200 protein-coding genes, 2 tRNA genes, 1 other RNA gene and 2 pseudogenes (2 of these 205 running past the window's edge) are annotated in these 227,486 nt (G+C 68.8%); 82 read left to right on the top strand and 123 right to left on the bottom strand.

All coding sequences use genetic code 11. The features are described from left to right. A protein-coding gene (locus ACZ1DY_RS07860) for an EamA family transporter (RefSeq protein WP_465484007.1) crosses the window boundary here: on the bottom strand, nt 1-21 show its beginning. It extends 885 nt beyond the left edge of the window; only the first 21 of its 906 coding nucleotides appear in the window; the start codon lies at nt 19-21; its stop codon lies off the left edge, out of view. Nucleotides 22-114: 93 nt separating this feature from the next. On the opposite strand from ACZ1DY_RS07860, the gene ACZ1DY_RS07855 reads away from it, so the two are divergent. Then, nucleotides 115-621, top strand: a complete 507-nt coding sequence (locus ACZ1DY_RS07855; RefSeq protein WP_257488791.1) for a MarR family winged helix-turn-helix transcriptional regulator — start codon at nt 115-117, stop codon at nt 619-621. Here the strand turns inward: ACZ1DY_RS07855 and ACZ1DY_RS07850 are convergent. The 4 genes from ACZ1DY_RS07850 to ACZ1DY_RS07835 form a co-directional block, all read right to left on the bottom strand. Further along, nucleotides 610-984, bottom strand: coding sequence for a GntR family transcriptional regulator (locus ACZ1DY_RS07850; protein ID WP_465484006.1), 375 nt, complete (start codon nt 982-984; stop codon nt 610-612). The genes ACZ1DY_RS07855 and ACZ1DY_RS07850 overlap by 12 nt on opposite strands. Beyond that, the gene (locus ACZ1DY_RS07845) at nt 984-1,691 is read right to left on the bottom strand and encodes a hypothetical protein (RefSeq protein WP_465484005.1); all 708 of its coding nucleotides are present in this window, start codon (nt 1,689-1,691) and stop codon (nt 984-986) included. The genes ACZ1DY_RS07850 and ACZ1DY_RS07845 overlap by 1 nt, the downstream gene beginning before the upstream one ends. A gap of 355 nt (nt 1,692-2,046) precedes the next feature. Further along, the gene (locus ACZ1DY_RS07840; RefSeq protein ID WP_465484004.1) at nt 2,047-4,578 is read right to left on the bottom strand and encodes a phosphocholine-specific phospholipase C; all 2,532 of its coding nucleotides are present in this window, start codon (nt 4,576-4,578) and stop codon (nt 2,047-2,049) included. Nucleotides 4,579-5,078: 500 nt separating this feature from the next. Next, nucleotides 5,079-5,492, bottom strand: coding sequence for a hypothetical protein (locus tag ACZ1DY_RS07835; RefSeq protein ID WP_465484003.1), 414 nt, complete (start codon nt 5,490-5,492; stop codon nt 5,079-5,081). Between the two features lie 203 nt (nt 5,493-5,695). Here ACZ1DY_RS07835 and ACZ1DY_RS07830 point away from each other — a divergent pair, with 203 nt between their 5' ends. The 3 genes from ACZ1DY_RS07830 to ACZ1DY_RS07820 all read left to right on the top strand — a co-directional run bounded on the left by ACZ1DY_RS07830 (nt 5,696) and on the right by ACZ1DY_RS07820 (nt 8,502). Continuing rightward, on the top strand, nt 5,696-6,409 hold the full coding sequence (locus tag ACZ1DY_RS07830) for a Crp/Fnr family transcriptional regulator (protein ID WP_465484002.1): 714 nt from the start codon (nt 5,696-5,698) through the stop codon (nt 6,407-6,409). 78 nt (nt 6,410-6,487) lie between these two features. Next, nucleotides 6,488-6,685, top strand: a complete 198-nt coding sequence (locus ACZ1DY_RS07825; protein WP_257488796.1) for a hypothetical protein — start codon at nt 6,488-6,490, stop codon at nt 6,683-6,685. After that, the gene (locus tag ACZ1DY_RS07820) at nt 6,685-8,502 is read left to right on the top strand and encodes an aKG-HExxH-type peptide beta-hydroxylase (RefSeq protein WP_465484001.1); all 1,818 of its coding nucleotides are present in this window, start codon (nt 6,685-6,687) and stop codon (nt 8,500-8,502) included. Before ACZ1DY_RS07825 ends, ACZ1DY_RS07820 begins: the two co-directional genes overlap by 1 nt. 1 nt (nt 8,503) lies before the next feature. On the opposite strand, the gene fxsT is transcribed toward ACZ1DY_RS07820, so the two are convergent. From fxsT to ACZ1DY_RS07795, 5 genes are all read right to left on the bottom strand, one after another. Beyond that, nucleotides 8,504-12,892: an FxSxx-COOH system tetratricopeptide repeat protein gene (gene fxsT / locus ACZ1DY_RS07815; RefSeq protein WP_465484000.1), complete on the bottom strand. Its 4,389-nt coding sequence runs from the start codon at nt 12,890-12,892 to the stop codon at nt 8,504-8,506. A 1-nt stretch (nt 12,893) separates the two neighbouring features. Further along, nucleotides 12,894-13,976: an AAA family ATPase gene (locus ACZ1DY_RS07810; protein WP_126733910.1), complete on the bottom strand. Its 1,083-nt coding sequence runs from the start codon at nt 13,974-13,976 to the stop codon at nt 12,894-12,896. Between the two features lie 13 nt (nt 13,977-13,989). Beyond that, on the bottom strand, nt 13,990-15,801 hold the full coding sequence (locus ACZ1DY_RS07805; RefSeq protein WP_465483999.1) for a VMAP-C domain-containing protein: 1,812 nt from the start codon (nt 15,799-15,801) through the stop codon (nt 13,990-13,992). A gap of 468 nt (nt 15,802-16,269) precedes the next feature. Continuing rightward, nucleotides 16,270-16,986: a S1 family peptidase gene (locus ACZ1DY_RS07800; protein ID WP_126733912.1), complete on the bottom strand. Its 717-nt coding sequence runs from the start codon at nt 16,984-16,986 to the stop codon at nt 16,270-16,272. Nucleotides 16,987-17,158: 172 nt separating this feature from the next. Then, nucleotides 17,159-18,193: a PucR family transcriptional regulator gene (locus tag ACZ1DY_RS07795; protein ID WP_465483998.1), complete on the bottom strand. Its 1,035-nt coding sequence runs from the start codon at nt 18,191-18,193 to the stop codon at nt 17,159-17,161. A 96-nt stretch (nt 18,194-18,289) separates the two neighbouring features. On the opposite strand from ACZ1DY_RS07795, the gene ACZ1DY_RS07790 reads away from it, so the two are divergent. The 4 genes from ACZ1DY_RS07790 to ACZ1DY_RS07775 are packed head-to-tail and all read left to right on the top strand — an operon-like array spanning nt 18,290 to nt 23,844. Next, nucleotides 18,290-19,192: an alpha/beta hydrolase gene (locus ACZ1DY_RS07790; RefSeq protein ID WP_465483997.1), complete on the top strand. Its 903-nt coding sequence runs from the start codon at nt 18,290-18,292 to the stop codon at nt 19,190-19,192. Further along, nucleotides 19,189-20,931 (top strand): ABC transporter ATP-binding protein, encoded by a 1,743-nt coding sequence (locus ACZ1DY_RS07785; RefSeq protein WP_465483996.1) that lies wholly within the window; start codon nt 19,189-19,191, stop codon nt 20,929-20,931. Before ACZ1DY_RS07790 ends, ACZ1DY_RS07785 begins: the two co-directional genes overlap by 4 nt. Further along, nucleotides 20,928-22,628, top strand: a complete 1,701-nt coding sequence (locus ACZ1DY_RS07780) for an ABC transporter ATP-binding protein (protein ID WP_465483995.1) — start codon at nt 20,928-20,930, stop codon at nt 22,626-22,628. The genes ACZ1DY_RS07785 and ACZ1DY_RS07780 overlap by 4 nt, the downstream gene beginning before the upstream one ends. A 31-nt stretch (nt 22,629-22,659) precedes the next feature. Beyond that, nucleotides 22,660-23,844: a GNAT family N-acetyltransferase gene (locus ACZ1DY_RS07775; RefSeq protein ID WP_465483994.1), complete on the top strand. Its 1,185-nt coding sequence runs from the start codon at nt 22,660-22,662 to the stop codon at nt 23,842-23,844. On the opposite strand, the gene ACZ1DY_RS07770 is transcribed toward ACZ1DY_RS07775, so the two are convergent. The 3 genes from ACZ1DY_RS07770 to ACZ1DY_RS07760 all read right to left on the bottom strand — a co-directional run bounded on the left by ACZ1DY_RS07770 (nt 23,845) and on the right by ACZ1DY_RS07760 (nt 26,233). Continuing rightward, nucleotides 23,845-25,017, bottom strand: coding sequence for an MFS transporter (locus ACZ1DY_RS07770; protein ID WP_465483993.1), 1,173 nt, complete (start codon nt 25,015-25,017; stop codon nt 23,845-23,847). It lies immediately after the preceding gene. A gap of 166 nt (nt 25,018-25,183) precedes the next feature. Beyond that, nucleotides 25,184-25,678, bottom strand: a complete 495-nt coding sequence (locus tag ACZ1DY_RS07765; RefSeq protein ID WP_257488807.1) for a MarR family winged helix-turn-helix transcriptional regulator — start codon at nt 25,676-25,678, stop codon at nt 25,184-25,186. 9 nt (nt 25,679-25,687) lie between these two features. Beyond that, nucleotides 25,688-26,233: a dihydrofolate reductase family protein gene (locus ACZ1DY_RS07760; protein WP_465483992.1), complete on the bottom strand. Its 546-nt coding sequence runs from the start codon at nt 26,231-26,233 to the stop codon at nt 25,688-25,690. A 55-nt stretch (nt 26,234-26,288) separates the two neighbouring features. On the opposite strand from ACZ1DY_RS07760, the gene ACZ1DY_RS07755 reads away from it, so the two are divergent. Continuing rightward, the gene (locus ACZ1DY_RS07755) at nt 26,289-26,876 is read left to right on the top strand and encodes a TetR/AcrR family transcriptional regulator (protein WP_465483991.1); all 588 of its coding nucleotides are present in this window, start codon (nt 26,289-26,291) and stop codon (nt 26,874-26,876) included. A gap of 39 nt (nt 26,877-26,915) precedes the next feature. Here the strand turns inward: ACZ1DY_RS07755 and ACZ1DY_RS07750 are convergent, their stop codons facing one another. From ACZ1DY_RS07750 to ACZ1DY_RS07735, 4 genes are all read right to left on the bottom strand, one after another. Then, nucleotides 26,916-27,890: a sporulation protein gene (locus ACZ1DY_RS07750; RefSeq protein WP_465483990.1), complete on the bottom strand. Its 975-nt coding sequence runs from the start codon at nt 27,888-27,890 to the stop codon at nt 26,916-26,918. Between the two features lie 121 nt (nt 27,891-28,011). Further along, a complete protein-coding gene (locus ACZ1DY_RS07745) occupies nt 28,012-29,301 on the bottom strand; it encodes an erythromycin esterase family protein (protein WP_465483989.1) in 1,290 nt (429 codons plus the stop codon). Nucleotides 29,302-29,530: 229 nt separating this feature from the next. Then, nucleotides 29,531-30,373, bottom strand: coding sequence for a dioxygenase family protein (locus ACZ1DY_RS07740; protein ID WP_126733923.1), 843 nt, complete (start codon nt 30,371-30,373; stop codon nt 29,531-29,533). Between the two features lie 78 nt (nt 30,374-30,451). After that, on the bottom strand, nt 30,452-31,357 hold the full coding sequence (locus tag ACZ1DY_RS07735; RefSeq protein WP_126733924.1) for a helix-turn-helix transcriptional regulator: 906 nt from the start codon (nt 31,355-31,357) through the stop codon (nt 30,452-30,454). 135 nt (nt 31,358-31,492) lie between these two features. Between ACZ1DY_RS07735 and ACZ1DY_RS07730 the strand changes: the two genes are divergently transcribed. The 4 genes and pseudogenes from ACZ1DY_RS07730 to ACZ1DY_RS07715 form a co-directional block, all read left to right on the top strand. Beyond that, nucleotides 31,493-32,671 carry a glycosyltransferase 87 family protein gene (locus ACZ1DY_RS07730; RefSeq protein ID WP_465483988.1) on the top strand — a complete coding sequence of 393 codons (1,179 nt, stop codon included), beginning with the start codon at nt 31,493-31,495 and terminating at the stop codon, nt 32,669-32,671. Beyond that, on the top strand, nt 32,659-33,408 hold the full coding sequence (locus tag ACZ1DY_RS07725) for an SDR family NAD(P)-dependent oxidoreductase (RefSeq protein ID WP_465483987.1): 750 nt from the start codon (nt 32,659-32,661) through the stop codon (nt 33,406-33,408). The genes ACZ1DY_RS07730 and ACZ1DY_RS07725 overlap by 13 nt, the downstream gene beginning before the upstream one ends. A 263-nt stretch (nt 33,409-33,671) precedes the next feature. Beyond that, entirely contained in the window at nt 33,672-34,928 is a 1,257-nt protein-coding gene (locus ACZ1DY_RS07720) for an HNH endonuclease signature motif containing protein (RefSeq protein WP_465483986.1), read from the top strand. Nucleotides 34,929-35,236: 308 nt separating this feature from the next. Then, nucleotides 35,237-35,676: pseudogene (locus ACZ1DY_RS07715) on the top strand (transposase); the annotation flags it as partial. Nucleotides 35,677-36,198: 522 nt separating this feature from the next. Here the strand turns inward: ACZ1DY_RS07715 and ACZ1DY_RS07710 are convergent. From ACZ1DY_RS07710 to ACZ1DY_RS07700, 3 genes are all read right to left on the bottom strand, one after another. Next, on the bottom strand, nt 36,199-37,395 hold the full coding sequence (locus ACZ1DY_RS07710) for an FAD-dependent monooxygenase (RefSeq protein WP_465483985.1): 1,197 nt from the start codon (nt 37,393-37,395) through the stop codon (nt 36,199-36,201). Nucleotides 37,396-37,414: 19 nt separating this feature from the next. After that, entirely contained in the window at nt 37,415-37,975 is a 561-nt protein-coding gene (locus ACZ1DY_RS07705; RefSeq protein WP_465483984.1) for a TetR/AcrR family transcriptional regulator, read from the bottom strand. An 81-nt stretch (nt 37,976-38,056) separates the two neighbouring features. Then, the gene (locus ACZ1DY_RS07700; protein WP_465483983.1) at nt 38,057-38,755 is read right to left on the bottom strand and encodes a type 1 glutamine amidotransferase domain-containing protein; all 699 of its coding nucleotides are present in this window, start codon (nt 38,753-38,755) and stop codon (nt 38,057-38,059) included. A 121-nt stretch (nt 38,756-38,876) separates the two neighbouring features. Between ACZ1DY_RS07700 and ACZ1DY_RS07695 the strand changes: the two genes are divergently transcribed. The 3 genes from ACZ1DY_RS07695 (at nt 38,877) to ACZ1DY_RS07685 (ending at nt 40,583) form a co-directional block, all read left to right on the top strand. Beyond that, nucleotides 38,877-39,779 carry a LysR family transcriptional regulator gene (locus ACZ1DY_RS07695; protein WP_465483982.1) on the top strand — a complete coding sequence of 301 codons (903 nt, stop codon included), beginning with the start codon at nt 38,877-38,879 and terminating at the stop codon, nt 39,777-39,779. A gap of 84 nt (nt 39,780-39,863) precedes the next feature. Beyond that, on the top strand, nt 39,864-40,052 hold the full coding sequence (locus ACZ1DY_RS07690) for a hypothetical protein (RefSeq protein ID WP_126733931.1): 189 nt from the start codon (nt 39,864-39,866) through the stop codon (nt 40,050-40,052). Between the two features lie 36 nt (nt 40,053-40,088). Beyond that, nucleotides 40,089-40,583, top strand: a complete 495-nt coding sequence (locus tag ACZ1DY_RS07685; RefSeq protein ID WP_465483981.1) for a hypothetical protein — start codon at nt 40,089-40,091, stop codon at nt 40,581-40,583. A gap of 8 nt (nt 40,584-40,591) precedes the next feature. Here ACZ1DY_RS07685 and ACZ1DY_RS07680 read toward each other — a convergent pair whose 3' ends face one another. Next, the gene (locus ACZ1DY_RS07680) at nt 40,592-41,548 is read right to left on the bottom strand and encodes a GlxA family transcriptional regulator (RefSeq protein WP_465483980.1); all 957 of its coding nucleotides are present in this window, start codon (nt 41,546-41,548) and stop codon (nt 40,592-40,594) included. An 86-nt stretch (nt 41,549-41,634) separates the two neighbouring features. Between ACZ1DY_RS07680 and ACZ1DY_RS07675 the strand changes: the two genes are divergently transcribed. Then, nucleotides 41,635-41,778, top strand: a complete 144-nt coding sequence (locus ACZ1DY_RS07675) for a hypothetical protein (protein ID WP_185927166.1) — start codon at nt 41,635-41,637, stop codon at nt 41,776-41,778. A gap of 219 nt (nt 41,779-41,997) precedes the next feature. Next, nucleotides 41,998-43,746: a BCCT family transporter gene (locus ACZ1DY_RS07670; protein WP_465483979.1), complete on the top strand. Its 1,749-nt coding sequence runs from the start codon at nt 41,998-42,000 to the stop codon at nt 43,744-43,746. Between the two features lie 62 nt (nt 43,747-43,808). Here the strand turns inward: ACZ1DY_RS07670 and ACZ1DY_RS07665 are convergent, their stop codons facing one another. The 21 genes from ACZ1DY_RS07665 to ACZ1DY_RS07565 form a co-directional block, all read right to left on the bottom strand. Beyond that, a complete protein-coding gene (locus ACZ1DY_RS07665) occupies nt 43,809-44,174 on the bottom strand; it encodes a DoxX family protein (RefSeq protein WP_465483978.1) in 366 nt (121 codons plus the stop codon). Continuing rightward, nucleotides 44,174-44,650, bottom strand: a complete 477-nt coding sequence (locus ACZ1DY_RS07660) for a carboxymuconolactone decarboxylase family protein (RefSeq protein WP_126733935.1) — start codon at nt 44,648-44,650, stop codon at nt 44,174-44,176. The genes ACZ1DY_RS07665 and ACZ1DY_RS07660 overlap by 1 nt, the downstream gene beginning before the upstream one ends. Before the next feature lie 28 nt (nt 44,651-44,678). Next, nucleotides 44,679-45,542 (bottom strand): sigma-70 family RNA polymerase sigma factor, encoded by an 864-nt coding sequence (locus ACZ1DY_RS07655; RefSeq protein WP_465483977.1) that lies wholly within the window; start codon nt 45,540-45,542, stop codon nt 44,679-44,681. Between the two features lie 72 nt (nt 45,543-45,614). Continuing rightward, entirely contained in the window at nt 45,615-47,522 is a 1,908-nt protein-coding gene (locus tag ACZ1DY_RS07650; RefSeq protein WP_465483976.1) for an OmpL47-type beta-barrel domain-containing protein, read from the bottom strand. Nucleotides 47,523-47,592: 70 nt separating this feature from the next. Further along, nucleotides 47,593-51,558, bottom strand: a complete 3,966-nt coding sequence (locus tag ACZ1DY_RS07645; protein WP_465483975.1) for a ThuA domain-containing protein — start codon at nt 51,556-51,558, stop codon at nt 47,593-47,595. A gap of 19 nt (nt 51,559-51,577) precedes the next feature. Continuing rightward, the gene (locus ACZ1DY_RS07640) at nt 51,578-52,591 is read right to left on the bottom strand and encodes a multicopper oxidase domain-containing protein (protein WP_126733939.1); all 1,014 of its coding nucleotides are present in this window, start codon (nt 52,589-52,591) and stop codon (nt 51,578-51,580) included. A 14-nt stretch (nt 52,592-52,605) separates the two neighbouring features. Then, a complete protein-coding gene (locus ACZ1DY_RS07635) occupies nt 52,606-53,493 on the bottom strand; it encodes a sugar phosphate isomerase/epimerase family protein (RefSeq protein WP_465483974.1) in 888 nt (295 codons plus the stop codon). 10 nt (nt 53,494-53,503) lie between these two features. Further along, complete coding sequence (locus tag ACZ1DY_RS07630) at nt 53,504-54,508, bottom strand: sugar phosphate isomerase/epimerase family protein (protein ID WP_034313678.1); 1,005 nt, start codon at nt 54,506-54,508, stop codon at nt 53,504-53,506. Beyond that, a complete protein-coding gene (locus ACZ1DY_RS07625; protein ID WP_465483973.1) occupies nt 54,505-57,636 on the bottom strand; it encodes a ThuA domain-containing protein in 3,132 nt (1,043 codons plus the stop codon). Before ACZ1DY_RS07625 ends, ACZ1DY_RS07630 begins: the two co-directional genes overlap by 4 nt. Nucleotides 57,637-58,000: 364 nt before the next feature. Continuing rightward, nucleotides 58,001-59,374 carry an alkaline phosphatase family protein gene (locus ACZ1DY_RS07620; RefSeq protein WP_465483972.1) on the bottom strand — a complete coding sequence of 458 codons (1,374 nt, stop codon included), beginning with the start codon at nt 59,372-59,374 and terminating at the stop codon, nt 58,001-58,003. After that, nucleotides 59,371-60,441: a metabolite traffic protein EboE gene (gene eboE / locus ACZ1DY_RS07615; RefSeq protein WP_465483971.1), complete on the bottom strand. Its 1,071-nt coding sequence runs from the start codon at nt 60,439-60,441 to the stop codon at nt 59,371-59,373. Before eboE ends, ACZ1DY_RS07620 begins: the two co-directional genes overlap by 4 nt. Beyond that, entirely contained in the window at nt 60,438-61,301 is an 864-nt protein-coding gene (locus ACZ1DY_RS07610; RefSeq protein WP_125680667.1) for a TatD family hydrolase, read from the bottom strand. Before ACZ1DY_RS07610 ends, eboE begins: the two co-directional genes overlap by 4 nt. 2 nt (nt 61,302-61,303) lie before the next feature. Further along, nucleotides 61,304-62,719: an EboA domain-containing protein gene (locus ACZ1DY_RS07605; protein ID WP_465483970.1), complete on the bottom strand. Its 1,416-nt coding sequence runs from the start codon at nt 62,717-62,719 to the stop codon at nt 61,304-61,306. After that, nucleotides 62,716-63,564: an SCO3242 family prenyltransferase gene (locus tag ACZ1DY_RS07600; RefSeq protein ID WP_192746325.1), complete on the bottom strand. Its 849-nt coding sequence runs from the start codon at nt 63,562-63,564 to the stop codon at nt 62,716-62,718. Before ACZ1DY_RS07600 ends, ACZ1DY_RS07605 begins: the two co-directional genes overlap by 4 nt. Next, nucleotides 63,561-64,718 (bottom strand): inositol-3-phosphate synthase, encoded by a 1,158-nt coding sequence (locus ACZ1DY_RS07595; protein ID WP_257488831.1) that lies wholly within the window; start codon nt 64,716-64,718, stop codon nt 63,561-63,563. The genes ACZ1DY_RS07600 and ACZ1DY_RS07595 overlap by 4 nt, the downstream gene beginning before the upstream one ends. A gap of 109 nt (nt 64,719-64,827) precedes the next feature. Beyond that, nucleotides 64,828-65,997, bottom strand: a complete 1,170-nt coding sequence (locus ACZ1DY_RS07590; RefSeq protein WP_465483969.1) for a Gfo/Idh/MocA family protein — start codon at nt 65,995-65,997, stop codon at nt 64,828-64,830. A gap of 40 nt (nt 65,998-66,037) precedes the next feature. Beyond that, nucleotides 66,038-67,090, bottom strand: a complete 1,053-nt coding sequence (locus ACZ1DY_RS07585; RefSeq protein ID WP_126733950.1) for a substrate-binding domain-containing protein — start codon at nt 67,088-67,090, stop codon at nt 66,038-66,040. A gap of 89 nt (nt 67,091-67,179) precedes the next feature. Then, entirely contained in the window at nt 67,180-68,154 is a 975-nt protein-coding gene (locus tag ACZ1DY_RS07580; RefSeq protein ID WP_257488833.1) for an ABC transporter permease, read from the bottom strand. Nucleotides 68,155-68,189: 35 nt separating this feature from the next. Beyond that, nucleotides 68,190-69,692: a sugar ABC transporter ATP-binding protein gene (locus tag ACZ1DY_RS07575; protein ID WP_465483968.1), complete on the bottom strand. Its 1,503-nt coding sequence runs from the start codon at nt 69,690-69,692 to the stop codon at nt 68,190-68,192. Continuing rightward, nucleotides 69,689-70,912 (bottom strand): ROK family protein, encoded by a 1,224-nt coding sequence (locus ACZ1DY_RS07570; protein WP_465483967.1) that lies wholly within the window; start codon nt 70,910-70,912, stop codon nt 69,689-69,691. Before ACZ1DY_RS07570 ends, ACZ1DY_RS07575 begins: the two co-directional genes overlap by 4 nt. Nucleotides 70,913-71,171: 259 nt before the next feature. Next, entirely contained in the window at nt 71,172-72,374 is a 1,203-nt protein-coding gene (locus ACZ1DY_RS07565) for an ROK family transcriptional regulator (protein ID WP_007034224.1), read from the bottom strand. A 234-nt stretch (nt 72,375-72,608) separates the two neighbouring features. On the opposite strand from ACZ1DY_RS07565, the gene ACZ1DY_RS07560 reads away from it, so the two are divergent. Then, the gene (locus ACZ1DY_RS07560) at nt 72,609-73,175 is read left to right on the top strand and encodes a TetR/AcrR family transcriptional regulator C-terminal domain-containing protein (protein WP_257488837.1); all 567 of its coding nucleotides are present in this window, start codon (nt 72,609-72,611) and stop codon (nt 73,173-73,175) included. A 16-nt stretch (nt 73,176-73,191) separates the two neighbouring features. Next, entirely contained in the window at nt 73,192-73,977 is a 786-nt protein-coding gene (locus ACZ1DY_RS07555) for an isocitrate lyase/PEP mutase family protein (RefSeq protein WP_465483966.1), read from the top strand. A 185-nt stretch (nt 73,978-74,162) separates the two neighbouring features. Here the strand turns inward: ACZ1DY_RS07555 and ACZ1DY_RS07550 are convergent, their stop codons facing one another. After that, on the bottom strand, nt 74,163-74,825 hold the full coding sequence (locus tag ACZ1DY_RS07550; RefSeq protein ID WP_126733955.1) for a response regulator: 663 nt from the start codon (nt 74,823-74,825) through the stop codon (nt 74,163-74,165). Continuing rightward, nucleotides 74,822-76,354, bottom strand: a complete 1,533-nt coding sequence (locus ACZ1DY_RS07545; protein ID WP_465483965.1) for a sensor histidine kinase — start codon at nt 76,352-76,354, stop codon at nt 74,822-74,824. The genes ACZ1DY_RS07550 and ACZ1DY_RS07545 overlap by 4 nt, the downstream gene beginning before the upstream one ends. A gap of 132 nt (nt 76,355-76,486) precedes the next feature. On the opposite strand from ACZ1DY_RS07545, the gene ACZ1DY_RS07540 reads away from it, so the two are divergent. The 5 genes from ACZ1DY_RS07540 (at nt 76,487) to ACZ1DY_RS07520 (ending at nt 81,745) form a co-directional block, all read left to right on the top strand. Then, nucleotides 76,487-77,455, top strand: coding sequence for a Bug family tripartite tricarboxylate transporter substrate binding protein (locus tag ACZ1DY_RS07540; RefSeq protein WP_257489767.1), 969 nt, complete (start codon nt 76,487-76,489; stop codon nt 77,453-77,455). Next, complete coding sequence (locus ACZ1DY_RS07535) at nt 77,452-77,949, top strand: tripartite tricarboxylate transporter TctB family protein (protein WP_126733957.1); 498 nt, start codon at nt 77,452-77,454, stop codon at nt 77,947-77,949. Before ACZ1DY_RS07540 ends, ACZ1DY_RS07535 begins: the two co-directional genes overlap by 4 nt. Then, nucleotides 77,949-79,466: a tripartite tricarboxylate transporter permease gene (locus ACZ1DY_RS07530; protein ID WP_465483964.1), complete on the top strand. Its 1,518-nt coding sequence runs from the start codon at nt 77,949-77,951 to the stop codon at nt 79,464-79,466. Before ACZ1DY_RS07535 ends, ACZ1DY_RS07530 begins: the two co-directional genes overlap by 1 nt. A 69-nt stretch (nt 79,467-79,535) precedes the next feature. Further along, entirely contained in the window at nt 79,536-80,141 is a 606-nt protein-coding gene (locus ACZ1DY_RS07525; protein WP_465483963.1) for a hypothetical protein, read from the top strand. A gap of 167 nt (nt 80,142-80,308) precedes the next feature. After that, entirely contained in the window at nt 80,309-81,745 is a 1,437-nt protein-coding gene (locus ACZ1DY_RS07520; RefSeq protein WP_465485626.1) for a DUF1996 domain-containing protein, read from the top strand. Between the two features lie 147 nt (nt 81,746-81,892). On the opposite strand, the gene ACZ1DY_RS07515 is transcribed toward ACZ1DY_RS07520, so the two are convergent. From ACZ1DY_RS07515 to ACZ1DY_RS07490, 6 genes are all read right to left on the bottom strand, one after another. Further along, a complete protein-coding gene (locus tag ACZ1DY_RS07515) occupies nt 81,893-82,582 on the bottom strand; it encodes a hypothetical protein (protein ID WP_034317906.1) in 690 nt (229 codons plus the stop codon). A 121-nt stretch (nt 82,583-82,703) separates the two neighbouring features. Then, the gene (locus ACZ1DY_RS07510) at nt 82,704-83,405 is read right to left on the bottom strand and encodes a Crp/Fnr family transcriptional regulator (protein ID WP_125680634.1); all 702 of its coding nucleotides are present in this window, start codon (nt 83,403-83,405) and stop codon (nt 82,704-82,706) included. A gap of 29 nt (nt 83,406-83,434) precedes the next feature. Next, nucleotides 83,435-83,800 carry a hypothetical protein gene (locus ACZ1DY_RS07505; protein WP_007034234.1) on the bottom strand — a complete coding sequence of 122 codons (366 nt, stop codon included), beginning with the start codon at nt 83,798-83,800 and terminating at the stop codon, nt 83,435-83,437. A gap of 50 nt (nt 83,801-83,850) precedes the next feature. Beyond that, nucleotides 83,851-84,363 (bottom strand): hypothetical protein, encoded by a 513-nt coding sequence (locus ACZ1DY_RS07500; RefSeq protein ID WP_465483962.1) that lies wholly within the window; start codon nt 84,361-84,363, stop codon nt 83,851-83,853. Nucleotide 84,364: 1 nt separating this feature from the next. Then, a complete protein-coding gene (locus tag ACZ1DY_RS07495; RefSeq protein ID WP_465483961.1) occupies nt 84,365-86,119 on the bottom strand; it encodes a substrate-binding and vWA domain-containing protein in 1,755 nt (584 codons plus the stop codon). Between the two features lie 36 nt (nt 86,120-86,155). Continuing rightward, nucleotides 86,156-88,777, bottom strand: coding sequence for a P-loop NTPase fold protein (locus ACZ1DY_RS07490; RefSeq protein ID WP_465483960.1), 2,622 nt, complete (start codon nt 88,775-88,777; stop codon nt 86,156-86,158). Between the two features lie 137 nt (nt 88,778-88,914). Between ACZ1DY_RS07490 and ACZ1DY_RS07485 the strand changes: the two genes are divergently transcribed. Further along, nucleotides 88,915-89,466 carry a snapalysin family zinc-dependent metalloprotease gene (locus ACZ1DY_RS07485; protein WP_126733963.1) on the top strand — a complete coding sequence of 184 codons (552 nt, stop codon included), beginning with the start codon at nt 88,915-88,917 and terminating at the stop codon, nt 89,464-89,466. A 46-nt stretch (nt 89,467-89,512) separates the two neighbouring features. On the opposite strand, the gene ACZ1DY_RS07480 is transcribed toward ACZ1DY_RS07485, so the two are convergent. Both ACZ1DY_RS07480 and ACZ1DY_RS07475 read right to left on the bottom strand, forming a co-directional pair. Next, nucleotides 89,513-89,692 carry a ferredoxin gene (locus tag ACZ1DY_RS07480; RefSeq protein WP_126733964.1) on the bottom strand — a complete coding sequence of 60 codons (180 nt, stop codon included), beginning with the start codon at nt 89,690-89,692 and terminating at the stop codon, nt 89,513-89,515. A gap of 5 nt (nt 89,693-89,697) precedes the next feature. Continuing rightward, the gene (locus ACZ1DY_RS07475) at nt 89,698-90,903 is read right to left on the bottom strand and encodes a cytochrome P450 (RefSeq protein WP_465483959.1); all 1,206 of its coding nucleotides are present in this window, start codon (nt 90,901-90,903) and stop codon (nt 89,698-89,700) included. 182 nt (nt 90,904-91,085) lie between these two features. Here ACZ1DY_RS07475 and ACZ1DY_RS07470 point away from each other — a divergent pair, with 182 nt between their 5' ends. Beyond that, nucleotides 91,086-92,006: a helix-turn-helix domain-containing protein gene (locus ACZ1DY_RS07470; RefSeq protein WP_465483958.1), complete on the top strand. Its 921-nt coding sequence runs from the start codon at nt 91,086-91,088 to the stop codon at nt 92,004-92,006. 793 nt (nt 92,007-92,799) lie between these two features. Here the strand turns inward: ACZ1DY_RS07470 and ACZ1DY_RS07465 are convergent. The 4 genes from ACZ1DY_RS07465 to ACZ1DY_RS07450 form a co-directional block, all read right to left on the bottom strand. Beyond that, complete coding sequence (locus tag ACZ1DY_RS07465; protein WP_465485625.1) at nt 92,800-93,996, bottom strand: HNH endonuclease signature motif containing protein; 1,197 nt, start codon at nt 93,994-93,996, stop codon at nt 92,800-92,802. 350 nt (nt 93,997-94,346) lie between these two features. Further along, entirely contained in the window at nt 94,347-99,239 is a 4,893-nt protein-coding gene (locus tag ACZ1DY_RS07460; RefSeq protein ID WP_465483957.1) for a DNA repair ATPase, read from the bottom strand. Then, nucleotides 99,236-101,245 carry a flotillin family protein gene (locus ACZ1DY_RS07455; RefSeq protein ID WP_465483956.1) on the bottom strand — a complete coding sequence of 670 codons (2,010 nt, stop codon included), beginning with the start codon at nt 101,243-101,245 and terminating at the stop codon, nt 99,236-99,238. The genes ACZ1DY_RS07460 and ACZ1DY_RS07455 overlap by 4 nt, the downstream gene beginning before the upstream one ends. Nucleotides 101,246-101,262: 17 nt before the next feature. Continuing rightward, the gene (locus ACZ1DY_RS07450) at nt 101,263-101,847 is read right to left on the bottom strand and encodes a hypothetical protein (RefSeq protein WP_465483955.1); all 585 of its coding nucleotides are present in this window, start codon (nt 101,845-101,847) and stop codon (nt 101,263-101,265) included. A gap of 331 nt (nt 101,848-102,178) precedes the next feature. Here ACZ1DY_RS07450 and ACZ1DY_RS07445 point away from each other — a divergent pair, with 331 nt between their 5' ends. The 8 genes from ACZ1DY_RS07445 to ACZ1DY_RS07410 all read left to right on the top strand — a co-directional run bounded on the left by ACZ1DY_RS07445 (nt 102,179) and on the right by ACZ1DY_RS07410 (nt 111,203). Further along, nucleotides 102,179-102,616 (top strand): hypothetical protein, encoded by a 438-nt coding sequence (locus tag ACZ1DY_RS07445; protein WP_126733971.1) that lies wholly within the window; start codon nt 102,179-102,181, stop codon nt 102,614-102,616. A 23-nt stretch (nt 102,617-102,639) separates the two neighbouring features. After that, nucleotides 102,640-104,739, top strand: coding sequence for a heterodisulfide reductase-related iron-sulfur binding cluster (locus ACZ1DY_RS07440; RefSeq protein ID WP_465483954.1), 2,100 nt, complete (start codon nt 102,640-102,642; stop codon nt 104,737-104,739). Nucleotides 104,740-104,787: 48 nt separating this feature from the next. Beyond that, nucleotides 104,788-105,702 carry a metal ABC transporter substrate-binding protein gene (locus ACZ1DY_RS07435; protein ID WP_126733973.1) on the top strand — a complete coding sequence of 305 codons (915 nt, stop codon included), beginning with the start codon at nt 104,788-104,790 and terminating at the stop codon, nt 105,700-105,702. Continuing rightward, nucleotides 105,699-106,442: a metal ABC transporter ATP-binding protein gene (locus tag ACZ1DY_RS07430; RefSeq protein ID WP_125796300.1), complete on the top strand. Its 744-nt coding sequence runs from the start codon at nt 105,699-105,701 to the stop codon at nt 106,440-106,442. The genes ACZ1DY_RS07435 and ACZ1DY_RS07430 overlap by 4 nt, the downstream gene beginning before the upstream one ends. Further along, on the top strand, nt 106,439-107,308 hold the full coding sequence (locus ACZ1DY_RS07425) for a metal ABC transporter permease (protein ID WP_465483953.1): 870 nt from the start codon (nt 106,439-106,441) through the stop codon (nt 107,306-107,308). Before ACZ1DY_RS07430 ends, ACZ1DY_RS07425 begins: the two co-directional genes overlap by 4 nt. A gap of 72 nt (nt 107,309-107,380) precedes the next feature. Continuing rightward, nucleotides 107,381-108,196, top strand: a complete 816-nt coding sequence (locus ACZ1DY_RS07420; RefSeq protein WP_126733975.1) for an ABC transporter ATP-binding protein — start codon at nt 107,381-107,383, stop codon at nt 108,194-108,196. Between the two features lie 17 nt (nt 108,197-108,213). Further along, entirely contained in the window at nt 108,214-109,188 is a 975-nt protein-coding gene (locus ACZ1DY_RS07415) for an ABC transporter substrate-binding protein (RefSeq protein ID WP_257488855.1), read from the top strand. After that, on the top strand, nt 109,188-111,203 hold the full coding sequence (locus ACZ1DY_RS07410) for an iron ABC transporter permease (protein ID WP_465483952.1): 2,016 nt from the start codon (nt 109,188-109,190) through the stop codon (nt 111,201-111,203). Before ACZ1DY_RS07415 ends, ACZ1DY_RS07410 begins: the two co-directional genes overlap by 1 nt. A 64-nt stretch (nt 111,204-111,267) precedes the next feature. Here ACZ1DY_RS07410 and htpG read toward each other — a convergent pair whose 3' ends face one another. From htpG to ACZ1DY_RS07390, 4 genes are read right to left on the bottom strand one after another with little or no spacing between them, the layout of a single operon-like run. After that, complete coding sequence (gene htpG, locus ACZ1DY_RS07405; protein ID WP_126733978.1) at nt 111,268-113,133, bottom strand: molecular chaperone HtpG; 1,866 nt, start codon at nt 113,131-113,133, stop codon at nt 111,268-111,270. A gap of 29 nt (nt 113,134-113,162) precedes the next feature. Next, nucleotides 113,163-114,749 carry an alkaline phosphatase D family protein gene (locus ACZ1DY_RS07400; RefSeq protein WP_465483951.1) on the bottom strand — a complete coding sequence of 529 codons (1,587 nt, stop codon included), beginning with the start codon at nt 114,747-114,749 and terminating at the stop codon, nt 113,163-113,165. Nucleotides 114,750-114,799: 50 nt separating this feature from the next. After that, complete coding sequence (locus ACZ1DY_RS07395) at nt 114,800-115,417, bottom strand: hypothetical protein (protein ID WP_465483950.1); 618 nt, start codon at nt 115,415-115,417, stop codon at nt 114,800-114,802. Next, nucleotides 115,414-116,640, bottom strand: coding sequence for a YncE family protein (locus ACZ1DY_RS07390; RefSeq protein ID WP_465483949.1), 1,227 nt, complete (start codon nt 116,638-116,640; stop codon nt 115,414-115,416). Before ACZ1DY_RS07390 ends, ACZ1DY_RS07395 begins: the two co-directional genes overlap by 4 nt. Before the next feature lie 144 nt (nt 116,641-116,784). On the opposite strand from ACZ1DY_RS07390, the gene ACZ1DY_RS07385 reads away from it, so the two are divergent. Both ACZ1DY_RS07385 and ACZ1DY_RS07380 read left to right on the top strand, forming a co-directional pair. Then, nucleotides 116,785-117,906, top strand: a complete 1,122-nt coding sequence (locus ACZ1DY_RS07385) for a PucR family transcriptional regulator (protein ID WP_465483948.1) — start codon at nt 116,785-116,787, stop codon at nt 117,904-117,906. Between the two features lie 62 nt (nt 117,907-117,968). Beyond that, nucleotides 117,969-119,630, top strand: a complete 1,662-nt coding sequence (locus tag ACZ1DY_RS07380) for a sulfatase-like hydrolase/transferase (RefSeq protein WP_465483947.1) — start codon at nt 117,969-117,971, stop codon at nt 119,628-119,630. Nucleotides 119,631-119,781: 151 nt separating this feature from the next. Here ACZ1DY_RS07380 and ACZ1DY_RS07375 read toward each other — a convergent pair whose 3' ends face one another. Beyond that, nucleotides 119,782-120,741: a helix-turn-helix transcriptional regulator gene (locus ACZ1DY_RS07375; protein WP_465483946.1), complete on the bottom strand. Its 960-nt coding sequence runs from the start codon at nt 120,739-120,741 to the stop codon at nt 119,782-119,784. A gap of 61 nt (nt 120,742-120,802) precedes the next feature. Here ACZ1DY_RS07375 and ACZ1DY_RS07370 point away from each other — a divergent pair, with 61 nt between their 5' ends. Beyond that, nucleotides 120,803-121,960 carry an epoxide hydrolase family protein gene (locus tag ACZ1DY_RS07370; RefSeq protein WP_465483945.1) on the top strand — a complete coding sequence of 386 codons (1,158 nt, stop codon included), beginning with the start codon at nt 120,803-120,805 and terminating at the stop codon, nt 121,958-121,960. A 3-nt stretch (nt 121,961-121,963) separates the two neighbouring features. Here the strand turns inward: ACZ1DY_RS07370 and ACZ1DY_RS07365 are convergent, their stop codons facing one another. Next, entirely contained in the window at nt 121,964-122,506 is a 543-nt protein-coding gene (locus ACZ1DY_RS07365) for an ArsR/SmtB family transcription factor (protein ID WP_257488865.1), read from the bottom strand. 75 nt (nt 122,507-122,581) lie between these two features. Here ACZ1DY_RS07365 and ACZ1DY_RS07360 point away from each other — a divergent pair, with 75 nt between their 5' ends. Continuing rightward, complete coding sequence (locus ACZ1DY_RS07360) at nt 122,582-123,817, top strand: MFS transporter (RefSeq protein WP_465483944.1); 1,236 nt, start codon at nt 122,582-122,584, stop codon at nt 123,815-123,817. On the opposite strand, the gene ACZ1DY_RS07355 is transcribed toward ACZ1DY_RS07360, so the two are convergent. Then, nucleotides 123,744-124,106: an arsenate reductase family protein gene (locus tag ACZ1DY_RS07355; protein ID WP_257488867.1), complete on the bottom strand. Its 363-nt coding sequence runs from the start codon at nt 124,104-124,106 to the stop codon at nt 123,744-123,746. The genes ACZ1DY_RS07360 and ACZ1DY_RS07355 overlap by 74 nt on opposite strands. A gap of 90 nt (nt 124,107-124,196) precedes the next feature. On the opposite strand from ACZ1DY_RS07355, the gene ACZ1DY_RS07350 reads away from it, so the two are divergent. Beyond that, nucleotides 124,197-124,766, top strand: a complete 570-nt coding sequence (locus ACZ1DY_RS07350) for a YdeI/OmpD-associated family protein (RefSeq protein ID WP_257488868.1) — start codon at nt 124,197-124,199, stop codon at nt 124,764-124,766. A gap of 1 nt (nt 124,767) precedes the next feature. Here ACZ1DY_RS07350 and ACZ1DY_RS07345 read toward each other — a convergent pair whose 3' ends face one another. After that, the gene (locus ACZ1DY_RS07345; protein ID WP_465483943.1) at nt 124,768-125,973 is read right to left on the bottom strand and encodes a PP2C family protein-serine/threonine phosphatase; all 1,206 of its coding nucleotides are present in this window, start codon (nt 125,971-125,973) and stop codon (nt 124,768-124,770) included. Nucleotides 125,974-125,982: 9 nt separating this feature from the next. Beyond that, nucleotides 125,983-126,678, bottom strand: coding sequence for a TetR/AcrR family transcriptional regulator (locus ACZ1DY_RS07340; RefSeq protein ID WP_257488870.1), 696 nt, complete (start codon nt 126,676-126,678; stop codon nt 125,983-125,985). A gap of 58 nt (nt 126,679-126,736) precedes the next feature. Here ACZ1DY_RS07340 and ACZ1DY_RS07335 point away from each other — a divergent pair, with 58 nt between their 5' ends. The 9 genes from ACZ1DY_RS07335 (at nt 126,737) to ACZ1DY_RS07295 (ending at nt 137,629) form a co-directional block, all read left to right on the top strand. Then, nucleotides 126,737-127,534 (top strand): thioesterase family protein, encoded by a 798-nt coding sequence (locus ACZ1DY_RS07335; RefSeq protein WP_465483942.1) that lies wholly within the window; start codon nt 126,737-126,739, stop codon nt 127,532-127,534. Nucleotides 127,535-127,612: 78 nt separating this feature from the next. Then, the gene (locus tag ACZ1DY_RS07330; protein WP_257488872.1) at nt 127,613-129,655 is read left to right on the top strand and encodes a hypothetical protein; all 2,043 of its coding nucleotides are present in this window, start codon (nt 127,613-127,615) and stop codon (nt 129,653-129,655) included. 116 nt (nt 129,656-129,771) lie between these two features. Continuing rightward, the gene (locus tag ACZ1DY_RS07325; protein ID WP_465483941.1) at nt 129,772-130,968 is read left to right on the top strand and encodes an RICIN domain-containing protein; all 1,197 of its coding nucleotides are present in this window, start codon (nt 129,772-129,774) and stop codon (nt 130,966-130,968) included. Between the two features lie 158 nt (nt 130,969-131,126). Next, on the top strand, nt 131,127-131,552 hold the full coding sequence (locus ACZ1DY_RS07320) for a DoxX family protein (protein WP_465483940.1): 426 nt from the start codon (nt 131,127-131,129) through the stop codon (nt 131,550-131,552). 414 nt (nt 131,553-131,966) lie between these two features. Continuing rightward, entirely contained in the window at nt 131,967-133,259 is a 1,293-nt protein-coding gene (locus tag ACZ1DY_RS07315) for an extracellular solute-binding protein (RefSeq protein WP_192746373.1), read from the top strand. Continuing rightward, entirely contained in the window at nt 133,256-134,242 is a 987-nt protein-coding gene (locus tag ACZ1DY_RS07310; protein ID WP_126733995.1) for a carbohydrate ABC transporter permease, read from the top strand. The genes ACZ1DY_RS07315 and ACZ1DY_RS07310 overlap by 4 nt, the downstream gene beginning before the upstream one ends. Then, nucleotides 134,239-135,069, top strand: a complete 831-nt coding sequence (locus ACZ1DY_RS07305) for a carbohydrate ABC transporter permease (RefSeq protein ID WP_257488875.1) — start codon at nt 134,239-134,241, stop codon at nt 135,067-135,069. The genes ACZ1DY_RS07310 and ACZ1DY_RS07305 overlap by 4 nt, the downstream gene beginning before the upstream one ends. Nucleotides 135,070-135,072: 3 nt before the next feature. Further along, a complete protein-coding gene (locus ACZ1DY_RS07300) occupies nt 135,073-136,518 on the top strand; it encodes a glycoside hydrolase family 3 protein (RefSeq protein ID WP_257488876.1) in 1,446 nt (481 codons plus the stop codon). Nucleotides 136,519-136,654: 136 nt separating this feature from the next. Continuing rightward, nucleotides 136,655-137,629 carry an LLM class flavin-dependent oxidoreductase gene (locus ACZ1DY_RS07295; RefSeq protein ID WP_465483939.1) on the top strand — a complete coding sequence of 325 codons (975 nt, stop codon included), beginning with the start codon at nt 136,655-136,657 and terminating at the stop codon, nt 137,627-137,629. Nucleotides 137,630-137,642: 13 nt separating this feature from the next. Here ACZ1DY_RS07295 and ACZ1DY_RS07290 read toward each other — a convergent pair whose 3' ends face one another. From ACZ1DY_RS07290 to ACZ1DY_RS07275, 4 genes are all read right to left on the bottom strand, one after another. Then, the gene (locus ACZ1DY_RS07290; protein ID WP_465483938.1) at nt 137,643-138,512 is read right to left on the bottom strand and encodes an NAD(P)-dependent oxidoreductase; all 870 of its coding nucleotides are present in this window, start codon (nt 138,510-138,512) and stop codon (nt 137,643-137,645) included. A 345-nt stretch (nt 138,513-138,857) separates the two neighbouring features. Next, nucleotides 138,858-139,595 carry a GNAT family protein gene (locus ACZ1DY_RS07285; protein ID WP_126734001.1) on the bottom strand — a complete coding sequence of 246 codons (738 nt, stop codon included), beginning with the start codon at nt 139,593-139,595 and terminating at the stop codon, nt 138,858-138,860. A 54-nt stretch (nt 139,596-139,649) separates the two neighbouring features. Then, nucleotides 139,650-140,744: a glycosyltransferase family 4 protein gene (locus tag ACZ1DY_RS07280; RefSeq protein ID WP_126734002.1), complete on the bottom strand. Its 1,095-nt coding sequence runs from the start codon at nt 140,742-140,744 to the stop codon at nt 139,650-139,652. Nucleotides 140,745-140,822: 78 nt separating this feature from the next. Further along, the gene (locus tag ACZ1DY_RS07275; RefSeq protein WP_465483937.1) at nt 140,823-141,611 is read right to left on the bottom strand and encodes an inositol monophosphatase family protein; all 789 of its coding nucleotides are present in this window, start codon (nt 141,609-141,611) and stop codon (nt 140,823-140,825) included. 18 nt (nt 141,612-141,629) lie between these two features. Between ACZ1DY_RS07275 and ACZ1DY_RS07270 the strand changes: the two genes are divergently transcribed. Then, on the top strand, nt 141,630-142,325 hold the full coding sequence (locus ACZ1DY_RS07270; protein ID WP_126734004.1) for a creatininase family protein: 696 nt from the start codon (nt 141,630-141,632) through the stop codon (nt 142,323-142,325). On the opposite strand, the pseudogene ribA reads toward ACZ1DY_RS07270, so the two are convergent. From ribA to ACZ1DY_RS07240, 6 genes and pseudogenes are all read right to left on the bottom strand, one after another. Continuing rightward, nucleotides 142,281-142,865 (bottom strand): annotated as a pseudogene (gene ribA / locus ACZ1DY_RS07265) (GTP cyclohydrolase II); the annotation flags it as partial. The gene ACZ1DY_RS07270 and the pseudogene ribA overlap by 45 nt on opposite strands. After that, on the bottom strand, nt 142,759-143,871 hold the full coding sequence (locus tag ACZ1DY_RS07260; RefSeq protein ID WP_465483936.1) for a lysylphosphatidylglycerol synthase transmembrane domain-containing protein: 1,113 nt from the start codon (nt 143,869-143,871) through the stop codon (nt 142,759-142,761). The gene ACZ1DY_RS07260 and the pseudogene ribA, both read right to left, overlap by 107 nt. Next, nucleotides 143,868-144,686, bottom strand: coding sequence for a methyltransferase domain-containing protein (locus tag ACZ1DY_RS07255; RefSeq protein ID WP_257488880.1), 819 nt, complete (start codon nt 144,684-144,686; stop codon nt 143,868-143,870). The genes ACZ1DY_RS07260 and ACZ1DY_RS07255 overlap by 4 nt, the downstream gene beginning before the upstream one ends. Continuing rightward, nucleotides 144,683-145,750 carry a glycosyltransferase family 4 protein gene (locus ACZ1DY_RS07250; RefSeq protein WP_465483935.1) on the bottom strand — a complete coding sequence of 356 codons (1,068 nt, stop codon included), beginning with the start codon at nt 145,748-145,750 and terminating at the stop codon, nt 144,683-144,685. The genes ACZ1DY_RS07255 and ACZ1DY_RS07250 overlap by 4 nt, the downstream gene beginning before the upstream one ends. Further along, nucleotides 145,747-146,145 (bottom strand): 6-pyruvoyl trahydropterin synthase family protein, encoded by a 399-nt coding sequence (locus ACZ1DY_RS07245; RefSeq protein WP_257488882.1) that lies wholly within the window; start codon nt 146,143-146,145, stop codon nt 145,747-145,749. The genes ACZ1DY_RS07250 and ACZ1DY_RS07245 overlap by 4 nt, the downstream gene beginning before the upstream one ends. A 22-nt stretch (nt 146,146-146,167) precedes the next feature. Continuing rightward, nucleotides 146,168-147,148, bottom strand: a complete 981-nt coding sequence (locus tag ACZ1DY_RS07240) for a zinc-dependent alcohol dehydrogenase (protein ID WP_465483934.1) — start codon at nt 147,146-147,148, stop codon at nt 146,168-146,170. A 60-nt stretch (nt 147,149-147,208) separates the two neighbouring features. Between ACZ1DY_RS07240 and ACZ1DY_RS07235 the strand changes: the two genes are divergently transcribed. After that, on the top strand, nt 147,209-147,904 hold the full coding sequence (locus tag ACZ1DY_RS07235; RefSeq protein ID WP_257488884.1) for a CDP-alcohol phosphatidyltransferase family protein: 696 nt from the start codon (nt 147,209-147,211) through the stop codon (nt 147,902-147,904). On the opposite strand, the gene ACZ1DY_RS07230 is transcribed toward ACZ1DY_RS07235, so the two are convergent. From ACZ1DY_RS07230 to ACZ1DY_RS07215, 4 genes are all read right to left on the bottom strand, one after another. Then, nucleotides 147,905-148,267: a tautomerase family protein gene (locus ACZ1DY_RS07230; RefSeq protein ID WP_465483933.1), complete on the bottom strand. Its 363-nt coding sequence runs from the start codon at nt 148,265-148,267 to the stop codon at nt 147,905-147,907. A 1-nt stretch (nt 148,268) separates the two neighbouring features. Beyond that, nucleotides 148,269-148,832 (bottom strand): TetR/AcrR family transcriptional regulator, encoded by a 564-nt coding sequence (locus ACZ1DY_RS07225; protein WP_465483932.1) that lies wholly within the window; start codon nt 148,830-148,832, stop codon nt 148,269-148,271. A gap of 559 nt (nt 148,833-149,391) precedes the next feature. Next, nucleotides 149,392-149,973 carry an Rv1733c family protein gene (locus ACZ1DY_RS07220; protein WP_465483931.1) on the bottom strand — a complete coding sequence of 194 codons (582 nt, stop codon included), beginning with the start codon at nt 149,971-149,973 and terminating at the stop codon, nt 149,392-149,394. A 100-nt stretch (nt 149,974-150,073) separates the two neighbouring features. Further along, entirely contained in the window at nt 150,074-152,650 is a 2,577-nt protein-coding gene (locus tag ACZ1DY_RS07215) for a sensor domain-containing protein (RefSeq protein ID WP_126734014.1), read from the bottom strand. A 134-nt stretch (nt 152,651-152,784) separates the two neighbouring features. Here ACZ1DY_RS07215 and ACZ1DY_RS07210 point away from each other — a divergent pair, with 134 nt between their 5' ends. From ACZ1DY_RS07210 to ACZ1DY_RS07200, 3 genes are all read left to right on the top strand, one after another. After that, nucleotides 152,785-153,936: a beta-ketoacyl synthase N-terminal-like domain-containing protein gene (locus ACZ1DY_RS07210; RefSeq protein WP_465483930.1), complete on the top strand. Its 1,152-nt coding sequence runs from the start codon at nt 152,785-152,787 to the stop codon at nt 153,934-153,936. 82 nt (nt 153,937-154,018) lie between these two features. Next, complete coding sequence (locus tag ACZ1DY_RS07205) at nt 154,019-154,684, top strand: DUF998 domain-containing protein (RefSeq protein WP_257488889.1); 666 nt, start codon at nt 154,019-154,021, stop codon at nt 154,682-154,684. Nucleotides 154,685-154,739: 55 nt separating this feature from the next. Continuing rightward, entirely contained in the window at nt 154,740-155,366 is a 627-nt protein-coding gene (locus ACZ1DY_RS07200) for an AAA family ATPase (RefSeq protein WP_465483929.1), read from the top strand. Nucleotides 155,367-155,500: 134 nt separating this feature from the next. Here the strand turns inward: ACZ1DY_RS07200 and ACZ1DY_RS07195 are convergent, their stop codons facing one another. The 5 genes from ACZ1DY_RS07195 to ACZ1DY_RS07175 all read right to left on the bottom strand — a co-directional run bounded on the left by ACZ1DY_RS07195 (nt 155,501) and on the right by ACZ1DY_RS07175 (nt 161,348). Next, nucleotides 155,501-156,655 (bottom strand): 4-hydroxybenzoate 3-monooxygenase, encoded by a 1,155-nt coding sequence (locus tag ACZ1DY_RS07195; protein WP_465483928.1) that lies wholly within the window; start codon nt 156,653-156,655, stop codon nt 155,501-155,503. Between the two features lie 71 nt (nt 156,656-156,726). After that, nucleotides 156,727-157,674 (bottom strand): DNA polymerase domain-containing protein, encoded by a 948-nt coding sequence (locus tag ACZ1DY_RS07190; protein ID WP_126737086.1) that lies wholly within the window; start codon nt 157,672-157,674, stop codon nt 156,727-156,729. A 71-nt stretch (nt 157,675-157,745) separates the two neighbouring features. Further along, the gene (locus ACZ1DY_RS07185; protein WP_034317732.1) at nt 157,746-158,261 is read right to left on the bottom strand and encodes a lytic polysaccharide monooxygenase auxiliary activity family 9 protein; all 516 of its coding nucleotides are present in this window, start codon (nt 158,259-158,261) and stop codon (nt 157,746-157,748) included. 211 nt (nt 158,262-158,472) lie between these two features. Then, a complete protein-coding gene (locus ACZ1DY_RS07180) occupies nt 158,473-161,085 on the bottom strand; it encodes a CHAT domain-containing protein (protein WP_465483927.1) in 2,613 nt (870 codons plus the stop codon). Between the two features lie 89 nt (nt 161,086-161,174). Beyond that, nucleotides 161,175-161,348: a hypothetical protein gene (locus ACZ1DY_RS07175; protein WP_257488894.1), complete on the bottom strand. Its 174-nt coding sequence runs from the start codon at nt 161,346-161,348 to the stop codon at nt 161,175-161,177. A 367-nt stretch (nt 161,349-161,715) separates the two neighbouring features. On the opposite strand from ACZ1DY_RS07175, the gene ACZ1DY_RS07170 reads away from it, so the two are divergent. Together ACZ1DY_RS07170 and ACZ1DY_RS07165 are read left to right on the top strand one after the other, a co-directional pair. After that, nucleotides 161,716-162,348: a hypothetical protein gene (locus tag ACZ1DY_RS07170; RefSeq protein WP_465483926.1), complete on the top strand. Its 633-nt coding sequence runs from the start codon at nt 161,716-161,718 to the stop codon at nt 162,346-162,348. After that, on the top strand, nt 162,266-162,688 hold the full coding sequence (locus tag ACZ1DY_RS07165) for a hypothetical protein (protein WP_126737089.1): 423 nt from the start codon (nt 162,266-162,268) through the stop codon (nt 162,686-162,688). The genes ACZ1DY_RS07170 and ACZ1DY_RS07165 overlap by 83 nt, the downstream gene beginning before the upstream one ends. 60 nt (nt 162,689-162,748) lie before the next feature. Here ACZ1DY_RS07165 and ACZ1DY_RS07160 read toward each other — a convergent pair whose 3' ends face one another. Next, a complete protein-coding gene (locus tag ACZ1DY_RS07160; RefSeq protein ID WP_257488896.1) occupies nt 162,749-163,207 on the bottom strand; it encodes a hypothetical protein in 459 nt (152 codons plus the stop codon). A 156-nt stretch (nt 163,208-163,363) separates the two neighbouring features. Here ACZ1DY_RS07160 and ACZ1DY_RS07155 point away from each other — a divergent pair, with 156 nt between their 5' ends. Together ACZ1DY_RS07155 and ACZ1DY_RS07150 are read left to right on the top strand one after the other, a co-directional pair. Further along, nucleotides 163,364-164,260: an ABC transporter ATP-binding protein gene (locus ACZ1DY_RS07155; RefSeq protein ID WP_465483925.1), complete on the top strand. Its 897-nt coding sequence runs from the start codon at nt 163,364-163,366 to the stop codon at nt 164,258-164,260. After that, nucleotides 164,250-165,074 (top strand): ABC transporter permease, encoded by an 825-nt coding sequence (locus tag ACZ1DY_RS07150; protein WP_465483924.1) that lies wholly within the window; start codon nt 164,250-164,252, stop codon nt 165,072-165,074. Before ACZ1DY_RS07155 ends, ACZ1DY_RS07150 begins: the two co-directional genes overlap by 11 nt. A gap of 59 nt (nt 165,075-165,133) precedes the next feature. On the opposite strand, the gene ACZ1DY_RS07145 is transcribed toward ACZ1DY_RS07150, so the two are convergent. The 3 genes from ACZ1DY_RS07145 to ACZ1DY_RS07135 form a co-directional block, all read right to left on the bottom strand. Then, entirely contained in the window at nt 165,134-165,991 is an 858-nt protein-coding gene (locus ACZ1DY_RS07145; protein ID WP_465483923.1) for an oxidoreductase, read from the bottom strand. Nucleotides 165,992-166,066: 75 nt separating this feature from the next. Then, complete coding sequence (locus ACZ1DY_RS07140; protein ID WP_465483922.1) at nt 166,067-166,744, bottom strand: TetR/AcrR family transcriptional regulator; 678 nt, start codon at nt 166,742-166,744, stop codon at nt 166,067-166,069. 20 nt (nt 166,745-166,764) lie between these two features. Continuing rightward, nucleotides 166,765-167,178 (bottom strand): PGPGW domain-containing protein, encoded by a 414-nt coding sequence (locus ACZ1DY_RS07135; protein WP_034317710.1) that lies wholly within the window; start codon nt 167,176-167,178, stop codon nt 166,765-166,767. Nucleotides 167,179-167,322: 144 nt separating this feature from the next. Between ACZ1DY_RS07135 and ACZ1DY_RS07130 the strand changes: the two genes are divergently transcribed. Continuing rightward, entirely contained in the window at nt 167,323-167,664 is a 342-nt protein-coding gene (locus ACZ1DY_RS07130) for a YciI family protein (RefSeq protein WP_465483921.1), read from the top strand. Between the two features lie 227 nt (nt 167,665-167,891). Here ACZ1DY_RS07130 and ACZ1DY_RS07125 read toward each other — a convergent pair whose 3' ends face one another. Together ACZ1DY_RS07125 and ACZ1DY_RS07120 are read right to left on the bottom strand one after the other, a co-directional pair. Continuing rightward, nucleotides 167,892-168,476, bottom strand: coding sequence for an FMN reductase (locus ACZ1DY_RS07125; protein WP_126737096.1), 585 nt, complete (start codon nt 168,474-168,476; stop codon nt 167,892-167,894). After that, nucleotides 168,473-169,546, bottom strand: a complete 1,074-nt coding sequence (locus ACZ1DY_RS07120; RefSeq protein ID WP_016331687.1) for an LLM class flavin-dependent oxidoreductase — start codon at nt 169,544-169,546, stop codon at nt 168,473-168,475. Before ACZ1DY_RS07120 ends, ACZ1DY_RS07125 begins: the two co-directional genes overlap by 4 nt. Nucleotides 169,547-169,680: 134 nt before the next feature. On the opposite strand from ACZ1DY_RS07120, the gene ACZ1DY_RS07115 reads away from it, so the two are divergent. After that, nucleotides 169,681-171,105, top strand: a complete 1,425-nt coding sequence (locus ACZ1DY_RS07115) for a glycoside hydrolase family 76 protein (protein WP_465483920.1) — start codon at nt 169,681-169,683, stop codon at nt 171,103-171,105. On the opposite strand, the gene ACZ1DY_RS07110 is transcribed toward ACZ1DY_RS07115, so the two are convergent. Further along, nucleotides 171,089-171,982 (bottom strand): nucleotidyl cyclase domain-containing protein, encoded by an 894-nt coding sequence (locus tag ACZ1DY_RS07110; RefSeq protein WP_465483919.1) that lies wholly within the window; start codon nt 171,980-171,982, stop codon nt 171,089-171,091. The two genes, ACZ1DY_RS07115 and ACZ1DY_RS07110, sit on opposite strands and share 17 nt — an antisense overlap. Nucleotides 171,983-172,260: 278 nt before the next feature. Between ACZ1DY_RS07110 and ACZ1DY_RS07105 the strand changes: the two genes are divergently transcribed. Both ACZ1DY_RS07105 and ACZ1DY_RS07100 read left to right on the top strand, forming a co-directional pair. Continuing rightward, a complete protein-coding gene (locus ACZ1DY_RS07105) occupies nt 172,261-174,312 on the top strand; it encodes a DNA gyrase/topoisomerase IV subunit B (protein ID WP_126737099.1) in 2,052 nt (683 codons plus the stop codon). Between the two features lie 29 nt (nt 174,313-174,341). Further along, complete coding sequence (locus ACZ1DY_RS07100; protein WP_126737100.1) at nt 174,342-176,828, top strand: DNA gyrase/topoisomerase IV subunit A; 2,487 nt, start codon at nt 174,342-174,344, stop codon at nt 176,826-176,828. A 356-nt stretch (nt 176,829-177,184) separates the two neighbouring features. Here ACZ1DY_RS07100 and ACZ1DY_RS07095 read toward each other — a convergent pair whose 3' ends face one another. The 5 genes from ACZ1DY_RS07095 to ACZ1DY_RS07075 are packed head-to-tail and all read right to left on the bottom strand — an operon-like array spanning nt 177,185 to nt 181,758. Continuing rightward, nucleotides 177,185-178,399 carry an acyl-CoA dehydrogenase family protein gene (locus tag ACZ1DY_RS07095; protein ID WP_465483918.1) on the bottom strand — a complete coding sequence of 405 codons (1,215 nt, stop codon included), beginning with the start codon at nt 178,397-178,399 and terminating at the stop codon, nt 177,185-177,187. Continuing rightward, the gene (locus ACZ1DY_RS07090; protein ID WP_126737102.1) at nt 178,396-179,265 is read right to left on the bottom strand and encodes an SDR family oxidoreductase; all 870 of its coding nucleotides are present in this window, start codon (nt 179,263-179,265) and stop codon (nt 178,396-178,398) included. Before ACZ1DY_RS07090 ends, ACZ1DY_RS07095 begins: the two co-directional genes overlap by 4 nt. A gap of 11 nt (nt 179,266-179,276) precedes the next feature. Then, nucleotides 179,277-180,119 (bottom strand): MaoC/PaaZ C-terminal domain-containing protein, encoded by an 843-nt coding sequence (locus tag ACZ1DY_RS07085; RefSeq protein WP_465483917.1) that lies wholly within the window; start codon nt 180,117-180,119, stop codon nt 179,277-179,279. Continuing rightward, nucleotides 180,116-180,547: a type II toxin-antitoxin system Rv0910 family toxin gene (locus tag ACZ1DY_RS07080; RefSeq protein ID WP_034322070.1), complete on the bottom strand. Its 432-nt coding sequence runs from the start codon at nt 180,545-180,547 to the stop codon at nt 180,116-180,118. Before ACZ1DY_RS07080 ends, ACZ1DY_RS07085 begins: the two co-directional genes overlap by 4 nt. A gap of 17 nt (nt 180,548-180,564) precedes the next feature. Next, the gene (locus ACZ1DY_RS07075; protein WP_465483916.1) at nt 180,565-181,758 is read right to left on the bottom strand and encodes a lipid-transfer protein; all 1,194 of its coding nucleotides are present in this window, start codon (nt 181,756-181,758) and stop codon (nt 180,565-180,567) included. Between the two features lie 116 nt (nt 181,759-181,874). On the opposite strand from ACZ1DY_RS07075, the gene ACZ1DY_RS07070 reads away from it, so the two are divergent. Then, nucleotides 181,875-182,582 carry an RraA family protein gene (locus ACZ1DY_RS07070; protein WP_257488910.1) on the top strand — a complete coding sequence of 236 codons (708 nt, stop codon included), beginning with the start codon at nt 181,875-181,877 and terminating at the stop codon, nt 182,580-182,582. A 63-nt stretch (nt 182,583-182,645) separates the two neighbouring features. Here the strand turns inward: ACZ1DY_RS07070 and ACZ1DY_RS07065 are convergent, their stop codons facing one another. After that, nucleotides 182,646-183,461 carry a ThuA domain-containing protein gene (locus tag ACZ1DY_RS07065; RefSeq protein WP_465483915.1) on the bottom strand — a complete coding sequence of 272 codons (816 nt, stop codon included), beginning with the start codon at nt 183,459-183,461 and terminating at the stop codon, nt 182,646-182,648. Nucleotides 183,462-183,585: 124 nt separating this feature from the next. On the opposite strand from ACZ1DY_RS07065, the gene ACZ1DY_RS07060 reads away from it, so the two are divergent. Further along, the gene (locus tag ACZ1DY_RS07060) at nt 183,586-184,470 is read left to right on the top strand and encodes a LysR family transcriptional regulator (RefSeq protein WP_465483914.1); all 885 of its coding nucleotides are present in this window, start codon (nt 183,586-183,588) and stop codon (nt 184,468-184,470) included. A 118-nt stretch (nt 184,471-184,588) separates the two neighbouring features. Here the strand turns inward: ACZ1DY_RS07060 and ACZ1DY_RS07055 are convergent, their stop codons facing one another. Together ACZ1DY_RS07055 and ACZ1DY_RS07050 are read right to left on the bottom strand one after the other, a co-directional pair. After that, a complete protein-coding gene (locus ACZ1DY_RS07055; RefSeq protein ID WP_257488914.1) occupies nt 184,589-185,383 on the bottom strand; it encodes a DsbA family protein in 795 nt (264 codons plus the stop codon). A gap of 2 nt (nt 185,384-185,385) precedes the next feature. Beyond that, nucleotides 185,386-185,874 carry a MauE/DoxX family redox-associated membrane protein gene (locus ACZ1DY_RS07050; protein ID WP_257489770.1) on the bottom strand — a complete coding sequence of 163 codons (489 nt, stop codon included), beginning with the start codon at nt 185,872-185,874 and terminating at the stop codon, nt 185,386-185,388. 91 nt (nt 185,875-185,965) lie between these two features. Between ACZ1DY_RS07050 and ACZ1DY_RS07045 the strand changes: the two genes are divergently transcribed. Next, nucleotides 185,966-186,793, top strand: coding sequence for a glutamate ABC transporter substrate-binding protein (locus ACZ1DY_RS07045; RefSeq protein ID WP_257488915.1), 828 nt, complete (start codon nt 185,966-185,968; stop codon nt 186,791-186,793). Next, nucleotides 186,790-189,183 carry an ATP-dependent helicase HrpB gene (gene hrpB, locus ACZ1DY_RS07040; protein ID WP_465483913.1) on the top strand — a complete coding sequence of 798 codons (2,394 nt, stop codon included), beginning with the start codon at nt 186,790-186,792 and terminating at the stop codon, nt 189,181-189,183. Before ACZ1DY_RS07045 ends, hrpB begins: the two co-directional genes overlap by 4 nt. On the opposite strand, the gene ACZ1DY_RS07035 is transcribed toward hrpB, so the two are convergent. Next, nucleotides 189,168-189,956, bottom strand: a complete 789-nt coding sequence (locus ACZ1DY_RS07035; protein ID WP_192746421.1) for an ion transporter — start codon at nt 189,954-189,956, stop codon at nt 189,168-189,170. The genes hrpB and ACZ1DY_RS07035 overlap by 16 nt on opposite strands. Nucleotides 189,957-190,091: 135 nt before the next feature. Between ACZ1DY_RS07035 and ACZ1DY_RS07030 the strand changes: the two genes are divergently transcribed. Genes ACZ1DY_RS07030 through ACZ1DY_RS07020 form a run of 3 tightly spaced genes read left to right on the top strand, consistent with a single transcriptional unit; the run spans nt 190,092 to nt 192,783 of the window. After that, the gene (locus ACZ1DY_RS07030; protein WP_257488917.1) at nt 190,092-191,009 is read left to right on the top strand and encodes an ABC transporter ATP-binding protein; all 918 of its coding nucleotides are present in this window, start codon (nt 190,092-190,094) and stop codon (nt 191,007-191,009) included. Then, the gene (locus tag ACZ1DY_RS07025; protein ID WP_465483912.1) at nt 191,006-192,040 is read left to right on the top strand and encodes an alpha/beta hydrolase family protein; all 1,035 of its coding nucleotides are present in this window, start codon (nt 191,006-191,008) and stop codon (nt 192,038-192,040) included. Before ACZ1DY_RS07030 ends, ACZ1DY_RS07025 begins: the two co-directional genes overlap by 4 nt. After that, nucleotides 192,037-192,783, top strand: coding sequence for an ABC transporter permease (locus ACZ1DY_RS07020; protein WP_465483911.1), 747 nt, complete (start codon nt 192,037-192,039; stop codon nt 192,781-192,783). The genes ACZ1DY_RS07025 and ACZ1DY_RS07020 overlap by 4 nt, the downstream gene beginning before the upstream one ends. Nucleotides 192,784-193,064: 281 nt before the next feature. Here the strand turns inward: ACZ1DY_RS07020 and ACZ1DY_RS07015 are convergent, their stop codons facing one another. Beyond that, nucleotides 193,065-193,610 (bottom strand): TetR/AcrR family transcriptional regulator, encoded by a 546-nt coding sequence (locus ACZ1DY_RS07015; protein ID WP_126737114.1) that lies wholly within the window; start codon nt 193,608-193,610, stop codon nt 193,065-193,067. Nucleotides 193,611-193,653: 43 nt separating this feature from the next. Between ACZ1DY_RS07015 and ACZ1DY_RS07010 the strand changes: the two genes are divergently transcribed. Then, a complete protein-coding gene (locus ACZ1DY_RS07010) occupies nt 193,654-194,775 on the top strand; it encodes an FAD-dependent monooxygenase (RefSeq protein WP_465483910.1) in 1,122 nt (373 codons plus the stop codon). Here ACZ1DY_RS07010 and ACZ1DY_RS07005 read toward each other — a convergent pair. Together ACZ1DY_RS07005 and ACZ1DY_RS07000 are read right to left on the bottom strand one after the other, a co-directional pair. Next, nucleotides 194,720-195,394 carry a response regulator transcription factor gene (locus ACZ1DY_RS07005; protein WP_126737116.1) on the bottom strand — a complete coding sequence of 225 codons (675 nt, stop codon included), beginning with the start codon at nt 195,392-195,394 and terminating at the stop codon, nt 194,720-194,722. The two genes, ACZ1DY_RS07010 and ACZ1DY_RS07005, sit on opposite strands and share 56 nt — an antisense overlap. After that, a complete protein-coding gene (locus ACZ1DY_RS07000) occupies nt 195,369-196,973 on the bottom strand; it encodes a histidine kinase (protein WP_257489771.1) in 1,605 nt (534 codons plus the stop codon). The genes ACZ1DY_RS07005 and ACZ1DY_RS07000 overlap by 26 nt, the downstream gene beginning before the upstream one ends. A gap of 115 nt (nt 196,974-197,088) precedes the next feature. Between ACZ1DY_RS07000 and ACZ1DY_RS06995 the strand changes: the two genes are divergently transcribed. Further along, complete coding sequence (locus ACZ1DY_RS06995) at nt 197,089-197,298, top strand: hypothetical protein (protein WP_126737117.1); 210 nt, start codon at nt 197,089-197,091, stop codon at nt 197,296-197,298. Beyond that, entirely contained in the window at nt 197,295-198,053 is a 759-nt protein-coding gene (locus tag ACZ1DY_RS06990; RefSeq protein WP_465483909.1) for a hypothetical protein, read from the top strand. The genes ACZ1DY_RS06995 and ACZ1DY_RS06990 overlap by 4 nt, the downstream gene beginning before the upstream one ends. A 27-nt stretch (nt 198,054-198,080) precedes the next feature. Here ACZ1DY_RS06990 and hutI read toward each other — a convergent pair whose 3' ends face one another. The 5 genes from hutI to hutH are packed head-to-tail and all read right to left on the bottom strand — an operon-like array spanning nt 198,081 to nt 204,903. After that, a complete protein-coding gene (gene hutI, locus ACZ1DY_RS06985; RefSeq protein ID WP_465483908.1) occupies nt 198,081-199,247 on the bottom strand; it encodes an imidazolonepropionase in 1,167 nt (388 codons plus the stop codon). Then, nucleotides 199,235-200,530 (bottom strand): formimidoylglutamate deiminase, encoded by a 1,296-nt coding sequence (locus ACZ1DY_RS06980; protein WP_465483907.1) that lies wholly within the window; start codon nt 200,528-200,530, stop codon nt 199,235-199,237. The genes hutI and ACZ1DY_RS06980 overlap by 13 nt, the downstream gene beginning before the upstream one ends. After that, the gene (locus ACZ1DY_RS06975; protein WP_465483906.1) at nt 200,527-201,723 is read right to left on the bottom strand and encodes an allantoate amidohydrolase; all 1,197 of its coding nucleotides are present in this window, start codon (nt 201,721-201,723) and stop codon (nt 200,527-200,529) included. Before ACZ1DY_RS06975 ends, ACZ1DY_RS06980 begins: the two co-directional genes overlap by 4 nt. Further along, the gene (hutU, locus tag ACZ1DY_RS06970; protein WP_465483905.1) at nt 201,720-203,372 is read right to left on the bottom strand and encodes a urocanate hydratase; all 1,653 of its coding nucleotides are present in this window, start codon (nt 203,370-203,372) and stop codon (nt 201,720-201,722) included. Before hutU ends, ACZ1DY_RS06975 begins: the two co-directional genes overlap by 4 nt. Before the next feature lie 4 nt (nt 203,373-203,376). Next, a complete protein-coding gene (gene hutH, locus ACZ1DY_RS06965) occupies nt 203,377-204,903 on the bottom strand; it encodes a histidine ammonia-lyase (RefSeq protein ID WP_465483904.1) in 1,527 nt (508 codons plus the stop codon). 347 nt (nt 204,904-205,250) lie between these two features. On the opposite strand from hutH, the gene ACZ1DY_RS06960 reads away from it, so the two are divergent. Then, a complete protein-coding gene (locus tag ACZ1DY_RS06960; RefSeq protein ID WP_465483903.1) occupies nt 205,251-206,036 on the top strand; it encodes an IclR family transcriptional regulator in 786 nt (261 codons plus the stop codon). Here ACZ1DY_RS06960 and ACZ1DY_RS06955 read toward each other — a convergent pair. The 3 genes from ACZ1DY_RS06955 to ssrA all read right to left on the bottom strand — a co-directional run bounded on the left by ACZ1DY_RS06955 (nt 206,024) and on the right by ssrA (nt 207,675). Beyond that, the gene (locus tag ACZ1DY_RS06955) at nt 206,024-206,239 is read right to left on the bottom strand and encodes a hypothetical protein (RefSeq protein WP_125680489.1); all 216 of its coding nucleotides are present in this window, start codon (nt 206,237-206,239) and stop codon (nt 206,024-206,026) included. The genes ACZ1DY_RS06960 and ACZ1DY_RS06955 overlap by 13 nt on opposite strands. Nucleotides 206,240-206,374: 135 nt before the next feature. Beyond that, nucleotides 206,375-207,112: an alpha/beta fold hydrolase gene (locus ACZ1DY_RS06950; RefSeq protein ID WP_465483902.1), complete on the bottom strand. Its 738-nt coding sequence runs from the start codon at nt 207,110-207,112 to the stop codon at nt 206,375-206,377. 190 nt (nt 207,113-207,302) lie between these two features. After that, nucleotides 207,303-207,675: a transfer-messenger RNA gene (ssrA, locus tag ACZ1DY_RS06945) on the bottom strand. A gap of 156 nt (nt 207,676-207,831) precedes the next feature. Here ssrA and ACZ1DY_RS06940 point away from each other — a divergent pair. From ACZ1DY_RS06940 to ACZ1DY_RS06920, 5 genes are all read left to right on the top strand, one after another. Further along, nucleotides 207,832-208,509, top strand: a complete 678-nt coding sequence (locus tag ACZ1DY_RS06940; protein ID WP_465483901.1) for a sensor domain-containing protein — start codon at nt 207,832-207,834, stop codon at nt 208,507-208,509. After that, nucleotides 208,506-209,645, top strand: a complete 1,140-nt coding sequence (locus ACZ1DY_RS06935; protein ID WP_126737128.1) for a sensor histidine kinase — start codon at nt 208,506-208,508, stop codon at nt 209,643-209,645. Before ACZ1DY_RS06940 ends, ACZ1DY_RS06935 begins: the two co-directional genes overlap by 4 nt. Before the next feature lie 52 nt (nt 209,646-209,697). Further along, entirely contained in the window at nt 209,698-210,339 is a 642-nt protein-coding gene (locus tag ACZ1DY_RS06930; RefSeq protein ID WP_126737129.1) for a response regulator transcription factor, read from the top strand. An 82-nt stretch (nt 210,340-210,421) separates the two neighbouring features. Continuing rightward, entirely contained in the window at nt 210,422-210,655 is a 234-nt protein-coding gene (locus ACZ1DY_RS06925; RefSeq protein ID WP_126737130.1) for a hypothetical protein, read from the top strand. Nucleotides 210,656-210,748: 93 nt separating this feature from the next. After that, nucleotides 210,749-212,074: an acyltransferase family protein gene (locus ACZ1DY_RS06920; protein ID WP_465483900.1), complete on the top strand. Its 1,326-nt coding sequence runs from the start codon at nt 210,749-210,751 to the stop codon at nt 212,072-212,074. On the opposite strand, the gene ACZ1DY_RS06915 is transcribed toward ACZ1DY_RS06920, so the two are convergent. The 8 genes from ACZ1DY_RS06915 to ACZ1DY_RS06880 all read right to left on the bottom strand — a co-directional run bounded on the left by ACZ1DY_RS06915 (nt 212,064) and on the right by ACZ1DY_RS06880 (nt 217,954). Further along, a complete protein-coding gene (locus ACZ1DY_RS06915) occupies nt 212,064-212,960 on the bottom strand; it encodes an amidohydrolase family protein (RefSeq protein WP_257488933.1) in 897 nt (298 codons plus the stop codon). The two genes, ACZ1DY_RS06920 and ACZ1DY_RS06915, sit on opposite strands and share 11 nt — an antisense overlap. Continuing rightward, entirely contained in the window at nt 212,957-213,439 is a 483-nt protein-coding gene (smpB, locus tag ACZ1DY_RS06910; protein ID WP_038518755.1) for an SsrA-binding protein SmpB, read from the bottom strand. Before smpB ends, ACZ1DY_RS06915 begins: the two co-directional genes overlap by 4 nt. A gap of 51 nt (nt 213,440-213,490) precedes the next feature. Continuing rightward, the gene (gene ftsX, locus ACZ1DY_RS06905; RefSeq protein WP_126737133.1) at nt 213,491-214,384 is read right to left on the bottom strand and encodes a permease-like cell division protein FtsX; all 894 of its coding nucleotides are present in this window, start codon (nt 214,382-214,384) and stop codon (nt 213,491-213,493) included. A 51-nt stretch (nt 214,385-214,435) separates the two neighbouring features. Next, entirely contained in the window at nt 214,436-215,125 is a 690-nt protein-coding gene (ftsE, locus tag ACZ1DY_RS06900) for a cell division ATP-binding protein FtsE (RefSeq protein WP_005168409.1), read from the bottom strand. Between the two features lie 135 nt (nt 215,126-215,260). After that, nucleotides 215,261-216,364 (bottom strand): peptide chain release factor 2, encoded by a 1,104-nt coding sequence (prfB, locus tag ACZ1DY_RS06895; protein WP_465483899.1) that lies wholly within the window; start codon nt 216,362-216,364, stop codon nt 215,261-215,263. 66 nt (nt 216,365-216,430) lie between these two features. Further along, complete coding sequence (locus tag ACZ1DY_RS06890) at nt 216,431-216,931, bottom strand: PadR family transcriptional regulator (protein ID WP_034322153.1); 501 nt, start codon at nt 216,929-216,931, stop codon at nt 216,431-216,433. 272 nt (nt 216,932-217,203) lie between these two features. Then, nucleotides 217,204-217,277: transfer RNA gene (locus tag ACZ1DY_RS06885), tRNA-Met, on the bottom strand. A gap of 83 nt (nt 217,278-217,360) precedes the next feature. Continuing rightward, nucleotides 217,361-217,954: a TetR family transcriptional regulator gene (locus ACZ1DY_RS06880; RefSeq protein WP_126737134.1), complete on the bottom strand. Its 594-nt coding sequence runs from the start codon at nt 217,952-217,954 to the stop codon at nt 217,361-217,363. Between the two features lie 93 nt (nt 217,955-218,047). Here ACZ1DY_RS06880 and ACZ1DY_RS06875 point away from each other — a divergent pair, with 93 nt between their 5' ends. Next, nucleotides 218,048-219,499: an FAD-dependent monooxygenase gene (locus ACZ1DY_RS06875; RefSeq protein WP_465483898.1), complete on the top strand. Its 1,452-nt coding sequence runs from the start codon at nt 218,048-218,050 to the stop codon at nt 219,497-219,499. A gap of 226 nt (nt 219,500-219,725) precedes the next feature. Here the strand turns inward: ACZ1DY_RS06875 and ACZ1DY_RS06870 are convergent. Both ACZ1DY_RS06870 and ACZ1DY_RS06865 read right to left on the bottom strand, forming a co-directional pair. Further along, a tRNA-Met gene (locus ACZ1DY_RS06870) sits at nt 219,726-219,799 on the bottom strand. A 67-nt stretch (nt 219,800-219,866) separates the two neighbouring features. Beyond that, nucleotides 219,867-222,863, bottom strand: coding sequence for a UPF0182 family protein (locus tag ACZ1DY_RS06865; protein WP_465483897.1), 2,997 nt, complete (start codon nt 222,861-222,863; stop codon nt 219,867-219,869). Between the two features lie 155 nt (nt 222,864-223,018). On the opposite strand from ACZ1DY_RS06865, the gene ACZ1DY_RS06860 reads away from it, so the two are divergent. Beyond that, the gene (locus ACZ1DY_RS06860; protein ID WP_126737729.1) at nt 223,019-223,567 is read left to right on the top strand and encodes a PPA1309 family protein; all 549 of its coding nucleotides are present in this window, start codon (nt 223,019-223,021) and stop codon (nt 223,565-223,567) included. Nucleotides 223,568-223,697: 130 nt separating this feature from the next. On the opposite strand, the gene ACZ1DY_RS06855 is transcribed toward ACZ1DY_RS06860, so the two are convergent. Next, nucleotides 223,698-224,702 carry a YlbL family protein gene (locus tag ACZ1DY_RS06855; protein WP_465485624.1) on the bottom strand — a complete coding sequence of 335 codons (1,005 nt, stop codon included), beginning with the start codon at nt 224,700-224,702 and terminating at the stop codon, nt 223,698-223,700. 203 nt (nt 224,703-224,905) lie between these two features. Here ACZ1DY_RS06855 and ACZ1DY_RS06850 point away from each other — a divergent pair, with 203 nt between their 5' ends. Further along, nucleotides 224,906-226,255, top strand: a complete 1,350-nt coding sequence (locus ACZ1DY_RS06850) for a zinc-dependent metalloprotease (RefSeq protein ID WP_126737727.1) — start codon at nt 224,906-224,908, stop codon at nt 226,253-226,255. 6 nt (nt 226,256-226,261) lie between these two features. Here the strand turns inward: ACZ1DY_RS06850 and ACZ1DY_RS06845 are convergent, their stop codons facing one another. Further along, nucleotides 226,262-226,825, bottom strand: a complete 564-nt coding sequence (locus ACZ1DY_RS06845) for a M48 metallopeptidase family protein (protein ID WP_007033866.1) — start codon at nt 226,823-226,825, stop codon at nt 226,262-226,264. Nucleotides 226,826-226,988: 163 nt separating this feature from the next. Here ACZ1DY_RS06845 and ACZ1DY_RS06840 point away from each other — a divergent pair, with 163 nt between their 5' ends. Continuing rightward, nucleotides 226,989-227,486 carry the 5' end (the start) of a hypothetical protein gene (locus tag ACZ1DY_RS06840; protein WP_465483896.1) on the top strand. The gene runs 537 nt beyond the window's last position, so only the first 498 of its 1,035 coding nucleotides appear in the window; its start codon is at nt 226,989-226,991; its stop codon lies off the right edge, out of view.

Here is a 227,486-nt window from a genome sequence, read left to right as displayed (position 1 = left end):
CCGTTCGGCGATGATCGCCATGATGTCTCCTCACTGATAATCTCAACGTTGAGATAACACCAGCGACTTCTGTCAATGTCAAGTCTCTTAATGTTGAGACGATTGGAGGGCGTCATGGCCGACGCGGTGGACGCGGTGATCGCGTTGTGGCGGCACGAGCGGCCGGACCTCGAAGACAAGCTCTGGCCAGCAGAGGTCGTCGGCCGGGTTCAGCGGCTTTCCCGGATCCTCGACCGGAAGCTCAAGGAGTTCAACGCCCGGCACGACCTGGAGTCGTGGGAGTTCGACGTGCTCACCACCCTCCGCCGATCAGGCGAAGCCGACGGCCTGACGCCCGGCGCGCTGCTCAAGGCGGCGATGGTCACCTCGGGGGCGATCACGAACCGGATCGACCGCATGGAGGCCAAGGGGCTGGTCGAGCGGGTGCGGGACAGCGACGACCGCCGTTCGGTCAAGATCCGGCTGACCGGCAAGGGCCGCGAAGTCGTCGACGAGGTCTTCGTGCTCCATCTGGAGAACGAAGCCGCCCTTCTGCCCGAGCTGAAACCGGCACAATGGGCCGAACTGATCGGCGGGCTGCGCCTGCTGCTCGAACACTTCGGTGACACGTCACTGGAGTGACTTCAGCGCGGCTGCCGCGGCGTCCAGCGCGTCATCCGGATCGACGCCGAGTTCCGTGACGGCACGGGCGTATTCGTCCGCCGCCGCCCGCAGGAGTGCCTCCGTGCCCGGCCGGTCGGCGAGTTCGGCGACGACCGTGCCCTTCGCGCGGGCGGTGTACACCCAGCCGTCCTCTTCCAGCTCCCGGTAGACCCGGGCCACGGTGCCCGAAGCGAGCGCCAGGTCCCTGGCGAGTTGCCGGATGGCGGGCAGCCGGGTGCCCGGCACCAGTGCGCCCGTGGTGATCAAGCGGATGATCTGGTCGCGCACCTGACGCCACGGCGCGATCCCGAGCTCCGTGTCGACGACGACCTTCAGTGGCATCAAACGGCTTCCGCGGGCGAACGGTGGGCGAGGTGGTACCAGCCGGCGAGCCCGGCGAGGATCACGGCCGCCGAACCGATGTTCGTCGCGTCCGGCAGCGCCAGTGTCACGGTGGCGGCGAGCCCCAGCCCCGCGGCGACCCGCGCACTGCGCACCCGCAACGCGGCGTCCGCACCGGTGTCCCCTGTGGACGGTCGGCGCACCGCGAGCAGGACGATCAGCCAGGTGACCGCCGAGACGGCCGCGGCCACGCCGAGCGGCACCCACGAGCGATGGACCACGAGCCAGACCGCCGCGGCCGCGACGACCACCGCGTAAAGAATCAGCCCCCAGGCTGGAATGAGCCCGCGCACCGCACGCCGGTCCAGCCCCGCCTCGCGGCGAGTGCTCTTTCGCGGCCGTTGAGCCAGAACCTCGGCGATCAGCGCACCGATCAGCAGTGTGGCCAGGACAAGCGACGTACCATCACCCCGGACGCCGGCGACATCGGCCAGCACCGGCAGCCCGAGGAACAGCCACGGATACCAGAACCGGCGACGGCGCAGGTAGCGCGCGGCCTCAGCGACCTCGGACGGCGAAGGATCGTCGACACCCCACCGCCGCAGCACCTTCCCGCCCTGCTTTTCGCCCGGCCACAGCAGAACCAGGATCGCCAGGCCGAACAGGCCCATGATCAGGGCTACGGCCACGATGTTGTCGAACGGCACGATCGACCTCCTCGGTCTTGTATCAAGTACATGATACAAGACCGGCCTAGGCGCCGCCTTGCAAGTCAATTCGCGGTCTTCGCGCCCCAGGTGTCACGAAGGTGGCTTTCGCGACACGCTCCGGCCGCACTACCACTTACGGGATCCAACTGTCCACAAAGGTCTCCTTCGCGAGAGGGAGAGCCCGATCAACCCGGTTTGAGTGGGTCCACAAGGGGGTCGTGAGTGGTAATGAGGGTTAGAACCCTCATTACCACTCACGACCCCACTTGAAAACCGCACATTACGTCATCCTTTGTGGACACTCAGGGGCACCGCACCGTTCCCTTTAGAACAACGAAATCTGCCCTTTCGGTCACGTCCAGCCGAGCGGGACGACCTCCGCCGCAGACGTCCAGGGGCCGCGCCCGCCCGCCTCGGTGAGGGCGCGGAACCGGACGTAGCGAGCCCGGGCAGGCCAGAACCGCAGGGTCTTCCGGGCGGTGTCGTCGGCGAAGGTACCTGTGGCGACAGGGCTCCCCCAGGCCGACCCATCGGCGCTCAAATGGACTTCGTACGCGCCGACGCGGCCGTTGGCGGAACCGTCCTGTCGCGGCAGATAGGCCAGGCCCGTGACGGTGCGGGCGGCGCCGAGGTCGAGCTGGATCTCGTGGGGCAACGGGTCTTCCCCACCGGACCACTTGGTGTGCCACAGGGTTGCGGGGTTCCCGTCGACGGCGTTCGTGGCGGCGCCGGATTCGCCCGCGGTCTCCTGGCTGTCGGCCGACCGGACGGTGGCGGCGAGCTGCCCGGAACCCATCACCGGGTCGCTGATGGTCTCGGCGCCTGTCTCGACATGTCCCGCGAAGCGGCGCAGGAAGCCGTCCGGCCCCTGAACGGTCAGGTCGTACCAGCCGCCCATGCCGCCTTCGGTGCTGAACCAGTCCTCGACCGTCGCGCCTTGAGCGACCGAGTACGTCCACGGTCCGCCACCCCGGTTGCCGGTGCGCACGGTCAGCTCGCACGCCGCGCCCGCGTTGGTCATCGTCAGGTACACGACGCCGGATCCCGGCCGCAGCACGACTTCCGGATTCGGTGCGCCGCCGGTGGTCGCGGTGATCCGGTTCCCCGCGAACCGCCGCAGGAAACCATTGGGGCCGTGCGCGGTGAGGTCGTACGCGCCGTCCGGGGAACCCACCTGCCAGTAGTCCGAAAGCGTCGCGTTCGCGCCGAGCGTGTAGCGCCAGGGCCCGTCGGTGCGGTGCGCGTTGGCGTAGACGTAGAAATGAGCGCCGGCGGCACCGGTGCTGGCGAAGTCGATCCAGAACCGCTCGGCCGTCACCCGCCCGGAAACCGTCAGCCGATAGGGCAAGGGCCGCGCGGGGCGAACGCCGGTCTCCGGAACCGGGAGCTTCTGCACGGAAGGCGGCTGCGGCTGGGTGTTCCACGGCCCGCTCGTCGGCACCGGTGCGGGCAGCGCCGGATAGGTCGCGTTCGGCGCGGTGGTGTCCAGCGCCGACGTCAGGTCGCCGCAGACGGTGCGCCGCCACGGCGAGATGTTCGGCTCGGCGACACCGCTCCACTGTTCCAGGAAGCGCAGCACGGAGGTGTGGTCGAAGACCTCCGAGCACACCTTCCCGCCCCGGCTCCACGGCGAGATGACGAACATGGGCACCCGCACTCCCAGCCCGATCGGTTCGCCGGAGACGAATTCGTCGGTCGTGGCCACGGAACTCTTGCCCTCGTCGGCCGAGGCGGGCGGCGCGGGCGGCGGCATGTGGTCGAAGAAGCCGCCGTCCTCGTCGTAGGTCAGCAGGAACAGGGTCTTGTTCCACACACCGGGTTTGGAGGCGATCGTGTCGAGGATCGACTTCACCAGCTCGGCCCCGGTGTTGGGCCCCCACGCGGGATGCTCGGTCTGCGATTCCGGCGCGACGATCCACGACACCGACGGCAGCCTGCCCGCGTCGACATCGGCCTTGAAGGCGGACGGCAACTGCTTCGGCGCGACCCTGGCCAGGCCCCGGTCGTACAGCGCGCGCTCGGTCGCGGTCAAGGTCGCCACCCCCGCGGCCAGTCCGTCGAGCAGCCGGGCCCGTTCGGCCGCCGAGGCCGAATCCAGGGCGTAGTAGAAGTACTCCAGCTTCGGGAACGCTTTGCCAGCGGAGTCCTTTACCTTCGACAGGGCCTTGGTGCCGACGGCGAGGAAACTGCTGAAATAGTCCAGCGAATTGTCGCCGTAATTGTCCCATTCCTGATACACCCGCCAACTCCGGCCCGCGGCCTGGAGCCGTTCCGCGTAGGTCTTCCAGGTGTAGCCGGTGTGCCCGGGGTTCTGCCAGGCGTCGTTGCCGATCGCGCGGGTCTTGCCGTCCGGTTCGAAACCGAGTTTCCCGGTGAACAGGTACATCCGGTTCGGGTTGGTCGGCCCCATTTCCGAGCAGTGGTAGGCGTCGCAGACGGTGAACGCGTCGGCGAGTTCGTGGTAGAACGGCAGCGCCGAACGCCGGTGATAGGTCAGCGAGCGGACACCCTTGGCCGCGCGCCACGCGTCGTGGCGGCCCTTGTTCCACGCCCGGTGCCCGCCGGACCAGCTGTGGTCGACGTCGGCCATGAACTGGTCGTCGATCGCGTACGGCAGCAGCGTTCCCGTGCCGTCCGGCTGTTCGAAGACCGACGCGCCGGAAGGCAGTTTGATCGCGGCCGGATCAGCGAAACCCCGTACGCCGCGCAGCGTCCCCAGATAGTGGTCGAACGACCGGTTCTCCTGCATGAACACCACGACATGCTCGATGACGTCGAGCCCGCCCGTCGGCGCTTCGGCGGCGAGCGCCTGCCGGACGCTGGCCGGCAGCAACGTGAAGGCGGAAGCCGCGCCAGCGGCCTTCAGCAGGGTACGACGGCGCACGGAGCCCTCCCGGAATGGCGTTGAACCCGGTCCACAGTGTTCGAAACTGCACCTTTTCGGCGACTATCGAGCAGATAGAAGCATAGGTGCCTGACCGGTTCAAGGGTTCCGCCCGCAGGCTGCATGATCGGAGCAGCGAGACACTACTTTCGTAGCCGGTCCCGCAACCTCCAAGTACATGAAGGCCCCCTTCCTTGCGCCTAGGTACAGGAAGGGGGCCTTCATGTACTCAGCCGGGCGAGGAAGGCCGGTACAGCGACGCCAGTTCGCGTGATCGACGGGACGACACGCGTGATTGGGTGGACGACACGCGATGGAACGGGCCGAGGCTCGTGTCGTCCGTCCAGACACAGGTGTCGTCCATCCAGACACAGGTGTCGTCCGTCGGATCACGTGTGTCGTCCGTCCAGACACGCGTGATCCTGGCGGAAACCGTGGTGGGGGCCGCCCCCCTTGAGCGTCCCCCACCCGGTTTCATCCGGCCCGCGACGGGGCGGACGTCATTTCGTGTCGCCGTCCGGACGGCCGGCCAGCGCCGCCACCGCGAGCACCATGACGACCGGCCAGATCACGGCCATCAGCGAGAACCCGCCGAAGGTGATCGCCGTGATCGAAGCCGCCGTCGCGATCAGCCCACCGATGGGTGACACATAACAAAATCCCAAAGGGCCGAGAAAGAGCACCCACGACAACGCCACCTTCACCGATTTGGCTGGCGGACGCGGAACCGGATACCGCCCCGGACCGACGACCTCGTGGTCGTCGCCCTGATACCACCCGCCGGACATCAGCGGCGGATGCGGCGCGAAGAAGGCCGGTCTCCGGCCGAACGCCTTGGGCGTCCGCGGATTCGGTACGGCCGGCTCACGCCGGTGATCCTTCGGCCGTTTCATGACACTTTCGGCGCTGCGCATGACGTCCTCCCCCGTCGCCTGCCCGAGGCCTGGTGAAGTCACCCCGTGCCTGGCACAATTACCGGTTGCGGTGCGAAACTTCCGGGTCGTTCTGCCCACTGACCATGCTGACGAGTCGGGGGAGTGGCTGATGCGTCAAATGGAACACAGCGCGAATATGGACCACAGCGCGAATCCGGCCCCCCGCGATCCGGAGGGCCAGGATGACCGGTTCCGCAACGGGTGACCACGCGGGCTTCGGAACCTGGGGCCGGTTGACGCCCGCGGAGCAGTCCGCGCTGCGGCGCGCGGGCCACGTGAAGGTGTGGCGGCCCGGCCAGATCCTCGCCCTCCAGGGCAGTCCGCCCACCAGTATGTTCGTCGTCCTCCACGGCTGGGTGAAGATCAGCGCCACCAATTACCGCGGTGAGGACGCGCCGCTCGCGGCTCGCGGCCCCGCGGAGATCGTGGGCGAGCTGGCCCCGATCAGCGGGCTCCCCCGGTCCGCCACCATGTCGGCGATCGACGAGGTGCGCACCCTCGTCGTGCCGAGAGAGAAATTCCTCGCGGTCCTGCGGGACCGGCCGCGGATCGCCGAAGAGATCTTCCGTACCGCGGCGATCCGGCTGCAGCAGTCCGACCGGCTGCGGCTCGAAGCGGGCGGGCCGGACTTCCCGCAACGCCTCGCCGCGGTCCTCCTGGAGCTGGCGCTGCAGCATGCCGTCGACTGGACGGACGGGCAGCAGGTCGATCTCCGGTTCAACCAAGGGGAACTGGCGGGCTTCGCACGCGTTTCGCGCAGCACCCTGATCCGGGGCCTCGAAGAACTCCGGCGGCTGGGTGTCGTGCGCACCGCGCGCCAGCGCGTCACGATCACCCGTCCTCGCGCATTACGGGAATTGGCGGCCGGACGGCCACCACCGCCCGCCGAGGCCTGATCAGGCACGGAAATCTCGGCTATCCTTGTCGAGGTTCAACTCTCGCAACCGTTTCACGGGGTGGAGGGAATCGGCACGATGAGTTCTTTCTCGGCAAGCACCGAACCGGACATCGAATCGGCGTTGATCGATCTCGACGCGGTCTCCTTCACCGCGCTACGGGAGCTGGACGACGAAGCCTTCCGCCAGTCCGCGCTCCACGTCGTCGAACGCACCCGACGCGTCCACGCGCGCTACAGAAGCGGGGGCCAGACCGGTGGCGAGCGCATCGACTGATGCCGCCGCCCGCCGAGGCTCGCCCCGCGTTCCACCGGTTGTCATGGCGGGACTTCGACGCGCTGGCGCGCCTCGACGGCGACGAGGACATGGCCCGGCGGTTGCGGCGGGCCGAGCGAAGCCGTCGCAAACTGCTGATCCACGCGTTGCTGACCGAGGCCACGAAGACACCGGGCCATTCGGGTCCCCTGCCCCCGCTGGATTCCGCCTGGGAACTCCTCGCACGTGCCGAAGCACGAGCACCTCGCGCGGTGAACCGGATGCTCACCAACCCGTACACCGGAAGCTGGGCCGGTTACACGACTCGCCTGCTGCGCAACGGAATCGACGGTGTCGGTCCTTTGTGGATGCATCTGGGCCACGCGCACGCGATCGCGGCGGCCGCGGCGATCCGGGCGGAGCTCGACTTCGAGACGGCCATCCCTGCCTGGCACGGCAACGCGATGCTCCCTTCCCTCGGCATGGCGAGATTTCCCGGTACCGCGGCGTTTTCCTCAGCCGTCGTGCGAGGCGAGAAAGGCCGCTACCTCGTCTCGAACGCCGAAACGACGGTCCGCCTGCCCGGCTCACCCGACGCCGACGCCCCGGGCTGGTGGGGAATCCGGCGAGTCCGGAGCCAGGTCGGCGCGCACCGGTTCACGCTTTGGCTGGACGACCTTGATCCCTACCGCGGGCTTTACGAACCGATCCCACCGGAAAGGCTGCCGGACAAGGAATTGGCGGATTGGCAGCGGCTGATCGACGAAGCGTGCCGCCTGATCGCCGCCCATCTCCCCGGTCTGGCCCGCATCATGCCCGTGGGGCTCGCCTCCTTGGTGCCGAAACCCCAGGTGCTCTTCCGGAATCCGAGCGCGTCGACCGGGGAGGCGTTCGGCAGCGCGGTGGTCGGACTGCCCGCCGACGGCGCGTCCCTCGCGGAGACCTTGATCCACGAATTCCAGCACATCGTGCTCGGCGGGCTGCTGCACCTGGTCGAGTTGTACGAGCCGGATCCCGGTGAACGGATCTACGTGACCTGGCGGGATGATCCGCGGCCCGTGAGCGGTGCCCTGCAAGGGGTCTACGCGTTCTTCGGGGTCACCGCGTTCTGGCGTGCACTGGCACAAGCCGGTGAATGCCCTCGGCGCTCCGGCTTCGAGTTCGCGTTCTGGCGTGAGCAGACGTGGCGCACCCTGCGGGTCCTGCGCGCGGACTCGACCTTGACCAGCGCCGGACGCCGGTTCCTCGACGACATCGCCGAACGCCTCGGCCCCTGGCAGGCCGAACCCGTACCGGCGGAGGCCGGCGAACTGGCCGCGGCCGCCGGCCGGGATCACCTCGCCGGCTGGCGGGTCCGCCACCTGCGACCGGACCCGTCCGTGGTCACCGAGCTGGCGGCGGCTTGGCTCGCCGGAAGACCGAGGCCGCCGATCACCCTCGACGCCCCGGATCTTCCCCCGACGCCGGTACCGGACGGAGCCTGGTCCCACGCCAGAACGGATCTGATCCGGCTCGCCGTCGGCGGCACATCGCCGTCGCCGGACGGACGACCGCCAGCGGTACCCGGCGCCACCGCCGCCGATTTCGCCTACACCGCGGGCGACTTCCTCGAAGCGATCCAGGCCTACCGGCGGGAGCTCGCCACGGATCCCGACCGGCCGAACTCCCTGGTCGGCTTGGGCCTCGCGCTCGCCGCCCGCGGCCCGCATCCCGCCGCACGGGCCCTGCTGCACTGCCCCGAACTCGTCCGGGCCGTGCATCGGCCCTTGCGGGCCGTTCCACGGCCACCGACCGTGGAACAGCTCGCCGCCTGGATCGGGCAACTCGTACCGGGCTGACTCACATCAGGATCGGGTCGATGTCGCAGTTGGCGCGGGCACCTCGGCCCGCCGCCTGCGTGCCGGGGTGGGCCTCGCCGAGGACCCGCCGGTACCGCACCAGGATCGGGTCACGGAACGGTGCCGCCTCGTCCGTCCGGCCGAGCGCGGCCAGGTCCAGTCCGAGGTTGAAGGACGCCGCCAGTACCGTCGGATGATCTTCGCCCAGTACCTGCTTACCGCGCTCGACCGCGTCCCGTCCCAGTTCGACCGCCCGGTCGAACTCACCCAGCGCCGCCAGATCACTCGCCAGGTTGATCGTGGCGGCGACGGCGTACGGGTGGTCCGGGCCGATGCCGGCCCGGAACTGCTCGAGGGCGCGCTCGTCGAGGATGCGGGCGCCCTCGACGTCGCCCATGAGCCGCAAGGTGACCGCCAGGTCGACATTGGCGACGAGGGTGTGCGGGTGATGCTCGCCGAGCCCGCTCCGGTATCGCTCGAAGGTCTCCTCGCCGAGCCGCTTGGCCGCGGCCAAGTCACCCGAGTGACGAAGATCGAGCGAATGGGCGAGTGCACAGCCCATCGTGACGGAGTGGTCGTCACCGTAGGCGAGCCGGAATCTCTTGAGGGCTTCCGTGGACAAGCTGAGCGCGCCCGCATGGTCGCCGTCCTTGCGCCGGGTCACGGCGAGCAGGAACGAATGGGTCGAGCTGTCCAGCTGGTCCAGGCCGAAGCGCGCGTGGAAGTTCTCCGTGAGCCTTTCCTGCTGCACCCGGGCCTGGCCGTAGTCTCCCGCCTCGCGCAGGTCCACGATCAAGGAAGCGTTGACGCTGAAGGTGCGGACGTGATCACGGCCGAGGACCTCGATCCGGCGCCGGAGGGTGTCCTGGTCCAGTTCCGCGGCGGCGCGGTAGGCGCCGGACAACCGGAGGCTGATGGCATGCTGGTACGCGGCGTTGAGCGTCTCCGGGTCGTCCTCGCCGAACATGCGCTTGGACTTCTGGTAGACCTCTTCGCTCAGTTCGGTCGCCGCCGCGAAGTCGCCCTGCGCCCGCAGGTCGATCGTGATGTTCCGCTGGAGTGCGAACGTCTCTTCGTTCTCCTCACCGGACACCTGAAGGCGCAGCGCGAGAGTGCGCTGATTGAGTTCCGCGGCTTCGGAGTACCGGCCGATCGCCCACAGATAGAGCCCCAGCCTCGACGAGACTTCGAGAGTCTGCGGATGGGTGGGGCCGAGGGCTTCGGTGAACCGCTTCCGCGCTTCGAGACCGAGCCGGGCGGCCTCCTCGTGGTCGCCGTACTCGAACAGGTAGCGCATCAGGTTGATGTAGAGCTGACGCGGCCAGTCGTCGTCGCAGTCCAGCACGTTCGCCGCGTAGGCGTGCGGCAGCAGTTCGCGGTAGCGCGCCCAGTGCCTGCTCGACTCGGGGTCGTTCGGATCCAGCGCGGCCAGCAGCTGATGGGCACCGTGCTGCATCCGCGCGTGCACCTGCCGGGCCATGACCCGGTTGCGCAGGACCAGCTGGACGAGCCGGTGCAGCTGGAGGGTGTTGTTGCCGTGGTCGATCTTCGCGAGGCCGTACCGGTTGATGTCCCGGATGGCCCGCGCGAGCTTGATCGGATCGCGCAGGGCCGCGTCGAGCTCCGGGGAGATCGACACCCGGTTGACCCCGGTGAGCAGATCACGCGAAATCGGCTCCGGCGAGAAGAAGGCGCAGATGTGCAGGATCTGGTGGGCCGCCGGGTTGCGGGTCTTCAATTCCTCGAACGAAACGTTCCAGGCCGCGGCGACGGACACCTCGTTGTCGGGGGCCGAGGCGGTGTCGAGGATTTCCTCGACCGACTCGTCGAACAGGCGCAGATACTCCTGCACCGGCATCCCGGTCACCGCGCGCCAGGCCGCCGCCTGTTCCACGGCCAACGGCAGATCGCCGAGCTTCTCGGCGAGTTCGTCGGCGTCGTCCGGGTCGATCTCCGGACCCCGGCGGCCGAGCAGCTCGACGCTTTCCTCGCGTTTGAACACCGCCAGTTCCAGCGGGCGCGCGATGCCCGCCCAGTCGGAATTCCGCGAGGTGATCAGGATTTCGCCCGGACCGTTGCGCGGGAAGAACGGCAGCACGGTGTCCGGGCTCTCCGCGGCGTCGAAGACCAGGAGCCAGCGGCGGAACGGCCGTCCGGTCCGGAGCGCCTCGATGACCGCCGGGACCGCGACGCTGGCCTCGGCCGCGCCCTGCAGGCCGAGCATCGTGGCCAGTTCGGTGAGGCCGGCGCGGATCTGGGTCGTGTGCGCGGCGTCGATCCACCAGACGAGGTCGTAGTCATGGAGGTGCCGGTAGATGTACTCGGTGGCCATCTGGGTCTTGCCGATACCGCCGAGACCGTGCAGCGCCGAAGGGAGCACGGCGGTGGTACCGCTGCTCAATCGCTTGGTGAGCTGGTCGAGCAGTTCGTCGCGACCGGTGAAGTTGGGATTGCGCGGGGGAACGTTCCCGAAGACCAGCGGCGGGTCTTCGGGCTGGCGGTCGGGGAAGGCCCGGGAACTGCCCGCCACCGAGGGATGGACGATCCTGGTCGTCGGTTCGTTCGCGTCGGGCTCGCCGAGATGAGTCGAGCGTCCCTGTGGCACAGGTGTCGAAGCAGGTTGACGTTCGACCGTCTCGGGCATTTGTGTGCTCACAGCCTTCTTTAGTGATTCAGATTCGAATGCGGCGAGACCCCGGCCTCGTACCGCGTTCCGTAGCCGGTCGGCCCGCGACAGGTACGGCCCGGAAAGCGCGCGCATGACCACGCTTTCCAGTTCCACATCGGCCGGTGGCTCGCGGTCGAGGTCTGGATCCGGTGTGTTGTTCGGGTCGGCGATGGCGTCCCGGAGGTGACCGAGCAACCTGATCCGGTCACCGAAATGGGTGGCGGCCACTCGGACGACACTGGCCGTTTCCGACCGTCGTGCGCCACTGAGCAGCAATTCCCGGACCGCCTCGGGAAAAGCGAAGACCCCGTCGGTGTCCCAAGTGGACTCGCCCTCCCTGAGTGCGGGAGCGTACATCATCCCCGACAGTAAAAGTTCGAGGAGGTGCTCCACTCCCGCTTCCGGTACGAACCGTTGTCCCACCAGCTTCGCCACGTCGAGACGGACCGGTACCGCCGCGAGCAACTGCGCCAAGCGTAGCGCCGGCGGCGACGCAACACTGCGGAATCTGTGCACTCTTTCGGCGGGTGACAAAGTCACCGGCGAGGCGGCGATCGCGGGCCGGGAAACCCGTTCCGTGGCGAGGACGACCGTTCCTTCGGCGCTGGTGTTTTCACCGGTCATCAGTCCGGCCCACCAGCCAAGCGACCGCGGCCGCAATTCGAGCACCGGCACCGGGACGAGATGGCCGGGTACCTTCGAGCCGGGTTCGAGCCAGGCGTCCGCGAGGTCGTAATCCCAGCGGCTGTTGGGGGCCAACGCGTTCGGGACGCGTAACCGCGCCTTGTGCGGGTCCATCCCGCACCGGCCCCACAGCCACGGCGGGAGCAGGTGGACGATGCTCACCGGCATCCTCCTGCCCCACCGCGCCAGCATCGGGTACAGCGCGTCCTTGTGCTGCCAGGCATCGCCGACACCGTCGGTCAGCAGCAGGACGGCACGCCGCCCCGAGGAATCCAGGATCTCGTCCGGGTCGCGGGCGGGCGCGCCGGGTGTGCCACCACGGAGAACGAGGCCGTCCTCGTTGTCCTTCGCGGTTTCCAGCAGCCGGACCTGAACGGTGCGGAAAGCGCCGGCCTGCCGGAGCAATTCGACGAACGCCGTCACCCTCGGCCGCCACAACGCCATCGAGGGACCGTTGTCGAGGACGAGCGTCAGGTCGAGCCAGCGCTCTTTTCTCGATCGGGTGACCGGCCACCACCGGCCGGTCTCCGCGACCCGGACGGCGGTCGCCACTTCGTCCAGGACCACGTTGTTGTGTCGCCGCGACACCGTCTCCCGTTTCAGCGATCTCAACGCGCGGAAGTACTCCAGCGATTCGAGGAGTACCACTCCCCCTGGCCCGGTGCCGTCCACCGCGGGTTCGGGCAGCTCACCGGGCACGGCCTCGATCGTGACGACCTGGCCTTCGTCCTCGGCGGGCGTTCCGGCGCCGGCGCCACGGGACGGCCGCGGCTCCGGGGGTTCCGGGCTTTCCCCGCGCTCGGCGGGCGCGTTGCGGATCCGCCGTTTCTCAGGAGGCTCCTCCGGTTCCTCGGCCGGATCGGCTCCTTCCGCGGCCCGCCGCGGCGTAATGGCCGCGGCCAGCCACACGATGTCGGCCACGTCCGTCCAGCTCAGGTCCTCGAACCCGAACGGCTTGACCCCTTGGGGGGAACCGGTCTTCCGCCGTTCCGCCACCGGGGCGGAACGCGAGTCGGACACACCGCCCGGCCCGTCCATGTCACCGCACCGTCAGTCGTTGCCAGAGGGCGTCCACCAGCCGCGGCCATGCCTCCTGATCGGGCTGGTACGCGCCGGACGTCGCCAGATAGACGGCGTCGAGCAGCCGGTCGGTGGGGAGGCCGCCTTCCGCCTTGCTCCGTTCGGCGAATTCCCGGATGAGCCTGTCCCGGTGCTCGCCGTTCTCGCCGACGAGATGACCCGCCACGATCGCCGCGAGCTGCTCCTCGTCCGGGTTCTCGATCCGCAATTGCAGGCAGCGGCGCAGAAAAGCGGGCGGGAACTCGCGTTCCCCGTTGCTGGTCATGATGACGATCGGGAAGGCGTGGCAGGCGACCCGGCCGTCCCGGACCACGGCGGTGCGCTGCGGGTCCGCGGTGTGCACGGTGACTTCGGGGTGCCGGTTGCGCACTCGCGCCAATTCGTCGATGGAGAATTCGCCGTCTTCGAAGACCGACAGCAGATCGTTGGGCAGATCCGCTTCGGATTTGTCCAGCTCGTCGATCAGCAGTACCCGCGGCAGCCTGCTCGGGAGAAAAGCGGTGCCCAGCGGGCCGAGGCGGACGAAGTCGCCGATCGGTGGCTCTTCCGTCTCGCCGCCGCGCTGCGCCTGACTGGTCGCCGCGGCCTGGACGCGGCCGATCGCGTCGTAGCCGTACAGCCCGGAACTCAGCGCGGTGTTACTGGTGATCGCCCAGCGCAGCACCCGGCCGAGGCCGAGTTCCCTGGCGATCCGGTACGCGAGACTCGACTTCCCGGTTCCGGGGTTTCCGGTGACCAGCAACGGGCGACGCAGATACAGGGCGGCGTTGACCATGTTCAGCTGGCCGGCGTCGACGGTCAGCTCCGAAAGTGTGAACGCGGTGCCGAGACGGCGCTCCGCCTCGCCGTCGTCCGGCGGTGGCACGTCGTTCTCCGGTGGCGGATCACCGCGGTAGGAACGCCACGGCGGCGGCGCGGGCAGCAGCTGCGCGAGATCGATGTCGTGAATGGGCCTGCCGGTGCCCCGGTAGATCCACCAATCGGGTGCATCGATCTGCGGCGTCCGGCCGTTCACGGCCGCGTCCTGATCGTTCCCGCTCATCCGCGGCGTCCCCTTACAGTCGAGTCGGGATCAACGGCTGGTCCAGAACGATCACACGTTTCGGGTCGTCCCACATTACCACCAGATCGTGAGCCAGAGAATTCTTGAACGGTACCGCCGCACCCGAATTCGCCAGTTTGCGGCGATCCGGGAGTTCGATAAAACCGCTGTCCGCGGCCAATACCCAGTCGAGCAACTCGCGCAGGTTCTCCGGCTCGGCGTCCGGATGCCAGAGCACCACCGGAAGCCCGCTGCGGAGCGCGCTCGTCAGTTCGTCCGGCGCGCCGCCCGGTTCCGCTTGGGGCGACGGGGGTTTCGCCAAAACCAGGCCCACCCAGTGCTCGTCGCTGAGGATGGCGTCGATCGGGTGATCCTCGAACTCCGCGCACCCGGAATAGTGCAGCCGGTCGGCGGCGGGGTCCTTCACCATCGAATCCCAGCGAACATGCCATGCGCGATGCCAATGCCTCGCCCGCATCCTCTCCAACGACCGTATTCCGAGCCGGTACCCGTAGCGCAACGGCTGGGGATGGCCGGTCTCATGTTCCTTCGCCCAGCGCTGCACGGGCAAATTGATCAACGTCCTCGGCAGCAGGAATTCCACCGACGCCGACATGCTCTGGCCGGACCAGACGCCTTCAGTCTCCAAGATGACGTCGTCGACCCGGAACTCGACCTCGTCCATCCCGATTTCGCGTACTCCGCCGAGCGACGGCGGCCAGACCTCCGGATCGTCCTGCCGCCAGAACGCGAGCGTGCACCGCGTCGGATCACCGGGAACCGGTTCGAGCATGATCATCAGATGCAGATGCGGCCGTTCCGGAATCGGCGGCCTGCTCTGCCGCTGGTGCACGAGGGCGGGGCCGAGCCGCAGTGTCCGGGCCTGGTCGCCGATCCAGTTCGCGATCATGGCCGCGGGCTCGCCCACCACGTTTTCCGCGAGCAGGCCGAGGAAAGTGATGGCGGGTGGCACACCGTCCGGCCCCGCGTTGAAGTCGGCGAGCAGCTGGAAAGCGCCCCACGCGTCGGTGACGCCGTCCAGCCGGGGCAACGGCACCGCGGGACCGAGCGCGCGGCTCACCATGACCGCCAGATGGGGGACTTCCAGCCCGGTCAGCCGCCGGTGCAGGCCGGCCAGATCCTTACGGGGGATCAGATCGAGAACGGCGCTGTCCAGGTCGGCCAGAAACAGGTCTTCGGCGGCCACTACCGCCGGATCGGGCGATTTGGCGACCGGTGCGGTGATTTCTCCGTGCAGCCGCAGATAAGCCGTTCCGGTGAAGGTCTTCACCGAAACGGGTATCGGATTGTACGACTCGGGCAACAGGCCCGGGTCGTTTTCGATGACGTCGGCGAAAAAACGCTGCGAACAGATGAACGCGATCATCCGTCCGGATTCCGCGAACGCGTCCTTCGCCTGTTGCGCGTCCAGAATGCGGAAGGCGATGTCGACCGCTTCACCGACCCATCCGTTGCCGTCGTCGATCACCTCGCCGGAGTTGAGGCTCACCCGCAGCCGCATCTGCGCCTGCGGCGTCCGCGTGTGGTTGTACCGGCGGAGGGCGACCGCGATGCGATCCGGCAGCAGATCGGCGACCAGGCTTTTCGTCGTTCCGGGCGGAAGAAGGACCAGTACGCCGTCTCCGCGGTCTTCGTGCGCGCAGGAATCGAAATCGATACCGCTTTCGGCGAAAGCCGTCTTCAGCACTTCGTACATGCCTTGGTGCACGGCGAGCCTGTCGAGCCGGTTGCGGTCCGGCGCGGTGAACCCCACGACGTCCACTACGACGATCGTGCGGTCGAGAGCCCGCGTCGGTCGCGCCACTGGCCCCCTCCCAAGGTCCGTGGCGCCGACCCACCGGCGCCGACCGCCACATTATCGCGTCGATCGGCCTAGAGGGTGAGTGTCACTTGACAAATAGGAGGGTGGCGGAAGGTGCTAGGTCTCGCGAGTGGTGAGGACGGTTCTAGCCGAGGGTGTCTTAGGCACCTACTGGCTTCCGGCCGTCGTTGACCCCCGGGCCCGGTGTGTGGAGTCTGCGGGAGACTGGGGGCTGGAGCCGGTGTCGCGAAAGCCACTTTCGGGACGTCAGACGTCTCGAAAGTGGCTTTCGCGACATGATCACCAGGCCTGGCCAGGACCAACGTTGCGAAAGCCACTTTCGCAACGTTGAAGGTTGCGAAAGTGGCTTTCGCAACCCCCGGCCAAGCCCCAGCACCCGGCGGTACCGAGCGCCCTGGGTCTCGCGAGTGGTGAGGACGGGTTCGACCGCCCTCACCACTGACGAGCGGGTCAGACGCCGGCGATCTGCTGGATCCAGCTGCGGTACCGGGTGATGTTGGTGTAGGCGGTGTTGTTCGACCGGTCGCTGGTCGAGGCGACGCCGACCTGGCGGCCGCCGGAGAACATCGGGCCGCCCGAGTCACCGCCCGCGGTGATGCCGTCGACGCGGTTCGCGCACACCGCGACGCCGCCGTTGTAGTCGCTGCAGTTGACCGAGTTGACCCGGACGGTCGCGACCTTCAGGTACCGGGACTGGCAGTTGATCTCCGAGCCGCACTGGCTGGTCGCCCCCCAGCCGTAGACCTGGACGTTCTGGCCGACCGCGACGTTGCTCGTGGTGCCGAGCGGCGCGTAGGTGGCGTTGACCGAGCTGGTCAGCCGGACGACGGCGAGGTCCGCGCCCGAGTGACGGGTGATGCTCGCCGCGGTGGCCATGGTGCCGCCGCTCTGCTGGTCGAGGCTGCCGATCCGGAACGTGTAGCTGCCGCTGCTGGCGACACAGTGCTTCGCGGTGAGGATGTACTGCGGCGCGATGATCGTCGCGCTGCAGTTCTGCTGGCCGTTCACGAACAGCCGGGCCGCCCAGGGAGCGTTCTGCGCGTACTGACCGCCGATGATCATCGGCTGCACGCCCGAGGGCTCGGCGGCGGTCGCGGCGGGGGCGGTCGAGCCGAGCAACGCCATGAAGGCGGTGCCGGCGAGCAGGACGAGAGAGCGCAGTCGCATGTTCCGACTCATTTCTGCGGCGGGGTTCCGGCCGCTTCAGTGGGGACGAACGCGCTGATTCTGTGTCGTGCCAAGGGAACCCGGAAACCGACGAAAGTTCGCGCCGGCTACCTATTTATTTCCATGACGGGCGGCGGTGATCTTTGAGTACCCGGCGAAGATCATTAGGTAGTCAGTCGCCGAGCAGCCGCCACGCGGTGAGGGCGAGCCTCGCGCGGGTCAGCCCGAGCGGATCGGTGAGGTCGATGCTCAGGCACCTGCCGATCTGGGTCAGCCTGCGCGCGACGCTGCTGTGGTGCAGGTGAAGGGAATCCGCGGCCTGGCGCACCGAACCCGTGGCGCAGTAGGCGTCCAGCGTCCGCAGGTCCTCGGGATCCGCCGCCAGCTCCGAGATCGCGACGACGTCGACGTTGGCCCGCGAGTCCTCCTCCGGGATCCGCGCGAGCAGCGCCAACGCTCCGAGTTCGCCGTGGTGGATCACCGGACGGCGCGACGTCGTGAACCGCAACGCCGTCCTGGCGTCCTGCCAGGACCGATGCGGGCACTCGGCCTCCCCGATCCCCGCCCGTACGTCCTCCGGGAAGCGCTCCGCGTCCACCGCGGTGGCGAGGATGATGCCGACGTCGGAGAGGGACGCGGCCTTGACCGGGCGGCCGGGGCAGATCAGGCTCCCGACCTTCTCGAGCGGGAGTCCCGACCGGACGGCGACCACCCGGATCGGCGCGTCGGCGGAGAAACCCAGCAGCCGCAACGCCCGGTTCCTGGCGGCGTCGTCACTCGCGGAGCTGATCACGAGCTCCACCAGCGCCGGATCGGCCATGGTGGTGCGGGCGGGCCCGTACCGTTCGACGACCGTCGCCACGGCGATCGCGAGCCGGTCCAGCACCGCTTCGTCGAGGGCGACGGGTGCTCCCTCGCGTTCGAGCCACACCGTGCCGATCTCCTCGTCGTCGAGGGTGATCGCCAACGAGATGGACGGCGGTGTGGAAGCCGGAGCGGCTTCGCGGCCGTCGGGCGCCATGCGGAGGGTGCGTCCCGTGCTGTGCAGCCGGATACCCGCCACGCATTCCGCCAGACCCGCGGTGGCGCGGGCGAGCGCGGGCAGGTCGACCCGCCGCCGCATCAGGGTGTCGTAGAACATCACGACCCTGATCGCGCCCTCGACGTCGGGATCCAGATGCGACAACCGCGCGGCCAGTGCCTCCATGTCCGCGAGCGTACGCGGCGATCGTCGCGCGAAGGGGCGATCACACGCGACGGATGGCGGCCGCCTTCCGGCCGCCGAGCCGGAAGGATCGTGGTCATGGATCCCGAACTCGAAGCCTTCATCGCCCTGTTCCCGAAGGCGAAACTCGACGACCCGGTCGCGGACCGCGTGAGCTTCGCGAAGCTGGCCACGTCCGTGCCGCAGCCCGACACCTCGGACATGGACGTCGAAGACCGGACGGTGCCCGGTGACCCCGGCGTCCCGATCCGGATCTACCGGCCGCGTGCGGCGGAGGGCGCCGTCATCTGGCTGCACGGCGGCGGCTGGGTCATGGGCGACCTGGAGACCGAACATCCTTGGGCGGCGCGGCTCGCCGAAGCCTCGGGCGCGACGGTGATCTCGGTCGAGTACCGGCTGGCACCGGAAAACCCGTTCCCGGCCGCGTTCGACGACGTCTACGCCGTGCTGAACTGGACGGCGGACCACGCGGCCGAACTCGGCGTCGACCCCGGCCGGATCGCGATCGGCGGGCACAGCGCGGGCGGCGGACTCGCGGCGGCGACGGCACTGCGCGCCCGCGACGAAGGCGGCCCGCCAATCTGCTTCCAGCTGCTCAACCAGCCGGGGCTCGACGACCGGCAGGAGTCGTGGTCCGCGCGGAACTTCACCGACACGCCGTGGATGAACCGCGCCAAGATCACCGCCGCGTGGGGGCACTACCTGGCCGGAAAGCCCGCCCCTTCGCCGTATGCAGCCCCTTCACGGGCCACGGATCTCTCCGGGCTGCCGCCCGCGTACGTGGCCTCCGCCGAGTTCTGCCCCAATCGCGACGAGAACATCGAGTACGCGCTCCGTCTGCTGCAGGCGGGGGTCTCGGTCGAGCTGCACCAGTGGGCGGGCACCTTCCACGGGTCGCAGGCCATCCTCTCCGCCGAGGTGTCCCGCCGTCAGATCGACGAACTCGGCGGCGTCCTGCGCCGCGCCCTGGCCGGATCATGACGGCACCCACGGCGACCCGGTTGCTGCGCCCGTTCACTGGGAGTTTCGCCGCGGTGGTCGTCCTTCAGGTCATCGGCGCCATCTCGGGGTTGGCGCCGCTGCTCGCGGTCGTCGAGCTCGGCAGGGCGCTGCTGACGTCCGGCCCCGTCGACGAAAGCCGGGTCTGGACCGCGGTGATCCTGGGCGCGGCCGGGATGTTCGTCCGGCTGGTGCTCACGGCCGCGTCGTCGGGGATCGGGCATCTGCTCGACGGCCGGGTCCAGCTCACGTTCCGCCGTCTGCTCGCCGAACGACTCGGGCGCGTGCCGATCGGCTGGTTCTCCAGCCGCCGCACCGGTGAACTGGCCAAGGTCGTCGGCGAGGACGTCGGGGCCGTGCACCCGTTCATCGCACACACCCCCGGCGAGCTCGTGTCGGCCTTCGTCGTCCCGCTGGTGTCGCTGGGCTACCTGCTCACCGTCGACTGGCGGCTCACCCTGATCACGCTGATCCCGGTGGTGCTGGCGGTGGCCATGGTCCCGCTGATGATGACGCCTTCCCGGCTGCGCGAGCAGGAGGAGTTCGACCGGGGAATGGCGGGGATCTCGGACTCGGTGGTCGAATTCGTCCAGGGCATCGCCGTGGTCAAGGCGTTCGGCGGCACCGGCCGCGCCCATCGCAGGTTCCGCACCGCGGCGGACGCCTTCGTCGCCACCTTCACCCGGTGGGTGCACGGTATGGCCGGGCCGGCGGCGGGGATGCAGCTGGCGCTGTCGCCGCCGTTCGTCCTGCTGGTGGTCCTGATCGGCGGCACGCTCCTGATCACCGGCGGCGGGCTCGCCCCGGTCGATCTCCTGCCGTTCCTGGTGCTCGGCCTGGGTTTGACCGCACCCGTCGCCGCGCTCGGCCACGGCTTCGACGAACTCCAGGCCGCCCGCCGCGCGACCGGCCGGATCCGTGAGGTGCTCGGAGTGCCGTCACTGCCGGAGCCGTCTGATCCCGTTTCGCCGCGAGGCCACCGGGTGGAGCTGCGCGGCGTCCGGTTCGGTTACGAGGCCGATCGCGAAGTCCTGCGCGGGATCGATCTGGTGCTCGAACCCGGCACGGTCACCGCGCTCGTCGGGCCGTCCGGCGGTGGAAAGTCCACTTTGGTCACTCTGTTTCCGCGGTTCTTCGACCCGACAGAGGGTTCCGTGCTGCTGGGCGGCGCCGATCTGCGTGAGATCGGCAGCCGGGAGCTGTACCGCAACGTCTCCTTCGTGTTCCAAGACGTCCGCCTGCTGCGCGCCTCGGTCGCGGACAACATCGCGCTCGCCGTGCCGCACGCCGATCGCGAAGACGTCGTGCGCGCCGCCCGGCTCGCACATATCCACGACCGGATCCTCGAACTGCCACACGGCTACGAAACGGTGCTGCACGAGGAAACCGGACTGTCGGGTGGCGAAGCGCAACGGATCTCACTCGCCCGTGCGCTGCTCGCCGACACACCCGTCCTGGTGCTCGACGAGGCGACCTCGTTCGCCGACCCGCAGACCGAACTGGCCGTGCGCCGGGCGCTGGCGACGTCACGGGCCGACCGGACGGTCCTGGTCATCGCGCACCGGCTGGAGACGGTCGTCGACGCCGACACCGTCGTCCTGCTGGAGAACGGCACCATCACCGAACGCGGCAGACCCGCGGATCTGCTGGCACGGAACGGGAAGTTCGCCGCCTTCTGGCGTTCCCACCGCTCCGCCGAACCACTGGGGGAACCTCGATGATCCGGATGTTGCTGAGCGTCCTCGGACCCGACCACGCCCCGCCGGTACGGCGCACGGTGGCACTGATGACGGCGACCGCGATCGTCGAAGGCCTGTCCTACGCCTTCCTGGTCCCGTTGCTGCGGGCGCTGCTCGGAAGCACTCCGGGCGACGCCGTCCCGTGGCTGATCGCGTTCGGCGCGGCCTTCTCGGTGTTCGCGATCCTGCGGTACCGCGCCGATCTCTCCGGCTTCCGCGCCGGGACGACGCTGCTGCGCGGGATGTACCACCGGCTCGGCGACCATCTCTCCCGGCTGCCGATGGGCTGGTACGGCGGGAAACGGGTCGGTGAGGTGTCGTCGCTGGCCGGACCCGGGGTGCTGCAGGCGATGGGCGTGATCGCGCATCTGCTGGCGCCGTTCATCGCCGCGTGCGTCACCCCGCTGACGATCGTGTTCGTGATCCTCGTCTTCGACTGGCGGCTGGGGCTGGCCGCGCTGATCGCGGCCCCGGTCGTGGCGGCCATCCAGGTCTGGACCGGCCGTTCGATGGCCGCCGCCGACGAAGAGGCCGCGGAACGCGGGACCGAAGCCACCGGGCGGGTCATCGAATATCTGCAGGCGCAGCCGGTGCTGCGCGCGGGCGGACGGGCCGCGGAACGATTCCGGCTGCTCGACGACTCGCTGCGGGATCTTCAGCGGGCGAACCGCCGGTCCACGCTTTCGGCGCTGCCCGGTGTCGTGGGGCTGACGTTCACGGTGCAGGCGATGTTCACCGGCCTGCTGGTGCTGGGCGCGTTCCTCGCGCTCGGCGGCGCTATCGGCGCGCCCGAGGTGCTGACGATCCTCGTACTGGCCGCCCGCTGCGCGGATCCGTTGCTCTCGCTGACCGACATCGGGGGCAAGCTCCGCGGCGCGCGTTCGGTGCTGACGAGGCTCGACGCGTTGCTGCGGACCGAACCGTTGCCCGAACCGCCCGACCCCGTCCGGCCGGAGCGGCACGATCTCGAGTTCGAGTCCGTCGTCTTCACGCGCGGCGGCCGGACGGTGCTCGACGGGCTCTCGCTGACCGTCCATGAAGGACAGAAGCTCGCCGTCGTCGGCCCTTCGGGTGCCGGGAAGAGCACGGTGCTGCAACTGCTCGCGCGGTTCCACGACGTGGATTCGGGAGCGATCCGCGTCGGCGGCGTCGACGTCCGCGCGATGGGCACCGAGGACCTGATGTCGCGGATCGCGATCGTCTTCCAGGACGTCCACCTCTTCGACGGCACCATCGAGGAGAACATCCGGCTCGGCCGCCCGGACGCCGACGACGCCGAGGTGCGCGCCGCCGCGACGGCGGCCCGGCTGGACGAGGTGATCGAACGGCTGCCCGGCGGCTGGTCCGCGAACGTCGGCGAGGGCGGGGCGCTGCTGTCCGGCGGGGAACGCCAGCGGGTCTCGATCGCGCGTGCGCTGCTGAAGAACGCGCCGATCGTGGTGCTCGACGAGGTGACGTCGGCGCTGGATCCGGTCAACGAGACGGCCGTCCACGAAGGCATCGAGCGGCTCATGGCGGGCCGGACCGTGGTGATGGTGGCGCATCGGCTGCGGACCGTCGAACGTGCCGACCACGTGGTGTTCCTGGACGGCGGCCGGATCGTGGAGGAGGGAGACCACGACACGCTGGTCCGGCTCGGTGGCCGGTACGCCGGGTTCCTCGACCTGCAAATCGCTTGACGCCACGCGGGAACGGCAATGCACTGGGGCGATGAAGATCCGTTCCACGACCGCCGAGGACCGCGACGTCTTCGTCGACACCATGTTCGCCGCGTTCGCCCGGTTCCCGGACACCGCGGGCGAGACCTGGTCCGCGCTCGAACTGGACCGTGGCCTGCTCGCGGTGACCGACGACGGGCGGCCCGTCGGCACGGCCGCCGCGTACACCTTCGAGCTCACGCTGCCGGGTGACGTCGTCGTCCCGGCCGCCGGGGTGACCGCCGTCGGCGTCCTGCCCTCGCATCGGCGGCGCGGTGTACTCAGCGCGATGATGCGGCATCAGCTTGCCGAATTCCGGGAACGGGGCGAGTTCCTCTCGGTCCTGCTGGCATCGGAAGCGCTGATCTACCGGCGGTTCGGCTACGGCCCGGCGACCTACACCCGGCGTCTGACGGTGCCGCGCCATCGGGCCGCCCTCGCCGTCGGGACGGCCGGTGGCTCGATCGAGGTGCTGCGCCGGGCCGAGTGCGGCGAACTCCTGGAGGAGATCTACGACCGGTATCGCCGCGCCCGGCCCGGCGCGCTGTCGCGGCCGCACCGCTGGTGGTCCTTGGGCGCCGGGCAGCCGCCGATCTCCCGGGCATCGCGCTACATCGCCCTGCACCGCGACGCCGACGGCGCGCCGGACGGGTACGCCTCGTACTCGCTCACCGAGCCCAGCACGCTGACGGTCGACGAGACCATCGCCGTCGACGACGCGGTGTCCACGGCGCTCGCCCGGTTCGCGCTCGGACACGACCTGGTCACCGAGGTCGTGTTCAAGCACTGCCCGCCAGACCATCCGCTGCGGTGGCAGCTCGAAGACTTCCGCGCCGGCGAAGTCGGCGGCGACACGGACTGGCTCTGGGTGCGGCTGCTGGACGTACCCCGCGCGCTCACCGCACGCGGCTGGCCCACCGACGGCGAGCTCGTCCTCGACGTCGACGACCCGGCACTCGGCGAACGCGGCCGGTACCTGCTCACCGTCCGGGGTGGTGAGGCGGACTGCGTCCCGACCGGCGCCGACCCCGACCTTTCCCTGGACGTGAGCGACCTTGGCTCGATCTATCTCGGCGGCACCGCCCCGAGCCTGCTCGTGCGGGCGGGCCGCGTCCGGGCCCATCGCCCGGACGCGGCCGCGCTCGCCGACGCGCTGTTCCGTACCGAACGCGCGCCGCACTGCCTGCACTGGTTCTGATCAGGTCCGGCGGGTGCCGACCGTGAACAGCAGCGACGCCGCGGTCAGCACCACGCCGAACCACACCACGCTGGTGATCCCGGCGTGGTCGGCGAGCAGCCCCGCGAACAACGCGCCCAGAGCGATGGAAGTGTTGTACGCCAAGGTGTTGAGCGACATGGCGGCCTCGAACGTGTCCGGCGCGGACCGCTGCGTCATGGTGAGCTGACTCAGCTGCACCACGCCGTAGGACAGTCCCCAGAGCACGAGCGCGATCAACGCCCCGACCTGCCCGTGGCCGACCACGAGCAGCAGCAACAGCGACGTCACGAGTCCGGCCGCTCCGACCGCGAAACTGACGAGCACGTTCTTCGCCACGAAATGCCCCGCGACGAAGTTCCCCACCGCTCCCCCGGCACCGAAGACGATCAGGCACACCGTGACGAAGGCGGGCGACGCCGACGAAGTGCCTTCCAGGAAGGGACGGATGAAGGTGTAGACGCCGAAGTGCCCGAGCACGAACAGGACGACGGTGATCAGCACCGACCGCAGGCGCGCGTTCACCCGCGGCAGGCCGAAGACCTCACGGACGGGGACCGCGTTCGCCGACGGCAGGGACGGCACCAGGACGAGTACGGCGAGGAAGACCAGGACGCTGAGCCCGCTCCAGATCAGGAACGTGGACTGCCAGCCGACGAGGCGTTCCAGGACGGTACCCAGCGGCATCCCCAGCACGGTGGCGATGGAGATACCGGACATCACGACGGCCGCCGCCCGGTTCGCGTGGCGCTCGGGGACGATCCGCATCGCCATCCCCACGCCGATGGCCCAGAACGCGCCGTTGGCGAAGCCCATGACGAGCCGGGTCGCCAGGACCAGGGGATAACCCGGCGCGAGGGCGGTGATCAGGTTGCCGGCGGTCAGGATCGCGAGCAACGTGGAGAGCAGGACGCGCCGGTTGATCCGTCGCGTCCACGCGACCACGAACGGCACGCCGAGGCCTGCCGAGACGCCGTACAGCGTGACCATCAGGCCGGCGGCGCCCACCGAGATGTCCAGGCTGGAACTCACCGGGGTGAGCAGGCCGACGGGCATCAGTTCGGTGGTGAGGAAGACGAACAGGCTGGCGGTGATGGCGGCGACCCCTGCCCAGCCCTTCAGGGTCGAATGCGCGTTTTCGGTTCGGGTGGCCATTTCTTCTCTCTCGATGACGAGCATGACAAAGAAACCCCTGCGGGCACGGCGATTCCGCCCCTGGGGTGCTTCGCACCAGAAGGATCGACGGCACGCGGGACGACCCCGCGAACCTCTTAGCGCTAAGCTATTCGATGCTTAGCGCTAAGTCAAACGAGTTGGCACCTCAGTCGTCGAGAGCGACATCCCCCAGTGACCGCAACAGGTTTCGCAGCAAAACGGCCAGTTCGTCCCGCTCCTCGGGGCTGACCGCGCTCAGGAGCCGATGCTCGGTGTCGACGTGATCGGGCAGGGCACGATCGATGAGTTCGCGCCCTTGCTCCGTGAGGTCGACCAGCACCCGGCGGCCGTTCGTCTCGTCGGGCGCGCGGACCACCAGACCGCGCTCTTCGAGCCGGTCGAGCCGCTGGGTGATCGCACCGGAGGTGACCATCGCCGAGCGCATCAGGTCGGCGGGGGTCAGCGTGCCGGACCGGCGCAGGGTCGCCAGGACGTCGAACGACGACCGGTCGAGGTCGTGACGGGCGAACGTCTTGCGCAGCTCGCCCTCCATGACCCGGGTCAGCCTGGTCAGCCGCCCGATGACCCCCATCGGGGAGACGTCCAGGTCGGGACGGGCTTCGGCCCACTGGCGCAGAATGTGATCGACGTGATCCGGCACGACGGGAGGTTACCCCGCCACACGATCAACGGCGTAGGTGAGCAAAAGCGCGCCCGAATCGAACCTTCGATCATCGACGAGCGTGAACGCCGTCTTCGCGTACTCACCGTCGAAAAGCCGCGTCCCACCCCCGAGGAGCACCGGGTTCACCACGAGCCGCACTTCGTCGAGCAGCCCGAGCCTGGCGGCGGACGTCGCGGCCCCTCCCCCGGCGAAGAGCGCGATGTCGCCTTCGAGACCGGAGAGTGCCGAGGCGTCCTCGATCACGTGAGAGTTGTGCCAGTTCGCCGCCCGGAGCGTGCGCGACAGGACGTACTTCGGCAGCTCGTGCATCCGGCGCCGCTGCGTGGCCGAGACTTCGTCCCCGGCGGTCGGCCAATAGCCGGCGAGTTCCTCGTAGGCCTTGCGGCCGAAGACCATGCCGTCGATCGATTCCAGCAGTTCGTCGATATACCCCTGGAACTCGTCGTCGGCGAACCGCCAGTCGACGTCTCCCGCGGCGTCGGCGATGTAGCCGTCGAGCGAAACGTTGATGTGCAGGAAGAGACGTCCCATGCGAGCCAAGCTACACTTCTTGAACGCACTGTCAAGAAGTCGTACGATGGCGCCCATGCCACGCACGGGAAGGCCGCGATCCTTCGACGAGGACCAGGTGATCGGGGGCGCGCTCGACGTCTTCTGGCGGCGGGGCTACGCGGCCACGTCGATGCGCGACCTGAAGGAGGAGCTCGGCATTCTGCCGGGAAGTCTGTACGCCGCGTACGGCGACAAGCACGCACTCTTCCTGCGCGCGCTGGAACGCTACGCGGGCGGCGCCGCGAACCAGGCGGACGTGCTCGCCGAAGGACCGGTTCTCACGCATCTGCGCGAGCTTCTGCTCAGCGTCCTGGAGGCGGCACGGGAAACCCCGGGACGCGGATGCCTGCTGGGCAACACCGCCGCCGAACTGCTTCCTGCCGACGAAGCCGCCGGCAAGATCGTCCACAGTGGATTCGAAGCGCTGGAAACCGGTATCGCGCAGGGACTCGAAGCCGCACAACGTTCCGGAGAGGTCCGCGCGGACGTCGACTGCGCGGCACAGGCACGGCTGCTGCTCGTCGTCATGCAGGGCCTGCACGTGGTGGCCAGGGCGGAGACGGATCCGCGCCGGCTCACCGACGCGGTCGACGCCGCCTTGGCGCCCTTGACCGCGAAGTGACCCCTGGGCACACCGGCGCCGGCGTGCCCAGGAGCCGGATCACTCCTCGAAGCCTTCGTCGCCACCGTCGAAGGCATCCTCCATGACCTCGCCGAGGATCATGCCGCCGACCACGCCCGCCGCGGCACCGGCGACCACGCCGCCCATCCCCGGCCCACGCCTGCCGTGATGCCCGTGATGCCCGTGGTGGTCGTACTCGTGGCCGTAGTGCTCCTGGTGCCCGCCGAACATGGCGTGCCCGCCGCCGGACTCGGCGACCTTGGCCAGCCAGCCGTCGATGGCCGCCGCCCAGTCGGTGCGCAGGGCCTCCTCGTGGGAAACGTGGAAACGGCCGAAGGAATCGCCGCCGGAGCGGAACATGCCACCGCGCCGATCGGCCTCCAGTACCACCACGAGGTCGTCCGGGCTCGCGACGAAGGTCAGCTCCACCTGGCTGACGCGGCCCGCGTAACGCGACGGCGGGAAGAACTCGATCTCCTGGAAGAACCCGAGCTCCTGCCGGACACCGTGCAGCCGCCCGGCTTCGACGTCGGCGCTGCGGAACGAGAAGCCCAGCTCGCCGAACGCCTCCAGCACCCGGTCCTGCGATTCCAGCGGCCCCACCAGCACCGGGTCGAGGTCTCCCTTGTCCGGCGCGCCGGCGATGACGAGTTCGGTCCGCACGCCGACGACCATGCCCGGCAGTTCACGCCCGCCGACCGCGCTGATCGGCGTCTCCCACGGCAAGGCGATCCGGAACGGCACCGTGGTCAGCTGCCCCGCCGTCACCTTCACCTTGCTGCCCGCGCTGACCCGCAGGAACTCCGCGGTTCCGGCGCGCTCGTGATCGCCGTGTTCGACCTCGACCCGGGTGACCAGCGAAAGCAGGATCTCCTCGATCTGGGCGTCGCTCGAACCGCCCTGGATGCGGACCTGGCCGGTGATCACCTCGCCGGGAACGGCGTGCGGTGAGTCGAGCACGGTGTCGACGGACGGACCGCCGACCCCGAAGGCGCTGAGCATCCGTTTGAACATCAGGGATTTCCTCCGCTGAGTACTGGAACAAGGGGGTACCGGAACACTTCGACTACTACCGAGATCCGTCGCGGCACGCCAGGTAAAACGGGTTAAAACCCCCTAAACGGGCGCGACGTCACTACCTTCTCAGATCGGCCTGGCGGACGTCGTGCAGGTGGATGACGACGTCGTAGGACCGCCGGAGCGAGACGGCCGCGAGATCGACGGGGAACTGCGTGCCGATGGTGCGGGTGGGCCGGGCGGTGTCCAGCCAGGCGCGCGCGGACGGCGGCGCGGTGCGCACGTCCAGGTAGAAGTCCTCGAACCGGACCCGATCGAGGGTGTGTTCGTTCGAGCCGGACGGCGCGGCGGGAACGGAGAAGCGCTTCCAGTCGCCCTCCAGGGCCTTGTCCTTGGACAGGAAGGAACCCCGGTCGAAGGTGAACCCGATCGGCAGGTAGTCCCGGCCCAGCGTTTCGCGCAGGAAGGCGCCCTGGGTCTTCGGGTACATCGCGGGGCTGTCGCTCTCGTAGGAGACGTGGCCGTTGTGCGCGGAGAGCAGGATCCTGTGCCCGGTCCGCCGCTGCCACCAGGCGACGTTCTCCGCCATCGCCCGGTCGCGCAGGATCTGCGCGGCGGGCAGGCCCTTCGGATCCGAGAGGTCGACGGCGAGGAACCGGACCGTCTGCGCGACGAACCTGGCGTGCTGCTCGGCCCACTCCCGGGCGCCCGCACCGGGCAAGCCCTTGATCAGCTCGTAAGCCTGCTCCGCCTGCGTGGCGAGCCGCAGTCGCTCGTCGAGCGGCTTGCGCAGGTAGGCGAACGCGTCGTCGATCGGGCGCAGACCGGTGTAGAGCCGGTTCAGCCGGGGGAGGTCCGCCGGATGATGCTGCCGCACGTAGTCGGTGATCCTGGCGAAGAACGCGTCGTTCACCGATGGCGCGCCGAGATCGTCACCGACGAAGTGCACGGTGCGGCCGGGGTGCGCGCGGTTGTACTCGCGCATCCACCGGATGAGGCTCACGAACTCCTCACGGTCCCACGGGGAACCGGCCAGCGTCCGCTTCGCGAGCTCCCGGACGTCACCCTCGCCGCTCTGGACGTACTCGTCGATCTCCAGTCCCGCCGACCAGCTCAGCTCCAGCGCGAAGGCCCGGAAGCCCCTTTCCTCGACGAGATAGCGGAACACCCGCTCCTTCATGGTGAAGAACTCGTGCGAACCGTGGGTCGCCTCGCCGAGGCCGACCACCTTCGTGCCGCCGATCATCCCGCCCAGCGCCCGCAGGTCGGCGGTGTTCCGGCCTGGTTCGGTCGAGCGCAGTGGATGCGCCGCGCGGTCCAGCGAACGCACCGGGGCCGGGCCTTCGTCCGCGAAAGCCGGGCCCGCCATAGGAGCGAGCAGCGCTCCTGCCACCACCACGGCGGCCACTCCCCGTCTCCCCCACCGTTTCCGGCGCTGTGTCATGACGTCCACCCCTTCGCTCCGATGTCGAAGACGATCATCGTCCGAGGGCCGGGGGCGGCGCATTGAAGCAAAGCTCCTACTTGGGGTGAGGAAAACCCCACCCTTCGAGGAAGCGGATGGACCCCGCCGCCGGGGTGTGGGACCCGGCGGCGGGAGTCCACCCGCGTTTATCTCCCTCCGCAGCGGCTGTCCGTCACTCCGCGCGCCACAACGCGGGTGTGGACGGCGGCTCCCAGCCGGGCTGGGCCGTGTGCGCCTGCAAGCACACGTAACCGCGACCGCTGTAGGTGACCCGGGCGCCCGCGGAATAGCCGGTTCCCGCCGCCCAGGTCGTCCCGCCGGGCGGGTTGGAGGTCGAAGTCGACGTCGTCGGCGTCGTACTGGTCGGCCGCGAGGTCGACGTCGGCGTCTGCGGCACGTTCAGCACGAAGTCGAACGCGGCCTGCTTGCCGGGAGGCTGGTCGCGGACGGTCATCAGCAGCCGTGGGTCGAAGATCGAGTCGGTGTTGTTGCGCGGCTCGTTGGGGAAGTAGAGCTGAGTGGTCAGCACCGGCCTGCCGGGCGCCTGGACCTTGACGTGGATGTGCCGCGTCCGGCCGGGGTACAGGCCCGGCACGATCGTGCTCAGCGAGAACGCGCCCTGGTCGTTGGTGAACTGGTGACCGCGGAAGGTGTACCCCACGTTGTCGTAGGCGCCGTTGACGTCCGCCTGCCAGAAGTCCAGCAGCGCCCGCGCGATCGGAAGACACCCGAGACCGAAGACGTAGCCGGACACGGTGAGCCTGGTGCCCTGCGTGTTCGGCGTGACGAGCGACGTCCGCTGCGGCGAATTCGGCTTGAAGTAAGGGCCTTCGGTCTGCGGCGGGGTCGGGTCGTCACCGTCGTCACAGGCGGGGGTCAGCTCGGGGGCCTGGCCGTTCGCGACGGTGGTGCGCGCGAGGGCGGGGCCGCCGATCAACGCGACCGGAGCCGCCACACCCGCGGCGATCGCGGCCTTCAGCACGGTCTTCCGGCTGAGTTTGCTTTCTTCGTCCATACCTGCTCCTCGTGGGGGCTTCGGGAATCCCCCTCGACGGTATGGAGAAGATCAGCCGCGGACGATGGACTGGGGTGGTCAGTCGTGGTGAATCTCCGGGGGCGCGTCACCGGTCCGGCGGTAATCGCCGGGGCTCAACCCCGTTTCCCGCCGGAAGAAGCGGCAGAAATAGGCGGGATCCGCGAATCCGACCCGGCTGGCGACCTGACGCACGGTCAGATCCGTGCCGCGCAGGAATCGTTTCGCCTCTCTCGTCCTCGCCTCACGCATCAGTTGCGCCGCCGTCCGGCCGGTCGCCGTTTTCACCGCGTCGGTGAGATATCCCGGCGTGACCCCGATCCGTTCCGCGAGCGCGCCGACCGACCAGAGCCCCAGATCGGGCCTGCCGAGCAGCCGGGCGAATTCCGTGCCCACCGCCTGTGCCCTGGCAGGCGGGCGCGGATCCGCCAATCCCGGAAGGCGTCCCGCCCGCACGATCAGCACGTGCATCAGCGCCCGCAGCACCGAATCGGTGCCCTGGCCGCCACACCGGAATTCCTCGTCCAGTTCGGCGACCATCCGGGCCGTTTCCTCGGCCGCGCGCTCGTCGAGCCGCCACGGCTGCTGGCTGAGCCTTCGCAGGGTTTCGCGATCCGACGGATGTTCGAGCAGGAAATCGTCAGTGAACAACACGACGAATCCGCTGAGCTCGCGGGCATCCCAATGATGCACCTGCCCCGGCGTTATGACCGCGAGTTGCGGCGGCGCCAATTCCCAGCGGGTGAAATCGATGACGTGGTCGCCGGTACCGCCGGTGACGTGGACGATTTCGTAGAACGTGTGCCGATGCGGGAACGCCGCCCGCGACATCGGCCCGATCGTGTCGAATGTGCCGACCGTGAACGGCAGGGCGTCCGGCGCGCGGACCTCCAGCCGATGCAGTGGCAATTCCCCCGCCTTCGGTTCGAGGCAAGGCGTCCTCGGCAACACCGTCGTTCCGCGCATGGACCGGTCCCTTTCACCACACTGGGAATAAAAAGTCTAGACCAATACCGGGCGCACTGACTGCCGACGGAAGTCGCTTGTCGCCATCGGGGTACAGTCGGGATCATCGACGCACGTCCGAAGGGTCACCACGCGATGCTCCCCACCAAGTCGCGCGGTCGGACCTGGTGGCCGGTCGGCGCGTTCGCCGCACTGGTGCTGGCGTGCGCCGTGGCCTGGGCGACGACGGGCGCTTCCCACAGCGACCTCGAGATCTACCGCTTCGGCGTCGACACCCTGTGGAACGGCGGCGACCTGTATGGCGCGTTGCCGCTTTCCGACGCGGGAATCCCCCTGCTGTTCATCTATCCACCGTTCGCCGCGCTGGTGCTCACCCCGCTGGCGCTGGTGCCGTGGAACGGCGCGGTGCTGTTGTTGTTCGCGCTCAGCCTGGCCGCGCTGGGGATCACCTTCTACGGCATCGCCCGCACGCTGTGGCCGTCCGGGGACCGGCGGAAGGCGCTGCTCGTCGCATCGCTGGCGATCACGCCGGCGCTCTTCCTCGAACCGGTCCGCCAGACGCTCGGCTTCGGTCAGATCAATCTGGTGCTGATGGGTCTCGTCGCGGCGGACTGCCTGCTGGCCAGGGGCCGCTACCGGGGCATCGGCGTCGGTCTCGCGGCCGCGATCAAGCTGACACCCATGGCGTTCCTGCTGTTCTTCCTGGTACGCAAGGATTTCCGCGGCGCACTGACCGCCATGGGCACGTTCGTGGCGGCCTCCGCCGTCGCGTTCGCGGTCGCCCCGGAGGCTTCCGCGCGGTATTGGTTCGGCGGCTTCGCCGGGGCGTCCGGAATCAGCGGCACCTCGTTCCACACCAACCAGACCCTGCAGGCCGTACTGGCCCGGTTCGGCGTCGACGGCGCCGCGAAGCCGCTCTGGATCGGCATCACCGGCGTTCTACTGGTTCTGGTGGCAGTGACCATGTATCGCTCGGCCGTCGTGCCGGCGCTGCTGCTCAACGCGACCTTCGCGCTGCTCGTCTCGCCGACGTCGTGGTCACACCATTGGGTGTGGATCGCCCCGGCGCTGTTCACCGCTGCCGCCTACGTGGCACTCAGACGCCGGGCGATGCTTTGGATCGCCGTCACCGGAGCAGGCGCCACGATCTTCGTCGCGGCGCCGTTCCGGTATTTCCCGGCCTTCGACCGGCCGGGCCAGACATGGACGACAGCCCAGCAGTGGCTGGGGAACTGCTACGTCGTCGCGGGTCTGGTCTTCCTCGTCGTCGCGGCCGTTCTCGCGCTGCGGAAAGGACCACGATGCTCGACCTGAGCGGCACGACGGCCCTCATCACCGGGGCCAGCGGCGGCATCGGCCACGGTATCGCCCTGCGCTTCGCCGAAGCGGGCAGCGCCGTCGCCGTGCACTACCACCGCGATGAAGCCTCCGCGCTCGCCGTCGTCGAGCGGATCCAGGAGGCGGGCGGCGCCGCCAAGGCGTTCTCCGCCGACCTCACCGACGACGCCGAATGCCGACGTCTCGTGGCCGCCGCCGCGGCCTGGACCGGGCGGCTGGACACGTTGGTCAACAACGCCGGAGTGCAGCCGATCGAGCCCTTGCCGGAGATGTCGGCCCAGAGCTGGCGCGCCGTCCTCGACGCGAACCTCACCAGCGCGTTCTCGTGCACGCAGGCCGCCGCCGAGGTGATGGACGGCGGCAGCGTCATCCACATCGCCTCGATCGAGGCGGCCCATCCCGCGCCAGGGCACGCGCACTACAGCAGTGCGAAGGCCGCCCTGGTCATGCACGCCCGCGCGGCCGCGCTCGAATACGGGCCGCGAGGCCTGCGCGTCAACGCCGTCTCCCCCGGCCTGATCGAGCGCCCCGGCCTCGGCGACAGCTGGCCGGAGGGCGTCCGCCGCTGGGAACAGGCAGCACCCCTAGGCAGGCTCGGCACCCCTGGCGACGTCGCGAACGCCTGCCTGTTCCTCGCCTCGCCGCTCGCGGCTTGGATCACCGGGCACAACCTGACCGTGGACGGTGGCGTCTCGGCGCGTCCCACTTGGTGATCGGGGATTCGGCTCGCTTGCTTTGCGTTCTTTGGTGGTAATTCGGCGTGGTGGTGGCTCACGTTCAGTTGGTCGCTCGATTCTGCGCTTCAGCTCTGACACGTAGTCTCGCTGGGTTTTGCTTCGCGTTCTTTAACCCCCTTCGCGCACTTAAAGGCGCTTCGCTGCTTTAAGACTCCTTCGCGGTTGCCATTTTTCGGCAATTCTCTCCACTGGGCCGTTCGGGCTAGCGCAGGTGTTCGATTCGGGGTAGCTTTGAGGTCGTGGCCAGCAACGATGCACCCCCAGGGACGTCCACCGAGTGGTGGCGCGTCGACACCGCGACGCTGCATGCCCGCAAACAAGAACTCGAAGTCCTGAAGCGCCAAGCGGATGCCGAACAGAACGCGATCCTGGCGGAAATCAATTTCCGTGGCGTCCGTGGGTGTAGCGGTCATTCGACGTTGGCGGCACTGATTTTTGAGGACTTCCTGGTGACCGACAAGGAAGCCAGCGCCCGAGCAGACCGCGTCCTGGCGCTGCATCCCGGCCCGGCTATCGGCGGTGAGGCTGAACCCCCTCTGGCGCCGTTGACGGCCCAGGCCGCCGCGGAGGGGGCGATCGGCGGTGGCCAGATCGACGCGATCATCCGCACCCTCGCCCGCATTCCCTCGAGCGTGCCCGAGGAAGAGGTGCGGGCCGGGGAGGCGATCCTGGTCGAGTTGGCGCGCCGGGCGGGACCACGGCAGATCGCCCGCGCCGGACGCCGCCTGCTCGACGAACTCGACCCCGACGGGAAAGAACCCCGCAACGAAGACCCCAAAGACACCCGGCCGGAGCTACGGTTCGTCAAACACCGCGACGGCACCCTCGGCCTCAAGGCTCGGCTCGATCTCGAAACCTACGCCCGGTTGAAATCCGACCTGGACCCGATGGCCAAACCCCACAAAGCCATCGACGGAGTGCGGGACTCCCGCACCCAGGACGAACGCTACGGCGACGCCTTCACCGACTATGTGCGGTTGAAAACCACCAGCCGCAACCTTCCCGGCCAAGCCGGCGAAGCCACCCACATCCTGGTCACCATGTCCTACGAGGACCTGATCAACGACCTCGGCGAAGCACACCTCGATCTGGTTGGCCCGATCAGCGCCACCGACGCGCGCATCCTCGCCTGCGACGCCCGCGTCCGCCCCGGCGTCCTCGGCACCGCCGGAGAACCGCTGGACATCGGCCGCTCCAAACGCACCGTGTCATTGGCCCAGAAGTACGCGTTGACGATCCGTGACGGTGGCTGTGCGTTCCCCGGCTGCGACATGCCCGTACCCCGCTGCACCGCCCACCACATCGTCTTCTGGCGACACCACGGCGAAACGAAGATCGACAACCTCGTGCTCCTGTGCACCAAGCATCACCGGTTGATCCACCACAGCGAATGGAAAGTCCAAATCGCCCAAGACGGACTCCCCGAATTCACCCCACCCACCTACCTCGACCCCACCGGCACACCCAGACGCAACACCATGCACCTCAGAACCTAGGCCGACCCCGTGAAACCTCCGAAACCGAGTCGACCCGGCAACGCCGGGGCCTTGACATCGGACTGCGCGGCTTCGACGCCGGACCGCATCTCGCCCGGTCCGACGACACCGGAAGCAACCTCTCGTAGCCGCCGCCATCAGCCCGCTCCGGGACCGATGGCGTCCAGAACCGCTACGCGCCGCGACCGCCGAAAACGTTCCCTCCGTAATCACCGCCATCCAGCATCGAAACCTGGACGCTGTCGGTTTGGACTGGCCGGAAACCTGAGCTGCGGGCGATGTTCGACGAACTCACCTCTCACGGCCCGATCCTGCCCAGACTTTCCGACAGCCCGAAAACCATTCCGCAACAACGGAAAACCGTCGCCGCCGAGATTGAGGAGATCCTTGATGCGCGCCCTCGACCAGGTCCTGACCTCGATGCCCGGCATCGGCGTCAGTACCGCCTTACGGATCTTCCACGAAATCGGCGACGCCTCTGGCTTCAAGTGCTCCGGTCGCCTCGCCGCCTACGCCGGTATCGCCCTTGTCATCACCTCGAACAAAGGCGAACACCCCACGCGAACCGGCAACCGCCGGCTCAACGCGCGTTCTTCCTCTCCACCTTCGCGGCTCCCTCCAACCCCAGCAGCCGCGCGTACTACCAGCGCAAATGCGCGGAAGGCGAGACGCACAACGCCGCCACATCTGCCTCACCCGACGACGCTGCGACGTCCTCCACGGCATGCTCCGCAACCAAACCCACTAGTCCGCGCATGGCACAATCAATGCTATGTCGACCATCCGAAAGGGCAATGCCGCGTAGATCGCCAGCCCGTGTCCGGGCCGATACTCATCGCCGCTGCCGCACTGACGAGCGGATTTTCACGCTTCAGGGCCTCTCACCCCGAGGGCGAGCCGGCATCGCCCGCCTTGAACGCACCCGGCTTTGGCCCGGCGCCTCCGCCGAAGCACTTCAAGCTTGGCGACTGTTCGTCCATGAACCCATGCATCGACTCTGGGACCCTCGCGGTGGCTGCGGTGTGCCGCAATGCTGCCCCGACCCGGCCGAACTGCGACGAACCCTCGACCGTCGCAAACGCCCTTCCGCCCAGGGACGCCAGAACCTTCCGGCGACAACTCGCAACCCTCGACGAATTATGGTGACCAGAAAGCCGACTCCCAGTTTGGCAACCAACGTAGGGCTCCCGCCGGGACCGGGCACCTGAACCAGCACCATCCGGAGCCGCAACCTCCCAGAACCGCAGCGGCATCGAGGCGCGCCCCGGCGTCACCGGCTCCGGATTTCGGCCCCCCGCTTCAGATTCGTCACCAGCGCGGTCGACTTGCCCGTGACAGCGGCCGCGAGCGGCCGTTCGAGCCCGGGGAGGTGCGCCACGTGAAGGAAGAACCGGCGCGCCTGGAGCAGGAAGCGGTTGGCGGGCAGGAACCATCGCGCGCCGCGGCGGGCGACCTGTTGCTTTTCGGTCACCACCGGGCGGACCAGTTCTTCGTACGCCGCGAGCGCGGTCTCGATCGAGGGTGACCGGGTGAGCTGTTCGGCCAGTACGAACGCGCCCGCGATCCCCAGTGAAGCGCCCTGTCCGGCGAGAAGGGAGACGGCATAACAGGAATCGCCGACGAGCACGACCCGGCCGCGGCTCCATGACGGCATCTCGATCTGCGCGACCTGGTCGTAGTACACCTCCCCGGAGGGCGGACACAGAGCGAGTGCTTGCGGCACCGCCCAGCCCAGCGAACCGTAAGTCGCGCGCAGGGCCGCTCGCGCGTCGTCCGGCAGGGCCGGATCGGTGGTGCGGTGCACGGCGAACGCCGCGAGCTTGCCGTCGCGGAGACCGTAGAAACCCATCTGCATCCCGATCGTGTCGGTCAGGCAGAACCGCTCCCCCACCCGCGCACGGATCTCCTCGTCCTCGAAAACGAAGGCCGCCGTATGAAACCCGAGATGACGCAAGTACCGGCTCTCCTCGCCGAAGACCAGCCGGCGCACGGTCGAATGGATCCCGTCGGCCCCGACCAGCAGATCGGCTTCGAGCGTCTCGCCGTTCGCCGACGTGACCCGAACCCGGTCGCCGAGATCCTCGACGCCCGTGACACCGGCACCGGACCGGACGTCCACTGTGGACGGAAGTCCGGCACGCAGGACGCGTTCCAGATCGGGCCGCATGATGCTGCAGAGCCTGCCACCCACCGATTTGGCGAACTGGACGTAGTCGATGGAGGCGCGGCGGCGGCCGCGCTCGTCCAGCAGGCTCGCCTCGTCCACCTGGTACGCCACGTCTTCGACCTGAGGAAGCAGGCCCATCTCCTCGACGGCGTCGAAGCCGGGGCCGAAGAAGTCGATCATGTAGCCCTGTTCCCGCGGCCCCTCGGCCCGTTCCAGCACAACGACCTCGACGTCGAGTGCCGCGAGCCGGTGCGCCAGCGCCAGCCCGGTGATTCCGGCCCCGCAGATCGCCACCTTCATGGAGTTCCTCCCTTTCGGTTCAGTCGACCAGCCGGCGCAGGACGGCCGGAGAGACTTCGCCCGATCCCGGCCCGAGCGCCCGATGGAGCAGAAGCCCGTCCACCGCCGCGAAAAGAACCGAGGCCGTGTCCTCGGCGTCGGCCACCCCACGCTGCGCCAGCCAGCCGCCGAGCCGGGTGCGCAGGTCGGCGAGCAGCTCGCGGATGCCTTGGCGCAGCGTGTCGTCGCGGGTCGCGGCGAGGTAGGACTCGGCGAACAGCAACGACATCGGGTCGGTGCCGGAGTACCCGCCGACCGACGCCAGCAGCGCGTCCACCGCGTCCGCGGGCGTTTCGAGGGTTTCCAGTGCCGGCTCGAAAGCGAGGGCGACCTCGCGCATCACCCCCAGCACGGCCTCGATCAACAAGGCCTGCAGCGAAGGGTAGTGATAGTGCACGACGCTCGGCGTGACACCCGCGCGTTCGGCCAGGATCCGGGTGCTCACCGCGGACCAGCCGAGCTCGGGCACGAGGGCGACGGCCGCTTCGAGCAACCGCCGCCGGACGAGCTGACCGCGCGCCGCGGCCGGGGATCCTGCCACCGGTTCATCTCCTAGGGCGTTCGTCCTGTACGACTGCCCTGATCGTATGCCCGGATCCGGCCGCGGCGCAAACCCCGCTGCTCAGGCCGCCTTGAGAAGCTCGACCACACGGTCCGCGGTCGCGACGCTGGACTGCGGGTTCTGGCCGGTGACGAGGTTTCCGTCGACGACGACCTCGCTCGACCAGGCGGCAGCCGGAGTGACGATCGCGCCCTGCTCCCGAAGCCGGGTCTCGACGAAGAAGGGGCTCTTGTCGCCAAGCCCGCCCTGGCGTTCCTCTTCGTCACTGAACGACGTCATCGAGCGGCCGGCGAAGGTGAACGAGCCGTCTTCGCCGCGCGCGCTGAGCAAGGCGGCGAGTCCGTGGCAGAGGGCGGCGATGGTCTTGCCACGCGCATCGGCGTCGTTCAGGAGGGCACCGAGATCACTGTCGCCCACCAGGTCGGTCATCGGACCGTGCCCGCCTGGCAGGTAGAAGGCGTCGTAGGCGTCGACCGAGACGTCGGAAAGCTTGAGCGGTGCCGAAAGATCGAGTCCCTTGAGGTATTCCGCGAACTTCGCGCCCTCGGCCGGGTCGACGCCGCCGCGTTCGTCGAGGCTGATGGGATCGACGGTCGGCCGGAGCCCGGACGGCGTCGCGATCTCGACCTGGTGCCCCGCCGCGGCGAGCACCCGATGCGATTCGGCGACCTCTTCGGCCCAGAACCCGGTCGGGTGGTCGGTGCCGTCGGTGAGCCGCACGTGGTCGGCGGCCGAGACGATCATGAGGATCCGCGCCATGACTGTTCCTTTCGTTTCTCCGGGGCGGTGTGCCCCACTGCCGGCTTCAACGAGGTCTTCGCCGCGCGTACTCCGCGGAGGCGGCTATGATCCATAAGATTTCTTATGGAAGGTGACTTGCATGCCCAACTTGGATCGGCTGGCGACCTTCCTGGCCATCTACCGTCAGGGCTCGCTCTCCGCGGCCGCCGAGGAACTCGGCCTGACCCAGCCCGCCGTCACCGGGCAGCTGCTCAAACTCGAGGAGGAGCTCGGCGAGCGGTTGTTCGTCCGGTCGCGCCAGGGCGCGGCGCCGACCGCCCGCGCGGCCGAACTCGCCGCCAGGATCGGCACCCGCATCGACGAACTACGGAGCGCGCTGACGGCCGGCGACGACGACGTCCAGTACCGCGAAACGGTGGCGCTGGGCGGTGCGAGCGACGGCATGGCCACGCGGTTCCTGCCCGCGCTCGCCCCGCTGACCGAACGCGGGCTGCGCGTCACCGTCACCCTCGGACTCGCCGACGAGCTCCTGTCCGCGCTCGAAGCCGCGCGCCTGGACCTCGTCGTCTCCTCGGTCCGCCCACGGCAGCGCGGTATCACCGCGATTCCGCTGATCGACGAGGAATTCGTGCTCGTCGCGGCTCCGGCCCTCGCGCGGAGCGTCGATCCCGCGCTGCTCGAGACCGACCCGGTCCCCGCGCTGGCGCATCTGCCGCTGATCGCGTACGCCGACGATCTGCCGATCATCCGCCGCTACTGGCGCAGCGAATTCGGGCGGCGGCCACCGAACCGCGTCGCGATGGTCGTCCCCGACCTGCGCGCGATCCTCGCCGTCGTCGTCGCGGGCGCCGGGGTGAGCGTGCTGCCGCGCTACATCGCCGCGGCCGCGCTCGAAGCGGGCTCGGTGTCGATCGTGCACACGCCGGTGGTGCCACCGCTGAACACGATCTATCTCGCGCTCCGGTCGGGGACGGCGCGGCCCGTGGTGACCCTCATCCGCGACAGGCTGCTGGAACGCGCCCGCGCCTGGGGTTCGCTCTGAATTCCCGGTGCGGCAAAAATGACCTCTTTTCGCGGCGGGATCGTCGCGAGGCTGGCTCCTCCGAACCCGTTTCCTGGAGGACTCATGGTCTCGAAACCCCGCCTCGCACTGGGAATGCTCATCTTGGCCGCCTTGGCGGGCGGGCTGCTCGCGTTGCTCATCTCGCTCGACGTCGGCGCCTTCTGGGCCAAGACGCTGCCGCTCGTCTTCCTGGCAGGCGGGGCGGCGTTCGCCCAATCCCTCGGCCTGTTCAACAAGGCGCCGAAGGATTAGGGACCGGTCCCCGCACCCGCCGTTAGCGTGCTGGCCGTGACCGAGCTGGGTGCCTACGTCGAACGCTTCGAGACGAATTGCCGCAGGCGCGCGCTCCGGGGTGTGGCCGCGATCGTGATCGGCACGCCGATCGCGGCGCTCGGTGTCGTCGTGTTCGTGCTGGGACAGGAGGCCGGGGTCTCCGGTGGGGAGGTGGTCATCGGCCTCGTCATCGGCTGCGGGCTGGGGCTGGCACTGATGGGCGCTTGGGGCTGCTGGCACGCCATCAGCAAACGGGGCGAGATCTTCACCTTGTACGAACAGGGATTCGTGCACACCTGGCGAAAATCGACCACCGTCGTGCCGTGGACCAAGGTGGAGGTGGCCGTCGACCACGCCAAGACGAACGCCCTCGCCAAGGCGTTCGGCGGCGATGTCGGCTGTCTCGTCAAACTCACCGACGGCCGGAAGATCCTCATCAACGGGTTCACCGAAGGCGCCGCTTTGCTGGCTCACGACCTCTTCGAGGCCGTCGGGCGGCGCGCCGGCTGAACGCCGGGTCAGACGCGCTGTGGCGCGAAAGTCCGCCGGTAGTCCTGCGGAGCAACGCCGACGACCTTGTGGAAATGGTGCCGCAGCAAGGCTCCCGAGCCGAAGCCGCAGCGGCGCGCGACCTCGTCGATGCTCATCGTCGTCTCCTCCAGCAGCGACCGCGCGTGCAGGACCCGTTGTGTCGAAAGCCATCGGTGCGGTGTGGTGCCCGTCTCCGCGACGAACTTGCGCGCGAAGGTGCGCTCGGACATCCGGGCCCGGCGGGCGAGGTCGGCGACCGGATGGTCGTGCGCGATGTTCTCGAGCATCCAGGTGAGCACCGGCTGAAGACTGTCCCCGGTGCATTCCGGGATCGGCACCTCGACGAACTGCCGTTGCCCGCCTTCCCGTTGCGGCGGCACGACCATGCGCCGGGCGATCACGGTGGCCGCGGCGGAGCCGAGTTCGCGCCGGACCAGATGCAGGCACGCGTCGATGCCGGCGGCCGTTCCCGCGCTGGTGACGATGTCGCCGTCATCGACGAACAGCACGTCCGGATCCAGCTGCGCCTGCGGGAACCGCTTCCGGAATGCCGCGCTGTGCCGCCAGTGGTTCGTGCACCGCCGTCCGTCGAGCAAGCCCGCGGCGCCCAGCACGAACGCGCCGGTGCAGACCGAAAGCAGCGTGGCGCCGCGCTCCGAAGCCGCCCGGAGCGCGTCGAGTACCGCGGGCGGATATTCGTCGCGGACGTCGCACGCGGGGACGACGACCAGATCCACGTCCTCCGTCGCTTCGAGACCGTGTTCCGGAGTCACTTTGACGCCGTGCCCGAGACTGAGCGGTTCTCCGGCCTGCTCCCCGCACACGCGGAAGTCGAGCAGTGGCACTCCGTCATCGGTGCGGTCGTAGCCGAACACCTCGCAGACGACACCGAACTCGAAGGCGGCGAAATCGTCCAACAGCACCACGGCGACGCTTTTCAGCATGACCGGAGCATAGCTGGCAGGATTTTGCCGCACAACGACAGAACTGCCACTTCTGGCAGGATGTCGAGTGGCGCAAACTTACTGCCATGACCGCAATCATCGTCACCCTCGCCCTGATCGCCCTCGTCACCTACCTCTTGAACCGCAACCACACGCGGCAAGGGCGTCCGGACGCCGCAGGTGGCGACCCGCTCGGTCGCCCCTTCTGGAGGGGTGGCACCACGATCTGAGGACACCGGGCCACCGCGGCCCGGTGTCACGAGCGCCACGTTCCCCGCCGAGACCGCCGACCGGACCCGCATCCGCCGAGGTCAAGCCCGCAATCACAGCTTTAAACCACTTCGCCCGTATTTTCTGCCGGTTACCAGTTTTCTGGTTAGGGTGCAGTGGTGCAAACGGGTTAACATCGGGCGGAAGGAGCGCGCGCCGCAGTCGGCGCGTCACTGAACATGAGTTCGCAGGACGGTAAACAAGCGGAAGAAGAGGTCGTCGCGGAGACCGCGACCGACCTTGCCCACGCACCGGACACGACGGGTCCGGGCCACCCGCCCGATGAGCACGTCCCCCTCGACCTCGCCGCCGAACGACCCGCGGAGACCGACAAGACCGTTTTCGGTGTGGCCGCGGTGCTCGCGCTCGCGATCATCGTCTGGGGCGTGCTGGCCCCGGAAAACCTCGCGAGTGTCGCGTCGACCCTGCTGAACGACGCCGTGATCCCTTACGGCGGTTGGGCTTTCGTGCTGACCGCGAGTGGTTTCGTGCTCTTCGCGGTCTGTCTGGCCATAAGCCGCTACGGCCGGATCCCGCTCGGCGGGGACAAGGAACTGCCCGAATTCCGGACGTCGTCGTGGATCGCGATGATGTTCAGCGCCGGTATGGGCATCGGCCTGATGTTCTTCGGGGTGTACGAACCGGTCTCCCACCTCGCGAGCCCGCCCCCGGGCACCGCGGCCCCGAACTCCGACGAAGCCGTCCACACCGCGATGGCGACGACGTTGTTCCACTGGACCGTGCACCCGTGGGCGATCTACGCCGTCGTCGGTCTCGCGATCGCCTACAGCACCTTCCGCAAGGGCCGCAGCCAGCTGATCAGCTCGGTGTTCGCGCCGCTGATCGGCAAGCGCCGCACCGAAGGCCCGCTGGGCAAGGCGATCGACATCATGGCGATCTTCGCCACGCTGTTCGGTTCCGCCGCTTCCCTCGGCCTCGGCGCGCTCCAGGTCGGCGGCGGTATGGGCGCCGTCGGCTGGATCGACGACCCCGGCAAGGGCCTGCTGGTCGCGATCATCGCGATCCTCACCATCGCGTTCATCGCTTCGGCGGTTTCCGGTGTGGCCAAAGGCATCCAGTGGCTGTCCAACATCAACATGGTGCTCGCCGCGGTACTCGCGGTGTTCGTGCTGGTGGTCGGGCCGACCGTGCTGATCCTCAACATCGTGCCGGGCGCCATCGGCGACTACTTCCGCGAGCTGGCGGAGATGTCCGGCCGTACCGGGATGACCGGTGGCGCGGAGATGCAGACATGGCTCGGCGGCTGGACGGTCTTCTACTGGGCGTGGTGGATCTCGTGGACGCCCTTCGTCGGCATGTTCATCGCGCGGATCTCGCGCGGCCGTACGATCCGGCAGTTCATCTTCGGTGTCATCGCGATCCCGAGCGTCGTGAGCCTGATCTGGTTCGCGATCTTCGGCGGCGCGGCGATCAGCAGGCAACGGGCCGGGACGGACATCGCGGGCGCGGGCAGTGCCCAGTCGGCGACGTTCGAACTGCTCGAGACGCTGCCGTGGTTCATCCCGATCGCGATCCTGGTGATGATCCTGGTGTCCATCTTCTTCGTCTCCGGCGCGGACGCGGCGTCGGTGGTGATGGGTACCTTGTCCCAGCGCGGAAGCGTGCATCCGAAGAAGACCGTCGTGATCTTCTGGGGCGTGCTGATGGGCGCCGTCGCGGCGGTGATGCTGCTCGTCGGCGGGGACAAGGCGCTGACCGGTCTGCAGAACCTCACGATCCTGATCGCGGTGCCGTTCGTGTTCGTGATGGTCGGGTTGTGCGTCTCGGTCTGGAAGGACCTGCGCAACGACCCGCTGATGAAGCAGGAAGACGCGATGATGTTGTCGCTGAAGGAACTCCACGAGGAACGCACCAACAGCCACGGCGGACGCCGTCGCATCCTCGGGCGGTCGAAGCAGCGCACCTGAGCTGAATCGCGTGAAGGCCCCCTTCCCTCTGCTGAGCCGAGGGAAGGGGGCCTTCACGCGTGTCAGGCGCGCCCGATGGCGACGAACGCGCACAACGCGAGGTAACCGAGATCCAGCAGCGCGACCAGCGGCTCGCGGCGACGCAGGCGAACGACCACGGCGCCCGCCATCACCAGCGCCAGCCCGAGGGCGGCCAGCGGCACGAGTTCCGGCGCGATGTCCAGCAAGGCCGGGAGGATCAGGCCGGCCGCGCCCAGGATCTCGACGATCCCGATGAACTTCACGGTGCCAGGGGTGACATCCAGCACCCAGCCCGCGGCCGAGCCCACCCCTGCGATCGTTTCCCTTCGCAGGAACAGTTTCCCGACGCCGGACACGACGTACATCACGGCCAGCAGCCAGGCGACGACCCACAGCGCGGTGTCCATCAATGCCCCGCGTACTGGCCGGGCGTGTAGTCACCCGCCGGCTGCCGGGTGATGACGTTCAGCCGGTTGAAGGCGTTGATGAGGGCGATCTGGGTCACCAGCGCGACGAGCTGCTCGTCGTCGTAGTGCTTGGCGGCGGCCGCCCACGCTTCGTCGGTGACGCCGCTGCCGTCGGCGAGGCGGCAGCCCTGCTCGGTGAGTTCCAGCGCGGCGCGTTCGGCCTCGGTGAAGACCGTCGCCTCGCGCCAGCACGCCACCAGGTTCAGCCGGGTCGTGGTCTCCCCCGCGTGCGCCGCGTCCTTGGTGTGCATGTCGAGGCAGCCCGAGCAGCCGTTGATCTGGCTGGCCCGGATGTTCACCAATTCCCTTGTCGCCAAAGGAAGTTCGCTGCCGTCGAGGACTTTCGCGGCCGAAACGAGGTGCTTCACCAGTTTCGGCGCGAGGGCGGTCTTGAGGTAATCGATCCTTGCCTGCATGGGATTTCTCCTTCTCGTCGGTGTTCACTTACTTCGACGAGGAGGACTCCCGAGAGGTAACACCCATGGCCGCGAGGCGACGCGGGTCACTCACCGAATCGATTTCGACGATGCGGCCGTCGACGATGGTGCAGGACATCACGCCCAGCAGCTTGCCGGTCCGGCTCCACGACACGATTCCCGGTTTGCCGTCGACCAGCGCGGGACGGGTGGTGACGACGGCGCGCGCCCCGCGCTGGACCCGCGTGGCCACCTCGTACGCACCGAGCCGTACGACCTCGCCGTGACGGCTCCGCGAACGCCACGTCACGTCGGGGTCGAGCATCTCGACCAAGCTTTCGAAGTCTCCTTCGCGCGCTGCCGCGAGGAACGCCTCGACGACCGCGTGCTGCCGGGGCTCGTCGGCCGGACGCTGTCCCCGCACCTTCCGGCGGGCCCGGCTCGCGAGCATCTTGGCCGCGTCCGCGGATTTGCCGAGGATCTCGCCGACCTCGGCGAACGGGACCCCGAACAGGTCGTGCAGGACGAAGGCCAGCCGCTCGGCGGGGCCGAGGGTGTCGAGCACCACGACCAGCGCCACCCCGACCGATTCGGCGAGCAGTGCGTCCTCTTCCGGCGAGTCCTCGAGCACCAGCAGCTCGGGCGGCTCGTCGTAGGAGTCCTCGGGGCGCGTCTTGCGGGAGCGCAGGACGTCGATGCAGACGCGGCCGACGACGGTGGTCAGCCAGCCGGAGAGGTTGTCGATCGTGTCGGCGTCCTGGCGGGCCAGCCGCAGCCAGGCCTCCTGGACGGCGTCCTCGGCGTCCGCGCGCGAGCCGAGCATCCGCTGCGCCACGGCCACCAGACGCCCGCGCTGCTCCTCGAACGCGCTGGCCAGGGCTTCGCCGGTCATGTCGATACCTTTCTCGCGCCGAACCCGTCATGGACATGACGAGCGCGACGCGAGAAAGGTAACCGACTTCGCTCAGACGTCCCGGATCGGCGTCTTCACGACTTTCTTCATGCCCGGGTTCGACGTCTTCGGCTTCTTCGTCTTGCCGGGTTCGGGCTCCGGCTCCGGCTCGGGCTCGGCGGTCGTGCCGCCGATACCGGAGTCGATCGCCGCCGTGACGATCAGTTCACGCTCGTAGGACGAGATGACCTCGCCGTCGAGGAGTTCCTGTGTCACGGCCCGCACGTAGGTCACGAACTGGTCGTTCGACGAGTAGTCCGACTCGTCGTCGATCACGTCGTTGATCGTGCAGCCGTTACCGGTGTCGCGGTTCTCGACCTGGCTGTCCGCCGTGCCGAGGATCACCGTGTCCCGGACGTCGGAGTCCGGGCAGGCGTCCGGGCCCGGCGGCGCGGCGACGATGGTGAACGCGCCGCCCTGTTCCGCCGAGACGTTGCCCGCCTTGTCCGACGCGCGGTAGGTCAGCGTGTGCGTGCCGAGCTCGGTCACCTTCACCGGCGCGGTGTAGACCGTCCAGGCCCCACCGTCCAGTTTGTACTCGATCTTGTCCACACCGGACCCGGTGTCCGTCGCGGTCAGGTTGATGGTCGCGTCTTCGATGTACGACCAGCTTCCGTCCAGATCACCGCTCACCACCACCGAAACGGCGGGCGCGGTGCTGTCGTCGCCCTCGACGATGGTGAACGTCGCCGTGCCTTCCGCCGAGACGTTGCCCGCCTTGTCGGTGGCGCGGTACTTCACCGTGTGCGCGCCGACGACGGTGAGCGCGAGCGGCGCCGAGTACGTCAGCCACGGGCCGCCGTCCAGGTTGTATTCGACCTTGCCGACACCCGAACCGGCGTCGGTGGCCGTGAGGGTCACGGTCGCCTTGCCGACGTAGTTCCCGGCCGTGTCCTTGGTCCCGGTCACCTCGGCGGTCACGGTCGGCGCGGTGGTGTCACTGCTGACGATGGTGAAGTGCGCCATGCCCTCCGGCGAAACGTTGCCCGCCTTGTCCGACGCGCGATAGTGCACCATGTGCATGCCCGGCGCGGTGACCGCGACCGGAGCGGTGTACGCGGTCCACGCGCCTTCGTCCACTTTGTACTCGACCTTGTCGACGCCGGAGCCGGTGTCGGTCGCGGTGAGCTTCACGGTGGCGGTGTCGAGGTAGTTGCCCGCGGTGTCCTTGGTGCCGGTCACCTCGGAGGTCACCGTCGGCGGTGTCGTGTCACCGGGCTGCCCGGTGACGACGGTGAACGACGACATCCCTTCCGGCGAAACGTTTCCGGCCTTGTCGGACGCCCGGTAGTGGACCATGTGCGCGCCGGCGGCGGAGACCGCCACGGGTGCCGTGTACGCGGTCCAGGCGCCGCCGTCGAGCTGGTACTCGACCTTGTCCACACCGGACTGGCTGTCCGACGCGGACAGGTTCACCGTCGCGGAACCGACGTAGTTCCCGGCGGTGTCCTTGGTACCGGTCACGTTCGCGGTCACCGTCGGCGGCGTGGTGTCCGGGGTCGGCTCGCCGGTGACGACGAACTCGCCCATCATCTTGGTGTGGCCCTGGATCGTGCAGTAGTAGCGGTACTTGCCAGGGGTCAGCGTCACCGTGGCCTGGTGCACGCCGTTCTTGTCGTCGTAGGGGTTGGCGAGGATGTTGAGGTTGACGTCGTGGTTGTAGCCCGCGGTCGACGTGTCGAACGTCAGCGTGTGCGACATCGTCGAGCCGAGCTCTTCGGTGTTCTTGAAGACGATCGTGGTCTCACCGGCCACCGCGGTCGACGGCGCGCTGAGGTAGTGGTCGGTGCTGTCGCCCGCGGTCCATTCCAGGGTCTGGACGGGGGCGGCGGAGGCGGGAGCGGACGAGCCCGGTAGGACCAGGCCCGCCAGCGCGAGTGTCGCGGCCACCAGTGCCACGACGAGCGTTCTTGGGGACATCGCAGGGAAACCTTCCGTACAAGGGAGACCGGCCGGGCACGCGAAGTCGCGCGCCCGGCCGGCTTTCGCGCTACAGCTGCCGCACCCGGATGTTGCGGAACTCCATCAGGTCGTTGTCACCGTGGTTCTGCAGACCGATGAACCCGCTGACGAACTGCCGGAAGTCGGTGGACGGATCGCCCGCCCGCGACGACGAGATCCCCGGCGCGTTCTCGAACTCGTTGATCACCACGCCGTTGCGGATGATCGTGTACTTCTGCCCGACGACCTTGACCTCGTACTCGTTCCAGGTCCCCTTCGGCTTCACGCCCGCCTGGTCCAGCGGCCGCGGGTCGAAGTTGTAGATCGACCCGGTCTTCTGCGGTTCACCGGTGGCCCCGTCGTACAGCTGGACCTCGTGACCGCAGTAGATCGCGACCCAGGCCTGTGACGTCCTGGCCGAACCGACCGTGCCGCAGCTGCCCGGCGGACGCTGCTCCAGCGGAGTGCGCGGATCCGGGAACCGGACGAACACACCGCTGTTGGCGCTGCCGTTCGGCGCGATGTCCTTGAACTGCAGCTTCACCGAGAAGTTGCCGAACTGCCGTGCCGAGTACCACAGCATCCCCAGCCCGCCCGACGGTCGCAGTGACCCGTCCGGCTGGATGGCGAACTGCCCGGACGGCGCCTGCGACCAGTTCCGGAACGACTCCGGCGTGCCGTCGTAGATCGCGTCGTAGCCGGTGACGCCCTTGTTGCCGATGGGCGACGCGGCGGCCGCGGCGTTGATCTTGTCCGACTCGGCCGCGTTCAGCACACCGAGGTCGCCCAGCCGGTCCACGGCCTGGGTGACGTGGTTGACGAATCCGGCGTGGGAGGTCCACGTGGAGTCGTCGTCGATCATGTCGTCGACCGTGCAGCCGCCACCGGCGTTGCGGTTGGTCACCCCGGTGTCGGTGTCGCCGATGGTCACCGTGGCGCTGGGATCCGCCACGAGACACCCGACGCTCACCGAGTTCCGCGTGGTCACCGTCTCGCCGTTCGCGTAGGTCACGGTCAGCTTGGCGGTGTACAGCCCGGTGCGCGGGTAAGCGTGCCGCGGGTCGGGCTGCGTCGAGAACGTGCCGTCGCCGAACTCCCACTTGTAGGAGACACCGCCGGACTTCGACCCGGTGAAGGCCGCGGTGAGCGGCTTGTTCTGCACCATCGTCGAGGACGCCGCCGCGGACGGGGTTGCCTCGCCGCCGATGTAGCTGATCTTCAGCAGCTTCTGGTTGTTGGTCAGGGTGAAGAAGCCGCCGCCGTAGTCGAGCGCGTACAGCGCGCCGTCCGGCCCGAACTTGGCGTCCATCCACTGGTTCAGCTTGGTGTCGCCACCACCGGTCGGGATGATCTGCCGCACGGTCTCGGCGAACACCGGCGGATCCTGCTTCGCGACGCCGTTCGGGTCGAGGGTGACCGCGATCCGGTTCTGCCCGTTGCTCTGGTCACCGATGAACCACTTGTCGTTCCAGTAGGCGGGCCACGCGACGCCGCTGTTGGTGTTGACCAGTTCGCGGTGGTACGTCGGCCCGGTCATGACCGCCTGGCCGCCGCCCTTGAGGTAGGGCTGCGTGTAGGTGGCCTCGGCCGCGTTGTACGTCGGGACGGAGCTGTTGGGACGGTTGGGGAACACCGGCCCGCCGCCGTCCGGCGCGTACCAGATCATGTTCTTCTTGATCGGCGGCAGGTTCACCAGGCCGGTGTTGCGCGGCGAGGTGTTGACCGGGTTGTCGCAGTCGTACCAGCCGGTGAGGACCGCGGCGTCGGTGCTGCTGCGGTCGCGGTACGGCTGCTTGTTGCCCATGCAGTACGGCCAGCCGTGGTTACCCGCCTCGGTGATGACCGTGGCGGTCTCGTACTTGGCCGGGCCGAGTTCCGGGCTCGGCGAGGACGCGTCCGGGCCGACCCACGCGGCGGTCAGCCAGTTGGTCTTCTTGTCGACTTGCAGACGCGAGATGTTCCGCACGCCCATCACGTAGATCTCGGGCCTCGTCTTGTTCCCGGGGTCGTTGGCCTCGGGGAACAGGTTGCCCGCCGGGTTGGTGTAGGTACCGTCCGGCTCCGGGTGGATCCGCAGGATCTTCCCGTTGAGGTCGTTGGTGTTACCGGCGGTGCGGCGCGCGTCCTGGAACGAGACGCCCTTGTAGTCCTGGGTCCAGTTGTTGCCGGAGTACCCGTTGGAACCCTGCGACGAGTTGCTGTCGCCGGAACCGATGTAGAGGTTCCCGTCCTTGTCGAAGTCCATCCCGCCGCCGGCGTGGCAGCAGCTGTGGACCTGGACGTCCCAGGACAGCAGGTCCTTGCGGGTCGCCTGGTCCAGCGTCTGGTTCTTCAGGTCGTAGGTGAACCGCGAGACCGTGCGCTTGCCGATCCGCTTGTCGATGTCGACCGACTCGTGCGGCATCCAGTAGGCGTACATGAAGCCGTTCTCGCTGAACTTCGGGTCCAGCACGAGACCGAGGAGGCCTTCCTCGTTCTTGACCAGTTCGTCGCCGCTGCCGCGGTTGCCCATCACCTTCAGCGTGGTGAGCAGCTTCGGCTTCTTGGTGACCGGGTCCCACTGGTGGATCGTGCCGCAGCCGGCGCCGATCTGGGGGTTGGTCCAGTCGTTCGGCGCGGGGACGACGTTGCCGGCGCAGGCGGCGCGGCCGATGTAGAAGACCCGGCCGTTCGGCGCGATGGTGAGCCCGTGCGGCTCGCCCATCTGGTCCAGCTGGCCGGGCTGGTTGATCCCGGTCAGGCGTTCGACCTTGTAGTTGGCCGCGATACCCGCCTTGCAGTCACCGCGCACCATGCCGGTGGTCCACTTCAGCGCGCCGAGGATGTGGCTGCGGAACTGGGCTTCGCCGTAGCTGGCCTCGGTCCGGCCCATGCCGGTGTAGAAGGAGCGCCCACCGTCGTAGTCACGGCACCACGAGATCGGGTGGAAGGCGCCGTTCGCGCCGACACCCGGCTTGTAGGTCGATTCCTCGACCTGCGCGACCGTGTGCACGGTGCCGACCGGGTTGACCTCCCAGTTGAGCCACCGGTCGGTGCGGACCCACTTCTGCGGCAGGCCCGCGGTGGCCGGGTTCGCTTTGTCGAGGACGTCGACCGTTGCCTCGGCGGGCGGGGCCTCCGGCGGCGGCGGGGTGGTCGAGTTGTCCTTGTACAGCTTCCAATCCGCCAGCTGGATGAGCGGGTCACCGGCGTTGGCGGTGATGTTCAGCCGGTAGTTCGCGTACGCCGTGGTGTTGGCGAAGGTGAACTTGCGGCTCACGAACCGGTCGGCGAACGTCTCGTTGGTGCGGGTGTCCAGATCGGTCCACGTGGTCCCGTCGTTGGAGCCCTGCAGGGTCCAGCTCTTCGGGTCACGGCCGGGGAAGTCGTTCGCCGAAACGAGGTCGTAGCTGCTCACGGCGACCGGGGCGGCCATCTTGTAGGCGACCCAGCCGGTCGGCTGGAAGGCCAGCCACTTGGTGTTCTCGTTGTTGTCGGCGAGCTTCTCCTTGCCCTCGTTGGGCGCGTTCTCCGCGCTCGCGGTGACCGAGGCGACCGCCTCCGGCGTGGGACGCGCCCCCACCGGACGGGCGCCGATCAGCCCGGAGAACCACTGCGAGCCGTCCTGCGCCCGCGCGGCGTCGGACAGGCCGAGGAAGCCGCCGCCCGCCTTCATGTAGTTCTGCAGCGAGGTTTCCTGGTCGCGGTTCAGCGTGATGCCTTGCGCGGACAGGAAGACGACGCCGCGGTATTTCGCGAGGTTCGCCTGCGTGAACACCGCGGGGTCCGAAGAGGACGAAACGGAGATCCCGTTCGCCTGGCCCAGGCTTGCGATCGCGTCCGTGGCGCGCAAGACGGGGTCCTTCTGGTCCGCGGCGGTGCCGTGGAAGACCAGGACGTTGACCGGGACGTTCGTCGCGGCTTCGGCGGTCACCGGTGCGATGGCCAGCGGAAGCCCGGAGGTGACGACGGCGCCGACCGCGAGCGCGGCCAGCGACCGTCTGCGGAGCCGGCGCTGCGAAAATACTCGTCTCAAGTTCTCGCTCCTTTCAAGGCTAGTGGTGGTGGGCCGAGGCGCCGGTGGCGTTCGGCGTGGACGTGGTGTGCTGGTGCCCCTTGAAGCGGTCGATCGCCTCCTGGGCGCCCGCGGGCATCCCGCCGTCGGCGTTGCGAACCAGGAACACCCCGGACATGCCGTCGTCCGAGTGCTGCTGGACGTGGCAGTGGTACATCCACGCGCCCGGCCCGACGCCGTCACCGGCGATCACCTGGAACCCGAAGGAGTTGCCGGGGTCCAGGGTCTTGTTGTCGACGATCGGGGCGTTGTCGGTCGCGCTGGTGAGCATGCCGGTGCGGGTGTCCGCCCAGCGGTGCGCGTGCAGGTGGAAGGTGTGCATCAGGTTGCCGTGCCCGATGCAGATGAACTCGACGCGTTCGCCGAGGTTCGCCTCGAAGATCGGCGTGTTCGGGGCGACCTGGTGGTTGACCCACATTTCGGTGAACACCACGGTGAACTGCTTGCTGGGCAGCAGATCCCCGCGTTTGCGCACGATCAGGCCGCCGTAGAGACCCTTCATCAGGCCCGCGGTGCCGTGGTCGCCGCCGAACGCGTGGTCGTGGTAGTGCCAGTACCCCGCGCTGCCGGGCATCCAGAAACCGTTGGCCGTCTGGTAGGCCGTCCGGGTCTTCCAGGTGTAGGTCTTGGTCTCGTAGGGCTTGTTGAAGGAATCGTTGAACGGCGAACCGTCCGACTTGGTGTCGTAGTTGACGCCGTGCGGGTGGATCGAGAGCCGCTGGTCGGTGTTGTTGACCAGCTCGATCACCAGCGTGTCACCCTCGTAGCACTCCAGGAGCGGCCCGGGGATCGTCGGTTTCCCGGGCTCCAGCCCGTAACCGACCCGGGTCGAACCGGGAACGTAGTCGGCGTAGATGGTGATGTTACGGGTCATCCCGGCCGCGGCGGCCGGTGCCGAACCCGCGCTGGCCGACACCACGACCGGGGCGATGACCCCGGCCGCGGTGCCCGCGAGCATCGATCTGCGGGACAGCCCGCGGTTCTTCTTGTCCATTGTGGATTCCCCAGCTAGAAGCGGACGTTGCGGAGATAGGTGAATCCGGTCTGGGCGGTGCTCAGGGGATCCGTGGGGTTGTCGTGCTCGACGATGTATTCGGCGAGGTGGGGACGGGTGTGGCGGAAGATGCGCGGGAAGTCGATGACGCCCTTGCCGGGGTCGACCATCTCGCCGGCCGCGGTCCGGTCCTTGACGTGGTACTGGACCACGCGCGGGCAGTGCTGCCGGTACAGCGAGACCGGGTCCATCCCGCCTTCCACCGCCCAGAACAGGTCGATCTCCAGGTGCACGTACCGCGGGTTCGTGTTCCTGGTGAGCACGTCGTACGGGCGCACGCCGTCGATGGGCGCGAACTCGTGCGCGTGGTTGTGGTAACCGAGCGGGATACCGGCCTGGCGGAACTTCCGCGCCGCCGTGTCCATCCGGCCGGCGAACTGCTTCCAGCCGTCGATGGTGTCGAAGTTCGCCCACGGCACGTTGGCGCGGGTGTTCCCGAGGATCTTCGCGTCCGCGATGGTCTTGTCGAGGTCACCGTCGATGCCGACGTGGGTGGACGTCGCCTTGATGTGGTTCTTGTCCAGCAGCCCGCGGAACTCCTCGGCCGAGCGGCCGTAGGTGCCCGCCAGTTCGACCTTCCGGTAGCCGATGTCCGCCAGCGCGGACAGGGTTCCCGGCAGATCGGCCTGCAGCGCGGTGCGCAGGGAGTAGAGCTGGATGCTGATCTTGTCCACCGGGACACGGCCTCGACCGTGGTGGCCGTGTCCCTGGGTCTCCGCCTCGGTGGCCGCGTTGGCCAGGCTCGGCAGGGCTACCGCCGCACCCACCGCGACGGCCGCCGTCGCCGCGCCGCGGAGGAGTGCCCGTCGAGAGTGGAACTGCTCAGCTTCTTCACCGCACATGAAACCGCCCTCACTTCTGGTTGCTGAAAGCCGCGTCGAAGGCCGCCGACGGCTTGTCGAACAGGAGCCCCCGCAGAAAGGTCACGGCCTCCGCCGCGCCCCGGAGCCGGTCCATACCGGCGTCCTCCCACTCCACCGAGATCGGACCGGCGTAGCCGATCGAATTCAGTGCGCGGAAGCAGTCCTCCCAGGGCACGTCGCCGTGCCCGGTCGAAACGAAGTCCCAGCCGCGTCGGGGATCTCCCCAGGGGAGATGCGAGCCGAGCCGTCCGTTCCGTCCGTCGAACCGCTTCCTGGTGTCCTTGCAGTCCACGTGGTAGATCCGGTCGGCGAAGTCGAGGATGAAGCCGACCGGGTCGAGGTCCTGCCAGATGAAATGCGAAGGATCCCAATTCAGCCCGAATGCCGGACGGTCGCCGACAGCTTCGAGCGCACGTTTCGTGGTCCAGTAGTCGTAAGCGATCTCCGACGGGTGGACCTCGTGGGCGAACCGCACGCCCACCTCGTCGAAGACGTCGAGGATCGGGTTCCACCGGTCGGCGAAGTCCTGATAGCCGTCGTCGATGACCGCCTGCGACACCGGCGGGAACATCGCGACATACTTCCAGGTCTTCGAGCCGGTGAAGCCGATCACCGTGTCCACGCCGAGTTTCGCCGCCGCGCGGGCGGTGTCGGCCATCTCCTTCGCCGCGCGCTGCCGGACGCCTTCCGGTTCACCGTCGCCCCACACCCTGGACGGGATGATCGCCTGGTGGCGTTCGTCGATCGGGTCGTCACAGACGGCCTGGCCGACGAGGTGGTTGGAGATGGCCCACACCTTGAGGCCGTGCTCGGCCAGCAGCTTCAGGCGGCCGGGCACGTAGTCCTCTTCGGACAGTGCGCGATCGACCTCGAAGTGGTCGCCGGAACACGCGATCTCGAGGCCGTCGTAGCCCCACTCGCTCGCGAGCCTGCACACCTCGGTGAACGGGAGATCCGCCCACTGGCCGGTGAACAGGGTGATCGGACGGCTCATGCTTGCTCCTCGAAGGTGATCGCGTCTACGTCGAACAAGCCGCCGGAACCGCCCTTGAACACGAGGAACAACGGGCCGGTACCGCCGGGGTCGGTGATGGCGGACGCCGGGATGTCGGCATAGGTGTCCCAGCCGCCGGTGTTGGCGACGGCGACCGTCTGGACCAGCGGCCCGTCCACCGCGCCCGAGCGAACCTCGATCGTGCCGCCCGCGCCACCGGAGGAAACCCGGTAGCCGATGCCGCCGACACCCACGAGGTTCACCGGGTCGAATTTGATCCAGTCACCGGATTCGATGTGGCCGACGCGTTTGCCGCCACTGGCGCCGGCGTGCGCGACGACCTCGATGCCGCTGGACTGGGTGTAGAACTCGGCCTGCTTCAGCTTCGGCTGCAGGATGGACTCGGCCTCGCCGGTGAGCGCGGGCACGCCGTTTCCGCCGTTGTCGGTGTAGCTGGCGTTGATGACGCCGAAGACGTTGGCGTCCGCGCCGTGTCCTTCGTCGGCGGGCGTGGCGATGGTGCCCTCACAACCGGTCGCACGGCTCAGCGGATGCCCGTGGCCCTCGTGCCCGAGGATGTATTCGACGGTCACCTTCGAGCAGTCGATCGGGTTGTCTTCGGCGTCGGTCACCTCGACCTTGAACGGGACCATGTCGCCGAAGCTGAACACGCTGCCGTTGACCGGGGTCTTCAGCGTGACCACCGGTGCGGTGTTGCCGACGGTGACCACCACACTCGCCGAACCGGTCAGCCCGGTGGAGTCGGTGACCGAGAGCTTCGCCGTGTACTGGCCGTTCGCGCTGTAGGTGTGGGAAACCGGGGTGGCCTCGGTGGAATCGGTCGTGCCGTTCCCGTCGAAGTCCCAGGCGTAGGTCAGCGCCTGGCCGTCGGGGTCGTTCGTCCCGGCCGGGTCGAACTTGACGGTCAGCGGCGCCTGCCCGGACGTCTTGTCCGCGGCCACCTTGGCGATCGGTGTCCGGCGGCCCTTGGTGTAGTCGATGCGGTAGACGGCGGATTCCTTCGAGCCGCCGAAGTAGCCGGTGCCGTAGTCGAGGACGTACATCGCGCCGTCCGGGCCGAACTCGACGTTCATCGGGCGGACGAGGTCCATCGAGTCGAAGAACGGCTTGATGGCACCGCGTTCGCCGTTCGGTCCGACGGTGATCTCCTTGATCCAGCCGCGTTCCCATTCGTAGGCGAAGGTCTTGCCGTCGAAGTACTCCGGGAACTTGGTCTGCGACGGGTTCTTGGCGTCGTAGTGGTAGACCGGGCCGCCCATCGGCGACTCGGGGCCGGTGCCGAACTCGGGCAGCGAACCGCCGTCGTAGGGGATCCACGCCTTCTCGACCGGCGGCAGATCGGTCAGCCCGGTGTTGTGCGGGCTGGTGTTCTTCGGCTTGGCGCAGTCGAAGGCCGCACCGGACTGCTTGGTGGCGAAGTCGTAGTCGATGAACGGCTGGTTGTCCCCGATGCAGTACGGCCAGCCGAAGTTGCCGGGCTTCTTGATCAGGTTGAACTCGACCGTGCCACCGGGGCCGCGCTTGGGGTCGGCCGCACCGGCGTCGGGACCGTAGTCGGCGAGGTGGATCCAGCCGGTCTCGCGGTCGACGGCGAAGCGGAACGGGTTGCGGAAGCCCATCGCGTAGATCTCGGGCTTGGTCTTGGCCTTGCCGCGCGGGAACAGGTTGCCCTTGGGGATAGTGTACTTCCCGTTCGCGCCGACCTTGATCCGCAGCACCTTGCCGCGCAGGTCGTTGGTGTTGGCCGAGGTGCGCTGCGCGTCGTACACCGGGTTGCGGTCGGCGCGCTCGTCGATCGGGGTGAACCCGTCGGAGGCGAACGGGTTGGAATCGTCCCCTGTGGACAGATACAGGTTGCCCTGCGCATCGAAGTCGATCTCGCCGCCGGCGTGGCAGCAGATCCCGCGCTCGGCGGGGACCTGGAGGATCTTCTGCTCGCTCGCGAGGTCGAGCTTGTTGTCGGTGCCCAGCTTGAACCGCGAGAGCTGGTTGTAGCCCTTGAACGGCTCGAAGTCGGCCGGGGTGCCGTTCTCCGGCGCGTCACCGGCCGGGGTGTTCAGCTTGGGCGCGTAGTACAGGTAGACCCAGCGGTTCTTGGCGAAGTCCGGGTCGATGGCGACACCCTGGAGGCCGTCCTCGTCGTGGTTGTAGACCGGGATCTGCCCGGCCAGCGACGTCGTCGCCGACGAGCTGGTGTACCAGACGCGGCCGTCGCGCGAGGTGTGCAGGACGTCGCGGTTGGGCAGCACGGAAAGCGCGATCGGCTCGCCGGTCTTCTCCTCGCCCTTGGCCAGGGTGATCTGGTCGAAGTCCGCGTCGACCGGAGCTTCCTGCTGCTTGGCACAGCCCGGTTCGCTCAGCTTGGTGGCGTACTTGATGCCGCCGGCCAGATGCTTGAGGAAGGCCGGTTCGGCGTAGGAGGCCTTGGTGTGCCCCCCGCCGGTGTACCAGGAGCGGCCGCCGGAATTCTCGTGGCACCAGGCGATCGGGTGGTCACCCATCGCGCCGTCACCGGGCTGGTAGCTCTTCTCGTCCAGGCTCGCCAGGACGTGGACGTCGCTGCGCGGATTCTCGCGGTAGTTGTACCACTCGTCCGTGCGTGGCCACGTCTCCGGAAGATCCACAGTGGACACGTGCTCGTGGTCTTCGATCTTGACGTTCGCCTGCTGGATCTGCGGGTGGGACTTGAAGTACGCCCCGACCAGCTCCCCGTACCAGGGCCAGTCGTATTCGGTGTCGGAGGCGGCGTGCACGCCCACGTACCCGCCGCCTCCCTTCACGTACCGCTCGAACGCGGCCTGCTGGTCCGCGTTCAGCACGTCACCGGTGGTGGAAAGCCAGACCACCGCGTCGAAACGCTTGAGGTTCGCGTCGGTAAAGGCGGCCGCGTCCTCGGTCGCTTCCACCCCGAAGTGGTTCTGCGCCCCCAGATCCTTGATCGCTTTGATCCCGTCGGGGATCGAATCGTGCCGGAAGCCCGCGGTCTTGGAGAACACGAGCACCGTGGCCGCTTCGTGCGCCGATGCGGTCTGCACCGGTAGCGCGACGCCTGTCAGAGCCGTGACCACGGATGTGACGAGCACACCTAGTCGTCGTTTCAAAGACATAGCAGTGGCGATCCTTTCGATGAGCGGCGGCGATCAAGGAAGGACTTGCGGGTGGAGCGTCCTTTCGGGTGGGGTGGGGTGGGGAGGGTGCGGTGGGGAGGAGGTCGGGTTGGTCGTGAGTGGCGATTCGGGTTCTAACCCGAATCGCCACTCACGACCCCCTGGACCGGGCGGCTCGCTGGGGCTGAGCCGATTCGGGATGTTGCGAAAGCCACTTTCGCAACGTTGGAGGTTGCGAAAGTGGCTTTCGCAACGTCGGGACCGGCGGGTGCGGGCGACCATGTCCCGAAAGCCACTTTCGGGACATCAGACGTCGCGAAAGTGGCTTTCGCGACACGCACCGGCCACACCACCCCGCCACCTCCTACTTCAGGCCTTGCAGCGACAACAACAGCGGATGCACGTCCGTCGCACCCACACGACCGGACGGCTCGAAGGCCGGGTCCGAACACAGCAGCACCGGACCGTCCTCTGTGGAATCCGGCAGGCGTCCGTGCGAGCCGCGCACCCAGCGCGGATCGGTCGGGACGACGTCCATCGCGTACCGGAGCCCGGCGAACTTCTTCGCCAGGTTGAGCCCGGCCCGCGCCTTGGCGAACTTGTCCTCCGGGTCGAAGAACAGCTCGGCGGGGTCGTAACCCGGTTTGCGGTGGATCTCGACGCCGCGCGCGAAGTCGGGCTTCCGCGCGTCATCGAGCCAGTAGTAGTAGGTGAACCAGGAGTCCGGCTCGGCGACCGCGACGAGTTCGCCTGCCCGTTCGTGGTCGATGCCGTACCGCGCCTGTGCCTCGCGGTCGAGCACCTCGTCGACGCCCGTCAGCTCGCCGACGATCGAGCGCACCCGCTCGAGATCGGCCGAGTCGCGGACGTAGACGTGCGCGACCTGGTGGTCGGCGACGGCGAACGCGCGCGACGCCCACGGGTCGAGGTACTCCATCCCCGCCTGGGTGTAGACCTCCAACAGGCCCTCGCGCCGCAGCGCCCGGTTGATGTCGACCGGCCGGTGCACGTTGGTGATCCCGTATTCGCTGAGCGCGACCACGGTCGCCCCGGCGTTGCGGGCGTCGTCGAGCAGCGGCGCGAGCGCGTTGTCCAACTCACGCGCGGCCTTGCGTGCCTGCGGCGCGTCGGGGCCGAAGCGCTGAAGGTCGTAGTCGAGATGCGGGACGTAGGTCAGCAGCAGATCCGGCCGTTTCTCGCGCAGGATCTGCCGCGACGCCCCGATGACCCACTTGCTCGACTTGAGCGACGCCGTCGGGCCCCAGTACTGGAAGAGCGGGAACTCCCCCAGCGCGCCGGTCAGCTGGTCGTGCAGCTCGGGCGGACGGACGTAGGCGTCCGGCGACTTGCGGCCGTCGGCGTGGTAGATCGGCCGCGGGGTCACCGTGACGTCGGTGCTCATCCCCATCGCGTACCACCAGCACACGTTCGCCGACGTGTAGCCGGGATGCGCCGCCCGCGCGGTCTCCCACAGCTTCTCGCCGCCGACGAGCCGGTTGTGCTGGCGCCACAGGAAGATCTCGCCCAGCTCGCGGAAGTACCAGCCGTTGCCGACGATCCCGTGCTGCGCGGGCATGAGCCCGGTGAGAAACGTCGACTGCGCGCTGCAGGTGACGGCGGGCAGCACCGTGCCCAGTTCGGCCTGCCAGCCGTCTCGCGCGACGGCGGACAGCTTCGGCATGTCCCGCAACGCCTTCGGGGTCAGCCCGACGACGTCGATGACGACCAAGGGTTTCACGCGGACACCCCTTCCTTGACGAGATTCGCCTGTGCCCATTCGAGTTCCGCGGCGATCCCGCCGACGAGATCACCCGCGTCCGGGAGCACGCTCCAGGTGTAGGTCTCGACCTCGATATGCGGTTCGCCGGGAAGCCCGGCGGCGACGGTGCGCAGCACGTCCGTGGTGGTGGACAGCGGCGCGGACGGGGCCTGGTGCAGCGGCATGTGGAAGTGCACGCGCCACGGCCCCTCCCCCGGCAGCTCGGTCCAGGCTTCGGGCAGGTCGTCGGCCTTCCGCACGACACCGTCGGAAAACTCCCGGACCTGGTGCAGGTACCGCGGTTCCGCGAAAGCGGCCAACGCCTCGCGCGCTTCGGCGGGCTTCTCGACGTGCAACGCGGCGGAAGCCTGCACCTTGACGATGTCCACATCGGACTCCGCGATCGCCTTGAGGGTCTCCGCCGGGTCGGCGAACGACACCGCGAGATGACAGGTGTCCAGGCACAGCCCGACGTGCTCCGGGTCGACACGGCCGGAAAGCCAGCCCAGCGCGTCGGCCACGGTGTCGAGCACACAGCCGGGCTCCGGTTCGACCGCCAGTTTGATCGGCCGGTCACCGATTGCACGGACGACCTCGCCGAAGGCTTCGGCCGCGCGGCGGTCGTCCTGTTCGTTCCATGGTTCACGCCAAGCCAACGGCAGCGTCGATATGCTGCCGTAGGAAGCATCCTCGGCGAGGAGATCGGACAGCACGTTCACGCAGTCGATCGTGTACGCGACCCGGTCCGGGTTCGTCCACTCAGGACGGTAGACCGCGTGCTTGACGACGTCGTCGTGAAAACCGCCGTACGGGAAGGCGTTGAGCGTGTACACCGAAAGCCCGCGGGCGTCGAGTTCGGCGCGGAAACGCTTGCGTGCTCCGGCGTCTTCGGCGAGCCCGCGCGCGACCGGCGCGGAAAGCCACAGTCCGACGCCGAGCCGATCGGCGCCCAGCCGCTCGCGCACCGGGAGCGCGTATCGCTCCAGCTGCGCGACGATGCCGTCGACGTCTTCGGCGGGGTGGACGTTCGTACAGTAGGAGATCATTTGCGGGCACCTCGCAGCACCGAGTTGCCCTCGAAAGTCACGGCCTCGCCGGTGAAACCGGGCAGCGGGTCGAGCGTGAGCCTGCCGCTGAGCCCGTAGAAGTCGACCGGGTTCTGCCACAGCACCTTGTCGACGTCGGCCTCGGTGAAACCGCCGTCGAGCATCGCCTGCCCGGTCTTGGCGGTCTTCAGCGGATCGGACCGGCCCCAGTCGGCGGCCGAGTTGACGATCATGTTGTCCAGCCCGTACTGGCGCAGGATCTCGACCATCCGGTGCTCGTCCATCTTGGTGTCCGGGTAGATGGAGAAACCCATCCAGGCACCGGAATCCTTGACCAGCTTGACGGTGACCTCGTTGAGGTGGTCGACGACCACGCGCTCGGGCGCGACTCCGGCCTCCCGTACCACGTCGAGGGTGCGCTTGGTGCCTTCCAGCTTGTCGCGGTGCGGGGTGTGCACGAGCACCGGGAGGTCGTGCTCCAGCGCCATCGCCAGCTGCTGCGAGAAGACCTCGTCCTCTTCCTTGGTCATCGAGTCGTAGCCGACCTCGCCGACCGCCACCACGCCGTCCTTCGCCAGATACCTCGGGAGCACGTCGAGCACCTCGCGGCAGCGGGGGTCGTTGGCCTCCTTGGGGTTCAGCGCGATCGTGCAGTGATGCCGGATGCCGAACTGGGCGGCACGGAACCGTTCCCAGCCGATGAGCGCGTCGAAGTAGTCGGTGTAGGAGCCGACGCTGGTACGCGGCTGCCCCAGCCAGAACGCGGGCTCGACCAGCGCGCGGACACCGGCCGCGTACATGGCTTCGTAGTCGTCGGTGGTCCGGGAGGACATGTGGATGTGGGGATCGAAGATACGCACGGTCAGCGGCCTTCCTTGAGCAATGAGAGGGCGTCGGCGGGAACGTCACGTCCGGCCGCCCTGCGTTCGTCGGCGAAATCGGCGAGCATTCTTCGAAGCTCGTCGTCCGCGCGGGAAGTGAGGTCCGCGACGGCGGCCAGCGGCACCCCGACGAAGACGCATTTGAGGACGCCGTGGCGCCACGTGTGGTCGTCCAGGAACCGGGCGAAAGCCCCCATCGCGGCCGCGACCAGCCTGATGTCGTTGGCGCGCAAGGCGTCTTCGACCAGCCTGATGCCGGTGTCGGTGACCTCGGCGCCCGGGAACTCCAGCGCGTTGAGCGCCCGCAGGACCCCGCGCCGCTCGGCGTCGTCGCCGTAGCGGTAGAGATCGTGCAGTTCCGTGGCCAGCGCGGCGTCGTCGAGGACGTCGGCCAGCACCTTCACGAGCCGGACCCTCGCCCGGTCGTCGACGGTGCCGTGGATGAGCCCCTGCGGGTCGGTGTCCGGGCGCAGCGCCTCGCGGCCGACCTCACGGCCGACGGCCGGGAAGAGCGAGCCGATCACCGACGGCTTCTCCCGGATCCGGCGTTCCGCCTTGGCCGACCACGTCTGCGGCATCGCTGCGGTCAGCGCCTCGAACGCCCGGCGCGCGGTGTCCGGCGCGGCGTGGCTGTGCCGGGGCAGTTCGACCGCGGCCAGCCCGGTGTAGCCGATCTCCGCCAGTGCGGCGAGCGTCCCCGGCAGATCCAGATGTCCGTCGCCGAACTCCAGGTGTTCGTGGACCCTCGGCAGCATGTCGTCGAGTTGCACGTTCCACAGCAGCGGACCGGCGAGGCGGACGCATTCGGCCGCGTTGACCGGCTCGACCGCGACGCAGTGCCCGACGTCGAGCGTGACCCCGAACAGCTCCGGCTCGCCGAGTTCCTTGCGCAGGTCCAGGACCTGGCCCAGATGCTGCACGAGGTGGCCGGGCTCGGGTTCCATCGCCAGCCGCACGTTCAGCCGCGCGGCGTGTTCCAGGACCGCCGCGACGCCGTCACGCAACCTGGACCAGGCAAGATCATTGTCTACAGTGGACACTCCGGACCAGAACGAGACGCAATCCGCGCCGAGATCCCCGGCGATGCGCAAGGCCCGTGCCAGGAAGTCGATCCGCAACGCGGGATCGTCCGAAAGCAGCGTCGGCGAGTGCTTGCGCCACGGGTCGAGCAGGTACCGCGCGCCCGTCTCGATCACGACGCGGTTCAGGCCGAGCGCCGAAAGCCGCGAGGCCACGTGGTCGACCTGCCGCGCCAGATCGTCGGCGAACGGGTCGAGATGGTCGTGGTCCAGCGTCAGCGCCACCCCGGTGTAGCCGAGGTCGGCGATCACCGCGAGCGCGTCGTCGAGGCGGTGGTTGGAAAAGCCGTTGGTGCCGTATCCGAGGGAAAACGTCATGTGGGGCTCACCTTCCTCGACAGCTTGCGGGCGATCGGGAGTGCGGCGGCGACCAGCGCCGCCCCCAGTACCGAGCCCTTGGCCGTGACCGCCGCCTGCAGCGGGACCATGCCGTGGATGCCGGATTTCGTCGCCGAGCGCACGGACTTCGCCGACGGGTCGCGGACGGCGTCCGCCTGCGCCCTTCCGACCAGGCCCGCGTAGCCCGAACCGGCCGCCATCGAGGCCGCGCGATGCCAGCCCCCACGTGCCGGTCCGGTCAATGCCAACGTTGTCGCCGCGCAGCTGGTGGCCAGTGCCGCCCGGGCGGTCGCCGGGTTCGCGCCGTGCACTTCCCCGGTGGACAACGCCGTGACGCCGAGCGTGTGGACGCCGACGGCCGCCGCGGCGGTGGCCGCCTTCTTCGGCGAGTCACCAGCGCCCAGCAGGACGTCGAGCGTGCGGCAGGCCGCCATCGCCACCGGCCCGGCCGGCGTCGGTTTGAGCACGGTGTCGTAGGCCCACACCGCCGCCGCGAGCGGGACCGCGACCCGCATCGACCGGCGACCGCCGCCGAGCGCCGCCAGGCCGAGCCCGGCAGCGGTCAGCGCGGCCCCGGTGGTGAGCGCCGCGCCGGCACTCACCCGCCCGGACGGGATCGGCCGCTCGGGACGCTCCACGGCGTCGAGCTTCCGGTCCGCCCAGTCGTTGAGGGCCATCCCGGCCCAGTAGAAGGCGACCGAGGACAACGGCAGCAGCAGCCGTCGCCCGGTCATCTTGAGCCCCGCCGCGGCGGATCCGGCGACCGTGTCGCCGAGCACCGTCAACGCGGCTGGCGCCCGCACGAGCTCCACGTAAGCCTTCACAGGGTTCCCGCCCAGGCGATCAGGCGGGCGGTCTGCTCGGCGAACCGGTGTTCGTCGCTGCCCAGCGGATCCTTGAAGAAGAAGCCGAGCTCGGTCAGCGCACCACTCTGGCCACCGGCGTGCGCCGCGGTCACCAGCCTCGCGAGGTCGAGGATCAGCGGCGCCGCGAGCGCGGAGTCGTAGCCGGTCCAGGTGAACTGCAGGCTCATACGCGCGCCGAGGAAACCCTCGAACGACACGTGGTCCCACGCGGTCTTGATCTCGCCGAGGTCGGGCACGTTGTCGATGTGCAGCGGCGCGGTGACGTCCTCGCCGAGCAGCGCCGCGAGCCCGCGGGCCTTGGATTCCAGCTTGCTGTTCGCGGTCACCGGGTCGGCGAGGGTCTCGCCGTCGCCGCCGCCCAGCAGGTTGGTGCCCGCCCAGGAGCGGACCTTCAACGCCCGCGCGCTGAACATCGGCGCGAGGACCGTGCGCAGCAGCGTCTCGCCGGTCTTGCCGTCGCAACCCGCGTACGGCAGGCCTTCCCGTTCAGCGAGCTGCCGCAGCGCGGGCAGGGTGACCCCGGCGGACGGCGTGAACTCGACGTACGGGCTTCCAGCCTTCAGCGCCGCGTAAGCCGACAGGGAGCTCGGCGGGAGCACCGCCCGTGCCGGATCCACCAAAGCCGCTTCCAACGCGTCGAGGTCGTCGTGTTCGGGCAGGTGGGGGCACGGGGCCTCGGTGGAGGACACGTTGACCACCACGACCCGCGCGAGGTCGTGCCGGTCGGCGAAAGCCCGGATGTCCGCCGTCAGCCGGGCGGCCGCGTCGGCCTGGGCACCGGTGTGCGCCGCCGGGTGGTAACCGTCGCGGATCTCGGCGTCCACTTCGGCCAGCCCGGACCGGACCGCGGCGAACACCGCGTGCCCGAACACGCCGGCGTGCGCCAGCTGCTCGGCCCGCTTCTCCAGCGGCGTATGCGCGATGTCGTGCCCGCCGAGGACCAGATCGTCCCAGCCCGGCAACGGAACCCGGGCGAACGCGGGCAGCTCGGTGACGCAGCCGCCACCGCCGGTCACCCCAGCGCGCAGCGCGAGGAGCCCGACGGCGGCCGTGGTGGCCACCGACCCCCTCGCCCCGATCAACCAGACGCCCGTACGCTCGTGAGCAGGCATTTCCTCCACCTTTCCCAGCCCGAGAACACCAACCTCCGATGGTCGGATGTTTCGGATCGAACCAAGTCGCAGTGATAGTCGTCATGCGACTTTCGGCTGGATCTCTCGCTCAGTTACTCCCCTTCGTGGTGACGGCGGGCACAGCGGTCCATCGCGCGTCGTCGGACGCGCTGCGCTCGACCGCGGCCAAGACCTGCTGAACCCTCAACCCGTCCTCGAAGGACGGTTCGGGATCCGTGCCGTCGCCGATCGCGGTGAGCAGATCGGCGACCTCGTTGGTGAAGGTGTGCTCGTAGCCGAGGAGATGCCCCGGCGGCCACCACACCCCGACGTACGGATGCTCGGGTTCGGTGACCAGGATCCGGCGGAACCCCGCCTCGGTGGCGGGCTGGCCACCGTCGAAAAAGGACAGTTCGTTCATCGACTCGAAGTCGAACGCGAGGCTCGCCTTCGAACCGTTGATCTCCAGCCGCATCGCGTTCTTGCGGCCCAGCGCGAACCGGGTCGCCTCGAAACTCGCGACCGCGCCGCCGGTGAACCGGCCGAGGAACAGCGCGGTGTCGTCGACGGTGACCTGGCCGGTGCCGCCATCACCGTCCGGCCGCTCCTTGACGAAGGTGTTGGTCAGCGCGGAAACCCCGGTGATCGTCTCGCCGGTGACGAACTGGGCCGCGTCGACGATGTGCGCACCGAGGTCGCCCAGCGCGCCCGAGCCCGCCTTGTCCTTGTGCAGCCGCCAGGTCATCGGCGCCTGCGCGTCCGACAGCCAGTCCTGCAAATACACCGACCGCACGTGGCGGATCTCGCCGAGCGCCCCGCTCGCGACCAGTTTCCTGGCGTGCGCGAGCGCGGGCACCCGGCGGTAGTTGAACGCCACCATCGACCGGACGCCGTTGGCCCGCGCCTTCGCCGCCGCCTCGGCCATCGCTTCGGCCTCGGCGAGAGTGTTGGCCAACGGCTTCTCGCACAGCACGTGTTTCCCGGCCTCGAGCGCGGCGATCGCGATCTCGGCGTGGCTGTCGCCCGGCGTGCAGATGTCGACCAGGTCGACGTCGTCGCGGGCGATCAGCGCACGCCAGTCCGTCTCGACGTCCTCCCAGCCGAACCGTTCGGCCGCGGTCTTCGCCCGCACCTCGTCGCGGCCGCCGAGCACGGCGAGTCTCGGGATCAGTGGTGGCGCGAAGAACCGGTGCACACTGCGCCACGCGTGCGAATGCACCGCACCCATGAACGCGTGGCCCACCATGCCGATCCCGATCGTTTCCTTTGCCGTGCTCATGCCCCTCCTAGATGCGCGTGCTTGTGTCGGGTACGCGGGTTTACGAGTCGAAGCCGACGTCCATGTACTTGTCGACGTTCTCCTTGGTGACCACCGCGGAGTACGTGGTGATCTCGGCGGGGATCTCGTGCTCGGCGAAGTCGCCCGCCCCCTTGCCCTGGCCGAGCAGACGCGCGAGCGAAATCGCCGTGGACGCCATCGACGGGCTGTAGAGCACGGTCGCCTTCAGCGGCTCGGCGTCGGACTTGATCAGGTTCATCGCGTTCTTCGAACCCGCGCCGCCGACCATCAGGAAGTCCTTGCGGTTGGCGTTGTTGATCGCCGCGATGACGCCGACACCCTGGTCGTCGTCGTGGTTCCAGAGAGCGTCCAATTTGGACGCCGACTGCAGCAGGTTCGAGGTCTGCTGCTCGCCCGACTCCGGCGTGAACTGCGCCGAGACGCGCGGTCCCACCTGGAAACCCTGACGCGCCAAGGCGTCCTTGAACCCCTTGCTGCGTTCCTGGGTCAGCGGCAGCGAGTCGATCCCCGCGACCTCGCCGATCACCGGGCTGGCGATGTTCTTCGCCTTCATCTGCTGGGCGATGTAGTTCCCGGCGTTGACGCCCATGCGGTAGTTGTCGCCACCGATCCAGGTGCGGTACGCGAGCGGGGTGTCGAAGACGCGGTCCAGGTTGATCACCTGGATCCCGGCGTCCATCGCCTGCTGGCCGACCGCGGTCAGCGCCTTGCCGTCGAACGGCAGGATCACCAGGACGTTGACCTTGGCGTTGATCAAGGTCTCCACCTGGGAGATCTGCTGGTTGACGTCGTTGGTGCCCTCGGTCGCGTTGAGCGTGACCTCACTGAACTTCTGCGCCTGCGCGCGGGCGTTCTTGGTGATGGCCGCCATCCAGCCGTGGTCCGCGGCAGGCGCCGAGAACCCGATGGTGACGGGCGTTCCGGGCTGCGAGTTGGCCCCGGCGTTGGCCACGTTGGCCGCGTTGTTCTGCGCCGGTGCCTCGTTCGAGGTGCACGCGGTCAGCAGCGCGCCCGCTCCGACGGCCGCGCCTCCCAGCAGGAAACGACGGCGATGCAGGGATTGTTCGGTCATGACGACTCTCCATCCACGGTGACGGCGGTGGTCCAGGTGGTCGTGAGTGGCGTTTCGGGTTCTAACCCGAAACGCCACTCACGACCCCACTAAGTACTCGTCTTTGTCTTTTTCACGGAGCGGAACTGCAGTAGCGCGGCCAGGACGATGATCACGCCCTTGGCGATGTTCTGGATGTCGGTGTCCAGGTTGTTGAGCGTGAAGATGTTGGACAGCACGGTGAAGATCAGCACGCCGATCAGGGTGCCGATGAGCGAACCGCGGCCACCGGTGAGCAGCGTGCCGCCGATGACGACCGCCGCGATGGCGTCGAGTTCGTAGAGCATGCCGTTGGTCGAGGCGCCCGCGGTGGTGCGGGCGACGACCATCAGCGCCGCGATACCGCAGCACAGGCCCGCGACGCCGTAGACGAGCGCGGTGTGCCGCTTGACGTTGATACCGGCCAGCCGCGACGCCTCGGCGTTGCCGCCGACGGCGAAGGTGCGGCGGCCGAACGTGGTGCGGTTCAGCAGCACCCAGCCGACCACGAACACCAGCGCGAACATCCAGATCAGCACCGGGATGCCGAGCAGGTCACCGCGGAAGAAGTCGAGGAACCCCGCCTCCGACACCACCTGCGTGCGGCGGCCGCTGATGCGTTCCGCGAGCCCGCGGGCCGAGACGTACATCGCCAGTGTGGCGATGAACGGCACGATCTTCCCGTAGGACACCAGGATCCCGTTGATCAGACCGCAGCCGAGGCCCACCAGGAGTCCACAAAGGATCATCACGAACGGGCCGTAGGACTGGGTGGCCAACGTGGTCAGCCAGACACTGGAGAGCGCCACGATCGACCCGACCGAGAGGTCGATGCCGCCGGCGATGATCACGAACGTCATCCCGACGCTGACCACCCCGATGGCCGCGGCGAGCCGCAGGATCGTGGAGATGTTGCCGTCGGTGAAGAACTGGTCGGGCCTGGTCACCTGCCCGACGATGCACAGGATCACCAGCACCCCGCCCAGCCCGAGCAGCCGGGTGTCGATCGAGAACTTTCGCTTTTCCTTGGGTCGTACAGGTTCCACGGCGGGTCCCGTACGCACCGATTCGGCTTGGTCGGTCACGCCGCACTCCCCTCGAGAATCACGTCGAGCACATCCGCCTCTGTCAGCTCCGCAGACGGCTTTTCAGCCAGGACACGTCCTTCACGCAGCACCAGCACCCGGTCGGACAGTCCGAGCACTTCGGGGATCTCGCTGCTGACGAGCACGATCGCGACCCCGGTCGCGGCCAGTTCCTCGATCAACCGGTACAGCTCCGCCCGCGCGCCGACGTCGACCCCGCGCGTCGGCTCGTCCAGCAGCAGGACCCGGCAGCCCCGGACCAGCCAGCGGGCGAGCACCGCCTTCTGCTGGTTGCCGCCGGACAGCGTGCGGATGATGCGGTGCGGGTCGGCGGGCCGGAGATCGAGGCGCCGCAGGCTTTCCCCGGCGTCGTCGAGTTCCCTGCCCCGCTCGGTGAACCCGAACGTCGCGTATTTGCTCAGGCTCGCCAGGGTCACGTTGTGCACGACGGGCAGGTCCAGCAGCAGGCCCTGGCTCTTGCGTTCCTCCGGCGCCAGCCCGATCCCGGCCTTGACCGCCGCGGACACGCTGCCGGGCCGGACCGGTTCGCCGTCGACCGACACCGTGCCGGTGTCCTGCTTGCGCGCGCCGAAGATCGTCTCCAGCAGCTCGCTGCGTCCCGAGCCGACGAGGCCCGCGATCCCGACGACCTCGCCGGCGTGCACGGTGAAGTTCACGTTCTCGAATTCGCCGACGGTGGTCAGGTTCTCCACCTTGAGGACCTCGCGGTCCGGGTCCACGTGCTCCTGGTGGCGCGGGCCGAACACGGTTTCGACCTTGCGGCCCGCCATCAGCGCGACGAGGTCGGAGGTCGGCGTCTCCTTGGCGTCGAGGCCGGTGGCGACGGTCTTGCCGTCCTTGAGCACGGTGACGCGGTGGCCGATCCGGCGCAGTTCTTCGAGCCGGTGGGAGATGTAGATGATCGCGACACCTTCGGCCGTCAGCTCGCCGACGATGCGGAACAGGTTGTCGACCTCTTCCCCCGCCAAGGCCGCTGTGGGCTCGTCCATCACCAGAAGCTTCGCGTCGTACGCGAGCGCCCGCGCCATCGAGACCAGCTGCTGGCCCGCGGCGGAGAGCTTGCCGACCTCGGTCGACGGCGCGATCTCGGGGTGACCGAGCCTGGCCATGAGTTTCGCGGCCATCGCGCGGGACTCGCTGATCCGCGTGAACCCGAACGACGCGCGCTCACGGCCGAGGAAGATGTTGTCCGCCACGGAAAGCCCGGGCACCAGGTCGAGTTCCTGGTACATGGTCGCGATGCCGATCTTCAGCGCGGCGACCGGCGAGGGCAGCGTGACCGGTTCGCCCTGCCAGAAGATCTCGCCGCCGTCGGGGCGATGCGCGCCGGCGAGCGTTTTGATCAGCGTGGACTTGCCCGCGCCGTTCTGGCCGAGGAGACAGTGCACCTCACCGGGTTCGACGTCGAAGTCAACCCCGTCGAGCGCACGCACCCCCGGGAAGGTCTTCACGATCCCCCGGACGGAGAGCAGGGTCATGCCGGAGCCTCCTCGGTCTCGAAAGGAACTAATGTCGGGTCGGCGAAAAGCCGTTCAGTGGCGAGATGCGCGGCGCCGCGCAGCGGGGCGGTGGTGCCCAGCGGGGACGGCTCGACGCGGCAGGCCGGCTCGTGGCCGAGCGGACGCGCGGACAGCTCGCGGCGCACCGGCTCGACCAGCCATTCCCCCAGTTCGGCGAAGTAGCCACCGAGCACGACGACGTCCGGGTCGAGTACATCGACCACAGTGGACACCGCGATGCCGAGCGCGACCCCGAGTTCCGAGACCGCGACGACCGCGCGCTGGTCACCGCGCTGCACACGGTGCTTGAGCAGCCCGACCCGGCCGTCGACGCCCAGGGCGGGATCGTGCAGCGGGTCGCCGGGCGAAGCCGCGCCGCGCAGGACCGCGTTGAGCCCGGCCTTGGTCTCCAGGCAGCCGACCCGGCCGCACTGGCACTGCTCGCCGGACGGGTCGACGGTGATGTGCCCGACCTCGCCCGCGAAACCCCTGGCACCGCGCAGGATCGCGCCGCCGGACACGAGTCCGCCGCCGACGCCCGTGCCGCCGCTGAGGTAGAAGAGCTCCCGCACGCCTTGGCCCGCTCCGGCGACGGCCTCGCCGATCGCGCCGAGGTTGGCCTCGTTGTCGACGGCGATGGCGTCCGCGGGCAGCCCGAGCCGGGCGGCGAGGAGGTCGGCGATCTCGGCGTCGCGCCAGCGCAGGGTCGGCGCGAACCGCAGCACGGCGGCGGCCGAATCGACCAGGCCTGGCACCGAGACGGTGACCCCGACCGGCTGGTCGTCGAGCAGCACGGTCCGGGCGAGGAAGGCGAGTTCGTCCATGCTCCGGTGCAGCCCGAGCGCGGCGACGTCGGCGGTTTCGGTGCGTTCGGCGACGACTCGGCCGTCGAGATTCGTGACGACGGCGGCGAAGCGGTCGGCCTCGACACTGAGCGCGAGCCCACAGGCGCTGGCGCCGTTCAGCTCGACCAGCTGGCTGGGCCTGCCGTTGCCGCCGCCCTGGAGTCCGGCCGAGCGGACGAGACCGCGTTCGGACAGCTCGGTGATCAACCCGGAGACGGCCGCCTTGGTGAGTCCGCAGCGCGCCGCGAGCTGGGTGCGCGAGAGCGGCCCCGCGCGCAACGCCCGCAGGAGCGCGGCGAGGTTCGCGGTGCGTGGGCTGACCGGGTCGAGCTGCCCGGGTTCAGTCGCGGCCACACTGCCTCATCTGACGACGCCTCACTTACGAATCGGCCGTAACAAACTTTGTTACTTAGCCAGCGAAAGTAGGGTGGCGCCCGTCACCCGTCAAGGTGACAACAGGACAGAAATGTCGACTAAAGCCCTCCGTCACCCGAATAGCCGTCCGGTTCGGTGCAGACTTTTGTACTTTTCAATCGAAAGTCTGCACGATCTTGACGTTACTAATCGGAATCAGGTGAGTGCCCAACGTGCCGCAAGGGGTGGGCCGGGTGGGTCAGCTGCTCAGCGTGAAGGCCCGGTCCGTGGCGGACCAGGCGGCCCCGATGACGCCCGCGGTGTCGCCCAGTTCGGACAGCACGATCGGCAGGTTCCCGGTCGCGAGCGGCAGCGACCGCCGGTAGACCGAGCTGCGGATCTCGGCGAGCAGCTGATGTCCGAGCTGCGCCACGCCGCCGCCGATCACGACCATGCCCGGGTTCACGAAACTCACCAGTGAGGCGACGACCTGCCCGAGCCGGCGCCCGCCGTCGCGGATCAGGTTGACCGCGCCGAAATCGCCCGACGCCGCCGCGCGGCCGACGTCCTGCGCGGTGATCGCGCCGCGGGCCGCGACGACGTCGGCGAGGTACGTCGAGCGGCCGCTTCGCGCCAGCGTCAGCCCGTCGCGGGCCAGCGCGGCGCCGCCGAAGTACGCCTCGAGACAGCCCGTCTCACCGCAGGCGCAGGTCGGCCCGTAGTCGTCGAGGCGGATGTGCCCGATGTCGCCCGCCGTGCCGGCGACGCCGCGATACACCTTGCCGCCCAGCACGATCCCACAGCCGATGCCGGTACCGATCTTGACGAACACCAGGTCGTCGATGGAGCGCGCGACCCCGGCGTGCCGCTCCCCGAGCGCCATCGAGTTCACGTCGTTGTCGACGGTGACCGGGCAGCGCAGCAACCCGCCGAGATGGTCGCGCACGGAGAACCGGTCCCAGCCGGGCATTATCGGCGGCGCGACCGCCATACCCTCGGCGAAACTCACCGGGCCGGGAAGGCCGATCCCGGCGGCGATCAGCTTGCCCGGCGCCTCTTCGCGGATCTTCTCCGCCAGCGCGACCACGCGTTTCAGCACGGCGTGCGGCCCCTGCCGGACGTCGCAGTCCTCGACGGTGTGCACCAGCACCTCGCACGAAGCGTCGGTGAGCGCGACCCCGACCGACGTCGCGCCGACGTCCACCGACAGCACCCGCAGGTCTCCCGCGAGCCGCACCAGCGTGGACCGCCTGCCGCCACGGCTCGCCGACGGTCCGGCCGTCTCGACGAGGCCGACCTCGGCCAGCCGCGCGACCTCGGCCCCCACCCGGGCGCGCGGCAGCTCCAGCCGCTCCCCCAGTTCGACCCGGGACATCGGTCCTTCATCCCGCAGCAGGGTGAGCAGCTGGGTCTGGTGCCGGGTTTCGACCATCGGATGCTCCGAGGTGGATGCCGTGCTCATTCACCTGAGCCTACGGCGTTGTCCACCCGCTGTCCCGAATGCCACTCGGAACCTTCGGGGCGTATCGGACGGGAAGAAACCCACCGGCGAAACGTCAGTCCACTGTGGACGATTCGATGTCGGCCAGGGAACTTCCGATCATCCTACCTGCCGATCTTATCGACGTTAAGATATTAACGGTGATAAGATCCGGTCGAGTTGTCAACTCCGATACGGACCGGCGAAGGTGTGCGCATGGTCGTGAGACGGGACGGGTACGTCCGAGCCGCACTGGAACTCCTCGACGAGGTCGGGCTGGACGGATTGAGCCTGCGCAAGCTCGGGGAGAAGCTCGGCGTGCGCGGTCCCGCGCTCTACACGCATTTCGAGAGCAAGCAGGCGTTGCTCGACCAGATGGCCGAAACCATGCTGGACGACCGGCTCGCCCCGCTCGACGATCCCTCGGCGATGGACGACTGGGGCGAGTGGCTGGCCCGGCGCGCCCGCACCATCCGCTGCACCCTGCTGTCCTACCGGGACGGCGCACGCCTGCACGCCGGCTCCCGCCCGACCGACCGATCGGCGATGACGCCGCTGATCAAACCGTTGCTACGAGCGGGTTTCACCGAAGAGGACGCGACGCACGCGATCCTCGCGATCAGCCGGTACACGCTCGGCTGCGCGATCGACGAACAACAGCACGCCGAGGGCGACCACGACGAGGACCCGGCCGCCTCCTTCGAATACGGTCTCGCGCGGCTGATCGCCGGGCTCCGCGCCGACGTCGATGTCGCGAATCCGCCAGACCAGGATGTCGCCTAGCTGCTGGACTGACGCCATGACAAGCGAAACCGCCCGGCTGTTCCGTTCCCTGCACGTCCCGTCCGACCCGCTGGTGCTCGCCAACGCGTGGGACGTCGCGAGCGCCCGGCTCGTCGAGGACGCGGGCGCCGCGGCGATCGCCACCACCAGTGCCGGGGTGGCGTGGAGCCTCGGCGCCCCCGACGGTGACCGCCTCGGACGCGAACTCGCGGTGGACCTGATCGCCAGGATCGCCCGCGTGACAACGGTTCCGGTGACCGCGGACATCGAAGGCGGCTACGCGGACACACCCGGCGGCGTCACCGAGACCGTCGCCGCGGTGGTCGCGGCGGGCGCGGCCGGCATCAACATCGAGGACGGCCCGCGACCACCCGAAGAGGTCGTCCCGCGGATCGCGGCGGCCCGCGCGGCGAGCGACGAGGTCTTCGTCAACGCCCGGATCGACACCTTCCTCCGCGGGCTTGGCGGGGTGCCGGAGACGCTGGAGCGCGCCGCCGCCTACCTCGCGGCGGGCGCGGACGGGATCTTCGTCCCCGGCGCCACCGACCCCGCCGTGATCGCCGCGCTCGTCGAGGGCATCGACGCGCCGGTGAACGTGATGGCCCACCCTGGCGCGCCGAGTGTCAAGGAACTAGCCGGGCTCGGGGTCGCGCGGGTGAGCGTCGGCTCCGGTATCAGCCAGGCCGCGTACGCCGTCGTGCGGGAAAGCGCCCGGGAGCTCTTCTCGACCGGCACGTACTCGCGTCTCGAGGATTCCGTGGACTACGGCACCCTCAACGACCTTCTCACTTCCCGCATTTAGAGGACGAAATGCGGGAGGGCGGTGCGTCGGTCCGGTGAGTCGTGACCGGCGCACACGCGAGCCCGCCGCCCGGGGAAGCGTCGCGAAAGCCACTTTCGCGACGTCTGATGTCCCGAAAGTGGCTTTCGCGACACATCAGCGCCGGGCGAGGCTGCTGACGACTCGCATTTAGAGGACGAAATGCGTCAGGACCAGAGGTAGCGCCGTTCGGGGCGTCCGGTCCCGCCGTACTTCAGGGTGACCTCCGCCTTACCGGTCGCCACGAAATGCTCCAGGTACCGGCGCGCGCTCACCCGTGCGACGCCGGTCGCCTCGGCGCATTCGCTCGCGGACATCCCGCCGGACGCGCCCCGCAGCGCGGTCTCCACCAGCCGCGCGGTCTGGACGGTGAGTCCCTTGGGCAACACGGGTTTCGCGCTCGGCCGCGCACCGAAGACCTGGTCGACGTCGGCCTGACCGGCCTCGTCCAGCCGGTCCAGCCGCTGGTGCAGCGACGCGAAATGGGTGAGCTGATCGCGCAGCGACGCGTACTCGAACGGCTTGATCAGATAGTGCAGGACACCGCCCCGCATCGCCTGCCGCACGGTTTCGACGTCGGTCGCGGCGGTGATGAGGATGACGTCGACGTCCTCGGTCGCGCGCAGTTCCCGCAACACCGAAAGCCCGTCGAGATCGGGAAGGTAGACGTCGAGCAGCACCAGATCCGGTTTCAGTTCCCGTGCCAGGCGGAGCGCGTCGGCGCCGGTGTGCGCGACACCGACCACCGCGAACCCCTCCGTGCGCGTGACGTATCCACTGTGGACTTTCGCGACCATGAAATCGTCGTCGACGACGAGCACCTTGATCATCGCGGCAGCCTCGCCGTGAACACCGCGCCGCCGGAGTTGTGCACTTCGACGGAACCGCCCCGCCGCACGCACGCCTGCCGGATCAGCGCGAGCCCGAGGCCGCGCTGGCCGTGCGCGGCGGCCTTGGTGGTGAAGCCGTGCTCGAACACTTCCTCCGCGATCTCCGGGGCGACCCCCGGCCCGGAGTCACGGACCTCCACGCGCACTTCGTCCTCCTCCTGCCACACCCCGACCTCGATCCAGCCCTGTTCCCCGCCCAGCGCGTCCAGGGCGTTGTCGACGAGATTTCCCAGCACTGTCACCAAATCCGTGGAAAGGGCGTCCTCGACGCGGTCCAGTTCGCTGTCCGGGGCCATGCGCAGCCCGACCCCGCGTTCCGCGGCGAGCGACGCCTTCGCGATCAGCAGCGCCGCCACCGCCGGGTCGCCGACCCGGGAGCCGACCTCCGCGCGCCACTCCCCCTGCGCCGAGCTGATCCGGCTGACGTAGCCGCGAACCTCTTCGTATTCCCCGAGTTCCAGCAGCCCGGAGATGGTGTGCAGCCGGTTGCTGAACTCGTGCGCCTGCGCCCGCAACGTGTCGGTCGCGTGCCTGCTGGCGTCGAGTTCGTCCCGCAGGGTCATCAGATCGGTGCGGTCCCGCAGGGTGACGACGGCTCCTCGCACGTCGATCGGCATTCGGTTCAGCGTCAGCACCTTCCCTTGCCGCAACACGATCTGGTCGGCACCGGTCGCGCGGCCGGTGAGCAGGTCGCGGATCCGCTCGTTGAGGTCGAGGTCTTCGACCGACCGGCCGACGGCGTCCTCCGGGAGCGCCAGCAGTTCGCGGGCCTGATCGTTCACCAGGATGATCCGGTGCTGCGGATCCAGGCCGACGACGCCCTCCTTGATGCCGTGCAGGAGCGCCTCCCGGTTCTCGACCAGCGCGGTGATCTCGTGCGGCTCCAGGCCGAGCGTCTGGTTCTTCACGCGCCGCGCGAGCAGCAGCGAACCGCTCACCCCGATCACCAGCGCGACCCCCAGCACCCGCAGGGCGTTGTCCGGCGAATCGAGCACACCGGCGAAGAAGCCCGGCGACTTCGAGCCCGCCGCGACCATGCGGACCACCTTGCCGCCCTTTTCGTCGAGCACCGGGACATGCGCCACGATCGAACCGCCGAGCTCGCCGACCCAAGACCGTCCAGAGAGGACGGTGCTCTCGCCGATGTCGAGCAGCGTCCGCACCTGGCCCGGATCAGGTGACGCGAGCACATAACGGTCCGCTCCCGCGATCACGACGAAATCGACCCCGGACAGGCTTCGCGCGGTCTCCGCGGGCGCGTTCAGCTCGTACGGACCGTTCTCGAGGTCGCCCACGACACCCTGCGCGGCGACACTCTCCGCGACCGAAAGCGCCCGGCGTCCCTCGGTCGTGCGGAAGTTGTTCCCCGCCTGGACGACGGCCAGCACGCCCACCGCGCACAGTAGGCAGGTGACGACTACCAGTTGCCACACGAGGAGCTGGCGGGCCAAGGAACCCCGAGCACCCATCGCCACCTCCGCGTGACCACAAAGAACAAAAGAAACCTTAGGCGTCTAAGCGAGACATCTCTGTTTACACGAGTGCAACATGTCCAACCACGCGGCAGAGAGGCGGGGATCACAGTGAAGCCCAGTAACTGGTTGGCCATCGCGGCGGCGCTCGTCGCCGTCTTGCTGGTGCCACCGTTGCTCACCCCGGGCGGCGAGGCCGACGAGGGCTCGCAGATCCGGTCGTTGCGGGTACTCGTGCCCAACGCGCCCGGCGGCGGTTACGACATCACGGCGCGGACCGCGACCAAGGCCATGGAGGACGCCGACCTGCTCGGCAACGCGGAGGTGTTCAACCTCCCCGGCGCCGGCGGCACGGTCGGCCTCGGCCGCACGGTGGCCGAACGCGGCAACGGCAAGCTCGTCATGTCGATGGGTCTCGGCGTCGTCGGCAGCGTGTTCACGAACAAGTCGCCGTCTTCGCTGCTCGACACCACACCGGTGGCGAAGCTGATCGAAGAGTCGGACATCGTCGTGGTCGGCAAGGACTCGCCGTACCAGAACATCGGCCAGCTGATCGAGGCCTGGAAGAAGGACCCCGGCGCGGTGCAGGTCGGCGGCGGTTCGTCGCCCGGCGGGCCGGACCACCTGGCGCCGATGCTGATGGCGAAGGCTGTCGGGCTCGCGCCCAAGGCGGTCAACTACGTCCAGTTCGACGGCGGCGGTGAACTGCTCGCCTCGGTCCTCGGCGGCAAGGTCGCGTTCGGTGTCTCGGGGGTCGGCGAGTACCGCGACCAGATCGCGGCGGGCACGCTCCGGGTGCTGGCGGTGACCAGCGCGAACCGGATCCCCGGAATCGACGCGCCGACGCTTTCGGAGTCCGGCGTGGACGTCAAGTTCACCAACTGGCGCGGCATCGTCGCGCCGCCCGGCATCACCGAATCGGACCGCGCGAAGCTGGTGAGCCTGTTCGAGCGGTTGCAGAAGACGCCGCAGTGGCAGGAAGCCCTGCAGCGCAACGGATGGACCGGCGCGTTCGCGCCAGGCGAGCAGTTCGGCTCGTTTCTCAAAGAGGAGAACACTCGAGTGGCAACGGTGCTGAAAGAGCTGGGTCTGGCATGACGACCACATGGCTGAAGGAGCGCTCCGAACTCGGGGTGAGCGTCGGGCTCGTGGTGCTCGGTGTCCTGGTGCTCACCGACGCGCTGAGCATTCCCACCGACTTCGCCCAGCGCGGGCCGGTGGGCCCGAAGGCGGTGCCGATCCTGGTCGGCTCGCTGCTGCTGCTCGTCGCCGTGCTGCTGGCGCGCGACGTGCTGCGCGGTGGCAAGGGCGAGGCCGAAGGCGGCGAGGACGTCGACCTGACCGCGCCGGCCGACCTGCGCACGGTGCTGTTGCTGTGCGGCGCCTTCCTCGCCAACGCGGCGCTGATCGGCCTGGTCGGATTCCCGATCTCGGGCGCGATCCTGTTCTGGGGCGCGGCGTACGCGCTCGGCAGCCGCAACCTGGTGCGTGACCCGCTGATCGCGGCGGGCATGTCGGTCGTGACCTTCCTGATCTTCAACAACCTGCTCGGAGTCCCGCTCCCCGGTGGCCCGTTGATGGAGGTGTTCTGATGTTCCAGCAACTCATCGACGGCTTCGGCACCGCGCTGACCCCCACCCATATCGCGATGGCGGCGATCGGGGTACTGCTGGGCACCGCGATCGGTGTCCTGCCGGGGATCGGCCCGGCCATGGCGGTGGCACTGCTGCTTCCGGTGACCTACGGGCTGGAGCCCACCGGCGCGTTCATCATGTTCGCCGGCATCTACTACGGCGGGATGTTCGGCGGTTCGACGACGTCGATCCTGCTCAACACGCCGGGTGAGAGCGCGGCGGTGGTCGCCGCGATCGACGGAAACCCCATGGCCCGCAAGGGCCGGGGCGCGCAAGCGCTTGCGGCGGCCGCGATCGGGCATTTCGTCGGCGGCATCCTCGGCACGATCGCGCTGGTCGTGCTGGCTCCGATCATCGCGAAGCACGCCGTCGACATCGGCGCGCCGGATCTGTTCGCGATCATGGTGCTGGCGTTCATCGCGGTCACCTCGGTGCTCGGCAGTTCCCGGATCCGCGGTGTGGCGTCACTGCTGATCGGGCTCACCATCGGGCTGGTCGGCCTGGACGAGATGACCGGGCAGTCGCGGCTGACCTTCGGCTCGCTGCATCTGGCGGACGGGATCGACGTCGTGATCGTGGCGGTCGCGCTGTTCGCGGTCGGCGAGTCGCTCTGGGTCGCCGCGCATCTGCGGCGCAACGCGTTCAAACCGATCCCGGTCGGCAGGCCGTGGCTCTCGCGTGCCGATCTGAAGCGGACGTGGAAGCCGTGGCTGCGCGGTCCGGTCATCGGGTTCCCGTTCGGCGCGGTGCCCGCCGGTGGCGCCGAGATCCCGACTTTCCTCTCCTACGTCACGGAAAAGCGGCTCTCGAAGCACAAGGACGAGTTCGGCAAGGGCGCCATCGAAGGCGTCGCGGGCCCGGAGGCGACGGCGTCGGCCTCCGCCGCCGGAACGCTGGTCTCGATGCTGACGCTCGGTCTGCCGACCACCGCGGTCGCGGCCGTGATGCTGGCGGCGTTCCAGCAGTACGGCATCCAGCCGGGACCGCTGCTGTTCGAGCGGGAGTCGTCGCTGGTGGGGGGCCTGATCGCCTCGCTGTTCGTCGGGCTGACCCTGCTGCTGGTGCTGAACCTGCCGCTGGCGCCGCTGTGGGCGAAGCTGCTGCGGATCCCGCGGCCGTACCTCTACGCGGGCATCCTGTTCTTCGCCAGCGTCGGCGCGTACGCGGTCAACGCGGACATCTTCGATCTGCTGGTGATGTTCGTGATCGGCCTGATCGGCTTCGCGATGCGCCGCTACGGGTTGCCGGTGCTGCCGGCGATCATCGGCGTCATCCTCGGCCCGGCCGCCGAACAGCAGATGCGGCGCGCGCTGCAACTGAGCGACGGCAGCCTGACCGGGTTGTTCAACACGCCGTTCGCGATCGTGGTCTACGTGATCATCCTGGTGATCCTGTTCTTCCCGTTGATCAAGCGTTTCCTGCCTGCCCGTCCCACCGCCACCGAGGCGGAGCCCAAGGACAAGGTGGACGTCTGATCGGTGGGAAACCGGCCCGGCCTCGACTGCCCCGAGGCCGGGCCTTCTCCCTCTCCGGAAGGAGGACGCTTGTCCGCGCGAGTGATCTTTCCGGTGCCGCACGGCGACAGGATCGACTTCATGAAGATCCTCCACCGCGCCCCGGCCGTCAGCGACACGGAACGGCCGGTTCCCCGCTGGGCGACTCGCTTGGCCTACGCGCTCCCCTGGCTCCTGCTGCCTTCGTGCCTGTGGCGGCTGCCCTTCGCGGTGCATTTCGAAATGGGGCAGGTCCACGATCGCGCGATGCCGGAACTCTGGTTGAGCATCCCGTACGTCCTCACGCTGAGCGTGCTTTCCGAGGTGCTCGCGATCCTGGCCATCGGCCTGGTCCGGGGCTGGGGTGAGGTGGCGCCCCGGTGGATCCCGTTCCTCGGCGGTAAACAGATCCGGCCTCTCGCGGCCGCCGTCCCCGCTGTCGTCGGCGGGTTGATCCTCACCGCGCTCTTCAGCTCGATCCCCCTCGGTGACGGTCGGAGGCTGACCCTCTTCGGCGTCGCCGAAAACGCCGCCTACGTCAACGAGGCCTGGGAAACGCTGGCCGCGATCTGCATCGCGCCGCTCGCCTTGTGGGGACCGATCACCATCGTTCTGGGACTCGCCTATCACCACCGCCGCAAGGTAACGAAAGCATAACGGCGAGGTCGCGTTTTGAACCGTCTGTCGGTCGGGGCCGTTTCAGCCAACGCGGAGTCAGTGACGCCGGTGCAGCCGGCGCCGCATCCCCCGGGCTCCGCGCAACGACACCGAACGAGGTGAACAAGTTCATGCCCCGTAACCAAAGAACCGCCGGCCGCCATCGCATGGCGCGCCGCACCAAGGTCGCCACGGGCGCCACCGCCCTCGCCCTCGCCGTCGGCGGGATCGTCGTGCTCAACACGACCGGAACCCCCGACGCCGCCAGGGCCGACGGCGCGGACAAATCCTTCTTCATCGACATCACGAAGGTCCCCCGCGGCAACAACGTCAACCTCGACCTCGCGAAACGGGGCGCACGAGGGACGTTCACCGTGGACTGCGGCCGCAACGAGAACGGCCACTTCAACGGCGACAACTTCATCGCGCAGCCCGGTGTCCGCAATGGAGCCGAGCATCTGCACGACTACGTCGGGAACCTGTCGACCAACGCGGACTCGAACAACAAGAGCCTGCTGCGCGCGGGCACCACGTGCAAGAACGGGGACAAGTCGGCCTATTTCTGGCCGGTAATCCGGATCAACACCGAAGAAGAGGAAGAGAACGAGGCGGCGAACGAGGAGAAACTCGCCGCCGACCGCGCGAACGCGGCCAAAGACGAGGCCGGTGCCCAGGTCGATTGCCCCGACGTCGCCAGTGAACTGGAAGAGGTCCCCGACCAGGCCATGCCCGCGGTCGACGAGAATCTCGACAAGCTCGACCAGGAGTCCGAGAACGCGAACAACCAGCTGGCGCAAGGAAAACAAGCCGCCCAGGTACTCGACGAGCTGAAGAACAAGCGGAAGCCGTCGATCAAGCAGATCGGCGACACCATGCGACAGGCGGGCAGGCCGGTCGCGAAGAACGAGGAGCAGCTCGCCGGTTGCGCGGTGAAGCAGAACGGCGAGGGCGGCCTCGACAACGGCGGCGACAACAGCAACGTCAACGCCGCGGGCGACGCCGAGAAGAAGAAGTCCGACGGCAACGCCGCCGACCTGCCCGGCGTCAATGACAACAACGAGATCGGTAACAACGAGGGCGAAATCCAGCGTGCCGAGAAGGTCGACCTGACCTTCACCAGCGGCGGCGCCCGCCGCGTCGTCGCGATGCCGAAGTTCCTGCGCGTGCTCTACGGCGACGCCAAGCAGAGCACCAACGGCCCGGCCAACGCGCGGCCGAGCTGGACCTGCACCGGTTTCGAAGACCGGCTCACCGAGCTGTACCCGATCTGCCCGCGGGGCAGCAAGGTCACGCGGATCCACTCGTTCCCGAACTGCTGGGACGGGAAGAACACCGACAGCGCGAACCACCGGACGCATATCGTGTTCTCCGACCGCAACGGGAAATGCCCGCGCGGCTTCAAGAACGTGCCGCAGCTGCGGATCACGCTCGTCTACAACATCCCGCCGGAGGTGCAGGCCGCCGGACAGTACGCGGTCGACGCGTTCGCGCAGGAGAAGCACAATCCCCGCTCCGACCACGACGACTTCGCGAACGTCATGTCGCAACGGCTGATGAACCAGCTGGTGAAGTGCGTCAACAGCGGGAAGCGCTGCCGGCAGTAGCGGAGCAAGTGGGGGCGCGGCGGGGATGACCCGCGCCCCCACCCCCGCGCCGGGGGTCCGGTTCCCGGCCCGGCGTAGGGGTACCGGGCCGGGAACCGGCGAGCGATACGGTTTTCCCTCCCTGGAAACCGGACCGCCCGGTCTGGGTCAGGCCGTCGTGGACAACCGGCTCACCCGGTCGAACACGAGCGGCACCGCGACGGCCGGGTTCAGTTCGGCGAGGACCGCTTCCGCGTCCAGGCCGGGCAGGTGGATCCACGCGCTGTCCGCGAAATCCGGGGTGGTGACGCTGATCCTGGCGCAGCGGGCGGGCGGGACCAGCGCGACCCCGAACGGCTCGACCACGTTGCGCCACACCGATTGCGACACGATCATCCCGGCGCCGAACTTGTCGCCCGTCGGATCCGAACGGCACCAGTAGCCCACGGCGTCGTTGAAGGTGGAGGCGCACAGCAACCTGGTCAGCGTGATGTACGTGCGGTGGTAGCGGTGGTTGTCCGCCATCGGTCCCATGTGGACCGCCACACGCGCCCGCATCGGCACCCGGGCGTAGCGGTTGCGGGTCCGGAGGAGATGGTCCAGGTGGAACACGACCTCGCAGAGCTGGCCGACGGCGTGGTCCGGATACGCGACCATCAGCCCGTCCCCGGTCTCCCGGAAGTGACGCGCTTCCCCCGGCGCGAGCCCGACTGCGGTGAACGAGCGGGAAACCAGCGTCTCCATCTCGGTCTTCATCGGGTCCAGCAGGTCGTCACTGGCCTTCGACGAACCGACGATGTCGACGGACAGGACGGCGTGGGTGTGCGCGTTGTATCGGCCTGAGGTCAGCACCTGCATCTCTGCGACCCCTCCCCTGATCGGTGAAAACTGGCGGCAGGAAGCAGTGTTCCCACTCCTCACCGGAAGTTCTGTTCGGAACCGAACAAAACATGACCTCGCGCAGGTCAACGCCAGTGAGCTAAGTCACACCTTTTTCCGTGACCACCCGCAATGCCTCGCGGTCGATGACGGTGATCGCACGGCGCGAACTGGCCACCACTCCCGCCTTCCGGAGTTTGTCCAGTGCCTGCGCGACCATGGTCCGGCCCATCGGGATGAACTGCGCGAGTTCGTCCTGGCTCAACGGGATCCCGATCCGCCAGCCGGCGGGTGTCCGGATGCCACAGACGTCGACGAGGTAGTCCAATCTGGTCGCGACCCTGGCCACCGCCTGCGGTTTCCACGACTGGGTCCGCTGCCGCTGGGCGAGCACGAACCGGCGGGCGACACTGACGAGCACCTCCCGCATCGCCGCCGGATGTTCCAGCAGGAACCGGTTGAACTCGCTCGCCGCGATGCGCCGGACGTGCACTTCTTCGATGGCGACGACGTCGGCCATCCGGATCCCGCCCGCGATCACCGCGATCTCGCCGTGCAGATCGCCGGGGACCCCGACGTCGAGGATGACCGTCGCGCCCATCCGGTCGGCGCTGGTCACCTTCACGTAGCCGTGCCGCAGCAGCATGACGAAGTCGCCGGGTTCGCCCGCCCGCATGAGCGCCTGCCGTCCCTCGTAGGTCTGCGGGGTGCCCATCTCCAGCAACCGGGCGCGGACGGGTTCGTCCAGTCGCTCCAGGAACGGACGTTCTCTTTCTTCGGCGGCCTCCTGGCCCAAACCCACGAAACACCCTCCCAGGCAGTCGTGAACACCTATCGCGGAGAGTAACCGAATCGGCCACCCGATCCGGCGGCGGAACCGTCGTGGGTGGTGAAGATGCCCAGCCGGACCAGTTCCGATCTGATCCACTCGGCCAACCGGTGCAACGGTCCGTCTTCGGCCTCGACGAAGTAGCTGTCCACGATCTGGTGTCGTCTGTCGGCGTGCTTCGCCGCGTAGAGCAGCGCTGACCGTACCTCCGACACCTTCAGCGGAGCGACCTTGATCCCCGGAGCGGGCCGCACGGTGCTCTTGGCGGCCATCACCGCCAGCACGGCCTCCTCCAGGCTGAACCGGTGCTCCACCGGTACGACCACATGTTCCACGCCCTCGACAACCCGGCGCCCGATCAACGGCATGCCCTCAGATCAGCACGACGCACGGCCGTAGTCTGTTCGCCACCGAACACTCACCGTGGTTCGACCGCCGCGAGGGCGTCTTCGAGCGTTTCCCGGTACAGCCTCATCCGCTCGACGAGCATCACCGGATCAGGGTTCTCGTCCCGCGCGTGTCGCTCCAGCTTCTCGGTGGTCTGTTTCACCGTCACCCGCAGCTCGACGACTTCGGGAGCGTTGCGGTCCTTGCGGTTTTCGAGCCGGGCCACCGCCCGGCGGAAGACGGCGGACAGCTCCGTCTCCCCGGGCCGCACCGTTTCGATGGCCGTCAGCGCCCGCCCGAGCAGGCTGTAGTGATCGAAGGCAGCGGCGGGCTCCGGCGCGCGCTTCTCCCGCGCCGGCCTCCGTCGCCTGCCGTTCAGCACAAAGAACGCGGTCTCGGCCGGGACCAGCACGGCCAACGCCGCGACACCACCGAAAAGCCAGGCCTGCGGATGCGGATAGGTCACCGCGCGGCCGATCATCCCGGCGATCAGGCCGAGCACCACCGCGACGACGTGGAACGGCCGGTTGTCGTACTCGGCCATGTCAGAAGTTGCTGAACACGTTGACGAACATCTTGTCGATGCCGTGCGGGTCGACGGCCTGATAGCTGCGGGCCTTGGACTTCTGCGCGATCTCGTCGAGGACGCGGCTGTCGGCCTGCGCGCCGTAGGCCATGGTGAAGATGCGGACGGAGTTGTCCAGCCGCTCGGCGTCGACGTTCTGCAGCACCTGCTCCTTCGTCCCGGCCTCGGTGTTCTCGCCGTCGGTCAGGAAGACGACGGCGTTGATCAGGTTCGGGTCGAACTCGCGCCGCATCTTCTCGTTGGCGGCCATCACGGTCTGGTACAGCGCCGTATCGCCTTTCGGGGTCAGGTTCTCGACCAGGTCGAGCATCGGGCCGCGGACGTTCTTCACCTTGCCGATGGGCATCTTCTCCTCGTACCCGTCGGAGAACGTCCACAGCCCGACCTCGTCTTCGGGATGCAGGTACTCGAGTTGTTTCCGGATCGCGGGTTTCAGCAGGGCGATCCGGCTTTCGGAGTACGGCTTGTCCTTGCGGTTCTTGTCGAACGGTTCGTTCATCGAGCCGGACAGGTCCAGCACCAGCAGGATCCGGCCCCGCCGCTGCGTGTACTCCCAGCCGTCCAGCATCTTCTGGATCTGTTCGCCGGTGGGGACGCCGATCTTCGGCGGCTCCTGGGCTCCCTGGGTGCCCACGACCCCGGCCAGCTCCGGGGTCCCGTTACCGCCGGGGTCGCGGAATCCGAGCTCACGGAACCGGTCCTGCTGGGCGGCCTCCAGGAGGAAGTCGTAGAAGTCCTTGGCCGCCGACTGCTGCTCCGGGGACGCGTTCGCGGTGACCAGGAAGGGATGGTCGATCAGCATCGTCCCTTCCCTGGGGTGGACGGCGACCAGCGGGCGCAGCGGCGGGACGGGGTTCGCCTTCAGCTGCGCCGGATCCCCGGTCGGCACGCCGCGGTTGTAGAGGTAGACCATCTGCTCCTGCATCGCCATCGCGCTGATGTAGGGCGTCGGTTTCTTGCGGTCCTCGTCGTACAGCGTCTTCAGGAAGGCCACCGAATCGTCGCTGTAGTAGGCGACCGACGCCTCGATCCCGCGGACGAACTGCACGGTCTCCGCGGTGCCGATCTTGCCGTAGTCGCCGCCCGTCGCCGCGAAATAGGTCGCGATGGTCGCGGCGAGCCCGGACGTCGACCGCCGCGGGTTGTCCTTGCCGAGCGTGAAGTTCCCCCACTGGGCGTACGCCGCGCCCTTCGAGGGCCAGCCGCCGTTCCGGTTCACTTCCAGTACGTCGCCCCAGCCGAGGGTCTTGCCCGGCCAGCCCATCGCCTTGGCCATCGGCTCGGGCATCGCGATCACCATCGGGCTGGTCGCGAGCGAGGTCTTCGGCCCGGACTTGATCCGCTCGCCTTTTCCGCGCTGGCGCAGCAGATCGAGCCAGAGCGACGAACTGGGCAGCCAGACCTGGGGCTCGGGGTGGTGCTGGTCGAGGTCGTTCCAGCCATCGGCGATGAGGTCGAGGGTGGCACCCGAGGTCTTCTTGTGCGCCTCGACCCTCGCGCACCGGCCGCCGTCGAACGTCCGGCCGGTGTTGTTGTACCGCTCGGCCAGTTCGGCGATCAGATCACCCTTCTCCGTGGAAGAACTGGTGATGAGGCGGACACAGTCGGGCCTGGTCGCGTTCGAGGGCGGGGTGACCGCCGTGGCGAGCAGGACGATCACGAGCGTCCCGACGAGCGCGCCGAAGACGAGCGAAAGCCAGCCTGTTCTCCGCATGCGCCGCCCCCTAGCCGTCGTAGCGGGCAAGTGTAGCTACAACATGGTTCCCGGTTCCGCCTCCTCGGTCACGAGATCGTAGGTCTCGAAACTGAAGCGGGCGAGGGTGCCCACCCAATTCCGGTAGACCTGTAGATCATCGAAGGATTCGGCGTCTAGCCGCCATTCAGGTGGAAAGGCCTCCCGTAACGATTCCCCGTCGGAAAGGGCGATGAACGTCTTGCGCGCGGCGTCCGGATCGGCGACCAGGAGGGTCAGGAGGACGAGTACGGCGCGGTACGGGCCGTCGACGAAACGCGCCAGTTCCGCGTCCGGGATACCGATGCGCACGAGCCGGTAGAGGTTGATCAGCTTCCGGATCTCGCGCGGCGTGTTCAGCCTTTTCCGCAGTACGTGGACGAAAGCGCGTTCGACCTCGGTGAGCCGCAACCGGTCCGGCCGCATGTTGTAGAACGTCGGCGGGGCCGTTTCCTGGACGACGACCTCCCTTGTCCCACCGTCTTCGGGGACACTCTCGTCCTCCGGCCATTCTTCGGGCTCGGACGGCTCCGGTTCCCGTTCCTCGATCGGCATCAGGGCGTCGATCAGCTCGTCCGCCGCGGTTCCCATGGGGCGCAGGGCGAACACGATCTGGAAGATCTTGTCGAGGTACTCCGCCCGCCGCGCCTCCCCCGCGCCGAACAGTTCCTCGTGGTGCTGGTCGAGGCAGCGCCGCAGCCACCGCGGGTCGACCGCGACCACCACGACGAACGCGGGCAGCGCCAGCAGCAGATGCACCGCGGCCAGCACTTCGATCACCTTCGACGGCGGACAGCGGTCGAGATCGTCGATGTAGAGCACGATCCGTTCCAGCGGCGGCTTGCCCTTTCCGCCCGCCCGCAGCCATTCCTCCCTGGCGTCCACCAGATCGGCGCTCAGATTCGCGAGATCTTCCCGGACCCGGGCGAAAACCCCTTGGTAGTCCCCGTATCTCCCGGTTTTCGCCTCCTCGATGAGATCGCCGAGCCTGCTGGCCGCGTCCAGCCGCCGCAGCCGTTCCTCGGTCTCCCGGACCTCGGCCTCGAACCGTTCCGCGCGTTTGTCGACGTCGTGCCGCAGCCTGTCCAATGTGGACTTGACCGGCGCGAGCGCGGATCTGGCGGTGGTGAGCGCCGGGGTCAGCACGGCGCCGAGCGCGACGACGGCACCCGCCGCGGCGAGGATCGCGTTGTGCCACAAGGCCCAGCCGGTGATCGCCGCGGCCACACCGAGCACGCCCAGCACCGCGTACCCCGCGACGGCGAGCCTCCGCCGACGGCGTTCGGCTCGGTCCACCCCGGAGACCAGCAGCCGCCAGCGCCAGGTGAGCGGGGAATCCGCCTTGACGGCCTTCAGCCCCGCGAGCCGGTTCCGCAGCTCCTCCCGTTCGGCGCGGACCTCGCCGGCGTCCGCGTGCGTCTCGGGCGCGCCGAGATTGCGGAACAGGTGGTCCACCAGCCCGACCCACAGATGGTCGTCGTGGTACTGCCAGGCATTGAACCGGATCTGCCGGATCTCACCGGTGAACACGCTGTTCGCGGCGTCGCCGCGGGACCGGCGCGCCAGTTCGGCCACCCGGTCGGTCACCTGGCGGACGAAACTCGACTTGCCGGAACCCCACGGGCCCAGCAGCGCGACGCACAGCGGCGGGCTGGTCTCGCGGTCGGCGATGACCGCGGCGAGGGTGCGCACGTCGTCGTGGAAGCCGATCAGGTCGACCGGGCTTTCGACGTCGGGCGTGATCCGCGGCCGCGCCCGGCCCGGTTTGGGCTCGACGAAACCGGTGCCGTCGATCTGGTTGCCGAAGCGGTCCCACACCCGGATCGTGCGGTCGTCCCCGACCGTGACGATCTTCTCGTTGCCCGCGGTGCAGACGATCGCCCGGACGTTCCCCTGATGTCCCTTGAGGAGCGTGTAGTCCCGCGGGTCGTCGATCTCGCGGACGCGGACCTCGCCGTCGGAACCGCCGGAAAGCACCAATTTGCCGTCGGCGCCGAAGGCCAGCGCCCGCACTACGCCGGTGTGGCCGGGGAAGACGAGGGCCGGATCGCCCTTGCGCCCCCACAACCGGACCATCTCGCCCTCGGCGGACAGCACCTGCTCGCCGTCGGCCGAGATCGCGACCACGTGGACCGCGCCCGCGCCGCCGAACCGGTAGTGGGAAACGATTTCCCGGTCCCACAGCCGTACGCCACCGGCGTCGTCCCCGGCGACGACGACGCGGCCGTCCGGGGTCACCGCGACCGATTCGACCTCAGGGCCGCCAGTGCGCAGGGTCCGTGCCGTCGCGCCGTCCAGCCGCCTGACCTCGACAGTGCTTCCCGCGCCGGACACGGCGAAGTCCTTCGCCACCGCGACCGCCACGGTCCGCTTGGTGGTCTGGACCTCCGGGGGATGCGCGCCGGTACCGGTGATCCGCCAGCGCCGCACCGTCGCCCCATCGCAACCCACCACGTACTGACCCGAGATACCCACCGCCAGAACCGGCCGATCATGGCCGCTCAGCGCGAAACGCTGCTCTCCGGTCTCCAGGTCCCAGACCCGCACCGTCCGGTCCGCACCCCCGGTGACCAGCCGGTTTCCCTTCACCGCGACCGCGAGGATCGGTGCTTCGTGTCCGGTGAAACGCGCCGTCGTCATAACGGCACAGTCTTCCGGTCGCGTCAAGATCATGGTTAACGACAGGCGACTATCGGCGGGTACCCCGACGACCGCGGAGGGTTCAGGGTCGACAGTGCTCCGAAATTCCAGCACGCCTTAAACGCGAGGAGTTCAACGTGCTTCGACGTACCTTCGCCGCGGTGCTCACCGGCGCCGCGCTCTCCGTCTCGATGCTCACGGCACCCTCCGCCGGTGCCGCCGAGATCATGGCGACCACCCTGACCTACGACGACAGCCAGGCCGCGGAGTTCAAGGACGCGGTGGCCGCCGGCGTCAACGTCTGGAACACCAACGTCACCAACGTCCGTATCGTGAAGGCGACGCCGGGGCAGCGGGTCAACATCCGGGTCATCGCCGACAACGGCTGGCCGCGCGCCACGCTCGGCCCGGTGCGCCCGAGCGGCACGGTCACCGTGTGGATGGGCAGGCAGGCCGTCCAGCAGGGTTACTACACGCCGCGGATCGCTTCCCACGAACTCGGGCACAGCCTCGGCCTGCCCGACGTGAAGCCCGGCCCGTGCTCGTCGCTGATGTCCGGCTCGACCGGCGGGGTCAGCTGCAAGAGCGTGAACCCGAACGCGCAGGAGAAGGCCAGGGTCCAGCAGCTCTACGCCGGCACCGCGGTGCCGAGCGCCGACGCGGGCAAGGTCCTCGCGGACGTCGGCTGATCCCGTGCCAGGGGGTGCCCGCCCGGCACCCCCTGGCCTGGGGTTTCTACGCTTTCGCCGTGATCGCCGCCGCCGGGCACGATTGCACGGCGTCGCCGATGTCGGCCGGTTCCGGGTCCAGCAACCGGACCCGGCCGTCTTCCTCGTCCTGTTCGAACACCCCGGGCGCGGTCAGCACGCACATTCCGGCGCCCACACAGCGTTCCCGGTCCACTTCGAGTTTCATCGCGATCAGTCCCACGCCACCGGGAGCGCGTACACCCCGTAGATGTCGGAATCCGTCCGCATCGGGATCTCTCCGGCCGGAACGGCGAGGCGCAGCTTGGGGAACCTGGCGAGCAACCCGCTGAAGGCGACCTTCATCTGCACCCGCGCGAGCTGCTGGCCGAGGCACTGGTGGACGCCGTGCCCGAAGGAACCGTGCCCGGCGGCGTTCCGGCGGACGTCGAGCCGGTCGGGTTCCGGGAACTTCAGCGGATCCCGGTTGGCCGCCTGGGCCGAAAGCGCGACCACCTCCCCCGCCTTGACGAGCTGCCCGCCGATCTCGACGTCTTCGAGCGCGGTGCGCGCGCCGGTGTGCGCGATGGTCAGGTAGCGCAGCAGTTCCTCGATCGCGCCTTCGATGCGCGCCGGGTCCTCGCGGACCGCCGCGAGCTGGTCCGGATGTTGCAACAAGGCGAAAGTGCCCAGCGCGAGCATGTTGGCCGTGGTGTCCAAACCGGCGCCCAGCAAGAGGAACGCGATACCGGTGAGCTCCTCGTCGGTGAGCTCCGTCGTGGTCGTCAGTTCACCGAGGATGTCGTCGGTCGGCGCGGCCCGTTTCGCCACGATGAGCTTGTAGAGGTACTCCCCCAGCGCGTTGACGGCGGCTTCCTGTTCCTCGGCCGGAGCGTCCGGCAGGTTCAGCGGCAGGACGTTGCGCCGGAAGAACTCGTGGTCCTCGTACGGGACGCCGAGCAGCTCGCAGATCATCAGCGCCGGAATGGGCTGCGCGAACGCGGTCACCAGGTCGGCCGACGTTCCCTGCTGCTCCATCGCGTCGAGGTGTTCGGTGGTCACCTGCTCCACCCGCTCCGAGAGCAGCCGCATCCGGCGGACGGTGAACTTGCCGGTGAGCAGCTTGCGGTAGTGGCTGTGTTCGGAGCCGTCCATTTTGATGAACATCCCCGGGGGCGCCGGCGGCATCTCCACCATCGCGGCCGCGCCCGGCAGCGGCGAGTGCATGAGCTCCTGCCGGGCACTGAACCGCGGATCCGCGAGAACGGCGCGGACGACCGCGTGTCCCGTCGCGAGCCAGCCTTCGTGCCCGTCGGGGAACGTCAGACGGACCAGCGGATGCTCGTCGCGCAACGTGCCGAGCTCCGCGGGCGGGTCGAACGGGCAGCCCTTCGGTCGTTCGAGGGGTAGTTCGGTGAGATGAGGCACCGAGGTGGTCATAGCTGTTCCTCCCAGTTTTTACCGATACCCAAAGGCTACGTTGCATTTACAGATCGCTCAAAGCTTTGCCCTGGCTTTTTGGGTGTTATAGCTGGTAGATTTCCGGAAATCGTTGCAACGGTCGTGACAATAAATGCAACGTCTCGTTGCAATGATCTGCGCGTGAACGCACAGGAGGTGCCATGCCGGGCGGCAGGCTGACGCTGGAGGATCGACGGCTGATCGCGTCCTGGCTCAAGGACGGCCTCGGTTACGCCGAGATCGCCCGGCGGCTCGGGCGGCCGACGTCGACGATCAGCCGCGAGGTCGCGCGCAACAGCGGCCGTTCCGGCTACCGCGCCGAAGAAGCGACCCGCGTCACCGGCGAACGCGCGCGGCGCCGCAAACCGCAACCGCGCGCCGTCCCCGTCGTCGAAAACGGCTACGGACGGGACCCGGAAGCCGTCCGCGCCTTCGAAACCGACTTCGCCGAAATGATCGTGGCGACCGGACTGCCCCGCATGACCGCGCGGGTCCTCGCGTGCCTGGCCGTCAGCGACGACGGCGTGCTCACCGCCGCCCAGCTCGCCCGGCGGCTCCAGGTCAGCCCGGCCTCGATCTCGAACGCCGTCGCCTACCTCGAAGCACAGGCCATGCTCAAACGGGAACGCGACGGCCGGCGGGAACAGTACGTCATCGACGAGGAAATGCCGCAGCGCGTGTGGGCCGAAAGCGTCCGCTCCAACCAGGAATGGGTCAAGGTCTCCCGCCAGGGCGCCGAAGTCCTCGGCGTCGCGACCCCCGCGGGCGCCCGCATGGACGACCTCTCCCGATTCCACGCGCGCATCGACGAAATCATGCACGACGACCGCGTCGCGGTCTTCGCCGGTGACGCACTGACCGTGCTCGCCGCACTCCTGCACGCCGGCCGGGGGCTTTCCCTTGCGGCTCTCGCTTCGGCCCTCGACTGGTCTGTTGAGCGGACCGCTGCCGCCTTGCGGGTGGCCGAAGAGCACCCGCACATCGCCGGCCCGGTTCGCGTGGATCGCCGCGGTGGGGAGTATCGGGCGGTTCCGTTGGTGGAACGGCTCACTGCTGGGCAGTTGGCTGCTTTGGGGTCTTGAGTGGTGCGTCCGGCATTGCGTAGTCGCTTTTCGGCGACGCAGGTTTGTGGCGGGGCTTGGCGGCGGCGGCCACTTTCACGGCCAACGTGGAGTTCTGCGCACGGGGGTGCTCGTCGCTGCTTTCCGGTGATGCGGGTCTAGCGGCGAGACTTGGCGGTGAACATGAAGGATCAAAGCAGCGTCTCCGCACGCATCGCCCGTGGCCGCATTCCGGCCACGCGCTCCAATGGCGAGACTTGTCGGTGTGCCCTTGAACGGCCAACGCAGCACCCCTCCGCACAGGGCGCCCGTCGCCACTTTCCGGCAACGCGGGTCTAGCGGCGAGACCTATCAGCAGCGGCCTTTTCACGGCCAACGTGGAGTCTTGCGCGCAGGGTGCCCGTCGCCGCTTTCCGGCGACGCAGGTCTAGTGGCGAGACTTGGCGGTGAACTTGAATGGACAATGCAGCGAGCCTGCACACGCCATCCGTGGCCGCTTTCCGGCGACGCGGGGTCAGGTGGCGAGATCTGTCAGCGGCGCCCCTTTCTCGGCCAACGCGGAGCCCTGCGTAGGGTGCCCGTCGCCGCTTTCCGGCAACGCACCAACCAGCAAGACCCGACCGTGAACTTGAAGGGCCAAAGCAGCGTCTCCGCACACACCACCCGTGGCCGCGTTCCGGCGACGCGAGGTCTAGTGGCGAGTCAGCGGCGTCTTTGGAAGGCCCAAGCCGAGTCCGGCGCCCTCGCCGTTTTCCGACGATGCGGACCTACCGGCGAGGCCTAGCCGTCCGTCGCCACTTTCCGGCAATGAGACTCAGAACGGTGGCGGTTCGTCGGCGAGCGGTGTCCTTGGGCGCGGTAAGTGAAGCGGCGGGGGTGAGCTGTCGTAGCTCTGTCCGGTGGGTGTGGTGATGGTGAGGGTGCCGTCGGCGGCGAGGTGGTAGGTCCAGCCGGGTTCGTCTTTGAGGCGGTGGTCTCGTCGGCAGAGGTCGATCAGTTCGTCGGCGTTGGTATGGCCGCCGTGTTGCCAGGGCACGGAATGGTCGATATCGCAGGCCTGGGCAGGACGCTGGCAGCCGGGTCTTCGGCATTCCCGGTCCCGGACCCGCACGAACTCGCCCAGGCCCGCGCTGGGGCGGTAGCGGTCCCGGCCGAGGTCGAGGACCTGCCCGGACAGCGGGTCGGTGATGATGCGCCGCAACACGGCATCGGGGCCGGTGGCGATTTGCCGGGCGAGCGCGGCGGGGACGGTGCCGTGTCCGGCGAGATCCGCGGGATCGTCGTTGAGGCCAAGGTAAGTGAACAGGTCCATGTACAGGAACACTTCGGTGCGTTCACTGGTGCCGCCTTGGCCGCCGAGCAGGAGATCGAGCGCGACGTCGGCGCGTAGCTGCTCCAGGGTGCGAGTCTCTTCCCCGGTCTTGAGCGCCCGTGCTTCCCGATCGATGCGCTGATAGGCGGCGGTGACTTTTTCGACCGGCCCGTCTTCGACCTCGATCGACGCCACTCCCGTTTCGCCTTGCCGCAAGGTCAGGCGGCGGCCTTCGCGATGCCGTTCGGCCCGTGCTTCGGCGCCCTCGCGGTCGACGGTGATCGCGGCGTGGTTCGCCGCTTTCCGGATCTGATCAGGGTTCCTGCCTGGTAGCCGGTCCTCCAGGAGCGCATCGACGGTGCGGGCGTCCTCGTCCGACAGCCACGCGGTGGCCGCGGCGACCTTCATCGCGCCGAAGCCGCTCACTTCTCCTTGGTCCATCAGGGACAGCGTGCGCGGCAGGCGGGTGGTCAGCGCGTCGGCCGCGGCGACCATCGCACCGGCATTATTGTCCACAAGCGACAGAGCGAAAGCGACCTCCTGTGTGACGCTGCGGGCGCCGTCGCGATGTCGGTTCAGCTGCGCCAGCGCCCGGAACCGGACCGCTTCCAGCCGTGCGATCCCGGCCGACGCCGCCTGCGCGACAGCGACGGAATCCTTGTCGTCCAACGAATCGACGGCAGCGTTCACCGCTGCCAGCAGCTCGGGGCCGGTGAGGTTTTCGAGTAGCGCCACAGGCGCGGAATGTGTGCCCACCCCACGACCATACGACCGGCCACCGACAGTTTCCGGCCTCGCGAGCGGGGAAGGGAGTTGCCGATTTTCGGCAACTAGGACACGAAGCGGGCTGCCTGTGCGGCATCGCCGATATCCGGTGACAAGGTCGCAACGGAGGCCTGCCGTCAGCAGCCACCGGGTATCGTCGCCAATTGTCGGCAACGAGGAGAGACTGCCCAGCAGCATCGCCGATACTCGGCACCAAGATCCCAGCAGAGACATTGTTGCCGAATTCCGGCAACGTCGCCGATTCCCGCCGCCGGAACAAACTCCTACATCACATCCCGCACGACCATCCGCTCCGAAGCCCGTTCGATCGCCGCCTCCACCGCCCCCACCCGGTCCGCCAGCAGGCCCATAGCGCCGACCGCGCGGCTCATCGGGTCCTCGTCGTCCCCGCCGAGCGCTTGCGCGCGCAGGTAAGCCGCCTTCACGTCGGCCCAGCGTTGCGCCTCCGCGGGGCTCAGCCGTCCGCGTAGTTCGGCCAGTTTCAGCAGGTTCGCTTCGGCGCCCGAGGTGAGCGTCTGCGCTTCGCCGGCGTAGTGGTCGTCGATCAGCGCTTCCAGTTCCGCGTCGTTCATCGCGGGCACGATCCGGCCGGCGAGTTTGTTCATGTTGCGGTAGGAGCCTTGCAGCTGGAACGGCGGTTCGACCCGCGACGAGTCCGCTTGCGCGGCCGAGGCGATGTACGCCTGGTTGTTCGCCAGGACGATCCGCTGTACCTTGATCAGTTTCCGCAGGACGGCGAGGATCTGCTCGAGTTCGGTCGCCGAGTAGGCGTGCTTCAGCTGATCCGCCCGCACCGAACCGTCGCCGCGGGCCAGCCGCACGAGAACGTCCACATCGGACCGTTCGCGCGAGACGAGCGGAGCCAGCACGGTGTTCGCGGTGAGCGAGTTCTCGATGTAGCTCAGCGCGAACAGCTCTTCCTTGCCCGACAGCACATCACCGAGGTTCCACACGTCGGCACGGTTGGCGAGCATGTCCGGGATCCGGAACCGCTTGCCCTGCTCAGTATACGGGTTTCCCGCCATGCAGACCGCGAACCGCTTGCCCCGCAGGTCGTACGTCCGCGTCCGGCCCTCCCACACGCCTTCCATCCGCCGCTGCGCGTCGCACAGCGAGATGAACTTCTGTAGCAGTTCCGGCGACGTGTGCTGGATGTCGTCCAGATACAGCAGCACGTTGTTGCCCTGCTCGAGCGCGAACGAGATCTTCTCGACCTCTTGCCGCGCCGTCGCGTTGGGCGCGTCCGCCGGATCCACCGACGTGACGTCGTGCCCGAGCGCGGGCCCGTTCACCTTGACGAACACCAGCCCGAGACGGCTCGCGACGTACTCCATCAGCGTCGTCTTGCCGTAGCCGGGCGGCGAGATGAGCAGCAGCAGACCGGACTGATCGGTCCGCCGCGCGTCGCCGGTCGCGCCGAGCTGCTTGGCGAGGTTGTCGCCGATCAGCGGCAGATAGACCTCGTCGAGCAACCTGTTGCGCACGAAGGCACTCATCACCTTCGGTTTGTACTCGGTCAGCCGCAGCCTGTCCCGTTCGGCCGCCACCAGGTCGTTGCGCAGCCGTTGGTACGCCCTGAAACCCGGCACCCGGTCACGCCGGAACCGCAGCGTCCTGGCCAGCGTCTCGTCCAGCCGCAGCGTCAGGGACCGGTTCACGATCCGCGGATGCGAGCCGAGCAGACCGTCCACAGTGGCCGAAAGTTCCGCCGAGGAGTCGTACCGCGGCAGGTCGGCCAGTTCGATCGCGACGGCCTCCGCCAGCTCGTCGTCGGGCAGACCTGCCGAGTCCACAAAGGACCGGAGCCAGGCTTCGGCGAGCTGATACCGATCCGCGAGGTCTTCGAGGGCACGCAGGTCTTCGGCGAAGCTACGGCGGTCGAGCCGGAACTTGTCGAGCAGGGTCCGCGCCCCGCCACTGGTCACGAAACCCGGCGACGCGTCGGCCAGTTCCTCGAACAGGTACTCGCCGGCGAGTTCGAGCTCCAGCGTCAGCCCCGAGGACGCGGCGAACGCGGTCATCGCCTCGGCGAGTTCCCGCGCCAGCGCGTCGATCGCCGTGGTGTGCCCGAACGCCTCCCGCACCCGCGCGAGCGACGCGGCGCGCGTCGTCCAGGCGGACTTCGCCGCTTCTTCGGCACCGAAAGCCCAGAACAGCTGGGCGGCGGCGCGAGCGGCGGGCGGATACCGCAGCAACCCCGCGGCGGAGCGCAGGCGCAACAACGCGGCCAGGATCGCGGCGGCGTCGTGGTCGTGCACACCACGCGCGTAGCCCTCGTCGTAACGGTCCCCCGCGGCGCGCCGGACGACCTCCAGGAGATCGGCCTCGGCCAGATCCGGCTGTTCGGCCAGGATCGACGTCGCCAGGTACTCGGCGCGATAGACCTCGGGCGATTCCGAGACCAGCAGCTGATCCCAGTACGGCCGCGTCTCCTCGAACGAGGGATCCCGCACGGGCGAGCGGTAGTCGGTCCCGGTGATCGCGAACTTCATCCCACCGTCGTGCGGCACCAGGGTGAGGTCGATGTCCTGCGTGTTGACCGCGAAGGTGTTGCGGCCCAGGCGGATCGTCTCGCCGCCGTCGCCGTAGAGGTCCTGCCTGTCGCGCAGTGCGCGCCCGGCTTCCTGGCGAGCGGCCTTGACCCGGCCTTCCAGCTCTTCGGCGCGCACCTGGTCGCCGAGGTCCCGCAGTTCGGCGACGACGCTGCGCAGCTTCGCGACCATCGGATCGGAGGCGAAGTAGGTGTTGATCTCATCGACCGAACCGAGCGTGCCGACCCTGCGCGTGACACTGGCGAGGATCCGCTCGGCCGAATCGACCAGCCGGTCCGCGCGACGCGCCCTCTCGTCGAGCAAAGCCTGCTTGCGCGAGGAGAACGCCTCGTAGACGTCGGTCCGCTTCTCCCCGAGCGACACCAGGAAGTCGTCGAACTCGCCGAACCGCGATTCGAGGTTTTCCAGCTGCAGCAGCAATCTGCCGAGCTGCTCGTCGCACCGGTCGGGGGTGTCCGCGACCGCGAGCCCGCCGGTGATCGCCTGCGCGAGCAGCGCGAACTCGGCGGCGAACTCCGCCCGGCCCTCGGTCTCCAGCAGTTCCTTGCGCCGCGCTTCGAGGGTGGCCCGCGCCCGGTTGACCGCGCCGATGACCTCGCCGACGCGTTCGAGGATCTTCGTCCGCACCACGGCGTCCGCGATCTCCAGCCCGCCGACGACGTCGGTGAGGACTTCGAGCCCGCCGGACTGCTCGTCCAGCCGCTCGGCGACGGGAACGGCTTCCGCGACGGTGGAGATCGCGCCCGCGGCCTCGATCAGCCCGTCGACCTCGGCGTGGTAGCCCGTGAACGCGTCTTCGCCCTGGAGGAACCGGACGGCACGCTGAGCGGCCTCGCCGAATTCCGTGTCGAGGTCGGCGATCAGCTTGTCGACCCGGCCGGTATCGACATACCGCAGCTCCCGCACGGTGACGAGATGCCCTCGCGCGCGGTGCATTTCGGCCAGCCGGCGCACCCACGCGTCGGCCGCGTTCAGCGCCTCGCCGCGGACCCTCCGCACGAGTGACGCGGTCTCCGCGGCCGCCTCTTCGACGGCTTCGGCCGCCTGCGCGGTGAGCGAAGTGACGGTCTCGAACTCGTCGAGCACCTGCTCCGCGGTCACCCGGACGTCCGACAGCGGCGACCGCAGATCACCGAGTTCGGCCTCGCCGAGCCAGTGGTAGTGGTCGAAAACCCGTGCGCACGCGGCGATCAGAGCCTCGAACACCGCCGCCGACGGCGCCATCTCCTCGACCATCCGGCCGATCGAGAGACAGTCGGAGATGCCGCGCACCAGATCGGCGTTGCCGACCCGTTCCAGCGGTCCGGTGCCCGCCGGCTGCGACGCGGCGAAGGTGTCCGATTGGAACGGCGTCCGCCACACCTGCATCGGGTGCACGCGGCTCGGCTCTTCGGACAACGCGCGGAACAGCACCATCGTGCCGTCGTCGAACAGCGAGTACCCGTGGCACGGGATCGGGTTCGAAACCTCTTTGCGGATCACGTTGTACGGCAGGAGCAGCGAGCGGCCGTCGTCGCGCGCGTGGAAGACGTAGAGCACGTCCTCCCCGTTGGGGGAGCGGATCACACGCTCGAATTCGAGTTCGTCCACGGTGGTGTCGAACGTCTTGCTGACACCCGTGTCGAGGTAGTAGCCGCCGGGGAAGATGATCCCGTGGTCCTCGGGGAGCCGCTGGCACGCCTGCCCGATCCCGTCGAGGCGCACCACGTCCCGCGTACGGGTGTTGAACACCAGATACCGGTACGCGGTCTCCTTGTACGGCAGGATCCGCAGCAGGATCAACGGGCCGATCCTGGCGTAGGAGACCTCGGCGTCGGCGAGGCTCTGCAGTGGCTCGTCGACCGGTTCGGCGTAGACACCCTCCCCGGTTTCGGTGTTGTTCTCGACCTTGATCGTCAGGTTGCCGCCGACGGTCTCGACGAACACGTCGTCCTCGATCGAGATGTGCGGATGCCGCCCGAGGACGTGCTGCTCGCGGCTGGTCTCGATCCATTCGAAATCGTGCGACGGCGGGAAGACGTGGTCGCGTTCGCCCCGGCTGTCCACATAGGACACCTTGCCGTCGGCGGCGATCCCCCAGCGCAGCACGCGGATGTCCTCGGTGCGCGGACCGATCTGGAACACCGCGAGCAGTTTGCCCTCGACCCGCCGCAGCTGCAGCAGCTTCGCCTGCCGGTAGTACCGGTACAGCTCGGCGAAATCGCGGACGAACTGCTCGTCGCGCAACAGCTCCGGCAGCTCCTCGGCGGGCACGTCGTCGAAGCGGAAAGCCACAGTGTCTTCGATGTCATGACTGAAGCCATGCAGCGAGAAGACGTCGTCGACCGTCGTCTCCGGTTTGAGACCGATGAAGACGTTGTAGCCGAACAACATCCGCCCGCCGACCGACACGACGTCCCGCGGCACGCAGTTGTTCGCGGTGCGGATCCGCTCCGTGCCGATCAGCGCGAGCTGCGCGCTGCCGAAGACCTCGAGCCGCGCCGTGTTGAGCTCGTCCGCGCGCTTCGCCAGTTCGGCGGCCTGTGCGGCGAGCCGGGCGCGGAGCACCTCATAGGTGCCCGCGTCCAGCTGCTCCGTTCCCGCCGCCGGTTCGGTCGTCGTCACTGCTTCGCGGGGGCGAGGGCGGCGACGGACTTGTCGGCAAGGCCGAGCCGCTGCGCCATGGCCAGCAGCTCCTGCACCTTGCCCCTGTCCGGGCCGCCCGCCTGCAGCTGCTTGGCCAGGAAGGCCGACAGCGTCAGGTTCTTCACGTCCTCCGTGCTCACCGAGCCGACCAGTTTCGTCAGGTCTTCGGTGAAGCTGCCCGAGCCGTCGAGCCACGACTTCCCGAGGGTCTGGACGACGTCCGAGTGCTCGACGAAGCCGTCCACGCTCTTGCCGAGGCCGATCGAGCCGATGACCTTCTCGAAGAACATCGTCTCGCCGCCGACGATGTCGATGTCGGCCTTCTCCAGCCCGATACCCAGCACCGTGGCCTGCGCCTCGGCGACCTCGCGCTGCACGTTGAGCGCGGCGAGCCGGATCTCCTTCTCGGCCTCCAGGCGCAGGCGGTACTCCTCGTGCTGGCGGCTGGCGGTGTCGAGCGCCGCCATCGCGGCGGCCTTCTCCGTGAGACCTTCCGCCTCGCCCTTGAGCTTGTCCCGCATCCCGTCGGCGAGCACGATCGCCTTCTCGCGCTCGACGATGGCCTCGGCGCGGCCGACCTTCTCCAGCGCGTCGGCGTCGCGTTCCTTGACCTGCGCCGCGGCCAGCCCGGCGGCGGCCTCCTCGGCCTGGATGCCTTCGGCCAGGCGGATCTTGGCGCGAGTGTCCAGCTCGGCGGCCTGCTGGCGCGCCTCGGCCAGCGTCAGCTCCTCGCGGGCCTTGTGCTTCGACGCGGCCTCGGCGGCTTCCGCGGCCTTGATGTCCTTGACGAGGTTTTCCTGCGCCTCCGCCTCGGCCCGGATGATGATCGCCGAGCGCTGGCGCTCCGCCTCTTCGACGACGCGGAGCTTCTTGATGTTCTCTTCCTGCTCCGCGACGGTCTTCTCGACCGCGATCCGCTCGCGGATCACCTCGGCGATGGACCGCTTCTCGGTCTCGATCTCCTTGTCCTTGGCGATGCGGGACAGCTCGGTCTCGCGTTCGCGGCCGATGACCTCGAGCAGCCGGTCCTTCTCGATGCGCTCGGTCTCGATGGCGATCACGCGCTCACGGTTCTTGCCCGCGACCTCGATCTCACGCTGCTGGTTCTGGTGCTGGATGCCGAGCTGCTCGTCCGTGCGCAGGCCGGCGGCCTGCGACTTGAGCCGCTCCTCCGCCTGCACCTTGGCGATTTCGGCCTCTTCGCGCGCCCGCATGGTCTCGACCTCGCGGCGCTGCTTGATCTCGGCGTCGGCCTGCCGCCGCTCCAGTTCGAGGATCGCCTCCTTGGCGTCCACGTTCTGGCGGGTGATCTCTTTCTCCTCGCTGCGGCGGAACTCGTTGGTGCGCACGTGCTCGATCGCGGTCAGCTCGGTGATCTTGCGGATACCCTGCGCGTCGAGGATGTTCGCGGAGTCGAGCTGCGCCATCGGCGTCTGCTCGAGGTAGTCGATGGCCGCGTCCTCCAGGCTGTAGCCGTTGAGGTCGGTGCCGATGACGCGGATGATCTGGTCGCGGAACTCGTGGCGTTTGGTGTAGAGATCCACGAAGTCCAGCTGCTTGCCGACGGTTTTCAACGCCTCGGAGAACTTGGCGTTGAACAGCTCCTGCAGGGTGGCCTCGTCACTGGCGCGTTCGGTGCCGATGGCCTGCGCGACCTTGATCACGTCCTCGACGGTCTTGTTGACCCGCACGAAGAACGAGATCCGGATGTCGGCGCGGATGTTGTCCCGGCAGATCAGGCCCTCACGGCCGGTCCGGGTGATCTCCATGGCCTTGACCGAGGTGTCCATGATCTCGGCCTTGTGCAGCACCGGCAGGACGATCGCGCCGGTGAACGTCACGTCGACACGGCGGACCTTCGAGATGATCAGTGCCTTACCCTGCGGCACCTTCTTGAACAACCTGGTGATGGTGAAGAGCAAGACCAGGAGGATGACAACTATCACGGCGATCAGTACGCCGGCCCCCACGCTGATGGCACCCATAGTGTTCCTTTTCTGCTTCAGATGTCCAAGGACTCGACCCAGAAGAACTCGCGTTCGGAGTCGTAGTCGTAGAGAACTACGCGGCTGCCCGCCGTCAGGTTGCCTTCACCCGCCTGGCGAACGTCCACAATGGCCGTCGACCCGTCGGCGGCGGCGACTTCGGCCTGCCCGAAGTCATGGGTGACCGACGAGGTGCGGATGATCGCGGCCCTGCCGACGAAGTCCATCCTGCTCGGTTCCTTCGCGGGACCGAAGACGCGACGCAGCGGCACCACGATCACCCTCGTCCCGAGTGTGCCGAGCACGAGCGCGACGGCGAGCACGCCGGCCCCGAGGCCGATCCTCGATGGTGTCGAAAGCTCCAGATCATCGAGAAGAACCGTCCCTGCCAGGCTGGCGAACCAGGTGAATGCGATCAGCAAAGAGAGCGAAATGGACAGTGGGACGCCGCCGAAGCCCGCGAGGAGCCCGTCGCCGCCATCGAAATCGTCGACGTCGACGGCGCCGAGCAGCGCCAGCAGCCAGTAGCCGATCACGACGATCAGCAGGAAGCTGAAGAGCACGGCCGGAAACCCCAGAGCCGCGGTGACGAACCCGCCCATCCCGTCGTTCCCTCCCCCATTACCCCGGGTCAGGACTATAACCAGCGCGTGACGCCGGACGGGCCGTTTTCGGCTACGAGTGGGTCACGGTGTGCGGAAGCGTGCGGCTGGTCGTGAGTGGCGATTCGGGTTCTAACCCGAATCGCCACTCACGACCACCTGTACCGACGCCCGTCCGCCGCATTTCGTCCTCTGAATGCGGGCGGGTGCGGAGCGTTACGCCGACCGGCCGCTCGGAAGCCATCCGGTTGGACCTGTCGCACCCCCGGAGCGGGCCCTACTCTCCAGTATTGAGAGTGACACAGGACACACCACGGTCTTGGGAGGCTCCATGGGGTGGCACGTTCGCGAAACGATCGACGAGGATCGGCGCGAACGGCGGATCCGCCATGTCACCCGATGCCTGAGCTGCACGCTCACCTGTGTCCATTGTGGACTTCCCGCGAGATTCTCCGTTCCCCCAGGACATCCCGGCCTCGGCGTCGTCGAGCACCTGCCGGGTGTGACCACCCCCGGCCTCCCCGATCTCGCCCTGCTGCACCGATTCTGCCGGGACAATCTCGCCGCCGAGCCGGGTATCGCGCTCCGGCGCGCCTATCTCGGCCTGGCGACCGAACTCTTCGAAACGGGACGGCGGATCCGCCGTCACCGCAGGCTCGGCGTGCATCCGCCACGGCCGGGACATCTCGAGGCCTACCGAAAACGGTGGCGAGTGGCCAAAATGCGGTACGCCTGCAAGGCGTGCCGGTACTACACCGGCTCTCACTGAGCCGATTCTCCCCCGGAGGACTCGTGCTCGTTCGTCTCATCCTCGGTCTGCTCATCACCGTCGCCGGCCTCGCTTTCGCCGCCCGCCGCGCCGTCTGGCTCTACAAACTGATCCGCTCCGGCCAGCCGGACGAAAAACGCTCCGATGTCATGGCCGTCCGCGCGAAAACGCATCTGGCCGAGGTCTTCGGGCAGCGCAAACTGCTCAAGTGGTCCGTGCCCGGACTCGCGCATCTGTTCACGTTCTGGGGTTTCGTGATCCTCGGGTCCGTCTACGTCGAGGCGTACGGCGCCCTGTTCGACCACGACTTCCACATCCCGCTCATCGGGCGCTGGGCGGTGCTGGGTTTCCTCCAGGACTTCATCGCGGTCGCGGTGCTCGTCTCGCTCGCGGTCTTCGCGGTCATCCGGATCCGCCAAGCACCCGAACGGAAAGAGCGCGCGTCGCGGTTCTTCGGCTCGCACACCGGCGGCGCCTGGCTGATCCTGTTCATGATCTTCAACGTGATCTGGACGATGTTCCTCTTCCGCGGCGCGTCGGCGGCGGTCGGCGTCTTCCCGTACGAGTCGGGCGCGTGGGTCTCCCTCGGCGTGGGCGAACTCCTGGAGCCGCTCGGGCCGTCGGTCACCGGGCCGCTGGAGACCGTCGGGCTGCTGCTGCACATCGGCGTGATGCTGGCGTTCCTGTCGATCGTGCTCTACTCCAAGCACCTCCACATCTTCCTGGCGCCGGTGAACGTCACCGCCAAGCGACTCCCGGACGCACTCGGCCCGCTGCTGCCGATGGAGTCGGCCGGCAAGCCGATCGACTTCGAGGATCCGGGCGAGGACGACACGTTCGGCCGCGGCAAGATCGAGGACTTCACCTGGAAGGGCATGCTCGACTTCGCCACCTGTACCGAATGCGGGCGCTGCCAGTCGCAGTGCCCGGCGTGGAACACCGGGAAACCGTTGTCCCCCAAGCTGTTGATCATGGACCTGCGGGACCACCTCTTCGAGAAGGCGCCGTACATCCTGGACGGCAAGGAGGCACCCGAAGAGCGTCCGCTGGTCGGCACCAAGGAGGACTTCGGCGTCATCGATCCGGACGTCCTCTGGTCCTGCACCACGTGCGGCGCCTGCGTCGAGCAGTGCCCGGTCGACATCGAGCACGTCGACCACGTCGTGGACATGCGCCGGTACCAGGTGATGATCGAATCGGCGTTCCCGAGCGAACTCGGCGTGCTGTTCAAGAACCTCGAAACCAAGGGAAACCCCTGGGGCCAGAACAACTCCGACCGTCTCGCGTGGACGAAGGACCTCGGTTTCGAGGTGCCGGTCTTCGACGGCGAACTCGCCGACGACGTCGAGTACGTGTACTGGGTCGGCTGCGCGGGCGCGTTCGACGACAACGCCCGCAAGACCGTTCGTGCCACCGCGGAACTGCTGCATCTCGCCGGGGTGAAGTACACGATCCTCGGCACCGACGAGTCGTGCACCGGCGACCCGGCGCGCCGCTCCGGCAACGAGTTCCTCTTCCAGATGCTCGCGCAGCAGACGGTCGAGACGCTGAACGCGGTGTTCGAGGGCCGCGAACCGGGAACGCGCAAGATCGTCACCACCTGCCCGCACTGCCTCAACACGCTCGGCCGCGAGTACCCGCAACTGGACGGGCACTACGAGGTCCTGCACCACACGCAACTGCTGAACCGGCTCGTCCGCGCGGGCAAACTGACGCCGGTCAAACCGGTCGACGCCGGGCCGATGACCTACCACGACCCGTGTTACCTCGGCCGCCACAACAAGGTCTACGAGCCGCCGCGCGAACTCGTCGGCGCGACCGGCGCCACGCTCAGCGAGATGCCCCGGCACGCGGACCGTTCGCTCTGCTGCGGCGCCGGCGGCGCGCGGATGTGGATGGAGGAGCAGATCGGCAAGCGCATCAACCTCGAGCGCGTCGACGAAGCGCTCGGCACGGACGCCGAAACCATCGTCACCGGCTGCCCGTTCTGCCGCGTGATGCTGAACGACGGCCTCGTGCAGCGGCAGAGCGAGCAACGTGGCGAGAAAGTCACCGTGCGCGACGTCTCGCAGCTCCTGCTGGAGACGGTGAAGGAGCGCGACCGGACGGCCACGGAGATTTAAGGCACACGAGAGTTGGAAGTTCGGCGTGCCGAACTCTAAACTCGCGGTATGGCGAATCTGCGCAAGACCGTGTGCGCGCTGGCGGCGTCCGCACTCGTCCTGTCCGCTTGCGGCGGTCCCGCCGGCGGGGACGACGACAAGCGGCCGGTCGTGCTGACCACGTTCACGGTACTGGCGGACATCGCCTCGAACGTCGCGGGCGACAAGCTCCGGGTCGAGTCGATCACCAAACCCGGCGCCGAAATCCACGGCTACGAGCCCACCCCGGACGACATCAAGAAGGCCGCGAAGGCCGACCTGATCCTCGACAACGGGCTGAACCTGGAGGCCTGGTTCGCCCAGTTCGTCAAGGAGATCGACGCGCCGCACAAGGTGGTCAGCGAGGGTGTCCAGCCCATCGCCATCGGTGAGGACGCCTATCAGGGAAAGCCGAACCCGCACGCGTGGATGTCTCCGACGAATGTGGGTATCTACGTGGACAACATGGTGAAGGCGTTCAGCGAGCTCTCCTCGGGCGACGCCGCCGTGTTCAAGGCGAACGGCGACGCCTACAAGGCGAAACTGAAGGAGGTGCGGGACGAGATGACGGGTGCGCTGAGCGGCCTGCCGCAGAACGAGCGGGCGCTGGTCACCTGCGAAGGAGCCTTCTCCTACCTCGCGCGCGACACCGGCCTCACCGAGCGGTACATCTGGGCGGTCAACGCCGAACAGCAGGCCACGCCACAGCAGATCACCCGCGCCATCGAATTCGTCAAGCAGAACAAGGTCCCCGCGGTGTTCTGCGAGTCGACCGTCTCCGACGCCCCGATGCGGCAGGTCGTGTCCGCGACCGGTGCCGCGTTCGGCGGCGTCCTGTACGTGGACTCCCTGTCCGGTCCCGAAGGCCCGGTGCCGACCTACCTCGACCTGATCCGCCACGACTCGAAGACGATCGTCGCCGCGCTCACCGGAGCGAAGCCGTGACGGCCGCGATCCGCGTCGAAGGCGTCACCGTGCACTACGGCGACGTCCTCGCGCTCGACGGTGTCGACGTCACGCTCGAACACGGTCACGTCTGCGGGCTGGTCGGGATGAACGGCTCCGGCAAGTCGACGCTGTTCAAGACGATCATGGGCATGGTCCGGCCGGACACCGGCACGGTGTCGATCGACGGCGGCACGCCCGCGCGCGCCCGCAAGACCGGCGTGATCGGGTACGTGCCGCAGAGCGAGGACGTCGACTGGTCGTTCCCGCTGTCGGTGCGGGACGTCGTGATGACCGGCCGCTACGGGCGGCTCGGCTTCACCAGGCGGCCGCGCCGCGCCGACCACGAAGCGGTCGACCACGCGCTGGAGCGGGTCGAGCTGACCGAACTCGCCGGGCGGCAGATCGGCCAGTTGTCCGGCGGGCAGCGCAAACGCGCGTTCGTCGCGCGCGGCATCGCGCAAGGCGCCCGTGTCCTGCTGCTGGACGAGCCGTTCGCCGGCGTGGACAAACGGTCCGAAGCCACGATCACCCGGCTGCTCAAGGAACTCGCGGCCGACGGCGCCGCGGTCCTGATCTCCACGCACGACCTGCACGCGCTGCCCGGTCTGGCCGACGAGGCGATCCTGCTGATGCGCAAGGTGCTCGCGCACGGCTCCCCCGGCGAGGTGCTCCGGCCCGAAAACCTCGCGCTGGCCTTCGGACTCGATGTCCTGCAACGGGAAGAAGAACCCGCGTGAGCCTCTACGACCTGTTCCTCGAACCGCTGAGCTACGACTTCATGGTGCGGGCGCTGGCGTCCACGGTCATCGCGTCGGCGGTCTGCGCGGTGCTCTCCTGCTGGCTGGTGCTGATCGGCTGGTCGCTGATGGGCGACGCGGTCTCGCACGCCGTGCTGCCCGGTGTCGTGCTCGCGTACGTCCTCGGCGCGCCCTTCGCGCTGGGGGCCGTCGTCTTCGGTTTCCTCGCCGTGGCGCTGATCGGCGTCGTCCGCGACACCAGCCGCGTCAAGGAGGACGCCGCGATCGGCATCGTGTTCACCACGTTGTTCGCGCTCGGGCTCGTGCTGATCTCGGTGACGCCGAGCCAGACCGACCTGAACCACATCATCTTCGGGAACCTGCTGGGCGTCGACACCTCGGACCTGATCCAGATCGGCGTCCTCGGCGCGATCACGCTCACCCTGCTGGTGCTCAAACGCCGCGATTTCACCTTGTACGCCTTCGACCCCACGCACGCGCACGCCATCGGGCTGAACCCGCGGGTGCTCGGCGCCGCGCTGCTCGGCCTGCTCGCGCTGACCGCGGTGGTGGCGTTGCAGGTGGTCGGCGTGATCCTCGTGGTGGCGATGCTGATCATCCCCGGCGCGACGGCGTACCTGCTGACCGACCGGTTCGGCCGGATGCTGGTGATCGCGCCGTCGTTCTCGGTGCTCGCGGCGGTGACCGGGCTGTACCTGAGCTACCACCTCGACACCGCGTCCGGCGGGATGATCGTGCTGGTGCAGGGCGCCGGGTTCACGCTGGTGTACCTGTTCGGGCCACGGCACGGGATCGTCGGGAAGCGGCTGGCCAAACGGCGGCGGGAGCTCGCCCGGGCCGCGTAACCGGGCAATCACCCCGCGCGCTGTGTCTCTCGTGACATGGGTACCGGCCCGGCCTTAGGTTAGGCTCCCCTCATGTCTACGGAAGACGCGCTGCTCACCGGCCATGACCTGGTGCTCGCGCACCATGAGCGGGCCGTGGTGGACGGGGTGTCCCTGTCGCTGCGCGCCGGCCTGGTGACCGCGCTCGTCGGGCCGAACGGCTCCGGCAAGTCGACGCTCCTGCGTTCGCTGGCGCGGCTGCACAAACCCCGCGAGGGCGGCGTCCGTCTCGGGGAACGCGCCGTCTGGGGCGGCAACGCGTTGTCCGGCAAGGAGTTCGCCCGGCGGGTCACGTTGCTGACCCAGCACCGGCCGACGCCGAGCGGCGTTTCGGTCCGCGACGTCGTCTCCTACGGCCGGTACCCGTACCGCTCGGGCTGGCGCGGGGTCGACGTCGACGGCGCCGCCGCGATCCGCCGCGCGATGGAGCTGACCGGGGTGACTTCGATGGCCGAACGCGGCGTCGACGAGCTCTCCGGCGGCGAACTCCAGCGGGTCTGGCTCGCGTCCTGTCTCGCCCAGCAGACCTCCGTGCTGCTGCTGGACGAGCCCACCAACCATCTCGACCTGCGCTATCAGGTCGAGATCCTCGACGTCGTCCGCGATCTGGCCAACGAAGGCGTCGCGGTCGGCGTGGTGCTGCACGACCTCGACCACGCGGCGATCATCGCCGACGAGGTCGTGCTGCTGAGCGAGGGAACCATCGTGGCCACGGGTGACATCGGGCAGGTGCTCACCACCGAGCACCTCTCCCAGGCCTACGGCGTCACCGTCCACGTCGCGAACGACCCGGTGACGGGCGCGATCCACTGCAGGCCACTCGGGCGGCATTCGCCCAGGCCCGCCTGAGAAATCCAGGAAGAACCATGCGTTTGCTGACCCCTGCCGCCCTCGTGGCGGCGACGGCCCTGCTGCTGTCCGCCTGCGGCACCACCGAGAACACCGCGACCGCGCCGAGCGAAACCGCCGCGAGCGGACCGGTCACGGTGACCGACGCGCGCGGAAAGGCCGTCAACCTCAAGGCCCCCGCCAAGCGGGTCGTCGCGCTCGAGTGGGGCGAGGCCGAGATGGTCGCGTCGCTCGGGGTCATGCCGGTCGGCGCCGCGGACGTCGCGGGCTACAACGTCTGGGACAAGGCCGCCCCGCTGACCGCCGAGGTCAAGGACGTCGGCAAGCGCAACGAGCCCAGTGTCGACGCGATCGTCGGGCTGAACCCCGACGTCGTCATCATGGCCGAGGAGCGCGACTCGACGCTCGTGCCGCAGATCGAGAAGTACGTGCCGGTCGTGGTCACCAAGTCCAGCGACGCGAGCCGCAACTTCGACCGCCTGCGCGAGGACTTCAAGCTGATCGCGAAGACGGTCGGCAAGGAGGCCGAAGCGGACAAGCAACTGTCCGAAATGGACGCCAAACTCGCCGAGGGCAAGAAGGCCGTCGAGGCCAAGGGCGCCGCGGGCACCCCGTTCCTGATGGCCGACGGCTACCTCGAAGGCAGCACCGTCAGCATCCGCCCGTTCGGCAAGGGCTCGCTGGTCTCCGACACCGCCGAGGCCGTCGGCCTCAAGAACGCCTGGACCGGCAAGGTCGACCCGCAGTGGGGCCTCGGCCAGACCGACGTCGAAGGCCTGACCGCGCTCACCGACCCGAAGACCGTGCTGTTCTACAGCGCGGCCGAAGAGGACGTCTTCACCACCGGGCTCGCGCAGAACGCCGTCTACCAGCGCCTGCCGTTCGTGGTCTCGAAGAAGATCCACAAGCTGCAGGCCGGGACGTGGACCTTCGGCGGCCCGAAGTCGATCATCATGACCGCCGACCAGATCGTGAAGGCAGTCACGACCTGATGCGTGCCCGCACCATCGCGGTGTCGGCGGGACTGGTGCTGCTCATCGCCGTCCTCGCCGGCATCCACCTGACCCAGGGCACCTCGACGTCGGGTCCGCTGGACGTGGTGAAGGCGATCTTCGGTCAGGGCGACGCGCAAACCCTCGCGGTACTGGAGGGTTCGCGCGTCCCCCGGCTGCTCGCCGCGTTGCTGCTCGGGGTCGCGCTCGGCGTCGCGGGCGCGGGAATGCAGTCCGTGGCACGGAACCCGCTCGCCTCGCCGGACACGCTCGCGGTCAACGCGGGCGCGCATTTCGCCGTGGTGGCCATCTCCGCGTTCGGGCTTTCGCTGCCGCTCGTGCCGGTGGGTGGGGCGGCGTTCGCGGGCGGGCTCGCCGCGGCCGTCGTCGTGCTGGGACTGGCGGGCGGCGGTTCGGCTAGCCCGCGGCTGGTGCTCGTGGGCTCGGCGGTCCTGCTGGCGCTCAACTCGGTGACCATCCTGCTGCTGCTGTTGTTCGAGCAGGAGACGAACGGGCTGTTCGCCTGGGGCAGCGGCTCGCTCACCGTCTCCGATCTGCGGGCGACCGCCCAGATGACGCCGATCGTGGTGATCGCCGTCGTGGCGCTCATCGCGATGGGCCGCAAACTCGACGTCCTCGCCCTCGGCGACGACAACGCGACCTTGCTCGGCCTCCGGGTCCGCCGGACCAGGGTCGGCGCGGTCGTGCTGACCGTCGCGCTGACCGCGGCGGCGGTGACCGTCGCCGGACCGGTCGGGTTCGTCGGGCTGAGCGCGCCGGTGATCACGCGGCTGCTGCTGCCGATCGCCAAACACCGCGCGCTGCTGCCGGTTTCCGGGCTGGTCGGCGTGGTGACGGTGCTCGGCGCCGACGTCGTCCTGCGGGCGATCATGGGTTCCGCCGAGGCCGTGCGGGTGCCGACCGGGGTGGTGACCACGATCGTCGGCGCCGTCGTGATGGTGTGGCTGGCGCGGCGTGGCCGGGGAAGCGGCTCGCGCCGTCCGGCCCCGGCCGGACGTGTCGGGGTCGCCGGATCGACCCGGCGGCTCGTGGCCATTTCCGTCGTCCTGGTGGCGCTGCTCGCCGTCGTCCCGCTGGCCGGCCTGATGCTCGGCGACCGGTTGGTGCTGCTCGGCGACCTCGCGAACTGGGTCACCGGCAACACCGGGACGGCGCTGACCTTCGTGCTGGACCAACGGCTTCCGCGGGTGCTGGCCGCCCTGCTCGCCGGTGCCGCGCTGGCGGTTTCGGGCTGCGGGATCCAGTCGGTCAGCCGCAACCCGCTCGCCGAACCCGGGCTGCTCGGTATCACCGCGGGCGCCGGGCTCGGCGCGATCACGCTGATCACCATCGTCCCCGCCGTCGGCGCCTGGTCGATCGCCGGTGCCGCCGGCCTCGGCGCGGCCGTGGTGTTCCTGCTGGTCTACGGGCTGGCTTGGCGTTCGGGGCTCGATTCGGACCGGCTGGTGATCATCGGCATCGCGGTCTGGTCGGCCGGGATGGCGCTGATCAACCTGCTGATCGTGGTCTCCGACCCGTGGAACTCGGCCAAGGCGCTGACCTGGCTTTCGGGATCGACCTACGGCCGCACGCTGGAGCAGGTCGCGCCCGTGGCGCTGGCGCTTCTCGCGCTGCTGCCGTTGCTGTGGGCCAAGCATCGCGAGCTGGATCTGCACGCCCTCGACGAGGACACCCCACGCGTGCTCGGGATGCGCATCGAGCGGTCGCGGCTGCTCGTGCTGGGCGCTTCCGGGATCCTGGCGGCCACCGCGGTGTCCGCGATCGGCGTGGTCGTGTTCGTCGGGCTGGTCGCGCCGCATCTGGCGCGTTCGCTGGTCGGCGGGCGGCACGGCCGGGTGCTCCCGGTGGCCGCGGCGCTCGGGGCGTTGCTGGTGAGCGTCGCGGACACCCTCGGGCGGACGGTCATCGCGCCCGCCCAGATCCCGGCGGGCCTGGTCATCGCGATGGTCGGGACGCCGTACTTCGTGCTGGTGCTCTGGAAGACCCGGCCGTAGATAGCGCGTGAAGGCCCCCTTCCCTCGGCTGAGCCGAGGGAAGGGGGCCTTCACGCGCTTCGAACTACAGGGTTTTCTGGAGGTGCGTGGCCAGCAGCTTGGTGAAGCGGGCGGGGTCGCCCAGTTCACCGCCCTCGGCCAGCAGAGCCATGCCGTACAGCAGTTCCGCGGTCTCCGCGAGACCTTCGGACTCGCCCTTCTCGGCGAACGAGGACCGCAGCCCGGACACCAGCGGGTGGCCGGGGTTGAGTTCCAGGATCCGCTTGATCCGCGGCATTTCCTGGCCCATCGCCCGGTACATCTTCTCCAGCGTCGGGGTGACGTCGTTCGTGTCGCCGACGATGCAGGCTGGCGACGTCGTCAGCCGCGACGAGAGCCGGACCTCCTTGACCTGGTCTTCGAGCGTCTTCGTCAGCCAGGTCAGCAGCCCGGAGAACTCCTCCTTCTGCTCGTCGGTGGTGTCGGAGTCGAGTTCGACCTCGCCCTTCGCGACCGACTGGAACTGCTTCTCCTCGTAGCCGGAGACGGCGTCGACCCACATCTCGTCGATCGGGTCGGTGAGCACGAGTACCTCGTAACCCTTGGCCCGGAAGGCTTCCAGATGCGGGGAGTTCTCGATGCTCTGCCGCGATTCGCCGGTCAGGTAGTAGATGTGCTCCTGGCCGTCCTTCATCCGCTCGACGTACTCGCGCAGCGACGTGAGCTTCTCCGGATCGTTCGTCGAGGCGAACGAGCAGATGTCGAGGATGGCGGTGCGGTTCTCGTGGTCGTCCAGCAGGCCTTCCTTGACGGCGCGGCCGAACTCCTTCCAGAACGTCTCGTACTTGTAGGGGTTCTCGTCGGCCATCATGGTCTTGACCGTCGAGAGGACCTTCTTCACCAGGCGACGGCGGATCAGCTGGATCTGCCGGTCCTGCTGCAGGATCTCGCGCGAGACGTTGAGCGAGAGGTCCTGCGCGTCGACGACGCCCTTCACGAAGCGCAGGTACTCCGGCATCAGCGCTTCGCAGTCGTCCATGATGAAGACGCGCTTCACGTACAGCTGGACGCCGCGTTTGCGCTCCCGCATGAACAGGTCGAGCGGCGCGTGGCCGGGCAGGAACAGCAGCGCCTGGTACTCGAAGGTGCCCTCGGCCTGGAGCCGGATGGTCTCCAGCGGGTCGTTCCAGTCGTGCGCGACGTGCTTGTAGAACTCGTTGTACTCGTCTTCGGTGACGTCGGACGACGGGCGGGCCCACAGCGCCTTCATCGAGTTGACCGTGACGACCTCGTCGCCCTCGGTCATCCGGATCGGCCAGGTGATGAAGTCCGAGTACTTCTTGACGATCTGCTTGATCTTCGTGGCCGAGGTGTAGTCGAAGAGCTGGTCTTCGGCGTCCTCGGGCTTGAGGTGCAGGACGACCGAAGTGCCCTGCGGCAGGTCCGGCACCGTCTCGATGGTGTACGTGCCCTCGCCCTCGGACTCCCAGCGGACGCCCTCGTCGGATCCGGCGCGGCGGGTCAGCAGCGTGACCTTGTCGGCCACCATGAAGCTGGCGTAGAAGCCGATGCCGAATTGACCGATGAGATCCTGCGAAGCCGCGGAATCCTTGGTCTCCTTCAGTTTCTTCAGGAATTCGGCGGTACCGGATTTCGCGATCGTGCCGATCAGCGCCACGACGTCGTCCCGGCTCATCCCGATTCCGTTGTCGCGCACGGTGAGCGTGCGGTTTTCGGGGTCGGTCGCGATCTCGATGTGGAGATCGTCGGTGTCCGCCTGGAGGTCCTTGTCACGGAACGCCTCAAGGCGGAGTTTGTCCAGTGCGTCGGAGGCGTTGGACACCAGTTCCCGCAGGAAGGTGTCCTTGTTCGAGTAGATCGAGTGGATCATCAGCTGCAGCAGCTGACGTGCCTCCGACTGGAACTCGAGTGTTTCGGCAGAGGTTGTCACGCGCCGATATTACCCAGCGTGGAACCGGGTCAGGCCAGCCTCTGCCGGGCCACCTCGGTCAGCCCCTCACCGGTGGCCTGTTCGATCGTCGTGACGGCTGATCGGCCGTCGGTCTCGACGGTCGCGATGACATTGCCGAAATGCGGTCCCGACGTCTTCCGCCATTCGAGCGGAAGAGGTTCGACACCGCCGCGCTCCGCCCAGCGGCGCGCCAGCGACGCCAGCCGGGCCGACCAGGTGGCACCGAAGGCCAACCGGAGCGGCCGCGGCATAGCGTTGTGCACCGGCGAGCACGTGAGCTGGTACACCGCCGAAGTCACCGGCTCCGGGTACCGCGCCTCGGCGATGTAGGCGTGGTGGACGTCGCCGGAGAGCACCGCGATGGTGGCGGGCGGATCGTCCCGGCGTCCCTCGCGCGCGATCATCGCCGCGAGCCGGTCGAACGACGCGCGGAACGACGCCCAGTGTTCGAGGTCGCCCGCCTGCCGGATCTTCTCCGCGAGCCTGCCCCGCCGGCCGGGGCGCGCGCAGGCCCGTTCGTTGAGCGACTGGAGATGGGACACGACCGGCGGCAGCAGCCACGGCAGCGACGAGCCGATCAGCAGGTGATCACAGGGCGACGCGGCGTTGTCCTCGATCCAGTCGAATTCGTCGTCGTCCACCATGCACCGGGCGCCGCCCACCAGGATCCGCCCGGCGCGGCTGTCGATGACCAGCAGCCGCACGGAGCCGAAGTCGCGGCGGTAACTCCATCGCGCGCCCTTGGTGCCGTCGCGGTCGTCGTCGGCTTCGTCGGCGAACTCGGCGAGCAGGCCGGCGTTGTCCCCGCCGGAGGCGATGGCCTTCTGGAAGGTCGGGTCCTCGGCGAGCTCGGCGGGACCGAGGTTCCCGAGGTGCTGGTAGACCCAGTACGACATGATCGCCCCGCGCAGGCGCTCCCGCCACCACGGCTGCGCGCGCATCTGCTGCCGCCAGGTGTGGGAGGTGTTCCAGTCGTCGCGGACGTCGTGGTCGTCGAAGATCATCGACGTCGGCACGGTGGACAGCAGCCAGCGGATCGACGGCTCACCCCAGGCTTCGAGATAGAGGTGCGTGTACTCCTCGAAATCCGTCACCTCCGTGCCCGGCGGTTTCGAGGTGTCACGACGCTGCTTCAGCCACTCCTGCGTCTCGTCGGTGGTCTCGTCGGCGTAAACCTGGTCGCCCAGCATCAGCAACGCCTGCGGCCACTCGGTTTCCTCGCCGGCGGCCATCCGGCGGGCGTACGCGGCCAGCGCGTCCGGGCCGAAGGCGTCGCCGTCGTGCGGTTTGCGACAGGAACCGAACACGAGCCGGACCCGGGACTCGGCCGAGGGCAGCGTCCGGATCCGGCTGGGCGGGAACCCGGAATCCTCCGGGGGCCAGACCTTTTCGCCGTCCACACGCACGTCGTACTCGTGGGAGGAGCCGGGTTCGAGGCCCGTCAGCACGAGCAGGGCGTAGTGGTGACCGCGGATCTCGAACGTCCTCGCGGTGGTGCCGAGGACTTCGACCTCACTCGCGGTGGCGGTCTCGACCCACACCGTCGCCGACACGTCGTCGACGTGCCGCAGCAACGGGCCCAGGAGCAGACTCATTCCTGAAACGGTGCCACAGCGGAGCCAAGATCGTGCGCTGAGCGGACTCCTCAGCCGAGCCGCGCGAAGATCTCGCGGACCTCGGCCAGTGCCTTCTCCCGTTCGGCGTCGTCCTCGTACCAGCCGTCGGTGGCCCGGTCCTCGACGATCAGCTCGGGGGTGAACTCCTCGCCGAACCGGTAGTCGCCGAGGCAGTAGGTGAACCCCGACTCGCTCAGCGGGTCCAGGCCCTCCCGGCGGCAGTGGTCCAGGAAGCCTTCGGCCTGTGCCCACTTCGTGCCGTCGAACCAGAACACGCCGCCGGCGTACAGGATCGTCTGCCCGGTGCCCGCGTCGACGATGTTCAGGGACTCGTAGTTCTCCGGCCGGTTCCGCACCAGCGCGACGAGGTCTTCGGGGACGCTGCCATAGAGCGCCTCCTGCTCCTCGTAGGTGCCTTCGGCGTACAGGTTCAACGCCGATTCGTGGTCGAAGGTCAGGAGCAGCGCGCGCCCGTCCGGGGTGAAGTACCAGACCGCCGACTGGCCGCCGCCGTCGTTCCAGGCGTACCGCACCGCGCCGTCCACCTCGACCGGCTCGATCTCGGTGACCGCGTCGATCACCGCGGCGCGGCGCCGCACCTCGTCGAGGGATGTCGCACCGAGGGCCGCCCAGATCTCTTCGCTCACCCGCGCAGAGTACCGGTGCGCACGTGGCCGATCCGGATCCGCTGCGGGTGGTCGCCGACCGGGACGGACTTCACCTTCGCGCCGGTCGCGAAGTCGATCGCGGTCACCTGGTCCGCGGCGCTTTCCGAGATGACGCAATGCTTTCCGTCGCCGCTCACGGTCGCCCAGTACGGCTTCGCGGCGGTCACGAGCGGTCCTTCCCGGAGGCTCGCCCGGTCCACAATGGTCGCGTAGTCGTCCATCGTCCCGGCGACGCAGAGTTTGTCGCCCGCCGGGCTCATCGAGAGCCCGTGGTGGCGCGAGTCGTTGACCCAGGTGGTGCGGTCCTCACTGGTGTCCGGGTTCTTCGGCAGCGTCTTCGACCGCGTGATCCGGTCGGCGGCGACGTCGTATTCGAGGAGGCCGTTGAAGAAGGACACCTGGAAGTACAGCTTCGACTCGTCCGGGGTGAAGGCCACCGGCCGGACCGAGTCGGAGAGGTCCTTGCGGCCGAAGGCGTCCAGGCGCGGGCGCATGTCGATCACCTTGACCTGCTGGAACGTCTTCGCGTCGACCACGGTGAGCTTCCGGTCGCCCTTGGTGAAGTCCTGCCACGGCGCGTCGAGCGCGGTGTTCACCTCGCCGATCGAGCTGTTCCAGAGGTACCGGCCGCCGTCGGTGTAGGTGTTCTCGTGCGGTTTGTCGCCGGTCTTGAACGAGCCGAGCTGCCGCCCGGTCTCGATGTCGAGCACGTGGACGGTGTTGGACGTCGAAGCGGAGACCGCGATGCTGCGGCCGTCCGGCGACACCGCCATGTGGTCGGACCGGAAACCCGACACCGGGAACCGCCAGTTGACCCGGCCGGTGGCGAGGTCGATCGACACGACGTCGGCGAAGCTCGGGCGGGACGCGACGACCGCGCGGCCGTCCGGGGTCGTGTAGAGGTCGTCGACGAGCTGGTCGTGCCCCTCACCGACGCCGTTGCGGATGCCGAGGAAGAACGCGAGCTTGATCGGGTTCAGGTAGATCTCGGTGAGCCGTTCGTCCTTGTCCGGCACCATGTTCACGCGCGCGATCTTCGTGTAGTCGCCGGAGGGCGCGATGATGTCCGCCGTCCCCTCCCAGTTGTTGCCCACGAAGAGGACCTGGCGCAGGCTGTCGTCCGCCGCGGCGGCGGGCACCGAGCCCAGTGCCGCGGCCAGGCAGGTCACGAGGACGGTGTTCAGCAACCGGCGTTTCCGCATCGGGCGCACCTTTCGGCGAGGGCCTGTTACCTTTCGGTAGCTCACAGGAAACCAACCGGCCGGACACCCTCGGTAGAGGACGGTCGCCAACGACCGCCGGCTTCGTTGTGCACCGGGCACAATCCGCGCGGGAAGGCGGTGGCGATGGCGCACCGGTCGCTCCACGACCTGCTGGCCGAGATGGCGGCCGACGCCGAGGTCGTCGACGAAGTGGTCCGGGCCGCCCGCACGGAATCGCCCGAGGTCGCGCGGCTGCCGGTGGGCGAGAACCGGAGGCACGTCGCGATCGTCCTCGCGGCCGGGCTCGCCTCGTTCGACCGGCCGGGTGGAGCCGGAGAGCAGGACTACGCGGCGGCCGCCGACCTGGGCGCGGACCGGGCCGCTCAGGGGGTGCCGCTCGCCGCGCTGCTGCGCGGGGTGCAGGCGGGCCGCAGCCGCGCGGTCGAGATCGCCGTCGAACGCGGCAAGGCGGCCGGGGTGCCCGACGACGTCATGCTGGCGGCGCTGGTCGACTTCGACCGGAACACCCGCGCGCTCGAACGCCAGGTCATCGCCGGATATCACGACGCCGAACTCGAACTCTCCCGCACGGCGCACGACAGCCGCGCCCGGGTGCTGCGGCGGTTGCTGGGCGGCGACACGACGGCGCCATCGGCCGAGGAGGTCGCGAACGCCGGGCTGAACCCGGGCGGGCGCTACCACTGCCTGCTCACCGACGTCGGCGACCCGTATCAGGCCCGGGTCGTCGAGCGACGGCTCGGCGCGACGGGTGGCGTCTTCGGCCTGGTCGAAGGGCGGCTGGCCGGGCTGGCGCCGCGGCTCCCTACGCAGGCGGCGCTCGGGGACGACGTGCTCATGGTGACCTCCCCCGCCGTCCCGCTCGCCGAGGTCCGCGGCACATATGCCCTGTGCGTGATGGCCCTGCCCTCGGCCGCGCGGTCCCGCGGTCTGCACGCGGTGGCCGACCTGGCCGTGGAAACCGCGCTCGCCGCCCAGCCGGGGCTCGCCTCGCTGCTCGAAGGCACCCTGCTGAACGCGCTGACGCCAGGCGATCCGTTCCACGAACAACTCGTCTCGACCGCGCTGGCCTACCTCGACCACGGACGGCGGCTCGACCAGACGGCCGCCGCGCTGCACGTCCACGCGAACACCGTCCGGTACCGGCTTTCCCGGCTGGGCGAGATCACCGGGACGTCGCTCGACCCGCCGGATGTGCGGCACACCGTCAACTGGTGGTGGGCGCTGCGCACGTGGCGATCGGGCTGAACCGCCGGGGCCCGTCGTCCGTGTAACCCGATGAAGGCAGTCCACCCCGGAAGGAACCCGCCTTGTCGGTTTTCCCGCGTCCCGCACTGGCCGGCCTGCCCGGCGACCGGACGGCAGCCCGCGAGATCGCGTCCAGCGCGGCGACGACCGCGTCTGCGGTGCTCGTGCTGTTCGCCCTGCTCGCGCCGGACGAGCTCGACGGGCTGACGCCGGAGGCGTTCGTGCGGCTGCCGGTGGAGGCGCTGCTCGGAGTCGCGGTCGTGCTCATGCTGCGAGACGGCGCGCGACGCGTCGTCGCGGTGTCGGCCGGCGCGTTCCTCGGGCTCCTGACCGTGCTCAAGGCCATCGACATCGGTTTCGGGCTCGCGCTGAACCGGCGGTTCAACCCGGTGTTCGACTGGGGTGTGCTCGGTAACGGGGTCGACCTGCTCGGCACGTCGATCGGCCGGGCGGGCGCGCTCGCGTCGTTCGCCGGGCTGACGCTGCTGGCCGTGGTCGTGATCGTGCTGATGGCGCTGGCCGTCCTGCGGCTGAGCCGGGTGGTGGCCGGACGGCGCACCGCGTCGACCCGGGTGACGGCCGTGCTCAGCGTGCTCTGGATGGTGTGCGCGGTTTCCGGTGCGCAACTCGCTCCGGGCCAGCCGTTCGCGTCGCGCAGCGCGGTCGCCTTCGCCTACGACGACCTCCGGCAGGTGCGAGCCGGTATCCGGGACAGGGAGGCCTTCGCCGAGGAGATCGCCGTCGACGCCTTCCGTGACGCCCCGGCGTCCGGGCTGCTGAACGCGTTGCGCGGCAAGGACGTGCTGTTCACCTTCGTCGAGAGTTACGGGCGCGTGGCCGTCCAGGACTCGGACATCGCGCCGAAGGTCGACGCGGTGCTCGACGCCGGGACGGCGCGGCTGAAGAACGCGGGATACGGCTCGCGCAGCGCATTTCTGACGTCGCCGACGACGAGCGCGGGGAGCTGGCTGGCGCACTCGACGTTCCAATCCGGCGTCTGGGTCGACAGCCAGCACCGGTACGACGATTTCGTGAAGACCGACCGGTTCACCCTCGGGAGTGCGTTCAAGCGCGCGGGCTGGGAGACGGTCGGCGTCGTTCCGGCGCATACCGAGGACTGGCCGGAGGGCAAGGTCTACGGCTACGACCGCTACTACGACTCCCGCACCATCGGGTATCACGGACCGCCGTTCTCCTACGCCACGATGCCGGACCAGTTCACGCTTTCGGCTTTCCAGCGCGCCGAACGCGCTGGGGATCGCCCGCCGCTCATGGCGGAGATCGACCTCGTCACCAGTCACTGGCCGTGGACGCCGCTGCCCCGCCTGGTCGACTGGAAGGACGTCGGCGACGGGTCGATCTACGATCCCATGCCTTCACAAGGGAAAACGCCCGAAGAGGTGTTCACCGACCCGGCCAAGGTGCGCGGCGCGTACGGCGACTCGATCGCTTATTCGCTGAACTCGCTGATCTCGTACGTGGAGACGTACGGGGACGACGATCTCGTGCTGGTGTTCCTCGGCGATCACCAGCCGAACCCGATCGTCGCCGGGGCGGGCGCGGATCACGACGTCCCGATCACCGTGGTCACGCGGGACAAGGCGGTGCTCGACAAGATCGCCGGCTGGAACTGGCAGGACGGCCTGAACCCGGACCGGAACGCGCCGGTGTGGCGAATGGACACGTTCCGGGACCGCTTCCTGACCACTTTCGCCCGCACTTAGCCGACTAAACGCGGGTCGCGCCGAAGGCCCGGCCCGGCCGCGCGCCTCCCTCTCACCCCGACGGCGTGTCGCGAAAGCCACTTTCGCGACCCTGGACGTCCCGAAAGTGGCTTTCGCGACGCCCCCGCCGCCCTCCCCCGCATTTAGCCGACTAAGTGCGGGTCGCGTCGCGATACCGGCCGGCCAACTCGCGCAAGTAGTCGACTAACTCCGGGGGTTCGGTGACGCGGAAAGGGAGGTTGAGGAGTCCTAAGTGGACGGCCATCGTCTCGATGCTGTCCGCGCCGGTGTGCAGAACGCAGGTGTCCGCGTCGACGGCCTCCACCGTCCCGACGGCCGGGTTGATCCGCGCGGTCACCTCTTCGGCGGACGCGTGCACGGTGACGTCGGCCCGGTAGCGCCAAGCGGCGGACGACACCCCGCGCCGCACCCGGTCCGTGACGTCTTCGGGCAGCTCGCGCTCGGCGAACCGCGGGCCGGTCGGGACGCGCGGCGTCAGCCTGTCGACGCGGAACGTGCGCCAGTCGCCGCGGTCGAGGTCCCAGGCGACGAGGTACCAGCGGCGTCCCCAGTTCACCAGGCGGTACGGCTCGACCTTGCGGACGCTTTCCGAACCGTCGTGGGTCAGGTAGCCGAACCGCAGCACCTCACGATCCCGGCAGCACGCCGTCAGCACCGTGAGCGTCTCGGCGGCGACACGCGGGCCGGGTTCGTCCCTCGGCACCGGGACCGTGTACGCCTGCAGGGCGTTCACCCGGCGGCGCAACCGGGACGGGAGCACCCGCTCCAGCTTGGCGAGCGCGCGCAACGAAGTCTCCTCCACGCCCGCGATGGTGCCGCCGGCCGCGGTCCGCAGGCCGATCGCCACGGCGACCGCCTCCTCGTCGTCCAGCAGCAGCGGCGGCAGATCGGCGCCCGCGCCGAGGCGGTAGCCGCCGACCGAACCACGGGTGGCGTTCACCGGATAGCCGAGCGCGCGCAGCCGCTCGACGTCGTTGCGGATCGTGCGGGCGCTGACCTCCAGGCGTTCCGCCAGCTCGGTGCCGGTCCAGTCGCGGGGAGTCTGCAGGAGGGAGAGCAAACGGAGTAATCGTGCCGAAGTTTCCAACATTTCTTCAGGCTGCCCCTCCATTAGGAACGGAGTGTTCCTAATGGCACTCTACCTTGGTCTCATGAACGAAAACACGGAGATCAAGCCCTTCCGCGTCGAGGTCCCGCAGGCCGAGCTGGACGACCTCGCCGACCGCCTGGCCCGCGTCCGCTGGGCGAACGAGCTGCCCGCCGACCAGGTGACCGACGGGGTGCAGCGCGGGCCGGTCACGCCGGGCTGGGAGTACGGCGTGCCGCTGGAGTACGTGCGGCGCCTGGTCTCGTACTGGCGCGAGGGCTACGACTGGCGCAAGTGGGAGGCGAAGCTCAACGAGTACCCGCAGTTCACCACGGAGATCGACGGGCAGAACATCCACTTCCTGCACGTCCGTTCGCCGGAACCGGACGCGACGCCGCTGATCCTCACCCACGGCTGGCCGAACTCGGTCTTCGAATACCTCGACCTGATCGACCAGCTGACGGACCCGCGGTCGAACGGGGGCGACCCGGCCGACGCGTTCCACGTGGTCATCCCGTCGCTGCCCGGGTTCGGCTTCTCCGGCCCGACGCGGGAAAAGGGCTGGAACCGGTACCGCACGGCGCGGGCCTGGGCCGAGCTGATGCGCCGCCTGGGCTACGAGCGCTACGGCACGCACGGGAACGACGCGGGTTCGTTCGTCGCCCCCGAGGTCGGCCGCGCCGACGCGGAGCACGTGATCGGCGTGCACGTCACGCAGCTGTTCTCGTTCCCCAGCGGCGACCCGGCGGAATTCGAAGGCATGACCGAGAAGGAACTGGAGTACATGCAGTTCCTCCAGTCCTTCAACGACGACATGTCCGGCTACGCGAAGCTTCAGGAGAGCGCGCCGCAGAACCTCGCGCACGCGCTGGCCGACTCGCCGACCGGGCAGCTGGCCTGGAGTGCGCAATTGCTGTCGGCGACGAGCGACGACCACGTGCTCACCAACGCCACGCTGTACTGGCTCACCAACACCGCGGCTTCGGCGGCGCGGTTCTACTACGAGGACAAGCACACCGAGCACCCGTCCGAGCCGACGACCGCGCCGACCGGGCTGGCGAGTTTCGCCTACGACTTCCGTCCACTGCGGCGCTTCGCCGAACGGGACCACGCGAACATCGTGGCGTGGCAGGAATTCGACCGCGGCAGCCACTGGGCGACGCAGGACGCGCCGGATCTGCTGCTGGGCGACATCCGGGCTTTCTTCCGCAAGCTGACCTGAGGCTCACTCGGCCATGCGGTGCAGCAGGAAGATCCCGTTCAGCAGCGGCTTGTCGAGCCGCTGCTGATCGGTCGCCACGTACTCGTCGAGGATGTCGAGGATGCGGTTGTCGAGTTCGGTCGCCTCTTCCGGCGAAAGGTGCAGCGCGAACCGCTCGACCACCCGCACCGAACCCGGCCCGGCCTCGCGGAGTTCGTCCTGGAAGGCCTCGATGGGCCCGAATCGGGTGTCTTCGTCCTCGCCGTTCAGCGGCCCGTCCAGCCACCAGGACTTGCCGGCGCTGCGATAGGGCTTCTCCAGCGCACCGCTCGCGCCGGTGCGCACCGGGGCCTGTTCGAGCAGACCGGCCTCGGTGAGCTGCCGCACGTGGTAGAGCACGGTGCCGGGGTCCTTGTCCAGCCGGACGGCGAGTTCCTTGTTGGTCAGTTCCCGCTCGCCGCAGAGCCGGAGAATGCGCAGCCGCAAGGGATGCCCGAGCGCCTTGGCCTCGCGCGCCGTCGCCTCCCGCCGCCGGTCCGCGACCCTCGCGGCGACCTGATCGTCCATGACCGCAGCGTAGCCGACCGATGGAGAAGAGAAACATCGATGGAGTTTTCTCAATCGATGTGCGATCCTCGATCGGTGACCTCGCTCGGGACCGCCTACTGGCGGCTGTGGAGTTCGTCGGGGCTGTCGAACCTGGCCGACGGGATCGTCAAGATCGCGCTCGGCCTGGTGGCCGTCCAGTTCACCCGGTCACCGGCGCTCATCGCGGGACTGGCGTTCGTGTCTTCCTTGCCGTGGCTGCTGTTCGCCCTGCACGCCGGGGTGCTCGCGGACCGCGTCGACCGGCGCCGCGCGATGCTCGCCGCCAACGTGGTCCGCGCGAGCCTGCTCGCCGCGCTCGCGATGGCGATCGCGCTGGGATTCGGGTCGATCTGGCTGCTTTACGTGGTCGCGCTGGGGATCGGGGTCGCCGAAACGGTCCACGACACGGCCGCGCAGGCGATCCTCCCGCAGATCGCCGGCCGCGACCGGCTGACGCGGGCCAACAGCCGTCTCTATGCCGCCGAACTCACCGCCAACGAATTCGCCGGCCCACCACTGGGCGGATTCCTCGTCGCCGCGGGAGCTTTCGCGGCGTTCTCGGTGTCCTCGGCGCTCTGGATCGTCGCGGTGGCCGCGCTCTTCTTCGTCCCCGGTGCGTTCCGCGCCGGACGGGCGCGGGACACGAGCGTGCGCGAAGATCTGGTCGAGGGCCTGCGTTTCCTTTGGGAGAACCGGCTTCTCCGGATCCTGGCGATCATGGTCGGCGGGTTCAACCTCGCCACGAGCGCCGTGATCACGCTCTTCGTGCTCTACGCGGTCGGCCCGGCGTCGGCGATGGGACTGTCCGGGCAGGCCTACGGATTCCTGCTGGCCACCATCGCCCTCGGCGGTTTCGCGGGGTCGTTCGCGGCCGAGCGCGTCGAACTCGCGCTCGGCCGCTCCCGCACGCTGGCGCTCACCCTGCTCACCGGCGCCGCGTTCGCCGGAATCCCGGCGGCGACCACGAATCCGTATGTCATCGGCGCGGTCTTCTTCCTCGGCGGGGCCGGGGTCATGGTGTGGAACGTCGTCGTCGTTTCGCTGCGGCAGCGGATCATCCCGGATCACCTGCTGGGGCGGGCCACCAGCGGCCACCGGCTGGTCGCGTGGGGCACCAAACCGCTGGGGGCCGCGGCGGCCGGGCTGCTCGCGGAGATCTTCGGGCTGCGGCCGGTGTTCGCGGGCGCGGCGGCGCTGATCCTGACGCTGGTGTTGCTCATCCCCCGGGCAGCACCGACCGAACGGCCTCCGGCGTCCGGGCGACGACGGTCGTGCCGTCGTCGGCGGTGATGATCGGGCGCTGGATCAGCTTCGGATGGGTGACCAGCGCCTCGACCCACCGATCGCGGTCGGCGGGCGTGCGCCCCCACGTCTTCAGCTCGAGTTCCTTCGCGATCGGCTCGGCGGTACGGGTGATGTCCCACGGTTCGAGCCCGAGCCGCTCAAGGACGGCCTTCAGTTCCTTCGCCGTCGGCGGCTCTTCGAGGTACTTCCGCACGGTGTACTCGGCTCCCGCCTCGTCCAGCATCGACACCGCGGACCGGCATTTGGAGCATGCCGGGTTCACCCAGATCTCCATCCGGGCCACCTCCTTTCGAAAAGCGCTCACTCGGTGAGCACTTTGGTTCCGATGATGGTCACAGACTCCTACGACGAAAGGAACCCTGCCATGGACGAGACCACCTTCAGCGCCGCCTCACCCGCCGAGTGGCGCGCTTGGCTCGCCGAGCACGCCGGGACCGCGACGGAGGTCTGGCTGATCATCCGGCACAAGGGCAGCGGCGTCCCCAGCATCCGGATCGAAGAGGCGATGGAGCAGGCCCTGTGCTTCGGCTGGATCGACGGGCTGCACCGCAAGCACGACGCCACGAGTTCCCGGCTGCGGTTCACACCGCGCAGCCCCCGGAGTTCGTGGAGCCGCGTCAACCGCGAGCGGGCCGCGCGCCTGATCGCCGAGGGTCTGATGACCGAACGCGGGCAGGCGATGATCGACCTCGCCAAGGAGAAGGGCCGCTGGCAGGTCGTGCCGGACGGCGAGGGCGTCCCCGAGGACCTGCGGGCCCGGCTCGACGCCGACGAGGCCGCCCGGACCCATTTCGAGAAGTTCCCGCCGTCGTCGAAAAGGCTGATCCTGGAATGGATCCTGACGGCGAAGAAGCCGGAAACCCGCGAGCGGCGGATCGCCAGGACCGTCGAGCTCGCGGCCGTGAACCGCCGCGCCAATCACCCGGTCCGGTGACTCAGTTCCGGTCGCATCGGACCACGAGGAGGGCGATGTCGTCCTGCGCAGGCGTGTTGCCGACGAGCGCGGCCATCACCCGGGCGCAGACCATCGAAGGCGGATCGGCGGTGACCACGTCGGCGAGCCGTTGCAGGCCGACGTCGATCAGCTGGTCCCGGCGCTCCACGAGACCGTCGGTGTAGAAGGCGAGCACGGCGCCGGGCGGCAGGTCGATCTCGGCTCTTCGGCGCTCCGGCCCGGAGACCCCGATGGGCGGGTCGACCGGGGCTTCGACGAACACCGAGGGCTCACCGGGCGCCGCGAGCACCGGCGGCAGATGCCCGGCCAGCGAGATCGCGATGCTGTCCCGCGAAGCCGACACCGACCCGTACACGACGGTGGCCAGCGCCCCCGGCTCGAAATGCTGGACCTTCCGGTCCAGTTTGGACAGCACCTCCGCCGAGTCGTCCGATTCGAGCGCGTAGGCGCGCAGGGCGCTGCGCAGCCGTCCCATGATCACCGCGGCGTTGAGGCCGTGCCCGGCGACGTCGCCCATCACGATGCCGAGACGGCCGTCCGGCAACGGGAACAGGTCGTACCAGTCACCGCCGACACCGGGCTCGGTCCCCGGCACGTACCGGGCGGCGAACGTCATCCCGGAGACGGCGGGCAGCCGGGCGGGCACCAGGCTCCGCTGCAGCGCCGCGGCGGCCGCGCGATCGCTGGCGGCGATGTCGATCTGCACCTCCAGCGCGAGCCGCGCGGCCACCAGCCGCAGCAGTTCGACGTCGGTCTCGGAGAACTCCCGCGGCGTCACGGACCCGACGTGGAGCACACCGACCAGTTCGTCCTCGGCCACCATCGGCACCCCGAGCAGGGTGCGCAGCCCTCGCTCCCACAGGAGCGCGTTCACCACCGTGGTCTGGTCGACGTGGTCGATGATCACCGGCCGCCGTTGCTCGGCGACTCGCCCCGCGAAGCCGGCACCGACGGGGATCCGGACGTCCTGGTAGACCTCCTCCTCGATCCCGGAGGCGGCGATGGCCTGCAGTTGCTGCGCCGTCGGGTCGAGCCGGAGCACCGTGGCCGTGTCGACCCCGAGGACTTCACGGACGCGCGCGAGGAGCGTGGCCATCACCTTGTCCTGTCCGAGTTTCCCCAAGGACGTGTCGGTGATGGCCTCGAGCACCTGGAGCCGGTCGGCGGCGGTCGGGGTCTCGGACATGCGCAGAGCCTATCCAGTCCGCCCCGCCCGCACCGCCCAGCCCGCCGCCAGTCCGTCGAGGTCTTCCGCCAGTACGGCACTCGGCGGAATGGCGTCCCGGGGCACGCGGGAGGCGAGCGCCGTGCCGAGACCGGCCATCCGGATGACGGTGTCGATCAGCGCCTCCGGTTCCTCCGGCCAGCCGAAGCCCGGCTGGGCGATCAGCAGGCTCACGCAGCCGTGCATCGCCGACCAGAGCCCCATCGCGAGGATTTCCGGCTCACCGTGCAGGATCCCGGCCCGCACACAGGTGGCCGTCGCGTCGGCGAGATACCGGAAACAGGCGACCGCGCCGGGGGACGAACCGCCGGAGGGACGCATCAGGAGCACCCGGTACTGCACCGGATGGTCGAGGGCGAACCGGGCGTACACCCGCGCGCACCGGCTGAGCGCGCGCATCGGATCGGCGACCTCGACGGCGTGTTCGCGCATCCGGCGCGCGAGTTCGTCCCACACCCGCAGGCAGACCGCCTCCAGCAAGGCGTCGCGGCTCGGGAAATGCGCGTAGACCGACGGAGTGGAGACGCCGGTCCGTCGCGCGACGGCACGCAGCGTCAGCGCCTCATCGGTCCCCGCCTCGCCGAGCAGGGCGTCGGCGGCGCACAGGATCTCGCCCCGCAGCTTCTCCCCTTCACCCGGCCGCGCCTTCGTCCGCTTCGCGCCCATGCGGTGATGCTGCCAGCATTGACTTGACACCGTCAACTTGACGATGTCAGCTTGAGTCATGGCGCCTTTCCAGAACGCGACCGCGCTCGTCCGCCGGGGCGACGGCCCGGTGTTCGACACCGCACTCGATCCACAGTGGACGATCGGGACCAAGCTGCACGGCGGCTATCTGCTCGCCGTGCTCGCCAGGGCGGCCGCCGAGGTCTCCTCGCATCCGCATCTGACCGCGATCAGCGGCTCGTTCTCCGTTGCCCCGGAGCCCGGCCCGGCGGTCGTCGAGGTCGAGGTGCTGCGCGAAGGCCGCGGCCTCACCCAGTTGCGCGCGCGGCTGAGCCAGCACGGCAAGCCCTGCACCGAGGCCCTGATCACGCAGGGCGTCCTGGCCGACGGTGACGCGTGGTGGTCCGGAGTGGACCCGGTCGAGATCCCGCCGGAGCAGGACTGCCTGCCCGTACCGGCCGACGGCGGGGGCGGGTTCCGGATCGGCCTGATGGACGTCGTCCAGCAGCGGATCGACCCGGCCTCGGCGGGGTTCGCGGTGGGCCAGCCGTCACGGAAGGGCGTCATCTCGTCCTGGCTGCGGCTCGCCGATGGCACCGACTGGGATCCGGTGAGCCTGCTCGTGGCACTCGACCCGGTGCCGCCGATCTCCTACGACCTCGGCATCGCGGGCTGGGCGCCGACCGTCCAGTTCACCGCGTACCTGCGCGGCATCCCGGCGCCGGGCCCGGTGCGGGTGCGGATGCGCGCGGGCGAGATCGGCGGCGACCGGATGGACGAGGTCGCCGAACTCTGGGACGAGAAGAACCGGTTGATCGGCCAAGCGACGCAAATCGCCGCCGTACGCGTCCCCTGAACCACCCGAAAGCGGGACCATGACGCGGCGCCGGGAGTTAAGATCCGGCGTCGACGTCATTGTTCTGGGGGCAGGACCATGGAAGTGGAACCGCGCCGCGCGGACGGCTCCGGCGGGGCCGAGATCACCCGGCTCTGCCAGACCTTGGTGCCGCTGGCGGCCGCCGGCAAATACGCCGAGGCCGCGTCGGCCTACCGATGGGTGAGCAGGGCGTCGGCCGGAGATCCGTTCCGCTACGGCGATCACGCGCTGCGCCTGGAGTTCTGCGCCCTCACCGGCAACGAGCACACCGGCGTCGAGCTTCTGTCGCTTTTGGACGGTGTGGGCGACCATGGGGACGCCGTGGACAGACTGGAGTTCTTCGCCTCGGCCGCGCTGCTCACCCGCCGGTTGACGGAAACCGGATACGGCGCGATCCCGTTCATTCTCGACGGCCCGTACGACGGCGTCCCCCTGGCCAGGCTCCACCGGCGGATGCGGGCGGCGGCGCTCGTCGAAGCCGAAGAACTCGACGAACACGAGGACAGCGGTTACTTCACCGCGTACGCCGAACGGAAAATGGCCGCGAACCCGGTCGCGGAATTCCTGCCACTCCTGCCTTCCGCGCTCCCCCGGGCTCCGATCGCGCCCCCGCCGGGGTTGTCCGCCGAGGAACTGGTCATCCGCGCGGAGATCCACAATCACCGGTGCGAACCGGAGGAGGCCCGAGCCTGTCTCGCGGCGATCGAAACCGTCCCGGACGAAATCGCCCCGCGACTGACCGAACTGCGCGCGATCTTCTTCCAGGGCGACGACACCGAGGAACGGCTGCGCCACGCCGCCGCCGGATTCCGGCGCCAGAACGACGAAATCCGGTTCCTGCTCAACCAATGCTGGCTCGGGCTCTGGCTCGTTTTCGACGATCAGGCCGAGACCGGGGTCGCGCTGACCACGGTGGCCGCGGCCCGGTTGCGCGCCGGAACGGACGATCGCGCCGCCTGCTGGGGCGAATATTGGCTGGCGCACGTGCTTTCCGGGCAGGGCCGTAATCCCGAGGCGTACGAGGCCTTGCGACGGGGTGCCGGGCGGGCTCGCGAAGCGGGCGATCCCTTGCTCCACGGCACACTTCTCTGCCTGGATGCGTCGCTGCGGAACGGCGACGGCGAGGATCCGGTGACCGCGCTGGAACTCGCACGGGCGGCGACGGACGCCTTCATCGTCGGAAACGTCGGCGAGAAGGCCGTCGAAGCCGTCGAACAGGTCCGGATCGCCTACGAGCGCACGGGATCGCTCGACGAGCTGGACCTCTTCGTCGAGCACCTGCTGTCGACGCTGCCCGTTGGCGGTCCGGAACGGTTGCGCGGACATCTGCGTCATCTCCGTGCGCTGTCGCTGATCGGCACCGGCCGGTTCGCCGAAGCCGTCGACGACGCCTACGCGGCCCTCGGTGTCGCCGCGTCGAAAGGCAAGGACACCGCGGAACATTGGTACGTCCTCGTCACCGCGCTGCACGGCGCCGGCCGGTACGACGACGTGCTCGACGTCGCGCCCCGCACCATCGCCCTGCTCACCGCGTCACCGGACTGGGCGCACCGCTGCCGGTGGATGTACGCCGACAGCTACCGCGCGCTCGGCGAATCCTCACGCGCCTTCGACGAATACGCCGTCCTCGCCGAAATACTCCAGGATTCGGGCGACACCGGGCATTCCTTCATCTCGGTGAGCATGGCCGCCGCCGAGCAACTCGACCTGCTGGGCTACGGCGCGAACGCCGCCGACTTCTACGCGCGGGCCGCCGACGCGGCCTCGGCGATCGGCGGCGGCTACGTGGCCGCCACCTGCCGCAACGCCGCGACGCTGTCCCGGCTGCGGTCCGGCGACCTCGACGCGGCGCTGACCGCGCTCGACGCCGCGGAAACCGCCGTGCACGCCGTGGAAACCGAAACCGCGCCCGTCCGGGAACATCTCGTCGCCCAGCTCGATCACGTCGCCGCCCACGTGCTCAGCGCCGCGGGCCGGGTGCGGGAAGCCGCCCGCCGCGCGCTCCGTGCCGCCGAAACGTTCCATCGGATAGGTGAGGCCGAGTCCGCCCGTGACGTGGACCTGTTGCTCGAACAGATACTCCTCGGCGAGCAGAAGTGACGTGTGTCCTGTTCTGTCAGTGACATGCCCACCTTCCGCCGCTTATTATTCCAGCCGGTCTAGACCTCTCTGAAGCATCCGGATGCCTCATCCCTGCGATGAAAAGGCGGTTCGGCATGACCGGAAGATTCCTCAGACTCGTGGCGGGCGCCGCGTTGGCGCTCGGCGTCCTTTCCGTGCCCGCCCCCGTTGCCGCCGCGGCCGAAGCCTCGGCGGTCTGCGACGGTGACGGTGTCAGCGGAAAACGCGTTCAAGCGCTCTATGTCCGCGGGAACACGCAAGCGGACCGGTACGGCCAGTTCGCCGGTCAGTTCCAGACCTTCACGAGCCAGATCGACGACCTCTTCGTCGAAGCCGCGACCCGGCTCGGCGGCGGCGTCCGGCACGTCCGGTACGTCCACGACGCGAGCTGCCGGGCCACGATCGCGAACGTGGTCATCGCCCAGTCCGCGATGGCGAATGTGGACACCATCACCAACGCCATCAAGGCACAGGGCTACAACCGCGCCGACCGCAAGTACATCGTCTGGTACGACGCCGGCGGCTGCGGGCTCGCGTTCGGCAACGGCGGCAACGACAGCCCCGGCGCGAGCAACCCGTACAACGGCGGGCCGCACTACGCCACCGTCGGCACGGGCTGCTGGAGCTGGCAGGCCACCGGGCACGAACTCCTGCACAACCTCGGCGCCGTCCAGGGCAGCGCGCCGAACGCGACACCGTACGGCCATTGCTGGGACGACGAAGACATCATGTGTTACGACGACGGCGGCCTCCCGCCGGGCGGGCTGAAGAAGGTGTGCCCCGGCGCGCCCGAGAACCAGATCGACTGCCTCGGGGACGACTACTTCCACACCAACCCCGCGCCCGGAAGCTATCTCGCGACGCATTGGAACGTGGCCGACAGCGAGTACCTGATCCGCGGCGGCACCCCGTATCCCGCCGGGCGGATCACCGGGGTGACCGGGAAATGTGTCGACGTCGACCATTCGCAGACCGCGAACGGCACGGCGGTCCGGCTGTGGAACTGCAACGGCACCCCCGCGCAGACGTGGGCCGTGCAGAACGGGACCCTGCGCTCGCTCGGGAAATGCCTGGACGTCGCCGGCAGCGGGACGGCGGACGGGACGCGCGTGCAGCTGTGGGACTGCAACACGACCGGGGCGCAGACCTGGCGGCGGCAGGGTTCGACGCTGGTCAACCCGCAGTCCGGCAAATGCCTCGACGTCGAGGGCGGTGGCACCGGTGAGGGCACGCGGCTGGTGATCCGGACCTGCGACGGCGCGGCCGGCCAGTCGTGGCAGATCCCCGCCTGACCCGCGTTTAGTCCTCTGAATGCGGCTCGCGATGCCGGCAGCCGTGTCGCGAAAGCCACTTTCGGGACATCAGACGTCCTGAAAGTGGCTTTCGCGACACGTCCCGGCTCCTCGTCAGCCCCTTGCCAGCCTCGCTCACCAGGAGAAAGATGCCCGGCATGCCCGAAGGAACCAGCGGTACCCGCGGCCGGCTCGCCGGCTCGATCGTGCTGTGGATCGTGCGCGTCGCGCTCGCGGCCGAGTTCCTCTACAGCGGTTACCTGCTGTTCGCGGGCGGCCACACCGAACAGACCTTCGCCGAGATCGGGCTCGGGCAATGGCTCCGGTACGTCACCGGCGTACTCGAGGTCGGCGGCGCGATCGGGCTGCTCGTCCCCCGCCTCGGCGGGCCGTCGGCGCTCCTGCTGGCCGGGGTCATGGTCGGCGCGAGCGTCACGGAGCTGTTCATCCTCCCCAACGGCGGCCCGGTCCTGCCGCTCGTCCTGCTGATCGCCTGCGCGACGCTGGCGTGGTTCCTCCAGGACCAGACGCGCGCGCTGCTCGGCATCAAGCCGCCCGCCGAAGACGACGAAGCCCAGCGCTAGCCGCGAGAGAAGGTTGCGAAAGCCACTTTCGCAACCTTCAACGTTGCGAAAGTGGCTTTCGCAACGCGCCGGCGGCCCGGCATCGACCGTGATCACCATGCCGCGGGCCCGGTCGGCGAACGCGAGCCTTTCGTGCGTCCGAACGGCGCAACGGCCTCCCGCCGAATGCCCCGATCACCGGTACAGCCAAAGAAAAACCGCATGTCAGTACGCCTCGCGAGGCACTGACGAGCACGCCGAAATCCGATCATCAGCGTGATCATGCGCTCACTCAAGGTTAAAGATTGCGGCTCGTTTACAACGAACCGGCCACCTGCTTGACAGTCGGAGTGGTACGTACCACGCTGCCCGCATTGGTCTACACCATTTTGTGGGAGCCCGGCATGGTGGCCGGGCATCGAAAGGACGGCACGAGTGAAGCGCTGGCTCAAGATGGCTGCGGGCGCCGCCGCCATCACCCTCGCGACGGCGGGCTGCGCCGGTTCCGGCAGTGGCGACAGCACGAATTCGAGCGCTCCGGCCTCGAACGGCACGCTCACGGTCTGGCTCATGACGGGGACCGCCCCGGAAGCCCTGACGAACTCGCTCCACAAGGAATTCGAAGACGCGCACCCCGGCGTCAAGGTCAAGTACGAGATCCAGCAGTGGAACGGCATCCAGCAGAAGCTGACCACCGCGCTGGCCAGTGACAACCCGCCGGACGTGATCGAGCTGGGCAACACCCAGACCCCCGCGTTCGCGAACCAGGGCGTGCTCTCCGACCTCACCGCGAGCGTGAAGGACTTCAACGGCGACCAGTGGCTCCAGGGCCTCAAGGCCTCCGGCGAATTCGACGGCAAGACCTACGGCGTCCCGTTCTACGCGGCCAACCGCGAGGTCATCTACCGCAAGGACATGTTCGAGCAGGCCGGTATCACCGCGACGCCGAAGTCGCGGACGGAATGGCTCGACGCGATCACCAAGCTCAAGGCCAAGTTCGGCAGCGACCCCGAGTTCCAGGCCCTCTACCACGCCGGTCAGAACTGGTACGAGCTGCTGTCCTACATCTGGGACGAGGGCGGCGACATCGCGCAGGCCAACGGGAAGTCCTTCAAGTCGACCCTGGACACCCCGCAGGCGAAGGCCGGGCTCGAGTTCTACAAGCAGCTCACCGAGGCTTCCGGCACCAAGGCGCCGAAGGACGCCGACGAAGCGACGCCGCAGCAGGAAGGTATCTACGGCGCGGGCAAGGTCGCGATGATGATCGCCGTGTCGGGTGGTATCGAGACCGCCGCCAAGACCGACCCGTCGATCAAGGGGAAGTCGGGCGCCTTCCCGATCCCCGGCAAGACCGCGGGCAAGCCTGCCCCGGTCTTCCTCGGTGGCTCCAACCTGGTCATCCCGGCCAACAGCAAGAACGCGGCCGCGGCCAAGGACTACGTCAAGCTGATCAGCACCCCGAAGTACCAGACCGAGTTCGCCAAGGCCGGCTACGTCCCCGGTACCTCGACCGACGTCTCCGCCCTCGCCGGCAGCGAGTTCGGCAAGGTCATGGCCGAGGCGGCCCAGAACGGCCGCGCCGTGCCGACCAGCCCCAAGTGGGGTGACGTCGAGTCCGGTCAGAACCCGATCAAGGACATGATGACCGCGTACCTGACCGGCGCGAAATCGCTCGACCAGGCGACCGCCGACGCCAACGCCGCGCTCGACAAGCTCATCGGCGGATGACCACGACAAAAGATGTGACGACGCCGGCGGGGTCCTCCCCGCCGGCTTCGCCGCGCATCAAGCCGCCGAAATCGAATCGGCGCCTCCGTCTCGGCGAACGGACGGCGCCGTATCTGCTGATCCTTCCCGCGCTGGTCGCGATCCTGGTCCTGCTCGGCTGGCCGACGTTGCAGCTGATCGGGATCAGTTTCCGCAAGCTCGACCTCCGTGAGCTGGTCTCCGGAGAAATGGTCTGGATCGGATTCGAGAACTTCTCCGAGATCCTGTCCGACCCCGAATTCTGGGAGATCACCGTCCGCACGCTGGTGTTCACCGCCGCGGTCGTGCTCACCACCCTGCTGCTCGCGCTGTTCATGGCGCTGCTGATGCGGCATCTCAATCCGGTCGTCCGGGTGATCCTGCAGGTCGCGCTGATCCTCGCGTGGGCGACCCCGGTGCTCGCGACGACCACGGTCTTCCAGTGGATCTTCGATCAGCAGTACGGGATCCTGAACAAGACGCTCGCGAAACTCGGCTTCGACGGGTTCATCGGGCATTCCTGGTTCTCCACCGGGCCGAGCACCCTGACCGTCATCGGCCTGCTGGTCGTCTGGCAGGCCGTGCCGTTCGTGGCGTTCACCCTGTACGCCGGGCTTCTCGGCGTCCCGAAGGAGCAGTACGAGGCCGCTGGCATCGACGGCGCGAACGCCTGGCAGGCGTTCTGGGCGGTCAGCTGGCCGGCCATCCGGCCGATCCTCACCATGGTGACGTTCCTGTCGGTCCTGTGGGACTTCAAGCTGTTCGCCCAGGTGTGGGCGATCCGCCAGGGCGGGCCGGACGGCGCCAGCACGACACTGCCGGTCTACATGTACCTCAAGGGCCTCGCGGGCAACCACTTCGGCCTGGCGGCGACCGCCGCCCTGCTGATGATGCTCGTGCTGATCCTGCTCACCGCCCGGTACGTCCAGCTGCTGGTGCGCACGAAGGAGGCCGATCTGTCATGAAGAAGTCCCTGATCCAGCGGATCGGCCTCGGCACGTTCGGGGTGATCGTGGCCCTCCTGTTCGTCTTCCCGACGTACTGGATGGTCACGTCCTCGCTGAAGACGCCGGGCCAGGTCCTGTCACCGGAGTACGACCTGATCCCGCTCTCGGTGACGTTCGAAAACTTCGTCACGGCGCTGACGAAGCCAGGGTTCACCACCTACCTCACCAACAGCCTGATCGTCACGATCGGCGCCGTGCTGTGCTCGCTCGTCGCGGGCGTACTGGCGGCGGTCACTTTGTCCCGCATGCGTTTCCGCGGGCGCAAGGGTTTCCTGATGCTGGTGCTGGTCGCGCAGCTCGCGCCGTTCGAGGCGCTGCTGATCCCGATGTACCTGCTGATGCGCGACGCCGGGCTGCTCAACCAGCTGCCTTCGCTGCTGCTGGTGTACTTCGCGGCGACGCTGCCCTTCACGTGCTGGATGCTCTACGGCTTCGTCAACGGCATCCCGTACGACCTCGAAGAGGCCGCGATGATCGACGGATGCAGCCGGGCGGGCGCGTTCCGCCGGGTGACGCTGCCGCTGCTCGCCCCGGGACTGGTGACCACGTCGGTGTTCAGCTTCATCACCGCGTGGAACGAGTTCCTGTTCGCGTTCGTGTTCATGCGCGACCAGAGCAAGCAGACGCTGCCGGTGTGGCTTTCGTCGTTCCGGACGGCGTTTTCCGTGGACTGGGGCGGCATCATGGCGGCGTCGGTGATCTACGCCGTGCCCGCGCTGGTGTTCTTCATCCTCGTCCAGCGCAAGCTCGTGTCCAACCTGACCGCAGGCGCAGTGAAGGGATAAGCGTTGTCCTCACCGGAAAAGTTGGCGAGCTCGGTTCTCGTGCCGGGCTTCGACGGCACGACGGCGCCGGACTGGCTGCGGCGCAAGGTGGCCGACGGTCTCGGCGGCACGATCCTGTTCGGCCGCAACGTGGTCGACGACGAGCAGGTGGCCGCGCTGAGCGCGCAGCTGCGGGCGGAACGGCCCGACGTGCTCGTCGGCATCGACGAGGAGGGCGGTGACGTCACGCGGCTCGACGTCGCCACCGGCTCGTTCGTCCCCGGACCGCTCGCACTCGGCGCCGCGGACGACGTCGAGCTGACGACGTCGGTCGCGGCGGCGCTCGGCGAGCGGCTGGCCGCGTGCGGGGTCACGATCAACTTCGCCCCGTGCGCGGATCTGACGCTGGCGGCCGAGGATCCCTCGATCGGGGTCCGGGCGTTCGGTTCGGATCCGGTGAAGGCGTCGCCGCATGTCGCGGCGTACATCACCGGCCTGCAGAAGTACGGCGTCGCCGCGTCGGCCAAGCATTTCCCCGGGCACGGGGCGGCCACCGACGATTCGCATCACGCGCTGCCGGTGCTGTCCAGGACCGAGGCGGAACTGCACGAGATCGAACTCGTCCCGTTCAAGGCGGCGATCGCGGCGGGAGTGCGCGCGGTGATGACCGGGCATCTCGTCGTGCCCGCGTGGGGCGACCTGCCCGCGACGCTCAACCCGAAGGCGCTCACCGACGTCCTGCGCGGCGAACTCGGCTTCACCGGCGCGGTGATCACCGACGCGCTCGACATGGGTGCCGTGGCAGGCGAACTCGGCAAGACCGAAGGCGTCGGCCGGGCGTCGGTGCGGGCGTTGATCGCCGGTGCCGACGCGTTGTGCCTCGGCGGTGTGTCGTTCGAAGAGGACGAGCTGAACCGGATCGCGGCGGTCATCGCGGCCGCCGTCGAGTCCGGTGAACTGCCGCTGGAGCGACTGGCCGAGGCGTCGGAGCGGGTCGCGGCGCTCGGTGCTCCGCCGGTGTCGACGCCGATCGTGCCGGTCGATCACCAGCTCGGGCTGGAGGCGGCGCGCAAGGCGCTGCGGATCCAGGGTTCGCCGAAGTTGGCGGGGCCGCCGCTGGTCATCGACATCGAGACCGAGCCGATCATCGCGGCCGGCCCGATGCCGTGGGGGCTCGGCTCGCATCTGACCGGACTCGTGCCCGGCACGCGGACGCTCAAGGTCACCGGGAACGAGATCGCGACCGCGATCGACGCCGTCCAGGGCGCCCGCGACGTCGTGGTCGTGACGCGCGAGGCGCACCGGCACCCCGAGGTCCGCGAATTCCTCGGCTGGCTGCGCGAGTCTTCTGTGGAGTACATCCGGGTCGAGACCGGCGTGCCGGGACCGGACTCGGACGACGGCCCGCGGATCGACACGTTCAGCGGGTCCTACGTCAGCCTTCGCGCCGCCGCCGAGTACCTGGCCTGACCCCCTCCCGCATTTCGTCCTCTGGATCCGGTACTCGCGTATGTGTACCGCATCCAGAGGACGAATCGCGTTATTCGGTTGCGGCGTCGGAGCGCGGAGTGCTGTAGTCGGGAAAGATCGGTTCCCGGCTCAGGAGATGATCATCTTGGTGTCACGGCTCGGCGTCAGGATCCCGCGCGAACTGCCCGCCGCCCGGCTGAAGAGTTTGGCCCAGCGCGCGGAACAGGAAGGCCTGGACGAGGTCTGGATCGTCGAGGACTGCTTCTACGCCGGTGGGATCGCGACGGCGTCGGCGGTGCTGGCGGCGACCGAGAAGATCACCCTCGGCATCGGCATCATGCCCGCCGTGGCGCGGAACCCGGCCATCGCGGCGATGGAGATCGCGGCGCTGGCGGAGCTGTACCCGGGACGGCTGATCGTCGGCTTCGGGCACGGCGTGCCGAGCTGGATGCGGCAGATCGACGCGTGGCCGAAGTCGGCGCTGGCGGCCTTCGAGGAGACGCTGACGGTGATCCGGCGGCTGCTGGCGGGTGAGCGGGTTTCTTTCGAGGGCAAGCACGTCCGGCTCGACGAGGTCGAGCTGGAGTTCCCGCCCGCGCTGCCGCCGAAGCTCATCGCCGGTGTCCGCGGGCCGAAGTCGCTCGCGGCGGCGGGCCGGGTCGCGGACGGGACGCTTCTCGCCGAACCGGCGACCCCGGAGTACGTCCGCGCGACACGCGACCTCATCGGTGTCGACGGCCATACGATCGCCACCTACAACTGGCTCGCCCTCGACGCCGATCCCGAACGGGCCCGCGAGCGCGCCCGGGCCGACGTCGCTTCCGCGATCGGGCCGAACTCGGGCCCGGCGCTGGAACCGCTGGACTTCGGCGCCGAACTGCTGGCCGAGGTCGCCGCCGTGAACGGCGACCGGGCGGAACTGGCGCGGCGGCTGCGGCCCGAGTGGATCGACCGGCTGAGCATCAGCGGGCCGCTCGACCGCTGCGCCGAGCAGGTCCGCGCGCTGTACGCGGCCGGGACCGAGTCCGTCATCCTGCTCCCGCTGCTCGGCGAGCCGGAGGAAGAGTCCTTCGCCGCTGCCGGCCGGATCGCGTCGGTCCTGCGCGGCTGACCTCTGCCCGCATTCAGTCCTCTGGATGCGGCCGGGCTTCGAGGGCTTTGGCGACGGCGACCATGTCCGCGTCGCCGAACCCGAGCCGCGCGGTCTCGGCGTAGAGGGCGCGGGACGCCTCGATCAGCGGCAAGTCGAGCCCAGCCTCCCTCGCCGCGGCCGCGATCAGCTCGACGTTGGCCAGCACGTTCGCGATCGAGGCCTGCGGCGTGAAATCCTCCTCGACGAGTTTGGGCGCCTTGACCCGCAGGATCGGGCTGGCCAGCTGCCCGGCGCCGAGGACCTCGGCGAGCAGGGCGGGATCGAGCCCGTGCGCGCGGGCGAAGTGAAAGGTCTCGGCCAGACTGGTCACGACCGCGGTCAGGTGCACGTTGACCGCCAGCTTCATCAGGAGCCCGTTGGGCACCGGCCCGCAGTGCACGGTTTCCCGGCACATCGGCGCGAACAGCTCGCGGACCTCCTCGATCGTGGCGGGATCCCCCGCAAGCATCGCGACCAGTTCACCCGCCTCCGCCGGGATCCGCGAGCCGGAGACCGGCGCCTCCACGTACTTCGCCCCGGCCGTGAGGAGTTCTGCCTCGAGTTCGCGGGAGTGGCCGGGCGCCGTCGTTCCCATGTGGACGATCGTGCGGCCGGCCACCCGGCCACCGAACGCGGGCCCGCCGCGATCGAGCACGGCGTCGACGGCGGCCGCGTCCTTGAGCATCAGGATCACGACGTCGCACCGCGCGAAGAGCTCGGCGACGTCCTCGGCCGCCTCGGCCACTGCTTTACCCGGGGTGCGATTCCAGACGAGCAACGGGATTCCGGCCCGCGCCAGGTTCAGTGCCATCGGCTCGCCCATACTGCCCAGCCCGGCGAAACCGACTCGCGAAATACCCATGGCCTTACTGTGCGGCACGGCCGGGGCCGGGTGCGGCCGATGCGACAATCCTGCCGGAAGTCGCGAGGAACGGACTAGGCGGGGAGTGTCGCGGCACCCGCTGCCGGAGCGTGTCGCGAAAGCCACTTTCGCGACGCCTGATGTCCCGAAAGTGGCTTTCGCGACACCTTCGCGGCACGCCCGGTCGTGAACGAGCGCCCACCGCGACCCGGCACCCGCACCAGGCCGCAGCCCCCGGCTGCCCCTGCCCATTGAGGGTTGCGAAAGCCACTTTCGCAACCTCCAGCGTTGCGAAAGTGGCTTTCGCAACCTCCACCTTCACCGCCCACCATCCGGGACCACCGCTCAGAACGGATGCTCCATCCACACGTTCGCCTCCACGTAGACCCCGCAGTCCCGCTCGACGTTCGCGTGCACCGGCGCGATCCCGCCGGGGATCACGTTGTCGCCGTCGGCGAGTTTGACGCCGGTCCACTCGTGCCAGTCCGCGATCGAGCCCGAGATCGTCACCGCGAACGGGCACACCTTGATCATCCGCGCGCCGAGCCGTTCGTGGGTGCGCAGCCAGCGGTCGGCGAAAAGCCCGTCGTCGCGCCGCCGGACGGCGTAGGACTCCATGGGCGTGTCCGGCTCGTCCTCCTTGCCGATCGGGCGCACGGAGACGATCAGCCGCTTCAGCCCCGTCTCGGCCGCCCGCGCCTTCAGCGCCTTCAGCATCGGCGTGGACAGGCCCGTCCCACGCTTCCGTGGCGCCACAACGACTTCCAGAGCGCACAGGGTGTCCGGCGCGCGACCGTCCATGAGGTCCTGCGCGGCCCACTGGATCGCCTCGTCCCAGCCGTGCGCCGGCAGTTCGCGGCGGTCCTCGGCCGGATAGGTCAGCGGGACCGACAGCGCCCGCGCGATCGGTTCGCCGTCGTCGTCCAGCGCGATCAGGAAGTACCGCGACCAATGGCGCAGGAACCGTTCCGGAGTGATCATCTTGCCGCTGAACCCGGCGTAGATGAACTCACCGCCGACATCGCCGAGGTTCAGCGCGGCATCGAGGAGATCGGGACGGGACGCAAGATCGACGATTCGCATGCCGCCAAGTCAAGCGAGCCCGTGACCCGCCCGATAGCTGCTTCCGGGCGATGATCAAGCGGGCTGACGCGGCGCCGCCTGTAGCCGGGAAAGGACGTCGGTGAGCCTGCCCGCGGCGACGTCCCATTCCTCCAGGACGCTGCTCCGCGCGAGCGCCGACGTCCGCAGGGAATGGCGGAGTTCGGCGTCGAGCGACCAGCGCAGCAACGCCGCCGCGAGCGCCGAGGGGTTGTTCGGCGGCACCAGCATCCCGGGGACACCGCCGCCGGGCGCCGTGCCGAGCGCGTCGTGCGCGCCGGCGGTTTCGGTGGTCACCACGGGGATTCCGCGCGCGAGCGCCTCGGCGACGACCAGCCCGGACGTGCCGCCGCGTGCGGGCAGCACGAGCAGATCCGCGCCGTCGTAGACCAGATCGAGATCGTCCGGCGGCTGGATGAGGCTGATCCGCGAACCGAGCCCGAGCCGTTCGACCGTCCAGCGCAACTCGTCGACATACGCGGGATCGTGCTGTGTCGCACCGGCGAACACGCATTTGAACGCCAGTTCGTCGACCATCGAAAGCGCGCGGATGAGCACGTCCTGGCCGTGGCGCGCGGTCATCGGCGCGAGACACAGCAGCCGGGAGACGCCGTCGGCCCCGGCGGCGAGCGGGGCCGCGTCCGTGCCGGGTGTCGCGACGTAGACCCGCGTCGGGTCGAGGTCGTGCCGGTCGATCAGCTGCCGCGCGAGCCACGGCCCGGTGGCGACGATCATCCCCGTCAGCCGCAGCGTCTCCCGTTCGCACGCGTCGAGTTCGGCGGCCTGCGCCGGATCGAGCGCGGGGTCGTCGGCGAGCGGCCGGTGGACCAGGACGGCCAGCCGCAGCCGCCGCGCGTGCGGGACCACGATCTCCGGGACGCCGCAGGCGACCGTGCCGTCGATGAGGACGACGGTGTCGTCGGGCAGCGCGGCGAGCGAACGGGCCAGTCTCGACCGGGACAGCGGACCCGGCATCGGCCATTCGCCCGCGATCGGCAGTTCCAGCAGCGGAAGGCCGGTGGCCGGGAGGTTCTGGCACATCCGGCGGTCGTATTCACCGCTGACGTCCTCGGTGTCCCCCGGCAGGACGAAGACGACCGGTTCGGTCACGCGGACATTCGAGGTGAACACGGTTACCTCCAGATGCGGGCGCCTTACCGGTAGACACGGATGCGGCGCCCGTCCGGTTCAATTCCCGCGTGACGAAGTTCAGCCCGCCGCGCGCGCGATCGCGGCGACGATCTCGTCACGCAGCCCGGCACCGACCGCGATGGTGGCCGCCGAACGCACCGTGTGGTCGCCGCCGTCGGTGTCGACGACCAGTCCCCCGGCCTCCCGTACCAGCAGGACACCCGCCATCGTGTCCCACGGCTGGTTGGAGAGGATGACGCTCGCTTCGAGTTTGCCGTCCGCGACCCAGGCCAGGTCGATCGCCGCGGAGCCGAGGAAACGGACCCGCTGCACGCGGCCGCCGAGTTCGGCCAGCAGCGCCATCCGGACGCGGTTCTTGGCCTCCGCGCCCTCGCCGACCGCGAAGTCGCCGACACTCACGATCGCGTCGGACAGCTCCGTCGCTTTCGACGCCTCAAGACGCTCTCCGCCCGCATACGCGCCCTGGCCCTCGACAGCGGTGTAGGTGACGTCGAGGAACGGCAAGGAGATCGCCGCGACCGTGCTCTTGAGACCGTCCACGAGCCCGAGCGAAACGCCGCACAGCGGGATACCGCGCGCGAAATTCGCCGTGCCGTCGACCGGGTCGAGCGCCCACCAGAGGTCCTTGTCGCCCTCGTGCCCGCGTTCCTCGCCGAGGATGCCGATCTCCGGCGTCTCGCGGGCCAGGAATTCGCGGACGGCGTCCTCGACGGCGAGGTCGACGTCGGTCACCATATCGCGATCACCTTTGGCGGCAACGGAAAACGAGGTCATCGAGCGGATGATCCCGGTGGCCTTGGCGACGGCCTCGCTGGCGACGGACAACAATGCGGCGTGGTCGGTCATATGGGTACCGTAGCCGGAATGGACCTGTTCCCGACGGCCACGACGGCCGACGAAAGCGCCCGCGGCGCCGAGGTCGCGGTGCTGCCCGTCGGCAGTTTCGAACAGCACGGAGCGCATCTCCCGCTCGCCACCGACGCCCTGATCGCGACGACGATCGCCGGCGCCCTCGCCGCGGCGTACCCGGTGCTGCGGCTCCCGCCGGTCACCATCGGCTGCTCGCACGAACACGCGGACTGGGCGGGCACGGTCAGCGTTTCGGCCGCGACCCTGTACGCCGTGGTGAACGACGTCGCGGCCTCGCTGCGCCGGTCCGGCGTGCCGAAACTGGTGCTGGTGAACGCGCACGGCGGCAACTACGTGCTGTCCAACGTGGTCCAGGAGTCGACGTCGCCGATGGCGCTCTTCCCCGGCGTCGAAGGCTGGCAGGCGGCGCACGACGCGGCCGGGCTGGAGACGTCGCTGGACAGCGACATGCACGCCGGGGAGCTGGAGACCTCCCTCCTGCTGCACGCGCACCCTTCGCTGGTCCGGCCCGGTTTCGCCGAGGCGGATCACCTCGCCGACGACAGGCGGCACCTGCTCACGGTGGGCCTGCGCCCGTATTCGGAATCCGGGGTCGTCGGGCGGCCTTCGCTGGCGACGGCGGAGAAGGGACGGCTGGTGCTCGAGTCACTGGTGGAGAGCTTCGGGGACACTCTGGCCGCTCTCGGCTGACTCGATCAGGTCCAGATGCGGCAGGAAGTGGTGCATCCGCTCCTGTTTCGTCCGCAGGTACCGCAGGTTCTCGTCGTTCGGCGTGACCAGCAGCGGCACCCGTTCGCTGATCCGCACCCCGTGCCGTTTCAGCTGATCGACCTTCGCCGGGTTGTTGGACAGCAACCGCACCGACCGCACCCCGAGGTCGTTCAGGATCTCCGCCGCGGCACGGTAGTCGCGCGCGTCCACCGGCAGGCCCAGCGCGATGTTCGCTTCGACGGTGTCGAGCCCCTCTTCCTGTAGCCGCATAGCCTTCAGCTTCGCGAGCAGACCGATCCCGCGTCCTTCGTGGCCTTGGGCGTACACGAGGACTCCGGCCCCCTCGTCGACGATCGCCTGCAGCGCGGCGGCCAGCTGGTCGCCGCATTCGCAGTGCATCGAGCTGAAGACGTCACCGGTGAGGCACTCCGAATGGACCCGCGCCAGCGTGCCGGAGGTCGCGACGTCGCCGTGCACCAGCGCCATCTGTTCGGTGCCGTCGGCGTCCAGATACCCATACGCGCGGAAGACTCCGTACCGGGTGGGCAGCCTGGTCTCCACGACCCTCTCGACGGTCATCGGGTTTCTCCTCTGTTCGGTGACTCCTGACGGAACGCACGAGCAGGACGCCCGCACCGGGAAGGCTGGAGAAGAGCGCGAGCACGCCGTAGACGACGGCCACGGTGACGCCCTGCGCCGAACCGAGCCCCGCCGCGCCGAACAGCAGCGCGCAAACCCCTTCGCGCGGGCCCCAGCCGCCGATGTTCAGCGGCAGGCCCATCGCGAGCAGGGCGAGGATCATCAACGGCAGCAGGTCACCGACCGGCGCGGTGACCCCGGCCGCGCGCGCGGCGACGACGAACAGCGCGAGATGCCCGGCCAGGGTGGCGGCCGACAGCAGGCTCACGCCGGGCCAGGTCTCCTTGGTCAGCAGACCGAGCCGGACGTCGGCGAGGGTGACGGCGAAGCCACGGCGCCATTTCGATCCACTGTGGATCCACCGCTTCCCGGCCGTCAGCCCGGTGACGATCAGGGTGAGCGCGAGGGCGACCACCACGATCCCGGCGCCCGTGACGACTCCGTCGATCGGCGGGGGCACCACGGAAGGCGCGCTGAGCACGACGGCGACCGAAGCGCCGATGACCGCGATCTGCCCGGCCGTGCGCTCCAGCACCACCGCGCGGACGCCGCGCGGGACGTCACCGGTTGCGCGGCCGTGCTGCACGGCCCGGTCGACGTCGCCGAGGACGCCCGCCGGCAGGACACTGTTGAGGAACAACGCGCGGTAGTACTCGCCGATCGCGCCCGGCAGCGACAACCGCAGGCTGAGCCGCCGCGCGACCAGGCACCAGCGCCAGGCGCTGAAAACCGTGGTGGCGAAACCGATCCCGAGCGCGGCGGCGATCCCGCCCGCGTCGACCTCGCGCAGCCCGGCCAGGAACGTGCCGGTGCCCAGTTGCCAGACGAGCACCCCGAGGATGCCGAGCGCGCCGAGGATCCGAAGCCACGGCCAGAACCGTTTCACGCGGGCACCACCAGCAGATCTTCGTGCTGGATCACCGCGTCCAGCTCGCCCGCCGCGCACTGCGCGAGCCGCCACCGCAGGTAGGCGTCCCCGTCCGCCGCCAGCTCCGGCCGCTGTTCGCAGGCGGCGCCGACCCAGCCGGTGAGCCATTCCGCGGTCAGCGCGGCCTGGTCGGCCCCGAGCCGCCACGGGCTGGGAGCGCGCCGCACGGTGGCGCCGAGCCGTTCGAAGACGCCGAAAGCGACGTCCACCGCGTCCGGGCCGAGCAGCCATCGCCCGTCGGTCACGCGGCGCTGGTGCGCGTTGAAGGCGTCGGAGATCTCGATGTCGAACTTGTCCTTGGGCGACAGCACCACCCGGCCCGAAACGCTCAGCGTGAACAGGACCGCGCAGCCCGCTTCGACGCAGGCCTCCGCCAGCCGGGACATCTCCTCGGCGGTGAGCAGGTCGAGCAGCGCCGACGCGGCCACGAGCGACGTCCCGGCGAGATCCTCCGCGCGTAACCCGGTGATGTCACGCTGTTCGGTGACGACGGTGACCTCGCTGCCGTCCAAAGCGTGTTCCGGGCGGCTGGTGCGCGCCTGGGCGTGGGTGAGCAGATCGGGGTCGCGGTCGTGCAGGATCCAGCGCTGGCGGCCGGGCAGCCGCAACGCCAGCCAGCGGCCGAGCGAGCCGGTGCCGCAACCCAGATCCCGGATGACGACCTCGTCCTGCCCGCGCAGGAACGCGCGCACCGGTTCGACCAGCTCGGTCGCGCGGGCGGCGGCGTCGGCGTCCTCACGCAACTGGAGCCAGCTGGGGGCGTACTTGGTCATGCCGCCGTCCTTTCGCTCAGCAGTACGGCGGCGACACCGCGGGCCGTCTCGTCCCAGCCGGTCAGCGTCTCGCGGCGAAGGCGGGCGGAGGCGCGAAGACGGTCACGCAATTCAGGTTCGGTGAGCCAGCGGCGGAGGGCGGCGGCCAGCGCGTCGACGTCCTCGCCGGGGACGAGCATCCCGGGCACACTGCCGTCGGACGCCTGGCCGAGAGTGTCCGGCAGCGCGTCGACGGCGGTCGTCAGCACGGGAACGCCGTGGGCGAGCGCTTCGGTGACGACCATGCCGTAGGTCTCCGCGCGCGACGGCAGTACGAGAAGGTCTGCGGCCGCGTACGTCGCTTCGAGCGCTTCGCCGGAGCGCGGGCCGGTGAGGGTGAACCGGTCGCCGAGCGTGTGTCGCCGCAGGCGCTCGACGTAGCGGGTCTCGCGGGGAATGGCGCCGACGCACTCACAGGTCCACGGCAGATCCTTGAGCGACGTCAACGCGTCCGCGAGCAGGCCCTGTCCCTTGCGCGGCGTCACGTTGGCGACGCAGACCAGCCGCGTCCCGTCGAGGCTTCCGGATGAGACTTCGGCCCGGTCCACCCCCGGCGGCACCACGTGCACGCGATGCGGGGCGAGGTCGTGGTGCTCGATCAGCCGTCGCGCCGCCCAGGCACTGGTCACCACCACGGCCTCGACCGCGGTGAGCGTGTCCCGTTCCAGCCGGTCCAGCTCGGCGGCGAGTGAAGGCGACAGCCCCGTCTCGTCGGCAAGCGGGAGATGCACCAGCACGGCGATCGACAGCCGCCGCGCGGCGGGCGCGATCACCTCGGGCACCCCGCAGGCGACCAGCCCGTCGAGCAGGACGGCCGAACCGTCGGGCAGTCCGGCGAGTTTCCGCGCCAGCACGGTGCGCGCCTCGGTGTCGGGCCGCGGCCAGTTCCCGCGCACGGCGATCTCGTGGACCTCCATCCCCGCCGCGACGAGGCCGTCGCACAGCCGCCGGTCGTAGACGTTGCCGCCGCTGGGCGCGCTCACGTCGTCGATGTCGTTGGGCAGGACGACGTGGAGGCCGCTCACAGCGCACGCTCGTAACTCGCCCACGCGATGTGGGACTCGTGCAGCGAGACGGTGAGGCTTTCGAGCCCGCGCGCCCCCTCCCCGAGCGCTCCCGTGTGGACGCGGTCGGCGAGCCGGTCCGCGACGACCTTGGCGAGGTACTCGGTCGAGGTGTTGATCCCGGCGAACTCGGGCACGTCGTCGAGGTTGCGGTAGTTCAGGTCGGCGAGCACCGCTTTGAGCTCTTCGGTCGCCTTCCCGATGTCGACGACGATGTTGTCGGCGTCCAGTTCGGACCGGCGGAACGTCGCGTCCACCAGGAAGGTCGCGCCGTGCAGCCGCTGTGCGGGGCCGAAGACCTCGCCGCGGAAGCTGTGGGCGACCATGACGTGGTCGCGGACGGTGATACTGAACAACGGACCTCCTGCGGTCGTGCCCTTAGCGCGTGTCCTCCAACTGATAGGTCACACGGAGGCAGAGCGTTCCTGGTTCATTCGCGGCCAGACGCGGCAAGACGTCCGGTAGTTCGTCGAACCGGCATTCCTCGCTGACCAGCACCTTAAAGACGGGGTCCGACAAAATCCGCAAAGCGAGCGCCAAGCGGTCGGCGTAGCTCCGGTTCAGCCGCCGGGACGGCGAGACCATGCCGACCTGGCTGCTGCGGATCGTCAGCCGCCGCGAATGGAAGTTCTCGCCGAGCGGGACGCTGATCCTCCGGTCGCCGTACCAGCTCAGCTCGACGACCTCGCCCTCCGGCGCGAGCAGTTCCAGTGACCGCGCGAGCCCCGCCTCGCTCGCGCTCGCGTGCACGACGAGATCGCAGTCGCCCAGCGCGTCCTCCGGTGTCGAGAAGTCGACTCCGAGCGCTTCGGCGATCTTCGCGCGCTCCGGGTCGACGTCGATCAGCTGGACCCTGGTCGCCGGGAACCCGGCCAGCAGTTTCGCGACGCTGCTGCCGACCATGCCGGCCCCGACCACGGCGATCCGGTCGCCGAGTTTCGGCGACGCGTCCCAGACGGCGTTGACCGCGGTCTCGATCGTTCCCGCGAGGATCGCGCGCTCCGGCGGCACCCCGGGCGGCACCGGCGTGACGGCCGACGCCGGGACGACGTACCGCGTCTGGTGCGGGTAGAGGCAGAAGACGACCTGCCCGACCAGCTCTTCCGGACCACGTTCGACCACGCCGACATTGAGGTATCCGTACTTCACGGGCCCCGGGAAGTCGCCATCCTGGAACGGCGCGCGCATGGCCGCGCGTTGACTCGGCGGGACCTCGCCGCGGAAGACGAGCGTCTCGGTGCCCCGGCTCACGCCCGTGTACAGGGTGCGGACCAGCACTTCGCCGTCGCCGACCGGAGGGAGCGAAACCGGCCTGAGCTCACCGTCACCGGAACCACTGAACCAGAAGGCGCGTTCCATCGTGTCCTCTCATGTCGGACCCTGGAAGCGGGGTCACCGCCACCATAACGAGGAGGCCTCGTGATCAACCCCGGAGTTTTCCTGGGGGTCCTCGTCCAGCTGGCGCTGCTGGGGACGCTGGACGCCGTCGCCGGGCTGGGCCCGCTGGGCTGGCTCTCCGGAGCGGCCTACGGCCTCGCCGTGGGCGGATTCCTGACCTACGGCCTGAACCGGAGCACCGCGCGCTCCCTCGGCCCGGCCGACGCCGTCACGCTCGCCCGGTCCGGGCTGGTCGGCTGCGTGACCGCGCTCGTCGTCGACACCGCGGGCCGGGAGATCGTCGCGATGGTCGTCCTCGCGTCGGTCGCGCTCGCCCTGGACGCCGTCGACGGCCAGGTCGCGCGCCGCACCGGGACGGCGTCGCCGCTGGGCGCGCGGTTCGACATGGAGGTCGACGCCTATCTGATCCTGATCCTGAGCGTGGTCGTCGCGCAGTCGCTGGGCCCGTGGGTGCTCACGATCGGCGCGATGCGCTACGTCTTCGTCGTCGCGGGCAGGCTGTGGCCGTGGCTGAACGCGCCGCTTCCGCCGAGCATGGCGCGCAAGACGGTCGCGGCGGTCCAGGGGATCGTGCTGGTGGTGGCGGCGTCGACGATCCTGCCGCTCTGGGCCGGTTTCGTGGTCACGCTGGGCGCGCTGGCGCTGCTGACCTGGTCGTTCGGACGCGACACGTGGTGGCTGCTGGAGCAGCACGCCTTCACCGCCGCGCCGGCTTGATCACGCGTACTGCGCTTCGCCGTTCCCGATCGACCAGTCGACCGGATTGTTCTCGGTGATCGTGACGAGCACGTTCCGCGGCTCGGTCCCCGCGTACTCCTCGGCGAGCTCCGCGATCCGCCGGTAGAGGGCCTTCTTCTGCCCGTCGGTCCGTCCCTGCCTCATGGTGATCGCGACGAAGACGACCCCTTCGTCGCGGTGGATCCCCAGGTAGTCGTCGTATTTCAGGGTGTTCTGGCCATTGAGGACCTGGAAGCGGTCGTCGTCCGGGATGCCGAGCGTTTCGACCATCGCGTCGTGGACAGCGTTGCCGAGGGCTTCGAGCTTGCCGGTCCCGATGGCGTCGATGCGGACGAAGGGCATGTCAGTTCTCCTTGGTGGCGAGCAGGCCGAGTGCGCCGTCGACGGCTTTCGCGAACACGTCCGGGGAGCCCGCGGCGCGGGCGAGGATGTAGCCGCCCTGCAGCGTCGCGACCAGCGCGGTCGCCGTGGCGAGCGGGTCGAGCTTCGCGTCGAGTTCACCGGCCGCACGGCCCTCGTCGAGCAGCTCGGCGAGACGGCCGGTGAGCCAGCCGAAGAACTCCTCGACCGGCTTGCGCAGGTCCGCGTCGGCCATCACGTCGGGATCCTGGGCGAGCCTGCCGACCGGGCAGCCCTTGAGCACGGCGCGTTCGCGGCGCAGGTAGACGGTGATGCGTTCGACGGCCGAGCCGGGCCCGGAGAACTCGGCCTCCGCCCTGGCGCGAAGATCTTCGGCGCTGCGGACGATCGCGGCGAGGGCGAGTTCGGACTTGCCCTGGAAGTGGTGGTACATGCTGCCCTGGCCGGCGCCGGAGCGCTCCTGGATCGCCTTCGGGCTGGTGCCGACGTAGCCGCGCTCCCACAGGAGCTCGCGGGTGCTCTCGATGAGCTTTTCCCTCTTGTCCACACCCTGGACTGTACCTACTAGTAGGTACAACTCTCAAGGGGGAGCAAGGGACCTTTGCTACCACTTTCGCGAGAATCCGCAGGTCAGCGCCAACATTCCACACTTAGCCGACTAACCGCGGCCCCGCCGGGCCCGACCAAGTACATGAAGGCCCCCATCCTTGCGCCTAGGTACAGCAAGGGGGCCTTCATGTACTGGGACGAAGCCAGGCCCGGCAAAGTCGCCTGTTCGGAGCTCGTCACAGCAGCCGCAAACACTCTCGGAGTAGCGATGCCGATTCGGGCGCTTGGCGAGGGGGTCGTGAGTGCTGAAGAGGGTTAGAACCCTACTTGCCACTCACGACCCCCTCGCGAAACCGTACATACAAGGATCAAACGGACACCGACCCAGATTCGGAGGCTCACTCCGAATCACCATGAGCGACACCACCCCGCGCCCTGCACGGACAGCGAGCCCGCCACACCCGCCCCACCGACCTCGAGTTTCACACCCAACGCGCGCGAAGGCCCCTTCACACGGTCCAGCCGAGGAAACTCGACCTTCGCACGTGTCCCAAGCCTCAAGACCGCGAGCCCTGCCCGAACCGCTCCCACTCCCGGTCCCAAGCCGCCCACCGCGCCCGGTTCAGCAGGCACCTCGCGAGCAGATACCCCGCCGCCAGCAGCGTCACCGCCGCCAGCCACACCCCCACCCCGACGCCGATCCCCGCGCTGGTCGCGTCCAGCGGCATCACCGGCGGCTCGACCACGGCACCGGACTCGTCGAGCCACACGGTCACCGCGTCCCCCGCCGAAGCGCCGAGGTCCGAAGCGACACGCGCCTCCTGAAACCGACCATCCGGCAATGCCCACCGCGCCGCCACCGAAGCCGTCTCCGTGGAAGGCGTCCCGTCGACACCGATCCGCGCGGGCGGAGCGTCTTCGAGCAGGAACGCGGTCGTCGAGTGCCGCGAAGCCGTCTCCAGCGCCGAACGCTCCATCATCGCCGCGTAGGCCTCCGAACCGGCCGCCGCGGCCAGCGGCACACCGAGCAGCGCGATCAGGACACCGAAGACGACGATCGCCGCCTCGACCCGGTCCGAGCCGCGAGCGAGCGGATTCCGGCCGAGGTGGATCCGGCGCCACAGGTACACGAGCGACACGACGGACCTCCTTCACCGGGTAAGCCTGCGCCGGAAAACGCCGTCGCGACAGGAGGCTTTGGTCCCGCATCCGGTACCACGTCCACAGTGGCCGCCCGGTTCATCGCACGACGTGTTCGTACGCGCGCTTCAGGTCCTCGACCCGGCCCGGCGGCGCGACCAGCGGCCCCTTCGCCCAGTCGCAGCCGAGTTCGTGCAGGACCTCCAGCTGCCGCACGGTTTCGACTCCTTCGGCGACCACCACGAGGTCGACCGCGTGCGCCATCGCCATGATCCCGGCGACGATCGGCTCGGCGTCGCTCGACCTGCCGAGATCGGCCACGAACGACCGGTCGATCTCGATCACGTTCAGATCCAGGCGGCACAGCTGGGCGAGCGAGGAATACCCGGCGCCGAACCGTTCCGCGGTCACCCGCACGCCGGTCTTCCGCAGCGCGTCGACCGCGTCGGCCGCGTCCTTCAGCGCCGTCTCGTCGACGTCGAGGCACAGGTCCTGCGGCCCCAGCCCAGCGGCCTCCAACGTTGTCTGAACCACTTGCAGCAAGGCGGGATCGCCCAGTTGGCGGACCGAAAGACTCACATTCACATTACAGTGCACACCATGATCGGCACGCCATCGAGAGATCTCGCGGGCGGCCTTGGCGAGGACCTCCGCCCCGATGACCGTCATGAGATCGCCTTCGTCGGTGATCTCCGCCAATTCCGCCGGATCGATCGGCCCGCGTTCCGGGTGCTCCCAACAGGACTTCGCCTTCACCGCGACCATGGCACCGGTACGCAAATCGACGACGGGCTGATAAACGGTCTCGACCAGGCCTTCGGCGACGGCGTTGCGCAGATCCTGCTCCAACGCGAATCGGTCTTGTACTCGTTTCCGCATGATCGGCGCATAGAACGCATATCGGCCGGGCCCGAATGTCTTTGCCTGATACATCGCCAGATCGGCGTCTTCCAGCAATTCGTCGGCACTGCGCCGATCGCCCGGTTCGGCGATCACTATTCCAATACTCGTATTTATATGCAGTTCGCGGCCGTGCACGGTGAGCGATTCGGCGAGCCGCCGCTGGAGATGGTCGGCCAGCGCCCGTACTTCGGCGGCTTCGGTATAACCGGTGGTGATGACCAGGAACTCGTCCCCGCCGAGCCGTCCGACCAGGTCCGAAGGCCCGGCGGCGGCCCGCAGGCGGTCGCCGATGATGCGCAGCACCTGGTCGCCGACGGTATGACCGAGCGAATCGTTGATGATCTTGAACTTGTCGAGGTCGATGAACATCACGGTGGTCGTCCGCGCCGGATCGGCGATCGTCCGGCGCAGGTGGTTCAGCGCGAGCGTGCGGTTCGCGAGCCTGGTCAGCGGGTCGTGGGTCGCCTCGTAGGCCAGCCGTTCGCTGATCGCCCGCCGCTCGGTGATGTCGGCGAAGGACGTCAGCACGGAGGGCACGCTCTGCCCCGGCGCCATCAGCGGGCCGGAGGTCAGCGAAAGCCATCGATGGGCGCCGTCGCGTCGCCGCACCTGCACGACCCGCCCGGTCTCGACCTTCCCGGACCGCCGCACCCGCGCGGACGGCAGGTCGTCGACCGGCACCGGGGCGCCGTGCTCGTCATGCAGCCGCAACGTCCGGCTCTCCAGTCCGACCAGGGAACCCGGCGGCACCCCGGCGATGCGATGCGCCGCCGAATTCGCCAGCTCGATCCGTCCGCCGGGGCCGACCAGAAGCACTCCTTCGTCGAGCGTCTCGACGACGGTGGCGAATTCTGCCTCGGCCCGGCGCTGCGCGGTCTCGTCGGCGCACAGCAGCACGTAACCGTCGAACATCTCGGCCGCCGAGACCCGCACCGCCAGCGCCGTTCCGTCGGCGCTGTAATGCGTGGCCTGCACGACACCGCCCGCGGCGACGACCTGCCGGGGGCTCATCGGCGCGCCGACCACCTCGGCCACCGGAACCCCGATGACCTGGTCGAGATCATGGCCGTAGACGGCCTCGGCCGCCGGATTCCAGCTGGTCACCAGCCCGTCGGGCGAGGTCGCGATGATCGCGTCGCTCGCGTGGCCGACCAGCGCGGCCTGAAACCGCAGACCGGCCTCGGCCGCCTTCTGCGTGGTCAGGTCGCGCATGATCACCTGGTACGCGGGTTCGCCCTCCCACGTCGTGAGCACCGCCTGCGATTCGACGGTGACCCGCCTGCCCTGCAGGGTCCGCAGCGTCATCTCCGTCGGCTCGCTGAACGAGCCCGGCGAGACCAGCGAGCCGATCCGCGCCAGCAGCGCGTCCTGCGAGCCGGCGTCGACCAGATCCGTGATGTGCATCCCGATGATCTCGGTCGACACCTTCGCGCCGACGAAGCGCATCGTGGCCGAGTTCACGAAGACGACTTTGCCCCGTTGATGGACACAGATCCCGTAAGGGCTCGCCTCCACCATCGTGAGATATTGCGTTCCCAATGCGCCGCCGTCGGAATTTTGCTCCAAAAGGCGGTACCCCTGGCCGAGAAAGGCGAGCGCGGGTTCGCCGCGCTGATCCCTCTCGGCGGACAACTCGGTCAGCAGACGGACGAGCGACGCGTGCCGGCCGGGTTTTCCCACCGTGCGGGTCGCGGTGCCGTTCGCTGGCGAGGAATCCTGATCCGAGGGCCGGTGGGTGTCGGGAGTCCCACCGTCGAGATCGTCAGGATCCATCTGATCCAAACCCCCTACTCGACTGATGTAGCTTCCGATTAGATCACTAAATCGACGTAGCCGTCCTCCCCGGACAGCTGATCGGTGCGGCTATTCCACCCCAGCGTTGACTGAATGTAGTTGAAGGGAAACACGTGCGGAGCAAAACAGACATCTGCGGCATCGGCGCCGTAACCGCCTACGGCTGGGGGCGCGAATCACTGTGGGAGGGCCTGGCGAGCGGCGTCCCCTGCGCCCAATTCACCGAAGGCTTCGGGGAAACCCCGGATCAGCCGGGCTGGGTCGCCCACGTCCCCGAGGGCGGCCGCGCCAGGGACGGCAGCCTGCACGCGCGCGCCCTGCTCGCCGCGGCGCGGGAAGCGATCGAAGACGCCGGCGCGCGGGGCTGGAAGCCAGGACGCCGGGTCGGCGTCATCTCCGGCGGCGTCCGCGAGGACCTGCGCACCTGGGACCGGCTCACCGAAATGGGCGAGCAGCTCATGTACCGGCGCGAATTCATCGGCATGATGCCCTCGACCCCGATCGCGACGCTCATGTCGGAGTTCGGTTTCCACGGCCCTTCCATGGCCACGTCCGCGATGTGCGCGACCGGCAGCGCCGCGGTGCTCACCGCGAAGATGTGGCTGGACGCCGGCATGGCCGACGACGTGGTCGTGGTCACCACGGATCTGTCCGCGACCAGGCCGATGGTGCGCAACTTCGTGCACTGCGGGGTGGCGGTCACCGACGTGCCCCCGCTCGAAGCGTGCCGTCCTTTCCAAGAGGGCACAAGGGGTTTCACCTTCTCCGAGGCCGCGGTCGCGGTGGTGCTGACCCAGCGGAAGACCGAGTCCTACGCGACGCTGCGAGGCGGCGCCATGACCCACGAGGCGCACAACGCGATGGCGCTCGACCCCGATCCGTCGAACGCCATCGCGTCGGTGACCGGGGCGCTGGAGAACGCGAACGCGGCGCCGTCCGACGTCCGCTACCTGAACGCGCACGGGACGGGTACGAAACTCTGCCACCGCACGGAATCCCGGATCCTCGAAGCGGTCTTCCCCCGGGAGACCGAGATCTACTCGATCAAACCGCTGACCGGGCACAGCCAGTCGGGCAGCGCGCTGACCGAGATCGCGACGATCTGTCTCGCGGCCGAGCGGGATCTGATCCCGGCGCCGAAACCGGTGGCGGACGGGCATTCGCAGCTGATGGACGGGCCGTCCCGGCCGGAAAGCGGGCTCACCGTCAAAACGTCGATCGGGATGGGCGGCTACGTCGCGGCCGTCGTGCTGGAGACCGCCTAGCGAGCCAATTCGATAACACACGGTCCCACCGTCGTCACGAGCTGTCATTATGTAGCGACAAGCACTGAGCACGGAGGCGACCATGGGCCCGCGAGCGGCGACCGACAACCTCGTCCACAACTACCTGTTCCTGCGGCGTGCCATCGGTTTCCTCGGGACCGGACTGCCCTTCGTGCTGATCTTCGGGAAGCTGCTCGTCGACGGCGGCGGCCTGCTCAACTCGATCAGCGGGTACTACTACTCGGGAATGCGGGACGTCTGGGTCGGCGTCATGTGCGCCATCGGCGTCTTCCTGTTGTCGTACCGGGGTTACGGCCGGGTCGACGACATCGCCGGGAACATCGCGGCCGTGGCCGCCGTCGGAGTGGCGCTCTTCCCCACGACACCGGCGAACGGCGACCGTACGGACGAGATCATCGGCCTGCTGCACCTCGGCTTCGCCGCGGTCTTCTTCCTCACCTTGGCGTTCTTCTGCATCGTGCTGTTCACCAAGTCGGACAAGGAGATCCCCGGCGGCCGCAAATCCGAGCGGAACCGGCTGTACGTCGCCTCCGGCGTGATCATGCTGGTGTGCCTGGCGCTGATCGTGCTGTGCGGGCTGGTCTTCGACGAGCTGACGAAGGATCTGTACCCGGCGCTGTGGCTGGAGTCGATCGCGATCCTCGCGTTCGGTGTCGCGTGGCTCACCAAGGGCGGGACCCTGCTGCCGGACAAGCCGGTGACGGCGGGGACCCGGGTGACCGCCTGACCTGCGCCGCCGAAGGTAAAGGAACCTTTGCCCTCGGCCGGGTCGTTGACGCCTTATGACCGATCGCATCGCATTCCGCCTCGGCCGCCGCGACCTGCTGGTGGTCGCGGGGATTCCCGGGGCCGGCAAGACCACCCTGCTGTCCCGGGCGGCGACCGGCGCCATACCCGTGCTCGACTCCGATCAGGTCCGCGCGCGGCTGCGCGAACGGCTGCCGCCCGCGCTGCCGTACCGGTTCTACCGGCCGGTGGTCCATCTCTGGCATCGCGCGCGGGTCGTCCGGTTCGCGCTGGCCGACGGCGGCCCGGTCATCGTGCACGAGCCCTCGACCCGGGCGACGACCCGCGGCCTGCTGGCCCTGCTCGGCCGGATGAGCCGCCGCCCGGTCCGGCTGCTGTGGCTCGACGTCAGCCCGGAGGACGCCCGCGCGGGCCAAGTCGCGCGCGGGCGCGTCATCCGGCGGCATTCGTTCGTCCGCCACGTCAAGAGGGCCGGGAAGGTGCGCCGGGCCCTGCGCGACGGCTGGGTGCCGTCCGGCTGGCACGGCGCGCGGATGGTGACCCGCGAAGCCACCGGGGTGCTGCGTTTCGTCACCGAGGAGGAGCCGGGGAGAGACCGCTCAGGCGACGTCCGGCTCCTTCGCGTCGAGCGGCCCGCGGCACCCGCCGTCCGCGCCGGCTAGCGGCTCCGGCTCGGGTTCTTCCACGGGCACGGGGCGATTCGGGTGCGGGTTCAACGGCGTCCAGCGGATACGTACCGGCATCGTCGTCCGTCCTTTCCCTCTTCACCGGAATACGGCCGCGGCGGGCGATCGGTTCAGATACCCACGTAGTTCTCGGCGAAGAAGTCTTGGTGCGCGCGGGAAACCCGCAGGCTCTCCAGCCGCGCGTCGCGCAGTGCCCGCTGGAAGACGGCCTCGTCGTCGTATCCGCCGGGGCTGTGCAGGAGGTTGATCATCCAGAGGGAGAACTCCTGCGCGCGCCAGATCCGGGGCAGGCAGTCGGCGGAGTAGCGCTCGAGTGCCGTCGTGTCGCCCTCGACGAGGGCATCGATCAACGCGTGCGCGAGAATCTCGGCCTCCATCAACGCGAGATTCGCTCCCTTCGCCGCGGCCGGGCTGATCAGGCTCGCCGCGTCCCCCGCGAGGAACAGGTTCCCCCGCTGGATCGTGTCCATCACCCGCGACGCCATGTCCACGATCCGGCGCTCGATGATGGCGCCGCGTTTGAGCTCGCCGTAACGGTCGGCCCGCATCCGCAGGTGCAGTTCGTCCCAGATCCGGTCGTCTCCCCAGTTCTCGGGGTCCTCGCCGCGCGGTACTTCGAGGTAATAGCGCGTCACCGTCGGTGTCCTGGCCATGTGCCCGGCGAATCCGCGTTCGTGGATCGCGTAGCCGATCGCGGACATGCTCGGCGGCGCCTCGGCGAGGATCGCGAGCCACGAGACGTCGTGGTCCCGCCGGAAGACCCGCGCGGGCACGGATCTCAACGAGATCCCGCGCCTGCCGTCACAACCGGCGATGTACTTGGCACGCAAGAGAAGATCGTCGGCGATGACCGTCGCGTCCATCCCCGACACCGAGCCGACCTCGGCCCCGAACCTGATCTCCCCGCCACGGGCGAGGAACTCCGCGATCAGGTCGGTGACCAGGAACTGTTGCGGGTAGACGGTGTGCACCTCGCCGTTCCCGAGTTCGCTGTACTTGAGCTCGAATTCGGCCTGATCATTGCGAAAGGCACACGTGTCGTGCCTCAGGCCTCTTTCGATCAGCCCGCCGGCGAGCCCGTTCTCCTTGAGCACACGGACGCTGTTCGCGGCCAGAAAGCCCGCCCTGGCCCGGTTTTCGACATGCTCACGGCTCCGGCGCTCCAGGATCACGCAGTCGATTCCGGCGGCCCGCAACAGGTTTCCCAGCACGAGCCCCGCCGGACCGGCCCCCACGATCAGTACGTCGGCATCGATCTTCCCCACGAAAGCCCCCAGTACCTTCCCCGCCCCCAGTGCGGTCCAAGGTACACAAAAGGCCGTGGCGTCGTGGGCGTTCAGTCCTTCTGAGCGCGCGCCCTCGCCCGGCGTTTCCCCTCGTGCATCGCCACGACGCGGGCGATCGGGATCGTGTGCCCCTGCTCGACGAGATCGGCGGGCAGCGTCTGTGGCTCCGGCATCGACTCGGCCCACGGATCCTTGTCCCCCAGGAGACCCGGCGCCGTGTGAACGGTGAAATCGGCGGGGACCACGTTTTCGAGTTCGTCCCAGGCAACCGGGAACGACACCGTCAGCCCCGGCCGCAAGCGGGGGCTGTACGCCGCCGCGACCGTGTTCCCGCCCGCCCGGGTCGAATCGAGGAAGACCTTCCCCTCGCGGTCTTCCACGATGTACGCGGTCGTCGCGACCGCCGGGTCGACCTGTTCCGCGCGGGCGGCGAGGGCGCGGGTCGCGGCCGCGACGTCCTCGAAGCCCTGTCCTGGCGTCAGCGGGACGAAGATGTGCACACCCTTGGAGCCGCTGGTCTTCACCGCTCCGGCGAGCCCGGAGTCGGCGAGGGCCTGGCGCACCAGCATCGCGGCCTTCACGACGTGGGCGAAATCGTCCCCGGCGGGCGGGTCGAGGTCCAGCACCAGGTGGGTCGGACCCGCGTCGGCGTCCGCGGTCATCAAGGTCGGGTGGTATTCGACGGCGCGCTGGTTCGCGAACCACAGCAGCGTCCGGCGGTCGTCGCAGAGCGCGTACGACACCTGCCGTTTCGACGTCTCCGCCCACATCCCGTACCGCTTCACCCAGCCGGGTGTGTATTTGGGCAGGTTCTTCTGCATGAACGGGTCCTGGCCGCGGAGGATGCGGATGACCGAAAGCGGCCTGTTCTCCAGGACCGGGAGCAGGCGGCCCGCGACGGCGTCCAGATAGTCCACCAGGTCACGCTTGGTCGCACCCTCGAACAACGGCTGGTCGAGGTTGGTCAGCTTGACGCCGTCGCGCTCCTCATCGCTCATGAGGTGAGCGTGGCACAAAAAATCTCGTGAGTGGTAGTGACGGCCTCACTACCACTCACGAGAGTCGGTACCTAGCTGATGTTGGCGTCGATGCAGGCGTAGAACGCGTTCGCCGTGTCGTAGACGTTCCAGCGGGCGAGGATCTTGTGCCGCCCGCTCTGCTGCAGGTTCACGCTGTGGGTGACCGTGGCGCCCGGCTGCGCGCCGCCGTCGTTGAAGCTGGCGACCTTGGCGCCGTCGACGAAGTACTCCCAGGTGCTGGTGCGGTGGCGAGCCGTCAGCGTCCACCGGAACGTGGTGGTACGGCCGAGGGAATGCACCTTCCAGCCCTTGCTGTCGTCGTTGAGGTCGGCGAAACGGCCGACGCCGCCGTTACAGCTCATGAGCCCCTTGGGGCCCTCGACGCTTTGCGGCTCCCATTTGATCGAGCCACAGGAAACGGTGTTCTGCGCGCACTGTGCCTGCCTGCTCGCAGGCGAGGAAACGTAACCGTGCGCGTTGGCGGTGCCTGCCGGGATCGCGACCAGGGCCGCCGGCACCATCGCCGCACCGGCCGCCAGGGTCAAAAGCCGTCGTTTGAAGCTCATGCCTACCCCTTTCCCATCTCTACACCCACCGCGGACTCGAGATTCCTGGGTCACAGCGAGCGAATTACCAATGAAGGTCGGGACACATCCGCCGAAACGCCGAGCGAGCGAATGTGGTCTAGACCATAATTGGTTCAGACGACTCGGTCAAGAGTAACCAACCGGCCACTTGGAGTCGTGAAGATCGAACAGGGGTTGTCAAGCCGGACGTTCAGCCCGCACCCAAACAGACGAACGGTCGCCGGAACGGATCAACGGCGATGGTGTCCGCCAACGCCGTCGCCGGCCCGGCCCCTTCGGCGAGTCCGCGGTGGTAATCGTCCATCGCGGCCGCCGCGGCTTCGTCACCGACTCGGCTCAACGGCGCGATCACCGTGCGCGAACCGCTCGCGAGCAACGCGCTGGCGAAACCGAGGACCTCGTCGCCGGGCCGGATCCGGTTCAGCGCCAGTTCGCAGGCCGCGAAGACGACTTGCGCCGGAGGCTGCGCGAGCCCGGCCATCTCGTGCGCGAAGAGCGCGCCGTCGGCCAGTTCCAGCCGGGAGAACAAGGCGTTCTCGGGTTCGTGCGCGCCGTGCGCGGCGATGTGCGCGAGCTTCGCGCCGTCCAGCGCGCGCAGGACGGAGGACACGGTCGCGTCGGCTCCGGCCAGCGTATGCGCGGCCCGGTAATGCGTGGCCAGTTTGTCCAGCTCACCCCTGGTTCCGACGAGGCCGGGCCCGCGGACCAGGACGACCTTCCGCGCGCGGGGCATCGCCGAACGCTCCGCGCCCAGCCACGCCGTCGCCGAGGGCGCCACGACGATCGGCCGCGACCGCAGCGCGGGCAGCACTCCCCAGGGAACGGCGAACAACGGTCCGGTCGGCACGACGACCAGACCGCGGTCGCCGAGCAACGCTTCGAGCGGCCGGATCAGCTGGCCGTCCAGCCGTTCGGCCTGTTTGCATGCCGAAGCCAGCACCGACTGGACCAGCGGCGCCGGCAACCTGTCCGGAGCGAGGGCGTCGAGATCGACGTTCAGCATCCGCGCGGACTCCGCCGCCCGCTCGGCCGAACCGAGCCGCACCAGCTCGCACCGCCCGCCGACGACGACCATCGCCACCAGGTCGTCGTCCGACGACGCGAAACTCACCAGCGCGCGTTCGCCCAGCTCGTCGGCCACCTCGGAGAGCCGTGCGACCGGCCGCGGCCTGCCCCAGCGCCCGGTATGCCAGCCGAGCCGATACGCCTCGCGCAATCGCTCGGCGTGTTTGGAGCGCAAGGCCGCCGTCGGATGCCCGTCGTGCTGCGCCTGGTGGATCGCCTGATCGAGCCCCCGGACCTCCCCGACCCGCTCCGCGAGCTCCGGATCGGCCGCCACAACGGGTTCGTACCGGTAACTCTGGGCGCGGGTCCGCTCCGTCCAGCCGAACAACCGGGCCGCGTCGGCGCGCTCCAGCACGATCTTGACGGCCAGATCCGCCAGCTCCCGGCCGTGCAGCGCCGTCCCGGACACCAGCTCGATGCCGCCCATCCGGTCGCGGACCCGGTCGAGCTCGGTGAGCCCGGCGCGGATCTCGGCCAGCGCCCTGCTCTTGTCCCCCTCGGCCACCGCGAGTTCCGCGCGGCAAAGCCTGCGCAACATCCGGTAATCGACGGAGGTCAGCCGTCCCGGCCGCGGAATCCGCTCGAGCAATTCGGCGGCACGTTTGTGTTTTCCCTTGCGCAGCTCGACCCGGACGGCCAGCATCCGCGCCAGGGCCGCCTGATCGGCGAGCCTCGGCATCGGCATCCCGTTCGCCGCGCGCAGCGCGCGTGACGTCAGGGTCGGCGGGATCACGTTGGTGCGCAAGGCTTCCTGGACGTCGGCGCGGAGGCCGACGATGGTCGCGTTGGCGACGCAGGTTTGGCAGCCCCAGCGGAGCATCCGGCGGCGTGCGGACGCGGAGTACGAACGGGCGAGTTCGAGATCGTCGCTCATCAGCGCCGCCGACGCGCGATACAGCTCCACATCGGCGAGGTCCCGGGTGATACTGGTCTGCTCGTGCATCACCGTCAGCACGTCGTCGAGGTGCCCCGCGGCCTCTTCGGCCAGTCCCGCGGCGAGCAACGCCTTTCCTTGTTCGAGCCTCAGGAGCGGATGGATCTCGACGTCGAGCGCCCGGTAAATCCTTTCGCTCTCTTCGTAGAGCCGAAGTGCCACGGGGACGTTCCCGATCCTCAGCTCGAGCGAGCCGAGAGGCCGCCGCGCATCCGCCGCCTGCTGCCGCAGCTCGTACTTTTCCGCGATGTCCATCGCCCGGGCCAGATCCTCACGAGCCCGGCCGACGTCGCCCAACCGCGTATACGCGAGTCCGCGGGTGATCATCGTGCCGAGGAACGGACCGAGCAAGGGGACCGGATCGTGCGCCGAAGCGAGCACGAATTCCTTGTGCTCGATCGAGGCGTCGAAGTAGGCGATGCCTTCTTCGTTTCTGCCGACGGCCATGAGCATGAGCCCGTAATTGTGGTCGATGGCGCCGCTCAGCTCCGCACGCAGTTTCGGATCGCCGATCCCGTCGAGTAATGACCGCACCTCGTCGAGTTCGGCCAGCCCCGCCTCGACCTCTCCCCCGGTTTCCGTCCCGAGCGCGACGAGCGAATTCGTGAGCCGGATACGAGCGGACGACCATTCCCACCGGGTGGGTTCATCGTCCGGGTCGACCGAGTCGAGCACCGACATGCCCCGGTGGAGGAGCTTCAAACCCTCACGCGGCCGCCCCGAGCAGACCGCGTCGACCCCGGCCCGCTGCAGGGCACGTGCCTTGTCGATGGCCTCGGCCACCCCGAGTTCTGTTACGACCACTGATCTATGACAGCACAGTCGGTAGCCGGAAGACCGCCGCCCGTCAGGGAATACCCCAACGGGCGGCTCAGGTCTTCCGGCTCATCCGATCAAGGCGTCGGAGGCGGGGTCTGGATGCAGCCGCCCGAGCATTCCAGCAGCTTGTCGCGGTGGTGCTCGCAGTCCGGGCTGTGCTCGTGTTGGGGCAGTTCGGGCTTGGGCTGAGCCGGGTCGACCGGCTCCTCTTCGCCGATGGGGTCCTTGACGTCCGTAGGCGTCGACATTTGACGATCTCCTCCCCTGATGATCTTTCTTTGTCGTACCAGGCAGCCTCGATTACGACGGCCCCCTCTGTCGCAGGCCCTCTTCCTGCGAACGGGGCAATAGTGCCACAACGGAGCAATGATCGGGAGTTTTTACCTACACTGAGTCATCGTCGGCACCCGAAAGAGGGACGCCTACTTAGCGAGCCTCACGACCTCCGCCGAATGGCCGCACCGGCCCGCGAGAGTGCGACGAATCGAGCTCAGTCCACTGCGCCATCCGGCCTAAGATCCAAAACTTCTTGCGACACAAGGGTTTCCGGCCGAAAAACCGGGGAACTCACGGCCTGTCGGGGGTTGACCGGCGAAACATCCGGAGGAGATAACGATGCCCACGTGGTTGGTCATCATCATCGTCATCGCCGCGATCCTTGTGGTGGGCGCGGCCGCTTGGTTCGTCGTCGCGGCACAACGCAAGCGGCGATTGCGAGAGACGTTCGGGCCGGAATACGACCGTGCGGTCGAGGAGCACGAAAGCCCGAGGGAAGCCGAACGTGAGCTTTCGTCGCGGGTGAAACGGCATTCGGATCTCGACATCCGGCCGCTGCCGCAGACCACAAAGGACCGGTACGCCCAGGAATGGGCGCTGATCCAGGAACAGTTCGTCGACCGCCCGTCCGGCGCCGTCGTCGAAGCGGACCGGGTGCTGGTCTCCTTGATGGCCGAACGCGGCTACCCGACCGAGGGGTACGACCAGCAGCTCGCGGATCTGTCCGTCCGGCACGCGAACGCGTTGCGCCACTACCGCGCCGGGCACGACACACTGGTGCGTCACAAGGAATCCGAAATGTCCACAGAGGACATGCGCGAAGCGATGAAGCACTACCGCGAAGTGTTCGAAGATCTGTTGACCGATGCCGGCGAAGGAGCGGAAAGCCATGGAAAGCAGGCCCCTGGAAACCGAGGGAACGGAACGCGTCGCGGGGACGACGGATCGGCTCGGCGAGGAACGGACCGCTGACGGCGAGACCGGGCAGGCTTTGAGCACCGAAGATCTGGTGGCCACGGAACCCGAGCGCACCGACGAAGACGAAGCGCAGACGTTGTTCGCCGACGCCGACGTCGACCGGTTCCGCGAGAGCTGGCAGGGTATCCAAACGGCCTTTGTGGACGATCCGCGGCGGGCGGTCAAGGAGGCCGACGAACTGGTCGCGGTGGTGATCCAGAACCTGGCCACGACGTTCGCGGACCACAAGAAGGAACTCGAATCCGCGTGGAGCCAGGGCGAACCGGCGACCGAAGACCTCCGGATCGCGCTGCGCCGCTACCGGTCGTTCTTCAACCAGTTGCTGAGCGCCTGACCAAAGGGCCTCGTGAGTGGTAAGGGCGGTTCTAACCGTCCTTACCACTCACGAGGTCTCTCAGGCGCCGGTCGTCGATCCGGGCCGGACGATCATCAGCACCGTCACCACGGCCCAGAGCAGGTTGAACATCCCCGTGTACATCGCCACCCGCCCGGCCGTGACCGGTTCCGACGGCGGCTCCGCGCCCAGCGCGGCGAGGATCGCGTTCTGCCCCGGCAGGACGAGCAACGCCAGCACGCCGGCGGCGGCCGCGGTGAGCACGATTGACACGATCACCCACATGTCGCCGAAGACCCGCATGCTGCCCGCCGTCGCCAGCCCGAAGAACGGCACCGCGATCCCGAAGATCGCGTAGACCCGGCAGATCCGGTTGAGCGCGCGAAGCACGGACAGCCCGGAACCCGGTTCGGCGTAGGCCTTGCGCGCGGCGGCGGGGAACATGCTCGCCGCGACGGTGACGGGACCGACGGCGATGACAGCGGCGAGCACATGAAGAATCAGAAGGACTTTCGACACGCCATCGAGCCTATGGTCGTCGCCCCGGCCTCCGGTACCGGTGTTTTCGACAGATGTCGCAGGATTCCGGCCATCCGGCTACGTCCGCCGACGTACGCGGAGTGCCGCCTTTGAACGGATGTGGTGACGGCCTCACCCGGGACACCATTCGTCACCATGAACCTTCCCGTGGACACAGACGAACTCACGAAACGGTACGGCGAGCAACTCGCCGTCGACCGGATGAAGCTGACCGTGCTGCCCGGCGAGATCTACGGCTTCCTCGGGCCGAACGGCGCGGGCAAGACGACGACGTTGCGGATGCTGCTGGGGCTCGTCCGGCCGACTTCCGGCAGCGTCCGGCTGTTCGGCAGGCCGCCCGGCGATCTCGGCGGGGTCGGCGCGCTGATCGAATCGCCGGGCTTCTACCCGTATCTGTCCGGTTCGGACAATCTCAAGGTGCTGGCCCGGTACAGCGGAACGGATCCGCGCCGCGTCGGCGAGGTGCTCGCGATGGTCGACCTCGCCGATCGCGGCAAGGACCGGTACTCGACCTACTCCCTCGGCATGAAGCAGCGGCTCGGTGTCGCGGCGGCACTGCTGAAGGATCCGCGGCTGCTGATCCTCGACGAGCCGACCAACGGGCTCGACCCGGCCGGGATGGCCGACATGCGGGTGCTGATCCGCAGGCTCGGCGCCGAGGGCTGCACTGTGTTGCTGTCGAGCCACCTGCTGGGCGAGGTGCAGCAGATCTGCGACCGGGTCGGCGTCGTCTCGCGCGGGCGGCTGGTCGCGGAGAACACGGTGGCCGAACTGCGCGGCGGCACGGTGCTGCACATCGAAACCGACGAGGTCACGCGCGCCGCGGACCTAGTGCGGCGCTGGATCGGCGCCGAGAACGTGCGCGCGAGCGGGACCGGTCTCGACCTGACGATCGACCCGGACCGCACGTCGTGGCTGAACCGCGAACTCGTCACGGAAGGGATCGCGGTCCGCGAACTGCACGTCCGCGAGCGGGATCTGGAGCAGGTGTTCTTCGAGCTCACCGGAGAGGTGGCGGATCATGTGGGGTAGTTGTGGCGCCGAGCTGGCGAAACTCGTCCGGCGGCCGGCGAACTGGTTCATGCTGGGGATCGCGGTCGTGCTCGGGCTGACCTTCACCTATCTGCTGCCGCTCGCGGGCGCGGCGGGTTCGTCGAGCGGGGCGCCCGGTACTGATCGCGGGCTGGCCGCGACGCTGCCGTCGAATCTGGTCGGCAACTCGATCGGCGGGCTGCCGGTGTTCCTCGGGGCGATCCTGCTGGTGATCGGCGTACTGGCCGTCGGCACCGAATACGGCTGGAGCACGTGGAAGACCGTGCTGACACAGGGACCTTCGCGGCTGACCGTCTACAGTGGAAAGTTGTTCGCACTGGCCGTCGCGTCGCTGACGGTCGTGCTGACGAGCTTCGCGACCGGCGCGATCACGAGCGCGCTCATCGCCTCGTCGGAGGGCGAGCCGATGAACTGGCCGTCGTTCGGCTCGCTGCTGACGGGGATCGGCGCCGGCTGGCTGATCGCGATGACCTGGGCGGCACTCGGCGCGGCGCTCGCCATCGCGATGCGCGGGGTGGCGCTGCCGATCGGGCTCGGCCTGGTGTGGCTGCTGGTGGTCCAGAACCTGCTGTTCGGCGTCGCGGCTCCGCTGGTGGACTGGGTCGGCACGCTCCAGCTGGCGCTGCCGGGAGCCAACGCCGGTTCGCTGGCCGCGTCACTGGGCGCCTCGGGCGCGACGCCCGGCGTCGGGGAGCTCGTCGGTGTCTCGCAGGCGACGCTGGTCGTGGCCGGCTACCTGGTGGTCTTCGCCGGTCTCGGCGGCTGGCTGCTGCGGCGCCGGGATGTCCTCTGAACACGCGTGAAGGCCCCCTTCCCTCGGCTCAGCGAAGGGAAGGGGGCCTTCACGCGGGATCAGGCGAGCGCGTCGAGGTCGGCGACGACGTCCGCGGGCAGCTCGAGTTTCGCGGCGGCGACGTTCTCGTGCAGGTGCAGCAGCGACGACGTACCCGGGATCAGCAGGATGTTCGGCGACCGCTGGAGCAGCCACGCGAGGGCGACCTGCATCGGCGTCGCGTCGACCCGGCGGGCGCAGTCGTCGAGGACACCGGACTGGAGCGGCGTGAACCCGCCGAGCGGGAAGTACGGCACGAACGGAATGTTGATGGCCGCGAGGGCGTCGAGGAGACCGTCGTTGGCGCGGTTCGCGACGTTGTACTCGTTCTGCACGCAGACGACCGGCGCGATGGCGCGGGCTTCCTTGACCTGTTCCGCCGAGACGTGGCTCAGGCCGAGGTGCCGGATGAGCCCCTGCTGCTGGAGTTCGGCCAGCACCTCGAACGGCTCCGTGATCGAGACCGGGATCGGGAAGACACCGTGCTCCCCCGCGAGCCGCAGGTTGACCACGTCGAGGACGTCGAGGCCGAGGTTGCGCAGGTTGTCGTGGACCGCGGAGGTCAGCTCCTCACGCGAGAGCGCCGAAGGCCAGCCCTTGTCCGGAGTCCGCTTCGCGCCGACCTTGGTGACGATGTGCAGGTCGTCCGGGTACGGGTGCAGCGCCTCGCGGATCAGCTCGTTGGTCGTGTGCGGACCGTAGAAGTCGCTGGTGTCGATATGGGTGACGCCCAGCTCGACCGCCTCGCGGAGAACGGCGATCGCCGCGTCGCGGTCGCTCGGCGGCCCCCAGATGCCGGGGCCGGACAGCCGCATGGCGCCGTAGCCCATCCGGCTCACGGTGAGATCGCCGAGGGTGAGGGTGCCGCCTGGGCTCATGGTCGCTCCTTGTGCAAGTGGGTTCGGCTCACCTTATGCAGGCTCGCCCGTCCCGGCGCGAGCAAGGGACCTTTGCTACCACTCGGGGCTCTGACCTGCACGAACGGCCAGGCCCACCAGCTGGTTCGCCAGTCCTTCGGTGAGCCCGTCGACGAACATCGCGGGGCCGGCGGGCATCCCGCGTTCGGCCAGGACCGTCGCCACGGCCTCCCCTGGGTTCGCGTAGGGCCACAGCCCCGCGACGAGGATGAAGACGGCCTTCGCGAAGTACCCGGCCGCTTCGGCGTCCAGCGGGGCATGGGCGCGGACGAGGCCGGCGAGCCGTTCGGTCCGGTCGGCCGCCCTGGTCTTGAACGCCCGGGCGGTCTCCACGGAGATGTTGCGTTCGAGCACGGCGGCCATCGTGCTGATCAGCTCGCACAGCAGGCGCTGCCGCGAGATCGACGTCGCGATGACGGCCGCGACACGCTCGTAGCCGGAGCCGTCGAGGTCGCTCAGCTCGCCTTCGAGCTCGTCGAGCCACGCGACCCAGACCGAGTCGAGGACTTCCAGGAAAATCGCCTCGCGGCTGTCGAAGTACCGCAGCACGTTCGACTTCGCCAAGCCCACGCGATCGCTCAGTTCCCGCAGGCTGATCCGGGAGACGGGCCGCTCGGACAGGAGTTCGCGCGCCGCGCCGAGGATCGCCGCGCGCCGGGCCTCGACCTGTTCCGGCCGCCGGGCGCGCTGGAAGTCGGGGGCCACGAGCCGCACGGTACCAGACCACCCGGCTGTTATTCGGTCTTCGCGGCCCTCCTGGCCTGCACCCGCTTGTAGCTCCAGATCAGCAACGCGAACAGGATGAGCCCGGACAGGATCAGGCTCGATCCGGTGCTCCATCCCCCGAGCGGCAGACCCGGCACGAGTCCCCAGACGACCCCCGCGGCAAGCAGACCCAGCCCCGCCAGCACCGAACCCGCGATGCGCAGCGGCGACGAAACGCTGTCCTCGGCCGCCTTCATCGCCCTGTCGCGGATCGGATCGACGTACTTCTCCACCACGGGGAACTCCGAGGCCAGCACGAGCAGGCCCGCGAGCACGAGCAGCAGGCCCGGTCCGGGCAGCACGAGGAGCGCGATACCGACCAGCAGCAGAACGCCGCCCGCGATCAGGATCAAGACCTGCTTCACGGGTTTTCCGATGCCCACCGTCTTCTCCTCGCCGTCGTCCCTTTCGTCGATTGTGCCGGTCGCGCCGCGAACGCGCTGGTCCGACACGTTCGGGTCATGCCCCTGTCGGTGGCGGGCGAGCCCGTTCGTCGGGATGGTGAACAGGCTCAGACAGGAGGACCGATGCGCTACATGTTGCTGATCTGCGGAAGCCCGTACCCCGGCGCGGACGAGAGCGAAGAACCACTGGACGAAAGGACGCGGGCGTGGGTCGACGAGATGACCGCTCGCGGGGTCCGGCTGTCGGGCAGCAGGCTCCGCTCGGCGGCCACCGCGACCACCGTCCGGCGCCGCGACGGCGAACTGCTCGTCTCGGACGGGCCGTTCGCGGAGACGAAGGAACAGATCCTCGGCTACGACCTGATCGAGTGCGCCGATCTCGACGAGGCGATCGAGATCGTGTCGAAGCATCCGGTCGCCGAGTTCGCGACCATCGAGATCCGGCCGATCTGGCCGACCCCCTGACCCGGCTCGTGAGTGAGGGGTGTGTGGATATAGGGACATTCAACGTCCCTGTATCCACACACCCTGTCGTGACCGGACCGGTCACGACAGACCGTGTGGATTTCTGGTCATCCAACGCCCCGAAATCCACACAGTCGGCATCCCGGAGCCGCTCCCCGAACATGCCTCGTGAGTGGCGAGGACGGTTCTAACCGTCCTTACCACTCACGCAAGCAAAGGTCCCTTGCTCACTCCCCCGCGCGCAGCAGCTGTTCGAACGGCACGAACCCGCTGTCCGGCGCCGCGGCCGTCCCTTCCGACGACAGCCGGGCGGCGAACTCCCGCCCCGCCCGCGAAGCCCGCGTGTCGAGATCGCCTGGAGACGCCCAGTCCGACGAAGCCGCGTACACCGCCGTCGCGACAGGCTCGGCGCGAAGGTAGGCGAAGAGCGGACGCAGCGCGAAGTCGAGCACCAGCGAGTGCCGTTCGGTTCCGCCGGTGGCGCCGATCAGCACCGGCTTCCCGTCGAGCGCCTTCTGGTCCAGCACGTCGAAGAACGACTTGAACAGCCCGCTGTACGACGCGGTGAACACGGGCGTCACGGCGATCAGGCCGTCCGCGGAGGTCACCGTGTCGATGGCCGTCCGCAGGGCGGGCGAAGGGAATCCGGTCAGCATGTTCTTGGTGACGTCGACGGCCAGGTCCCGCAGTTCGATCACCTCGATCCGCACGTCCGGCAGCACCGAACGCGTGGCCGCCGCGAGTTTGTCCGCGAGCAGCCGCGTCGAGGACGGCTGGCTCAACCCCGCGGTCACCACTGCGATCGTCGTCATGCCAAGACCTCCAACCGGGAAGCGTGAGTAGGCGCCTCGGGCACGTGCGCCGGGCGAAGCGAGTCGAGTTCCTTGCGCAGCACCGGAATCACGTGCTCGCCCAGCAGGTCGAGCTGTTCCAGCACGGTCTTCAGCGGCAGGCCGGCGTGGTCCATCAGGAACAACTGGCGCTGGTAGTCGCCGAAGTGCTCGCGGAAGGTCAGCGTCTTGTCGATCACCTCTTGCGGGCTGCCGACGGTCAGCGGCGTCTGCTCGGTGAACTCCTCCAGCGAAGGCCCGTGCCCGTACACCGGCGCGTTGTCGAAGTAGGGCCGGAACTCCCGCACCGCGTCCTGCGATTTCGGCCGCAGGAACACCTGGCCGCCAAGGCCGACGATGGCCTGGTCCGCCTTGCCGTGCCCATAGTGCTCGTACCGCTCGCGGTAGAGGTTGATCAGCGCCTGGAAGTGCTCCTTCGGCCAGAAGATGTGGTTCGCGAAGAACCCGTCGCCGTAGTAGGCGGCCTGTTCGGCGATCTCCGGGCTGCGGATCGAACCGTGCCACACGAACGGCGGGACGCCGTCGAGCGGCCGCGGCGTCGAGGTGAACTCCTGCAGCGGCGTCCGGAACTTGCCGGACCAGCTGACCACGTCCTCGCGCCACAACCGGTGCAGCAGGTGGTAGTTCTCGATGGCCAGCGGAATGCCCTGGCGGATGTCCTGCCCGAACCACGGGTACACCGGGCCGGTGTTGCCGCGCCCCATCATCAGGTCGACGCGGCCGTCGGCGAGATGCTGCAGCATCGCGAAGTCTTCGGCGATCTTCACCGGGTCGTTCGTGGTGATCAGCGTGGTCGAGGTGGAGAGAATGATCTTCGACGTCTGCGCGGCGATGTAGCCGAGCATCGTCGTCGGCGAAGAAGGCACGAAGGGCGGGTTGTGGTGCTCGCCGGTCGCGAAGACGTCGAGACCGACTTCTTCGGCCTTGAGCGCGATGCGCACCATCGCCTTGATCCGCTCGTACTCGCTGGGCGCCTCCCCGGTGGTCGGGTCGGTCGTCACATCGCCCACCGTGAAGATTCCGAACTGCATGACCTGCTCCCTGGGCCGGGTTACGTTGCTTGAGCGTTCAACTTCACGCGCGCAAGAAGTATTCCAGACCATCGGCGCGAGCTGAAAGGGTGACTTGATCGGCCCGGAAAGTGGCCGCCCTCACACTCGAATCCATGTGGCTCACCCCCCTGCTTGTGACAACGTTGACATTCGCTCTCACGCCGGCCACCACCACTCCCGAACCCACCGTCGCGGCGACGATCTGCGCCAAGTACTGCGACAGCCGCGACCCCGCACTGGCCACCGGCGAAAGAAGACCCGGCACCGCGTCCGTCTGGGGCCGCGGCATCACGCTGCATCTCAGCGACGGCGACAACATGGGCTGGGGCAGCATCGGCGACGGCGACCCCGGCGACGAGGTCTGGCTCGACCGCTCCTTCGACGGCGGCCGCACCTGGGCGGGCGACAGCCGAATCGGCGACACGAAGATCCCGGCCGGTCACCGCGGCTGGCGGACCCTGATGTTCAACGTCGACGACCCCGCCACCCACCGTTTCGGCGCCCTGCGCGCCTGCGGAAAAGCGGGCAACCGACCGGAAATCGCCTGCACGCCGTGGTTCCGCACCACGGTCGCCGCCAACACCCGCGCCGAGGCCGCCGCCACCGCGCTCATGCAGTTCTACGACAACGGCACCGGGCTCTGGCAGACCACGGGCTGGTGGAACTCGGCGAACGCGCTCACCGCGATCCTGGACTACAGCGCCCGCACCGGCTCGCCGAACTACCGCTACGCCATCGCCAACACTTTCGACCGCAACCGCGGCGACAACTTCACCAACGAATACATCGACGACACCGGCTGGTGGGCGCTCGCCTGGATCCGCGCCTACGACCTGACGAAGGACCGCCGGTACCTCGACACCGCCGTCATCGCGGCGAACTACATGTACTCCTACCGCGACGGCACCTGCGGCGGCGGACTCTGGTGGTCGACGGCGAAGACGTACAAGAACGCCGTCACCAACGAGCTGTACGTCAAGGTGGCCGCGTCACTGCACAACCGGCTCCCCGGCGACACGCTCCAGCTCGCGCGGGCGCGCGAGGTCTGGGACTGGTTCCGCGCGAGCGGCATGATCAACGGGAGTTCCCTGATCAACGACGGCCTGAACTCCTCCTGCGCCAACAACGGGCAGGCCGTCTGGAGTTACAACCAGGGCATCGTCCTCGGCGCGCTGGTCGAACTGAACCGCGCGACCGGTGACGCCACCCTGCTCACCACGGCCCGGCGGCTCGCGGACGCCTCCACGACGACGTCGCTGCTGCACTCGAACGGGATCCTCCGCGACCCGTGCGAGTCCGGTGACTGCGGCGCCGACGGGCCTTCGTTCAAGGGCGCGTACGCCAGGGGGCTCGGCGAGCTGGACCGCGCGCTCGCGGCCAGGCCTTACCGCGCTTACCTGACGCGGCAGGCGAACGCGACGATCGCGAACAACCGCACGTCGCTCGATCAGCACGGCCTACGCTGGGCGGGGCCGGTCGACAAGATCGACGCCGCCCGTCAGCACAGCGCGCTGGAGGTCCTCACGGCAGCCCTCTGAGCACCGGATCCGGAACGTGCAGCCAGGCGCGGACCTCGGTCTCCTTCTCGTGCACGAGCACCTGCCGGTAGCTCATCGTGTCGAGACCGGGGCCGCCCTGGTCCTGGACGTCCTCGTGGAACCGGTCGGAGACGAGCACCACCACGGGCGACTCGCCCGGCGCTTCGGCGAGCGCGTCGCGCAGTACGCGTGAATCGAGCAGCCGCGCGAGGAGCACCTTCGGCCGTCCCGTCACGCCGTACTCGTCGAGCGCGATCTCCCCGGCGTGGATCGCCACCCGCACCCGGATCCGCAGGCCGGGCTCGGTGGCGACGTTGTACCTGGCCAGTTCCGCGGTCAGCCGTGAGAGAAGCGGATACACCAGGCGGAACTTCGGGAAATGCGGCGGGACGACGACGATCATGCCGTCCCCGGTGTCGCGTTTCAGGCAGGCGTCCCAGGCGATGCCGCTGGTCTCGAAGGCTTCGGTCAGCATGCCGAAGAGCATCCTCCGGACCCGGACGAAGACCTCGCTGCTGCGCCCGACCTGACCGAATCCGGCGATGTCGATCGAGAACAACCCGCAGTGCATGCCGGACTCGACCCACGCCGTCGGCGGCGGATAGAGGATCTTCCGCCGCAGCAGGGCGAGGTGCACACAGGCCACGGTGACCAGGAGGATCGTGCCGAAGAGCCAGGCGAACGAGAGCATCGCCTCCGACTCGCCTTCCGCCGCGGCCCGTTCGAGCAGGAGCAGCATCGCGACGGCGACACCGCCGTAGCCCAGCACGAACAGCCACAGGACGGCACGCCGCAACCGGATCGCGGCGTGCGCGACCGGTAACAGCGCGAGCATGCCGAACGACCCGACGACCACCACGAAATACCAGAGACTCACGACGCGTTGTGCGGTCGAGACGCGTGTGGGACCGGTTCCGACGGCCACCTTCTTCCCCCCGTCACCGTGTGACACCGGGAACGATAACGCCTCATCCGAGCCGGGAGGAAGTCGCTTTCCCCAGCCGTGACCCGGCCATCGGGACGGCGTGATGCGCCACACCGGAGGCTCGGGAGGACGAAGCTGTCGGAGGGGACGGATATCCTCCAGTACGGTGTCGCGTTGAACACCACCTCCACGAGCTAGTTCGCGAGCCATGACTCCAGGAGAAGTACCCAGTGACTGCTGAGACCCTGTACGGGGCCGACGACCTGACGCATCTCGAGGGTCTGGAAGCGGTCCGCAAGCGCCCCGGGATGTACATCGGTTCCACCGACAGCCGCGGCATCAACCACCTGTTCTCCGAGGTCGTGGACAACTCGACCGACGAAGGTGTGGCTGGTCACGCCACGAAGATCGTGGTCACCCTGCACGCCGACGGCAGTGTCCAGGTCGACGACGACGGCCGCGGCATCCCCACCGGCACGCACGCCAAATCCGGTCTGTCGGGCGTCGAGCTGGTGCTGACGAGGCTGCACGCGGGCGGCAAGTTCGGCGGCTCCGGCTACAAGACCTCCGGTGGCCTGCACGGCGTCGGCGCCTCGGCGGTGAACGCGCTGTCGCATCGCTTCGACGTCACGGTGAAGCAGAGCGGCAAGGTCCACCAGATGTCGTTCGCGCACGGCGTCCCCGGCGTGTTCGACGGGCCCGGCCCGAAGGCGAAGTTCACCCGCAAATCCGGGCTGAACATCACCGGGAAGATGAAGCGGGGCGAGCGCTCCGGCACGTCGATCCGGTACTGGTACGACTCGCGTTACTTCGAAAGCGGCGCCGCGCTCGACGTCGAAGGCGTCCGCGCGAAGATGCGCAACACCGCGTTCCTGGTCCCCGGCGTCACGTACGTGCTGCGCACCGCCGTCGACGATTCGATCAGCGAAGAGACCTTCCACTACCCCAACGGCCTCGCCGACATGGTCGACTTCCTCGCCCCGTCCGACGAGAAACCCGTCTGCGGCACGCTGATCATCAACGGCGAGGGCACGTACAAGGAGAACGCGGCCGACGCCAGCGGGGTCATGCAGTCCAATGTGGTGCGTCACGCGGAGGTCGAGGTCGCGCTGCGCTGGGGCACCGGCTACGAGCGCACGGTGGAATGCTTCACCAACACCATCCGCAACGTGCACGGCGGCACGCACCGCCGCGGTTTCGACCGCGCGGTGCTGAAAGCCTTGCAGGACGCCATTTCCAAAACCCGCGGGCTGCTCAAGCCCAAGGAGGAGATGCCGACCGTCGAAGACGTCCTCGAAGGGATGACGGCGGTCGTCCACGTCCGCCTGCCCGAGCCGCAGTTCACCTCGCAGACCAAGGACGAGCTGTCCACCGCCGGGATCACCAGGGTCATCCAGGGCATCGTCGACAAGCACATCCGCGCCTGGACCGAGGAGCGCAAGACCAAGTCCGAGGCGAAGATCGTGCTGCAGAAGGTGGTCGACGCGGCACGCGTCCGGCTCACCCAGAAGCAGCAGAAGGACGCCGCCCGGCGCAAGACCGCGCTCGAAGGCGCGGCCATGCCGCCGAAACTGGTCGACTGCCGCACCACCGGCGTTTCCCGCAGCGAGCTGTTCCTCGTCGAGGGTGACAGCGCGCTCGGTTCGGCGCGGATGGCGCGCGTGTCGGAGTACCAGGCGCTGCTTCCCTTGCGCGGCAAGATCCTCAACGTCCAGAAGGCGTCACTCGGCGACACCTTGAAGAACGCCGAGATCGCCTCGATCGTGCAGGTGCTCGGCGCGGGCAGCGGGCGCACGTTCGACCTGTCGACCATGCGCTACGGCCGGGTGATCCTGATGGCCGACGCGGACGTCGACGGTTCGCATATCCGCACACTGCTGATCACGCTGTTCGCCAAGTACATGCGGCCGGCGATCGAGGACGGCAGGCTCTACGCCGCGATGCCGCCGCTGCACAAACTGGTCACCAAGGGCCGCAACCCGGAAACCCATTTCACCTTCACCCAGAAGGAGATGGAGACCAAGTACGCGGAGCTGGAGCGGGCGGGCAAGCAGATCGTCACGCCGGTGCCGCGGTTCAAGGGTCTCGGCGAGATGGACGCCGACGAACTGTGGGAGACCACGATGAACCCGGCCACCCGCTCGGTCCGCCGGATCACCCTCGACGACGTCGAAGCCGCGGAGAACGCGCTCGAACTGTTGATGGGCGAGAAGGTCGAGCCACGCCGCAACTGGCTGGTCGAATCCTCCGACCGGGTCGACCGCGAAGCCATCGACGCCTGATTTCGTTGCTATTCAAGGAGCTTTGAGCAATGGCACGCCGTAAGGGCACCACCACCAAGGTCGATCCCGCCGCGTTCGACAAGCCCGGCGCGAACGTCTTCGACAACTCGCTGAAGACGGAGATCGAGGATTCGTACCTGGAGTACGCCTATTCGGTCATCCACTCGCGGGCGCTCCCGGACGCGCGGGACGGGCTGAAGCCGGTGCACCGCCGGATCATGCACTCGATGAACGAGAACGGCTACCGGCCTTCGCACGCGTACGTGAAGTCGGCGCGTGTCACCGGCGACGTGATGGGCAAGTACCACCCGCACGGTGAGACGGCGATCTACGACGCCATGGTCCGGCTCGCGCAGGACTTCTCGCTCAACGTGCCGCTCGTGGACGGGCACGGGAACTTCGGCTCCCCCGACGACGGTCCGGCCGCCTCGCGGTACACCGAGGCGCGGCTGTCCCCGGAAGCGATGCTGCTGGTCGGTGAGCTCGGCGAGGACACCGTCGACTTCCGGCCGAACTACGACGGCTCGCTCGAAGAGCCTTCGGTGCTGCCCGCGGCGTTCCCGAACCTGCTGGTCAACGGCACTTCCGGGATCGCGGTCGGGATGGCGACCAATATGATCCCGCACAACATGAGCGAGGTCATCGGCGCCGCGCGCTGGCTGATCAACCACCCGAACGCCACCCTCGACAAGCTGATGGAGTACGTCCCCGGCCCCGACCTGCCGACCGGCGGTTCGCTGCTGGGTCTCGACGAGGTGCGCCGCGCGTACGAGACCGGCCGAGGCGTCGTGCGCATGCGCGCCAGCGCCGAGACCGGGCCGCTGGAGGGCAGCCGCGGCCGCCAGGCGATCACCGTCACCGAGCTGCCGTACGGCGTCGGCCCGGAGAAGGTGATCGAGAAGATCACCGACGAGGTCAACAAGTCCAAGCGGCTCACCGGGATCGCCGACGTCAAGGACCTCACCGACCGCGAGAACGGCACGCGGCTGGTCATCGAATGCAAGGTCGGCGTGAACCCGCAGGCGCTGCTGGCGGACCTGTACCGGCTCACGCCGCTGGAGCAGTCGTTCGGCATCAACAACCTGGTGCTGGTGGACGGGCAACCGCAGACGCTGGGACTCAAGGCGCTGCTGGAGGTCTTCCTCAGCCACCGCTACGAGGTCGTCACCCGCCGCACGCGGTACCGGCGCCGCAAGCGCGAAGAGCGCCTGCACCTGGTCGACGGCCTGCTGATCGCCCTGCTCGACATCGACAAGGTGATCAAGCTGATCCGCGACAGCGAGAACGCCGCGGCCGCGAAGGACGGCCTGATGAAGCGGTTCAAGCTCTCGGAGATCCAGGCGACCTACATCCTGGACACCCCGCTGCGGCGGCTCACCAAGTACGACCGGATCGAACTCGAAGCCGAGCAGGACAAGCTGCGCGGGGAGATCGCCGAGCTGTCGAAGATCCTCGACGACGAGTCGGTGCTGAAGAAGGTCGTCTCGGCCGAGCTGGCCAAGGTCGCCAAGGACCACCCCACCGAACGCCGCACCGCGCTGATCGACGGTGACCTCAAGGAGGTCCTCGCCGCGTCGAAGCCGTCGGGGCCGCTGGAGGTCGCCGACGACCCGTGCCAGGTGATCCTGTCGGCCACGGGGCTGGTCGCGCGGACGGCGGCGGAATCGGAGGAAGCGTCGGAGGTTCGGCGCCGAAACGGCCGCGTCAAACACGACTCGGTGTCCGCGGTGGTCCATTCGACCGCCCGCGGTCAGGTGCTTCTGGTGACGAACCGCGGCCGCGCGTTCAAAACCGACGTGCTGCCGTTGCCGGTGCTGCCCGAGCAGGCGGGCACGGTGTCGCTGCGCGGCGGGATGGCCGCGAAGGAACTGGTGCCGCTGGAGAAGGGCGAGCGCGTCATCGGGCTGGCCCCGCTCGGCGAACAGGCGGCCGGCTCCCCGGGCCTCGCGCTCGGCACGAAGCACGGTGTCGTGAAGGTGTGCGCGCCGGAATGGCCGGTCCGCTCGGACGAGTTCGACGTGATCAGCCTGAAGGACGGCGACGAGGTCGTCGGCGCCACCTGGCTCACCGACGGCGAAGAGACGCTGGCGTTCCTGTCGTCCGAAGCGTCACTGCTGCGCTACCCGGCTTCGCTCGTGCGGCCGCAGGGACTCAAGGGTGGCGGCATGGCCGGGATCACCGTGCGCGGTGAAGCGGAAGTGGTCTTCTTCGGCGCGATCCGTACCGACGACGCCGAACACGGTGAGCCGATGGTCGTCACCGCGACCGGCGCGAGCGTGAAGGTGACACCGTTCAGCGAGTACCCGGCCAAGGGCCGCGCGACCGGTGGTGTCCGGGCGCAGCGGTTCCTCAAGGGCGAAACGCGCCTGGTCGTGGGCTGGATCGGCCCGCGTCCCGCCGGTGCCTCGCGCACCGGCGACCCGGTGGAACTCCCCGAAGTCGACATCCGCCGCGACGGCTCCGGCCACGCCCACCCCGGCCCCGAGGTCGTCGGTCACCTCATCGAACGGGACTAACCCCCGCCCAACCCCGCACTCACGTGATCGAAGCCGTAACTCACGTGATTGGAGCCGGAACTCACCCACCACCCGAGTTCCGCCTCCAATCACGCGAGTTGCGCCCCCAAACACACGAGTTACGCCCCCAATCACGCGAGTTACGCCCCCAAACACACGAGTTACGCCCCCACCCACGCGAGTTACGCCCCCAATCACGCGAGCTGGCCACTCAATCACGCGTGTCGTCCGCCCAATCACGCGTGCCGGCCATCCAGTCACGCGAGGCGGCCCATCGGTCACCGGCCAGCCGACTCCTCAAGTGGTAGCAAAGGTCCCTTGCTCCCCCGCCGCCGGCGCCCACCGCATTCAGCGGACTAAACGCGAGGGCCCAGGAGGCCCTTCGCGATGTGCGTCACCTGGATCTCGTTGCTTCCCGCGTAGATCATCAGCGACTTCGCGTCCCGCGCGAGCTGCTCCACCCGGTACTCCGCCATGTACCCGTTCCCGCCGAACAGCTGCACGGCCTCCATCGCCACCTCGGTGGCCGCCTCGGACGAGTACAGCTTCATCGCCGAAGCCTCGGCCAGCGTCGGCATCTTGCCCGCGCGCAGGGTCTCGATCAGCTGGAACACCATGTTCTGCACGTTGATCCGCGCGACCTCCATCTTCGCCAGCTTGAGCTGGATCAGCTGGAACCGCCCGATCTCCTGGCCCCACAGCTTCCGGTTCTTCGCGTAGTCCACGCAAAGCCGGTGACACTCGTTGATGATCCCGAGCGCCAGCGCCGCGACACCGATGCGCTCGACGGCGAACCCGGACTTCACCTCGGCCTTGCTGTCGCCGTCGCGGCCGGTCTCGGATTCGCCGAGCAGCCGGTCACGCCCGAGCCGGACGTCGCTGAAGAACAGCTCGCCGGTCGGCGACGACATCATGCCCATCTTCTTGAACGGCTTGCCTTGGGTGAGTCCCGGCATGCCCTTGTCGAGCACGAACGTCAGCACCTTGCGATCGCGGATGTCGGAGCCGTCGTCCAGCTTGGCGTAGACGATGATCGTGTCGGCATAAGGCCCGTTGGTGATGAACGTCTTCTGTCCATTGAGGACATATTCGTCACCGTCGCGCCGCACCGACGTCTTCATCCCGCCGAAAGCGTCCGAGCCCGAGTCGGGTTCGGTGATCGCCCATGCGCCGACCTTCTCGAACGTCGCCAGCCCGGGCAGCCACCGTTCCTTCTGCGCCTGTGTGCCCTTGGTCAGGATCGTCTGCGCGGTCAGCCCGATGCTCACGCCGAGCGAGGCGACGATGCCGAGGCTCACCCCGGCCAGTTCGCTCACCGCGATGAGCGCCATCGCCTCCTGCCCGCCGAACGCCAGGCCGCCGCCGCCGGACCCGCGCTTCCCAGACAGCAGTTTCGACACCGATTCCCGCGCGAGCGCGTCGATGCCGAAGGACGCGAACATCTTCCGGATGATGTCGTACGGCGGCAGCGTCCCGCTTTCCAGCGCGTCGAGGTGCGGCCGGATCTCCTTGTCGACGAACTCGCGGATCGCGTCCCTGATCAGCAGTTCGGTCTCGGACCACTCGATCACGGGAGCCTCGCCGCGATGTCGTCGATCTCCCAGGCGGCCTCGGTTTCGATCACCTTGACGTCGTGCCAGCCCGCGAGTTCGGAGATCGCGCCGCCCTGCACCGCGAACACCTTGCCGGTGAGCGGGCATTTCTCGGTCGCGAGGTAGGCCACCAGCGGCGAGATGTTCGCCGGGGAGAACGCGTCGAACTCCCCTTCCTCGACCTCTTGCGCGAAGATCGCGCCCATGCCCGGCGTCGCCAGGGTGAGCCGCGTGCGCGCGATCGGCGCGATCGCGTTGACCCGGACGCCGTAGCGCTCCAGTTCCTCGGCGGCGACCAGCGTCAGCGCGGCGATCCCCGCTTTCGCCGCGCCGTAGTTCGCCTGCCCCGCGTTCGGCAACGTGGTCCCGGACGCCGACGCGGTGTTGATCACCGATCCCGCCACCGGCTCGCCGGCCTTGCTCGCGCTCTTCCAGTACGCGGCCGCGTGCCGCAGCACCGCCGCGTGCCCCTTCAGGTGTACCGCGATCACGGAATCCCATTGGGACTCTTCCAGTCCCGCGATGAACGCGTCGCGCAGAATGCCCGCGTTGTTCACGACGACGTCCAGCCTGCCGAACTCGCCCACCGCCTGCGCGACCAGTTCCTCCGCGCCGGCCCAATCGGCGACGTTGGCCGTGTTCGCCACGGCCTGCCCGCCCGCCGCGCGGATCTCGTCGACGACCTCCTGCGCGGGCCCGGTGTCGCTGCCGCTGCCGTCGTTCGCGCCGCCGAGGTCGTTGACCACGACGCTCGCGCCCTCCCGCGCGAACAGCAGCGCGTGCTCGCGGCCGATCCCGCGTCCGGCGCCGGTGATGACGGCGACCCGCCCGTCGAGTGCTCCCATGGCTTTTGCTCCTACTCCGCGAATTCCGCGAGGCCGTCCTTGATCACGACGGTGTCGCCGACGGTGGTTTCGAACGCGTAGCTCCCGCCACCCGCGCTCCAGATGGACGTCGTCAGGTCTTGCCCGGGCAGCACCGGTTTGGCGAACCGGACGGCGATCCGTTTCAGTCTGTCCACATCGGACCCGGCTACTTCGGTCAGCAACGCCCACGAAGTGAACGCCATGGTGCACAGCCCGTGCGCGATGATCCCTGGCAGCCCCGAATCCTTCGCGACCTCTTCGTCGAGATGGATGGGCATGGGATCGCCGGCGGCGGGCGCGTACCGATAGGTCTGGTCGTCATCGACGTGCTGGCTGACCTTCGCCACCGGCGCCCGCGCACGCAGGTCTTCGTCGAACTTGTGCTCCGGCCCGAGTTCGCCCCGCGTCTCGCCGGTGTCGAACCCGCGCACGAACAAGGTCACGTACTGCTCGTTGACCAGGTCGCCGCCCTCGGTCCGGCATTCGAGGTGGATGGTGCCGCGGGTGCCGTTCTTCAGGCCTTCGTAGCCGGTCATCCGCGCCCGTGACACGAGCTTGTCGCCGGGGCGGATCGGCCGGTGGAACCGGAATTCCTGCTCTCCGTGCACGATCCGGCCGAACAAGCCGACCGGGACGACCTCGAGTGCGGGTTCCATCAGCGACTCGAACACCGGCACGATCGCGAACACGGGGCTCGCGACGTCCCCCGCGAGGTGCGCCGGGATCGGGTCGTTGGTGGCCTTCGCGTACTCGATCAGCCGCTCGCGGGTCACCTCGAACCTGGACTCGTCGGTCCACTGGCCGAGCCCGCCGGGGTCGAACCGCTCGGTCACGAGACCAGCGCCTTGAAGTTCTCGAGGGAGGCGTCGAGGTTCTTCTTGCCGTCCTTCTCGACGGCCTTGCCGAGCGCGCCGACGATCATCTGGCCGGCGAACTCCGCGTCGATGCTGGCGAGCGAACCTTCGCCGGACGCCTCCACCGACAGCTCGAACTTGACCTTGACCCCGGCCATCCCGGTCCCGGAGATCGCCAGCTTCGACGGCGCCTCGAACTCGTCGACCGTCCAGGTGATGGTGTTCGGCATCCCGAGCATCGTGACGACCTCGGAAGCCTGGGCGCCCTTGGAGAACTCGGCCGGGACCTCGCCCTTCCACTTGGTGTGGATGGTCAGCCATTTCTCGAAGTTGTTGGGGTTGGAGAACTCCGCCCACACCTTGTCGGGAGCGGCCGGGAGTTCGACGGAGGCACTGATCTTGCCCATGGTTCTTCCTTTCGGGATCAGCGCTCGGCGCGCTGGTAGGCGGTGACGACGGCGGCGCCGCCGAGTCCGATGTTGTGCTGCAGCGCGGCCTGGACGCCGTCGACCTGGCGTTTGTCCGCGGTTCCGCGCAGCTGCCAGGTGAGTTCGGCGCATTGCGCGAGGCCGGTGGCGCCGAGCGGGTGTCCCTTGGAGATCAGCCCGCCTGACGGGTTGACGACCCACTTCCCGCCGTAGGTGGTGTCCCCGGAGTCGACGAGTTTTCCGGCTTCGCCCTCGGCGCAGAGCCCGAGCGCTTCGTAGAGCAGGAGTTCGTTGGCGGAGAAGCAGTCGTGCAGTTCGATGACCTGGAAGTCCTCCGCGCCGAGCCCGGCCTGGTCGTACACCTGGCGGGCGGCCTGGACGTTCATGTCGTAGCCGATGATGTTCTTCGCGGTGCCGTCGAAGGTGCTGGCGAAGTCGGTGGTCATCGCCTGCCCGACGATCTCCACGGCCTGCGCCGATAGCCCGTGCGAGTCCACAAAGGACTCGCTGGCGAGGATCGCCGCGCCCGAGCCGTCCGACGTCGGTGAGCACTGGAGCTTGGTCAGCGGGTCGTAGATCATCCGCGAGTCCAGGATGTCCTGCAGCGAATAGCTTTCCTGGAACTGCGCGTACGGGTTGTTCACCGAATGCCGGTGGTTCTTCTCGCCGATCTTGGCGAAGTGTTCGGCGGTGGTGCCGTAGGTCTTCATGTGCTCGCGGCCCGCCGCGCCGAACATCCACGGTGCGGGCGGGAAGAGCACTTCGGAGATCTCCGCGAGCGCCTGGATGTGCCTGCCCATCGGCTGCTCGCGGTCGTCGTAGGTCGAGCCGAGTGATCCAGGCTGCATCTTCTCGAAGCCGAGCGCGAGCGCGCAGTCCGCGCGGCCGCCCCGGATCGCCTCCGCGGCCAGGTACAGCGCGGTCGACCCGGTCGAGCAGTTGTTGTTGACGTTGACCACCGGGATCCCGGTCATGCCCAGCTCGTAGACCGCACGCTGTCCCGAGGTCGACTCGCCGTAGACGTAGCCGACGTAGGCCTGCCGCACCTCGTCGAACGAGATTCCGGCGTCTTCGAGCGCCTTGGTCCCGGACTCCTTGGCCATCTGCGGGTAGTCCCAGCCCTCGCGGCGTCCGGGTTTCTCGAACTTCGTCATGCCCACGCCGACGACGTACACCTTGTTGGCCACCACGACGCTCCTTGTCGTTGCTGTTGAAACTGAAGATACAGACAGGACTGTATTTATCAACCCCTTACATACAGGTCTGCACGGATGTTACTTAGGGCACGTGTCGCTAAAGTCGGGGTATGGATCCCGAGGAGCTTCGGCAGCGGTTCTCCCTGCTGACCACCGCGCATCTGACCGACGGCTGCGTCCGCGCCGGCGTCCCGGTCCGGTGCGCGCCCGCCGGTACGCACGCGGTCGTACCCGGCGGCCGCGTCGCCGGGCGGGTCACCCCCGCACGGCACGTCGGCAGCGTCGACGTCTTCCTGGAGGCGTACGAAATCGCGAACCCCGGCGACGTCCTGGTCGTCGACAACGGCGGCAGGCTCGACGAGAGCTGTGTCGGAGACCTCGCGGTGCTCGAAGCCGAGGCCGCCGGGCTGAGCGGCGTGGTCATCTGGGGGCTGCATCGCGACACCGCGGACATCAAGAAGATCGGGCTGCCGGTGTTCAGTCTCGGTTCGATCCCGACCGGTCCGCTCTCGGTCACCGCCCGCCCGGACGACGCGCTCGAGTCGGCCGTCGTCGGCGAGTGGACGGTGACGCGAGAGGACCTCGTCTTCGGCGACGAGGACGGCGTCCTGTTCGTCCCGGCAGGCCGGGCGGACGAGGTCCTGGACCGCGCCGAGGGTATCCGCGACACCGAGCGGCTCCAGGCCGACCGGATCCGCGCCGGAGAGTCGCTTCGCGAGCAAGTGCGCTTCGCCGACTTCCTCGCGGAGCGCGCGAAGTCGCCTTCGCTGACGTTCCGGCAGCACCTGCGGGCGGTAGGCGGCGCCATCGAGGAGTAGCAAGGGACCTTTGCTACCACCGGAGGCCCTGACCAGGGAAAACACGGCTGGCCAGGGCCCGGGTCAGGACGTCTTCGCGCCGCCCAACCACAGCAGACCGTCGACGACGAAGCGGTTCTGCACCTCACTGCCGAAGGTCGACGAAAGCGGCCGGTTCGTCTCGTAGTTCATCTTGTCGTGCCCGAAGTTGGCGTACAGCATCTTGTACTTGGCGTTGGTCCAGAGGATCGGGTAGTACCCGCTGTACCAGGACTGGTTCGGATCGGTCCCGAGCGGGAAGCTCACCGGATCCACCGAGGCGAGGATCCGGATGTCGGGATTCTTCCGCAGATCCCTGTTCCAGGCGTACCACTCGCTCACCGACGAGGTGAAGGTCGCGGGCAGCCGCGTGGTCGACGGATGCGGCCGGTTCTCCACCTTCAGCGTCGCCGTCGTCGGGCCCCAGGTGTTGGACTTGAACGCGCCCGTGCCGAGGAGTCGGTTGTGATACCAGTCCCAAGTGGACGGATTGGTGTTGAACGCCGCCACATGGAAGCCGAAGAAGGCGCCGCCCGCGTTCATGTACCGCTCGAAGCCCGAACGCTGCGCCGGGGTCTGCGGAAGGTCGTCCAGGAACAGCACGACCTGATACTGCGAGGGTTGCAGCGAGCTCAGCCGGTTCCAGTCGTTGGTCGCGGTGTAGCCGAAGTTGTTCTGTGAAGCGGTTTTCGGGAACCACTGGTTGGCTTCCTTGACGAAACTGATGTGCGCGGCGTCGTAGGTGCCGTTGTAGAAGGCCAGCACCTGGAACGCGGGGGCCGCCTGTGCCGACACCGGCGCCAACGCCAGCGCGAGACAGGAAGCGAACAGCAGAGCGAGCTGGACCGCGATTCTCCTCATACTCACCATCCATGCCGGAAGTATTTAAATTCATATCTTGAATTAACCTCTGACAAACCGCTAGACCTGCGGAAAAGTCGGTTCCCGCTGACCGGCACCCGGCCGTATCGATAACCTGGGGATTATGGAACTGCGGGACATCGAGATCTTCCTGGCGCTGGCCGACGAACTGCATTTCGGCCGCACCGCGGAACGCCTGCACGTCTCGCAAGCGCGGGTGAGCCAGACGATCAAACAGGTGGAACGCCGGATCGGCGCGCCGCTGTTCGCGCGTACCAGCAGGCGGGTCCGGCTCACGCCGATCGGCGAACGGCTGCGTGACGACCTCGGCCCCGCCTACCGTGCCCTGCACGAAGGCATCGACCGCGCGATCGCGGCCGGACGCGGGATCGGCGGCGTGCTGCGGCTGGGCTTCGAAGCACCCGGCGTCGCCGATCTGATCGAAGACCTCCTGGACCGCTTCCGGGAGCGCTACCCGGACACGGAACTGCTCATCCGCGAAGCCGATTTCGCCGATCCGATGGCGATGCTGCGCTCGGGTGAGATCGACGTGCTGGTGACCCTGCTTCCGGCCGACGAGCCCGATCTCACGACCGGACCGGTCGTGTACACCGAACCGATGGTGCTCGCGGTGGCGTCGAAACACCCTTTCGCGCGGCGGAAGTCAGTGACCCTCGACGACCTCGCCCGCGACACCGTCCTTCGCGCGGCCCATCCGCCGGAGCCGTACTGGATCGAGGAGCCACGGCAGTGGCTGACGCCGGCCGGACATCCCGTGACGCGGGGCAAGCCCTTCGCGACCTTTCAGGAACTGCTCGCCGCGATCGCCACCGGCGCCGGCATCTGCCCGCTCGCCGCGCACGCGCGGGAGTACTTCAGCCACCCGCGAATCCGCTTCGTGCCCTTCGCCGGCTCTCCCGACGTCGAGTGGGGGCTCGTCTGGCCGCGCTCCGCGGAGACGGCCCGCGTACATGCCTTCGCGAGCGTCGCCTCCGCTTCACGCCCGTGACCTGCGAAAAGGGAGCAAGGGACCTTTGCTACCGCCCGCTCACCCCCACCGACCCCGAACAGCGTGAAGGCCCCCTTCCCTCGGCTGAGCCGAGGGAAGGGGGCCTTCACGGGAAAAACTAGCCGGTGACCTTCTGCACCCAGTCCTGCTCCAGCTTCACGACCTGCCCGTTCGCCGTCACGGTCGGCGTGCCGAAACCGGGGCCGTTGCCGAAGTCCTGCTGCAGCGACGGGTCCGTCGAGATCTTCTTGTACGCGTCCTGGATCTCCTGGTCGTAAGCGCCGCTGTTGACCTTGAGCGCGAAGGCCGGGTCGGTGATGCCGACGTCCTGGCCGAGCTTGATCAGCTGCGCCTTGTCGAACCCGCGCCCGCCTTCCTCCGGCTGGTCCTTGAACAGCGCGTCGTGGAAGGCGACGAACTTGCCCGCGTCGGCCGCGGCGAGCGAGGCGTTGGCGGAGTCCAGCGAGTAGCCCGGCGGGTCGGAGCGCTGGTTGAGCATCGGCAGCATGTGGTACCGGACCTGCAGGGTCCCGTTGTTCACCTGCTCCTCGATCTGCCCCTTGAACGACTCTTCGAACTGCTTGCAGACCGGGCAGAGGAAGTCGGCGTAGATGTCGATGGTCTTCTTCGCCTCGGGCTTGCCGACGACCACGGCCGCCCCCTCGCGCTTCTCGACGACACCGGGCGCCGACGTGGCCGGCTGCGCCCCGATCACCTTGCCCTCGGTGCTGTCCTTGCTGGACGTCGTCCAGATCACGCCACCGATCACCAGCGCGGCGAGCACGACCACCGCGACGGTGATCGCGACGACCTTCTTCTTGTCGCCGCCCGCGACGCCCCTGGCCTGTGCCACCGAGCGCGCCGCCGTCTGCTGCTGCTTGCGTTTCCGAGCGTTGCGCTCAGCTCCACCCACGATTATTCGTTCCCTTCAGCGATACCCACATAGTCGTCGTCGGCGGGGGCCCCGGAGTTCCCGAGCCAGCCGTCCACCGACAGCCAGGTCCGCGGCCGCACGATCAGCCACACACCCAAGAGCGCGAATCCGAGGTCCCTGGCGATCTCCTGCGGATACTGCGTCTGATCCGCGGCGATCTGACCGCCACCGCCGAAGCAGCCGCAGTCGATGCTCAGCCCGCGCGCCCAGGATTGGGCGATCGCGGCGATGAGCACCGCGAGCAGCAGCACCGACAGCACCGACACCCACCGGGTCACGAATCCGGCGAGCAGGAACAGGCCGAGCGCCAGTTCGACGAGCGGCATCCCGATCGCGACCGGGCGGACGAGCCCGTCCGGCAGGACGTCGAACGCCTGGACCGCGATGTAGGTCTGCCCCGGATCGCTGATCTTCAGCGCTCCGGAGACCAACCAGACGGCGGCCAGTCCGAGCCGGGCGAGTGTGCCCACGGCGTCGAGTACGACTTGGGGCGGTCTACGCACGGGCCTAGGCTAACCGCCGACCCTGAGAACAACGTGAGGCGGCGGACGGAGGCACCCGATGAGGGGACGCGCCCTGCTGGGGGCCTGCTTGATGCTGGTCACAGCCGCGGCCTGCGGCGATGAGGCCGGTCCGTCGGATTCTCTCGTCGCGCGCGCCGTCGCGTCCAACAAGCTCACCATCGGCATCCGCTTCGACCAGCCGGGACTTTCCAGAAGAACGATGGACGGCCGGTACGTCGGATTCGACGTCGACGTGGCGAAGTACGTCGCGAGCGAATTGGGGGTCGACGAGGATCACATCACCTGGCACGACAGCAGGCCGTCGTCACGCGAGACGGACATCACCTCGGGGATCACGGATCTGATGGTGGCGACCTACTCCATCACCGAAAAACGGAAACAGGTCGTCGGTTTCGCCGGGCCCTATTTCGACACGGGCCAGGATCTGCTCGTCCGCCTCCGGTCGACCGACATCACCGGCCCCGAGAACCTCAACGGCCGCAAGCTGTGCGCCGTGGGCGGCACCACCTCCGCCGAACAGGTGCGCGACAAGTTCGCGCAGGCCGTCCAGCTCGTCGAATACCCGCGCTACCAGGACTGCGTCACGGCGCTGCTCGCCGGGCAGGTGGACGCGGTGACCACCGACGACGTCATCCTCGCCGGTTACGTGGCGCAGAACCCGGAGCTGCTGCGCGTCGTCGGCAAACCGTTCTCGAAGGAGAAGTACGGTGTCGGCCTGCGCAAGGAAGACACCGAGGGGCGGGCGGCGGTGGCCAAGGCGATCCAGAAGATGATCTCGTCCGGGGAATGGCTCGAATCGCTGAACCGCAACATCGGCCCGTCCGGGTACCGGATCCCGCCTCCGCCGCAGGTCACCGAGAAGTGACCCTTCCCGATCTGCCGGTTCGCGCAGTCCTGCCCGAACTCGAAGCCGCGCTCGCCGCCCATGGCACCGCCGTGCTCGTCGCGCCGCCGGGAACCGGCAAGACCACCTTGGTGCCGCTCGCGCTGGACAACGGCGAAGGCCGGGTGATCGTCGCCGAACCGAGGCGGCTGGCGGCGCGGGCCGCGGCGGCGCGAATGGCGTCCCTGCTGGGCGAACGGGTCGGTGAGACGGTCGGCTATTCGGTCCGCGGTGACCGGAAGGTGTCGTCCTCGACGCGGATCGAAGTGGTGACGTCGGGTTTGCTGGTCCGGCGGGTGCAGGGCGATCCCGAACTCGCCGGAGTGTCGACCGTCCTGCTCGACGAATGCCACGAACGCCATCTCGACGCGGATCTGCTGCTCGCGCTGCTGCTGGACGTACGCGCCGGGCTGCGGGACGACCTGCGCCTGCTCGCGACATCCGCCACCGTGGCGTCCGGTCGGCTGGCGGCCCTGCTCGGCAATGCACCGGTGATCACAGCGGTGGCGCGGACCTACCCGGTCGACGTCTCGTACTCCCCGCCGGCACGCGGCGAGCGGATAGAGGCGACCGTCGCCAGAGTGATCCACAAAGCACTGTCCGAAGGGGACGGTGACGTGCTCGCCTTCCTGCCCGGCGCGGGAGAGATCGCCAGGGTGAGCGGCCTGCTCAGCGGCCTCGACGCCGACGTGCTGCCCTTGCACGGACGGTTGTCGGCGGCACACCAGGACGACGCCCTGCGCCCGCGCGCCCGCCGCCGGGTGGTGCTCTCGACGTCGGTCGCCGAGTCCAGCCTGACCGTGCCGGGCGTGCGCGCGGTGGTGGACTGCGGCCTGTCCCGCGTGCCCAGGGTCGATCATCGGCGTGGCCTGCCTGGGCTGGCGACGGTACGCGTGTCGGCCGCAGTCGCGGAACAACGCGCCGGCCGGGCCGGACGTGAGGCACCCGGCCGCGCGTACCGGTGCTGGGCGGCGCACGAACAGGGTTCCCTGCCCGCGTACCCCGAACCCGAGATCCGGACGGCCGAGCTGGCGCGGTTCGCCTTGGAGCTCGCGTGCTGGTCCACTCCGGACGGTTCCGGCCTGGCCTGGTGGGATCCACCCGGCGAGGGTGCGCTGGCCGCCGGGCGCGCGTTGCTGACCACGCTCGGGGCGACCTCGGAAGACGGCACGGTGACCGATCGCGGCCGGAAGATGGCCGCGCTGGGCCTGCATCCGCGGCTGGCGAGGGCGTTGCTGGACGGCGCGGCGCGGACCAACGCGCGTTCGGCGGCCGAAGTCGTCGCGCTGCTGGACAGCGGCGGCACGCTGACCGACCTCGAAGCCGAACTGCGGCGGGTGCGCGGCGACGAACGCTGGAAACGTGACGTGCGAAGGCTTTCCCAACTGGTTTCCGACGGCGGCAACGCCTCCGATCCGGCGCTGGTCGTGGCGCTCGCGCATCCCGAGCGGCTCGCGCGACGGCGTTCCGCGGGCACACCGGTGTACCTGATGGCAAGCGGAACGGCCGCCGAACTCCCCCGCGGGAGCGGACTGGCCGACGTCGAATGGCTGGCGGTGGCCGAAGCGACCCGGGATCCCGGCCGCGCGCAAGGGATCATCCGGCTGGCCGCGCCTGCGGACGAAGACCTCGCCGTGCGCGCCGCGCCGAATCTGGTGTCCTCAGTGGACGAAGTGCGCTGGTCTTCGGGTGACGTCGTCGCACGGTCGGTGCGGCGACTCGGCGCGATCACTCTTTCGGAGAAACCGTTGCGCTCGCCCGCACCGGACGCGATCCGTACCGCACTGCTGGACGGTTTGCGCACCGAAGGGCTCGGCCTGCTGCGCTGGACCGAGGACGGCAAGCGGCTGCGTGAACGACTGTCCTTCCTGCATCGCGTACTCGGACCACCTTGGCCCTCTGTGTCCGACACGGATCTACTGTCCACTTTGGACAGCTGGCTCGACATCGGCTCGGCGCGTCGCCGATCCGATCTCGCCGCACTGGACGCCGGCGCGGCGCTGCGCGGGCTTCTCCCCTGGCCCGAAGCGTCGCGTTTGGACGAACTGGCGCCGGACCGGCTGGAAGTACCGTCGGGCTCGCGGATCAGGGTCGACTACTCGGGTGAACAGCCGGTGCTCGCCGTCAAATTGCAGGAAACCTTCGGCTGGCTCGCGACGCCGAAACTGGCGGGCGTCCCCGTCGTGCTCCACCTGCTCTCCCCCGCGGGACGGCCCGCCGCGGTCACCGCCGACTTGGAATCGTTCTGGCGCAACGGTTACGCGGCCGTGCGCGCCGACCTTCGCGGACGCTACCCGAAGCACCCCTGGCCCGAGGACCCGCTGACCGCCGCGCCCACCCGGCGCACTTCACGAGGTCAGTCCATCAACTGATGCTGGGGCTTGGTCGGCAACTGCGCCGCCAGCTCCTCGTCGTCCTCACGCTCGTTCAGCCCCAGCTGCACGGCGCTGCGGATCTGTTCCCGGTTCTCGCGCACCACATGCGCGAAGAATTCGTCGATCCGCGGATCGGTCAGCACTTCGAGGATCACGCGCATCGCGGTGTCGATCACCGAACGCACCACTTCGTCGTGGAACGGCAGTTTCGAAAGCCGCCCGGCCTGCGGATCGTTCTTGAGCTTCTCGGCGATGATCCCCCGCAGCAACGTCTGGTTCTCGCCGAGTGAGCGCGCGAGGTTCTGCGGGTAGTTCCCGGTTTCCAGCACCTTCACGACCTCGTCGAGTACCGCGATCGTGATCGGCTTCTTGATCGCGAGCACGATCGGCCGGGAAAGCCGTTCGACCAGCCGCTGCGTGAACCGCTCACCGAACGCGCGGTCGGCGGTGCGCGCGAGCCGGACCAGCACCACGATGATCCGCAGCAGCCGGAACCCGCGCAGCGCCGGATGCGCGATGGGGATCATGCCGAGGATCTCGTACCAGTTGCGCAGCGGGAACCGCTTCTCCCAGCCACTTCGCCGCCAGCGCCAGAGGAATTCCAGCGCGAAGATCCCGCACACCGTCGTGTCGATGACGAAGACACGATGCGCCGTCTCCTCCGAATGAGGGAAGAACGTCACGTAGGCGAGCAGCCCGACGGAGAACACGGCGAGCACGAGCATCACCAGGTCGAGCGGATTCACGCGCCGTTGTTCGCGGGTGGTCATGGCGCCGATTGTGCCTTTCCGCGGCGACTCGTGCCGAGCGGCACCTGCCGAAAGTAAGGGGTGACCGATGACTTCGGGGCACTGCGCCCGGGTGCCCCCGCGCCGGAGGATTCGGGGACACGAAGGAGGACGCGGATGATCACGCTTCGAGGACTCACGAAGCGCTATGGCGAGAAGACGGTGGTGGACGGGCTGACCTTCGCCGTCGAACCGGGCAAAGTGACCGGTTTCCTCGGACCCAACGGCGCGGGCAAGTCGACGACCATGCGGATGACGCTCGGCCTCGACGCGCCGAGCGCGGGCGAGGTCCTCATCGACGGCAAGCGGTACGAGGACCTGCGATTCCCGCTGCGCGAGGTGGGCGCGCTGCTGGAGGCCAAGGCGCTGCATCCCGGCCGGAGCGCGGGCAAGCACCTCCTGGCGATGGCGCGCAGCAACGGGATCCCGGCGAGCCGGGTGGACGAAGTGCTCGCGACGGTGGGCCTCACCGACGTCGCGGGCAAACGCGCCGGGACGTTCTCCCTCGGCATGGGGCAACGACTCGGGATCGCCGGTGCCCTGCTGGGCGACCCGGGCGTGCTGATGTTCGACGAGCCGGTGAACGGCCTCGATCCCGACGGCGTCCGCTGGGTGCGGCAGCTGATGCGTCTCCTCGCGGAGGAGGGCCGCACGGTGTTCGTGTCGAGCCATCTGATGAGCGAGATGCAGCTGACCGCGGACCGGCTGGTCGTCATCGGCAAGGGAAAGCTTCTCGCCGACGCGCCGGTCGACGAGTTCATCGCGGGCAATTCGCGGACGTCGGTCGTGGTGCGGGTGCCCGCTCCCGCCGACCTGCGTGTCCTCGAACAGCGCCTTCGCGCACTCGGCGCGACCACGGAATCCGATCAGGACGAACTGCTCGTGCACGATCTGCCCGTCCACCTCGTCGGTGACGCGGTGCACGAACTCGGGATCCGCGTGCACGGGCTGGCCGAACGGACCGCGTCACTGGAACAGGCGTACATGGAACTGACCGCGTCGTCGGTCGAATACGGAACGGGAGTCGCGGCGTGAAATCACTCATGGTCCTGGTGGCGGTGATCGCCGGCCTGCTGGGGGTGCCGGCGGTCGCGTCGGCGGCACCGGAACTGTCGCTGCCCGCGCCGGGCGGCCCGCTCCCGATCGGGCTGCGCACGCTGCACCTCACCGATCAGCGGCGAGCCGACCCTTGGGTGCCGGAGAAGCGGCGCGAGCTGATGGTCAACGTCTGGTACCCGGCCGTCCCGATCGGGCGCGCGCCGCGGTACATGACCAACGCCGAGTCCGCGGCGACCGTCGCCGGGCGGAAACTCGACCTGCCGCCGGACGCCTTGAGCAAGGTGCGCGTCCACTCCCGCGAAAACGCGCCCGCGCTGCCCGGACGACGTCCGCTGGTGGTGCTCTCACCGGGGGCGGGCAACAACCGGATCACCCTGACCTCGGTCGCCGAACACCTTGCCGCGCAAGGCTTCGTGGTCGCCGGGATCGACCACGCCTACGAAGCGTGGGCTACGGAGTTCCCCGACGGACTGCGCCAGTGTGTCGCTTGTGGACTCCCTGGCGAGCCGTGGCCCGCCGCGATCGCGAACCGCGCCGTGGACACGACGTTCGTCGTCGACACCCTGCTGAAGGACCGGCGCTGGTCGATCGACGCGACGAAGATCGGGATGGCCGGGCATTCCGCCGGCGGCTCGGCGACCGCCGCCGCGATGGCCGCCGACCGGCGGATCAAGGCGGGCGTGAACGTCGACGGCCCGTTCTACGGCACCGTCTCGCTCGACCGGCCGTTCCTGCTGCTGACCAGCCCGACCGGCGAGAAGTACTTCCGCGCGTCCTGGGACGAGACCTGGCCGCGGCTCACCGGGCCGAAGAGGCAGGACCTGGTCGAGAACAGCGGTCATTCGTCGGTGACCGACGCCGCGATCCTGATCGACCAGCTGGGGCTGCGGCCGCATCTCCCGCCGTCCGAAATCGAGAACCAGTACGGATCGATCGGCTCGCGGGAGGCGCTGAAGTTCTTCCGCGACGAGCTGACCGGTTTCTTCAAGCAGTGGAGCGCACGATGAACGCGATCTCTTCGGAATGGACCAAGTTCTGGTCGGTCCGGTCGACCTGGTGGTGCCTGATCAGCGGGCTCGCCCTGATGCTGGCCTACTCGGCGGCGCTGGGTTTCGCGCTGCAGGACGGCAGCGACCGCCCGATGGCCCCGCACGCCGTGGTGACCGGAGCGGCGTTCTACCTCACGCAGTTCGCCGTGGTCGCGCTGGCGACGCTGTTCATGACGAGCGAGTACGCCAGTGGCAGCATCCGCTCGACCCTGCAGTGGGTCCCGGTGCGGAACCGGGTCCTCGCGGCGAAATCGGCGGTCCTGCTGCCGGTGCTGTTCGGCTTCGGCGTGCTGAACACCCTCGCCGGTGTGGCGGTCTCGGCGCCGTTGATCCCCGCGCCGGACTCCTCGGTTGGCGAGGTCCTCGCGACCGCGGCGGGCATGGGGGCCTACTTCGCCCTGCTGGGTCTGCTCTGCCTCGGCCTGGGGACGGCGCTGCGCTCGACGGCGGGGACGATCGTGACGGTGTTCGTGCTGCTGGTGATGATCCCGATGTTCGCCGGCTCACTGGGCTGGGAAGACCTCGTGAACTACTTCCCGGGCTTCGCGGGTGTCAACGCGATGGTCACGCCGGGGCAACCGAATCCGATCTTCGGCGGTGTCGCGCCCTACGCGCCTTGGGTCGGCGTCGCGCTCTGTGCGGCTTGGGCGGCGGCTGGGCTGGTCACGGGTTCCACTGTGCTCAGGCGGCGGGACGCCTGAGGGGGAGCAAGGGACCTTTGCTACCGCTTGTCTCAACATCGAGAGAAGTGGGAGCAAAGGTCCCTTGCTCCCTTTCCGCAGGTGAGCGCGGTGACTGTGTGGATTCTGGTCATCCAACGCACCAAAATCCACACAGTCGGTAGGCGCCACTACGCGGGGTAGGGGGTGTGTGGAAATAGGGACACTCAACGTCTCTATTTCCACACACCCCCGCGTGGCAGCAAAGGTCCCTTGCTCCCTTTCCGCAGGTCAGAGCCCCAAGCGGTAGCAAAGGTCCCTTGCTACCCCGCCACCCCGAGCCCAGCCAAAACCTCCCGCGCCCCTCGCGTCAGCTCCTCGAGCCCCGGCGGCCGCAGCGAACCCGTCCCGGCCAGCGCGTCGAAGACCGTCCCCTCCAGCCACGCGACGAGCACCCGCGCGTGCCGCTCCGGCTCTGCCGACCCGCACGCGGCGAGCACCTCCGCACACCGCCGCCGGATGACCAGCCCGCCCCTGTCGTAGGCCTCCCGCAGCTCCGGCCGCCGCGTCGCCTCCAGCGCGAATTCGTATCGCGCGAGCATCCGCGTCCGCCCGTTCGTGATCGCCGCGTGGGCGAACCCCGCCACGTACTCGGCCAGCCGTCCGGGTGGCGGATCGAGGGTCACCTCGTCGAGTTCGATCATCCGCGAGATCGCCAGCTCCAGCAGCGCCGCCCGCGTCCGCGCGTAGTACGAGGTCGAACCCGCCGGCAGCCCGGCGAACCGGTCGACGGCGCGATGCGTCAGCCCCCGCATCCCCTCGGCCGCGATGACCTCGATGGCCGCGTCCCCGATCGTCGCCTTTCGCACTCTACAAGTGTAGTAGTACTCTACAAATGTAGAGGAGGTCGACATGCGCAAAGCGATCGTGATCGGCGGGGGAATCGGCGGACTGAGCGCCGCCATCGGGCTGCACGGCATCGGCTGGGAGGTCACCGTCCTCGAACAGGCGCCGGAACTTACCGCCGTCGGCGCGGGCATCTCCCTGTGGCCGAACGCCCTGCGCTCACTGGAGACGTTGGGCGTCCGCCTCTCCCGGCAACAAGAACAATCCTCCGGCGGACTCCACGACCGCGACGGCCGCCGCATCACCCGGTGGGATGCCGAGGCGTTCCGCCGTCACCACGGCCGTCCGCTCGCCGCCATCCACCGCGCGGATCTCATCGGCGCGCTCCGCGACGCCCTGCCCGAAGACTGCGTCCGCACCGGTGTGGAAGTCACGAGCCTGGACGATCTCGACGCCGACGTCATCGTCGCCGCGGACGGCATCCACAGCATGGCCCGCAAGCAACTCTGGCCACGCCATCCCGAACCGGTCTACAGCGGCAGCACGGCCTTTCGTGCCGTGACCACCCTCCCTCACCCGACAGAACTCAGCACGAGCTGGGACGACGGGGCCGAGATCGGCGTCATCCCGCTGCACGACGGCCGCGTCTACTGGTGGGCGAGTTACGTCGCCGAACCGGGCGTCCGGCACGAGGACCCGAAGTCGTATCTGCGAAACCGCTTCGGCGGCTGGCACGAACCGATTCCCGAGCTCATCGACGCGACCACGCCCGAGACGCTGCTCCACCACGATCTCTACCTGCTCGGCACTCCCCTGCTCACCTACGTCAAAGGACGTGTCGCGCTCCTCGGCGACGCGGCCCACGCGATGCCGCCGTTCCTCGGCCAGGGTGGCTGCCAGGCGATCGAAGACGCCGTCGTCCTCGCCGCCGCGCTCAGCACCACCGAGGACGTCGACGCGGCGCTGAAGAGTTACGACGAGCAGCGCCGCCCGCGCAGCCAATCAGTGGTCAAAGCGTCGGTCCAGGCCGGAAAGATCGGCCCACAGCTGCGCAACCCGCTCGCCGTGGCCGTCCGCAACGGCGTGTTCCGGCTCCTCCCCGGAGCGCTCACCGCCCGTATCGGCGCCGGCGTCAGCGGCTGGACTCCGCCTGTCCCCCGCCGACCAGCCCCGCCTCGTACGCGGTGATGGCGGCCTGCACCCGGTTCCGCGCGCCGAGCCGGCCGAGGATGGTGCTGACGTAGGCCTTCACCGTGCCCTCGACCACGAACAGCTTCGCGGCGATGTCCGCATTGGACAGTCCCGAACCGAGCAGCGCCAGCACTTCCTGCTCACGCGGGGTCAGTTTGCCGATCAGCGCCTTCGCCTCTTCGGCGCGGGAGACCTGATTGCCGGAGAAGCGGGCGATGACGCGCTGCGCGACCTTCGGCGAAAGGAACGCCGCGCCACCCGCGACCGCGTGGATCCCGCCGAGCAGTTCACGGGGGTCGCCGGATTTCAGCAGGAAGCCACTCGCGCCGAGGCCGAGCGCGCGTTCGATGTAGGCGTCCTCGCCGAACGTGGTCAACATGATCACGCCCACCTCGGGCAGCAACCGGCGGATCTCCTCGGCCGCCTTGAGCCCGTCCATGACCGGCATCCGGATGTCGAGGAGCACGACGTCCGGCCTGGTCGCGCGGGCCTGCTCGACGGCGGCGCGGCCGTCCTCGGCTTCCGCGACCACCTCGATCCCGGCGTCCGCGGCCAGGATCGCCGACACGCCGGCGCGGATCATCGCCTCGTCATCGGCCAGCACCACCCGGATCATCCGGGTCCCCCCTTTGCTCGTCTTCACTGATCACGTGCTTCGCCACGAGTTTCCCCTCGGCGAAGCACAACCGGTAGGCCTCGTAGTTCAAGTTGAACACGCTCCGCTCGGTGCCGTAGTACTCGCAGGTCGCCCCCGCGGGAACCGGCGGCTCCACCGCCCGCGGCCGCGCGATCCGTTGACCGTCGGGCAGGAGGGACGCGATCTCGGCGCGCGTCTGGCCGATCCGGATGCGGTCGTAGTCGCCGCCGGGGAGTTCGGAGCGGTACCACTGGACGAGGAACACCGCACCGCTGATCCCGACCACCAGGCCGAACAGCCCGATCGGCACGACGATCGCCTGGATCAGGCTGCGCCGCACGTCCCGGCGCGCACGTTCGAGTTCCCTTGCCGACGTCGACTGCCCCACCTCGGCGTCCATCGCCGCCTGGCTCTCCGGCGATTCCTCCGACGGCGCGGCGTCGTGCGGCAGGGTCGCGCCGACCTCGAATCCGCCGTCGTGCGGGCCTGCCCGCAGGGTCCCGCCGACCAGCCGGACCCGCTCGCGCAGGCCGATCAGCCCGCGCCTGCCCGAAGCCCGGCCCGGCAACGGCCCCGCCGGCGGCGCCGTGTTGGTGACCACGACGTCCGTCCGTCCCGCCGACCGCGTCACCCGGACGGTGACGGCCGCCCCCGGCGCGTGTTTCACCACGTTCGTGACCGATTCCTGGACCACGCGATACGCGGCGCGGTCGACCATCTGCGGTTCGCCGTCGAGTGGTGCGTCCACAGAGGACTCGATCAGCACGCCTGAGGCCCTGGTGCGGTCGAGCAGTTCATCGATGCTCTCGTGCACCGGCTCGGTCGGCGCGTCGTCCTCGCGCAGGACCCCGATGATCTCGCGCAGCCGTTCGGTCGCCGTCGCGGCGCTCTGCCGCAACTCGCCCGCCGCCCGCCGCTGCTGCTCGTCGAGCCCGCCCGCGACTTCCAGCGCCGCCGCGCGCACCGCGATCAGGCTCAGCTCGTGACCCAGGGAGTCGTGCATGTCGCTGGCGATCCTCGTCCGTTCGCGCAGCCGCGCGCGGTCGGCGACGAGCCGCTGACGGCTCTCCATCTCCTCGGCGCGCCGCCAGCCGTCGCGGGCCATGTCCTCGCGCTGCCGGATGTACCTGCCCAGCAGCCAGGGTGTCACGCCCGCGAAGACCAGGACGCCGAGCAGCGCTCCCCAGGACGCGAACCCGTCCTTGCTCCACACCAGCGCCACGGGGACCGCGATCACGGAAACGACGGCGAACACGCGCAGCATCGGCTTCGCGACCGGCCGCCGGTAGCCGGCGAGGTAACCCACCGCGACGAGGACGAACCCCTCCCAGATCGGCACCCGGCCGCCGAAGCTGCCCATGACGACGAAAGCGGCGAACATCGCGATGGCGAGGGAGACGAGCGGATACCGGCGCGACACCGCGATCGCCGCCGTGGTCGTGGTGAGCCCGAAGAGCAGCTCCCAATGTCTCGTGCTGGATCCGGCGTCGATGACCACCCAGCCGCAGAGCCCGAGCCACAGGGCGACGTCCATGACCAGCCGCCGCCCGCGCCGCACGGGTTCCTCAGGATCCTTCACACGACAGGACGCTACAAGCCGTGACGAGGGATCCGCCATGGACGAAAGTAAAGGTCCCCTGCTTCCCCCGGTCGATGAGGCATGATGATCGACCATGGCCGAGCGCACACTCACCGGTCAGCTAGGCGGTCCTGTCCCGGCAGGCATCGAAGCCCTGGCCGACACCGAGAAGCAAGACCTCTCCGACGCGCTGCGCGACGCGCGTCACCGACAGGCCAAGGCCTTGGCCGAAGCGGGTGAAGAGGGCCTGAAGTACGTACCCGCGCTTCTGCGCGGCGCCGTACGCAAGGTGGTGGGCCTGTGACCACCGAAAACTTCGCCGCGCAGGCGGAGATCCTCAAACTCGCCCGTGTCCTCGGCACCACCCCGGAGCGGCTTTCTTACCTGGAGCGCGTGGATGCCGCCGAGCTCCAGACCTTCCGCGAGCAGGTCACGGACACGCTGTTCGACGCCAACCTCGCCGCCCTCGAGCGGATGGCGATGGCGAGCAAGCTCGTCCCGAGCCCGATCCTCGCGAAGATCGCCGAGAAGGTCTTCGGCCCGCTTCTGTGCGCGCGGATCGCCGGGCTGGTGGACGTCTCCCGGGGCGTCGACGTCGCGAAGCGGCTGAGGACGCCGTTCCTGGCCGACGTCGCGGCCGAGCTGGACCCGCGCCGCGCGAGCGCGATCATCGCCAGGATCCCGCTCGACACCGTCGTCGCGGTCGCGGGCGAGCTGGTGCGCCGTGAGGACTGGATCACCGTCGGCCGGTTCGTCGGCCACCTGCCCGATCCGACGGTGCGCCGGGCGCTGGCCGTCATCGGCGACGACGCGCTGATCCGGATCGCGTTCGTCCTCGACGACAAGAGCCGGATCGATCACGTCCTCGGGCTGCTCTCCGAGACCCGGTTCCGCGGCCTTCTGCAGGTCGCGGCCGCCGACGAGGACCTGTGGGCGCCGGTGCTCGACCTGCTCACCCACCTCAGCCAGAAGCGGGTCGAGCAGTGGTCCCACCTGCTCGGCGAACTCCCGCCCGCCCTACGTGAGCTTGTTCAGGAGACCCTCGACCAAGCCTCCTGACCGCCGCGGGGGAGCAAGGGACCTTTGCTACCACTTTGCGGCGAAACCGCTGGTCAGACGCTCCCCGCGCCGCCACACCGCGGCCGTCAGCGGCACCCCCGGCCGGTACGCGAGGTGCGTCGTCGAGGGCGCCTCCAGCACGTGAAGGTCGGCGCGCGCCCCCGGCCGCACGAAGCCCACATCGTCACGCCGCAACGCGCGAGCCCCGCCCGCCGTCGCCGCCCACACCGCCTCGTCGATCGTCATCCGCATCTGCAGTACCGCGGTCGTCACACAGAACGCCATCGACGTCGTGTACGAGCTCCCCGGGTTCGCGTTGCTGGCCAGCGCCACCGTCGCCCCCGCGTCCAGGAGCCGCCGCGCCGGCGCCAGCGGCTGCCGGGTCGACAGGTCGCACGCCGGCAGCAAGGTCGCGACGGTGTCCGAAGCCGCGAGAGCCTCGACGTCCGCTTCGCTCAGGTACGTGCAGTGGTCGACACTCGCCGCCCCCAGCTCGACGGCTAGCCGCACGCCCGGCCCCTCCCCCAGCTGGTTCCCGTGCACCCGCAGCCCGAGCCCGCGCTCCCGCGCCGCCTTCAGCACCCGCCCGGACTGCGCCTCGTCGAACGCGCCGGTCTCGCAGAACACGTCCGCCCACCGCACGAGCGGCGCGACGGCGTCGAGCATGTCACCGCAGACCAAGTCCACATAGGACTCCGCGTCCGCGCCCGGCGGCACCAGATGCGCACCGAGGAACGTCACCTCGTCCGCCACCTCGGCGGCGATCCGCGCCGAACGCGCCTCGTCCTCGACGTTGAGCCCGTATCCGGTCTTCGTTTCCAGACAGGTCGTGCCCTGCCTCGCCGCTTCGCCGACGTGCCGCCGCAGATTCGCCGCCAGCTGCTCGTCGGACGCCGACCGCGTCGCGTCGACGGTGACCGCGATCCCTCCGGCGCTGTACGCCTTACCTGCCATCCGCGCCTCGAACTCGGCGGTTCGGTCCCCGGCGAACACCAGGTGCGTGTGACTGTCCACCCAGCCGGGCAGCACCGCGCGGCCCTCGACGTCGACCCGCTCGTCCGCGCCGGGCGCGTCCGCGGCCGCGCCGACCCAGGCGATCGTTTCGCCCTCGACGACGACGGCCGCGTCGTGCAGTTTCCCCAACTCGGCGTCGTTCGTGGTGAGCTCGCCGATTCCCGTGATCAGGACTGCCACAATGCCTCGATCTCCTTGGCCAAGACCGTTTCCGGCCGGTCGGTCAGCTGATGCACGCCATCGCGGACGATCTCCCGCCCGGCGACGACGACTTCCCGGACGTCGGCGCCGGAAGCGGCGAAGACCACTCCGGACGGCTCGATCCCCGCGGTCCGCACCGAACCGAGGCCGACCGTCACCAGATCCGCTCCCGCGCCCGGAGCCAGCACGCCGACCTCGTACCAGCCGACCGCGCCGTGATCCGTGGCCGCCGCGAGCAGTTCCTCCGCGGTGAACCGGCCGCGCTTCTCGCTGGCGAGCCGCTCGTTCAGTTCCAGCGCCCTGGTCTCCTCGAACGCGTCGACGACCGCGTTGCTGTCGCTGCCGAGCGACAGCCGCACCCCCGCGTCCAGCAGCGTCCGCGCGGGGCCGATCCCGTCACCGAGATCCCGCTCGGTCGTCGGGCAGAAGCAGGCGCGGCTCTCGGCCTCGCCGAGCCATTTGATGTCGCCCGGGGTCAGGTGCGTCGCGTGCACCGCGGTGAGCCGCTCGGTGAGCACTCCGCAGTCGTGGAGCAACCCAGCCGGCGTCCGGCCGTAAGCCGCCAGGCACTGCTCGTTCTCAGCCCGCTGCTCGGAAAGATGGATGTGCAGCGGCCCGGTTCCACGATCCACTTCGGACAGTTGATCCTCAGGTACGGCACGCACGGAATGGATCGCACCACCTACCCGGAACGTCTCGTCCTCCCGCAATTCGCCGACTCGTTGCGCCCACTTCCCGGCGGATCCGTCGGAGAACCGCTGCTGCACCTCGTCGGGCTCCACACCGATACCACCCGCGAGGTAACAGGTGTCGAGCAACGTCAGCCGGATCCCGGCGTCCCTGGCCGCTTGCCGCAGCGCCTCACCCATCGCGTTCGGTTCGGCGTAAGGCTTTCCGCCCGGCGCGTGGTGCAGGTAGTGGAACTCGCCGACGCTCGTGTACCCGGCCAGCACCATCTCCGCGTAAACCCCACGCGCCAGGCGATAGTACGAATCCGGATCGAGCCGGGACGCGAGCGAGTACATCCGCTCGCGCCACGTCCAGAAGGTCCCGCGATCGTGATGCGTACGGCCACGCAATGCCCGGTGGAACGCGTGCGAGTGCCCGTTGGCGAACCCCGGCAAGGTGAGTCCATTGAGGACGGTGCCTTCGCGAGGCGCGTTCGCCGTCACGGAGGTGATCTTCCCGCCGTCGACCTCGATCCGGACGGCATCGGCGATCCCGTCCGGCAGCCACGCACGCTCGCACCAATATGTCGTCATGTCGACAGTTTCTCCAGGACTTCCGCGAGCGCGCGGGCACCGTGGTCGACGTCCGCCGCCTCGGAGAACTCCTCCGGCGAATGGCTGATGCCGGTGGGATTGCGCACGTAGAGCATCCCGGACGGGACGAACCCGGCGAGGATCGCGGCGTCGTGCCCGGCGCCGGTCGGTAGTTCCGGCGGCCCGCCCAGCCAGGTTCCCAGGTCGCGGCGCAACGCGTCGTCGAAGATCACGTCGTCGGAGTACGACTCCCTGCTGACCTCGACACGACATCCTTCCTGCGCGGCCGCCTCTTCGGCCAGCTTCGCGATCTCGGCGACCAGCTCGGGCGTAGCCGTACCCGGCACACGAGCGTCGAGCCAAAGGTCCACAGTGGACGCGATGACGTTGGTCCCGCCAGGAGTCGGCACGAGCCTGCCGACGGTCGCCCTCGCGTCGGCGGTCGCCCTCGCCAGTTTCCGTACGGCGAGCACGGTCTCCGCCGCCGGGATCATCGGGTCACGACGGTCTCCGATCAGCGTCGCACCGGCATGGTTTCCCTGCCCCTGGAAGGAGAATCGCCACCGGCCGTGCGCGATCACGGTGTTGCCGACGGCGACTGGCGAGCCGAGGTCGATCAGCCCGCGTCCCTGCTCGACATGCAGTTCCAGGAACCGCCCGATCAACCCGAGCCGCTCGGAGTCCTTCCCGATCCGATCGGGGTCGAGGCCGGATTTCGCCGCGGCTTCGGCGAACGTGACGCCGTCCGGGTCGCGCAAGCCGCGCGCCTTGTCCGCGTCGATGGTCCCGGTCAGCAGCCGCGAGCCGAGGCAGGGCACGCCGAATCGGCCGCCCTCCTCCTCGGCGAAGACCACGACGGCGAACGGCTTCGCGGGGCGGAATCCCTTGGCCTGCAAGATCTCCACCGCGTCGAGCGCGCTCGCGACGCCGAGCGGGCCGTCGAAGGCACCCCCGCCCGGCACCGAGTCGAGATGGCTGCCGGTGACGACCGCGTCCGGGCCGGGGGTGCCCCACCAGGCCCAGATGTTGCCGTTCCGGTCGGTCTCGACGCCCAGCCCCAGCCGCCCGGCACGCTCGACGAACCACCCGCGCAGCTCGGTTTCGGCCGCGTCGAAGGCGTGGCGGGAGTAGCCGCCGCGCTTCGGGTCGCGGCCGACGTCCGAGATCTCCTCCAGCAGCGAGGACGCGGTCACTCGGCGTCCCGCATCGGCACGCGCACGCCGCGCTCGTCGGCGACGTCCGCGGCGCGGTCGTACCCGGCGTCGACGTGCCGGATGACGCCCATGCCAGGGTCGTTGGTGAGCACGCGCTCGAGTTTCTGCGCGGCCAGCGGGGTTCCGTCGGCCACGCTGACCTGGCCCGCGTGGATGGAGCGGCCCATGCCGACGCCGCCGCCGTGGTGGATCGACACCCAGCTGGCGCCCGACGAGGTGTTGACCAGCGCGTTCAGCAGCGGCCAGTCGGCGATCGCGTCGGAACCGTCGGCCATGCCCTCGGTCTCGCGGTACGGCGAGGCGACGCTGCCCGAGTCGAGGTGGTCACGGCCGATGACGACCGGGGCCTTGAGCTCACCGCTGGCGACCATTTCGTTGAACCGCAGGCCCGCGAGGTGCCGTTCGCCGTAGCCGAGCCAGCAGATCCGCGACGGAAGCCCCTGGAAGGCGACGCGTTCACCGGCCAGCCGGATCCAGCGCGCGAGGGATTCGTTCTCCGGGAACAGTTCCAGCATCGCGCGGTCGGTCGCCGCGATGTCCTCCGGGTCGCCGGACAGCGCCGCCCAGCGGAACGGGCCGTTGCCCTCGCAGAACAGCGGACGGATGTATGCGGGCACGAACCCCGGGAAGTCGAACGCGCGCTCGCAGCCGCCGAGTTTCGCCTCACCACGGAGGGAGTTGCCGTAGTCGAAGACCTCGGCGCCCTTGTCGAGGAAGCCGAGCATCGCCTCGACGTGCTCCGCCATCGACTCGCGGGCGCGTTCGGTGAACTCGTCGGGCTTCTTGTCCGCGTAGTCCTGCCACTCGTCGACGCCGACGCCCTTGGGCAGATAGGAAAGCGGGTCGTGCGCGGAGGTCTGGTCGGTGACGATGTCGACCTCGACGCCGCGGCGCAGCAGTTCGGGCAGCACCTCGGCGGCATTGCCGACCACCCCGACGGACAGCGCGCGCTTCTCCTTCTTCGCGGCCTCCACCCGGCGGATCGCGTCGTCGAGGTCGTCGGCGACCTCGTCGAGGTAGCGCGTCTCGACGCGGCGGTGGGCGCGCTGCGGGTCGCATTCGATGACGAGCGCGACGCCGTCGTTCATCGTGACGGCCAACGGCTGCGCGCCGCCCATGCCCCCGAGGCCGGCGGTGACGGTGAGCGTGCCCTTGAGGCTGCCTCCGAACCGCTTCTTGGCGACGGCGGCGAAGGTCTCGTACGTGCCCTGCAGGATTCCCTGCGTGCCGATGTAGATCCAGGATCCCGCGGTCATCTGGCCGTACATGGTCAGGCCCTGGGCTTCCAGGCGGCGGAATTCGGGCCACGTCGCCCAGTCACCGACGAGGTTGGAGTTCGCGATGAGCACCCGCGGCGCCCATTCGTGCGTGCGGAATACGCCGACCGGCTTGCCGGACTGGACGAGCAACGTCTCGTCCTGCTCCAAGCTGGTCAGCTCGCGGGTGATCGCGTCGAAGCTGGCCCAGTTGCGGGCGGCCTTGCCGGTGCCGCCGTAGACGACCAGGTCCTCCGGGCGCTCGGCGACCTCGGGGTCGAGGTTGTTGTGGAACATCCGCAGCGCGGCTTCGGTCTGCCAGTTCTTCGCGGTGAGCGTGGTGCCTTGGGCGGCACGGACCGTGCGGGTCATGGGCTCAGACCTCCAGTTGGGCCGCGGCGAGGACGGCACCCGACGCGACGAGTTCTTCGGCGGCGGCGATCTCCGGCGCCAGATGACGGTCGGGGCCGGGGCCCTCGACCTTGGTGCGGACGAGATCCCGGACCCGGCCGGTGACCGGCGACGGGACCAGGGGCGCGCGCATGTCGAGGGCGCGCGCGGCGGTGAGCAGTTCGATGGCGAGGACGGTGTTGAGGCCCTCGACGGCCTTGCGCAGCTTGCGCGCGGCGGACCAGCCCATGGAGACGTGGTCCTCCTGCATGGCGCTGCTGGGGATCGAGTCGACCGAAGCCGGTACCGCGAGCCGCTTGAGCTCGCTGACCACGGCCGCCTGCGTGTACTGGGCGATCATGTGGCCGGAATCGACGCCGGGGTCGAAGGCGAGGAACGGCGGCAGGCCGTGCGAGCGGGCCTTGTCGAGCATGCGGTCCGTGCGGCGCTCGGCGATGCTCGCGACGTCCGCGAGCGGGATGGCGAGGAAGTCGAGCACGTACGCGACCGGGGCGCCGTGGAAGTTGCCATTCGACTCGACGCGGCCGTCGGACAATACGACCGGGTTGTCGACCGCGGACTGAAGCTCACGCTCCGCGACGAGTTCGGCGTGCGTGAGACTGTCGCGGGCGCCGCCGTGCACCTGGGGCGCGCAGCGGAGGGAGTACGCGTCCTGGACGCGGTTGCAGTCGGGGCCGCGGTGACTCTCGACGATCTTCGAGTCCTGGAGCGCCGTCCACATGCGGAGCGCGCTCCTTGCTTGCCCGGGGTGCGGACGCAGCGCCTGGAGATCGGCCGCGAAGGCGCGGTCGGTGCCGAGGAGCGCTTCGACGCTCATCGCCGCGGTGATGTCGGCGGTGTCGAGCAGCTTGCGCAGGTCGGCCGCGGCGAGCAGGAGCATGCCGAGCATGCCGTCGGTCCCGTTCGTAAGGGCGAGGCCCTCCTTCTCCGCGAGAACGACAGGCTCGATGCCAGCGTGCTTCAGCGCTACGCCCGCCTGGACGACTTCGCCGTTGTACTCGACTTCGCCCTCGCCCATCAGCGCGAGCGCGACAGCGGCCAGAGGCGCGAGGTCACCGGAGCAGCCGAGGGAGCCGTACTCGTGAACGAGCGGGGTGATCCCGGCGTTGAGCAGGGCCGCAAGCGCTTGCGCGGTCTGCGGCCGGATGCCGGTGTACCCGCTGGCGAGGGTGCGGAGGCGCAGCAACATCAGCGCGCGCACGACCTCGGTCTCGACGACCGGGCCCGCGCCGGCCGCGTGCGACCGGATCAGCGACCGCTGAAGCGCGGTGCGACTCTCGAGCGGGATGTGCCTGGTCGCGAGCGCCCCGAAGCCCGTCGAAACGCCGTACGTCGGCGTCTCGGCGTGCGCGAGGTTGTCGATGTGCTGACGCGTCGCGGCGAGGTTCTTCTCGGCCGCTTCGCTGACCGCGACGGGCGAGTGGTCACGGGCGACCGCGACGACCTGTTCGGGCCGAAGCGGTTCGGAGCCCAGAAGTACGGTTTCCGGCATAGCCCCATTGGACAACGCCATGCCCGCTGGTGGGCGGCGCCAACCGGTGGTTGTGTCTGGTATCCAAGACACGCACGGTGGGAGCAAGGGACCTTTGCTACCGCGCGGCGGAGGGGTGTGTGGAAATAGAGACGTTGAGTGTCCCTATTTCCACCCACCCTGCACTCCGCGTAGCGGCGCCTACCGACCGTGTGGATTTTGGTGCGTTGGATGACCCGAAACCCACACAGTCACCGCTCCCACCTGCGAAAAGAGAGCAAGGGACCTTTGCTACCGCTCTCTCGACATTGAGACAAGTGGTAGCAAAGGTCCCTTGCTCCCCCGCCGAAGCGAAACAGGAGGTCGGCATGGGTGAGAGCAGCGAGGTCCCGGCTCTGCGCCGCGGCCTCGGCATCCTTCGCGCCCTCGCCGCGCGGCCGGGCCCGGTGTCGGCGGCCGCGATCGCGCGCGAACTCGGGCTCCCGCGTTCGACGACGTATCACCTGCTCGCCGAACTGGAGGCCGCCGGTTTCGTGACACACTTACCCGCCGAGCGCCGCTACGGCCTCGGCATCGCCGCGTTCGAACTCGGCTCGGCCTACCTGCGGCACGACCCGTTGGAGCGCCTCGCCCTCCCGCTGCTGCGCAAACTCGCCGACCGCGTCGGCCACACCGCGCATCTGGGCGTGCTTCACGGCAACGAGTCGCTCTACCTGGTCAAAGAGCGCCCCACCCGCCCGGAAACGCTGGTGACCGAGGTCGGCGTCCGGCTGCCGGGCCAGCTCACGGCGTCGGGCAGGGCGATACTGCGGCATCTGCCGTCGCCGCATGTCCGCGCGCTCTTCCCGAACGCGTCGGCTTTCGTCCTGCGCACCGGTCGCGGCCCGCGTACCCTCGCCGAGCTGCGCCGGACGCTGAACGCGGAGGGCAGACTCGGCTGGGCGATCGAAGACGGACACGTCACCGAAGGATTCGCCTCGGTGGCCTGCCCGGTCTTCGACCACGGTGGCCGGCCGATGGCCGCGATCAGCGTGACCCTCCGCCACCTCTGCCCGGGAGCCGAGGGGTGTGAGGAGACTTGGCCGGACCTCGCCGAGGAGGTCCGTCTGACCGCGGCCGAACTGACCACCCGGATCGGGGGTCAGATGCGCTGAGCGTGCTTCTTCTGGACTCCCTCGAGCCCGAGCATCGCCAGCAGTTCAGCACAGTCGAGGGCGTCCGAAGCATGCCCTGCGACGGTTCGAGCGGCTCGGCCGTTCTGCAGCGTGAGGCGGACTTCTTCCTCCGCTCGCACACCGGCCATGCGGCTCTGGTCTTCAGCGGGGTCGGGACGACTGGAATGCCTAGCCCAGGTCATCTGCCACCTTCTTCCGGCCCTCCGGCGACACGGGGTCGTTTCGAAAGAGGGCCATGGTCGGACACTCAGCATGACATCCCACCCCGCGACAGTTCCCGGCGCGGGTGAATTGAGACGAAAAAGATCTAGATTTCGCTACGCTCCGTGATTCAGAAAAGTTTCGATCCGGGTATTGAACGGCGCACCCGTATCCGGCACCAGATGCCCCATCCCCCGCACGATCCCGCGGTGCGCGCCGGTCCCCTCCGCGATCGCGTCGGCGATGATCTCGTACTCCGGCCGGTGGTCCCCGGTGATCACGAGCATCGGGAAATCCGCCGACGCCAACGTCCCGAGCGGCAGCTCCGCGTCTCCCGGCGGCCGCATCCCGACCAGCGCGCGGGCGCCGCGCCGCAGCGTCTCGGGTACCGGATCGGGGATCGGCAACGGCACACCGGCCAGCGGGAAGAACGCCTTGAACACTTCGCGAGGATCGTCGAGCGGCCCGTCGAGGAACCTCCGCAGTTCGGCGTCCCATGCGTCGACGACCTTGTCGCCTCGGACGATCCCGGTCGCGGGCGGTTCGATCACGGTGAGCGTCCGGACCATCTCCGGCCGCCGCGCGGCGGCGAGCATCGCGACGATCGCGCCGTAGGACAGCCCGACCAGATGCGCGGGCTCGTCGAGCACCTGCTCCGCGATCAACTCCGCGTCGACTTCGAAATCCTGTACGCCGTCCGGCGATTTCCCGTGCCCGGGACGATCCGGCGCGAGCAACGTCCACCGCTCGGTCAACGGGCGCTGAGCCCGCCACGCCTCCCTGCCGCCGAGCAGCACGCCGTGCACGAGAACGACACGCGGACCTGATCCCCATCGATGCACATGAAGGCGCATTTCCCGAGCCTACGAGACCACGTCCTTGATCCCCTCGGCCAACACACGGACAAGTTCCGGCCCGCGCGTGAGACGAACGTCGTTGCCCAGCCGGCCCATTGCGTCCTCGTCATCGACGATGCCCGTGCCACCCCGACCGACACACAAAGAAGCGGCCCCACCCCCTCAGGGGCAGGGCCGCTCCGTCGACCAGTGGAGGTGCCGGGAATTGAACCCGGGTCCTCTGGCGCATCACCAGGGCTTCTCCGTGCGCAGTCCGCTATGTCTCTACTTGACCCCTTCAGTCACGCGAACAAGCTGAAGTGACGGGCCCAGCCACTGTTTGTTTCCCAACCACACCCCGCGGCCGGGTGTAGCGGTAAGCCTCCTAGCTGATGCCGGTGACCGGGTCGGAGGCGACCCCGGACCGACAGAGTTGCTCTACTGCTTAGGCAGCAAGAGCGAACTCGCGCTGGCTCTTAGGCTCGGCGCTTATTGGTTTGCGATGACGCTTACGGTGGTCTCTCGCCTGCACCGGCACGCTTCTCCTGATTCAACGTCCAAAGTCGAAACCGTTCACCCCCTTGGTGGGACACAACCTGTACATCATAACGCGGGCGGCAACCGGGTTAATCCCGCAGGTGGGGCTAGCCCTACCTGGGAGATGCCCGCGCGCACCATGTCACCGGACGCCCGCGGGGCGCGATGCTGGACTCCTCGAACAGGAGAGGAGCACGACCATGAGTTCGCTGGCGGCCGAGCGGGAGCTGAGCAGGTCCGATCCGTCGTTCGGCGGCTCGCTGGTCTACCTGCTGATGAACCTGCCGATGGGCGTCCTGGCCTTCGCGCTCCTGATGTCCTTCATCTCGGCGGGCATCGGCACGGCGATCGTCTGGATCGGGTTGCCGCTCCTCGCGCTGGTGATCCTGGCGGTCCGCGGCGCGGCCCGGATGGAGCGCGCCAGGGTGTACGCCCTGCTCGACCGCTACATCGACCTGCCGTATCTCCCGCTGCCCGTGGCCGGCCAGTCCGTGCGCTGGAAGGCGCGGCTGAAGGACGGCTCGACCTGGCGCGACCTCGGCTACTTCTTCCTCCTCTTCCCGCTCGGGATCATCGAGTTCGTCCTGGTCACGGCGTTCTGGTCGACGAGCCTCGGCCTCGCCGGCCTGCCGATCTACTACCGCTTCCTTCCTGGCGGCGAGTACCGCTTCCCGACCTGGGAGAACGCGTGGTTCACCGTCGATTCGACGGTTTCGGCGCTGCCTTGGGCGGCGCTCGGCGTGCTCTGCATCGCCCTCTCGGTAGCGTTGACGAAGGCGCTGGCCGGGATGCACGCCCGGCTGGCGACGGCGCTGCTCGGGCCGACCCACGCCCAGCGCCGCCGTCTGGAGGATTCATGGGGCGAGGTTCACGGATGACGATCGACCAGCAGGTACAGCAGGTGGGGATCCCCCGCCCCCGGCCGTTGCGGTCGATCGTCTACATGATCGTCAGCTTCGTGTTCCGGCTCCTCCAGTTCGTTCTCATCGTCGTCGGCCTGGCGGTCGGCATCGCGACGGCGGTGGTGTGGATCGGCTTCCCCATCCTCATGGCCACGACCAGCTTCATCCGCTGGTCCGCCGACCGCGAGCGGGGCTGGGCGCGCACGATGCTCGAGACTCCGCTCGAGCCGGTCGAACGCCTGCCGGTCGAGGGGCTTTCGCTGGTCAAGCGCTGGCTGACCCGCTTGACCGACGCGACGACGTGGCGCGACCTCGCCTACCTGATGGCGGCGTTCCCGTTGGCGTGCCTGGAGCTGCCGATCGCGATCGCGTCGATCGTGCTGCTGCCGATGGCGATCTGGGTGACCCCGTGGGTCGGGTGGCTGCACGGCAACCTGGCGTACTCGCTGCTCGGACCGAACCGCGCCGCGAAGCTGGAGCAGAAGGCCGAGCGGTTGCAGGCGTCGCGGGCTCGCGGTGTCGACGCCGCCGAGGCCGAACGCCGCCGCATCGAGCGCGATCTGCACGACGGCGCCCAGCAGCGCCTGGTCGCCGTCGCGATGAGTCTCGGCCGCGCGAAGTCGAAGTTCGACCAGGACCCGGCCGCGGTGCGCGAACTGATCGACGAGGCCCATCTCGACGCCAAACTCGCGGTGTCGGAACTGCGCGATCTCGCCCGCGGGATCTACCCGGCCGTGCTCGGCGACCGCGGTCTCGACGCCGCCTTGTCCGCGCAGGCCGCGAAATCGCCGATCCACGTCGACGTCGAGGTGGACGTCGAACCGCGGCCCCCGGCGGCGGTCGAGACGACGGCCTACTTCATCGTCGGCGAGACGCTGACGAACATCGCGAAGCATTCGGGAGCGACCGAAGCGGGCGTGAAGGTGTGGCGCACCGAAGCGATGGTCATCGTCGAGATCACCGACAACGGGCACGGCGGCGCCGAAGTCCGGCCAGGTGGCGGCCTCGCCGGGCTCGCCGACCGGGCGGCCACGATCGACGGCGTGATCACCGTCGTCAGCCCGCCCGGTGGCCCGACGGTGATTCGCGCGGACCTGCCGTGCCAATGGTGACCCGCTCGTGAGTGAATAGGCTCTGCCATTCACTCACGACGCTGGGGGCAGCATGCGGGTTGTCATCGCCGAAGACGCGGTTCTGTTGCGCGCGGGGGTGATCCGCCTGCTCGCCGACGAGGACATCGAGACCGTCGCCGCCGTGGACAACGGCGAAGACCTGCTGGTCGCGGTCAAGGAACACCGGCCGGACCTCGCGATCGTCGACGTGCGGATGCCGCCGACCTTCACCGACGAGGGCCTGCGCGCGGCACTGGGCGCCCGCGAGGTCATCCCGGGCCTGCCGGTTCTCGTGCTCTCCCAATACGTCGAGGAGAGCTACGCCGTCGAGCTCCTGTCCGGCGGCGCGGGCGGAGTCGGTTACCTGCTCAAGGAACGCGTCGCCGACGTCGGGGATTTCCTCGACGCGGTCAAACGTGTCGCCGGCGGTGGCACGGCGATCGACCCGGACGTCATCGCGCAGCTGATGGCCCGTGGCCGCAAGAACCCGCTCGACGCGCTCACCGCCCGCGAGTCCGAAGTGCTGGGGCTGATGGCGCAGGGCCTGTCGAACACCGCGATCGCGAACTCGCTCGTCGTTTCGCACGGCGCGGTCGAAAAGCACATCGGCAACATCTTCTCGAAGCTCGGCCTCGAAGCGAGTTCGGTGGAACACCGCCGGGTCCGCGCGGTGCTCACTTACTTAGGACGCTGAAGTAGCTCTTGGTGGCGAAGCCGTCACTCACCTAACATGGGCAGACTGTCAGGTGAGTGCCGAGCCGAACCGAGGAGGACCCATGACCGACAGGCCCTCCCACAGCGCGCGCTTCTTCGGCGGCCCACTCGACGGACGCGTCCAGGAGTTCGGTGACACCGAGCCCGTCGCGGGCACCGTCCTCAAACACGTCCATCTGCACGACGGGCCGAAGATCGAGACCCGCTACGAACTCGGTCTCGCCGAGGACGACTGCTGGGAGTTCCGGCTGTGTCCCGCCCCGCTCCCGGAGCCCGAGACCGACGGCGTGGGGTAGGGAAAACTCCACCTTCCGAGGGCGAAAACAGGAAGATCGATACGGCGGCCCGCACCGCTGTTTTCGCGGCCTCGAAGCACCAGGCTCTTTTCCATGCACACAAGCGGGAAGCAGGGCCGGGACAGGTTCCTGGACATCGTCCGAGCGGTCGCGATCCTCGCGGTCGTCGTCCAGCACTGGGGAATGCCGGTGCTCTCGTACGCCGACGGCCATCTCTCGACCGGGAACGCCCTCGCGACCCCCGGCTGGTGGGTCATCACCTGGCTCAGCCAGGTCATGCCGCTCGTCTTCTTCGCCGGCGGCGCGGCGAACCTGATCTCGTTGAGCCGCGCGGAAAGTTCGCGTTCGTGGCTCGCGGCCCGCCTCAAGCGGCTGATGATCCCGGTGCTGCCGCTGGTGGCCGTCTGGCTGTTCGTCCCGGACATCCTGCGCGGCATGGGCATTCCGGAGCAGCCGCTGCAGGTCGGCGGCGCGATCGCCGCGCAGCTCCTGTGGTTCCTGGCCGTGTACGTGCTCACCGTGCTGCTCACCCCGATGCTGGCCGCGGCACATCGCCGCTGGGGCCTGAAAGTCCCGCTCGTGATGCTCGCCGCCGCCGTCCTCGTCGACGTCGCCCGCTTCAACGACCTCGGCCTGATCGGTTTCGCGAACGCCGTCTTCGTCTGGATGGCCGTGCACCAGCTCGGTTTCCACTACACGCAAGGCCGTCTCGGCTCGCTGAGCCGCAACGCCGCGCTGGGCATGTCGGCTGCCGGATTCGGCATCACCGCGCTGATGGTCGCCTTCGGCCCGTACCCCGCGAGCATGATCGGCATGCCGGGCGCCCCGGTGTCGAACATGAGCCCGCCGACCGTGCTGCTGGCCTTCCTCGCGATCGGCCAGATCGGGCTCCTGGTGGCCTTCAAACCGCAGCTGAACGCCCTGGCCGCACGGCCGAACCTCGACGCCGCGCTGAAGTGGATCGGCCCGCGGTTCATGAGCGTCTACCTGTGGCACATGCCGGCGCTGATCGTCGTCTCCGGGATCGCGGTCTACGGGCTGGGTTACGAAACCCCCGAACCGGGTTCCGTGCTGTGGCTGACGATGCTCCCCGCGTGGCTCGGCGCCTGTGGGCTGGTGCTCTTCGGTCTGCTGCGCATGTTCGCCCGTTTCGAAACGCAGGGTTCCGGCCCCGCGTCGACCGCCCACACGCCTCAGCTGGTGGTGGCCGGGCTGGCGATCGCGGGCGGTCTGCTCGGGCTGGCCGCGCACGGTTTCGCCCCGCTGAGCGACGGTCTCGCCCAGGGCCCGGCGCCGTGGGTGGCGCTGGCGACGGGCGGATTCCTCCTGGCGGGCAAGCAGATCCAGGTTTCGGAGCTGGGGACGCGGCTACTCGGCCGCGCCGTCTCGGTCACCGAGGTGGCGCAACTCAAACGCTGAGCAGTTTCGCGGGCGTGTCGTGCAGCACCGCCCGCAGGAACGGCTCACCCAGGCGATCGTCGGCGGCCCAGCCGGCGATCGCCCGCAGCTGTGTGGCGTACGAGTACGGGATGTTGGGGAAGTCGGTGCCGAGCACGACGCGATCGGGGAACTCCGCCAGCAGATCCTGCCAGTCCGGCGGGAGCGGATTGCCGCGCGAGGTGAACTCCACCCCGACCATCGTGGTGTCGAGGTACACGCGCGGATACCTCCTGGCCAGCTCGAACGCGAAGTCGATCTCCGGCATGCCGGCGTGCGCGAGCACCAGGGTCAGGCTGGGATGCCGGACCAGGATCTCCTCGAACAGCCGTAGCCCGGTGTAGGCGCCCTTCAACGGACCGTGTCCACAGTGGACGACCACCGGGACGCCGGCGTCCGCCAGCGCGCCCCAGACGCCGTCCAGCAGCTCGTCACGCGGGTCGTAGGCGCCGACCTGGACGTGTGCCTTGAAACAGCGGGCGCCCGCGCGCAGCGCACCGTCCACAACGGACAGCGCGCCGGGCTCCGGGTAGAACGTGCCGGTCGGCACCGCCTCCGGAACGCGTTCCGCGAACTCCAGCGCCCACGAGGTCAGCCATTCGGCCATCCCCGGCTTGTGCGGATAGACCAGCGGTGCGAACTTGCGCACACCGAACGAGCGCAGGGTTTCGATGCGCTCTTCTTCCGGCGTGCGGTAGTGCACCGGCCAGGCCATGCCGTAGTGCTCTTCGGCCTGGTCGAAGTAGGCCCACACCTTGTCCATGACCGGCTTCGGCAGGAAGTGCAGGTGCAGGTCCACGAGCCCGTCGATGCCGAGCGCCGAGATCCAGCCGGGGATCTCGGCGTCGGAGGCGGGCCCGTGGATCAATCGTTGTACCGGCCCTTGAGCGCCCGGCCCATGGCCCGGCTGATGGTGCGCTCCGCGTCCCGCTTGGCGATGTCCTGCCGCTTGTCGTAGGACTTCTTGCCCTTCGCCAGCGCGATCTCGACCTTGACCTTGCCGTCCTTGAAGTACATCGACAGCGGGACCAGCGAAAGGCCGCTCTCCTTGGTCTTGCCGATGAGCTTCTCGATCTCCTGGCGGTGGAGCAGCAGTTTCCGGGTGCGCCGGGGCGTGTGGTTCGTCCACGTGCCCTGCACGTACTCCGGGATGTGCACGTTGCGGAGCCAGACCTCGCCGTCGTCCACCGTGGCGAACGCGTCGGCCAGCGATGCCCGTCCTTCACGCAGGCTCTTCACCTCGGTACCGACGAGCACGAGACCGGCTTCGTAGGTGTCGAGGATGGAGTAATCGTGGCGAGCCTTGCGGTTCGACACGATCACCTTGTGTCCACGTTCCTTGGGCATAGCGGCGACTCTACGTGAGTTTCTGTGTTCGGGCAGGTGGTTATCGGGCGGCTAGTGGCGCACGTACAGGCGCAGCGTCACGTAGCCGGTGATCGCCGAGATGACGATCGAGACGGCGAGCAGGATCGGCGCCACCGGGAACAGCAATTCGAGCATGCCGACCGCGGGGAACACGTCTCCCGTGAGCACCAAGTCGAGCAACAGCACCTTGGTGAGGATCAGGAAGACGATCCCGATGATCGCACCGACCAGGCCGGCGACCACCGCCTCCAGGAGGAACGGGAGCTGCGTGTACCAGCGGGTCGCGCCGACCAGCCGCATGATGCCGACCTCGGTGCGCCGGGTGAACGCCGACACCTGGATCGTGTTGGCGATCAGCAGCAGCGCGGCGATGGCCATGATCAGCGCGGCGCCGAAGGCCAGGTTCCGCACACCGTTGAGCGCGTTGAACACGCGGTCGAGCGCCTTCTGCTGGTCGTCGACCTTGGAGACGCCGGGTTTGCCGGTGTACTCCTGGATGATCGCCTGGCTGCGCTCGGGGTTCTTCAGCTTGACGTGGAGCGACGCGGGCAGCGCCTCCGGCCCGGTCAGCGCGAGCAGTTCCGGCTGGCTCTCGAACATCTTCTTGAACCGCTCGTAGGACTGCTCGCGGTTCTCGAAGACGACCGACTCGACGCCTTCGTTGCCCTGCAGGTCCTGGCGCAGCGTCTGGCAAGCGGACTGCGAGCAGTTCGGGTCACCCGCGCTGATGTCGTTGACCAGATAGACCGAAACCTCGACGTCGGCGAGGAAGTTGGCCTTCATCTTGTCGATCGTGCCGACGGCCAGCAGGCCGAAGCCGAGCATGGCGAGGGAGACCGCGGTGGTGAGGATCATCGCGATGGTCATCGTGACGTTCCGGCGCAAGCCGGTGACTACCTCGCTGAAGACGAAACTGGCGCGCATCGGGGTTGATGTCCCTTGGAAGTCGTGGGTTACGGAGGAGGGCGGGGCCGGTCAGCGGCCGATGCCGTAGACGCCTCGGGCGTCGTCACGGATGACCTTGCCGAGCTGGAGCTCGACGACCCTTCGCCGCATCGAGTCCACGATCGAATGGTCGTGGGTGGCCATCAGCACCGTCGTGCCGGTGCGGTTGATCCGCTCCAGCAGCAACATGATGTCCTGGCTGGTGTCGGGGTCCAGGTTCCCGGTCGGCTCGTCGGCGAGCAGCACGAGCGGGCGGTTCACGAACGCGCGGGCGATCGCGACGCGCTGCTGCTCACCACCGGAGAGTTCGTTGGGGAGACGGTCGGCCTTGCCGTCGAGGCCGACGAGTTCGAGCACCTCGGGCACGACCTTGCGGATCGTCGGGCGCGGCTTGCCGATGACTTCGAGCGCGAAGGCGACGTTCTCGGCGACGGTCTTGTTCGACAGCAGACGGAAGTCCTGGAACACGCAGCCGATGGTCTGCCGCAGCCGCGGCACCCGGCGACGGGCGAGCTTGGCGACGTCGAAGTTGGAGACCATGACGCGACCCTTGCTCGGCACCTCTTCGCGCAGCAGGAGACGCAGGAAGGTCGACTTCCCGGATCCCGAGGGACCGATCAGGAAGACGAACTCGCCTTTGTCGATCTCGACCGACACCCGCTCAAGGGCGGGACGGGTCGAGGTCTTGTAGACCTTGGAAACCTCTTCGAGCCGGATCACGGTTCGGCATACTACCCATGCCCGTCGTTAAGCCCGGGTAGCCCGGTCCCGGCGGCCAAGCGAGCAAGGGACCTTTGCTATCACTCTCTCCCGGAAAGTGATAGCAAAGGTCCCTTGCTCTCTCACGCAGGGTTGTTACGCGGCTCCGGACTGCTTGCGCCAGCGGATGCCGGCCTCCAGGAAACCGTCGATCTCGCCGTCGAGCACCGACGACGGGTTGCCGACCTCGAACTCGGTCCGCAGGTCCTTGACCATCTGGTACGGGTGCAGCACGTAGGAGCGCATCTGGTTGCCCCAGCTGGAGCCACCGTCCTTGAGCGCGTCCATCTCGGCGCGCTCCTCCTCCTTCTTCCGCTGCAGCAGCCGCGCCTGGAGGACCTTCATCGCGGCCGCCTTGTTCTGCAGCTGCGACTTCTCGTTCTGGCACGACACGACCACGCCGGTCGGGATGTGGGTGATCCGCACCGCCGAGTCCGTCGTGTTCACGCTCTGCCCACCGGGGCCGGACGAGCGGTACACGTCGACGCGGATGTCCTTCTCGGGGATGTCGACGTGGTCGACCTCCTCGACCTCGGGCATCACCTCGACGTGCGCGAAGGAGGTCTGGCGGCGGCTCTGGTTGTCGAACGGCGAGATGCGCACGAGCCGGTGCGTGCCCTGCTCGACCGAGAGCGTGCCGTAGACGTAGGGCGCGCTCACCTTGAAGGTGGCGGACTTGATGCCCGCTTCCTCGGCGTAGGAGATGTCGTAGACGTCCGTCGGGTAGTTGTGGCGCTCCGCCCACCGCAGGTACATCCGGAGCAGCATCTCGGCCCAGTCGGCCGCGTCCACGCCGCCCGCTTCGGACCGGATGGTGACCACGGCGTTGCGCGGGTCGTATTCACCCGACAGCAGGGTGCGGACCTCGAGCCCGTCGATGTCCTTGGTGAGCGCCGTCAGCTCGGACTCGGACTCGGACACGCTGGCGGAGTCGCCCTCGGCCTCGGCCAGTTCGTAGAGGACGCCCAGGTCGTCGAGCCGCTGCCGCAGCTCGGAAATGCGTCGCAGCTCACTCTGCCGGTGGGACAACTGGCTGGTGACCTTCTGCGCCGCTTCGGGGTCGTCCCAGAGGTTCGGGCTGGATGCCTGTTCCTCCAGCTCGGCCACCTGGGCACGCAGCGCATCCAGGTCCATCACCGACTCGATCTGCGTCAGCTTGCCGGCCAGGTCCTTCAGTGCCGCATCGAACTCATCACTCACGTCGGCCAAGGTTACGGCAAAACCCACGACCGGTTGCGGGGAACCGGCCGTGGGCACCTGTCCGGGTCAGGACTGGGGGATGGAATCCAGCAGTTTCAGTGCGGCTTTGGCCTGCGCCTGCGCGAACTCGGCGACGGCCTTGGCGTACGGGCCGTCGGCGGCCTTGGTGGCGGCCTTGGCCTCGTCGAGCTGCTGCGTGTAGCTCGCGCGGGCCGACTCGAGCAGGGCCGAACGCTGCTTGACCGTCAGCGAACCGGCGTGCACGAGACGCAGGATCAGCGGGCTGCGGAGGTGGTCAGGACCGGCTTCGGAGGTCAGCCACGTCTTGAACGCCTTCTTGCCCGCCGCGGTGATGAGGTACTGCTGGCTCGACCGCGGGCCCTGCTTGCCGAGGCGGACGAGGCCCTCCTTCGACAAGGCGGGGAGCTCGCGGTACACCTGGCTGCGGGTCACGCTGAAGAAGGCGCCGAAACGCTCACCCGCCCCCGCGACCAGTTGCCCGCCCGTGGCGGGACCGTCGTGGAGAAGACCGAGCAGTGCGGCGGCTGTTGCATTCAATTCGGACACGTCCTCTACGGTCCCACTTTTCGGAACCTGTGTCCACTGTGGTCAGCACATCTGTCCATTGTGGCTAGTGATATGCGCTCATTCGGCCCAACGCGCTACGCCTGTCCACAATGGACCGGACACGCTACGCAACCGGCGACGGCCACGGACAGCGGTACCCGTCCCCCGCCCCGACCAACGACAGGGAGTGAGCACCGCGCGAACCACGGGATCCCGGAAACGAAGAAGCGCGGATCTGCGATTTCCGCAGATCCGCGCTTCGTTTTCTTCAGTAGCGGGGACAGGATTTGAACCTGCGACCTCTGGGTTATGAGCCCAGCGAGCTACCGAGCTGCTCCACCCCGCGTCGTTGTGTTAATAGATTACATGGGGGTGAAACCGACTTTCAGGCGGGTACCCCTAACTTCCCAAAGAGCCTTTGACCAGGTGTTATGGCACGACTTTGTCATCGAGCCAGCCGAAGACGCCGTTGAGCACCATGGTCAGCCCGTCGGCGAACCTGCCCTCGATGTCCTCGTCGAACACCCAAGCCGTGGGCGTGACGTCGTAACGCGGGTCCCGTTCGCCCGGAACCGGGTAAACGGCCTGCTCTTCGATGGTGAAACCGATGACGTAGCTGTACACGGTGAACAACGCTCGTCCGGCCAGGTGCAGTTCGAGTCCCGCGTCGACGCGCCCTTGAAACGGATTGTCACCAAGAAGACTGTCGTCGGTCAGGAAAGTCCCGGAGAAGACCTTCGCCCCGTCACGGTAAGCAAGCATCATCCGGCGTAAGGCCCGTGACGCCAGCTCGAGCGCTTCCCGCTCCCCCGTTCCCTCGGGAACACGGCCCGGCATCGCGTCCGCGTACATCTGCGTCGCCATCTCGTCGAGCAGCTCCTGCTTGTTCTTCACGTGCCAGTACAGCGCGGGCGCCTTGACGCCGAGTTCCTGCGCGATCAGGCGGAGCGTCAGGCCGTTGAGCCCGACGTCGTTGAGCAGCCGAAGCCCGGCGCGGACGATGTCCTGCCTGGTCAGACCCACTTTTGCCCCTCGTTCCAGCGGAAGCACCTTGACAATTTAACGATGTTAAGGGCACGCTGGCCGCAGGTCAATTTAACGTCGTTAAGGAGTGGTATGAACAACCTGGGGACGGACGTGATCGTTGCCGGAGCGGGGCCGACGGGGCTGATGCTGGCCCACGAACTCGCGATCGCCGGCGTCGATGTCGTGGTCCTGGAACGGCATCACGAGCGCACGGGACTGTCGAAGGCGCTGAACCTGCAGCCGCGGACCGCGGAAATGCTGGAGCTGCGCGGACTTCTGGACGGCGCCGAGGAGCGTTCGTTCGCGACGGTGCGGGACGGGCATTTCGCGATGATCCCGATCGGCTACGACGGCTGGGACACTCGATTCCCTTTCCAGCTGGGGATTCCGCAGGCACAGGTCGAGGCGTACCTGGAGGAACGGCTTGCCACACAAGGAACAAAGGTGGTCCGCGGCGCCGAAGTAATCGATTTCGTGCAGGACAAGGACTTTGTCTCTGTTCGGTACCGAACAGACAGCGGCGAGAACCGGCTGCACGCGAAGTTCCTCGTCGGCTGCGACGGCGCTCGAAGCGTTGTACGCAAAGGACTCGACGTGGACTTTCCCGGGGTGGACGGTGAAGGCTACGGGGTGGTCGCGGACGTCCTGTTCGACAAAATCCCCGCCGGTGCGCAAAAACAGTGGCGAACGATGCGGAACGTCGGTGAGCCGACCGGGGCGACCACGTTCAAAGGCCTGATCCCGCTGGGAGAGCCGAGGCTCTACCGGTTCGTGTACGGCGATCGGGCCTCGCGCCCCAAGGACATCCGGTCCGCCATCTCGCACGACGAAGTCCGGCAGGCCCTGCTCGACTCGTACGGCGAGACGGCGACGGTGTCGGAAATCCGCTGGGCGTCACAGTTCTCCGACGCGGCGCGGCAGGCGGAGCGCTACCGCGTCGGCCGGGTGCTGCTGGCAGGGGATGCCGCGCACATCCATTTCCCGGCAGGTGGCCAGGGACTGAACCTGGGTGTGCAGGACGCCATGAACCTGGGCTGGAAGCTCGCCGCGACAGTGCGCGGCTGGGCCGGTGACGACCTGCTCGACACCTACGAGGCCGAGCGGCACCCCGTGGGCGCTCAGGTGCTGCACAACGTCGCCGCTCAGCTGGGGCTGACTCCGCGCTCTCACGAGTCTCGCGCGCTTCGCGCCCTCTTCGGTGACCTTGCGGAGCTACCCGAGGTGAGCCGGTACCTGTCGGGCATGGTTTCCGGCCTCGGGATCCGCTACACGACGCACGGGACGTCGCATCCCGCGCTCGGCTCGCGTCTGACCGACCAGGACGTCGCCACCGAAGCCGGCCCGCTGCGTCCCAGCACCCTGTTCCGCGACGGCGGCTTCGTGCTCCTGACGACCACTCAGGCCCACGTCGATGCCGCCCGGGCTCACGCCCACTCACCCCGTCTGACCACGCAACTGGTCACGGCCCTGCCGTGGCCCTCGACCGACGCCGTCCTGTACCGCCCCGATGGCTACGCCTGCTGGGTCGCCCCCACGCGATAGCAAAGGTCCACCGCTCCCCCACCGGCGGTAGCAAAGGTCCCTTGCTCCCGCTCGCGGTAGCAAAGGTCCCTCGCTCCCCCCGCCACCTCGGGCACCCCACGCGACCGACGCCCGGGGGTCCAGGGGGCGGAGCCCTCCTGGCGGGGGTCCGGGGGTTCAACCCCCGGGACAAATACGAAGGAGGCCCGTGTCTGCGTTTTCCGCAGACACGGGCCTCCTACCTCTGTAGCGGGGACAGGATTTGAACCTGCGACCTCTGGGTTATGAGCCCAGCGAGCTACCGAGCTGCTCCACCCCGCGTCGTGACACCTACCTTACGCCTGCGTTTCGAGCAGGCGCAAAGCAGGTGCCCTTTAGGTAAGCGACGTCACCCTCCAGGCTGGCCGGAGGTCGGGGGCGCACCGGACGCCGGCGGGCTGGCCTTGGCCGACTCGTAGGCCTTGGAGGCGGCTTCGAGTGCGGCCAGGGCAGCACCCTGGTCGGCGTAGTTCCCGGATTGCTGGGCCGCGCGGAACTTGACCCAGGCGTCGTGCATGTCGCCCGCGGCCTTGTCGAGCGCCGGGTTTCCGCTGGAGGGCGGCTGCGGCGTCGTCGTGCCCGGCGGCGGAGGCGTCGTGGGCCCGGGGGTGCCGCCGGTCTGCGGCGGTGTGACCCCGGAGCCCGTGCCCGCGCCGAAGACCTGGTCGAGCGCTTCGTTCAGCGTCGGCGCGAACCCGATCTTGGTGCCGTAGGAGACCAGGACCCGCGCCAGCTGCGGATAGCTCAGCTGGTTCCGTTGCCGGATGTAGACCGGTTCCACGTAGAGGAAGCCGTTGGCGACGGGCAGCGTGATCAGGTTCCCGTAGGTGACGGTGACGTTCGGGTTGTTGAACAGCGTCCGGTCCTGCGCGACCCGTGGGTCACTTTGGAATCTGTTCTGGACCTGGACGGGACCGTCCACCTGGGTGGATCCGCTGGCGCCTGTCGGCAGTCTGAGGACGCGCATCTTCCCGTAGTCCTCGGGATCCGAAGACACCGACATCCAGGCCGCCAGATACTGCCGTTGGAGACCGGTCAGCGAACTGGTGAGCTGGAACCGCGACTTGGTGTCGCCCGGCGCGGTGGCCAGGACGTAGTAGCCGGGCTGGTTGGCGATGCCGGAGGCGGACGCGTTCACGCCGCCTTCCTGCGTCGGATCCTGCGGAACGCTCCAGAAGGCCTGCTGGGCGTAGAACTCCGCGGGGTTGTTCACGTGGTACTTCGACAGGAGTTCCCGCTGCACCTTGAAGAGGTCTTCGGGGTAGCGGAAGTGCGACCGCAGGTCCGGCGAGATCTCACTGCTCGGCTTGACCAGCCCCGGGAAGACCTGCTTCCAGGCGTTGAGCACCGGCTCGTTGTCCTCGACGCCGTACAGGGTCACGGTGCCGTCGAACGCGTCGACGGTGGCTTTGACCGAGTTGCGGATGTAGTTGATCGAGGAGTTCGCCTGGCGGGTGGTGCCGCTGAGCGAGTCGTTGGTCGCCTGGCCGAGCTGGGTCTGCTGGGCGTACGGGAAGTTGTTCATCGTCGTGTAGCCGTCGACGATCCACTTGATCTTGCCGTCGACGACCGCCGGGTACGGGTCGCCGTCGAGCGTCAGCCACGGGGCGATCTTGGCGACCCGGTCCCGCGGTTCGCGGTTGAACATGATCTTCGATCCGTCGCCGATGGCGTCGGAGAAGAGGATGTTGCGCTCTCCGTACTCGGCGGCGAAAACGAGGCGGTTGAACCAGTTGTCGATCGGCACGCCGCCGGAACCCTTGTAGATGTAGGCGCGGTCGACGGCGGTGTCGTACTCGCCGGGCGCCTGCCCCGCCTTGCCGCCGACGATCGCGTACGCGGCGTCGGTCGCGAGCTCGCCGTAGTAGATACGGGGCTCGTCCACCTTGATGCCCGGCTTGCTCGGGTCGGTCGACCCCGCGCCCGACGGGTTCTGGGTGTCGCTGGTGGTGGCGATCGGGTAGCCGCCGTCGGAGTTGGCGTCCTTCAGCGCGCGGTCGATCGTGTTGGCCGGCGCGGCGACGAACCCGTTCCCGTGCGTGTAGACGAGGTGCTTGTTGATCCAGTTCGTCTGGTTGCCGGTGAGGCCCTCGGTCTTGATCTCCTTGGCCGCGACGATGTAGTCCTGCGTGACCCCGTTGAGGGTGTAGCGGTCGATGTCCAGCTTGGATGGGAAGCCGTAGAAGTTCTCACGGCCGACGCGCTGGGTGAACGTGTCGCTGAGGACGTTCGGGTCGAGGAGCCGGATGTTCGGGACGGTCCCCTTGTCCGCCTTGATCTCCGCGGAGGTCGCCTCGGACTTGCCGGTGTAGTCCTTGTACTCGACGTTGGTCAGGCCGAACGCCTGACGGGTCGCGTCCATGTTGCGCTGGATCGACGCGGATTCCTTCTCGTTCGCGTTGGGACGCACCGAGAACTGGTCGAGCACGGCGGGCCACGCGACACCGACGAGCACGTTCGACAGGATCAGCAGCACCAGCGCGATCGCGGGCAGCTGCAGGTTGCGGAGGAACGCGCCGGCGAAGAAAGCGACGGCGCAGATCACCGAGATGCACAGGAGGATCAGCTTCGCGGGCAAGACGGCGTTCAGGTCGGTGTAGGTCGCACCGACGAACAGCGGTGCCCCGCGGTCCGAGAGCAGCAGGTTGTAGCGGTCGAAGAAGTACTCGACCGCCTTCAGCAGCACGAAGATGCCGATGGTGATGGCGAGCTGGGCGCGGGTCGGGCCGGCGAGCTGACCGCCCTTACCCGCGAGCCGGATGCCGCCGAAGATGTAGTGCGAGATCAGCGCGCCGAAGAACGCGATGACGACCGAGATGAACAGCCAGCCCAGGAGCCAGTTGTAGAACGGCAGGTCGAAGGCGTAGAAGCCGACGTCGTTGCCGAACTCGGGATCGGTCTGCCCGAACCGGGTGCCGTTCAGGAACAGCTGCACGACCTGCCAGTCGCTCTGCGCGGACGCGCCGGCGATCAGCCCGGTGAGCACCGGAATGCCGATGCCGAACAGGCGGATCCGGCCGACGATCGCCGACCGGTAGCGCGCGAGCGGGTCGTCGTTGCCGGAGATCGGCACGAAGACGGGCCTGGACCGGTACGCGATCATCAAACTGATCGCGAGCGCCCCGCCCACCAGGAGCCCTACGGCGAAGAACAAGATCACACGAGTGATCAACACCGTGCTGAACACCGTGCGGGCGCCGACCTCGCCGAACCACAACCAGTCGACGTAGGTGTCCAGCAGTCTCGCGCCCAGCAGCAGGGCCAGAATGCCTACGGCGGCGATGATGAGCAGTATCCGGCTGCGCCGGGACAGCTTCGGCAGGCTCACGGGGGGCCGAGTGGCCACTGCACACGCTCCTGGTTTGGTGAACTTTTCGCGGGGGCGCGCGTCCGCGTGCGCCCCCTGATGCTCTAACTCTACGGATGCCGTCGGAAGTTCCCGGAACCCGCCCAAACCGGACTCGGAAGGCCGCTGCCCGGGCCGCCTGGAACGATGTGCCAATGGCACCGAGTGAGCAGCAGGGCGTGGCCGGCCTGGCCCGCGAAGTCGAGGAGTTCGTCGCCTCCGGAGGATGGGACCAGCCGCCGCAGTTGTTCGCGCTGGTCCCGACCGCGGCGCTGCTGGACGAGCAGCCCGAACTGGCCGGTCAGCTCGACGCGTCGGCCCCGCTGACGCCGGTCGCTCAGGAGGCTCTGCCCGAAGGTGACCTCGGCGAAGCGCTGGCGCAGATCGCGTGGCCCGATCTGGTGCTGGGCTGCGCGCTCGCGCAGGAGATCATCGTGCTGCCGCCGGACGCCGAAGCCGAGCTTCCCGTCGTGCCCGAGACCGACGCCGAACGCCTGCGTCAAGCGGCCGCCGACCACCCGCGCCGGACCGAAGCCCGCCTCGTCGCGGCTGTGCTGCGGGATGGCGCCGGAGCGTGCGTCATGCGGCTTCGCGGCGCCGGGCAGCCCTCCGAACCCGATGACGTCCCCGTCGACGAGATCATCGAGAACCCGGAGCTGGCGCCCAACCTGCTCGAAGCCCTGAAGGCCACCCTGCTGCCCTGACCTGCGAAAAGAGAGCAAGGGACCTTTGCTACCGCGCCTGCCCAGGTAGGCGGCGAGCGATAGCAAAGGTCCCTTGCTCTCCTCAGCCAGATCCGCGAGGCGGTAGCAAAGGTCCCTTGCTCCCCCGCGGTCAGCAGGAGGCGGTCGGCCTACCCGCCTTGAGGTTGTCGAGCTGCGCGATCGCCTCGTCCAGGGTGGACACCTTGATCAGGTTCAGCCCGTCGGGCGCGGCGGTCTTCGCCTCGGCGCAGTTGTGCGCGGGCACGAGGAAGTCGGTGGCGCCGGCCTCTCGAGCGCCGACCACCTTGAACGAGATGCCGCCGATCGCGCCGACGTCACCCTTCTCGGAGATCTCGCCCGTCCCGGCGATATGCCTGCCACCGGCGAGGTCGCCGGGCTCCATCTTGTCGACGATCGCGAGCGCGAACATCAGGCCCGCCGACGGGCCGCCGACGTCCTGCAGCGAGATTTTCACGTCGAAGGGAACGTCGGCACGGTCCACCGCGGTCAGGCCCATGAAGCCTTCCGGCCCATCGGGCCGCTGCGCGAGCGTGAGCGGCACGGTGCGTTCGGCCTGACCATCGGATTTGAAGGTGATCTGGACGGTTTGACCGGGCTTCGTCCCGTTCAGGGCGGCCCGCACCTCGGTCGCCTCGGTGACCGTCTTCCCGTTGACCACCAGAAGCCGGTCGCCGGGAGCGAGCACCTTGTCCGCGGGACTGCCGGAGACGATCGTCTTCGCGAGCACCTTCACCGGGAACTTGCGGCGCAGCGCGGCGACCTGGGCAGCGGTCTGCGAGTCCTGCAGCTGCTGGATGTTCTCCTGCCGAACCTGCTCGTTGGTTTCGCCCGGTTTGAAATATTCCTCGCGCGGCGCCAGCGCGTACCGGCCGCTCGCCCAGAGCCCGAGCGCGTTGAACAGCGTGATACCGCCATCGCGCAGGGAGACCGTCGTCATCCGCAGCTCGCCGGAGGTCTGGAAGACCTCGTGCCCGTTGACCTGGATCACGGACTGCCCGGCGGCGTCCTTGCCGAGCGTGTCGTAAGTCGGCCCGGGGCTGATCGCCACATACGGCACGGGGATGAAGAACCCGACCAGCGCGAAGACGACGAACAGCGCGCCGCTGACCAGCAGCGTCCAGCCGCGCCGGGTCAGCCGCCGTTCGGAGCGGTCCTGGTCACCCGCGGAGCCCGCACGGCTCCGCGCTCCTGTGGTCTCCTCCGAGGGCTCTGTCACGCGTGACAGCGTACGGTGACCGTGTTCGCTTCTCGGTGAAGGCCACGCTCATCACTCCACTTGACGAGCTGTGAAACCCGGGACCCGCGTACGGTGGTGCCATGAGCAAACCCCCGTTCGGCTTCGGACCGCCCGATCCCGACAAACGAGGCGAGAACGAGCCGTCGGACTCCGGCGGCCAGCCCTCCGGCGCCGAGGCCTTCAATCAGCTCGGTCAGATGCTCAGCCAGCTGGGCCAGATGCTCAGCCAGGCCGGCAGCTCGACCGGGCCGGTCAACTATGACCTGGCGAAACAGATCGCGTTGCAGAACCTCAGCAGCAGCGGCAGCACCGACGTCCAGCTCGGCTTTTCGTCGTCCAGCGGTGGCGACTCGAGCACGGCCGTCCGTGACGCCGCCCACCTGGCGGAGCTGTGGCTCGACGCCGCGACGATCCTGCCCGCCGGAGCCACGACCACGGTCGCCTGGTCCGCGCGTAACTGGGTCGAGAAGACCTTGCCCACCTGGCAGCGCCTCTGCGACCCGGTCGCCCAGCAGGTCTCGGGTGCGTGGGTCCAGGCCTTGCCCGAAGAGGCCAAGCAGGCCGCCGGCCCGCTTCTCTCGATGATGGGCCAGATGGGCGGAATGGCCTTCGGCTCCCAGCTCGGTAACGCTCTGGCTCAGTTGGCTTCCGAAGTGCTCACCTCCACCGAGGTCGGTCTCCCGCTCGGCCCCGCGGCCACGTCCGCGCTGCTGCCGGCGAACATCGAGAAGTTCACCGAGGGCCTGGAGCTGCCGACCAGTGAGGTGCTGGTCTTCATCGCCGCGCGCGAGGCCGCCCACCAGCGACTGTTCGCCCACGTCCCCTGGCTCCGGCAGCGGCTCCTGGCCACCGTCGAGGAGTTCGCGAGCGGGATCTCCGTCGACACGTCGGCGCTGGAGCAGCTCGCGGGCCAGATCGACCCGTCGAACCCGGCCAGCATTGAAGAGGCCATGTCCTCCGGCCTTCTCGAGCCGCAGACCTCGCCCGAGCAGAAGGCGGCCCTGAACCGCCTGGAGACCCTGCTCGCGCTGGTCGAAGGCTGGGTCGACGTCGTGGTGGCCGAGGCCATCGGCGACCGGCTTCCGGGCGCGGACGCACTCCGGGAGACGCTGCGCCGCCGCCGGGCCACGGGTGGCCCCGCCGAGCAGACCTTCGCCACCTTGGTCGGGCTGGAGCTCCGGCCCAGGCGGATGCGGGCGGCCTCCTCGCTGTGGAAGCTCGTCGGCGACCAGCACGGCATCGAGAAGCGTGACGGCCTCTGGTCCCACCCGGACCTGATGCCGACCGCCGACGACCTCGACGAGCCGCTCGACTTCTCCGAACGCCTCGGCGACGGCGAGTCGACACTCGAAGGCATCGACCCGATCGCCGAGATCGAGCGCACCGAGCGCGAGAAGAACAAGCCCAAGGGCGACGAAGAAGAGAACTGAGGCACGTCAGTCCTCCGCCGCGATGCCCCATCCGGCGGCGGAGGACAGACCCTCCAGGTAGCCGATGGCGCGTTCGGTCTTCGGGTAACGGCGAACGAGCTCCCAGAAGGCCGCGTTGTGCCCTGGCTCCTTCAAATGCGCGAGTTCGTGCACGAGGACGTAGTCCAGCACCCATGCCGGCACCCGGCGCAGACGATCGCTGACCCTGATCGTCGCGTCGACCGGTGTGCAGGAAGCCCACCTCGTCCTCATCGGCGGCACCCAGCGAACGCTCGCGGGTATCGCCTTTCCGTCCAGATACTTCGCCGAGAGCACGGCGCAGCGTGCCAGCAGCGCCTCGTCCGACGCCTTGGGCGGCGCTGCCTGCCGCGGGCCTTTGCGCAGCAGCTTGCGCTGCATCTCGGCAACCCAGTGCTTCTCCTCGGCCCGGGTCATCCGGGCGGGGATCAGCACGACGAGGGTGTCCTCGTCCCAGTACGCGGTGACGGTCCGGTGGCGGCGTTGGCTGCGCCGTACCTCGACCTTGTGTTCGGGAGTGTCCGACGGATTCGTCGTGTCCCGGCCCCTCAATGAGGGCGTCCGTGCTTCGACCACTCGACCACGGTAAGGCCAGTCACCGACAACTCCGAGAGCCGAAAGGTCACAGCCTCCAGTTGTCCACAACGGGGCCAACCTGTGGATAACTCCCGTTTTTCCGGGCGGGTGGACGGCAGCCAGGTGCGATCCTGCGATCATGAACCTGCGCGAACCGGACCTGCGATCGATCATCCTGCCCGACTTTCCCGCCCTGCTTCCGGGGCTGGATGTGCTGGAACGGGGAAACGGCGAGATCCAGATCGGCCTCGACCCCGCACACGCCGTGGTGATCGCCGGCGTCGCCACCGAGGTGGCCGAAGCACTCCGCGGGCTGGACGGGAAACAGGCCGCGGACGACATCGTGCTCGCGCAGAGCGAACACGACGAACAGCTGCGGGACCTGATGACGGACCTGACGGCCCGAGGTCTCGTGACCGATGCGGGCCAGTCCGATCGGCAGCCGAGACCGAGGGCCGAGACAGGGCTTTGGTCGCTTCGCGCCCGCCACCATCAAACGGCCATGACGGCCCGCCGCAAGCGCACCGCGGTGGCGATCCACGGCGACGGCAGGCTGGCGGTGGCCATCGCCGTCCTGTTCGCCAACGGCGGCGTCGGGCACATCGACGTCCGGGCGTCGGGCACGGTTCTCGAAGCC

Source organism: Amycolatopsis sp. PSD-21, from assembly GCF_055561455.1.
Note: the sequence above shows the minus strand (reverse complement) of the source record. Positions and strands in the feature narration are given on the sequence as shown.

Excerpts from the sequence above, each read along its gene's own strand:
- ACZ1DY_RS06860 (WP_126737729.1), top strand. The coding sequence starts at position 223,019 with ATGGCACCGAGTGAGCAGCAGGGCGTGGCCGGCCTGGCCCGCGAAGTC.
- ACZ1DY_RS07555 (WP_465483966.1), top strand. The coding sequence starts at position 73,192 with ATGACAAGCGAAACCGCCCGGCTGTTCCGTTCCCTGCACGTCCCGTCC.
- ACZ1DY_RS07585 (WP_126733950.1), bottom strand. The coding sequence starts at position 67,090 with ATGACCGAACAATCCCTGCATCGCCGTCGTTTCCTGCTGGGAGGCGCG.
- ACZ1DY_RS07505 (WP_007034234.1), bottom strand. The coding sequence starts at position 83,800 with ATGCCGTTGATCGGGCGCCGGGTTGTCGAGGGCGTGGAACATGTGGTC.
- ACZ1DY_RS06925 (WP_126737130.1), top strand. The coding sequence starts at position 210,422 with ATGACCGACAGGCCCTCCCACAGCGCGCGCTTCTTCGGCGGCCCACTC.
- ACZ1DY_RS07450 (WP_465483955.1), bottom strand. The coding sequence starts at position 101,847 with ATGGGCGGGTTCGTCACCGCGGCTCTGGGGTTTCCGGCCGTGCTCTTC.
- ACZ1DY_RS07760 (WP_465483992.1), bottom strand. The coding sequence starts at position 26,233 with ATGGGACGTCTCTTCCTGCACATCAACGTTTCGCTCGACGGCTACATC.
- ACZ1DY_RS07785 (WP_465483996.1), top strand. The coding sequence starts at position 19,189 with ATGACGGCACCCACGGCGACCCGGTTGCTGCGCCCGTTCACTGGGAGT.
- ACZ1DY_RS07150 (WP_465483924.1), top strand. The coding sequence starts at position 164,250 with ATGTGGGGTAGTTGTGGCGCCGAGCTGGCGAAACTCGTCCGGCGGCCG.
- ACZ1DY_RS07295 (WP_465483939.1), top strand. The coding sequence starts at position 136,655 with ATGATCATCTTGGTGTCACGGCTCGGCGTCAGGATCCCGCGCGAACTG.
- ACZ1DY_RS07080 (WP_034322070.1), bottom strand. The coding sequence starts at position 180,547 with ATGGGCAAGATCAGTGCCTCCGTCGAACTCCCGGCCGCTCCCGACAAG.
- ACZ1DY_RS07520 (WP_465485626.1), top strand. The coding sequence starts at position 80,309 with ATGGCGCGCCGCACCAAGGTCGCCACGGGCGCCACCGCCCTCGCCCTC.
- ACZ1DY_RS07130 (WP_465483921.1), top strand. The coding sequence starts at position 167,323 with ATGCGCTACATGTTGCTGATCTGCGGAAGCCCGTACCCCGGCGCGGAC.
- ACZ1DY_RS06955 (WP_125680489.1), bottom strand. The coding sequence starts at position 206,239 with ATGACCTGGGCTAGGCATTCCAGTCGTCCCGACCCCGCTGAAGACCAG.
- ACZ1DY_RS07605 (WP_465483970.1), bottom strand. The coding sequence starts at position 62,719 with ATGACGTTTTCCCTCGGATACGGCACCAACGGCTTTTCCAACCACCGC.
- eboE (WP_465483971.1), bottom strand. The coding sequence starts at position 60,441 with ATGATCTCCTACTGTACGAACGTCCACCCCGCCGAAGACGTCGACGGC.
- ACZ1DY_RS07415 (WP_257488855.1), top strand. The coding sequence starts at position 108,214 with ATGCGTTTGCTGACCCCTGCCGCCCTCGTGGCGGCGACGGCCCTGCTG.
- ACZ1DY_RS07230 (WP_465483933.1), bottom strand. The coding sequence starts at position 148,267 with ATGCCCTTCGTCCGCATCGACGCCATCGGGACCGGCAAGCTCGAAGCC.
- ACZ1DY_RS07170 (WP_465483926.1), top strand. The coding sequence starts at position 161,716 with ATGCCCACGTGGTTGGTCATCATCATCGTCATCGCCGCGATCCTTGTG.
- ACZ1DY_RS07625 (WP_465483973.1), bottom strand. The coding sequence starts at position 57,636 with ATGTCTTTGAAACGACGACTAGGTGTGCTCGTCACATCCGTGGTCACG.
- ACZ1DY_RS07125 (WP_126737096.1), bottom strand. The coding sequence starts at position 168,476 with ATGACGACGATCGCAGTGGTGACCGCGGGGTTGAGCCAGCCGTCCTCG.
- ACZ1DY_RS06950 (WP_465483902.1), bottom strand. The coding sequence starts at position 207,112 with ATGCGCCTTCATGTGCATCGATGGGGATCAGGTCCGCGTGTCGTTCTC.
- ACZ1DY_RS07750 (WP_465483990.1), bottom strand. The coding sequence starts at position 27,890 with ATGTTCAAACGGATGCTCAGCGCCTTCGGGGTCGGCGGTCCGTCCGTC.
- ACZ1DY_RS07565 (WP_007034224.1), bottom strand. The coding sequence starts at position 72,374 with ATGAGCACGGCATCCACCTCGGAGCATCCGATGGTCGAAACCCGGCAC.
- ACZ1DY_RS07445 (WP_126733971.1), top strand. The coding sequence starts at position 102,179 with ATGGGGTGGCACGTTCGCGAAACGATCGACGAGGATCGGCGCGAACGG.
- ACZ1DY_RS07275 (WP_465483937.1), bottom strand. The coding sequence starts at position 141,611 with ATGACCGACCACGCCGCATTGTTGTCCGTCGCCAGCGAGGCCGTCGCC.
- ACZ1DY_RS07020 (WP_465483911.1), top strand. The coding sequence starts at position 192,037 with ATGAACGCGATCTCTTCGGAATGGACCAAGTTCTGGTCGGTCCGGTCG.
- ACZ1DY_RS07060 (WP_465483914.1), top strand. The coding sequence starts at position 183,586 with ATGGAACTGCGGGACATCGAGATCTTCCTGGCGCTGGCCGACGAACTG.
- ACZ1DY_RS07830 (WP_465484002.1), top strand. The coding sequence starts at position 5,696 with ATGACCGGTTCCGCAACGGGTGACCACGCGGGCTTCGGAACCTGGGGC.
- ACZ1DY_RS07735 (WP_126733924.1), bottom strand. The coding sequence starts at position 31,357 with ATGCGCGGAACGACGGTGTTGCCGAGGACGCCTTGCCTCGAACCGAAG.
- ACZ1DY_RS07070 (WP_257488910.1), top strand. The coding sequence starts at position 181,875 with ATGGATCCCGAGGAGCTTCGGCAGCGGTTCTCCCTGCTGACCACCGCG.
- ftsX (WP_126737133.1), bottom strand. The coding sequence starts at position 214,384 with ATGCGCGCCAGTTTCGTCTTCAGCGAGGTAGTCACCGGCTTGCGCCGG.
- ACZ1DY_RS07035 (WP_192746421.1), bottom strand. The coding sequence starts at position 189,956 with ATGACCACCCGCGAACAACGGCGCGTGAATCCGCTCGACCTGGTGATG.
- ACZ1DY_RS07665 (WP_465483978.1), bottom strand. The coding sequence starts at position 44,174 with ATGGACACCGCGCTGTGGGTCGTCGCCTGGCTGCTGGCCGTGATGTAC.
- ACZ1DY_RS07155 (WP_465483925.1), top strand. The coding sequence starts at position 163,364 with ATGAACCTTCCCGTGGACACAGACGAACTCACGAAACGGTACGGCGAG.
- ACZ1DY_RS07340 (WP_257488870.1), bottom strand. The coding sequence starts at position 126,678 with ATGGGCGCGAAGCGGACGAAGGCGCGGCCGGGTGAAGGGGAGAAGCTG.
- ACZ1DY_RS07535 (WP_126733957.1), top strand. The coding sequence starts at position 77,452 with ATGACGACCACATGGCTGAAGGAGCGCTCCGAACTCGGGGTGAGCGTC.
- ACZ1DY_RS07030 (WP_257488917.1), top strand. The coding sequence starts at position 190,092 with ATGATCACGCTTCGAGGACTCACGAAGCGCTATGGCGAGAAGACGGTG.
- ACZ1DY_RS07490 (WP_465483960.1), bottom strand. The coding sequence starts at position 88,777 with ATGACGACGGCGCGTTTCACCGGACACGAAGCACCGATCCTCGCGGTC.
- ACZ1DY_RS07575 (WP_465483968.1), bottom strand. The coding sequence starts at position 69,692 with ATGACCCTGCTCTCCGTCCGGGGGATCGTGAAGACCTTCCCGGGGGTG.
- ACZ1DY_RS07730 (WP_465483988.1), top strand. The coding sequence starts at position 31,493 with ATGCTCCCCACCAAGTCGCGCGGTCGGACCTGGTGGCCGGTCGGCGCG.
- ACZ1DY_RS07305 (WP_257488875.1), top strand. The coding sequence starts at position 134,239 with ATGAAGAAGTCCCTGATCCAGCGGATCGGCCTCGGCACGTTCGGGGTG.
- ACZ1DY_RS07310 (WP_126733995.1), top strand. The coding sequence starts at position 133,256 with ATGACCACGACAAAAGATGTGACGACGCCGGCGGGGTCCTCCCCGCCG.
- ACZ1DY_RS07670 (WP_465483979.1), top strand. The coding sequence starts at position 41,998 with ATGAGTTCGCAGGACGGTAAACAAGCGGAAGAAGAGGTCGTCGCGGAG.
- ACZ1DY_RS07045 (WP_257488915.1), top strand. The coding sequence starts at position 185,966 with ATGAGGGGACGCGCCCTGCTGGGGGCCTGCTTGATGCTGGTCACAGCC.
- ACZ1DY_RS07500 (WP_465483962.1), bottom strand. The coding sequence starts at position 84,363 with ATGGCCGAGTACGACAACCGGCCGTTCCACGTCGTCGCGGTGGTGCTC.
- ACZ1DY_RS07455 (WP_465483956.1), bottom strand. The coding sequence starts at position 101,245 with ATGGGTGCCATCAGCGTGGGGGCCGGCGTACTGATCGCCGTGATAGTT.
- ACZ1DY_RS07710 (WP_465483985.1), bottom strand. The coding sequence starts at position 37,395 with ATGAAGGTGGCGATCTGCGGGGCCGGAATCACCGGGCTGGCGCTGGCG.
- ACZ1DY_RS07290 (WP_465483938.1), bottom strand. The coding sequence starts at position 138,512 with ATGGGTATTTCGCGAGTCGGTTTCGCCGGGCTGGGCAGTATGGGCGAG.
- ACZ1DY_RS06980 (WP_465483907.1), bottom strand. The coding sequence starts at position 200,530 with ATGACGACATATTGGTGCGAGCGTGCGTGGCTGCCGGACGGGATCGCC.
- ACZ1DY_RS07115 (WP_465483920.1), top strand. The coding sequence starts at position 169,681 with ATGTGGCTCACCCCCCTGCTTGTGACAACGTTGACATTCGCTCTCACG.
- ACZ1DY_RS07435 (WP_126733973.1), top strand. The coding sequence starts at position 104,788 with ATGGCGAATCTGCGCAAGACCGTGTGCGCGCTGGCGGCGTCCGCACTC.
- ACZ1DY_RS06940 (WP_465483901.1), top strand. The coding sequence starts at position 207,832 with ATGAGTTCGCTGGCGGCCGAGCGGGAGCTGAGCAGGTCCGATCCGTCG.
- ACZ1DY_RS07065 (WP_465483915.1), bottom strand. The coding sequence starts at position 183,461 with ATGAGGAGAATCGCGGTCCAGCTCGCTCTGCTGTTCGCTTCCTGTCTC.
- ACZ1DY_RS07835 (WP_465484003.1), bottom strand. The coding sequence starts at position 5,492 with ATGCGCAGCGCCGAAAGTGTCATGAAACGGCCGAAGGATCACCGGCGT.
- ACZ1DY_RS07320 (WP_465483940.1), top strand. The coding sequence starts at position 131,127 with ATGCCCGAAGGAACCAGCGGTACCCGCGGCCGGCTCGCCGGCTCGATC.
- ACZ1DY_RS07005 (WP_126737116.1), bottom strand. The coding sequence starts at position 195,394 with ATGATCCGGGTGGTGCTGGCCGATGACGAGGCGATGATCCGCGCCGGC.
- ACZ1DY_RS07185 (WP_034317732.1), bottom strand. The coding sequence starts at position 158,261 with ATGAGCTTCAAACGACGGCTTTTGACCCTGGCGGCCGGTGCGGCGATG.
- ACZ1DY_RS06930 (WP_126737129.1), top strand. The coding sequence starts at position 209,698 with ATGCGGGTTGTCATCGCCGAAGACGCGGTTCTGTTGCGCGCGGGGGTG.
- ACZ1DY_RS07165 (WP_126737089.1), top strand. The coding sequence starts at position 162,266 with ATGGAAAGCAGGCCCCTGGAAACCGAGGGAACGGAACGCGTCGCGGGG.
- ACZ1DY_RS07550 (WP_126733955.1), bottom strand. The coding sequence starts at position 74,825 with ATGATCAAGGTGCTCGTCGTCGACGACGATTTCATGGTCGCGAAAGTC.
- ACZ1DY_RS07100 (WP_126737100.1), top strand. The coding sequence starts at position 174,342 with ATGGCACGCCGTAAGGGCACCACCACCAAGGTCGATCCCGCCGCGTTC.
- ACZ1DY_RS07855 (WP_257488791.1), top strand. The coding sequence starts at position 115 with ATGGCCGACGCGGTGGACGCGGTGATCGCGTTGTGGCGGCACGAGCGG.
- ACZ1DY_RS07090 (WP_126737102.1), bottom strand. The coding sequence starts at position 179,265 with ATGGGAGCACTCGACGGGCGGGTCGCCGTCATCACCGGCGCCGGACGC.
- ACZ1DY_RS07495 (WP_465483961.1), bottom strand. The coding sequence starts at position 86,119 with ATGCGGAGAACAGGCTGGCTTTCGCTCGTCTTCGGCGCGCTCGTCGGG.
- ACZ1DY_RS07350 (WP_257488868.1), top strand. The coding sequence starts at position 124,197 with ATGGACGAGACCACCTTCAGCGCCGCCTCACCCGCCGAGTGGCGCGCT.
- ACZ1DY_RS07370 (WP_465483945.1), top strand. The coding sequence starts at position 120,803 with ATGAACGAAAACACGGAGATCAAGCCCTTCCGCGTCGAGGTCCCGCAG.
- ACZ1DY_RS07650 (WP_465483976.1), bottom strand. The coding sequence starts at position 47,522 with ATGTCCCCAAGAACGCTCGTCGTGGCACTGGTGGCCGCGACACTCGCG.
- ACZ1DY_RS07810 (WP_126733910.1), bottom strand. The coding sequence starts at position 13,976 with ATGAGCGGGAACGATCAGGACGCGGCCGTGAACGGCCGGACGCCGCAG.
- ACZ1DY_RS07800 (WP_126733912.1), bottom strand. The coding sequence starts at position 16,986 with ATGCGACTGCGCTCTCTCGTCCTGCTCGCCGGCACCGCCTTCATGGCG.
- ACZ1DY_RS07390 (WP_465483949.1), bottom strand. The coding sequence starts at position 116,640 with ATGCGGAAACGCCGGTTGCTGAACACCGTCCTCGTGACCTGCCTGGCC.
- ACZ1DY_RS07365 (WP_257488865.1), bottom strand. The coding sequence starts at position 122,506 with ATGGACGATCAGGTCGCCGCGAGGGTCGCGGACCGGCGGCGGGAGGCG.
- ACZ1DY_RS07780 (WP_465483995.1), top strand. The coding sequence starts at position 20,928 with ATGATCCGGATGTTGCTGAGCGTCCTCGGACCCGACCACGCCCCGCCG.
- ACZ1DY_RS07740 (WP_126733923.1), bottom strand. The coding sequence starts at position 30,373 with ATGGACGAAGAAAGCAAACTCAGCCGGAAGACCGTGCTGAAGGCCGCG.
- ACZ1DY_RS06935 (WP_126737128.1), top strand. The coding sequence starts at position 208,506 with ATGACGATCGACCAGCAGGTACAGCAGGTGGGGATCCCCCGCCCCCGG.
- fxsT (WP_465484000.1), bottom strand. The coding sequence starts at position 12,892 with ATGGACGGGCCGGGCGGTGTGTCCGACTCGCGTTCCGCCCCGGTGGCG.
- ACZ1DY_RS07530 (WP_465483964.1), top strand. The coding sequence starts at position 77,949 with ATGTTCCAGCAACTCATCGACGGCTTCGGCACCGCGCTGACCCCCACC.
- ACZ1DY_RS07335 (WP_465483942.1), top strand. The coding sequence starts at position 126,737 with ATGGCGCCTTTCCAGAACGCGACCGCGCTCGTCCGCCGGGGCGACGGC.
- ACZ1DY_RS07205 (WP_257488889.1), top strand. The coding sequence starts at position 154,019 with ATGGGCCCGCGAGCGGCGACCGACAACCTCGTCCACAACTACCTGTTC.
- ACZ1DY_RS07285 (WP_126734001.1), bottom strand. The coding sequence starts at position 139,595 with ATGCGAATCGTCGATCTTGCGTCCCGTCCCGATCTCCTCGATGCCGCG.
- ACZ1DY_RS07790 (WP_465483997.1), top strand. The coding sequence starts at position 18,290 with ATGGATCCCGAACTCGAAGCCTTCATCGCCCTGTTCCCGAAGGCGAAA.
- ACZ1DY_RS07385 (WP_465483948.1), top strand. The coding sequence starts at position 116,785 with ATGGCGCACCGGTCGCTCCACGACCTGCTGGCCGAGATGGCGGCCGAC.
- ACZ1DY_RS07200 (WP_465483929.1), top strand. The coding sequence starts at position 154,740 with ATGACCGATCGCATCGCATTCCGCCTCGGCCGCCGCGACCTGCTGGTG.
- ACZ1DY_RS07400 (WP_465483951.1), bottom strand. The coding sequence starts at position 114,749 with ATGAGTCTGCTCCTGGGCCCGTTGCTGCGGCACGTCGACGACGTGTCG.
- ACZ1DY_RS07215 (WP_126734014.1), bottom strand. The coding sequence starts at position 152,650 with ATGGATCCTGACGATCTCGACGGTGGGACTCCCGACACCCACCGGCCC.
- ACZ1DY_RS07675 (WP_185927166.1), top strand. The coding sequence starts at position 41,635 with ATGACCGCAATCATCGTCACCCTCGCCCTGATCGCCCTCGTCACCTAC.
- ACZ1DY_RS07560 (WP_257488837.1), top strand. The coding sequence starts at position 72,609 with ATGGTCGTGAGACGGGACGGGTACGTCCGAGCCGCACTGGAACTCCTC.
- ACZ1DY_RS07590 (WP_465483969.1), bottom strand. The coding sequence starts at position 65,997 with ATGAGCACGGCAAAGGAAACGATCGGGATCGGCATGGTGGGCCACGCG.
- ACZ1DY_RS07795 (WP_465483998.1), bottom strand. The coding sequence starts at position 18,193 with ATGGAGGCACTGGCCGCGCGGTTGTCGCATCTGGATCCCGACGTCGAG.
- ACZ1DY_RS07660 (WP_126733935.1), bottom strand. The coding sequence starts at position 44,650 with ATGCAGGCAAGGATCGATTACCTCAAGACCGCCCTCGCGCCGAAACTG.
- ACZ1DY_RS06960 (WP_465483903.1), top strand. The coding sequence starts at position 205,251 with ATGGGTGAGAGCAGCGAGGTCCCGGCTCTGCGCCGCGGCCTCGGCATC.
- ACZ1DY_RS07700 (WP_465483983.1), bottom strand. The coding sequence starts at position 38,755 with ATGGCGCGGATCCTCATGATCGTCTCGGCCGCCGACCACGTGCGGCTC.
- ACZ1DY_RS07820 (WP_465484001.1), top strand. The coding sequence starts at position 6,685 with ATGCCGCCGCCCGCCGAGGCTCGCCCCGCGTTCCACCGGTTGTCATGG.
- ACZ1DY_RS06850 (WP_126737727.1), top strand. The coding sequence starts at position 224,906 with ATGAGCAAACCCCCGTTCGGCTTCGGACCGCCCGATCCCGACAAACGA.
- ACZ1DY_RS07470 (WP_465483958.1), top strand. The coding sequence starts at position 91,086 with ATGCCGGGCGGCAGGCTGACGCTGGAGGATCGACGGCTGATCGCGTCC.
- ACZ1DY_RS07410 (WP_465483952.1), top strand. The coding sequence starts at position 109,188 with ATGCGTGCCCGCACCATCGCGGTGTCGGCGGGACTGGTGCTGCTCATC.
- ACZ1DY_RS07595 (WP_257488831.1), bottom strand. The coding sequence starts at position 64,718 with ATGCCTGCTCACGAGCGTACGGGCGTCTGGTTGATCGGGGCGAGGGGG.
- ACZ1DY_RS07775 (WP_465483994.1), top strand. The coding sequence starts at position 22,660 with ATGAAGATCCGTTCCACGACCGCCGAGGACCGCGACGTCTTCGTCGAC.
- ACZ1DY_RS07355 (WP_257488867.1), bottom strand. The coding sequence starts at position 124,106 with ATGGAGATCTGGGTGAACCCGGCATGCTCCAAATGCCGGTCCGCGGTG.
- smpB (WP_038518755.1), bottom strand. The coding sequence starts at position 213,439 with ATGCCCAAGGAACGTGGACACAAGGTGATCGTGTCGAACCGCAAGGCT.
- ACZ1DY_RS07120 (WP_016331687.1), bottom strand. The coding sequence starts at position 169,546 with ATGCAGTTCGGAATCTTCACGGTGGGCGATGTGACGACCGACCCGACC.
- ACZ1DY_RS07515 (WP_034317906.1), bottom strand. The coding sequence starts at position 82,582 with ATGCAGGTGCTGACCTCAGGCCGATACAACGCGCACACCCACGCCGTC.
- ACZ1DY_RS07175 (WP_257488894.1), bottom strand. The coding sequence starts at position 161,348 with ATGTCGACGCCTACGGACGTCAAGGACCCCATCGGCGAAGAGGAGCCG.
- ACZ1DY_RS06875 (WP_465483898.1), top strand. The coding sequence starts at position 218,048 with ATGAACAACCTGGGGACGGACGTGATCGTTGCCGGAGCGGGGCCGACG.
- ACZ1DY_RS07330 (WP_257488872.1), top strand. The coding sequence starts at position 127,613 with ATGGAAGTGGAACCGCGCCGCGCGGACGGCTCCGGCGGGGCCGAGATC.
- ACZ1DY_RS07850 (WP_465484006.1), bottom strand. The coding sequence starts at position 984 with ATGCCACTGAAGGTCGTCGTCGACACGGAGCTCGGGATCGCGCCGTGG.
- ACZ1DY_RS07270 (WP_126734004.1), top strand. The coding sequence starts at position 141,630 with ATGGACCTGTTCCCGACGGCCACGACGGCCGACGAAAGCGCCCGCGGC.
- ACZ1DY_RS07640 (WP_126733939.1), bottom strand. The coding sequence starts at position 52,591 with ATGGACAAGAAGAACCGCGGGCTGTCCCGCAGATCGATGCTCGCGGGC.
- ACZ1DY_RS07325 (WP_465483941.1), top strand. The coding sequence starts at position 129,772 with ATGACCGGAAGATTCCTCAGACTCGTGGCGGGCGCCGCGTTGGCGCTC.
- ACZ1DY_RS07725 (WP_465483987.1), top strand. The coding sequence starts at position 32,659 with ATGCTCGACCTGAGCGGCACGACGGCCCTCATCACCGGGGCCAGCGGC.
- ACZ1DY_RS07770 (WP_465483993.1), bottom strand. The coding sequence starts at position 25,017 with ATGGCCACCCGAACCGAAAACGCGCATTCGACCCTGAAGGGCTGGGCA.
- ACZ1DY_RS07825 (WP_257488796.1), top strand. The coding sequence starts at position 6,488 with ATGAGTTCTTTCTCGGCAAGCACCGAACCGGACATCGAATCGGCGTTG.
- hutU (WP_465483905.1), bottom strand. The coding sequence starts at position 203,372 with ATGACCCGCACGGTCCGTGCCGCCCAAGGCACCACGCTCACCGCGAAG.
- ACZ1DY_RS07545 (WP_465483965.1), bottom strand. The coding sequence starts at position 76,354 with ATGGGTGCTCGGGGTTCCTTGGCCCGCCAGCTCCTCGTGTGGCAACTG.
- ACZ1DY_RS07190 (WP_126737086.1), bottom strand. The coding sequence starts at position 157,674 with ATGAGCGATGAGGAGCGCGACGGCGTCAAGCTGACCAACCTCGACCAG.
- ACZ1DY_RS07755 (WP_465483991.1), top strand. The coding sequence starts at position 26,289 with ATGCCACGCACGGGAAGGCCGCGATCCTTCGACGAGGACCAGGTGATC.
- ACZ1DY_RS07480 (WP_126733964.1), bottom strand. The coding sequence starts at position 89,692 with ATGAAACTCGAAGTGGACCGGGAACGCTGTGTGGGCGCCGGAATGTGC.
- ACZ1DY_RS07345 (WP_465483943.1), bottom strand. The coding sequence starts at position 125,973 with ATGTCCGAGACCCCGACCGCCGCCGACCGGCTCCAGGTGCTCGAGGCC.
- ACZ1DY_RS07630 (WP_034313678.1), bottom strand. The coding sequence starts at position 54,508 with ATGAGCCGTCCGATCACCCTGTTCACCGGCCAGTGGGCGGATCTCCCG.
- ACZ1DY_RS07680 (WP_465483980.1), bottom strand. The coding sequence starts at position 41,548 with ATGCTGAAAAGCGTCGCCGTGGTGCTGTTGGACGATTTCGCCGCCTTC.
- ACZ1DY_RS07145 (WP_465483923.1), bottom strand. The coding sequence starts at position 165,991 with ATGAGCCCAGGCGGCACCCTCACCCTCGGCGATCTCACCGTGAGCCGG.
- ACZ1DY_RS07635 (WP_465483974.1), bottom strand. The coding sequence starts at position 53,493 with ATGTGCGGTGAAGAAGCTGAGCAGTTCCACTCTCGACGGGCACTCCTC.
- ACZ1DY_RS07690 (WP_126733931.1), top strand. The coding sequence starts at position 39,864 with ATGGTCTCGAAACCCCGCCTCGCACTGGGAATGCTCATCTTGGCCGCC.
- ACZ1DY_RS07695 (WP_465483982.1), top strand. The coding sequence starts at position 38,877 with ATGCCCAACTTGGATCGGCTGGCGACCTTCCTGGCCATCTACCGTCAG.
- ACZ1DY_RS07655 (WP_465483977.1), bottom strand. The coding sequence starts at position 45,542 with ATGACCGGCGAAGCCCTGGCCAGCGCGTTCGAGGAGCAGCGCGGGCGT.
- ACZ1DY_RS06995 (WP_126737117.1), top strand. The coding sequence starts at position 197,089 with ATGGCCGAGCGCACACTCACCGGTCAGCTAGGCGGTCCTGTCCCGGCA.
- ACZ1DY_RS07240 (WP_465483934.1), bottom strand. The coding sequence starts at position 147,148 with ATGGAACGCGCCTTCTGGTTCAGTGGTTCCGGTGACGGTGAGCTCAGG.
- ACZ1DY_RS07375 (WP_465483946.1), bottom strand. The coding sequence starts at position 120,741 with ATGTTGGAAACTTCGGCACGATTACTCCGTTTGCTCTCCCTCCTGCAG.
- ACZ1DY_RS07475 (WP_465483959.1), bottom strand. The coding sequence starts at position 90,903 with ATGACCACCTCGGTGCCTCATCTCACCGAACTACCCCTCGAACGACCG.
- ACZ1DY_RS06920 (WP_465483900.1), top strand. The coding sequence starts at position 210,749 with ATGCACACAAGCGGGAAGCAGGGCCGGGACAGGTTCCTGGACATCGTC.
- ACZ1DY_RS07010 (WP_465483910.1), top strand. The coding sequence starts at position 193,654 with ATGCGCAAAGCGATCGTGATCGGCGGGGGAATCGGCGGACTGAGCGCC.
- hutH (WP_465483904.1), bottom strand. The coding sequence starts at position 204,903 with ATGCCGGAAACCGTACTTCTGGGCTCCGAACCGCTTCGGCCCGAACAG.
- ACZ1DY_RS07420 (WP_126733975.1), top strand. The coding sequence starts at position 107,381 with ATGTCTACGGAAGACGCGCTGCTCACCGGCCATGACCTGGTGCTCGCG.
- ACZ1DY_RS07255 (WP_257488880.1), bottom strand. The coding sequence starts at position 144,686 with ATGACCAAGTACGCCCCCAGCTGGCTCCAGTTGCGTGAGGACGCCGAC.